The 222,447-nt window shown below is 68.9% G+C and carries 220 protein-coding genes and 2 tRNA genes (2 of these 222 cut by a window edge); 102 read left to right on the plus strand and 120 right to left on the minus strand.

Features of this window, described 5'->3' with window-relative positions; all coding sequences use genetic code 11:
- A protein-coding gene (locus tag ASC67_RS02105; protein WP_056314641.1) for a rhodanese-like domain-containing protein crosses the window boundary here: on the plus strand, positions 1-28 show its 3' portion. The gene continues 1,007 nt to the left of window position 1, outside the view; 28 of the gene's 1,035 nt are visible here — the last part of the coding sequence; its start codon lies off the left edge, out of view; its stop codon occupies positions 26-28.
- A 6-nt stretch (positions 29-34) separates the two neighbouring features.
- On the opposite strand, the gene ASC67_RS20750 is transcribed toward ASC67_RS02105, so the two are convergent.
- Positions 35-850 (minus strand): autoinducer binding domain-containing protein, encoded by an 816-nt coding sequence (locus tag ASC67_RS20750; RefSeq protein WP_056314644.1) that lies wholly within the window; start codon positions 848-850, stop codon positions 35-37.
- On the minus strand, positions 825-1,220 hold the full coding sequence (locus ASC67_RS20755; protein ID WP_056314645.1) for a hypothetical protein: 396 nt from the start codon (positions 1,218-1,220) through the stop codon (positions 825-827). The genes ASC67_RS20750 and ASC67_RS20755 overlap by 26 nt, the downstream gene beginning before the upstream one ends.
- 784 nt (positions 1,221-2,004) lie before the next feature.
- On the opposite strand from ASC67_RS20755, the gene ASC67_RS02120 reads away from it, so the two are divergent.
- A complete protein-coding gene (locus tag ASC67_RS02120; protein WP_056314647.1) occupies positions 2,005-3,951 on the plus strand; it encodes a ParB/RepB/Spo0J family partition protein in 1,947 nt (648 codons plus the stop codon).
- Between the two features lie 50 nt (positions 3,952-4,001).
- Positions 4,002-4,304 carry a hypothetical protein gene (locus ASC67_RS02125; RefSeq protein WP_056314649.1) on the plus strand — a complete coding sequence of 101 codons (303 nt, stop codon included), beginning with the start codon at positions 4,002-4,004 and terminating at the stop codon, positions 4,302-4,304.
- Between the two features lie 556 nt (positions 4,305-4,860).
- Here ASC67_RS02125 and ASC67_RS02130 read toward each other — a convergent pair.
- The gene (locus tag ASC67_RS02130) at positions 4,861-5,163 is read right to left on the minus strand and encodes a putative quinol monooxygenase (protein ID WP_056314652.1); all 303 of its coding nucleotides are present in this window, start codon (positions 5,161-5,163) and stop codon (positions 4,861-4,863) included.
- A 109-nt stretch (positions 5,164-5,272) separates the two neighbouring features.
- Between ASC67_RS02130 and ASC67_RS02135 the strand changes: the two genes are divergently transcribed.
- The gene (locus ASC67_RS02135) at positions 5,273-6,235 is read left to right on the plus strand and encodes a GlxA family transcriptional regulator (RefSeq protein ID WP_056314654.1); all 963 of its coding nucleotides are present in this window, start codon (positions 5,273-5,275) and stop codon (positions 6,233-6,235) included.
- Between the two features lie 148 nt (positions 6,236-6,383).
- Here ASC67_RS02135 and ASC67_RS02140 read toward each other — a convergent pair whose 3' ends face one another.
- Together ASC67_RS02140 and ASC67_RS02145 are read right to left on the minus strand one after the other, a co-directional pair.
- Positions 6,384-7,007: a tyrosine-type recombinase/integrase gene (locus ASC67_RS02140; RefSeq protein WP_056314656.1), complete on the minus strand. Its 624-nt coding sequence runs from the start codon at positions 7,005-7,007 to the stop codon at positions 6,384-6,386.
- Between the two features lie 325 nt (positions 7,008-7,332).
- A complete protein-coding gene (locus ASC67_RS02145; protein WP_004306488.1) occupies positions 7,333-8,265 on the minus strand; it encodes a LysR family transcriptional regulator in 933 nt (310 codons plus the stop codon).
- 256 nt (positions 8,266-8,521) lie between these two features.
- Between ASC67_RS02145 and ASC67_RS20915 the strand changes: the two genes are divergently transcribed.
- The 4 genes from ASC67_RS20915 (at position 8,522) to ASC67_RS02160 (ending at position 12,013) form a co-directional block, all read left to right on the plus strand.
- Positions 8,522-8,677: a hypothetical protein gene (locus tag ASC67_RS20915; RefSeq protein ID WP_156147846.1), complete on the plus strand. Its 156-nt coding sequence runs from the start codon at positions 8,522-8,524 to the stop codon at positions 8,675-8,677.
- Positions 8,678-8,739: 62 nt separating this feature from the next.
- Entirely contained in the window at positions 8,740-9,807 is a 1,068-nt protein-coding gene (locus ASC67_RS02150; protein ID WP_004306484.1) for a YeiH family putative sulfate export transporter, read from the plus strand.
- A gap of 99 nt (positions 9,808-9,906) precedes the next feature.
- Positions 9,907-10,941, plus strand: coding sequence for a beta-propeller fold lactonase family protein (locus tag ASC67_RS02155; protein ID WP_004306481.1), 1,035 nt, complete (start codon positions 9,907-9,909; stop codon positions 10,939-10,941).
- 154 nt (positions 10,942-11,095) lie between these two features.
- On the plus strand, positions 11,096-12,013 hold the full coding sequence (locus ASC67_RS02160; RefSeq protein ID WP_004306478.1) for an MBL fold metallo-hydrolase: 918 nt from the start codon (positions 11,096-11,098) through the stop codon (positions 12,011-12,013).
- Here the strand turns inward: ASC67_RS02160 and ASC67_RS02165 are convergent.
- Both ASC67_RS02165 and ASC67_RS02170 read right to left on the minus strand, forming a co-directional pair.
- Positions 11,995-12,171 carry a hypothetical protein gene (locus ASC67_RS02165; RefSeq protein WP_156466619.1) on the minus strand — a complete coding sequence of 59 codons (177 nt, stop codon included), beginning with the start codon at positions 12,169-12,171 and terminating at the stop codon, positions 11,995-11,997. The two genes, ASC67_RS02160 and ASC67_RS02165, sit on opposite strands and share 19 nt — an antisense overlap.
- 39 nt (positions 12,172-12,210) lie before the next feature.
- Entirely contained in the window at positions 12,211-12,444 is a 234-nt protein-coding gene (locus tag ASC67_RS02170) for a hypothetical protein (RefSeq protein WP_004306475.1), read from the minus strand.
- 181 nt (positions 12,445-12,625) lie between these two features.
- On the opposite strand from ASC67_RS02170, the gene ASC67_RS02175 reads away from it, so the two are divergent.
- The 11 genes from ASC67_RS02175 to ASC67_RS02225 all read left to right on the plus strand — a co-directional run bounded on the left by ASC67_RS02175 (position 12,626) and on the right by ASC67_RS02225 (position 21,362).
- Complete coding sequence (locus tag ASC67_RS02175; protein WP_004306473.1) at positions 12,626-13,090, plus strand: nuclear transport factor 2 family protein; 465 nt, start codon at positions 12,626-12,628, stop codon at positions 13,088-13,090.
- Positions 13,091-13,252: 162 nt separating this feature from the next.
- Positions 13,253-14,503, plus strand: a complete 1,251-nt coding sequence (locus ASC67_RS02180; protein ID WP_004306471.1) for a hypothetical protein — start codon at positions 13,253-13,255, stop codon at positions 14,501-14,503.
- A gap of 261 nt (positions 14,504-14,764) precedes the next feature.
- Positions 14,765-15,091 (plus strand): hypothetical protein, encoded by a 327-nt coding sequence (locus ASC67_RS02185; protein WP_051021707.1) that lies wholly within the window; start codon positions 14,765-14,767, stop codon positions 15,089-15,091.
- A gap of 61 nt (positions 15,092-15,152) precedes the next feature.
- Positions 15,153-15,656: an RNA polymerase sigma factor gene (locus ASC67_RS02190; RefSeq protein ID WP_004306467.1), complete on the plus strand. Its 504-nt coding sequence runs from the start codon at positions 15,153-15,155 to the stop codon at positions 15,654-15,656.
- Positions 15,657-15,675: 19 nt separating this feature from the next.
- Positions 15,676-16,602 carry an anti-sigma factor gene (locus tag ASC67_RS02195; protein WP_004306465.1) on the plus strand — a complete coding sequence of 309 codons (927 nt, stop codon included), beginning with the start codon at positions 15,676-15,678 and terminating at the stop codon, positions 16,600-16,602.
- 170 nt (positions 16,603-16,772) lie between these two features.
- Entirely contained in the window at positions 16,773-18,176 is a 1,404-nt protein-coding gene (locus tag ASC67_RS02200) for a YncE family protein (RefSeq protein WP_004306463.1), read from the plus strand.
- A complete protein-coding gene (locus ASC67_RS02205; RefSeq protein WP_004306461.1) occupies positions 18,173-18,535 on the plus strand; it encodes a DUF305 domain-containing protein in 363 nt (120 codons plus the stop codon). Before ASC67_RS02200 ends, ASC67_RS02205 begins: the two co-directional genes overlap by 4 nt.
- Before the next feature lie 70 nt (positions 18,536-18,605).
- Entirely contained in the window at positions 18,606-19,139 is a 534-nt protein-coding gene (locus ASC67_RS02210) for an RNA polymerase sigma factor (RefSeq protein ID WP_031943585.1), read from the plus strand.
- On the plus strand, positions 19,136-19,768 hold the full coding sequence (locus tag ASC67_RS02215) for a hypothetical protein (RefSeq protein WP_004306457.1): 633 nt from the start codon (positions 19,136-19,138) through the stop codon (positions 19,766-19,768). Before ASC67_RS02210 ends, ASC67_RS02215 begins: the two co-directional genes overlap by 4 nt.
- Entirely contained in the window at positions 19,765-20,991 is a 1,227-nt protein-coding gene (locus ASC67_RS02220; RefSeq protein WP_004306455.1) for a sulfite oxidase, read from the plus strand. The genes ASC67_RS02215 and ASC67_RS02220 overlap by 4 nt, the downstream gene beginning before the upstream one ends.
- Positions 20,992-20,993: 2 nt before the next feature.
- Positions 20,994-21,362 carry a cytochrome c gene (locus ASC67_RS02225; protein ID WP_004306453.1) on the plus strand — a complete coding sequence of 123 codons (369 nt, stop codon included), beginning with the start codon at positions 20,994-20,996 and terminating at the stop codon, positions 21,360-21,362.
- Between the two features lie 620 nt (positions 21,363-21,982).
- On the opposite strand, the gene ASC67_RS02230 is transcribed toward ASC67_RS02225, so the two are convergent.
- Positions 21,983-22,675 carry a glutathione S-transferase N-terminal domain-containing protein gene (locus tag ASC67_RS02230; protein WP_056314657.1) on the minus strand — a complete coding sequence of 231 codons (693 nt, stop codon included), beginning with the start codon at positions 22,673-22,675 and terminating at the stop codon, positions 21,983-21,985.
- Between the two features lie 73 nt (positions 22,676-22,748).
- Here ASC67_RS02230 and ASC67_RS02235 point away from each other — a divergent pair, with 73 nt between their 5' ends.
- Positions 22,749-23,507 (plus strand): hypothetical protein, encoded by a 759-nt coding sequence (locus ASC67_RS02235; RefSeq protein ID WP_056314659.1) that lies wholly within the window; start codon positions 22,749-22,751, stop codon positions 23,505-23,507.
- Between the two features lie 24 nt (positions 23,508-23,531).
- Here ASC67_RS02235 and ASC67_RS02240 read toward each other — a convergent pair whose 3' ends face one another.
- From ASC67_RS02240 to ASC67_RS02260, 5 genes are all read right to left on the minus strand, one after another.
- The gene (locus ASC67_RS02240; protein WP_056314661.1) at positions 23,532-24,779 is read right to left on the minus strand and encodes an acyl-CoA dehydrogenase family protein; all 1,248 of its coding nucleotides are present in this window, start codon (positions 24,777-24,779) and stop codon (positions 23,532-23,534) included.
- A 67-nt stretch (positions 24,780-24,846) separates the two neighbouring features.
- Positions 24,847-25,938 (minus strand): phosphotransferase, encoded by a 1,092-nt coding sequence (locus ASC67_RS02245; RefSeq protein WP_056314663.1) that lies wholly within the window; start codon positions 25,936-25,938, stop codon positions 24,847-24,849.
- Positions 25,939-25,955: 17 nt separating this feature from the next.
- Complete coding sequence (locus ASC67_RS02250) at positions 25,956-26,660, minus strand: Crp/Fnr family transcriptional regulator (RefSeq protein ID WP_056314665.1); 705 nt, start codon at positions 26,658-26,660, stop codon at positions 25,956-25,958.
- Positions 26,661-26,756: 96 nt separating this feature from the next.
- Positions 26,757-27,467, minus strand: a complete 711-nt coding sequence (locus tag ASC67_RS02255) for a histidine phosphatase family protein (protein ID WP_056314666.1) — start codon at positions 27,465-27,467, stop codon at positions 26,757-26,759.
- A 12-nt stretch (positions 27,468-27,479) separates the two neighbouring features.
- Positions 27,480-28,250: an enoyl-CoA hydratase family protein gene (locus ASC67_RS02260; RefSeq protein ID WP_056314668.1), complete on the minus strand. Its 771-nt coding sequence runs from the start codon at positions 28,248-28,250 to the stop codon at positions 27,480-27,482.
- Positions 28,251-28,411: 161 nt separating this feature from the next.
- Between ASC67_RS02260 and ASC67_RS02265 the strand changes: the two genes are divergently transcribed.
- A complete protein-coding gene (locus ASC67_RS02265; protein WP_056314670.1) occupies positions 28,412-30,355 on the plus strand; it encodes a FimV family protein in 1,944 nt (647 codons plus the stop codon).
- A 21-nt stretch (positions 30,356-30,376) separates the two neighbouring features.
- Here the strand turns inward: ASC67_RS02265 and ASC67_RS02270 are convergent, their stop codons facing one another.
- The 5 genes from ASC67_RS02270 to lptF form a co-directional block, all read right to left on the minus strand.
- Positions 30,377-31,579 (minus strand): pyridoxal phosphate-dependent aminotransferase, encoded by a 1,203-nt coding sequence (locus tag ASC67_RS02270; protein ID WP_056314672.1) that lies wholly within the window; start codon positions 31,577-31,579, stop codon positions 30,377-30,379.
- Between the two features lie 7 nt (positions 31,580-31,586).
- The gene (locus ASC67_RS02275; protein ID WP_056314674.1) at positions 31,587-32,540 is read right to left on the minus strand and encodes a CysB family HTH-type transcriptional regulator; all 954 of its coding nucleotides are present in this window, start codon (positions 32,538-32,540) and stop codon (positions 31,587-31,589) included.
- 68 nt (positions 32,541-32,608) lie between these two features.
- Complete coding sequence (locus tag ASC67_RS02280) at positions 32,609-32,992, minus strand: sirohydrochlorin chelatase (RefSeq protein WP_056314676.1); 384 nt, start codon at positions 32,990-32,992, stop codon at positions 32,609-32,611.
- Between the two features lie 11 nt (positions 32,993-33,003).
- Complete coding sequence (lptG, locus tag ASC67_RS02285; protein WP_056314678.1) at positions 33,004-34,125, minus strand: LPS export ABC transporter permease LptG; 1,122 nt, start codon at positions 34,123-34,125, stop codon at positions 33,004-33,006.
- A 9-nt stretch (positions 34,126-34,134) separates the two neighbouring features.
- Positions 34,135-35,226 (minus strand): LPS export ABC transporter permease LptF, encoded by a 1,092-nt coding sequence (gene lptF, locus ASC67_RS02290; protein ID WP_056314680.1) that lies wholly within the window; start codon positions 35,224-35,226, stop codon positions 34,135-34,137.
- A 26-nt stretch (positions 35,227-35,252) separates the two neighbouring features.
- Here lptF and ASC67_RS02295 point away from each other — a divergent pair, with 26 nt between their 5' ends.
- From ASC67_RS02295 to ASC67_RS20105, 5 genes are all read left to right on the plus strand, one after another.
- Positions 35,253-36,707, plus strand: a complete 1,455-nt coding sequence (locus ASC67_RS02295) for a leucyl aminopeptidase (protein WP_056314682.1) — start codon at positions 35,253-35,255, stop codon at positions 36,705-36,707.
- A 22-nt stretch (positions 36,708-36,729) separates the two neighbouring features.
- The gene (locus tag ASC67_RS02300) at positions 36,730-37,164 is read left to right on the plus strand and encodes a DNA polymerase III subunit chi (RefSeq protein WP_056314684.1); all 435 of its coding nucleotides are present in this window, start codon (positions 36,730-36,732) and stop codon (positions 37,162-37,164) included.
- A 192-nt stretch (positions 37,165-37,356) separates the two neighbouring features.
- On the plus strand, positions 37,357-38,484 hold the full coding sequence (locus tag ASC67_RS02305) for a branched-chain amino acid ABC transporter substrate-binding protein (protein ID WP_056314685.1): 1,128 nt from the start codon (positions 37,357-37,359) through the stop codon (positions 38,482-38,484).
- Positions 38,485-38,569: 85 nt separating this feature from the next.
- A tRNA-Ser gene (locus ASC67_RS02310) sits at positions 38,570-38,660 on the plus strand.
- Between the two features lie 37 nt (positions 38,661-38,697).
- Positions 38,698-39,072 (plus strand): RT0821/Lpp0805 family surface protein, encoded by a 375-nt coding sequence (locus tag ASC67_RS20105; RefSeq protein WP_082535772.1) that lies wholly within the window; start codon positions 38,698-38,700, stop codon positions 39,070-39,072.
- Positions 39,073-39,113: 41 nt separating this feature from the next.
- Here ASC67_RS20105 and ASC67_RS02315 read toward each other — a convergent pair whose 3' ends face one another.
- The 6 genes from ASC67_RS02315 to ASC67_RS02335 form a co-directional block, all read right to left on the minus strand.
- Positions 39,114-41,183, minus strand: coding sequence for a diguanylate cyclase (locus tag ASC67_RS02315; RefSeq protein ID WP_056314688.1), 2,070 nt, complete (start codon positions 41,181-41,183; stop codon positions 39,114-39,116).
- Positions 41,184-41,452: 269 nt separating this feature from the next.
- On the minus strand, positions 41,453-42,655 hold the full coding sequence (locus ASC67_RS02320; RefSeq protein ID WP_235566192.1) for a substrate-binding domain-containing protein: 1,203 nt from the start codon (positions 42,653-42,655) through the stop codon (positions 41,453-41,455).
- Positions 42,656-42,720: 65 nt separating this feature from the next.
- On the minus strand, positions 42,721-44,016 hold the full coding sequence (locus ASC67_RS02325; protein WP_082535800.1) for a DUF2325 domain-containing protein: 1,296 nt from the start codon (positions 44,014-44,016) through the stop codon (positions 42,721-42,723).
- Positions 44,017-44,033: 17 nt separating this feature from the next.
- Positions 44,034-44,720, minus strand: a complete 687-nt coding sequence (locus ASC67_RS02330; protein WP_056314693.1) for a DUF3501 family protein — start codon at positions 44,718-44,720, stop codon at positions 44,034-44,036.
- A 78-nt stretch (positions 44,721-44,798) separates the two neighbouring features.
- Positions 44,799-44,909 (minus strand): hemin uptake protein HemP, encoded by a 111-nt coding sequence (gene hemP, locus ASC67_RS20110; protein ID WP_235566193.1) that lies wholly within the window; start codon positions 44,907-44,909, stop codon positions 44,799-44,801.
- Positions 44,910-45,159: 250 nt separating this feature from the next.
- A complete protein-coding gene (locus tag ASC67_RS02335) occupies positions 45,160-46,143 on the minus strand; it encodes an MDR family oxidoreductase (RefSeq protein WP_056314695.1) in 984 nt (327 codons plus the stop codon).
- A gap of 360 nt (positions 46,144-46,503) precedes the next feature.
- Between ASC67_RS02335 and ASC67_RS20440 the strand changes: the two genes are divergently transcribed.
- Positions 46,504-46,671 carry a hypothetical protein gene (locus ASC67_RS20440; protein ID WP_156466620.1) on the plus strand — a complete coding sequence of 56 codons (168 nt, stop codon included), beginning with the start codon at positions 46,504-46,506 and terminating at the stop codon, positions 46,669-46,671.
- Positions 46,672-46,708: 37 nt separating this feature from the next.
- Here ASC67_RS20440 and ASC67_RS02340 read toward each other — a convergent pair whose 3' ends face one another.
- The 5 genes from ASC67_RS02340 to ASC67_RS02360 form a co-directional block, all read right to left on the minus strand.
- Entirely contained in the window at positions 46,709-47,104 is a 396-nt protein-coding gene (locus ASC67_RS02340; protein WP_156466621.1) for a hypothetical protein, read from the minus strand.
- Positions 47,104-47,505, minus strand: a complete 402-nt coding sequence (locus tag ASC67_RS02345; protein ID WP_056314699.1) for a hypothetical protein — start codon at positions 47,503-47,505, stop codon at positions 47,104-47,106. The genes ASC67_RS02340 and ASC67_RS02345 overlap by 1 nt, the downstream gene beginning before the upstream one ends.
- A 153-nt stretch (positions 47,506-47,658) precedes the next feature.
- Positions 47,659-48,015 (minus strand): DUF2237 family protein, encoded by a 357-nt coding sequence (locus tag ASC67_RS02350; RefSeq protein ID WP_056314701.1) that lies wholly within the window; start codon positions 48,013-48,015, stop codon positions 47,659-47,661.
- Positions 48,016-48,022: 7 nt separating this feature from the next.
- A complete protein-coding gene (locus ASC67_RS02355) occupies positions 48,023-48,940 on the minus strand; it encodes an SPFH domain-containing protein (protein WP_056314703.1) in 918 nt (305 codons plus the stop codon).
- A 34-nt stretch (positions 48,941-48,974) separates the two neighbouring features.
- Positions 48,975-49,403 carry an NfeD family protein gene (locus ASC67_RS02360; protein WP_056314705.1) on the minus strand — a complete coding sequence of 143 codons (429 nt, stop codon included), beginning with the start codon at positions 49,401-49,403 and terminating at the stop codon, positions 48,975-48,977.
- A 163-nt stretch (positions 49,404-49,566) separates the two neighbouring features.
- On the opposite strand from ASC67_RS02360, the gene ASC67_RS02365 reads away from it, so the two are divergent.
- Positions 49,567-51,828 carry an arginine/lysine/ornithine decarboxylase gene (locus ASC67_RS02365; RefSeq protein ID WP_056314707.1) on the plus strand — a complete coding sequence of 754 codons (2,262 nt, stop codon included), beginning with the start codon at positions 49,567-49,569 and terminating at the stop codon, positions 51,826-51,828.
- Positions 51,829-51,874: 46 nt separating this feature from the next.
- On the opposite strand, the gene fabI is transcribed toward ASC67_RS02365, so the two are convergent.
- Entirely contained in the window at positions 51,875-52,660 is a 786-nt protein-coding gene (gene fabI, locus ASC67_RS02370; protein ID WP_056314709.1) for an enoyl-ACP reductase FabI, read from the minus strand.
- Positions 52,661-52,909: 249 nt separating this feature from the next.
- Here fabI and rimP point away from each other — a divergent pair, with 249 nt between their 5' ends.
- The 9 genes from rimP to ASC67_RS02415 all read left to right on the plus strand — a co-directional run bounded on the left by rimP (position 52,910) and on the right by ASC67_RS02415 (position 64,068).
- Positions 52,910-53,443: a ribosome maturation factor RimP gene (gene rimP / locus ASC67_RS02375; protein WP_056314711.1), complete on the plus strand. Its 534-nt coding sequence runs from the start codon at positions 52,910-52,912 to the stop codon at positions 53,441-53,443.
- Positions 53,440-54,918 carry a transcription termination factor NusA gene (gene nusA / locus ASC67_RS02380; protein WP_056314714.1) on the plus strand — a complete coding sequence of 493 codons (1,479 nt, stop codon included), beginning with the start codon at positions 53,440-53,442 and terminating at the stop codon, positions 54,916-54,918. Before rimP ends, nusA begins: the two co-directional genes overlap by 4 nt.
- A gap of 61 nt (positions 54,919-54,979) precedes the next feature.
- On the plus strand, positions 54,980-57,832 hold the full coding sequence (infB, locus tag ASC67_RS02385) for a translation initiation factor IF-2 (RefSeq protein WP_056314716.1): 2,853 nt from the start codon (positions 54,980-54,982) through the stop codon (positions 57,830-57,832).
- An 80-nt stretch (positions 57,833-57,912) separates the two neighbouring features.
- Positions 57,913-58,305 (plus strand): 30S ribosome-binding factor RbfA, encoded by a 393-nt coding sequence (gene rbfA / locus ASC67_RS02390; RefSeq protein WP_056314717.1) that lies wholly within the window; start codon positions 57,913-57,915, stop codon positions 58,303-58,305.
- A 16-nt stretch (positions 58,306-58,321) separates the two neighbouring features.
- A complete protein-coding gene (gene truB, locus ASC67_RS02395; RefSeq protein ID WP_056315129.1) occupies positions 58,322-59,332 on the plus strand; it encodes a tRNA pseudouridine(55) synthase TruB in 1,011 nt (336 codons plus the stop codon).
- The gene (gene typA / locus ASC67_RS02400; RefSeq protein ID WP_056314719.1) at positions 59,329-61,161 is read left to right on the plus strand and encodes a translational GTPase TypA; all 1,833 of its coding nucleotides are present in this window, start codon (positions 59,329-59,331) and stop codon (positions 61,159-61,161) included. The genes truB and typA overlap by 4 nt, the downstream gene beginning before the upstream one ends.
- A gap of 16 nt (positions 61,162-61,177) precedes the next feature.
- Entirely contained in the window at positions 61,178-62,071 is an 894-nt protein-coding gene (locus ASC67_RS02405) for a DMT family transporter (protein ID WP_056314721.1), read from the plus strand.
- Positions 62,072-62,141: 70 nt separating this feature from the next.
- On the plus strand, positions 62,142-62,381 hold the full coding sequence (locus ASC67_RS02410; protein ID WP_056314723.1) for a hypothetical protein: 240 nt from the start codon (positions 62,142-62,144) through the stop codon (positions 62,379-62,381).
- Between the two features lie 169 nt (positions 62,382-62,550).
- The gene (locus tag ASC67_RS02415; RefSeq protein WP_082535776.1) at positions 62,551-64,068 is read left to right on the plus strand and encodes a capsule assembly Wzi family protein; all 1,518 of its coding nucleotides are present in this window, start codon (positions 62,551-62,553) and stop codon (positions 64,066-64,068) included.
- Positions 64,069-64,099: 31 nt separating this feature from the next.
- Here ASC67_RS02415 and ASC67_RS02420 read toward each other — a convergent pair whose 3' ends face one another.
- Complete coding sequence (locus ASC67_RS02420; RefSeq protein WP_082535777.1) at positions 64,100-64,927, minus strand: methyltransferase; 828 nt, start codon at positions 64,925-64,927, stop codon at positions 64,100-64,102.
- 288 nt (positions 64,928-65,215) lie between these two features.
- On the opposite strand from ASC67_RS02420, the gene dusA reads away from it, so the two are divergent.
- Entirely contained in the window at positions 65,216-66,301 is a 1,086-nt protein-coding gene (gene dusA / locus ASC67_RS02425; RefSeq protein ID WP_082535778.1) for a tRNA dihydrouridine(20/20a) synthase DusA, read from the plus strand.
- Positions 66,302-66,322: 21 nt separating this feature from the next.
- On the opposite strand, the gene ASC67_RS02430 is transcribed toward dusA, so the two are convergent.
- Positions 66,323-67,177: a DMT family transporter gene (locus ASC67_RS02430; RefSeq protein WP_056315131.1), complete on the minus strand. Its 855-nt coding sequence runs from the start codon at positions 67,175-67,177 to the stop codon at positions 66,323-66,325.
- Positions 67,178-67,289: 112 nt separating this feature from the next.
- The gene (galE, locus tag ASC67_RS02435) at positions 67,290-68,297 is read right to left on the minus strand and encodes a UDP-glucose 4-epimerase GalE (protein ID WP_056314730.1); all 1,008 of its coding nucleotides are present in this window, start codon (positions 68,295-68,297) and stop codon (positions 67,290-67,292) included.
- Between the two features lie 185 nt (positions 68,298-68,482).
- Between galE and ASC67_RS02440 the strand changes: the two genes are divergently transcribed.
- Positions 68,483-69,574, plus strand: a complete 1,092-nt coding sequence (locus ASC67_RS02440; RefSeq protein ID WP_056314732.1) for a type II asparaginase — start codon at positions 68,483-68,485, stop codon at positions 69,572-69,574.
- Positions 69,575-69,623: 49 nt separating this feature from the next.
- Here the strand turns inward: ASC67_RS02440 and ASC67_RS02445 are convergent, their stop codons facing one another.
- The 15 genes from ASC67_RS02445 to ASC67_RS02515 form a co-directional block, all read right to left on the minus strand.
- Positions 69,624-70,547: an HDOD domain-containing protein gene (locus ASC67_RS02445; protein WP_056314734.1), complete on the minus strand. Its 924-nt coding sequence runs from the start codon at positions 70,545-70,547 to the stop codon at positions 69,624-69,626.
- A gap of 172 nt (positions 70,548-70,719) precedes the next feature.
- Positions 70,720-72,075 carry a type III glutamate--ammonia ligase gene (gene glnT, locus ASC67_RS02450; RefSeq protein ID WP_082535780.1) on the minus strand — a complete coding sequence of 452 codons (1,356 nt, stop codon included), beginning with the start codon at positions 72,073-72,075 and terminating at the stop codon, positions 70,720-70,722.
- Positions 72,068-73,348, minus strand: coding sequence for a 4-aminobutyrate--2-oxoglutarate transaminase (gabT, locus tag ASC67_RS02455; RefSeq protein WP_056314736.1), 1,281 nt, complete (start codon positions 73,346-73,348; stop codon positions 72,068-72,070). Before gabT ends, glnT begins: the two co-directional genes overlap by 8 nt.
- A gap of 47 nt (positions 73,349-73,395) precedes the next feature.
- On the minus strand, positions 73,396-74,895 hold the full coding sequence (locus ASC67_RS02460; RefSeq protein ID WP_056314739.1) for an aldehyde dehydrogenase: 1,500 nt from the start codon (positions 74,893-74,895) through the stop codon (positions 73,396-73,398).
- Positions 74,892-75,188, minus strand: coding sequence for a cupin domain-containing protein (locus ASC67_RS02465; RefSeq protein WP_235566194.1), 297 nt, complete (start codon positions 75,186-75,188; stop codon positions 74,892-74,894). The genes ASC67_RS02460 and ASC67_RS02465 overlap by 4 nt, the downstream gene beginning before the upstream one ends.
- A 118-nt stretch (positions 75,189-75,306) precedes the next feature.
- The gene (locus tag ASC67_RS02470; protein WP_056314744.1) at positions 75,307-76,695 is read right to left on the minus strand and encodes a DUF3138 family protein; all 1,389 of its coding nucleotides are present in this window, start codon (positions 76,693-76,695) and stop codon (positions 75,307-75,309) included.
- A 54-nt stretch (positions 76,696-76,749) separates the two neighbouring features.
- The gene (locus ASC67_RS02475; protein WP_156466623.1) at positions 76,750-77,616 is read right to left on the minus strand and encodes an ABC transporter permease; all 867 of its coding nucleotides are present in this window, start codon (positions 77,614-77,616) and stop codon (positions 76,750-76,752) included.
- A complete protein-coding gene (locus tag ASC67_RS02480; protein WP_082535781.1) occupies positions 77,613-78,581 on the minus strand; it encodes an ABC transporter permease subunit in 969 nt (322 codons plus the stop codon). The genes ASC67_RS02475 and ASC67_RS02480 overlap by 4 nt, the downstream gene beginning before the upstream one ends.
- Positions 78,578-79,693 (minus strand): ABC transporter ATP-binding protein, encoded by a 1,116-nt coding sequence (locus ASC67_RS02485; protein WP_056314747.1) that lies wholly within the window; start codon positions 79,691-79,693, stop codon positions 78,578-78,580. Before ASC67_RS02485 ends, ASC67_RS02480 begins: the two co-directional genes overlap by 4 nt.
- Before the next feature lie 28 nt (positions 79,694-79,721).
- Positions 79,722-80,852 carry a polyamine ABC transporter substrate-binding protein gene (locus ASC67_RS02490; RefSeq protein WP_056314749.1) on the minus strand — a complete coding sequence of 377 codons (1,131 nt, stop codon included), beginning with the start codon at positions 80,850-80,852 and terminating at the stop codon, positions 79,722-79,724.
- 92 nt (positions 80,853-80,944) lie between these two features.
- Positions 80,945-82,324, minus strand: coding sequence for an aspartate aminotransferase family protein (locus ASC67_RS02495; RefSeq protein WP_056314750.1), 1,380 nt, complete (start codon positions 82,322-82,324; stop codon positions 80,945-80,947).
- A gap of 22 nt (positions 82,325-82,346) precedes the next feature.
- Positions 82,347-83,714 (minus strand): glutamine synthetase family protein, encoded by a 1,368-nt coding sequence (locus ASC67_RS02500; protein WP_056314752.1) that lies wholly within the window; start codon positions 83,712-83,714, stop codon positions 82,347-82,349.
- A 91-nt stretch (positions 83,715-83,805) separates the two neighbouring features.
- Positions 83,806-84,609 (minus strand): gamma-glutamyl-gamma-aminobutyrate hydrolase family protein, encoded by an 804-nt coding sequence (locus tag ASC67_RS02505; RefSeq protein WP_056314753.1) that lies wholly within the window; start codon positions 84,607-84,609, stop codon positions 83,806-83,808.
- A 130-nt stretch (positions 84,610-84,739) separates the two neighbouring features.
- Complete coding sequence (locus ASC67_RS02510) at positions 84,740-86,089, minus strand: FAD-binding oxidoreductase (protein WP_056314756.1); 1,350 nt, start codon at positions 86,087-86,089, stop codon at positions 84,740-84,742.
- Between the two features lie 69 nt (positions 86,090-86,158).
- Entirely contained in the window at positions 86,159-87,466 is a 1,308-nt protein-coding gene (locus ASC67_RS02515) for an aspartate aminotransferase family protein (protein ID WP_056314758.1), read from the minus strand.
- 158 nt (positions 87,467-87,624) lie between these two features.
- Here ASC67_RS02515 and ASC67_RS02520 point away from each other — a divergent pair, with 158 nt between their 5' ends.
- The 7 genes from ASC67_RS02520 to ASC67_RS02550 all read left to right on the plus strand — a co-directional run bounded on the left by ASC67_RS02520 (position 87,625) and on the right by ASC67_RS02550 (position 93,745).
- Positions 87,625-88,116, plus strand: a complete 492-nt coding sequence (locus tag ASC67_RS02520; protein ID WP_056314760.1) for an Lrp/AsnC family transcriptional regulator — start codon at positions 87,625-87,627, stop codon at positions 88,114-88,116.
- A 106-nt stretch (positions 88,117-88,222) separates the two neighbouring features.
- Positions 88,223-89,245, plus strand: a complete 1,023-nt coding sequence (locus tag ASC67_RS02525; RefSeq protein WP_056314762.1) for a MoxR family ATPase — start codon at positions 88,223-88,225, stop codon at positions 89,243-89,245.
- Positions 89,242-90,096 carry a DUF58 domain-containing protein gene (locus tag ASC67_RS02530; RefSeq protein WP_056314764.1) on the plus strand — a complete coding sequence of 285 codons (855 nt, stop codon included), beginning with the start codon at positions 89,242-89,244 and terminating at the stop codon, positions 90,094-90,096. Before ASC67_RS02525 ends, ASC67_RS02530 begins: the two co-directional genes overlap by 4 nt.
- A 56-nt stretch (positions 90,097-90,152) precedes the next feature.
- The gene (locus ASC67_RS02535; RefSeq protein ID WP_056314766.1) at positions 90,153-91,067 is read left to right on the plus strand and encodes a hypothetical protein; all 915 of its coding nucleotides are present in this window, start codon (positions 90,153-90,155) and stop codon (positions 91,065-91,067) included.
- 7 nt (positions 91,068-91,074) lie between these two features.
- On the plus strand, positions 91,075-92,130 hold the full coding sequence (locus ASC67_RS02540; protein WP_200946771.1) for a vWA domain-containing protein: 1,056 nt from the start codon (positions 91,075-91,077) through the stop codon (positions 92,128-92,130).
- The gene (locus ASC67_RS02545) at positions 92,121-92,669 is read left to right on the plus strand and encodes a hypothetical protein (RefSeq protein ID WP_056314769.1); all 549 of its coding nucleotides are present in this window, start codon (positions 92,121-92,123) and stop codon (positions 92,667-92,669) included. Before ASC67_RS02540 ends, ASC67_RS02545 begins: the two co-directional genes overlap by 10 nt.
- A complete protein-coding gene (locus tag ASC67_RS02550; RefSeq protein ID WP_056314771.1) occupies positions 92,666-93,745 on the plus strand; it encodes a vWA domain-containing protein in 1,080 nt (359 codons plus the stop codon). The genes ASC67_RS02545 and ASC67_RS02550 overlap by 4 nt, the downstream gene beginning before the upstream one ends.
- Here the strand turns inward: ASC67_RS02550 and speB are convergent.
- Complete coding sequence (gene speB / locus ASC67_RS02555; protein WP_235566195.1) at positions 93,663-94,598, minus strand: agmatinase; 936 nt, start codon at positions 94,596-94,598, stop codon at positions 93,663-93,665. The two genes, ASC67_RS02550 and speB, sit on opposite strands and share 83 nt — an antisense overlap.
- Positions 94,599-94,895: 297 nt before the next feature.
- Between speB and aceA the strand changes: the two genes are divergently transcribed.
- From aceA to ASC67_RS02600, 9 genes are all read left to right on the plus strand, one after another.
- Entirely contained in the window at positions 94,896-96,212 is a 1,317-nt protein-coding gene (gene aceA, locus ASC67_RS02560; protein WP_056314774.1) for an isocitrate lyase, read from the plus strand.
- A gap of 195 nt (positions 96,213-96,407) precedes the next feature.
- Positions 96,408-98,315 (plus strand): threonine--tRNA ligase, encoded by a 1,908-nt coding sequence (thrS, locus tag ASC67_RS02565; RefSeq protein ID WP_056314776.1) that lies wholly within the window; start codon positions 96,408-96,410, stop codon positions 98,313-98,315.
- Between the two features lie 95 nt (positions 98,316-98,410).
- Positions 98,411-98,968, plus strand: a complete 558-nt coding sequence (infC, locus tag ASC67_RS02570) for a translation initiation factor IF-3 (RefSeq protein ID WP_082535782.1) — start codon at positions 98,411-98,413, stop codon at positions 98,966-98,968.
- A 110-nt stretch (positions 98,969-99,078) separates the two neighbouring features.
- Positions 99,079-99,282 carry a 50S ribosomal protein L35 gene (gene rpmI / locus ASC67_RS02575; protein ID WP_056314780.1) on the plus strand — a complete coding sequence of 68 codons (204 nt, stop codon included), beginning with the start codon at positions 99,079-99,081 and terminating at the stop codon, positions 99,280-99,282.
- Positions 99,283-99,327: 45 nt separating this feature from the next.
- Positions 99,328-99,684, plus strand: coding sequence for a 50S ribosomal protein L20 (gene rplT, locus ASC67_RS02580; protein WP_056314782.1), 357 nt, complete (start codon positions 99,328-99,330; stop codon positions 99,682-99,684).
- A 107-nt stretch (positions 99,685-99,791) separates the two neighbouring features.
- Positions 99,792-100,829 (plus strand): phenylalanine--tRNA ligase subunit alpha, encoded by a 1,038-nt coding sequence (pheS, locus tag ASC67_RS02585; RefSeq protein ID WP_056314783.1) that lies wholly within the window; start codon positions 99,792-99,794, stop codon positions 100,827-100,829.
- Between the two features lie 27 nt (positions 100,830-100,856).
- Positions 100,857-103,277, plus strand: a complete 2,421-nt coding sequence (gene pheT / locus ASC67_RS02590) for a phenylalanine--tRNA ligase subunit beta (protein ID WP_056314785.1) — start codon at positions 100,857-100,859, stop codon at positions 103,275-103,277.
- 27 nt (positions 103,278-103,304) lie between these two features.
- Positions 103,305-103,646 carry an integration host factor subunit alpha gene (locus tag ASC67_RS02595; RefSeq protein ID WP_056314787.1) on the plus strand — a complete coding sequence of 114 codons (342 nt, stop codon included), beginning with the start codon at positions 103,305-103,307 and terminating at the stop codon, positions 103,644-103,646.
- Between the two features lie 36 nt (positions 103,647-103,682).
- Positions 103,683-104,165 carry a MerR family transcriptional regulator gene (locus tag ASC67_RS02600; RefSeq protein ID WP_056314788.1) on the plus strand — a complete coding sequence of 161 codons (483 nt, stop codon included), beginning with the start codon at positions 103,683-103,685 and terminating at the stop codon, positions 104,163-104,165.
- 105 nt (positions 104,166-104,270) lie between these two features.
- On the opposite strand, the gene ASC67_RS02605 is transcribed toward ASC67_RS02600, so the two are convergent.
- Both ASC67_RS02605 and ASC67_RS20115 read right to left on the minus strand, forming a co-directional pair.
- Positions 104,271-104,347 (minus strand) — tRNA-Pro (locus ASC67_RS02605).
- Between the two features lie 108 nt (positions 104,348-104,455).
- The gene (locus ASC67_RS20115; RefSeq protein ID WP_200946773.1) at positions 104,456-104,734 is read right to left on the minus strand and encodes a hypothetical protein; all 279 of its coding nucleotides are present in this window, start codon (positions 104,732-104,734) and stop codon (positions 104,456-104,458) included.
- Between the two features lie 118 nt (positions 104,735-104,852).
- Here ASC67_RS20115 and ASC67_RS02610 point away from each other — a divergent pair, with 118 nt between their 5' ends.
- Entirely contained in the window at positions 104,853-105,482 is a 630-nt protein-coding gene (locus tag ASC67_RS02610) for a transglutaminase-like cysteine peptidase (RefSeq protein ID WP_235566196.1), read from the plus strand.
- 285 nt (positions 105,483-105,767) lie between these two features.
- On the opposite strand, the gene ASC67_RS02615 is transcribed toward ASC67_RS02610, so the two are convergent.
- Positions 105,768-106,313: an NUDIX hydrolase gene (locus ASC67_RS02615; protein ID WP_056314793.1), complete on the minus strand. Its 546-nt coding sequence runs from the start codon at positions 106,311-106,313 to the stop codon at positions 105,768-105,770.
- Between the two features lie 104 nt (positions 106,314-106,417).
- On the opposite strand from ASC67_RS02615, the gene ASC67_RS02620 reads away from it, so the two are divergent.
- The 6 genes from ASC67_RS02620 to phbB all read left to right on the plus strand — a co-directional run bounded on the left by ASC67_RS02620 (position 106,418) and on the right by phbB (position 112,661).
- The gene (locus ASC67_RS02620; RefSeq protein WP_056314795.1) at positions 106,418-107,125 is read left to right on the plus strand and encodes a fumarylacetoacetate hydrolase family protein; all 708 of its coding nucleotides are present in this window, start codon (positions 106,418-106,420) and stop codon (positions 107,123-107,125) included.
- An 11-nt stretch (positions 107,126-107,136) separates the two neighbouring features.
- A complete protein-coding gene (maiA, locus tag ASC67_RS02625; RefSeq protein ID WP_056314796.1) occupies positions 107,137-107,778 on the plus strand; it encodes a maleylacetoacetate isomerase in 642 nt (213 codons plus the stop codon).
- Between the two features lie 59 nt (positions 107,779-107,837).
- Positions 107,838-108,548, plus strand: coding sequence for a peptidoglycan editing factor PgeF (pgeF, locus tag ASC67_RS02630; protein ID WP_056315137.1), 711 nt, complete (start codon positions 107,838-107,840; stop codon positions 108,546-108,548).
- A 323-nt stretch (positions 108,549-108,871) separates the two neighbouring features.
- The gene (locus tag ASC67_RS02635; RefSeq protein WP_056314797.1) at positions 108,872-110,554 is read left to right on the plus strand and encodes an alpha/beta hydrolase; all 1,683 of its coding nucleotides are present in this window, start codon (positions 108,872-108,874) and stop codon (positions 110,552-110,554) included.
- A gap of 74 nt (positions 110,555-110,628) precedes the next feature.
- Entirely contained in the window at positions 110,629-111,810 is a 1,182-nt protein-coding gene (locus tag ASC67_RS02640) for an acetyl-CoA C-acetyltransferase (protein ID WP_056314799.1), read from the plus strand.
- Positions 111,811-111,923: 113 nt separating this feature from the next.
- Positions 111,924-112,661 (plus strand): acetoacetyl-CoA reductase, encoded by a 738-nt coding sequence (phbB, locus tag ASC67_RS02645; protein ID WP_056314801.1) that lies wholly within the window; start codon positions 111,924-111,926, stop codon positions 112,659-112,661.
- Positions 112,662-113,169: 508 nt separating this feature from the next.
- Here phbB and lexA read toward each other — a convergent pair.
- Positions 113,170-113,847, minus strand: coding sequence for a transcriptional repressor LexA (gene lexA / locus ASC67_RS02650; protein ID WP_056314803.1), 678 nt, complete (start codon positions 113,845-113,847; stop codon positions 113,170-113,172).
- 95 nt (positions 113,848-113,942) lie between these two features.
- On the opposite strand from lexA, the gene ASC67_RS02655 reads away from it, so the two are divergent.
- Positions 113,943-114,890: an asparaginase gene (locus tag ASC67_RS02655; RefSeq protein WP_056314805.1), complete on the plus strand. Its 948-nt coding sequence runs from the start codon at positions 113,943-113,945 to the stop codon at positions 114,888-114,890.
- A gap of 12 nt (positions 114,891-114,902) precedes the next feature.
- On the opposite strand, the gene ASC67_RS02660 is transcribed toward ASC67_RS02655, so the two are convergent.
- The 3 genes from ASC67_RS02660 to ASC67_RS02670 are packed head-to-tail and all read right to left on the minus strand — an operon-like array spanning position 114,903 to position 117,143.
- Positions 114,903-115,859 (minus strand): NRDE family protein, encoded by a 957-nt coding sequence (locus tag ASC67_RS02660; protein ID WP_056314807.1) that lies wholly within the window; start codon positions 115,857-115,859, stop codon positions 114,903-114,905.
- Positions 115,847-116,164 (minus strand): DUF4936 family protein, encoded by a 318-nt coding sequence (locus ASC67_RS02665; RefSeq protein WP_056314809.1) that lies wholly within the window; start codon positions 116,162-116,164, stop codon positions 115,847-115,849. The genes ASC67_RS02660 and ASC67_RS02665 overlap by 13 nt, the downstream gene beginning before the upstream one ends.
- A 7-nt stretch (positions 116,165-116,171) precedes the next feature.
- Positions 116,172-117,143 (minus strand): folate-binding protein YgfZ, encoded by a 972-nt coding sequence (locus ASC67_RS02670; RefSeq protein ID WP_056314811.1) that lies wholly within the window; start codon positions 117,141-117,143, stop codon positions 116,172-116,174.
- A gap of 44 nt (positions 117,144-117,187) precedes the next feature.
- Between ASC67_RS02670 and mltG the strand changes: the two genes are divergently transcribed.
- From mltG to ASC67_RS02720, 10 genes are all read left to right on the plus strand, one after another.
- The gene (mltG, locus tag ASC67_RS02675; RefSeq protein WP_082535784.1) at positions 117,188-118,201 is read left to right on the plus strand and encodes an endolytic transglycosylase MltG; all 1,014 of its coding nucleotides are present in this window, start codon (positions 117,188-117,190) and stop codon (positions 118,199-118,201) included.
- Positions 118,198-118,842: a dTMP kinase gene (tmk, locus tag ASC67_RS02680; RefSeq protein WP_056314813.1), complete on the plus strand. Its 645-nt coding sequence runs from the start codon at positions 118,198-118,200 to the stop codon at positions 118,840-118,842. Before mltG ends, tmk begins: the two co-directional genes overlap by 4 nt.
- Positions 118,839-119,915 (plus strand): DNA polymerase III subunit delta', encoded by a 1,077-nt coding sequence (gene holB / locus ASC67_RS02685; RefSeq protein ID WP_056314816.1) that lies wholly within the window; start codon positions 118,839-118,841, stop codon positions 119,913-119,915. The genes tmk and holB overlap by 4 nt, the downstream gene beginning before the upstream one ends.
- Positions 119,912-120,298: a PilZ domain-containing protein gene (locus ASC67_RS02690; protein ID WP_036229307.1), complete on the plus strand. Its 387-nt coding sequence runs from the start codon at positions 119,912-119,914 to the stop codon at positions 120,296-120,298. The genes holB and ASC67_RS02690 overlap by 4 nt, the downstream gene beginning before the upstream one ends.
- 90 nt (positions 120,299-120,388) lie before the next feature.
- On the plus strand, positions 120,389-121,201 hold the full coding sequence (locus ASC67_RS02695) for a TatD family hydrolase (RefSeq protein WP_056315140.1): 813 nt from the start codon (positions 120,389-120,391) through the stop codon (positions 121,199-121,201).
- An 8-nt stretch (positions 121,202-121,209) separates the two neighbouring features.
- Positions 121,210-121,836 (plus strand): ankyrin repeat domain-containing protein, encoded by a 627-nt coding sequence (locus ASC67_RS02700; RefSeq protein ID WP_082535785.1) that lies wholly within the window; start codon positions 121,210-121,212, stop codon positions 121,834-121,836.
- 134 nt (positions 121,837-121,970) lie between these two features.
- Positions 121,971-122,219, plus strand: a complete 249-nt coding sequence (locus ASC67_RS02705) for a hypothetical protein (RefSeq protein ID WP_056314819.1) — start codon at positions 121,971-121,973, stop codon at positions 122,217-122,219.
- A 259-nt stretch (positions 122,220-122,478) separates the two neighbouring features.
- Positions 122,479-122,907, plus strand: a complete 429-nt coding sequence (locus ASC67_RS02710) for a hypothetical protein (protein ID WP_156466626.1) — start codon at positions 122,479-122,481, stop codon at positions 122,905-122,907.
- Positions 122,908-123,014: 107 nt separating this feature from the next.
- Positions 123,015-124,160 (plus strand): acyltransferase, encoded by a 1,146-nt coding sequence (locus ASC67_RS02715; protein WP_156466627.1) that lies wholly within the window; start codon positions 123,015-123,017, stop codon positions 124,158-124,160.
- Positions 124,161-124,568: 408 nt separating this feature from the next.
- The gene (locus ASC67_RS02720; protein ID WP_056314824.1) at positions 124,569-125,069 is read left to right on the plus strand and encodes a hypothetical protein; all 501 of its coding nucleotides are present in this window, start codon (positions 124,569-124,571) and stop codon (positions 125,067-125,069) included.
- Between the two features lie 71 nt (positions 125,070-125,140).
- On the opposite strand, the gene ASC67_RS20450 is transcribed toward ASC67_RS02720, so the two are convergent.
- The 16 genes from ASC67_RS20450 to ASC67_RS02790 all read right to left on the minus strand — a co-directional run bounded on the left by ASC67_RS20450 (position 125,141) and on the right by ASC67_RS02790 (position 134,034).
- A complete protein-coding gene (locus ASC67_RS20450; protein WP_156466628.1) occupies positions 125,141-125,296 on the minus strand; it encodes a hypothetical protein in 156 nt (51 codons plus the stop codon).
- Positions 125,297-125,371: 75 nt separating this feature from the next.
- On the minus strand, positions 125,372-125,530 hold the full coding sequence (locus tag ASC67_RS20455; protein WP_156466629.1) for a hypothetical protein: 159 nt from the start codon (positions 125,528-125,530) through the stop codon (positions 125,372-125,374).
- Positions 125,530-125,955, minus strand: a complete 426-nt coding sequence (locus ASC67_RS02725; protein WP_056314826.1) for a 3TM-type holin — start codon at positions 125,953-125,955, stop codon at positions 125,530-125,532. The genes ASC67_RS20455 and ASC67_RS02725 overlap by 1 nt, the downstream gene beginning before the upstream one ends.
- Positions 125,952-126,467: a hypothetical protein gene (locus ASC67_RS02730; protein ID WP_056314828.1), complete on the minus strand. Its 516-nt coding sequence runs from the start codon at positions 126,465-126,467 to the stop codon at positions 125,952-125,954. The genes ASC67_RS02725 and ASC67_RS02730 overlap by 4 nt, the downstream gene beginning before the upstream one ends.
- Entirely contained in the window at positions 126,464-127,147 is a 684-nt protein-coding gene (locus ASC67_RS02735) for a glycoside hydrolase family 104 protein (protein ID WP_235566197.1), read from the minus strand. The genes ASC67_RS02730 and ASC67_RS02735 overlap by 4 nt, the downstream gene beginning before the upstream one ends.
- Before the next feature lie 2 nt (positions 127,148-127,149).
- Complete coding sequence (locus ASC67_RS02740; protein ID WP_056314830.1) at positions 127,150-127,896, minus strand: hypothetical protein; 747 nt, start codon at positions 127,894-127,896, stop codon at positions 127,150-127,152.
- A 1-nt stretch (position 127,897) separates the two neighbouring features.
- Positions 127,898-128,386 carry a hypothetical protein gene (locus ASC67_RS02745; protein WP_056314832.1) on the minus strand — a complete coding sequence of 163 codons (489 nt, stop codon included), beginning with the start codon at positions 128,384-128,386 and terminating at the stop codon, positions 127,898-127,900.
- A 3-nt stretch (positions 128,387-128,389) separates the two neighbouring features.
- A complete protein-coding gene (locus ASC67_RS02750) occupies positions 128,390-128,776 on the minus strand; it encodes a hypothetical protein (RefSeq protein ID WP_056314834.1) in 387 nt (128 codons plus the stop codon).
- Between the two features lies 1 nt (position 128,777).
- A complete protein-coding gene (locus tag ASC67_RS02755; protein WP_056314836.1) occupies positions 128,778-129,137 on the minus strand; it encodes a hypothetical protein in 360 nt (119 codons plus the stop codon).
- A 4-nt stretch (positions 129,138-129,141) separates the two neighbouring features.
- Complete coding sequence (locus ASC67_RS02760) at positions 129,142-129,498, minus strand: hypothetical protein (protein ID WP_056314838.1); 357 nt, start codon at positions 129,496-129,498, stop codon at positions 129,142-129,144.
- Between the two features lie 81 nt (positions 129,499-129,579).
- Complete coding sequence (locus ASC67_RS02765; protein ID WP_056314841.1) at positions 129,580-130,416, minus strand: major capsid protein P2; 837 nt, start codon at positions 130,414-130,416, stop codon at positions 129,580-129,582.
- A 263-nt stretch (positions 130,417-130,679) separates the two neighbouring features.
- Positions 130,680-131,243 (minus strand): hypothetical protein, encoded by a 564-nt coding sequence (locus tag ASC67_RS02770; protein WP_156466630.1) that lies wholly within the window; start codon positions 131,241-131,243, stop codon positions 130,680-130,682.
- A gap of 77 nt (positions 131,244-131,320) precedes the next feature.
- Positions 131,321-131,770 (minus strand): hypothetical protein, encoded by a 450-nt coding sequence (locus tag ASC67_RS02775; protein ID WP_056314844.1) that lies wholly within the window; start codon positions 131,768-131,770, stop codon positions 131,321-131,323.
- The gene (locus ASC67_RS20890) at positions 131,763-132,053 is read right to left on the minus strand and encodes a hypothetical protein (RefSeq protein WP_056314845.1); all 291 of its coding nucleotides are present in this window, start codon (positions 132,051-132,053) and stop codon (positions 131,763-131,765) included. Before ASC67_RS20890 ends, ASC67_RS02775 begins: the two co-directional genes overlap by 8 nt.
- Before the next feature lie 3 nt (positions 132,054-132,056).
- Positions 132,057-132,263, minus strand: a complete 207-nt coding sequence (locus tag ASC67_RS02785) for a hypothetical protein (protein WP_056314847.1) — start codon at positions 132,261-132,263, stop codon at positions 132,057-132,059.
- The gene (locus ASC67_RS02790) at positions 132,217-134,034 is read right to left on the minus strand and encodes a replication endonuclease (protein WP_056314849.1); all 1,818 of its coding nucleotides are present in this window, start codon (positions 134,032-134,034) and stop codon (positions 132,217-132,219) included. The genes ASC67_RS02785 and ASC67_RS02790 overlap by 47 nt, the downstream gene beginning before the upstream one ends.
- A gap of 56 nt (positions 134,035-134,090) precedes the next feature.
- On the opposite strand from ASC67_RS02790, the gene ASC67_RS02795 reads away from it, so the two are divergent.
- Positions 134,091-134,561: a hypothetical protein gene (locus ASC67_RS02795; RefSeq protein WP_156466631.1), complete on the plus strand. Its 471-nt coding sequence runs from the start codon at positions 134,091-134,093 to the stop codon at positions 134,559-134,561.
- 130 nt (positions 134,562-134,691) lie between these two features.
- Here ASC67_RS02795 and ASC67_RS02800 read toward each other — a convergent pair whose 3' ends face one another.
- Positions 134,692-135,009 (minus strand): hypothetical protein, encoded by a 318-nt coding sequence (locus ASC67_RS02800; RefSeq protein ID WP_056314853.1) that lies wholly within the window; start codon positions 135,007-135,009, stop codon positions 134,692-134,694.
- An 86-nt stretch (positions 135,010-135,095) separates the two neighbouring features.
- Here ASC67_RS02800 and ASC67_RS02805 point away from each other — a divergent pair, with 86 nt between their 5' ends.
- The 3 genes from ASC67_RS02805 to ASC67_RS02815 all read left to right on the plus strand — a co-directional run bounded on the left by ASC67_RS02805 (position 135,096) and on the right by ASC67_RS02815 (position 137,141).
- Complete coding sequence (locus ASC67_RS02805; RefSeq protein WP_056314855.1) at positions 135,096-135,371, plus strand: hypothetical protein; 276 nt, start codon at positions 135,096-135,098, stop codon at positions 135,369-135,371.
- A gap of 207 nt (positions 135,372-135,578) precedes the next feature.
- Positions 135,579-135,995 (plus strand): DUF3693 domain-containing protein, encoded by a 417-nt coding sequence (locus ASC67_RS02810; RefSeq protein WP_056314857.1) that lies wholly within the window; start codon positions 135,579-135,581, stop codon positions 135,993-135,995.
- A gap of 162 nt (positions 135,996-136,157) precedes the next feature.
- Positions 136,158-137,141, plus strand: a complete 984-nt coding sequence (locus ASC67_RS02815) for a DUF72 domain-containing protein (protein WP_156466632.1) — start codon at positions 136,158-136,160, stop codon at positions 137,139-137,141.
- Here the strand turns inward: ASC67_RS02815 and ASC67_RS02820 are convergent.
- Positions 137,138-139,579 (minus strand): penicillin acylase family protein, encoded by a 2,442-nt coding sequence (locus tag ASC67_RS02820; protein WP_056314859.1) that lies wholly within the window; start codon positions 139,577-139,579, stop codon positions 137,138-137,140. The genes ASC67_RS02815 and ASC67_RS02820 overlap by 4 nt on opposite strands.
- Positions 139,580-139,640: 61 nt before the next feature.
- Positions 139,641-140,150, minus strand: coding sequence for a DUF1993 family protein (locus tag ASC67_RS02825; protein WP_056314861.1), 510 nt, complete (start codon positions 140,148-140,150; stop codon positions 139,641-139,643).
- A gap of 104 nt (positions 140,151-140,254) precedes the next feature.
- On the opposite strand from ASC67_RS02825, the gene ASC67_RS02830 reads away from it, so the two are divergent.
- Both ASC67_RS02830 and ASC67_RS02835 read left to right on the plus strand, forming a co-directional pair.
- Complete coding sequence (locus ASC67_RS02830; protein WP_056314863.1) at positions 140,255-141,265, plus strand: D-2-hydroxyacid dehydrogenase family protein; 1,011 nt, start codon at positions 140,255-140,257, stop codon at positions 141,263-141,265.
- Positions 141,258-142,508 carry an MFS transporter gene (locus ASC67_RS02835; RefSeq protein WP_082535787.1) on the plus strand — a complete coding sequence of 417 codons (1,251 nt, stop codon included), beginning with the start codon at positions 141,258-141,260 and terminating at the stop codon, positions 142,506-142,508. Before ASC67_RS02830 ends, ASC67_RS02835 begins: the two co-directional genes overlap by 8 nt.
- An 11-nt stretch (positions 142,509-142,519) precedes the next feature.
- Here the strand turns inward: ASC67_RS02835 and upp are convergent, their stop codons facing one another.
- The 3 genes from upp to ASC67_RS02850 form a co-directional block, all read right to left on the minus strand.
- Positions 142,520-143,149 carry a uracil phosphoribosyltransferase gene (upp, locus tag ASC67_RS02840; protein WP_056314865.1) on the minus strand — a complete coding sequence of 210 codons (630 nt, stop codon included), beginning with the start codon at positions 143,147-143,149 and terminating at the stop codon, positions 142,520-142,522.
- Between the two features lie 25 nt (positions 143,150-143,174).
- Positions 143,175-143,918, minus strand: a complete 744-nt coding sequence (gene rlmB / locus ASC67_RS02845; RefSeq protein ID WP_056314867.1) for a 23S rRNA (guanosine(2251)-2'-O)-methyltransferase RlmB — start codon at positions 143,916-143,918, stop codon at positions 143,175-143,177.
- Between the two features lie 132 nt (positions 143,919-144,050).
- The gene (locus tag ASC67_RS02850; protein ID WP_056314869.1) at positions 144,051-144,725 is read right to left on the minus strand and encodes an ABC transporter ATP-binding protein; all 675 of its coding nucleotides are present in this window, start codon (positions 144,723-144,725) and stop codon (positions 144,051-144,053) included.
- Between the two features lie 14 nt (positions 144,726-144,739).
- On the opposite strand from ASC67_RS02850, the gene ASC67_RS02855 reads away from it, so the two are divergent.
- The gene (locus tag ASC67_RS02855) at positions 144,740-145,387 is read left to right on the plus strand and encodes an arylesterase (protein WP_056314871.1); all 648 of its coding nucleotides are present in this window, start codon (positions 144,740-144,742) and stop codon (positions 145,385-145,387) included.
- Between the two features lie 31 nt (positions 145,388-145,418).
- Here the strand turns inward: ASC67_RS02855 and def are convergent, their stop codons facing one another.
- From def to smc, 4 genes are all read right to left on the minus strand, one after another.
- A complete protein-coding gene (def, locus tag ASC67_RS02860; RefSeq protein WP_056314873.1) occupies positions 145,419-145,955 on the minus strand; it encodes a peptide deformylase in 537 nt (178 codons plus the stop codon).
- Positions 145,956-145,981: 26 nt separating this feature from the next.
- Positions 145,982-148,012 carry an NAD-dependent DNA ligase LigA gene (gene ligA, locus ASC67_RS02865; protein WP_056314874.1) on the minus strand — a complete coding sequence of 677 codons (2,031 nt, stop codon included), beginning with the start codon at positions 148,010-148,012 and terminating at the stop codon, positions 145,982-145,984.
- 131 nt (positions 148,013-148,143) lie between these two features.
- Positions 148,144-149,223 carry a hypothetical protein gene (locus ASC67_RS02870; protein ID WP_056314877.1) on the minus strand — a complete coding sequence of 360 codons (1,080 nt, stop codon included), beginning with the start codon at positions 149,221-149,223 and terminating at the stop codon, positions 148,144-148,146.
- 2 nt (positions 149,224-149,225) lie between these two features.
- Positions 149,226-152,753, minus strand: coding sequence for a chromosome segregation protein SMC (gene smc, locus ASC67_RS02875; RefSeq protein ID WP_056315148.1), 3,528 nt, complete (start codon positions 152,751-152,753; stop codon positions 149,226-149,228).
- A gap of 240 nt (positions 152,754-152,993) precedes the next feature.
- Between smc and queF the strand changes: the two genes are divergently transcribed.
- Entirely contained in the window at positions 152,994-153,425 is a 432-nt protein-coding gene (queF, locus tag ASC67_RS02880; protein WP_056314879.1) for a preQ(1) synthase, read from the plus strand.
- Between the two features lie 27 nt (positions 153,426-153,452).
- Here queF and ASC67_RS02885 read toward each other — a convergent pair whose 3' ends face one another.
- Positions 153,453-153,932 carry a MarR family winged helix-turn-helix transcriptional regulator gene (locus tag ASC67_RS02885; RefSeq protein WP_056314881.1) on the minus strand — a complete coding sequence of 160 codons (480 nt, stop codon included), beginning with the start codon at positions 153,930-153,932 and terminating at the stop codon, positions 153,453-153,455.
- 97 nt (positions 153,933-154,029) lie between these two features.
- Here ASC67_RS02885 and dapC point away from each other — a divergent pair, with 97 nt between their 5' ends.
- From dapC to ASC67_RS02915, 6 genes are read left to right on the plus strand one after another with little or no spacing between them, the layout of a single operon-like run.
- On the plus strand, positions 154,030-155,232 hold the full coding sequence (gene dapC, locus ASC67_RS02890; RefSeq protein ID WP_056314883.1) for a succinyldiaminopimelate transaminase: 1,203 nt from the start codon (positions 154,030-154,032) through the stop codon (positions 155,230-155,232).
- Positions 155,233-155,238: 6 nt separating this feature from the next.
- The gene (dapD, locus tag ASC67_RS02895; RefSeq protein WP_056314885.1) at positions 155,239-156,063 is read left to right on the plus strand and encodes a 2,3,4,5-tetrahydropyridine-2,6-dicarboxylate N-succinyltransferase; all 825 of its coding nucleotides are present in this window, start codon (positions 155,239-155,241) and stop codon (positions 156,061-156,063) included.
- A gap of 54 nt (positions 156,064-156,117) precedes the next feature.
- Positions 156,118-157,296 (plus strand): PilT/PilU family type 4a pilus ATPase, encoded by a 1,179-nt coding sequence (locus ASC67_RS02900; protein ID WP_056314887.1) that lies wholly within the window; start codon positions 156,118-156,120, stop codon positions 157,294-157,296.
- Positions 157,297-157,318: 22 nt separating this feature from the next.
- The gene (gene dapE, locus ASC67_RS02905) at positions 157,319-158,470 is read left to right on the plus strand and encodes a succinyl-diaminopimelate desuccinylase (protein ID WP_056315150.1); all 1,152 of its coding nucleotides are present in this window, start codon (positions 157,319-157,321) and stop codon (positions 158,468-158,470) included.
- The gene (prmB, locus tag ASC67_RS02910) at positions 158,467-159,333 is read left to right on the plus strand and encodes a 50S ribosomal protein L3 N(5)-glutamine methyltransferase (protein ID WP_056314889.1); all 867 of its coding nucleotides are present in this window, start codon (positions 158,467-158,469) and stop codon (positions 159,331-159,333) included. Before dapE ends, prmB begins: the two co-directional genes overlap by 4 nt.
- Positions 159,330-161,312, plus strand: a complete 1,983-nt coding sequence (locus ASC67_RS02915; protein WP_056314891.1) for an ABC-F family ATP-binding cassette domain-containing protein — start codon at positions 159,330-159,332, stop codon at positions 161,310-161,312. Before prmB ends, ASC67_RS02915 begins: the two co-directional genes overlap by 4 nt.
- Before the next feature lie 42 nt (positions 161,313-161,354).
- On the opposite strand, the gene ASC67_RS02920 is transcribed toward ASC67_RS02915, so the two are convergent.
- The 3 genes from ASC67_RS02920 to ASC67_RS02930 form a co-directional block, all read right to left on the minus strand.
- Entirely contained in the window at positions 161,355-161,861 is a 507-nt protein-coding gene (locus tag ASC67_RS02920; protein WP_056314893.1) for a RidA family protein, read from the minus strand.
- A gap of 75 nt (positions 161,862-161,936) precedes the next feature.
- The gene (locus ASC67_RS02925; protein ID WP_056314895.1) at positions 161,937-162,800 is read right to left on the minus strand and encodes a YbgC/FadM family acyl-CoA thioesterase; all 864 of its coding nucleotides are present in this window, start codon (positions 162,798-162,800) and stop codon (positions 161,937-161,939) included.
- Positions 162,797-163,759, minus strand: a complete 963-nt coding sequence (locus ASC67_RS02930) for an alpha/beta hydrolase (protein WP_056314896.1) — start codon at positions 163,757-163,759, stop codon at positions 162,797-162,799. Before ASC67_RS02930 ends, ASC67_RS02925 begins: the two co-directional genes overlap by 4 nt.
- A gap of 84 nt (positions 163,760-163,843) precedes the next feature.
- Between ASC67_RS02930 and ASC67_RS02935 the strand changes: the two genes are divergently transcribed.
- Positions 163,844-164,980 (plus strand): iron-containing alcohol dehydrogenase, encoded by a 1,137-nt coding sequence (locus ASC67_RS02935; RefSeq protein ID WP_056314898.1) that lies wholly within the window; start codon positions 163,844-163,846, stop codon positions 164,978-164,980.
- On the opposite strand, the gene ASC67_RS02940 is transcribed toward ASC67_RS02935, so the two are convergent.
- The 3 genes from ASC67_RS02940 to ASC67_RS02950 form a co-directional block, all read right to left on the minus strand.
- A complete protein-coding gene (locus ASC67_RS02940) occupies positions 164,950-165,207 on the minus strand; it encodes a hypothetical protein (protein WP_056314900.1) in 258 nt (85 codons plus the stop codon). The two genes, ASC67_RS02935 and ASC67_RS02940, sit on opposite strands and share 31 nt — an antisense overlap.
- A 115-nt stretch (positions 165,208-165,322) precedes the next feature.
- The gene (locus ASC67_RS02945) at positions 165,323-165,580 is read right to left on the minus strand and encodes a DUF1653 domain-containing protein (protein ID WP_056314902.1); all 258 of its coding nucleotides are present in this window, start codon (positions 165,578-165,580) and stop codon (positions 165,323-165,325) included.
- A 31-nt stretch (positions 165,581-165,611) separates the two neighbouring features.
- The gene (locus tag ASC67_RS02950; protein ID WP_056314904.1) at positions 165,612-166,721 is read right to left on the minus strand and encodes a patatin-like phospholipase family protein; all 1,110 of its coding nucleotides are present in this window, start codon (positions 166,719-166,721) and stop codon (positions 165,612-165,614) included.
- A 300-nt stretch (positions 166,722-167,021) separates the two neighbouring features.
- Here ASC67_RS02950 and ASC67_RS02955 point away from each other — a divergent pair, with 300 nt between their 5' ends.
- Positions 167,022-168,500: a glucan biosynthesis protein G gene (locus ASC67_RS02955; RefSeq protein WP_404932826.1), complete on the plus strand. Its 1,479-nt coding sequence runs from the start codon at positions 167,022-167,024 to the stop codon at positions 168,498-168,500.
- The gene (mdoH, locus tag ASC67_RS02960) at positions 168,497-170,731 is read left to right on the plus strand and encodes a glucans biosynthesis glucosyltransferase MdoH (RefSeq protein ID WP_235566198.1); all 2,235 of its coding nucleotides are present in this window, start codon (positions 168,497-168,499) and stop codon (positions 170,729-170,731) included. Before ASC67_RS02955 ends, mdoH begins: the two co-directional genes overlap by 4 nt.
- A gap of 58 nt (positions 170,732-170,789) precedes the next feature.
- Here the strand turns inward: mdoH and ASC67_RS02965 are convergent, their stop codons facing one another.
- The 3 genes from ASC67_RS02965 to ASC67_RS02975 all read right to left on the minus strand — a co-directional run bounded on the left by ASC67_RS02965 (position 170,790) and on the right by ASC67_RS02975 (position 175,271).
- Positions 170,790-173,171: a Tex family protein gene (locus ASC67_RS02965; RefSeq protein WP_056314906.1), complete on the minus strand. Its 2,382-nt coding sequence runs from the start codon at positions 173,169-173,171 to the stop codon at positions 170,790-170,792.
- A gap of 97 nt (positions 173,172-173,268) precedes the next feature.
- The gene (locus tag ASC67_RS02970) at positions 173,269-174,846 is read right to left on the minus strand and encodes a glucan biosynthesis protein (RefSeq protein ID WP_056314908.1); all 1,578 of its coding nucleotides are present in this window, start codon (positions 174,844-174,846) and stop codon (positions 173,269-173,271) included.
- A 74-nt stretch (positions 174,847-174,920) separates the two neighbouring features.
- Positions 174,921-175,271 (minus strand): hypothetical protein, encoded by a 351-nt coding sequence (locus tag ASC67_RS02975; RefSeq protein WP_056314910.1) that lies wholly within the window; start codon positions 175,269-175,271, stop codon positions 174,921-174,923.
- A gap of 134 nt (positions 175,272-175,405) precedes the next feature.
- On the opposite strand from ASC67_RS02975, the gene ASC67_RS02980 reads away from it, so the two are divergent.
- The 3 genes from ASC67_RS02980 to ASC67_RS02990 all read left to right on the plus strand — a co-directional run bounded on the left by ASC67_RS02980 (position 175,406) and on the right by ASC67_RS02990 (position 177,081).
- On the plus strand, positions 175,406-175,744 hold the full coding sequence (locus ASC67_RS02980) for a hypothetical protein (RefSeq protein WP_056314913.1): 339 nt from the start codon (positions 175,406-175,408) through the stop codon (positions 175,742-175,744).
- A gap of 87 nt (positions 175,745-175,831) precedes the next feature.
- Positions 175,832-176,596, plus strand: a complete 765-nt coding sequence (locus ASC67_RS02985; protein WP_056314914.1) for a TerC family protein — start codon at positions 175,832-175,834, stop codon at positions 176,594-176,596.
- Between the two features lie 194 nt (positions 176,597-176,790).
- Positions 176,791-177,081 carry a GYD domain-containing protein gene (locus tag ASC67_RS02990; RefSeq protein ID WP_011829383.1) on the plus strand — a complete coding sequence of 97 codons (291 nt, stop codon included), beginning with the start codon at positions 176,791-176,793 and terminating at the stop codon, positions 177,079-177,081.
- 39 nt (positions 177,082-177,120) lie between these two features.
- On the opposite strand, the gene bioB is transcribed toward ASC67_RS02990, so the two are convergent.
- Together bioB and ASC67_RS03000 are read right to left on the minus strand one after the other, a co-directional pair.
- Positions 177,121-178,113, minus strand: coding sequence for a biotin synthase BioB (gene bioB / locus ASC67_RS02995; RefSeq protein ID WP_056314916.1), 993 nt, complete (start codon positions 178,111-178,113; stop codon positions 177,121-177,123).
- A 44-nt stretch (positions 178,114-178,157) separates the two neighbouring features.
- The gene (locus tag ASC67_RS03000) at positions 178,158-179,417 is read right to left on the minus strand and encodes a TIGR03862 family flavoprotein (protein ID WP_056314918.1); all 1,260 of its coding nucleotides are present in this window, start codon (positions 179,415-179,417) and stop codon (positions 178,158-178,160) included.
- A 151-nt stretch (positions 179,418-179,568) separates the two neighbouring features.
- On the opposite strand from ASC67_RS03000, the gene ASC67_RS03005 reads away from it, so the two are divergent.
- A complete protein-coding gene (locus ASC67_RS03005) occupies positions 179,569-180,288 on the plus strand; it encodes a thioredoxin family protein (RefSeq protein WP_056314919.1) in 720 nt (239 codons plus the stop codon).
- Positions 180,289-180,434: 146 nt separating this feature from the next.
- A complete protein-coding gene (locus ASC67_RS03010) occupies positions 180,435-182,339 on the plus strand; it encodes an ATP-binding protein (RefSeq protein WP_056314921.1) in 1,905 nt (634 codons plus the stop codon).
- A 49-nt stretch (positions 182,340-182,388) separates the two neighbouring features.
- Here the strand turns inward: ASC67_RS03010 and ASC67_RS03015 are convergent, their stop codons facing one another.
- The 17 genes from ASC67_RS03015 to ASC67_RS03095 form a co-directional block, all read right to left on the minus strand.
- On the minus strand, positions 182,389-183,297 hold the full coding sequence (locus ASC67_RS03015) for an SDR family oxidoreductase (protein WP_056314922.1): 909 nt from the start codon (positions 183,295-183,297) through the stop codon (positions 182,389-182,391).
- A complete protein-coding gene (locus ASC67_RS03020; protein ID WP_056314924.1) occupies positions 183,294-184,226 on the minus strand; it encodes a glutathione S-transferase family protein in 933 nt (310 codons plus the stop codon). The genes ASC67_RS03015 and ASC67_RS03020 overlap by 4 nt, the downstream gene beginning before the upstream one ends.
- On the minus strand, positions 184,223-185,374 hold the full coding sequence (locus ASC67_RS03025; protein ID WP_056314927.1) for a fatty acid desaturase: 1,152 nt from the start codon (positions 185,372-185,374) through the stop codon (positions 184,223-184,225). The genes ASC67_RS03020 and ASC67_RS03025 overlap by 4 nt, the downstream gene beginning before the upstream one ends.
- A gap of 64 nt (positions 185,375-185,438) precedes the next feature.
- Positions 185,439-186,461 carry an NADP-dependent oxidoreductase gene (locus tag ASC67_RS03030; RefSeq protein ID WP_056314929.1) on the minus strand — a complete coding sequence of 341 codons (1,023 nt, stop codon included), beginning with the start codon at positions 186,459-186,461 and terminating at the stop codon, positions 185,439-185,441.
- Positions 186,462-186,482: 21 nt separating this feature from the next.
- Entirely contained in the window at positions 186,483-186,938 is a 456-nt protein-coding gene (locus tag ASC67_RS03035) for a PaaI family thioesterase (RefSeq protein ID WP_056314932.1), read from the minus strand.
- 31 nt (positions 186,939-186,969) lie between these two features.
- Positions 186,970-188,970 (minus strand): M3 family metallopeptidase, encoded by a 2,001-nt coding sequence (locus ASC67_RS03040; RefSeq protein ID WP_056314934.1) that lies wholly within the window; start codon positions 188,968-188,970, stop codon positions 186,970-186,972.
- A gap of 77 nt (positions 188,971-189,047) precedes the next feature.
- Positions 189,048-189,332: a Dabb family protein gene (locus ASC67_RS03045; protein ID WP_056314936.1), complete on the minus strand. Its 285-nt coding sequence runs from the start codon at positions 189,330-189,332 to the stop codon at positions 189,048-189,050.
- On the minus strand, positions 189,332-189,547 hold the full coding sequence (locus ASC67_RS03050) for a hypothetical protein (RefSeq protein ID WP_056314937.1): 216 nt from the start codon (positions 189,545-189,547) through the stop codon (positions 189,332-189,334). Before ASC67_RS03050 ends, ASC67_RS03045 begins: the two co-directional genes overlap by 1 nt.
- Before the next feature lie 2 nt (positions 189,548-189,549).
- Positions 189,550-191,403 carry an acyl-CoA dehydrogenase gene (locus ASC67_RS03055; RefSeq protein WP_056314939.1) on the minus strand — a complete coding sequence of 618 codons (1,854 nt, stop codon included), beginning with the start codon at positions 191,401-191,403 and terminating at the stop codon, positions 189,550-189,552.
- Positions 191,404-191,419: 16 nt separating this feature from the next.
- Complete coding sequence (locus ASC67_RS03060) at positions 191,420-192,595, minus strand: acetyl-CoA C-acyltransferase (RefSeq protein ID WP_056314941.1); 1,176 nt, start codon at positions 192,593-192,595, stop codon at positions 191,420-191,422.
- A gap of 12 nt (positions 192,596-192,607) precedes the next feature.
- Complete coding sequence (locus ASC67_RS03065; protein ID WP_056314943.1) at positions 192,608-194,701, minus strand: 3-hydroxyacyl-CoA dehydrogenase NAD-binding domain-containing protein; 2,094 nt, start codon at positions 194,699-194,701, stop codon at positions 192,608-192,610.
- Positions 194,702-194,968: 267 nt separating this feature from the next.
- A complete protein-coding gene (locus ASC67_RS03070) occupies positions 194,969-195,676 on the minus strand; it encodes an ABC transporter ATP-binding protein (protein ID WP_056314945.1) in 708 nt (235 codons plus the stop codon).
- Positions 195,676-196,449, minus strand: a complete 774-nt coding sequence (locus ASC67_RS03075; RefSeq protein WP_056314947.1) for an ABC transporter ATP-binding protein — start codon at positions 196,447-196,449, stop codon at positions 195,676-195,678. The genes ASC67_RS03070 and ASC67_RS03075 overlap by 1 nt, the downstream gene beginning before the upstream one ends.
- Complete coding sequence (locus ASC67_RS03080) at positions 196,446-197,738, minus strand: branched-chain amino acid ABC transporter permease (RefSeq protein ID WP_056314949.1); 1,293 nt, start codon at positions 197,736-197,738, stop codon at positions 196,446-196,448. Before ASC67_RS03080 ends, ASC67_RS03075 begins: the two co-directional genes overlap by 4 nt.
- 7 nt (positions 197,739-197,745) lie before the next feature.
- Positions 197,746-198,768, minus strand: a complete 1,023-nt coding sequence (locus tag ASC67_RS03085) for a branched-chain amino acid ABC transporter permease (RefSeq protein ID WP_056314951.1) — start codon at positions 198,766-198,768, stop codon at positions 197,746-197,748.
- Between the two features lie 40 nt (positions 198,769-198,808).
- Complete coding sequence (locus ASC67_RS03090; RefSeq protein WP_056314952.1) at positions 198,809-200,056, minus strand: branched-chain amino acid ABC transporter substrate-binding protein; 1,248 nt, start codon at positions 200,054-200,056, stop codon at positions 198,809-198,811.
- Between the two features lie 30 nt (positions 200,057-200,086).
- Positions 200,087-201,721 carry a 3-(methylthio)propionyl-CoA ligase gene (locus ASC67_RS03095; protein WP_082535790.1) on the minus strand — a complete coding sequence of 545 codons (1,635 nt, stop codon included), beginning with the start codon at positions 201,719-201,721 and terminating at the stop codon, positions 200,087-200,089.
- Between the two features lie 120 nt (positions 201,722-201,841).
- Between ASC67_RS03095 and ASC67_RS03100 the strand changes: the two genes are divergently transcribed.
- The 5 genes from ASC67_RS03100 to ASC67_RS03120 all read left to right on the plus strand — a co-directional run bounded on the left by ASC67_RS03100 (position 201,842) and on the right by ASC67_RS03120 (position 205,649).
- The gene (locus tag ASC67_RS03100) at positions 201,842-203,365 is read left to right on the plus strand and encodes a YdiU family protein (protein ID WP_056314956.1); all 1,524 of its coding nucleotides are present in this window, start codon (positions 201,842-201,844) and stop codon (positions 203,363-203,365) included.
- Complete coding sequence (gene msrB, locus ASC67_RS03105; RefSeq protein ID WP_056314957.1) at positions 203,362-203,778, plus strand: peptide-methionine (R)-S-oxide reductase MsrB; 417 nt, start codon at positions 203,362-203,364, stop codon at positions 203,776-203,778. Before ASC67_RS03100 ends, msrB begins: the two co-directional genes overlap by 4 nt.
- A gap of 66 nt (positions 203,779-203,844) precedes the next feature.
- On the plus strand, positions 203,845-204,468 hold the full coding sequence (locus ASC67_RS03110) for a septation protein A (protein WP_056314959.1): 624 nt from the start codon (positions 203,845-203,847) through the stop codon (positions 204,466-204,468).
- Complete coding sequence (locus ASC67_RS03115; RefSeq protein WP_056314961.1) at positions 204,461-204,775, plus strand: BolA family transcriptional regulator; 315 nt, start codon at positions 204,461-204,463, stop codon at positions 204,773-204,775. Before ASC67_RS03110 ends, ASC67_RS03115 begins: the two co-directional genes overlap by 8 nt.
- Positions 204,776-204,830: 55 nt before the next feature.
- Entirely contained in the window at positions 204,831-205,649 is an 819-nt protein-coding gene (locus ASC67_RS03120; protein WP_056314963.1) for a peptidylprolyl isomerase, read from the plus strand.
- A gap of 466 nt (positions 205,650-206,115) precedes the next feature.
- On the opposite strand, the gene mdtD is transcribed toward ASC67_RS03120, so the two are convergent.
- From mdtD to purL, 3 genes are read right to left on the minus strand one after another with little or no spacing between them, the layout of a single operon-like run.
- Positions 206,116-207,540, minus strand: coding sequence for a multidrug transporter subunit MdtD (mdtD, locus tag ASC67_RS03125; RefSeq protein ID WP_056314965.1), 1,425 nt, complete (start codon positions 207,538-207,540; stop codon positions 206,116-206,118).
- Between the two features lie 15 nt (positions 207,541-207,555).
- Positions 207,556-208,287: a DUF1624 domain-containing protein gene (locus ASC67_RS03130; protein WP_056314967.1), complete on the minus strand. Its 732-nt coding sequence runs from the start codon at positions 208,285-208,287 to the stop codon at positions 207,556-207,558.
- Positions 208,287-212,297, minus strand: coding sequence for a phosphoribosylformylglycinamidine synthase (purL, locus tag ASC67_RS03135; protein ID WP_056314970.1), 4,011 nt, complete (start codon positions 212,295-212,297; stop codon positions 208,287-208,289). Before purL ends, ASC67_RS03130 begins: the two co-directional genes overlap by 1 nt.
- A 101-nt stretch (positions 212,298-212,398) precedes the next feature.
- Between purL and map the strand changes: the two genes are divergently transcribed.
- Together map and ASC67_RS03145 are read left to right on the plus strand one after the other, a co-directional pair.
- Positions 212,399-213,205 carry a type I methionyl aminopeptidase gene (gene map, locus ASC67_RS03140; protein WP_056314972.1) on the plus strand — a complete coding sequence of 269 codons (807 nt, stop codon included), beginning with the start codon at positions 212,399-212,401 and terminating at the stop codon, positions 213,203-213,205.
- Positions 213,205-215,832: a [protein-PII] uridylyltransferase gene (locus ASC67_RS03145; RefSeq protein ID WP_056314974.1), complete on the plus strand. Its 2,628-nt coding sequence runs from the start codon at positions 213,205-213,207 to the stop codon at positions 215,830-215,832. Before map ends, ASC67_RS03145 begins: the two co-directional genes overlap by 1 nt.
- Before the next feature lie 39 nt (positions 215,833-215,871).
- On the opposite strand, the gene ASC67_RS21165 is transcribed toward ASC67_RS03145, so the two are convergent.
- The 6 genes from ASC67_RS21165 to ASC67_RS03175 form a co-directional block, all read right to left on the minus strand.
- Positions 215,872-216,522: a hypothetical protein gene (locus tag ASC67_RS21165; protein WP_056314976.1), complete on the minus strand. Its 651-nt coding sequence runs from the start codon at positions 216,520-216,522 to the stop codon at positions 215,872-215,874.
- Positions 216,523-216,567: 45 nt separating this feature from the next.
- Positions 216,568-217,005, minus strand: a complete 438-nt coding sequence (locus ASC67_RS03155) for a biopolymer transporter ExbD (RefSeq protein ID WP_056314978.1) — start codon at positions 217,003-217,005, stop codon at positions 216,568-216,570.
- Between the two features lie 18 nt (positions 217,006-217,023).
- Positions 217,024-217,455, minus strand: coding sequence for a biopolymer transporter ExbD (locus ASC67_RS03160; RefSeq protein ID WP_056314980.1), 432 nt, complete (start codon positions 217,453-217,455; stop codon positions 217,024-217,026).
- 3 nt (positions 217,456-217,458) lie between these two features.
- Positions 217,459-218,298 (minus strand): MotA/TolQ/ExbB proton channel family protein, encoded by an 840-nt coding sequence (locus ASC67_RS03165; protein ID WP_056314982.1) that lies wholly within the window; start codon positions 218,296-218,298, stop codon positions 217,459-217,461.
- 235 nt (positions 218,299-218,533) lie between these two features.
- Entirely contained in the window at positions 218,534-221,038 is a 2,505-nt protein-coding gene (locus ASC67_RS03170; protein WP_056314983.1) for a TonB-dependent receptor, read from the minus strand.
- 50 nt (positions 221,039-221,088) lie between these two features.
- Positions 221,089-222,447, minus strand: partial view of a dipeptide ABC transporter ATP-binding protein gene (locus ASC67_RS03175; protein WP_235566199.1) — the 3' portion only. It continues 561 nt past the right edge of the window; 1,359 of the gene's 1,920 nt are visible here — the last part of the coding sequence; the start codon falls outside the window, past its right edge; the stop codon is at positions 221,089-221,091.

The raw sequence follows: 222,447 nt of genomic DNA on the forward strand, positions 1-222,447 counted from the left end.
GATCCTGACGGTCGAGCCGTCGTCTTGAGCCCGCTTACCCGAGGATCAGGCCGCACTCGATCGCCAGCTTGACGGCCATGCGCCGGTTGGGCACGCCGAGCTTGGCGTTCATGCGCTGGAAGCGGCAGTCGACCGATCCCTTGCTGACCTGCAGTTCGGCCGCGATCCGTTTGCTGCTGTGGCCCTGCAGCTGGTGGTGCAGCAGCACGAGGTCGTCGTGGCTTAGACGCGCCCTGACGACCAGGCTGCGCCGCAGCCGGGCGAGCCACCAGTCGTGCAGTTCCATCGCCAGCATGCGTGCGCTGACGCGCACCGTCGGCAAGGCCGGGCTGTCGAAGTAGCCGGGCGCTGCGGCGCCGAGACAGAGCGCGCTGATGCGCGCGTGGCCCGCCCCGGAGTGGGCCGGTACCAGCAACGCCGACACGAAGCCGGCCCGGACCGCGAGGTCGATCACCCGGCGCTGAAGCGGATCGACCACCTCCAGTTCGTCGGCCAGCACCGGCTCGGAATGGTGGGCTGCGTAGGCCAGCCAGGGGTCGTGGACGAAGTGCCCGTCGTCCAGGTACATCCGCCCCCAGGCCGGATCGCAGTCGATCATGAAGCGGCACGACGACAGGGTGGTGTCGTCACGAACGAAGCTCACGAACGCAGCGCGCTCCGCACCGAGCGCGGCGACGCCCTCGCGGAACAGCGCATGCACGGCAGGCTGGTCGGCGGCAGCAGGGATGTTGGCTGCGATGGCAGCGACCCTTGCCGTGTAGCGGCTGTCGCTGACATGGGCGAGCAGGCGGTCGCCGCCATCGGCGGCCTGCGGGTACGTGTCGTCAGGGCTCGATGGTCCAGAGCGCATCGCCGTCGCGCCGGAGCTGGGCGTGGAGCAGCGGGTGCCTGAACCGGACGGGATCGTCGCTGCACCATCGCTCGAAGCTGCCGGGGTTCTCGAAGACGAGCGACTGGCTGGTCCTGGTCCCGCGGCGAGGGACTTCTTCGCGTTCGACATAGAGGCCTCCGGCGATGCGTTGCAGGAAGAAGTGGACCTCCCCCTCGCTGCTGCGCGCTTCGGCATGGCGGACGTCGATCCGCTGCGTGCGCGATCCGGTGTCGGTTCTGGGTGCAGGAGGCTGGCGGCGTGCCCGCGGCGACACGGCATCGCCTTCCAACGACACGAACTCCTTGCGCTTCGGCGACGCCTCGTGGGGCGCCGGGTGGTATGGGCGCATGCCTGCTCCAAGCAATCCAACAAGTTCTGGCCCGCTCGGACAGGCGGTTCGTGGTGGCCCGCAGCGCGCGGGCTTCTGCACAGGCGCAAGTAGTGCCCAGGGGAATCCACGATGTCCAGTGGGGCGCCGCGGAAATTCGTAAGCGTTCGTTGACCGCGCGCCTGGATCGGAGCGCCGGTCGGCGCTGTCACACGGCCGCGCTGCGGGCGATTGCCCTGCGCACGGCCGGGCCCTCGTCGCCAGGGTCGCGGGCCGCCGCATTCGCCGTTCGCCCGTCGTGCGAACCGTAGCGCCGCGCGCGCAGGCGCCAGGGCCTTTCGCGGCATAAACGGCCGCCTTCCCGCGCCGGCTGCGCTGCGCTCCGCCGTCGCGGGCCCCTTCCATTTATTCCACGAACCCTGGCGCCCGCGCTGTGACGCGGCGCTGTCGGTGTCGCACGGCGACCGACGAATGCGGGGCAGGCATCACTGCGAGACCCGACCTGACGCCGAGGACCGAACCGCCACGAGCGGCTCCCTCGGAACTTAGGGCAGGGTGGGTTTCAGGTCGAACCCGTCGCTGTCGCGACGGTGGCGAGCGGACCGGGGCATGGAAGGCAAGCGACGTGGCATCGAGGGCTTTGATCGCGAATCGTGGAAGTCAAGCCGGACGTTCGGCTTTACGAACTGTTGCCATGCGCCGCGTCAGGTGTGTTGCGCGAGGGCTGCTGCCGCCGTCCGGCGTGCCGCCGTGACGCGGGTGTCTTGATCCCGCTTCAACCACACATTCACTGTCGGAGAACTCCATGGAACTCAAGAAGGAACTGTTGTCGATCAAGCTCGGCGACCTGCTGCCGTCGGCGCGCAACGTGCGTCGGCATGCGCCTGGCGAGGTGCAGACGCTGGCGGCGCTGATCGCGTCGCAGGGGCTGCTGCATCCGCTGATCGTGACCGAACGCCTGGGCGGGCGCGGCGCGTCCCGCAGGCTGCGCTTCGAGGTCGTCGCGGGCGAGCGGCGCCGCCGGGCCCTGCTGCTGTTGCAAGGCGAGGGGCGTCTGCCCGCGGACCATGAGGTGCCGTGCGAACTGGTGCCGCCCGAGCGGGCGCTCGAGGTCAGCGTGGCCGAGAACAGCGGGCGCGAGGCGCTGCACCCGGCCGACGAGTTCGAGGCCTTCAAGGCGATGGTCGACCAGGGCCGAGGCATCGAGGACGTGGCGGTGCGCTTCGGCGTGACGCCGCTAACGGTGCAGCGCCGGCTCAAGCTGTCGGCGCTGTCGCCCAGGCTGCTGGCGCTGTACCGGGAGGACGGCATCAACCTCGACCAGCTGATGGCGCTGGCGCTGAGCGACGACCACGCCGTGCAGGAGCAGGCCTGGTTCGAGGCGCAGCCCTGGGAGCGCGAGCCCGCGGCGATCCGGCGCCGGCTGACCGCCGGCGAGGTCGAGGCGGCGACGAGTGCGCTGGCCGGCTTCGTCGGCATCGAGGCTTACGAGGCCGCGGGCGGGGTGGTGCGGCGCGACCTGTTCGACGATGCGCAGAGCCGCTTCCTGTCGGACCCGGCGTTGCTGGAGCGGCTTGCTGCCGAGAAGCTGGAAGCACACGCCGCGACGATCCGGGCCGATGCCACGGAGGGTTGGAAGTGGGTCGAAGCGCGCCTGTCGCTCGACCACAAGGGGCTGCGCGCGTTCGTGCCCTGCGAGCACCGGACCCGCCGTCCGAACGAGGCGGAGTCGGCCGCGCTCGCCGAGCTGACCCAGCGGGACCAGGAACTCGATGCCGAGGAAGAGGCGCTGATGGACAGCGGCGAGGCGACCGGCGACGACTGGGAGCGCATCGGCCTGGAGCAGGAGGAGATCGAGGCACGGCGCAAGGCGATCCAGCTCGGGCTGCGCACCTGGTCGGAGGGTCAGCGCCGCCGCGCCGGGGTCATCGTGACCGTGAGCCGGACCGGGGACCTGGAAGTGATCCGTGGGCTGATGCGGCCTGAGGATCGCAAGCCTGCCGCCGACGAGGGGCGGCCGGCCGACGAGGCGGTCCATGATCGAAGAGACGGGGCAGGGCGCGCGGCATCCGCCAGCACCCCGGCTGGGAGCTCACCCGAGCGGCGGGAAGCCGCCCTGCCCGAGAGCCTGGCCCGTCGGCTCGCGGCGCATCGCACGATGGCGTTGCAGGCTTCGCTGCTCCGGCAGGTGCCGGTGGCCCTGGCCGTGTTGACCCATGCCATCGTCAACCGCGCCTTCGGCGACGACTACCGCAGACCGCCGTCGGTGGTGCAGGTGACGCCGCAGTTCTCCGGCAATGCCCTGAAGGCAGCGGCCGACGACTTGGAGGGCAGTGCGGCGTGGCAGGCTGTCGAGGCGGCGAAGCAGGCCTGGGCGGCTCGCGTTCCCACGGCGCCCGGCGACCGCCTGGGCTGGCTGATCGCACTGTCTTCGGAGGAGTTGTTGGAGCTCCTGTCACTCTGCATTGCGCTGACGGTCAACGTGCTGCCGGGCGCCGGGGCGGCCTTCGAGGCGAATGGATTGGCCGATGCGGTCGGTCTCGACATGGCGGACTGGTGGGAGCCGACCGCGGCCAGCTACCTGAACCACGTCCCGAAGGTCCAGATCGTCCAGGCGCTCAAGGAGACCGGGCCGGGGTTGACGGACGGTGGCGTCGAGTCGATGAAGAAGGAGGCGCTGGTCGCGTGCGCGGCAGCGCGACTCGCCGGCAAGCGCTGGCTGCCGGTGCCGCTGCGCAAGTCAACGGCATGACGCGGCGCGTGGGCGGGTGAACCCGCCCGCGTGCCGCAGATCGTAGAAGCATGTGGCTGCTGGTCGCTCGACAACCGGTGCCGGACGCGCCGTACTGGCCCGGCCGGCGCTTGCTTGCGGCAGTCGATGCCATGGCCTGGCCCGCGGCCTGGGTGCTGCTGGTCCAGGTTTCGCCTTGGCCCTTGGGTATCGTCGGGGCCGTGGTCACGGCGTGGGCGGTCTGGGCCGGGCTCGGTCGAATGCGCCAGGCGGTGTGGATCAACCACCGTTACCGGTTCACGACGTGGCGCTGGGGAAGGGGGCTCGTGGCGGTGCTGGTGTTCGGTGCGGTGATCAAGCTCGCCCTGCTGTAGCAATTTGCTCTGATCGAGGCTTCCCTTCTTAGTGAGGACGGCGAGTCTCGCGACTGGGCGCGAAAGACTGGGTGCGGTCGGTCAGCTTCGGCCGCTGAACGACGGCATGGACCGGAACCGGTCGTTCGCGGGGCGGCGGCCCGGATGACCGCTGCGCCTCGTTGACCGGTCGCTCGAGCAAGGCTGCCCGCGGCACGGTACGGGAACGACTGCTTCTGCCCGGGACGACCGACTGAACCCGACCCTGAACCGACATCCACGGCCCTGAATCCGGCGTCACGAAGCGGTCGGCCCGGTACGCCGGTCGCCCCGTGGACGGCACACGCGGGTAGACGGTAGTCAGCGCGATGGAGGCGCAACGCGCGGGTTAAGACCGTGCGGCCTAGCCGCCCTCTCCCAGAGGCGGTTTGTGGCAGCGACGACTTGGTTGCGACCACCGCCGGCAAGAGCGGTTCAATCGGGATCGGTTTGAAGGAGCGGCGCACGAGGACAGGACCTCTTCATCCCGATCACTCAAGCCAGGTGGAGCTTCACATTTGCCGCCGCGGACAGCTCGTCAGCCAGGCAATTTCGCCGCCAGCAGCTCGATCTTCTCGATGTTAGGCGGTGTACTGAGCAAGGCGGCTGCGTTCGCCATCAACGCGGCGGCGATCTGGCCGTGCAGGTGAGCCTCGCGGCCGGCCTCGTCCGCAAAAGCGTCAAAGACGCCGAACGTCGATGGGCCGAACTTCAATGCGAACCAGGCGGTGGTGCCCGATTCGGCGTTGGCGAGCGGCAACGCGCTTCTCAGAAAGTCGGCAACGGCGATTTCCTGGCCAGGCTTGGCTTCAAGGCGGACGAACAGGGCGAACTTGGTCATGGAGTGATCCTCTGGTTGAACGGGTGAAAGCTTTGGCGAGTCCGAAGTCTCAGGTGCCACGGCAGTTTTTGCTAGTGGCAGGAATGACAACATTGATATCATTTCCGCCATGAATCTGCACCTTCTTGTTCTCGATGGCGTGTTCGACCTGGGTCTTGCTGCACTCATGGACACACTGAGCACGGCCAATGAACTGGCAGGCTCGCTCGCACAGGCGCCGCCGCCCATCAACGTCACGTTGGTCGGCGTTCGGCGTCGCGTGCGCACCGCGCACGGTCTGGCGGTACCGGTCGTGCCAGTGCACCGCGTGCAAAACCCTGACGTTGTTCTGGTGCCCGCACTCGGCGCCAAGATGCCAGACGCACTCGCCGCGCGTCTCGCGCATGCGGACGTGGCCGACGCGGTCGTCGCGTTGCAGCAATGGTCAAGCGCCCGCGCGGCCGCTGGCGCCGCCTGCACTGGCACGTTCTTGCTGGCGGAAAGCGCGCTGCTAGATGGCCAGCGCGCCACAACTTCGTGGTGGCTGGCGCCAATGTTTCGGCAGCGCTATCCGCACGTGGTGCTCGACGAGTCCCGCATGCTTGTGAATTCGGCCGGCTTCACCACGGCCGGCGCCGCCTTGGCTCATCTCGACCTGGCATTGAGCGTCGTGCGCAGCCGTAGCCCAGCGCTGGCGGCTCTGGCGGCGCGATACCTGCTGGTAGAGGCCCGCGGCTCGCAAGCTGAGTTCGTGATCCCCGATCACCTGGCCCATGCCGACCCGGTGGTCGAGCGCTTTGAGGGCTGGGCCAGGCAGCAACTCGCGCACGGGTTCTCTCTCGCCGATGCGGCCATCGCAGCGGGCGCCAGTGAACGCACCTTGGCGCGGCGCGTGCAAAGCGTATTGGGCAAGACACCCCTCTCGTACTTCCAGGATCTGCGCGTCGAGCGTGCGGTGCATCTGCTGCGAACCGGCAGCGAGAGCGTCGACCAAATCGCCGCACAGATCGGCTATTCCGACGGTGTGACCCTTCGCAACCTGTTGCGACGCAAGCTGGGCCGCGGCGTGAGGGAGTTGCGTGCACGTGCCTGATCGGCGCCGCGTGGTGCAGCTCAATGAAGTGCCCGAATGCTGCCGGTACTGAACGTCTGCAGATGGCCGCGAGCGTGAGTCTGTCGGACTTCCTTACACCAGACGTTCGCCCCCCCCGGCCTCGCGGCCGGGGGCGACGGCTGAAGGGTCAGATCTCGGTCTGCTCAGATATCTCCAGGGCGTCATCGACCTCGATGCCAAGGTATCGCACCGTCGACTCGAGCTTCGAGTGTCCCAGGAGCAGCTGCACGGCGCGTAGGTTCTTCGTGCGCCGGTAGATCAGCGTCGCCTTGGTCCTGCGCATCGAGTGAGTCCCGTACTCTGCACGGTCGAGACCCAGTTCGTCGACCCAGTGCCCGAGGATCCGGGCGTACTGCCGGGTCCCCAGATGCGGCGAGTCGTGCAGCCGGCTGGGGAACAGGAAGTCCTCCGGCTTGAGCCCAGCTAGCTTGATCCAGGCTTGCAAGGCGTCGCGGGCAGCCTGCGTGATCTCGAACTGCACCGGGCGCTGCGTCTTGTGCTGCATGACGACAGCGCGCGTAGCCACTTGGTCGCCATGGCACACGTCCCGAACCTTGAGTGCGACGAGATCGCATCCCCGCAGCTTGCTGTCGATGCCGAGGTTGAAGAGAGCGAGCTCTCGCACCCGACTCTCCATCTGGAGTCTGACGCGAAGCGCCCAGATGTCCTTGAGCTTGAACGGCGCCTTCTGCCCGACGAGCTTGCCCTTGTTCCAAGGTTCGCGATGAATGGCGCTACCTGCGGTTCCCATGATGGTCTCCCATCGAGTTGAGGGCCACACAGGATGCGCTTTCGGCCGGGCGAGCGGCGTCGTACCTGAGGTGCGCAGCGGCAGAGCGCCGCGCGCCCTGCTGAGGGTCAGCTCCCCGGAGCAGCCGCGAACTCACGGACTCGGCCACAAGCAGCCGTTGGGTGGTGCGTCCGGAAGCGGACGTCGATTACCCAGACCAGCTCATTGCATCAAAGCTTCGATCAATGGGCAGGTGGGCGGAGCGGGCGTCGGCGCCTAGCTAGCTGAAGGGTAATCGCGTGTCGCCGAGGGCTGAACCTTCGACATGCGAAGCGGGGCCGGGACGTTAGCGGGCAGCCCCAGCGGTCGCATCTGCCTGGGCGATGAACGCCAGCAACGCGGGCGTCGACTGCTTCTCACGATGCACAACCAGATGACATTGCCGAAGCTGCCGCGGCAATGTCGTGGAGACGCGGCACAGACGTCCAGCTTCCAGCGCATCGTTCACTACCCAGGCGGACAGGCAAGCCACCCCCAACCCTTCCTGAGCGGCACGCTGGATGGCTTCCGAACTGCCTAGCTCGATGCTGCGCCGGTAAGAACGCAGGTGGGGCAGCAAGCTCTGGTCGGTGGCCTCGCGCGTGCCAGAGCCCGTTTCGCGAACCAGCCAGACCGCCTCACGCAGCGTGCGCAGGGGAATGCGCTCGCCTGCCGTACTCGACCGGGCCAGCGCACTGTCGGGCGCAGCCACGACCACCATCTCGTCTTGCAGCCAGGGGGTGACCACCAGCTCCGGCTGGTGGCTGGGCCCCTCGATCAGCCCCACGTCGAGTTCGAAAGCGGTCACGGCATCGCAGATGGCGGCGGTGTTCCCGATAACGACCTTCGACCGCCAGGCGGCGGCGCTGCCGGGCTGCTGTGCCCCCATGAAGCCAGCGAGCAGCTTGGGCAACACGTAGTTGCCAATCGTCGTGCTGGCGCCGATGCGCAGCGACTGCGCCTGCGCGCTGCCGTCGCGCGACATCTGCTCGATGCCTGCGGCGCCGTCGAGCAAAGCCAAAGCCCGCGGCAACAGCGCGCGGCCGTTGTCGTTCAACAGCAGGCGTTTGCCGGCGCGGTCGAACAGGCGCAGCGACAGCAGGCGTTCCAGCTCGTTGACGGCCGAACTGGTGGCCGATTGCGACAGCGCTATCTCAGCGCTGGCCGCCGTGGTGCTGCCGCTGCGCGCCACGGCGACAAAAATCTGCAGCTGACGCAGGGTGAGTCGAAGCACGTCCACGGTGATTGCCGTTGTTATCGATTTCGCAGGTACATCTTAGTCATACAACCCGTTGGACGGGTTGATTGCCAAGCTCTAAATTTGCCTGGCCGCTCGATCACGGGGCGGCGGCCCGCCGCGCCACCACCGGCATCTGGAGCCCGACATGCTGACCCTTGAACGAACAACCCCACGCCCCGCAGCACCCGGCCCGCTGGCCCCACAGGCACTGCATGCCCTTCAATGGGTTGCTGCCCGGCGGCCAGTGGCGGGCTTCATGGGGCCGACCCGCGACGTGGCCCATGCCGTCTCGACCACCTTGGCCGCCGACAGCAGCATCGACCCGCAGGTGCTGCGCTGGATGCCGGTCGCAGTGCCGATGGCGGCCGTGCTGCTGTGCGCCGGCATCGCCTTGATCTGGGTGCTGGCGTGATGCACGCGCTGTCGACCTCACAAGCCAGCCCTGGCCCGTCAGCCGGCCACCGGGCAGCGCGGTTGCGCTTGCAGTTGGCAGCCCTGCTGCCCGGCCTCGCCTTGAGCGGCGCCCTGGCCGCGACCGGCATCGCGCTGGGCCACATCGGCTGGCTGCAGGACCACGGCTTCAGTGCGCTGACGCTGGCCATCGTGTTGGGCATGCTGGTGGGCAACACGGTCTATCCGCTGGTGCCGCGCCTGGCCGCGGCCAGCGGTGCCGGCGTCAACGTGTCCAAGCAGAACCTGCTGCGCCTGGGGGTCGTGCTGTACGGCCTGCGGCTGACGGTGCAGGACATCGGCCACGTCGGCATCGCCGGCGTCGCCATCGACGCGCTGGTGCTGGGCTCGACCTTCGCGCTGGCCTGCTTCATCGGCACGCGCTGGTTGGGCCTGGACCGCAAGACGGCGATGCTGATCGGCGCCGGCAGCTCCATCTGCGGCGCCGCCGCGGTGATGGCTGCCGAACCGGTGGTCAAGGCGCGAGCCGAGCAGGTCACGGTGGCGGTGGCCACGGTGGTGGTGTTCGGCACGCTGGCGATCTTTCTGTACCCGGCGCTGTTCGAGCTGAACCAGCACTGGGCGCTGATTCCGGGTGGCGCCAACGGCTTCGGCGTCTACGCCGGCTCGACCATCCACGAGGTAGCCCAGGTGGTGGCCGCGGCGCGTTCGGTGGGCCCGGACGCGGCCAACTCGGCCGTCATCGCGAAGATGGTGCGGGTGATGATGCTGGCGCCGTTCCTGGTGATGTTGTCGGCCTGGCTGGCACGTGACGACAAACGCCACGCCCACACTTCCGCCGCCACGGGCCAGGCCCCAGGCAAGCTCGCCGTGCCCTGGTTCGCCTTCGGCTTCGTCGCGGTGGTGTTGTTCAATTCGCTGCAGTGGCTGCCGGCCTCGGTGGTGGCGGTGACCACCGAGATCGACACCGCGCTGCTGGCCATGGCCATGGCCGCACTCGGCCTGTCCACGCACATCGGCGCCATCCGCAAGGCCGGTGCCAAGCCGCTGTTGCTGGCGCTGATCCTGTTCGGCTGGCTCATCGTCGGCGGTGCCTTGATCAACCGCTGGGTACCGGCCCTGCTCGGCTGAAGCCTCGAATTCACGGCCCGACGGAATAAACCACGGGCTCTCCTCGTCCACCACAGCAAGCCTTTCCCTCTTTTCTCAACACTCTCCGAAAGACATCCCATGAATACCTTCTTCCGCACCACCGCGCTGGCCTTGTGCAGCACCTTCGTCCTCGTGACGGCCACCCTGCCCGCAGGCGCCGCCGAAGCAACCCCGGCCCGCGTCACCTTCGACGGCCAGATCCGCAACAACTCGCTGGCCCTGAGCCCCGACGAGGCCACGGCCGTCGTGTCCTACAGCGAACGGCCCGATGTCATCGTCTACGACCTGGTCACCGGCGCCGTGCGCGGTGTGCTGCGCGGCTACGTCACGCCGCGCAACATCGTCTTCGCGCCCGACGGCAAGAGCTTCTATGTCTCCGACAGCAGCCTGGGCACGGTGACGCGCCTGGACACCACCACGCTCAAGCCGCTGGCCACCGCGTCGACGCTGGCGGCCGGCCCCGGCGCCTTCGGCACCGCGCTCAGCAAGGACGGCAGCGCGCTGTACGTCAACAACCAGGCCAGCAGCACCGTGACGCGACTGGACACCGCCAGCGGGCAGGCCAAGGCCGTGATCACCGGCTTTGCGCAGCCGCGCCAGGGCGTGCGCCTGAGCCCGGACGGCGCAAAGCTCTACGTCACCAACTTCCTGGGCGATAAGGTCACCATCGTCGACACGCAGACCGACAAGATCGAGGGCGAGATCGCGGGCTTCAACAAGATCCGCGCCATCTCGGTCACCGCCGACGGCAAGACCCTGTTTGCGGCCAACAGCGGCAGCAACGACATCGCGGTGGTGGACATCGCCGCGCGCCGCGTCACCAGTACCGTGCCGGTGGGCCGCGACCCCTACGGCGCTGCGCTCACGCCGGACGGCCGCTTCATCTACTCGGGCAATCTGGCCGATAACACGGTGTCGGTGATCGACGTGGCCACGCTGAAGGTGGTGGCCACCATCGCCGGCTTCAAGCAGCCGCGCCAGGCCATCGTGTTCACGCGCGACGCCAAGACGGCCTACGTGCTGAACGAGGACCTGAGCATCTCCAAGGTCGAGCGTGCCGGGCAGCGAATCGTCGCCACGGTGGCCGCTGCGCAGGCGGTGGCGGCGTACTGAAAACCGGGAACTGTCAGAGAACCGGCGCACCGCACGACCGAGCCGGGGGCTTGCCGCTTCCGGTTCGCCCCGTTGTCGCCCCGCCCGCACAAAGGATCGAATGAAAACTCTGGCCAACCCCTGCCGGCGCCGCTTGGCGGCACTTTGTCTGGCCATGTGCACGCTGCCCGCCGCGTTCGCAGCTCAGGCCCAGACGGCCGCCCCGCCGGCGCTGGAACTCGTGGTGCTGGGCTCGGGCGGCCCGGGTGCCACCGGCCGCGCGGGCTCGGCCTTCGTGGTGTTGGTGGATGGCGTGGCGCGTGTTTTCGTCGACGCCGGCCCGGGATCTTTCGTGCGCCTGGGTGAAGCCAAGCTGGCGCTGGGTCGGGCCGACATCGTGCTGCTGACGCACCTTCATGTGGACCATGCCGGTGGACTGCCAGGCCTCTTTAAGGCCCGTGCGGTGTCCAACCGCGGGCCGGTCGATTTCAAGATCTTCGGGCCGGCCGGGCGGCGTGCGCTCGATGCCGACGATGCCGACTTCCCGGCCACCAGCCGCTTCATTGACCTCTTGTTCGGCAAGCAGGGCGCCTTCGGCTACCTGAAGGACTTCTCAACGCCGCTGCGCTTTCAAGTGACCGACATCGACGCACCCGCCACGGCGGCGGCGCTGCCCGAGGTGCGCACCTTGTTTGATGAAGGCGGCCTGCGCATCAGCGCCGTGGCCGGCCACCACCGCGACGCGCCGGCCGTCGTCTACCGCATCGACCACGCCGGCAAGAGCATCACCTTCAGCGGCGACATCGACGCCAGCGGGCTGGCGGGTCTGCGGCGAATCGCCCAAGGCACCAGCCTGCTGGTCTTCAACAGCGTGGTGCTCGACCCACCCGGCTCCCCCGACGTGCTGTACACGTTGCACACGCCGCCCAAGGCAATCGGCGAAGTGGCCGATGCGGTGCGCGCCGGCCAGCTGCTGCTGAGCCACTTGTCGCCCGCGCTCGACGCGCAGCGTGACGCTGTGAAGGCGTCGATCACCGCGCACTACGCCGGCGGGGTGGTGTTCGCGCAAGACGGTCAGCGGCTGGCGCCCTGAGGCGCGCAGCCGCCGGCAATAGTGGCAGTACCAGCCCCGAGTTCGACGCCCGTGCCTACCAACCCCACGAAGGTGATCACGCGAGCCATGCCGTCGGGCCACAGGAACACGGCGGCGTCGAACTTCATGCGCTGGCCGACCGATGGGCTGCCGCTCACGAAACCTTCGGTGCCGACACCGCGGTCCAGGCCCCGCAACTAGAAGGCGCCCGCCGTGGTGCCGAGGGCGTCGGCAAAGGTGCCCGAGAAGCTGAAGGTGTCGCTGGCCGGGTCGTAGCCGGCGAACGCGCTCGCCACATCCACGTCGCCGTTCTGCGGACCGATGTACGTGGGCAGTAGGTCGCCAATGGGGTCGGTGATGCCTTGCGCCAGCGCACCGGTCGCGGCGGTGAACAAGCTGGCCAGCAGCAGGAAGGTCAGGGTTCGCTTCATCGGAGCAATTGGTGGAGCGTGTCGGGCGGGTCAACTGCCGATGGCGTGACAGAAAAAGTTTTTGCGTGGGCCGGAATAGACCGCCTGCCGGCGCCGTCTGCCCTTGTGTCGGGACCTCATGGACCCTTCATCCACCACCGACCACCCCTCACTTCACATCAAGCCTTCAACGGAGCCCTCCATGTTCAAGACATTCGCCTTTGCTGCCACTGCCCTGACGCTTGCCGCTGGCAGCGCCTTCGCCGCCCCTTCCGACGACGCCCGCACGCACTTCCAGGCCATCGCTTCGGGCGACACCCAGATCGTGATGCGCGCCTACGCCGACCAGGCCCAGCTGAACTGGGTCGGCGGCCCGCTGGACGGCACCTACGCCACCACCGACGCCATCCGCGGCACCTGGGAAAAGTTCGGCAAGGCCGTCGGCCCGCTGAAGCTCACCATCGGCTCCATCGAAGAATCGGCCAACCCCAAGGGCTCGACGGTCTCCGCCAACGTCGTCTTCGAAGGCAAGATGCCCATCAAGGTGCGCTACGTGCTGACCTACCGCGAAGGCAAGATCGTCAGCGAAACGTGGCAGATCGACCCCAAGTTGAACGTCGCCCTGGCAGCCACGGCCGAAACCGCCGGCAAGACCGCGACCTACTGATCCACCAGCGCCGCGCCGCACCGGGCCAGACCGGGGGCGGTGCGCACCTGCGTCGTTCGGGTTCATTCCCCGCAGTTGACAACGGAATACCCGCAAGCGCCCGTGCGTCGACCTGATTGAAGTGGTTGACGCACTGCTCACCCATCCACCCAGGAGCTCCCCATGCGACACCCGCTTTCCAAACTTTCGGCCGTGCTGATGCATGCTGCCCTCGCGGCCGCGGCAGGCCTTGCTTCACTGCCCGGCCACGCTGCAGACGGCGCTGAATCGCTGACGTATCCGAACATCATCAAGATACGGGACGGCATGGGCGCACGCGGCGACCTCGCACCGATCGCACGCATCGTCTCGCCGCTGGCGGATTCGCAGATCGTGCCGGGCGAAGGCCGCATTGGCGCAGGCAGCGTGAATGGCACCGGCTTCGTGTTGAACATCGAGGTCGTCACGCGCGACGCGACACCGATCGCCGCGAAAGAATCGCTCAACATCAGAAACACCGCGCTTCTCGGCCAGGTCAACCCGAACATTCCGGGCCTCTATGTCTTCCTCGACACCGACCTCGTCAAGCCCGACGGTGGCGTGATCCCGAAGAACACCAACCTGGCGAACCTCTTCAACATCCTGGGCACCGACGACACGCCCGGCGCGGGCGTGACGCTGTGGCTGGGCTGGCACGTGCTTGAATCGCTGCCGCTCGACACGAGCCGCTTCAACATCACCACCGCCGTGGTCGACACCGCCGGTCGCATCGGCTTCGACAGGGTCTCGATGGCGGTGCTGCGCGGCGGTATCACATCGGGGCAGGCACTGACGCCCCTTCCGATCGATGTGTTCGATGACGGCATCGACGACGCGGACGGACCGGAGGTGACGATGATCGCGCCCCGCGTGCCGTCGCGTGTGTCACCCGGGCCGCAAACCGGCAATCCGACGCCGCCTGCGAATGCATCGCTGTTCTTCATTCAAGTGGCGGCGCTGGACCGCTCGCGTCACGGCATCGGCGTCAGCGAAAACGGCCAAGGCACGGCGGCCCGCTCGGTGTTGGGAACCATCCTGGATGGCAGCCAGATCCAGAACCCGATCACGCATCCCAGCAACGGCACGAACCGCAATTTCCCGGGTCTGAACGTGACCTTCGACGTGCCCTTGCGCCAGCCCAACGGCAACGTGGTGCCGGCGGGCTCGAACCTGGCGCCGATCTTCAACGTTGCCGGCAGCGAGCTGGACGCTGACGGCTATGTCGTGACGACGGCCGATTGGGTGGTGGGCGGATCGCTCCTGATGCCCGCGGGCAAGCGTTCGGTCACGATCACCGCCCGGGTCACCGACAACGCCAATCGCACCCGCAGCGTCAGCCACGTCGTGGGCATCAGCCCAGTCGAGAACGGCCAAAACCTGACGCCCGAACCCTGAGAACGAGGCCGCGCGGCTCCGACCATGGAGCCGCGCTCGACGCACAGGGCAGGGGCAGCCCGCCACCCTGCACAACCAACACCCCATCTTTTTTTCACGCCTGCGGAATAAAAGGCCTGAGCGTGCCGTCTGCCCCGATGTGAGCAACATCTCACCCACGCTGCCCAATCCGCCACCACCTCCACGGAGCTTCCCATGTTCAAAACCCTCGCCATCGCCGCATCTGCGGCAACGTTTCTGGTCACTGCCGGCTGTGCCAACATGGTCGAGCCGCCTGCCAAGGCGCCCGCCATGTTGTCTGGCGGCGCACTCGTCACACCCGGCGGCATGACCCTCTACACCTTCGACCAGGACGTGGCGAACAGCGGCAAGAGCGCCTGCAACGGCGGCTGCGCCGCGCTGTGGCCGCCGATGATGGCCACCGCCACCGACCAGACCACGGGTGCCTACAGCATCGTCACTCGCGACGATGGGTCACGCCAGTGGGCCTACAAGGGCAAGCCGGTGTACACCTACAAGGCCGACCAGAAGGCCGGCGACCGCAGCGGCGACAACTTCAAACAGGTCTGGCACATCATCAAGGAATGACGCCTGTACACCCGCCTGCACACCCAGCTTCGCGCGGGCTCACCCCATCGTCAACATCTTGATGAACGACGACCATCAACTGCTGAGCTGGGTGCCGCGTTTGCGCCGCTATTCCCGGGCGCTGGTGAACAACCGTGACGACGCCGACGACCTGGTGCAGGACACGCTGGAGCGGGCCTGGGCCAAGTCGGGCCTGTGGGGCAGCGTGGCGGACATGCGCGCCTGGCTCTTCAGCATCATGCACAACCTGCACGTCGATGGCGTGCGCCGGCCCAGGCTGCACACCGTGACCATGGACGATGACACCCCCGAGGTGCCGGTGATGCCGACGCAAGGCGACAGGTTGGCGGTGCTGGACCTGCAGGCCGCGCTGGACCTGCTGCCCGTCGAGCAGAAGGAAGTGCTGCTGCTGGTGGCGCTGGAAGACATGGCCTATGCCGACGTGGCGCAGGCCCTGGGCATTCCCATCGGCACGGTGATGTCGCGCTTGTCGCGCGGCCGTGAGCGCCTGCGCGGCCTGATGGAAGGTCGTGCCGAACCCGTGCGGCTGAAGGTCGTCAAATGAATGCATTGCGAAGCACCCTATGAGTACCGATCGCCCATCGCCGCCCACCCTCCCGCCCACCCCCCCGGTCACCGAGGCCGAGCTGCATGCGTTTGTCGATGGCCGTCTGCCCGCAGAGCGTGAGGCCGAGATCGCCGCCTACCTGGCCGCGCGCCCCGACGATGCGCAGCGCGTCGAGGCCTACCGTGCGCAGAAGCGCGAGCTGCACGCCCTGTTCGACCCCGTGCTGGACGAGCAGCCGCCGCAACGCCTGCTGAAGTCGGCGCGCCCGCGCGCCGTATCGCCGACGCCTTGGTACCTGCAGCGCTTGGCCGCCGGGCTGGCTATCGCCGTCATCAGCGGCGCCACGGGCTGGGGGCTGCGCGGCGTCGGACCTGGAACAGCCGGTGACGATGCCGCCCGCATGGCGGCTGTGCAACCGGCCCCAGGTGGTTTGACTTTGGTGTCTGCGGGTGGCTTCGCGCAGCGTGCCGCCGTCGCGCACGCGGTCTACAGCCCCGATGTGCGCCGGCCCGTGGAAGTGGACGCCGCGCACGAAGACCAGCTCGTGGCCTGGCTGTCCAAGCGCATGGGCGCGCCGATGAAACCGCCGCACCTGCAGGCGCAGGGCTACACGCTGGAAGGTGGGCGCCTGCTGCCAGGTGGCCAGGGGCCGGTGGCTCAGTTCATGTACCGCAACCAGCAGGGCAGCAAGCTGACGCTGTACGTGTCCAATGACGTGGCCGACGTCGGCAGCGCCGCGGGCTCGGGCGGGGCCGCGAAACCGGATGCGAAACCGGGTGCGAAGAACGCTGACACCGCCTTCCGCTTCGCGCAGGAAGGCGCCGTCAACGTGTTCTATTGGGTCGACGGGCCCTTCGGCTATGCGCTGTCGTCCGACGCCGACCGCAGCGTGCTGGCGCGGGTGTCGGCCGAGGTCTACCAACAGCTGGGCGCACCGCGCTGAAGGCCACGGCAAGTCCCGCAGCGCAGGCGGTTTGCACCGCCATGGAATGAATTGGCCTGAAGCGCGCTCTTTGCTGCGAGCGCCTGACGCACCGACACAGCCCTTCGTTGGGTGCAAGGTCGCGCGTCACGGGCCCCAGTCCACCTTTGCACTGAACAAAGAAAGCACCCATGACCACCCAACGTCGCGACATCCTCAAATACTCGCTGGCCGCCGCGGCAGCCAGCGCGCTGCCCGCAGCACAAGCCCAGGCACCGGCCGCCAGCACAAGCACCAGCACGACAGCGCCTGGCCCCGGCATCGACCCGCGCGACCGCGTCTTCATCACCAACGAAGACTCCAACACGCTCGTCGTCATCGATCCCAAGACCAACACCGTCGAGAGCACGATCAACCTGACCAGCTTCGACGAAGACCCGCGGCCGCCGTTCCGCTACGTCACCGCCGGCGTGGCGCCCACGCACGCGGCGATGATCCACAAGCCGCTGTACCACGGCTGCATCGACGCCCACGGCGCGGTGCCGTCTCCCGACGGCCGCCTGCTGGCCACCAGCGGGCGCGGCTCGAGCAACATCTACCTCATCGACGCCGAGCAGCGCCGCGTCATCGGCAACACGCCGAACCCGGCTGCCGGCCCCACCACCAACCCCGAACGCCTGAGCAGCGGCCTGCTGCTGGGCCGAGAACCGCACGAGCCCACCTTCACGCGCAACGGCAAGGAGCTTTGGGTGACGCTGCGCGGGGAAGACCGCATCGCCATCGTCAACGTCGAACTCGCCCTGCGTCAGTTGAAGGGCACCGACAACACAGGTTCGACGGCCATCCGCCAGTTCCTGCCGACGATCAACGGCCCGGCCCAGGTATGGTTCAACCGCGAAGGCACGCTGGCCTTCGTGGCCAGCCAGAAGGTGTCGCAGGTCGACGTGTTCCGTGTCAACCCGGGCGCCGATGGCCACAGCCAGCCGCAGCGCGTGACGACACTGGACATCAGTGCGCAGGACAAGCCCGGCTTCACGCCCTTCATGAAGACCACGCCCGACGGCGCCGAGGTGTGGTTCTCGCACAAGCTGGCCGATGCGCTGTCTTCTCGCTCGACGCGGGGCGGTTTCGACCTCATTGACAGCGTGCCGCTGGGCATGGGCGCGCGGCCCAACCACGTCGAGTTCGTCAGCAACGCGCGCGGCAGCGTGGTTTACGCCAGCCTGGCGCGCATCGACGACGGCGGCCCCGGCGGCGTGGCCTCCAGCCCCATCGCCATCATCGACCGCAGCGCCGCCGGCGGGCAGCGCAAGGTGGTGGGCAGCTTCTTCAGCCACGGCCGCGAAGCCCACGGGCTGTGGACCAACCCCGAAAACACGCTGCTCTACATCGCCCACGAGCAGGACGAACTGCCCGGCACGCCCAACGCCGGCCAGACAGTGTGCAGCGCCTTCGACGTCAGCGACCCGCTGAAGCCGGTCTTCATCGCGCAGATTCCGCTGGGCAACCTGACCCTGCCTTCCGGAGCGCTGCGCAACAAGAAGAGCATCAACCTGGTCTACGTGCGCGTGGGTGCCAAGGGGCAGACTGCATGAAGGGCATGAAGGGCATGAGGGGCGGACACGCCCAACATGGAGTCAGTGCCTTCGAGCGCGAGATGGACGCTTCGATGGCCCGCATGATGCAAGACATGCACGGCCCGGGCTTCGTGGGCCAGGCCGACATCGACTTCCTGGCGATGATGATTCCGCACCACGCCGGCGCCGTCGACATGGCGCGGCTGGTGCTGCAGCACGGCCGCGACCCGGCCACGCGGCAACTGGCGGAGGAGATCATCGCCGGCCAGACCATCGAGATCGAGAGCATGACGCGGCGGCTGGCGGCCTTGCAGCAGCGCTCTAGCGCGGGTTCGGCAGCCGAATTTCCATCGCTGGGTGGCACGCGCGGGCCGTGATGCCCAGCCTGAGGGTAAGCACTGACGATGGCGATGGAATGAACCGCAGCGCTGTCCGCTCTTGATCACCATGCTGTTCCAGTCTGCCGAGTCCCGCTACAACCAATGGGTGCGGGACCATTACCGCTTCCTGCTGCGCAGCGCCTGGGCGCTGACAGGCTCGCGTGCCATCGCCGAAGACGTGGTGCAGGACTGTTTTGCCAACGCCTGGAAGCACCGCGAGCAGTTGCGCGATGCGGCCTTGGCGCGGGCCTGGCTGTTCCAGATCATGCGGCGCGCCGCCTTCCGCCAGGCCGCGCCGGGCATGCAGTCGCTGGACGACGACGAGCAGCCCGAGCAGGCCGCCCCCGACGCCGGGCTGGACGACAAGCTGGACGTGGTCAAGGCGCTCGCGCGGCTGGCGCCCATCCACCGCGAGGTGCTGGTGCTGTTCTATTTCGACGACATGCCCACCGCGCAGATGGCCGAGGCGCTGGAGATTGCGCCCGGCACCGTGCTGTCGCGCCTGGCTCGCGCGCGCGACGCGCTGAAGCAGGTGATGGGCGTGCCAGTGCGGGCACCCGGCGGCGCCCAGGTCACGCCCTTGCGGAAGACCCCGTCATGAAGCGCGAACTCCGGCCGCCCGAGTTGCCCGACAGCGCGTTCGACTTGCGCACGCGCGCCGAACTGGCGCTGGCCTTCGAGCCCATCGACGCCCCGCCGCACTTGTACCGCAAGGCGCAGCCGCTAATGGCGCGGCGCAGCTTCCAGCGCGCCGTGCTGGGCCTGCTGCTGGCAGGCAGCGGCACCGGCGCCGTGCTGGCCATGCGCCCGCCAGAACTCGTGCGCGGCGCCATCGAACACGAATACTTCGAGCGCACGCTGCGCGGCACCTTCATGGCCAGCGCGCCCTTGCTGCAGCACCTGGGGCTGGCCGGCCAACAGGTGGTGCCCGGCTTCCCGCAGCTGATGCGGCCTTGCGACATCGACGGCCACCTCGTCTACCACCTCACCACCTTCTTCGAGAAGGGCGGCATGGTCACCGTGTTCGCCTTCGACAAGGCGGTGGCACTGACGGAGGGCAGCGGCTGGTGGGGCAACGTGCACTGGAAAGTCATCACCTCGCGCGACGGCAAGCCGCTGGTGCTGGTGGCGCAGAAGAAGCAGGCCCTGGCCGTGGCGCAAAGCCAGTTCGGTCCAGCCACCGACATGTCCCCACCGAATTCCACACCGACCCCCAAGGAGACCCGATGAACAAGACCTTGAACTCGCTGCCGCGGCGCCAGATGCTGGCCGGCAGCGCCAGCGCCCTGGCCGCGGCCGGCCTGGCCACTTTCACGCGCGGTGCCGCCGCGGCTGGCGAAACCCCAGTGGCCAGCGCCACGCCCAAGCCGCTGCCCGCCTACGTGGCGTGGAAAGACCCGGCCAGCGTCATCGTGCACAGCAGCACCACCATCGAGACCAAGCGCGCAGCCTTCGGCAGCGGGGTCATCACGCCGGGCGAGCAGCTCTACATCCGCAACAACCTGCCGGCGCCCGACGCGTCCATCGTCGCCGACCGCGACGCCTGGCAGGTGGCCATCGAAGGCGTGAAGGCGCCGCGCACGCTGACGCTGCGCGAGCTGAAGACGATGGGCGTGGAGACGACCGCGATGGTGCTGCAGTGCTCGGGCAATGGTCGCGGCTACTTCCCCAGCAAGCCCAGTGGCACACCCTGGCAGGTGGGCGCGGCGGGTTGCGTGATGTGGACCGGCGTTCCGGTGCGCGTGGTGGCCGAAGCGCTGGGCGGCGTCGTGCCGGGCGCCGGTTACCTGACCGGCACCGGCGGCGAGAAGCTGCCCGAAGGCCTGGACCCGCTGAGCATCATCGTCGAGCGCTCGGTGCCGGCCGCCGCGATGGCCGACGCGCTGCTGGCCTGGGAGATGAACGGCGTGCCGATCTCGCTGGCCCACGGCGGGCCGCTGCGCCTGATCGTGCCCGGCTACACCGGCGTGAACAACATCAAGTACATCAAGCGCCTGGCCTTCACGGCCAAGGAAACCGAGGCGAAGATCATGTCGCACGGCTACCGCATCTCGCCGCCGGGCGGCAAGGGCGACCCGAGCCAGCCGTCGGTGCAGGAGATGTCGGTCAAGTCGTGGATCAACTCGCCGGCGCCTGATGCATCCAGCGTCAAGGCCGGCCTGGTGCAGGTGCAAGGCGTGGCCTTCGGCGGGCTGAACGGCATCAAGCGCGTCGAGGTGTCGCTGGACGGCGGCAAGACCTGGAACGACGCGCGGCTCACCGGGCCCGACCTGGGCCGCTATGCCTGGCGACAGTTCGTGCTGGCCGCGAAGCTGCCCGCTGGCAGCCACACGCTGGCCAGCCGCGCCACCGACACGGCCGGCAACGTGCAGCCCGAACAGCGGATGGAAAACGCCGGCGGCTACAACAACACGAGCTGGGCCGACCACGCCGTGAAAGTGACGGTGGCCTGAACATGCGCAACACCATCCACCAGCACTTCGTGGTGCATGCCTTGAAAGTCGCGTCGGTGCTCGTCGCAGGCCTGGCACTGCCCGCTCTGCCCGCGCTGGCGGCCGACGAAAGCGCGCAACTCGCCCTGGGGAAGAAGCTCTTCCTGCAGGGCGTCGTCCCGTCGTGCGCCGTGTGCCACACCTTGCAGGCCGCAGGTGCCGAGGGCGCCGTCGGCCCGGTCCTCGACGAGTTGAAGCCCGACGCTGCGCGCGTGGCGAAGGCGCTGCGCAACGGGCTGGGCCAGATGCCCTCGTACAAGGACAAGCTCACCGAAGCAGAGATTGCGGCGCTGGCGCTCTACGTGTCGAAGGCCAGCGGGGGTGCCAAGTGAAACTTCAGGTGGGTGGAATCTGTGGTGCATCCCCACCGATAAAGGCTCGTCCGCGCGGGCCGCAAGACGCTGACTGGCACCGAAACGCAGGGCATCTTCATCGGTCGCCGCCGTCGGCAGCGACTGCTTCTCAACTCCTCGACAGACTGGATTGGGTCGGGTTCAGTCGGTCGTCCCGGGCAGAAGCGGTCATGGACTGGGCGCCGAACGCCGAGTCCGAGGACTACGGCCGCTGTCGCTTGGGAAGCAGGCGTTCGCGCGCCGCGCTGTCGCCATGATCAGTGACCGCCTTGTGGCAGTGAGCGGACGTTCGACCTGTATCGGCGACAGACCGCAACCGCTGCGGAGTTGCCCTTAGAAACCCGTAACCGGCTTCGAGCCGATGTGCCACTTCGAGCCCCGCGTCGGAGCCTAGTTCGTGGGATAAATCCGGGGATAAATTCGGGGAACATGGGTGATCAGTGGGGGTGCTCTTCATAGGAGAAGAGTCCCCTCCGGACGCCCAGAGTTCCCCGGGCGCTTGGGTTCGAGTCCCATCAGCCACCCCACCTGATCGATACCGAAGGCCCGCATCTCGCGGGCTTTTTGTTTTTCTGGTGACGAAGAGGAACCCGTGCGGCTCAGCGCGGCTTGTATTGTTCGCTCCCGAACAGCATCTTGCGCGACTGCTCGTCGACCAGCGGCTTGCGCTGCTGAGCCAGGACTTCGACACCGCGCTGCACCGCGGGACGCGCCGCGATCTCATCGAACCAGCCCTTGAGGTGTGGGTAGTCGTTCCAGGCTATGCCCTGGTTCTTCCAGGAGCGCAGCCAGGGAAAGATCGCGATATCGGCGATGCTGTAATCCGGCCCCGCGATGTACTTCGACTTGGCCAGCTGGCGATTCATCACGCCATAGAGGCGTTTGGCCTCGTTGGTGTAACGGTCGATCGCATAGTCGATCTTTTCGGGCGCGTAGACCCGGAAATGGTGGGTCTGGCCGAGCATCGGGCCGACGCCGCCCATCTGGAACATCAGCCACTGCAGCACGTCGTACTTGCCGCGCACATCGGCCGGCAGCATTTTGCCGGTCTTGCCGGCCAGATAGAGCAGGATCGCACCGGACTCGAACAACGAGATGGGCTTTCCGTCCGGGCCGTCGGGATCGACGAGTGCGGGGATCTTGTTGTTCGGGCTGATCGCCAGGAAGGCGGGCTCGAACTGGTCGCCGGCGCCGATATCGACAGGAAATGCACGGTATGGCAGCCCGCACTCCTCGAGCATGATGTGGACCTTGTGCCCATTGGGCGTGGCCCAGGAATACACTTCGATCATCGTCAGAGCCCTCGGTGGGTGGCAGCCGCTCCGACGGACGGCTTGCAGGCACTCTATTCGATCGCACGGACCCATGCTCGACTCCCTCAAGCGCTGGATCGACGGCAAGCGCGGCGGCCCGGACGGTCGTCTCCTCCAGGCCTGGGCCAAGCAGCGTGGCCTGGTCTTCAAGCGCGTGCGCAACGGCGAGGGAGTGGTGATCGAGGGCGAGATGCACGGCACACCGTGGCGCATGGAGTGGGGCACGCCGCAGCGGGCCTACTTGCTCGATCGCGAATTGCGCCTGCGCATGGACCTCGGCCTGCCGCAGAGCCTGCAGATGATGGTGATCTCGCGCGTGCTCGCCGAGGAACTGGAACAGGCTGCCTATGCGCTGTTCACGCAGGACATGCAGACGCAGATCGACTCCGGCATGCCGGAAGAGATGCGCTGGCTGGCGATGTTCCCGAAGACCCAGCTGGCTTCGTTGAAGACGCTGCGCACGCGCTACTCGACCGCGTCGAATGCCGCGGCACCGCTGGCCGTGTGGCTGGACAAGGACCTGGTCGGCCAGCTCGAAGCCGCCAGGCAGGGCTGGTTGGGCGAAGAGGGCCCGCTCGTGCTGATGACCCTGCGGGGCCGGCTCTACCTGCGCGTCGAGTCCGTGTTGCCCGACGCGGCACTGCTCGACGGCGTGATGGCGCTCTTCGAGGCGGCGGCCCGCAGCGCGCTGGCGGCGGCCGAAGGCGCGTCGTCGCAGACGCAGTGGCCCAGCACCAGCACTACGGCCTGGCAGAGCCACCTGCCGTCACGCTACCCTGGGGAAATGGGGCTCGGCGACGACCGGCGCTGAGCCGGTCGCGCCAGGGGCTTTGCCTCAGGCGGCCGCGTACTTGCCGAGCTCGAGCTTGGCGATCGCGTTCCGGTGCACTTCATCCGGGCCGTCGGCAAAGCGCAGCGTGCGCGCCACCGTGTAGAAGTAGGCGAGGGGAAAGTCCTCGCACATTCCCGCGGCGCCGTGCGCCTGGATGGCCCAGTCGATCACCTGGCAGGCGAGGTTCGGCGCCACGACCTTGATCATCGCGATCTCGGACTTGGCCGCCTTGTTGCCCGCCACATCCATCATCCAGGCGGCCTTGAGCGTCAGCAGCCGGGCCATGTCGATCCTGCAGCGCGCCTCGGCGATGCGCTCCCGTGTCACGCCCTGATCTGCCACCGGGCGGCCGAAGGCCACGCGCGCACTGGTGCGCCGGCACATCAGTTCGAGCGAACGCTCGGCCAGCCCGATCAGCCGCATGCAATGGTGAATGCGGCCCGGCCCGAGGCGGCCCTGGGCGATCTCGAAGCCGCGGCCTTCGCCGAGCATCAGATTGCTGGCCGGAACGCGCACGTTGGTGAAGGTGATCTCGCAGTGGCCGTGCGGCGCATCGTCGTAGCCGAACACCGACAGCGGCCGCAGCACCTCGACGCCCGGCGCGTCGCTGGGGATCAGGATCATCGACTGCTGGCTGTGCCGCGGGGCTTCCGGGTCGGTCTTGCCCATGAAGATGTAGACCGCGCAGCGCGGGTCGCCTGCGCCCGAGATCCACCACTTGCGGCCGTTGATCACGTAGTCGTCGCCCTGGCGTTCGATGCGCGACTCGATGTTGGTGGCATCCGACGAGGCGACGTCCGGTTCGGTCATCACGAAGGCGCTGCGGATCTCGCCGCGCAGCAGCGGTTCGAGCCAGCGCTTCTTGTGCTCGGCACTGCCGTAGCGCACGATGGTTTCCATGTTGCCGGTGTCGGGCGCCGAGCAGTTGAACACCTCGCTGGCCCAGGGCACGCGCCCCATGATCTCGGCCAGCGGTGCGTATTCCTGGTTCGACAGGCCGGCGCCGTAGTTGCCCGCGGTGTGGCTCACACCATCGGCGCTGTCGGGCAGGAACAGGTTCCAGAGGCCTTCGTCACGTGCCTTCGGCTTGAGCTGCTCGATCACCTGCAGTGGCGTCCAGCGCTTGCCGGCGCGTGTGTTGGCTTCGATCTCGGCCCAGTAGGCGGCCTCGGCCGGGTAGATGTGCCGGTCCATGAAGGCCGTGAGGCGGGCCTGCAGTTCCCGGGTGCGCGGCGAGTAGTCGAAGTCCATGCGTGTCTCCTGAGGTTCGGCACCGGTGCGCGGCAAGCGCAGACGGTCCGTGTCGGCGATCGTGGCGTCAGCGTTGCCGTTGTGCGATCGCCCAGCCCAGTTCGGCAAGCGGTCGAGCGCCGGCAGCGGCCTGCCGGGCCTGCTCGCTCGCGGCGGTGCCGTCCAGCACGCGCTTGGCGATGCCCTGCAGGATGCCGGCCATGCGGAACAGGTTGTATGCCAGGTAGAAGTTCCAGTCTGTCACCAGCGCGTCGGTGCCGCCGCGGCCGGTGCGTTCGCAATAACGCTGCATGTACTCCAGCTCTGTCGGGATGCCGAGCGCCGTGACATCGAGCCCGCCGATGCCGCGGAAAGTGCCCGGCGAGATATGCCAGCTCATGCAGTGGTAGCTGAAATCGGCCAGCGGATGCCCTAGCGTCGACAGCTCCCAGTCGAGCACCGCGACGATGCGAGGCTCGCTCGGGTGGAAGATCAGGTTGTCGAGCCGGTAGTCGCCGTGGACGATGCGGGTCTGCGATTCGTCGCGCGCGCTGGCCGGGATGTGGCCGGGTAGCCATTCGATCAGACGCTCCATCGCGTCGATCGACTCCGGGCCTCCGGGGCCCAGCGAGGTCTGGTACTGGCGGCTCCAGCGCCCGATCTGGCGCTCGAAGTAGTTGCCGGGCTTGCCGTAGCTGGCCAGGCCGCAGGCCGCGTAGTCGATACGGTGCAGTGCCGCGATCACGCGGTTCATCTCGTCGTAGATCTCGCCGCGTTGAGCGTTCGTCATGTCCGGCAGTGCCTGGCTCCACAGCACGCGGCCCTCGACGAACTCCATCACGTAGAAGGCACGGCCGATCACCGATTCGTCCTCGCACAGCAGGTGCATCTGCGCCACCGGCACCTCGCTGCCGGCGAGCGCGCGCATCACCGCGAACTCGCGCTCGATCGCATGCGCCGATGGCAGCAACCTGGCCACCGGCCCGGGCTTGCTGCGCATCACATAGCTGCGCTGCGGCGTGACGAGCTTGAAGGTCGGATTCGACTGGCCGCCCTTGAACTGCTCGACGCTGAGCGGGCCGCGGAAGCCGTCAAGAGACGACTCCAAATAGGCCTGCAGCGCTCCGACGTCGAACGCGTGCTGCGAGGTGACGGGTTTCGTTCCGGTCTGGGCTTCCATGGGGTCTCGGCTTCAGTTCATCGTTCGGCGATCGCGAGCAGCAGGTCGCGCGAGAGCACCACCAGCCGCGTGGGTTCGATGCGCACCGCACCCTCGCGCTCGAAGCCCTTCAGTTCCTGGTTCACGCGCTGACGCGAGGCGCCCAGCAGCTGCGCGAGGTCCTCCTGCGCGAGCTGCAGCCCGATGCGGATCTCCTCGCCCTGCGCGATGCCGTAGCTTCGGGCCAGCAGCAGGATCTGCTTGGCGAGCCGCGCCGACAGGGGCCGCGTGTTGAGGTCCTCCACCAGGTCGTAGGCGAGCCGCAGTCGGCGGCAATTGAGGCGCAGCAGCGCTTCGTAGAGCTCCACATGCTGCGCGAGCAGTTCCTTGAAATCGGGCCGGCGCACCACCAGCAGCGTGGTGTCGCCGTGGGCGTTCGCATCGTGCGTGCGGGGCAGGCCGTCGAACAGCGAGGTGTCGCCGAGCCAGACGCCCGGCTCCGCATACGTCAGCGTGATCAACTTGCCCGACAGCGAAACCGAGCTGATGCGCACGGCACCGGCGGCCACGCCCCACCATTCGTCGGCGGCCGCGCCGCGCGAGGTCAGCATGACGCCATCGGGGACCCGGCGCACCGTCGCTCGCGCCAGGATGGCCTGACGCAGCGCGGGAGACAGTTTGCTGAACCACAGGCCGGAGTCGATGTGCTGTTGTTCGTCGAGTGTAAGAACGGGGTTGTGCATGGCTTGTCCCTGACGTGACAGCATCGTGGAAGCTGTACGTCCGATTGTCCACATGGCAATCCATGGGCCGCGGCCGTCGCAGCTGCGGCGTCAGCCTCAGGGAGCCAGGCGCAGGTACTGCGCCAGCACTTTCTCCATGGTGGTGTAACGCTCGTGCTCGTGCAGCCACTGTGTCGGCGCGATGTTCACGGCGCGCACGACGGCCTCGTCGCCGAGGCCGATGTCGAGCACGTTGATGCAGGCCGGTTGCTGCTCGAGGCGGCCGAAGAAGGCGCGTTGCCCGGCCAGGGCCGTCGACAGCAGGGCGCGATTGACCCCGCCGTGCAGCACCAGCAACAGACACTGCCAGTCATCGCGCGCGCACCAGGCGTCGAACGCCGGCAGCACGCGGTCGAGCAACTCGCCGATCGACTCGCCGCCGAGGAAGCGGTGCTGCTCGGCCTCGACCCCGCCGCGGCCCTGGAAGGCGCCGAGGAAGGCCTGTTCCACCTGGTCGGGCGGGATGTCGGCGATCCGCCCGCCGCGGATCTCCTGCAGCGCCGGCTCTTGTTCGAGCGCCAGCGCCTGACCCGAAGCCGACAGCACGCGCTGCGCCGTCTGAACCGTGCGCGGCAACCCGCTCACCAGCACCCGGTCGAAACGCACGCCGCATTGCGAGAACAGGCTGCCCGCGGCGTCGGCCTGACGTTCGCCCTCGGCGTTGAGCGGCACCGTGTCCGGTGGCACCGGCGTGCCATCGGGCAGGAAGTAGTCGACCGATCCATGCCGCATCAGGTAGAGGCGGCGGCGCGTCCGGGGCAGCTTCATCGGGCGGACCGGTCAGCGCGAGCGCGGCTCGCGCTTCTCGAGCGGGGCCGCGGCGCCATGGGCGTGGGACAGGGTGTCGGCAAAGTGGAGACCTTCGGCGTTGAGGTGCTCGTTCAGAGCCAGTCCGCGGGCCTGGTTCACGAGTTCCTTGGTGGCGGCCAGCACGTTAGGCGCGCAGGAGGCGAGCTGACGGGCCAGGCGCAGAGCTTCTGCCATCGCCTGGCCGCTGTCTGTCACGCGATTGACAAGCCCCCAGGCCAGCAGCTCACGGGCCGTCACGGGTTCGCCGAGCCACAGCACCTGCAGCGCGAGCGCCCGCGGCAACGCGTGCGCCAGCAGCCAACTGCCGCCGCCGTCGGGCGACAGGCCGGCACGGCCCTGCGACATCGTGAAGCGCGCGTCCTCGGCGGCGACGATCAGGTCGCAGGCGAGCGCCAGCGAGAAGCCGGCCGCCGCCGCTGATCTCTCGACGGCGGCGATCACCGGCTTGGGATGTGCCCGCAGTGCCTCGACGCACGACTGCAGCGCCTCGACCTGCCGCGCCGCCGCGTCGGCCGGCTCGCTTGTTTCGTTCGCCAGGTGCTGGAGATCGGTGCCCACGCTGAAATGGGCCCCCTCGCCGACCAGCACCACCACGCGGACCGATGCGTCGGTCTCGGCGACGTTGAGTGCCTCGACGGTTGCGGTCAGCGTCTGCGGCGCCAGCGCATTGCGGCTGCCCGGATCACTGAAGGTCAGCACCAGGGTGCCGTCGCGTCGCTCGGTGCGCAGTTCTGCGGTCATCGTCGGGCTGCTGCGGTCTCGGGGCAGGTGAGAATTGTGTCACGCAGGGTCGTGGAGGCCGCGTGATCGGGGCACCCGAGTCGGTGTATCCGCGCTCTCCATAGCGGATTCGGCGAGGCGGCTCCATGCTAGAGTCCATCGCGATCGGCAAAAGAAGAGCTATGCATCTCAGCACGCGAAAACTACTGATCGGTGTGAGCCTGTGGACGTTGACACAGGGCGTCTTGGCCGTCGGTTTCGGGAAACTTCCGGACACCACGACGCTCGGCCAGCCGCTGGAATTGAAGATTCCGCTGCGGGTCGACGCGGGCGAGGATCTGCGCCCCGAGTGTCTGAACGGCGAGGTTCATTTCGCCGACAACCTGCAACAGCCCGGCACCACATCGCTGCGGCTCGACCCTGCCGAGCCCAGCGCGATCGAGCGCGTGCTGCGGCTTTCCACCTCCACGCGGGTCGACGAGCCGGTCGTGACGGTTCAGATCACCGTTGGTTGTGCCTCCAAGGTCACGCGTCGCTTCACCTTGTTCGCTGATCCGCCGATGCTAGCGCCGGCCGAAGCGGCAGCACCGGCCGCTGCGGCCGTACCGCCGCCACCCGCGCCTGCCGCCGTTGCGGCGAGTCGGCCTGAGCCAGATCAACCAGAGCGCATGGTCTCGCCGCCGCCGCCCCGCGCTGCGACTGCGCCGCGGGCCCCGGCGCGCAGCCGCGCGACCACCACCGCGCCACGGCGCGCGCCTGCAGCCGCCACTGCCGGTATCGCGGCGCCGCGCCCGGCGCCGCAGCGCACTGCCCGGAACGCGGAGCCCGGCAACAACGCCCGCCTGAAGCTCGCACCGCTCGAGGCAGGCGCCCTGGTGGCCGCGACGCCGTCGCCGGCCGAAGTGGCTGCCAGCGCGGCAGCCGCAGAGCAGGCGGCCAATGCCGCCAGTGCCGCAGCCATGGCCGAGGCCGCACGTGTCCGTGTCGAGGAACTCGAGGCGGCGATGAACAAGCTGCGCCTGGAGACGGCCACCACCCAGCAGGCGATCGCCGGCTTGCAGACCCGGCTGCAGCGCGCCGAAGGCGATCGCTACAGCAATCCGCTGGTCTATGGCTTGGCGGCGGCGCTCGCGATCCTGCTCGGGGTGGTCATCTGGCTCTGGCGGCAACGCAACCAGGAGCGCCAGTCGCATGCCTGGCTGGTGCAGGCCGCAACGCCGCCGGACGTGCCCTCGGGCGGCTCGGCCGCGCCAGCCGCGACGGCGGAGGCAGCGGCCTTCGCGCCGGTGCCCACGCTCAAGGCCTGGGTCAGCAAGCCCAACGAGATCGATGGCTTCGACGACACGCTGGCCGCCACGCGCGCCGGCAGCATGTCGATGGCCGGCGCGCTGTCGGAGCCCGCGCCCCTGAGTGCGGTGCGGCCGCTCAGCGCCGCACAGAAGCGCGAGGTCTCGGTCGAGGAACTGATCGACCTGGAGCAGCAGGCCGAGTTCTTCATCGTGCTGGGCCAGGATGCTGCGGCGGTCGACCTGCTGATGGGGCACCTGCGCAGCACCTCGGGGACCAGCCCGCTGCCCTACCTGAAGCTGCTCGAAATCTACAAGCGCCGCGGCGACCGCACCGATTACGAGCGGCTGCGCGAACGCTTCAACAGCCGTTTCAATGCCTACGCCCCGGCCTGGGAGACCGATCTCCTGGGAGGACGCACGCTGGAAGACTACCCAGCCGTCATCGAGCAACTCCAGGCGTTGTGGTCGACGCCCACGCGCGCGATGGACGTGCTGCAGGTTAGTCTGCTGCGACCCGACGACGGCAATGCCGATCCCGAGGGCAGCGACAGCTTCGACCTGCCGGCCTACCGCGAACTGATGCTGCTGTATTCGGTGGCGCGCGATCGTTCGGAAATCGAGGCCGGTGGTGCCGTCGATCTGCTCCTGCCGATCGGCGCGGGCGAGCAGAAGGACGAGGCGGGAGCCAGTGGTGTCTTCGAGCGCCTGTTGGCCACGACCTCGCTCGAGGCCCAGCCGGAAGTGCAGAAGCCCCTGGAGGTTGATCTGTCGCTCGAGGATCTGGAGCCCAAGCCGGGTGACGGCGGGTCCGGCCAGGACTCCGGTTCGCGCGGCTGATCTGCCCGCCCGCGGGCGCCTTCAGTTCGGCGGCTCGGCAGACAGCGCGGCGCCCAGCCGCCGCAATGCGGCATCCAACGTGGTCTCGCGCTTGGCAAAGCAGAAGCGCACGACCCGCTGTTCGAATCCGGCGTCGTAGAACGCCGACAGCGGGATCGCCGCCACGCCGGCCTCGACGGTCAACCAACGGCAGAACTCGGCTTCGCTGCGCTCGCGGTGCGCGGCCAGGCTGGCGTAGTCGACGCACTGGAAGTAGCTGCCCTCGCTCGGCAGCAGACCGAGGCCGGTGTCGGCCAGACCCGCTCGGAACCGGTCGCGCTTGCGTGCGTAGAAGTCGGGCAGATCCAGGTAGGGCCGCGGGTCGGCGAGGTAGGCGGCCAGCCCATGTTGCACCGGCGTGTTGACGGTGAACACGTTGAACTGGTGCACCTTGCGGAACTCCGCCATCAGCGCGGAGGGCGCTGCCGCATAGCCCACCTTCCAGCCGGTCACGTGGAAGGTCTTGCCGAAGCTCGACACGATGACGGACCGCGCAGCGAGCTCCGCGTGACGGGCGACACTCTGGTGCGCCTGCCCGTCGAACACCATGTGCTCGTAGACCTCGTCGGCGATTACGATCACGTCGGTGGGCCGCAGCAGATCGGCGAGGCGCTGCATCTCGTCGGCCGTCCACACCGTGGCGCTGGGGTTGTGCGGCGTGTTGACGAGGATCGCGCGGGTGCGCGGCCCGAGGGCGGCGGCGATGCGTTCGAAGTCGGGCCGGAAGCTACCCGGCGTCAGCGGCACCCGCCGCACGTGGCCACCGGCCAGTTCGATGTTCGGCGCATAGCTGTCGTAGCAGGGTTCGAGAACGATCACCTCGTCGCCCGGATGCACGAGCGCGAGGATCGTGGTCAGGATGGCCTGGGTCGCCCCCGCAGTGATGGTGATCTCGTTGCCGGGGTCGTAGCGGTGACCATAGAGCGCGGCGATCTTCGCGGCGACCGCCTCCCGCAGCGCCGGCACTCCGGCCATCGGCGGGTACTGGTTGTGGCCCGCCTGCATGGCCCTCGTCACGGCGTCGACCAGCCGCGGATCACACTCGAAGTCCGGAAAGCCCTGGCCCAGATTGACCGCGCCATGCTCCTGGGCCAGCGCCGACATCACGGTGAAGATCGTCGTGCCCACCCGCGGCAGGCGGCTGGTTGGCAGGGGCGTGCGGGCCAGGGTGTCGGCGGTCGTCATCGGTGCTTCACAGTTCGTAGTTCTCGGCGTCGCCCTGCAGCGCACGTGTGATCAGGTCGCGGGTCAGGCGATCGGACAGCAATTCGGCAAAGCCATAGACAAAGTTGCGCAGGTAGGCGCCCCGCTTGAAGGCGAGCCGGGCCACGTTGTTGCCGAACAGCTGACCGGCCGGGCGCGTGACGAGATCCCCGCCCGGCGCACAGGCGGGGTCTTCGCGCACCGCCATCTCGGCCACGATGCCCACGCCCAGGCCGAGGCGGACATAGGTCTTGATGACATCGGAGTCGATCGCCTCGAGCACGATGTTCGGCTTGAGCCCGCGCGTTGCAAAGGCCTGGTCAATGCGGGTGCGGCCGGTGAACGAGGGGTGATAGGAGATCAGCGGCTCCTGGGCCAGTTGCTCCAGGTTCAGCCGCTCGTGCACGGCGAGCGGGTGGTTCAGCGGCAACACGATCACGTGCTGCCAGTCGTAGCAGGGCAGGGTGACGAGGGCGTCGAAGTCGCTCAGCGATTCGGTGGCGAGCCCGACCTCGGCGGTCTCGTCGATCAGCATCTGGGCCACCTGCTCGGGCGTGCCCTGGTGCAGGCTGATCGCCACCTTGGGATGGCGCTTGCGCAGCGCCGCCACCGGGCCCGGCAGCACATAGCGCGCCTGGGTGTGGGTGGTGGCGATCGACAGCGTACCGGCGTCCTGCTGGCTGTACTCCTCGCCGATGCGTTTGAGGTTGCTGACCTCGCGCATGATGATCTCGATGGCCGAGAGCACTTGCTGGCCCGGCTCGGTGACGCGCTTGAGGCGCTTGCCATGGCGCGCGAAGATGTCGATGCCGAGCTCGCCCTCGAGTTCGAGGATCGCCTTGGAAATGCCGGGCTGTGACGTGTGCAGGGCCTTCGCGGTCTCGGTCAGGTTGAGATTGCGGCGCACGGCTTCCTGGACGAAACGGAACTGATGCAGGTTCATCGGGCGGTGCGCGCAGCTGCGCGAGACGGGTGAGGCGAAATTATCTCAGTGCCGCCAGATCGGCGGTGTCAGCGGGCCGGCGCCTGCGCCAGCGCCCAGGCGGCGTCGGCGATCGCGGCGATGACCGTGTCGATCTCCCCGATCGCCGGTGCGAGCTGCCAGTTCACCTGCGGCAGCTCGCCTCGCAGGCGGTCCAGCAAGGCCGGCAGATCCTTGCGCACATGCCCGCCTGCGCCCAGGAACAGCGGCAGCACGCTCACGGCCGTGCACCCCTGCGCGGCCAGGGCGTGACCCGCGCTGTGCATGTCGGGCGTCATCAGCTCCAGGAAAGCCAGCACGACCGGCATGTCCGGCGCGCGGTCCCGCAACCGCTGGGCCACGGCCTCGAAGGGCCGAGCCCACAGCGGGTCGCGGGCGCCGTGCGCGAACAGGAGGATGCCGTGCCGCTGCATGCCGTTGTCTCTCAACGGTAGCGCACGAGCCAGCTGAAAGCCGCCATCGACAGCAGCAGGTAGAAGGCGCCGGGCGCGGCGGCCGCGACCCAGGGCGTCCAGTCGCGCAGCAGCCCGAGGTGGGTCGACACGTTGTTCAGCAGCACGAAGCTGATGCCTAACAGGATGCCGCCGAACACCTTGACGCTGACCCCACCGGCGCGCGCGTGCAGGTAGGCGAACGGCAGGGCCAGGCCCACCATCACCAGGCAGGCCAACGGGTAGAGCGCCTTCTTCCAGAACTGGATTTCCTGGCGTTGCGCCGCCTGCTCGTTCTGGGACAGGTGGCTCATGTAGCGGTAGAGGTCGACGGTCGACATGCTCTTGAGCGGCGAGACGGCCGCGCCCACCACCGACGGCGTCAGGCGGGTCGGCCAGCGCAGCTCGTCCCGCCGTTCGTCGACCGGCAGGCCGTCGCCGCCCGCCGCTTGCCAGCGCGTGAGGCGCACCTTTTTCAGGCGCCAGGCACCGTCTTCGACCACGGCGTGCTCTGCCGCGACGCGCGCCAGCAACTGGCCGTCGTCGCTGAACTCGTAGATGCGCACGTCGTCAAGCAGGCCGTCGGCCCTGACGTTGCCGACATTGATCGAGTCGGTGCGCTCGCCGGCCGGCAGCTCGCCCGGCGCGGCCGTGCGCCGGTCCTTCAGCCATGCGCTGTTGCCGCCGCCGCCGGACAGCGAGCCGCGCAGCGTGGCGCGCAGCGTCTGCGCCTTGGCGTCGAAATAGGGGCCGACGTAGTCGCCGACCACGAAGGTCAGCACCGCGAACGCCAGCCCGAGCTTGGCGAGCAGCGACAGCGCGCGGCCCGGCCCCAGGCCGCCGGTGCGCAGGATGGTGAACTCCGACGACTGTGCCAGCCGCGCCATCGCGTAGATGGTGCCGATCAGTACCGCGATGGGCAGCAGCTCGTAGAGTCGTCCCGGCAGCTCCAGCAAGCAGTACAGCGCCGCATGGTGCACGCGGTAGGCGCCGCGGCCGATGTCGTCGAGTTCGTCCACGAAGTCGATGAAGAAGAACAGCGACAGGAAGGACACGGCGACGAAGGTCACCGCGCCCAGGACGTCGGCATACAGGAGACGGTGGACGGTGCGCACGCGGCGGCCTCAGGCGGTGACGCGCCGGCGGCGCAGCGCGAACGAGGCGCCGCGCTCGCGCCACCAGAGCAAGGTGACGGCGAGCACGAAGCTGCCGCCGTGGATGAGCAGCAGCACGACACCGATGTCGAGCTTGCCGCTGGCGACCCAGGCCTGGCTCAGGTTCAGCAGGTTGAAATAGACCACGAAGGCGAGCAGCGCGAACAGCAGATTCCAGCTGCCGGCGCGCCGCGGGTTGCCGCCCGCCAGGCCGATGCCCAGCAAGACCAGGTTGATGCCGCCGACGGCCAGGCCGATGCGCCACGCCAGTTCGCCGAAGTGCCGGTTGCTCGGCTGCGTGAGCAGCTCCCAGGTGCTGCGCGCCTTGGGCGGGAGGTTGTCTGCACCGCTGCTGACCGCTTCGCCGGCCAGCACGCGGTAGCTGTCGAACTGCGCGAGCTTGCGCTCGCCGGTCGAGAGGTTGATGTCGTTGCGCTGGCCGCTCTCGAGCACGACGAATCGCTGGTCGCCGTCCATCTCGATGCGCCCGGTGCGTGCCGAGGTCACGCTCTCGCTATCGGGCTTGCGCTCGAGCACGAACACGTTGCGCGCGATGTTGCCTTCGCCGGTGTCACGCTCGATGAAGAAGGTGCGCTTGCCGTCGGCCGAGCTCTGGAACTGGCCGGGCGCTACGCGCGCCACGTCGGAGCGTCGCTGGTAGCGATCCTTCAACTCGGCGATCTGGCGGTTACCCCAGGGCCAGACGAACAGCGCCAGCAGCGCCACCAGCAGCAGCAGCGGCGCGGTCAGCCGCAGCACCGGCGGCACGAAACGCAGCAGGCCCACGCCACTGGCGAACCAGATCACCATTTCGCTGTCGCGGTACATGCGCGTGAGCGTCGTCACCACCGCGATGAACAGCGACAGGCTGAGGATGGTGGGCAGGTTCTCGAGCGCCACGTAGCCGAGCAACAGCGCGACATCCTGCGCGGCCACCGAGCCGCCCGCTGCCTGGCCGAGCGTGCGGATGAGGAACATCGTGATCACGATGGTCATGATCACGACCAGGGTCGCGCCAAAGCTCCTGGCGAGGTCTCGGCGCAGAGTGGAATCGAATAACATCAATTGGATTTCAAACGGATCGCATTATGGACTTTCGCATTCTCACCACGACGACCTCCAGCCTTTCGAAGGTCAGCGCCGACGCGCTCTTGATCGTGGTGGCAGGCGACCCGAAGCAGCAGGGTCTGGACGATCCGCTCGATCGTGCGCTGGCCGACGCGATCGCGGCCGGCGACCTGGCCTTCAAGGCCGGTCGCACGCTCTATCTGCACCGCCCGGTGGGGGTGAAGGCGGCCCGCGTGGTGTTCGCCGTGGCCGGTGACGCCGGGCCCAAGGCCTTCAAGGCGGCGGTGGCCGCCGGTCTGGGCCTGATCAAGCCGCTGGGTGTGAAGCATCTTGCGGTGGCCGCAACCGGCGCCATCGAGGCCACCCACGCCGAAGCCGCCGCGGCGGCGGCGTCCGACGCCACCTACAGCTACCGCCACACCAAGCCCAGCGCGAGCCCCGCGCCGGCCCTGCAGAAGATCACCCTGCTGGTCGACAAGGCCGAAGCCAAGGCAGCGCAGACCGGCCTGTCGCGCGGCGCGGCGATCGCGGTCGGCGTGGCGCTGGCGCGCGAGTGCGCCAACCGGCCCGGCAACCACTGCACGCCGAGCTACCTGGCGGCGGAGGCACGCAAGCTCGCCAAGCTGCCGCGGATCAAGGTCGATGTGCTCGACCGCAAGGCTTGCGAAAAACTCGGCATGGGCTCCTTCCTCGCCGTAGCGCAGGGGTCCGACGAGCCGCCGAAGTTCATCGTCCTGCGCTACGACGGTGCGGCCAGGAGCGATGCGCCGGTGGTGCTGGTGGGCAAGGGCATCACCTTCGACACCGGCGGCATTTCCATCAAGCCGGCCGCCGAGATGGACGAGATGAAGTACGACATGGGAGGCGCGGCCAGCGTGCTGGGTAGCTTCCGTGCACTGGCCGAGTTGCAGCCACGGGTCAACGTGGTGGGCCTCATCCCGAGCTGCGAGAACATGCCCAGCGGGCGTGCCATCAAACCGGGGGACGTGGTGACCTCGATGTCGGGGCAGACGATCGAGGTGCTCAACACCGACGCCGAAGGCCGCCTGATCCTGTGCGATGCGCTCACCTACGCCGAGCGCTTCAAGCCGGCCGCGGTGATCGACATCGCCACGCTGACCGGCGCCTGCGTGATCGCGCTCGGACACCACCGCAGCGGCCTGTTCAGCGCCGACGACGCGCTCGCCGACGCGCTGCTCGAGGCCGGCAGTGCCGGTCTCGACCCTGCCTGGCGCATGCCGCTCGACGACGAATACGAGGAAGCGCTGCGCAGCAACTTCGCCGACATGGGCAACGTCGGCGGCCGTGCCGGTGGGGCCATCACCGCGGCGATGTTCCTCAAGAAGTTCACCGCCAAGTACCGCTGGGCCCACCTCGACATCGCCGGCACGGCCTGGAAGTCGGGTGCGGCGAAGGGGGCGACCGGCCGACCGGTGCCGTTGCTGACGCACTTCGTGCTGTCTCGCGCCCGCTGAAGAGGGCGGGCGGGGTCTTCGCTTGACCGAGATCAACTTCCTCCACGGCGCTGCCGATCCGCTGGCGCACGCCTGCCGGCTGCTGATGAAGGCCTACCTGCGAGGCGCCAAGGTGGCCGTCACGGCGTCGTCGAGCGAGCGACTCGCCCAGCTCGACGTGATGCTGTGGACCTTCGATCCCCTGGCCTTCGTGCCCCACGCCCGGCTGCGCCAGGGAGCCGCTGCGGCCGAGCGTCTGGCGCCGACACCGGTCTGGCTGCTGGACCGGGCCGCCGACGCGCCCCACCACGAGGTGCTGGTGAACCTGGGGCCCGAGGTGCCGGCCGGCTTCGAGAGCTTCGAGCGTCTGTTCGAGATCGTCGGCAGCGACGACGACGAGCGGCGTGCCGGGCGGCAACGCTGGCGCTACTTCGAGAGCCGCGGCTACGAGATCCGCCCGCACGAGGTGCGCGGCTGATCGCGGTGCCTGCAAAGCAGGTGGTCTGCGGCTTGCTACTGTTCTGGCTTCAGGTGCGGACTGCCGGCATCGGCGCTGACGGTGTTTTCCCGGGGCGTCTCCCGAGCGGTGCGTTGCCTGTTTTGGAGTATTGTCTCGGCCGTTGAGAACGACCCGTTTTCTTCAATTTTTCTTCCAACCCGGAGGTTCTTCATGCAACTCAAACTCAAAGCCATCGCCCTTGCAACGGCCCTGCTCGCGACTGGCGCCGTCTCGGCCCAGGAAGTGATCAAGATCGGCCACGTCGCCCCCGTCTCCGGCGCCCAGGCCCACTACGGCAAGGACAACGAGAACGGCGCCCGGATGGCGATCGAGGAACTCAACACCCAGAACATCTCGATCGGTGGCAAGAAGGTCAAGTTCGAACTGGTTGCGGAAGACGATGCCGCCGACCCGAAGCAGGGCACGGCCGCCGCCACCAAGCTGTGCGACGCCAAGGTCAACGGCGTCGTCGGCCACCTGAACTCCGGCACCACCATCCCCGCCTCGAAGATCTACAACGACTGCGGCATTCCCGAGATCACCCCGTCGGCCACCAATCCCAAGTACACGCAGCAAGGCTTCAAGACCGCCTTCCGCATCCTGGCCAACGACAACGCGCTCGGCGCCGGCCTGGCGCTGCACGCCGCCAACAACCTGAAGCTCAAGAAGATCGCGATCATCGATGACCGCACCGCCTACGGGCAGGGCGTGGCCGAGGTGTTCAAGAAGACCGCCCAGGCCAAGGGCATCCAGATCGTCGATGAGCAGTACACCACCGACAAGGCCACCGACTTCATGGCCATCCTGACCTCGATCAAATCGAAGGGCCCGGACGGCGTGTTCTACGGCGGCATGGACCCGCAAGCCGGCCCGATGCTGCGCCAGATGGAGCAGCTCGGCCTGTCGAACGTCAAGTTCTTCGGCGGCGACGGCGTGTGCACCGCCAAGCTCGCCGACCTGTCGGCCGGCGCCAAGACGCTGGGCAACGTGGTCTGCGCCGAAGGCGGCTCCTCGCTCGAGAAGATGCCCGGCGGCACCGCCTGGAAGGCCAAGTACGACGCGAAGTATCCTGGTCAGTTCCAGGTCTACTCGCCGTACGTCTACGACGCGGTGTTCGTCCTGGTCGACGCGATGAAGCGCGCCAACTCGGCCGACCCCAAGGTCTATGGCCCGAAGCTGTTCGAAACCAACTTCACCGGCGTGACCGCGAAGGTGGCCTTCGAGAGCGATGGCGAACTGAAGAACCCGGCGATGACCCTGTACGTCTACAAGGACGGCAAGAAGGTGCCGTTGAACTGATGACGCTTCGGCGTCAGTGGTGAAGAAGGCGCTTCGCGAGAGGCGCCTTTTTTTGTGTCGGCGCGTGGCTACAATCCGTCGCTCCGGAGAGATGGATGAGCGGTTTAAGTCGCACGCCTGGAAAGCGTGTGAGGGTTAACAGCCCTCCGCGGGTTCGAATCCCGCTCTCTCCGCCATTCGCTGAGCATCGTGCGCAGCCAGGGAGAGATTCGCATGAAAGCCGTTGCGGCATTCGCCATGTTGACCGGTCTGTTGATCGGGCCCGCGCAGGCCGCCGGCGAGAATGCGGCCATGAAGGATCGGCCCATCTCCCGCTTCGGTGCCGACGACTACGCGCTGATGAAAGCGCGAGTCGACCAGGCGATCAAGGCAGAGACGGCAGGCGGCACCCTCGAGTGGAAGAATGACAAGTCGGGAGCCTCGGGTAGCGTCACGCCGCTCGACAGGCTGGAATGGCAGGGCATGGCCTGCCGGAGGCTTCAGATCACCAATGTCTACGGACACACCACGGGCAAGGGCGTGTACCGCTTCTGCCAGCAGAAGTCCGGTGCCTGGAAGCTGGTGGGCCCGGACGGCGCGCAACGCTGACGTCACCGGTCCGTCGCTCGACGGACCGGTGACTGTCGCGATCAGTCCGGCGTTGACGCGTGATTCGACAAGCCACCGGCCCCTGACGCTCGAACCACACTGAGACGCCCCGCCACGCGGCTCCCTACCGCGTTTCGACCCGAGTGCTTCGCCTCGTAGCAGGCGGCATCCGCGCTGGCCAACACGGCAGCCGCATCGGTCAGACTCGCTTCGATCTCCACCACCCCGATGCTCGCGCCGACCTCGAGCGAGCGGCCTTCCCAGGGCAGTCGATAGGCCTCGATGCGAGCGCGGATGCGTTCCGCGATCGACAGGGCATCCGATTGGCTGCAGCCGCGCAGCAGGACCGCGAACTCATCGCCGCCGAGGCGAGCCACGGTGTCCTGCGAGCGCATGCGCTCCCCCAGGAGGCTGGCAACGCGCCGGAGCATCTCGTCCCCGGCGGCATGGCCGGCGCTGTCATTCACCGCCTTGAAGCGGTCGAGATCGATGAACAGCACGCATGCCGCCTCGTTCCCGCGCCGCTCGCCCACCTGTTCGGACAGCCGCCGCTCGAACTCGCGCCGGTTCACCAGGTCCGTCAAGGCATCGTGCGTGGCCGACCACGAGAGGCTCTCGCGCTGAGCTCGTTGCTCGGTGATGTCGGTGAAGATCCAGATCGTGCCGGCAGCCATGTCGCCACTGCGCACCGGCGATCCGTGGCGGCGCGCCCAGAAGCGACTGCCATCGCGGCGAACCAGCTCGATCTCCTCGTCGAACGCCTGTCCGGCCTCGAAGGCGGCGGCGACCCGCTGGCCGAGTGCCTGGTGCTGCTCTTCGGACAGGCAGATCAGCTGCGTCGGGCGCCCGACGAGTTCGCTCTCCCGGTAACCGAACATGCGGTTGAACTCGGCGCTGAGCAGCTCGAAGCGGCCCAATTGCGTGAAGGCGATCCCGACCGGGGCGTTGCCGAGCACGGCCTGCATCTTGGCGAGCGCCTCGAGGCTCGCTTGCTGACTGGCAGCCCGCTGCCGCATCACATGTCTGAAGATGCGCGACAGGTGACCGAGTTCGCCACCCGCCTGCGGCCAGCCTTCTTCGTCGGCCACGTCGTCCTGCAACAGTCGCTGGGCGCGCGCTTCCAGCTGGCGCAAGGGGCGCAGCAGCACCAGCGTCAGCAACAGGATGACCATCCCGCCGACAAGCGCCACGGCCACGGCAATCCACAGGGTCTGCCGCCGCGCGGCTTCGATGCCACCGAACAGCGCATCGGCGGGCGCCGTGCGCAACACCAGCCACCCGGCTTCGGGCACACCCGCCATGGCGACAACCTGGCCGTCGACGATCGTGGCCGTGCCCTGCGGATCGACGGGGCGCCCTCGCGCGGTCCACGCAGCCACGGCGCCTGCCAGGCGCGGGTCGGTCGAGGCATCCTTCAGGATTCTGCTGCGATCGGGGTGCGAGACCACGCGTCCCACCGCATCGAGGACGATGGTGCTCGCCGGATCACCCGGATTGCGGCCGCTCTCTGTCAGGTCGGCCATCAGGCCGCTCGACTCGAGCCTGAGCACACCGCCCAGCACGGCGGCCACCTTCCCTTCGCCGGTGAGCAAGGGCAGGGACATGATGAGGATGGGTGCGCTGGAGACGCGACTGACGAAAGCCTCCGACACGGTGGCGCGTCGTTCGGCCAAGGCCTTCTGGAAGTAGCCCCGATCGGCAATCGTGATATCGGACGCCCGGATCCGGTGGCCGTCGGCCACGGCCAGCAGCCGGCCGTCCGGTGCCGCAATGTGGAAGCCGGAGAACAGTCCCAGCAGCACCGGGTTCTGCTCGAGGAAGCGCACCATGGCCTGCGGCTGATCGACGTCCTGCAGAGGCAGCTGACTCGCGGCGCTGCGCAGCGCCTCGCGCAGCGTCATGACGCGCGAGGTCAGCACGGCGGCGAGTTTCTCCGCTTCGCTCAGCTTGGAGTCGATCACCGTCCGCTCGGTGCGTTGTGCGACGGTGTCCAGAACGAAGAAGCCCGTGACGCCGACACTCAGGCTGATCAACAGCACGCCGGCCAGGGCCAGACGCAGCTTCAACGATCCGAAGACGGTGGACCCAGAGCCCGGCATCGCGTCGTGCATGCGTTCTCCTCGGAGCATTGTTGTCGAATGAGGGCGATGTTAGCGAGTGGAAGAGGCGGTTCGAAGCGCAGTCCTGAAAGGACGACCCGCGAGCTTTCGATCGACCCCGTCGCCCAAGGCATTCGCCGTACCGTTCGACGTACATCGTGAGCAGGGCCACGGTGTTTGCCCCGGCTCCGACTACGCGATCGATACGGTGGCCATGTTCTGGGTGCTGGAGCGCGTGGCCGCGTTCTGGAATTGAGCGCCCCCGGGGCGCGCCACTCGGGTCAGGCAAGCGCTGCTTGCACGACGTCTTGGGTCCGTTGCGTCATCGGTTCCGGTCGAGGCGTGCGGGCCGCCGTCGCCTGCGGGGGCGGCGTTTGTCGTGCTCCTCGGGTGTACCACCAGGGCAGCACGCGGCCCAGCGCACAGGCGGTGCCGGGCGTCTTCGCTGCATAGCCGGGCAGCGTCCCCAGTGCGTGCCTCCACGCGGGCGAGCCCAGCAGATCCATCAAGTGGCGCAGCGCCGGATTGCCCTGAAGCTCGCTCTTGCGGACCAGCAGGGCGTAGCGTTCGCGCGCCAACGGAATGAACTGCAGTCGTGCGGCGCGCGCGGCCGCCTCCAGGCCGAAGGCCGCGTCCGCCGCACCGCTGACCACAGCCGCGGCCACGGCATCGTGTGTGGGCTCGACCAAGGCTGGATCCGGAGCAGCCAGACCGGCTTCGGCGAACAGTTCATCGAGCAGGATGCGCGTGCCGGTTTCGGGGGCGTGCGTTGCCCAGTGCACGTCGGGCCGCACCAGGTCGGCCAGCGTTGCGACGCGCAGGGGATTGCCCGGTTGCACCATCAGGCCCTGAGTCCGATGGGCGCACTCGATCAGCTTGTGATGCCCGGGCCTGAGCCAGGGTCGGTAGAGGCGGGCGCTCAGCGATTGCTTGTCGATGCCGTCGCGGACATGGAAGCCGGCCAACGTGCACCGGCCGGCGTCGAGCGCCCTCAGCGCCTCGAGGGTGGTGCTTCTGAACGCGAGGTCCAGCCGCAGTCCGCGCTGCCGTGCCAGATCGCGCATCAGCAACAAGGACGGGTCGTCGCCGGCACACAAGGACAGCGTGTCGACCTGTCGGTCGAAGGCTTCGACAAAGACGCGTTCCAGTTCTGTACGCAGAAGCTCGAGCTGCGGGCGCAGGCGCGCCTGGGCTCGTTGTTCCGCCCACATCAGCTTCTCGCCGAAAGGGGCGAGGGTGGCGCGCTGGCCTTTCGTCCAGACGACCAGTTCGCGACCGAGTTCGCCTTCCCAGCGCTTGAGCTCACCCCAGACGTGACGGTAGGACAGCCCCAGCGACTGTGCGGCGGGCCGGATCGAACCATGGCAGCGCAGAGCCTGGAGCAGCGCGAAGAGCGGGTGTTCAGCGAGCCCCGGCGCCTGCAGGCCGACTGCACCAGCCAGGCGGGTCGGCCACCGCAGCTGATACGACAGGCCGACCCGCACCTCGCCATCCAGCGAGGGCGAGGCCTGCGGCGCGGACTGCGAACGGAACGCGGCGCGATCTTTCATCAGGTCCTACCGGCCTCGCCGACGGGCACCGGGATGAGCGTGAGCAGGGCCCGCTTGAGACCGGCGCCGCTGGGGCTCTCGACGAAGACACAGCGCTTGCCGGTGCGCTTGCAGTGGTCCTTGACGCGCCAGTACGCGTCGTGGCTGATGCAGCCGGTCTGGCAGATCACCAGGTCGGCGGCTGCCAGCGTCGCATCCAGCTTGGCAACGCTGTCTTCGTCGCCGCCGTCGTGATGGAGAAAGCGCCCACCGGTGCGCTCGATCAGCTGGCGGTAGACCGGCACGCTGGCGGGCCGGCCGCCGACGCACAGGACGGCCTGGTCATCCAGGCGCGCAGGGATGTCGTCCGCGCTACTGCTGGTTTCGCGGGCGAGAGGCTCCGGTCGTTCCGCAGAGCGGCGCTGCAGTTCGGCCGCCAGTTCTTCGGCATGGCGTCGCTGCCGTTCGACCTCGTGCTGTGATTGCAACTGCGCGCGTTCGGCCTGATGGACGCGTTCGATCAGGTGCTGGTTCGCGCGCGCCAGCTCGAAGCGGCTCTTCAGGCCCGGGACGGCCGCTTCCAGTGTCTGCAGGTCTTCTCGCAAGCCGGCGATAGCGGTATCGCGCACGATCAATTGGGCCCGCAGGCTCACGACCTGCGCCTGCGACTCGTCGGCGCGTCGCACATGGTCGGCCGCCTGGCGCATGCAGCGTTGCTGCGCGCCGCCCAGTTCGCGGCTCAGCACGGCATTCTCCTGGAGCAGCGCTTCGAAGCGATCGAAGTCCACGCGGGCCGCCATGCCGGCCTGGTGCTGCAGCATGTGCACCTGCCCCTCGATGCGACAGGCCAGCTCCGGCGTGCAGCGCGGGTGCGTGAGCGCCGCCCAGAGCGGCCCGGCGATGTCCTGGCAGCGCAACGCGTCGTCCCACCACGCGGCGAGCGCCTCGGGTGTCTTGACCAGGGTGGCCTGCCGCACGGCGACTCCGTAGCGATGATCCAGCTCGCGCTGCACGGCCTCGGCCACCGGAGTGCGGGCCTTGCATTCGGCGACGGCGCCGCAGTGCAGTTCGTAGTCGTCGGCTTGGGCCGCGCCCCGCAAGGCCTTGTTCAGCACCTGCCGCAGCACACGCATCGGCAGGCACACGCCGAGCACAGGGCAGTGGGCATGGCCGTCGAGCTCCCAGAGCAGCCGCCGCCGCGAGCCCTGCAGCGGTGGACGCCGGGGAGGGGGTGCGGCCGCAGCGACGAGTGCCGTCGTGCCCTCGACCGCCTGGCGGACGAGGGCGTCGAGTTGGAGCGGATCGGGCTTGCACATGCGGGTCGTCTCCCGGTTCAGTTCATCGGTGCAGCGGGCGCGGCGGCGCTCGGTGCGGAGGCCGACAGCGGCGGGGCGAGGTCGGCGCACAGCCGCTCGATCGTCGTCGCCGCAATGCCGTGACGGAACGCGTACCGCTCGTGCGCGCAACCCAGGTTGGCGGCCGCGCCCGACAACAGGGCGCACCGGGCACCCGGCGGCAGCTGAAAGCGCAGGAAGTGCACACCGGAGGGTCGGCCGAGATGCCGATCGGCCTGGTCCTCGTTCGCATGGGCGATGCTGCGCGGCAGCCCGGCGATGTCCACGTAGACGTGGTGCGCTGCTTCGCTGAGGGCCGGCAGTTCGCGGCGGCGCTGGGCGGCATCCGGCAACTCGATCATCAGCGTCGCCTTCCAGTTCGTGCCGTCCGGCAGCAGCGGCGCATACGTGTCGATCTCATGCTGCATGGCGTCGAGGCCGGCCGAGCGCTCGATGTAGAGGACTTCCTGGATCTGGTGGCGGATCGTCAGCGCGTCCTCGAATTGCAGCCGCATGAACGGGCCGAGCGTCACGCTGCGCTCGCGACGATGCTCGATCAGGCCTTGGCGGCGCGCATGCCGCGCGGCGCGGTACGCCGGCCAGGGCATCAGGTCGGCGACGGTGAGGCGCGTGAGCAGCCCATCACCGCGGCGGGAACCGGCGGTCGGTGTCGTGTCGGAACGCATCGTTCAGTCGTGTCCTTGAGAGCGGCACGGCTGGCGAGGCGGCTGGCGGGTGCGGTGGTCGGCGGTGGAGCGGGCGAACTACTTGGTCAGGAGCAGCTTCCCCAAGGAGGTCAGGCGCAGGCGGTAGATGGCGCCGCCATGGTCGATCTCGATTTCGGTGTGTCCGGCCATCAGATCGGTACTGTCCACTCGTTTCGGCATAGGCCGGCCGGCGCCGACAGGTGTGCAGTCGCGGTGGCCGACGAGCGACCTGACGCCGGACGGAGGCCCGCCGCTTTCGGGGAGGCCGTGGGGTGCCGGGCGCATAGCTGTGCAGTCGTGCATCAGTCACTTTAATGCGAATAGGTCGCATTTGCAACCATACCGATGCGAGGCTATTGCAGGACGCCAGCAACTCGCCGGTCGTGGGTGCTGTGAAGCCCCACAGCCGGCGCGGGATTCACCGGTTCACGTCGATCACCGCGCGCCCGCGCACCTTGCCCGACAGCACATCGCTCGCGGTCGCAATGGCCTGGTCGAGGCCGAGCACCTGGGTCACGGCGTCGAGCTTCTTCACGTCCAGATCGCGTGCCAGGCGCTGCCAGGCCTCGGTGCGCAGCTCGTACGGTGCCATCACCGAGTCGATCCCGCACAGCGTGATGTTGCGCAGGATGAACGGCAGCACAGAGGTGGGAAAGTCGAGGCCCTGGGCCAGGCCGCAGGCGGTGACGGTGCCGCGGTACTTGGTGGCCGCGCACACGTTGGCGAGCGTTGCGCTGCCGACCGTGTCGATCGCACCGGCCCATTTTTCTTCGCCCAGCATCTCGCCGGCGCTGGACAGCGTGGCGCGGTCGATGACCTGGTTCGCTCCGAGTTGCCGCAGGAAGGCGGCTTCCTCGAGCCGGCCGGTGGAGGCCGTGACGTCGAAGCCCAGCTTGGCCAGCACCGCGATGGCGATCGTGCCCACGCCACCGGCAGCACCGGTGACCAGGATCGGCCCGCGGTCCGGACGCACGCCGTGCTGTTCGAGCGCCAGCACGCACAGCATCGCGGTGTAGCCGGCCGTCCCGATGGCCATCGCGTTCAAGGTCGAGAACGGACTCGGCACCGGGATGAGCCACTCGCTCTTGACGCGGGCCTTCTGGGCCAGGCCGCCCCAGTGCGCGTCGCCGAGTCCGTAGCCGTTGATCAGCACCTTGTCGCCCGGCTTGAAGCGCGGGTTCGCGCTCGATTCCACGGTGCCGGCCAGGTCGATCCCCGGGACCATCGGCCACTGGCGCACCACGGGAAAGCGGCCGGTGATGGCCAGGCCGTCCTTGTAGTTGATGGTGGAGTACTCGACCGCGACGAGCACGTCGCCCTCGGGCAGGCTGTCCTCGGAGAGTTCTCTCACTTCGGACAGGACGGCGGTATCGGACTTCTGCAGGAAAACGGCGCGAAACATGGGGACTCCTCCGGTAATGGCATGCGGTCAGGCCGGCTTCTCGACACGAAGCAACGGCTTGCGGACAGGGCCAAACTATCTACTCTCATGCCAGAACTCGGGGTGCTGACGACCCCGTGCGCCTAATCCGCGGATGAGTGGAGGACTCCCTTCGAAGATGCTACTACGCAGGCCTGAAAGCTGCGCCCGACGGGTTTGGGTCCACTCGCCGTACGGGAGTTGGGCGCATGCGGCTGTGAGATCCGGCGCATCGGCGTTAAGCTTCGGCCTACGCACACTCCCCATGGGTGCAATCAGATGGCTGCGTACAGTTCCGGGCCGCCCCGCCGGCCTCCGCCTCCTGCCAAGCCGATCCGGCCGTTGACCTCGCTGGCGGTCGACCTCGATCTGAGCGAGCCCGAGCAGGCCGAAGAGGGCGACTGGATCGATTCAACGTTCGAGCTGCGCAGCGGCCTCACTGTGATCGAGCACCCGATCGACACCCTGCCCGGTGAGTTGCAGGACGCCTTCAAGAGGCAGAAGCGCTGAACCTTCGCAGGACGGTCGATCCGAGCTCGGCAACGCTTCAGCCGCGGTCCGCACTGCGACGCTGGTTTCGGCGCTGCTCGGCGCGCACGTTGTCGATGCTCGACGCCGCGCGCTCCCGATCGACGCTCTGCTGGATCAGGACCTCCAGTTGATCGCTGGGCAGGCTGTCCAAGGGGTGCTCGCAGACGTCGAGGCCGAATTTCAGGTCGAACGAGGAAGCCAGCCACCCCGCGGATTCCGGTTCAGCGTCGCTGTTGTTGGCCGATGCGGGCGCGGTCGGTGGGTCACTCGCGCCGAACGGGCGCGCCTTGGCGTGTGACAGGGACATCGAAACTCCAGGCAAAGCGGGCATGGCCGCGATGTCGAAGCTTCGGTGATCGCTGTCGTCGACGCGTCCCGATGGTGGGGTGGCTCTGATGGGGGAGCCGCGCATCAGGTCTTCAGTTCCGACTCGAGCCCCCGGACAAGCGCCCGGGCTGCCTCCGTGGAGATCTCGGCCGGCAGCATCAGGCCGTTGTCGAACTGCATGTGCAAACGCAGGCGCGACGGGTCCTGCGCCGCCACCACGCCGATGCCCAGGCACTTGAGCGCCGGCGGGATGGGCGGCGCGTTGGCTTCACCAGGCACGCTTCCGGCCTCGGCGGCCTTCGCCAGCAGGGTCACGGCGACCAGGGGGGCGAGGTCGCTCATGATCGCAATGGCCAGGCTCCGACGTTCGCCCGCGAGCAGGGCGTCGGCCTTCAACAAGATGGCGGCACCGTCGATGGCAGGTTCTGCCGCCCGGATGGCGGCGATCTGCAGTTCCAGAGGTTGATGATGGATTTCTTCTTGCATACGCAGGGTCCTTTCCCACGTGATCGTTGACATGGGAAAGCGTAACCAGCGCGTCAGGGTTTTCCTGCCGGCGCGGGTCAGCGCGGGCCGTCGGCGGTCGGGCAGGATGCTTGTCGGAATGCGCCTACGCGGACGCGGCGACCGACCGGCCGCTCACAGGGCGTGCGACTGCAACTGCTCCAGCGTGAGGTAAGCGAGCGCTCGTTCGTGCGTGCTGTCCAGAACGACTGGCGGCGCGACACCCGCCTCGAGCGCCTCCTTCCAGCGCAGCGCGCACAGGCACCAGCGATCGCCCGGCTTCAGGCCCGCAAAGCGCCACTCGGGCCGCGGTGTGGCGAGGTCATTGCCGCGCTCGCGTGAAAAGGCGAGGAAGGCGGCCGTGACCCGGGTGCAGATCACGTGCGTGCCTAGGTCTTCGGCGGTGGTGCTGCAGCAGCCATCGCGGAAGTAGCCGGTCAGCGGATCGTAGGAGCAGGCGCGCAGCGTCTCGCCGAGCACGTTCAGGGCCATGGGCGCTTCACTTCGTCGGCACACCCTTGTTGAACAGCGTCATCGCCGTGCCGATCAGCGCCGACACCTCGCTCATGTTGCCCGGCACGATCATCGTGTTGTTCTTCTGCGCGAGCTGGCTGTAGGCATCGACCGCGCGCTCGGCCACCTTCAGCTGCACGGCCTGCTCGCCACCGGGCTCGCGGATGGCCGCGGCGATCTGCCGGATCGCACCGGCCGTCGCCTCGGCGACCGCAGTGATCGCGGCGGCCTCGCCCATCGCGTTGTTGATCTCGGCCTGCTTCTCGCCCTCGGAACGAGCGATGAAGGCCTCGCGCTCGCCGGTGGCGATGTTGATCTGCTCCTGGCGCCGGCCCTCCGACGCCGCGATCAGCGCGCGCTTCTCGCGCTCGGCGGTGATCTGTGCCTGCATCGAGTGCAGGATCGCAGCCGGCGGCGTCAGGTCCTTGATCTCGTAGCGCAGCACCTTGACGCCCCAGTTCAGCGCCGCCTCGTCGAGCGCATGGACCACGGCGGCGTTGATGGCATTGCGCTCCTCGAAGGTCTTGTCGAGCTCCATCTTGCCGATCACGCTGCGCAGCGTGGTCTGTGCCAGCTGCGTGATCGCGATGATGTAGTTGGACGCGCCGTAGCTGGCGCGCATCGGGTCGGTGACCTGGAAATAGAGGATGCCGTCGACGGTGAGCTGGGTGTTGTCCTTGGTGATGCAGACCTGGCTCGGCACGTCCAGCGGGATTTCCTTCAACGAATGCCGGTAGGCCAGCCGGTCGACGAAGGGCACCAGGAAGTTCAGGCCGGGCACCAGCGTCGCGTGGTACTTGCCGAGCCGCTCGACGACCCAGGCACTCTGCTGAGGCACGACCTTGATCGAGCGCGCGATGAAGATGATGGCGATGACGAAGAAGACGATGGCGACGATTTCCATGAGGCGTCTCGGAAGGAGGAAAGGGGATCAGGGATCAGCGAACCAGCAGCAGCCGGGAGCCATCGATGGCGCGAATCACGTGCTCGCCGGGCGACGGAGCCCCGTCGCCGGCGTAACGCGCGCTCCATTGGGCACCGCGGTAGCTGACGGTGGCCGAGCCGTCGGACTGCCACTCGACGACGTGCACGCGCTCGCCGATATCAAGGTTGACGTTGCGGTCGGCGCCGGCCGCCGCGGCCGCGGGTCGACGCAGGCGTTTGAGGTGCCAGGCAATCACCGCGCCACCGCCCACCAGCGCCGCCACGAGCAGCTGCACGCTGAACCCGAGGCCGGTATGCGCGGCGAAGGCCGCTGCCACGAAGCCCAGCGCGAGCATCAGGAGATAGAAGGTGCCGGTGGTCAGCTCGGCCGCGATCAGCGCGCCACTCGCGATCCACCACCAGGTGGCGGCACTCCAGTCCATCGGGCCTCCTCGGATGCGCTTGCGTCTGACGAACAATGTTGCATTCAGTGTACGACGCAGAGTTTCGCGCCCTGGCTCATCGGGCTGTCGCGCATGTAGCCCTAAACTCCGCGCTTCCTTGAGCGGGGTGGTCCCGCCAGCAGCGCCCGCCGGAGGCCTCCAGATGCAGCACTTTCGTTTCCCCATCGTCATCATCGACGAGGACTTCCGCTCCGAGAACACCTCCGGCCTGGGCATTCGCGCATTGGCGGACGCGATCGTGAAGGAGGGCTTCGAGATCCTGGGCGTCACCAGCTACGGCGACCTGAGCCAGTTCGCCCAGCAGCAGAGCCGCGCCAGCGCCTTCATCCTGTCGATCGACGACAACGAGTTCACCCACGACGGCCCCGAGCTGGCGCCAGCGGTGCTGAACCTGCGGCAGTTCATCCGCGAGATCCGCCGCAAGAACCTGGAAATCCCGATCTACCTGTACGGCGAGACCCGCACCAGCCAGCATTTGCCCAACGACGTGCTGCGCGAACTGCACGGCTTCATCCACATGTTCGAGGACACGCCGGAGTTCGTGGCGCGCCACATCATCCGCGAGGCCAAGAGCTACCTCGACGGGCTGGCGCCGCCGTTCTTCAAGGCGCTGGTCGACTATGCGCAGGACGGCTCCTACTCCTGGCACTGCCCCGGCCACAGCGGTGGCGTGGCTTTCCTGAAGAGCCCGGTCGGCCAGATGTTCCACCAGTTCTTCGGCGAGAACATGCTGCGCGCCGACGTCTGCAATTCGGTCGACGAACTCGGCCAGCTGCTCGACCACACCGGCCCGGTGGCGCAGAGCGAGCGCAATGCAGCGCGCATCTTCAACGCCGACCACTGCTTCTTCGTCACCAACGGCACCAGCACCAGCAACAAGATGGTCTGGCACCACACGGTGGCGCCCGACGACGTGGTGGTGGTGGACCGCAACTGCCACAAGTCCATCCTGCACGCGATCATCATGACCGGCGCGGTGCCGGTGTTCCTGCCTCCGACGCGCAACCACCTGGGCATCATCGGCCCGATCCCGAAGGCCGAGTTCGAGCCGGCGGCGATCCGCAAGCGCATCGCCGCCAACCCGCTGCTCGCGCACGTGGACCCGGCCACCGTGAAGCCGCGCATCCTGACGCTGACGCAGAGCACCTACGACGGCGTGCTCTACAACACCGAGACGATCAAGGGCCTGCTCGACGGCTGGATCGACACGGTGCATTTCGACGAGGCCTGGCTGCCGCACGCGGCCTTCCACAAGTTCTACGGCAGCTACCACGCGATGGGCAAGAACCGCCCGCGCCCGAAGCAGGCGGTGGTCTACGCCACCCAGTCGACCCACAAGCTGCTGGCCGGCATCAGCCAGGCTTCGCAGGTGCTGGTGCAGGACGCGCAGAACACCAAGCTCGACCGGCACCTGTTCAACGAGGCCTACCTGATGCACACCTCGACCTCGCCGCAGTACGCGATCATCGCGAGCTGCGACGTGGCGGCGGCGATGATGGAGCCGCCCGGCGGCACCGCGCTGGTGGAGGAGAGCATCCAGGAAGCGCTCGACTTCCGGCGCGCGATGCGCAAGGTCGACAAGGAATTCGGCAAGGACTGGTGGTTCAAGGTCTGGGGCCCCGACAAGCTGGCCGAGGACGGCATCGGCAAGCCCGAGGACTGGATGATCAAGGCCGACGCCAAGTGGCACGGCTTCGGCCCGCTGGCCGAAGGCTTCAACATGCTCGACCCGATCAAGTCGACCATCGTGACGCCGGGGCTGGACGTGGCCGGCAAGTTCGCCAAGACCGGCATCCCCGCCTCGATCGTCACCAAGTTCCTGGCCGAGCATGGCGTGATCGTCGAGAAGACCGGGCTGTACTCGTTCTTCATCATGTTCACGATCGGCATCACCAAGGGCCGCTGGAACACGCTGCTGACCGCGCTGCAGCAGTTCAAGGACGACTACGACAAGAACGCACCGCTGTGGCGCATCCTGCCGGAGTTCTGCGCCGCGCACCCGCGCTACGAGCGCATGGGGCTGCGCGACCTGGCGCAGAGCATCCACGAGGCCTACGTCAAGGGCGACATCGCCCGCCTGACGACCGAGATGTACCTGTCCGATCTGCAGCCGGCGATGAAGCCCAGCGAGGCCTACGCCCACATCGCGCACCGCAAGACCGAGCGGGTGGAGATCGAGGGCCTGGAAGGGCGCATCACGACCTCGCTCCTGACGCCTTACCCGCCGGGCATCCCGCTGCTGATCCCCGGCGAGCGCTTCAACAAGAAGATCGTCGACTACCTGCGCTTCACCCGCGACTTCAACCGCCGCTTCCCCGGCTTCGACACCGACGTGCACGGCCTGGTCGAGGAGGAACTCGACAGCGGTGAGCGCCGCTACGCCGTGGACTGCGTGCAGCAGTGAGATCGGGGCCCGACGGCGATCGATCGATCACCGCCAGCGGCAAGACTCAGGCGTCGGCCATGCCGCTGGCGACCCGGCTGAAGCCGCCGTCGACGTAGGTGATCTCGGCCGTCACGCCGGCCGCCAGGTCGCTGAGCAGGAAGGCCGCGACGTTGCCGACGTCGTCGATCGTCACGTTGCGACGCAGCGGCGCGTTGTTCTCCACCACATCGAGAATCTTGCCGAAGCCCTTGATGCCCGAGGCCGCCAGCGTCTTGATCGGGCCGGCCGAGATGCCGTTGACGCGCACCCCCTTGGGACCCAGGCTGCCGGCCAGATAGCGCACGCTGGCCTCCAGCGAAGCCTTGGCCAGGCCCATGGTGTTGTAGTTGGGCACCACGCGCTCGGCGCCCAGGTAGGTGAGGGTCAGCAGCGCGGCCTTGGGCGTCAGCATCGGCGCCGCGGCCTTCGCCAGCGCCGGGAAGCTGTACGACGAGATGTCGTGGGCGATGCGGAAGGCCTCGCGGCTCAGGCCGTCGAGGAAATCACCGGCGATCGCTTCGCGCGGTGCGAAGCCGATCGAGTGGACGAAGCCGTCGAATTGGGGCCAGGTCAGCGCGAGCTGCTGGAACATCGCATCGATCTGGGCATCGTCGGCGACGTCGCAGTCGAAGATCAGGCTGGAGTCGAACTCGCGGGCGAAATCGGTGGTTCGCCCCTTGAAGCGTTCGCCGACGTAGCTGAACGCGAGTTCAGCGCCTTCGCGCTTGCAGGCGCGGGCGATGCCGTAGGCGATCGAGCGGTTGGACAGCAGTCCGGTGATCAGCAGCCGCTTGCCGGCGAGAAAGCCCATGTCGTGTCTCCATCCCACTGTTTGCAGCCCGAAATTCTGGCACGGCGGGGCCTTCCCGTCGGGCTCTTGACACCCCCGATGCTTGCCGGTAATGCGTGCCCACGCTACAATCCCCCCTTCGCTAGACCAGATTTCGCCAGACAAGAAATTGGGCCGGAGATTCCAGCCCTTTTTTTTTGTTCGATTCTTTTTGCAGTCGTTCTTTTGCAGTCCATTGGGAGCGGGTTTCAACCCGGGAACGTTCAGTCGATGACTTGGCAGGCAGCCGTTGAGAAAACCGTGACCGGTTTCGGTTATGAGTTGGTGGAATGCGAGCGGGGCTCGCAGGGGTTGCTGCGCGTGTTCATCGACCGGATGCCGGGCCAGGCCTACGACAGCGGTCCGGGCGAGTTCGTGACGGTCGAGGACTGCGAGAAGGTGACCCGCCAGCTGCAGTACGTGCTGGAGGTCGAGGGTTGCGATTACTCGCGGCTCGAGGTCTCCTCACCCGGCCTGGACCGTCCGCTGAAGAAGCCGGCCGATTACGCCCGCTTCGCCGGCGAGCGCATCGACATCACGCTGAAGCTGCCGTTCCAGGGCCGCAAGAAGTACCAGGGCGTGCTCGCAGCCGCCGGTGACGCCTGGGAACTGCATTTCAACGACGGCAAGCAGGATCAGGTCTTGGGATTCACGCTCGAGGAAGTCCGCGACGCCCGGCTCGTGCCGGTCGTGGACTTCAAGGGCCGCAAGGGCAAGGAGCAAGCCGAGCCCGCGGCGCAGGTACCCGGAGGTTACGAACAATGAACCGCGATCTGTTGGACTTTGTGGATGCGATCGCTCGCGAGAAGAGTGTCGAGCGCGACGTCGTGTTCGAGGCTGTCGAGGCGGCGCTCGCCTCGGCGAGCAAGAAGCTGCATGGCGGCGAGGTCGACATCCGCGTGTCGGTCGACCGTGACACCGGCGAATACGAGACGTTCCGCCGCTGGCTCGTCGTGCCCGACAGTGCCGGCCTGCAGAACCCGGACGCCGAGGAACTGCTGACCGACGCGCGTGATCGCCTCGAGGACATCGAGGAAGGCGACTACATCGAGGAGGCCATCGATTCTGTGTCGATCGGCCGCATCGGTGCGCAGGCCGCCAAGCAGGTGATCCTGCAGAAGGTGCGCGACGCGGAGCGCGAGCAACTGCTCAACGACTTCCTGTCGCGTGGCGACAAGATCTTCGTCGGCACCGTCAAGCGCCTCGACAAGGGCGACCTCGTCGTCGAGAGCGGCCGGGTCGAGGGGCGGCTGAAGCGCAGCGAACTGATCGCCAAGGAGAACCTGCGCACCGGCGACCGCGTGCGCGCCTACATCACCGAGGTCGACACCACGCAGCGCGGGCCGCAGATCATGCTGTCGCGCAGCGCGCCCGGCTTCATGATGGAACTGTTCCGCCACGAGGTGCCGGAGATCGAGCAGGGCCTGCTCGAGATCAAGAGCTGCGCCCGTGACGCTGGCTCGCGCGCCAAGATCGCCGTGTTGTCTCACGACAAGCGCGTTGACCCGATCGGCACCTGCGTGGGCGTGCGCGGTTCGCGCGTCAATGCGGTCACGAACGAACTCGCCGGCGAGCGCGTCGACATCGTGCTGTGGTCGGCCGACCCGGCGCAGTTCGTGATCGGCGCGCTGGCGCCGGCCAACGTGCAGTCGATCGTCGTCGACGAAGAAAAGCATGCGATGGACGTGGTGGTCGACGAGGAGAACCTCGCCATCGCCATCGGTCGCGGCGGTCAGAACGTGCGCCTCGCCTCCGAACTGACCGGCTGGCGCATCAACATCATGAGTGCCGAGGAGTCGCAGGACAAGCAGGCCACCGAATCGGAGTCGATCCGCAAGCTGTTCGTCGAGAAGCTCGACGTCGATGCCGAAGTCGCCGACATCCTGATCGCCGAGGGCTTCACCAGCCTCGAGGAAGTGGCCTACGTGCCGCTGCAGGAAATGCTGGAGATGGAGTCCTTCGACGAGGACACCGTCCACGAATTGCGCACGCGGGCCAAGGACGCGTTGCTGACGATGGAGATCGCCCAGGAAGAGAAGCTCGAGAGCGTTTCGCAGGATCTGCGCGACCTCGACGGCCTCGACGCCGAGCTGATTGCCAAGCTGGCCGAAGGCGGCATCCACACGCGCGACGACCTGGCCGATCTCGCGGTCGACGAGCTGACCGAGCTGACCGGTGTGGCCGACGAGCAGGCCAAGGCCCTGATCATGAAGGCGCGCGAGCACTGGTTCACCGCCTGAAGCGCCGCCTGAACCGCACTCCGCATCACCGTTCGCACCGATACACCAAGGACACTCCACAATGGCTGTGACTACCGTCGCACAGTTTGCCGCCGAGCTGAATCGCCCGGCCGCGGCGCTGCTCGAGCAGCTTCACTCCGCTGGCGTCGCGAAGGCGTCCACGGACGACGCGCTGACCGAAGCCGACAAGGAGCGCCTGCTCGACTTCCTGCGCTCTTCGCACGGCACCGGGAGCGCCGAGCGAAAGAAGATCACGCTGACGAAAAAGTCGACCACCGAGATCAAGCAGGCCGACGCCTCCGGCAAGGCCCGCACCATCCAGGTCGAGGTGCGCAAGAAGCGCACCTTCATCAAGCGCGACGATGCGCCCGCCGCCACCGAAGAGTCGAGCGCCGCCGCGTCGGTGATCGACGAAGCCGAACTGCAGAAGCGCGAGGAAGAAGCGAGCCGTCAGGCCGAGTTGCTGCGTCGCCAGGAAGAGGATCTGGCCGAGAAGCGCCGCGCGCGCGAGGCTCAGGAGCAGGCCGAGCGCGAGGCCGCCGAGGCGCGCCAGCGTGCCGCGGCCGAAGCCGCTGCGGCCGCGCTGGCGGCAGCAGCCGCCGAACCCGTCGCCGCGAAGGCCGAAGCGTCTGCCGCGACCGATACCAAGGCCTCTGCGCCGGTTGCTGCACCGACGGTGGCCGCGCCGGCCGAGCCGCCCAAGCCCGCGCTGCGCGTGGTGAAGGCCGCCGACATCGAAGCCGAAGAGAAGCAGAAGGCCGCCGACCTCGCCAAGCGCCGCAAGGCAGCCGAAGATGAGGCTTCGGCGATCCGCGCGATGATGAACGCGCCGAAGAAGGTGCTCGTGGCGAAGAAGCCCGAGGAGCCGAAGCCGGCCGAAGGCATCAAGGGCACGATCCACAAGCCCACCGCCAAGCCGGGCGCTCCGGCAGCGGCAGGTGCGGCGGGCGCCGCCAAGCCGGGCGACAAGAAGTCGGTCAAGTCCGAGAAGCTGTCGTCGAGCTGGGCCGACGACGCCGCGAAGAAGCGCGCTGCGCTGCGCGGCGGAGCACGTCCCGATGCCGGCGGCCGCGGTGGCTGGAAGGCACCGCGCGGCGGGCGCCGCGGTGGCGATCGGGGCGACAACCCGTCGACCTTCACCGCACCGGCCGAGGCGCAGGTCTACGAAGTGCACGTGCCCGAGACCATCAGCGTCGCCGACCTGGCGCACAAGATGTCGGTCAAGGCCTCCGAGGTCATCAAGCAATTGATGAAGCTGGGTCAGATGGTCACCATCAACCAGCAGCTCGACCAGGAAACCGCCATGATCCTGGTCGAGGAAATGGGTCACAAGGCCTTCACGGCCAAGCTTGACGACCCGGACGCCTTCCTCGAGGAAGACGTGGAAGTGACCGACGTGCCGCTGGAGCCGCGCGCTCCGGTGGTCACGGTGATGGGCCACGTCGACCACGGCAAGACCTCGCTGCTCGACTACATCCGCACCACGCGTGTGGCGGCGGGCGAGGCCGGCGGCATCACGCAGCACATCGGCGCCTACCACGTCGAGACGCCGCGCGGCATGATCACCTTCCTCGATACCCCGGGCCACGAGGCCTTCACGGCGATGCGGGCGCGCGGCGCCAAGGCCACCGACCTGGTGATCCTGGTCGTGGCAGCCGACGACGGCGTGATGCCGCAGACCAAGGAAGCGATCCACCACGCCAAGGCGGCCGAGGTGCCGCTGATCGTGGCGATCAACAAGATCGACAAACCCGGCTCCAACCTCGAGCGCGTGCGCAGCGAGCTGATCGCCGAGCAGGTCGTGCCGGAAGACTTCGGCGGCGATTCGCCGTTCGTGCAGGTGTCGGCAAAGACCGGCCAGGGCATCGACGATCTGCTGGAGCAGGTGCTGCTGCAGGCCGAGGTGCTGGAACTGCAGGCCCAGGTGGCCGCGCCCGCCAAGGGCCTTGTCATCGAGGCGCAACTCGACAAGGGCCGCGGCCCGGTCGCGACCGTGCTGGTGCAGTCGGGCACGCTCAAGCGTGGCGACGTGGTGCTGGCCGGTTCGACCTATGGCCGCGTGCGCGCCATGCTCGACGAGAACGGCAAGGCCACCACCGAAGCCGGCCCGTCGATCCCGGTCGAGATCCAGGGCCTGACCGAAGTGCCGCAGGCCGGCGACGAGTTCATGGTGCTGTCCGACGAGCGGCGTGCGCGAGAGATCGCCACCTTCCGTTCCGGCAAGTACCGCGACGTGAAGCTGTCCAAGCAGCAGGCCGCCAAGCTCGAGAACATGTTCGAGAACATGGGCCAGGGCGAGGTGCAGACGTTGCCGCTCATCATCAAGGCCGACGTGCAGGGTTCGCAGGAGGCGCTGGGCGCGTCGCTGCTCAAGCTCAGCACGGCCGAGGTCAAGGTGCAGATCGTGCACGCGGCCGTCGGCGGCATCAGCGAGAGCGACGTCAACCTGGCCATCGCGTCGAAGGCCGTGATCATCGGCTTCAACGTGCGGGCCGATGCCGGTGCGCGCAAGCTGGCCGAGGGCAACAACGTCGACCTGCGTTACTACAACATCATTTACGACGCGGTCGACGAGATCAAGTCGGCGATGACCGGCATGCTGGCGCCGGAGCAGAAGGAAGAGCTCATCGGCACGGCCGAGATCCGCACGGTGTTCGTGGCCTCGAAGATCGGCACCGTGGCCGGCTCGATGGTCACCTCCGGCATCGTGCGCCGCAACGCACGCTTCCGCCTGCTGCGCGAGAACGTGGTTGTCTACAGCGGCGAGATCGAATCGGTCCGCCGCATGAAGGACGACGTGCGCGAGGTCAAGGAAGGCTTCGAGTGCGGCATCAAGCTGAAGAACTACAACGACATCAAAGAGGGCGACCAGCTGGAAGTCTTCGAGATCAAGGAAGTCGCCCGAACGCTGTAAGGCGGAGTTGGCCTCGTGCCCGGACCCCGCCCTCGAAAGTCGGCGGGGTTCGTGCTTGAGGGGTCGTCCAGGAGCCCATCATGAAGCACAAGCGCGCCATTCCCAACCGCAGCCTGCGCGTGGCCGACCAGATCCAGCGCGACGTGGCCGAGCTCATCCGCGAGCTGAAGGACCCGCGCATCGGCATGGTCACGATCCAGGCCGTCGAGGTCACGCCCGACTACGCGCACGCGAAGGTGTTCTTCTCGGTGCTGATCGGTGACCCGGCGGAGTGCGCCGCCGCGCTGAACGAGGCCGCCGGCTACCTGCGCAACAGCCTGTTCAAGCGCCTGCAGATCCACACCGTGCCCACGCTGCACTTCCAGTTCGACCGCACCACCGAGCGCGCAGCCGACCTCAACGCGCTGATCCACCAGGCCAACGCCACCCGGGCGAAGGACGCGGACGATCAAACGGGTACCCCCGAGGCCTGACGTGAACCCGGTCGCGTTGAACCGTCCGCCCCGCCGCGCGCCGCAAGCCGCGCGCGAGCCGCGCGCACCGCGCCGTGCGCTGCACGGCGTGCTGCTGCTCGACAAGCCGCTGGGCTGGTCGAGCAACGACGCGCTGCAGAAGGTCAAGGGCATGCTGCGCGCCGAGAAGGCGGGGCACACCGGCACCCTCGATCCACTGGCGACCGGCCTGCTGCCGCTGTGCTTCGGCGCTGCGACCAAGTTCTCTCAGGCCAGTCTGGACGCCGACAAGACCTACCGCGCGACGTTGAAGCTCGGCGTCACGCGCGTCGGTGGCGATGGCGAGGGCGAGGTGATCGAGACGCGTCCGGTCACCTTCGACGATGCGGCGCTGCGGGCCGCCTGCGCCGCCCTGACCGGCGAGACCATGCAGCTGCCGCCGATGCATTCGGCGCTCAAGCACGAGGGCAAGGCGCTCTACGAATACGCGCGTGCCGGCGTCGAGATCGAGCGCTCGCCGCGGCGCGTCACGATTCATCGACTGGACATCCTGCGCTGGCAAGGTGACGAGCTCGACATCGAGGTCTGCGTCAGCAAGGGCACCTACATCCGTACGCTCGCCGAAGACCTGGGCTGCGCGCTCGGCTGTGGTGCGCACCTGGGCGCGCTGCGCCGCGTAGCCAGCGGGCCGGTGCGGCTCGATGGCGCGATCACGATCGACGCGCTGCAGGCGCTCGACCCAGCGCTGCGCGAGCAGCGCCTGCTGCCGCCCGACGTGCTGCTGGCCGACTGGCCGGCCGTGCGACTGGTGGCCGACGAAGCCGGCCGCTTCCTGTCCGGCCTGCGTCGCCGCGTCGACGCCGGCGACTGCACGGCCGTGCGGGTCTACGGACCCGAGCCGCGCGCCTTCCTCGGCAGCGCCCACGTGAAGGCTGGCGAACTGATCCCGGGCCGGCTGTTGAGCCCGGCCGAGGTGCAGGCACTGATCGACGCCGACACCGTGACCGACGTACCCGTTACCGAATCCAAGCAAGTGAGCATGACATGACGACCAGCAACAACGCCCGCCAGATCCGCAACGTGGCGATCATCGCGCACGTCGACCACGGCAAGACCACGCTCGTGGACCAGCTGCTGCGCCAGAGCGGCACCTTCCGCGAGAACGAGAAGGTCGCCGAGCGCGTGATGGACAGCAACGACATCGAGAAGGAGCGTGGCATCACGATCCTGTCGAAGAACTGCGCCGTCGAGTGGAAGGGCACCCACGTCAACATCGTCGATACCCCGGGGCACGCCGACTTCGGCGGCGAGGTCGAGCGCGTGCTGTCGATGGTCGACTCGGTACTGCTGCTGGTCGATGCGGTGGAAGGCCCGATGCCCCAGACCCGCTTCGTCACCAAGAAGGCGCTGGCGCTGGGCCTGAAGCCCATCGTCGTCGTCAACAAGGTCGACCGCCCCGGTGCCCGGCCCGACTACGTGATCAACGCCACCTTCGACCTGTTCGACAAGCTCGGTGCCACCGAGGAGCAGCTCGACTTCCCCATCATCTACGCATCCGGCCTGAACGGCTGGGCGTCGACGACGCCCGGCGAGGTCGGCACGAACATGGCGCCGCTGTTCGATGCGGTGCTCGAGCATGTGCCGCCGCACGAAGGCGATCCGGAAGGCCCGCTGCAGCTGCAGATCTGCTCGCTCGACTACTCCACCTTCGTCGGCCGCATCGGCATCGGCCGCATCAACCAGGGCACGCTCAAGCCGATGCAGGACGTGTCGGTGTTCTCCGGTGAGGACAGCATCCCGTTCAAGGCGCGCGTGAACCAGGTGCTGAAGTTCGATGGCCTGGAACGCGTGCAGGCCACCGAGGCCGGCCCGGGCGACATCGTGTTGATCAACGGCATCGAGGACATCGGCATCGGCGTCACGCTGACCGACATCGACGATCCGGTGCCGCTGCCGATGCTGGAAGTGGACGAGCCGACGCTGACGATGAACTTCTGCGTCAACAACTCGCCGCTGGCCGGCCGCGAAGGCAAGTTCGTCACCAGTCGCCAGCTGCGCGACCGCCTCGACCGCGAGCTGCAGAGCAACGTGGCGCTGCGTGTCAAGGACACCGACGAGGACGGCATCTTCGAGGTCTCGGGCCGTGGCGAACTGCACCTGACCATCCTGCTGGAGAACATGCGCCGCGAAGGCTACGAGCTCGCGGTGAGCAAGCCGCGCGTGGTGTTCCACGAGGTCGACGGCGAACGCCAGGAACCGATGGAGCTGGTGACGGCCGACGTCGAGGAGCAGCACCAGGGCGGCGTGATGCAGGCGCTGGGCCTGCGCAAGGCCGACCTGGTGAACATGGAGCCCGACGGCATGGGCCGCGTGCGCCTGGAGTACCGCATTCCGGCGCGCGGCCTGATCGGCTTCTCCAACGAGTTCATGAACCTGACCCGCGGCACCGGGCTCATCAGCAACATCTTCGACGGCTACGAGGCCTACAAGGGCGAGATCGAGGGCCGCAAGAACGGTGTGCTGATCAGCCAGGACGATGGCGAGATCGTGACCTATGCGCTCGGCAAGCTCGACGACCGCGGCCGCATGTTCGTCAAGGCCGGCGATCCGGTGTACGAAGGCATGCTGGTCGGCATCCACTCGCGCGACAACGATCTGGTGGTCAACGCGGTGCGCGCCAAGCAGCTCACCAACTTCCGCGTCAGCGGCAAGGAAGACGCGATCAAGATCACGCCCCCGATCATCCTGTCGCTCGAGTACGCGGTGGAGTTCATCGCCGACGACGAGCTGGTGGAGATCACCCCGAAGTCGATCCGGCTGCGCAAGCGCCACCTGAAGGAGCACGAACGCAAGCGTGCATCGCGCGAAGTCGCTTGAGTCCTTGCCGGGGTCGATGACACACGGACGTGCGGTCACGCTGATGATCGTGGTGACGCTCCTGTGGAGCATCGCCGGTGTCGTCACGCGCCATCTCGACGCGGCGCGCAGTTTCGAGGTGACGTTCTGGCGCAGCCTGTTCAATGCCCTGGCGCTGACCGTGGCGCTGAGCGCGATGCGCGGTGCGGCGCTGTGGCGCGGCCTGCTGCACGCGCCCTGGCCGGTGTGGGCGTCCGGGCTGTGCTGGGCGACGATGTTCACCGCCTTCATGGTGGCGATCACGCTGACGACCGTGGCTAACGTGCTGGTCACGATGGCGATCGGCCCGCTGATCACGGCGCTGTTCGCACGGCTTTTCCTGCATCACCGGCTGCCGGCGCGCACCTGGATCGCGATCGCGATCGGCGGCGGCGGCATCGCCTGGATGTTCGGTCGGGAGGCCGGTGCGGGCCTGTCGCTGTCGGGCACCCTGATCGCGCTGACCGTGCCGCTGGCGGCGGCCACCAACTGGACGGTGCTGCAGCACGCCAGCCATGGCCCCGGCGACCCCGACGAGGCGGCCGCGACCTCACAGGACATGCTGCCGGCCGTGCTGATCGGCGCGCTGCTCTCTGCGGCCGTGGCGCTGCCGCTCGCCTGGCCGTTGCAGGCCTCGGGTCACGATCTCGGGTTGCTCGGCCTGCTGGGCGCCGTGCAACTGGCCATTCCCTGCCTGCTGGTGGTGAGGCTGACGCGCGAACTGCCGGCGCCGGAGATTGCGCTGCTGGGCCTGCTCGAGGTGCTGTTCGGCGTGACCTGGGCCTGGCTCGGGGCCGGCGAGCGGCCGGGGCCGAGCACGCTGACCGGTGGTGCCCTGGTGCTCGGCGCGCTGGTCGTCAACGAAGCACTCGCGCTGAGGCAGCGGCGCTGAAAGTCCCGAGCCTCGGCGTGGCGCGCAACTGCTAGGCTGGCGACAAGACCAAGCCGCTGGAGCCGCCGAGATGCAGAAGCCCGCCCGTTTCCTGGTGATGATCGAGTCGGACGGTGCGATGCTGGCGCGGTTGTTCGATGCCGAGCGACGGCAGCTCGCCGAGTTCGATGCGTCGTCGGAGGAGGTGGTCGTGATGACCAGCGGGCTGGCGCCCACGAACGACGCCGCCGGCAAGCCGTGGGAGGAGGCGCTCGCCGGCCACAGCGACAGCGAGCGCCATGCCGCGCGGGTCTACATGCTCGATGTCTGAGCCGGCCATGGCTTGCGTCTCGAGGTGTCGTTCCGTGAGCGATTGAAACTGGGGCTCGACAGCCCGGGGCGCCCGCCACAGCATGCGCCGTGCGCTGCACGAGGTGCGCTGTCCAGCATAGCCGGCGTCCTCACGTGCCGCCATTGCTTCGGAGATCGGAAGAATCAGCATGCAGGCCGCTGCATTCGGAGTGCAGGCCGGGGGGCCACGGCCGCCGGTGCGGGCTCGGCGCGCGATCCTGGCCGTCGCTGCTCTCGTGCTGGCAGGAGCGGCTCATTCCGAGCCGTCCTTGCCCTGGACGCCGAGCGCCCAGGCCCGACACTGGCTGCAGTGGCTGGTCGACGAAGCCGGACTGGATCTCACGCTTACGCAATGGCCACTCCCGCGGCATGCGGTGCGACACGCGCTCGATCGCCTGCCATCCGACTTGGCCCCGGCGCTGCAGGACGCACGCCGGCAGGTGCTGAACGAACTGCAGGATGCCGCGGGCGCCAGTATGACGCTCGCGCTGCGCAACCCGGGTGAACGCCTGGCGGGCTTCGGCGAGGACGCGACGCCGGGCAGCGCTGCGTCGTTCCGCTCCCCGGCTTTCGAGGGCGCGCGGGTGGCGGCGCAGCTCGGGGTCCGCGCGGAGCGCGCAGCCGTCGGCCGCAGCGAGGCCGCCACGTTTCGCCTGGAGGGCTCGGCGGTCGCCACCGAACTGTTCGGCGTGCAGTTCCAGGCCTGGTCCCGGCGCAGCTGGTGGGGGCCCGGCTGGCAAAGCAGCCTCGCGTTGAGCGACAACGCGCCGGCGCTCAACGGCGTGGGCGTGCAACGCAGTTCGGCCTCGACCTCCGCATCGCCCTGGCTGGCCTGGCTCGGCCCATGGAACTTCGAGTTCCTGCTCGCGCAGCTCGAGGATGTCGACGTGCCGGCCGATCCCTACCTCATCGGCATGCGCCTGACGCTGCGGCCTTGGGCACCGCTGGAGATCGGCCTGACCCGCACCGCGCAGTGGGGCGGTGAGGGCCGCCGGCGTTCGTTGGGCAGCTTCTTCGACGCGCTGACCGGGACGGGCCTGAACCCGAGCGACGAAGCCGGGCGGGCCCGCGACCCGGCCAACCAGTTGGCCGGGGTCGATGCCCGGTTGCGCTGTCCTTCCTGGCTCAACTGCGCGGCCTACCTGCAGATGATCGGCGAGGACGAGGCGGGCGGGCTGCCCTCGAGCTACCTCGGGCTGTACGGCGTCGAGGTTTGGTCGGGTGCAGGCCGGCACCGCTGGTTCGCCGAACTGCTGGAATCAGGCTGCAAGATGCCCGTGCTTCGCACGGGCACGCGACCCTGCGCCTACCGCAACTACGCCTACCCGGAAGGCTACGTCAGCGCCCATCGCTGGCTGGGCGCCGGCAGTGGCCCCGATTCCCGGCTGCTGGCGCTGGGATGGTTGAACACCGACTGGGACGCGACGCTGCGCCTGTACCACGGCCGCATCGGCTCGCGGATCGGCAGCTTCAGCGCGGCCGATCGCGATCCGCAGACGTCGGGCCGTCTGACGGGTGTGACCGCACGCAGGGAGATGACGTGGGGACGGCTGCGGTTCACGCCGGAGTTCGGCTGGTTGCGCCTGAGCGCGCCGGCAGGGACCTCGCACGATGTGCGTGTCGGGCTGACGATGGACATGATGCTGGGCGACGGCGCGGATCCATGAATCCTGAGGCGGCCGGCGTGAAGCGCAACAGCTAGGCCTTCTTGATGGCGCGGAAGTAGACCCCCACCGTGAAGAAGCGCTCCAGCGGCGCGATCTTCCGCAGGACGTTGAACACTGGAAGCAGAGGACTGCGCCCGCGGTTATAGCGAATCTCGGTGGCAGCCCAGTCGCGCGATGTTATGTAGCGTTGCAACTGGTCGGGACGGAGCTTGTTGAGGCCCAGATCCATGGCCGATCGAATGGTTTTCCCGCACTGCGCCGATACTCTTTGGCATATCCATTTCTCCGGCAGTATGACGTGCAGCCATGGCAGCTTTAACCTGAATCGGCCATGGTCGCCCCAAGGACTGAAATAGAAAGGAGAGAAACCAGCTGCCAACGTTCCTCCAGGGGCCAGCAGGCGATAGATGTGACCGACCATCGCATCGAGTTGCTCGACGTGCTCGAAGGTATCCTTGCTGATGATCAGATCAAATTCGCCCTGCACATCTGCAATATCTATCGTTCGAAAGCGGACGTGTTCTTGCAGTTTCCCGTAGTTGCTTCTGACGTTCGAACTGGCGAACGCGATGCGATCGTCGTCAAGATCGATTCCCAGCACCGACGAGGCCCCGGACTGAGCCGCGTGCACAGAAAGCGCACCATGTCCGCAGCCGATCTCGAGAATCCTCTTGCCGCCGAACGGCAGTTCGACGCCGAGCCGCTCCAGCCAGCCCTTGTTGGCGATCATTTCCCGCTGGAAGTATGCTTGATCGCGGCGCACCTGCAATTCGGCGTCGCTCTCTCCCGGCAGGGATGGCAGAGCCCACGGTTGAAAACTTTGCATGATTATTTCCTTGAAATACCAGGCAATAGTCATCCCCGCATTTGAAATGCGCGGAGTAGTTTTAGCCTGCAAATAGGCTACCGAGTTCTCCGGTTTTTCGGCTGACGCGCAGTTGCACGTCAGATGCTCGTCAGGCCCTTGTCACTCTGCGGACGCCAAGTAGCAACGAGGCCCACGTGGCGGCGATAGCGGTGCGCAGAGCCGCCGGGCCTGAAAGGAGCAGTCGCGCAAGAGTGCGCAAAGTCCGATCGGTCGCCGTCATTCACCCCGCATGGCCGCGCCTTGCTGTGGATGGTCACTTGGAGCTGTGCAACTGGGACAATGCAGGCATTGAGCGTGCATCCCTTGAGTGATCCTCTTCTTTGCACGCGGCTCTCTGGGGCAGCCCAAGTGGAACGAGAACTCTTTTCAGATCAACGGCGGAGTCTGTGGCGTCTGTCGGTTGCGCCGATGATGGACTGGACCGATCGCCATTGCCGCCATTTCCACCGGCTGCTCTCGCGTCGCACGCGGCTCTACACCGAGATGGTCACCACCGGTGCGCTGCTGCACGGCGACGTGCCGCGGCACCTCGACTTCGGGCCCGAGGAGCATCCGGTCGCGCTGCAGCTGGGGGGCAGCGAGCCCGACGATCTGGCGGCCTGCGCGAAGCTTGGCGAGCGCTGGGGCTATGACGAGATCAATCTCAATTGCGGCTGTCCCAGCGAACGCGTGCAACGCGGTGCCTTCGGCGCCTGCCTGATGGCCGAACCCGATCTGGTGGCCGACGGCGTGAAGGCCATGCGCGACGCGGTGAGCATTCCGGTCACTGTGAAGCACCGCATCGGCATCGACCGGACCGAGAGTTACGAGTTCGTGCGCGATTTCGTCGGCACCGTGGCCGCTGCCGGCTGCGAGGTTTTCATGGTGCATGCACGCAATGCCTGGCTGAAGGGCCTCAGCCCGAAGGAGAACCGCGAGCTGCCACCGCTGCGCTACGAGTGGGTCTACCGGCTAAAGCGCGACTTCCCGGCGTTGACGATCGTGCTGAACGGTGGCGTCAAGACCAACGACGAGATCGCGGCGCATCTGTCGCAGGTCGATGGCGTGATGCTCGGGCGCGAGGCCTACCACCATCCCTGGCTGATGGCCGGCTGGGATGCACGCTTCTTCGGCGACGCACCGCTCGAGCGCGATCGCACCGATGTCGAGGCGGCGATGGTGCGCTACATGGAGCTTCAGCTGTTGCAGGGCGAGCCCTGGTCGCGCGTATCGCGCCACATGCTCGGCCTGTGGAACGGCATGCCCGGCGCCCGGCGCTGGCGTCAGGTCTGGTCGGATCACCGGCTCAAGAACGAGCCGCCGGAGGTGGTGTCGGAGCAGGCGCGCCGCCGGCCGGCGATGAGCGAGGTCACGGCGGCGGCCTGACGGCGCCGCGGGCCTTTCGGTTCAGGACGCGGCGTTCCGCTGTGCCGGCCAGGTCGCCAGCACCACGCCGGCCAGTGCCAACGCAAAGGCGCCGAGCTGCGTACTGCTGACCTGTTCGCCCAGCAGCAGCACGCCGACCGCCGCGGCGCTGACCGGCAGCAGTACCGTGAAAACGCCGGCCGACGACGCCGGCACGTGCTTCAGCCCGGTCATCCACAGCCACACCGTGGCCACGCTGGCCGCGAGGGCGTAGAACAGCAGCAGCACCCAGACGCCGCTTCGCACGGCCGTGAAGTTGAACTGCCAGGCCTGCCACAGGCCGAACGGCGTCACCAGCGCCAGGCCCCACAGGTTGACCAGGGCGCTGATGCGGCGCGCACTCAGCTGGCCGGTGAGCTTCTTGCCGATCACCACGTAGAGCGCCTCGCAGAACACGGCACCCAGCAGCAGCGTGTTGCCGAGCAGCGAACTGTCGTCACCTTCGGAGCCGGCCTGGCCGAGCGAGACCAGCGCGATCCCGGCCACCGCGCAGCCGATGCCGCCGGCCACGCGCGGCGCGATGCGCTCGCGCAGCCCGGCCCACGACAGCAGCGCCACGACGGCCGGGAGGGCCGCCATGATCACGCCGGCCGCCAGGGCCGAGCTCAGCGCCACGCCGAACAGCATGCATACCGAGAACAGGAAGTTGCCGAAGAAGGCCTCGAGGAAGAGCAGCCAGCGATCGTGCCGGCTCAACCGCGGCTCGTCGGCGGCCCGGCGCACCCAGTGCGCCATCGCGATGGCGGCGATGCCGAAGCGCAGCCAGGCCAGCAGCAGGACCGGGAACACCGCGACCAGCAGTTTCGACAGGCCGACGTAGCTGCCGACCAGCGCCATGCTGGCGCCGAGGCTGGCGTAGGCCCACCACGGCACGCGGTGGGCACTGCTCGCCGGGTGGGGAAAGGACGGTCCGGCGCTCACGCGCAGAGGGCGCGGAGCAGCGCCGGCCTCACGCCGACTGCGCTGCCCGGTGGCACTGCCAGCGCCAGGCGTCGGTGCACATCTGTTCGAGGTCGCGCCGGGTGCGCCAGCCCAGCCGCTGCAGCGCGAGCGCCGGATCGGCCCAGCAGGCGGCCACGTCGCCGGGCCGCCGATCGACGATGCGGTAAGGCACCGGGCGACCGCTGGCCTTCTCGAAGGCCGCCACCATGTCGAGCACGGAGATGCCCAGGCCGGTGCCCAGGTTCACCGTCAGCAGGCCGGGCTCGCGGGCCAGGCTGTCGAGCGCCGCGACGTGGCCCTCGGCGAGGTCCATCACGTGGATGTAGTCGCGCACGCCGGTGCCGTCGGGCGTCGGGTAGTCGCCGCCGAACACCTGCAACTGCGGCCGCTGGCCCACCGCCACCTGCGCGACATAGGGCATCAGGTTGTTCGGGATGCCCGACGGGTCTTCGCCGATCTGGCCGCTCTCGTGGGCGCCGACCGGGTTGAAGTAGCGCAGCCGCGCGATGCGCCACTGCGGCTCGGATTTCGACAGGTCGGCGAGGATCTGCTCGACCATCAGCTTGGTCCAGCCGTAGGGATTGGTGGCCGACAGCGGGAAGTCCTCGCGGATCGGTACCGAGGCCGGATCACCGTAGACGGTGGCGGACGACGAGAACACCAGCGTGTGCACCGCGGCGCGGCGCATCGCCTCCAGCAGCCGCAGGGTGCCGGTGATGTTGTTCTCGTAGTACGCAAGCGGCTTCTGCACCGACTCGCCCACCGCCTTCAGCGCGGCGAAGTGGATCACGGCGCGGATCGGGTATTGCGCGAACACGCGGTCCAGCGTGGCCGCGTCGCGCACGTCGCCCTCCACGAAAGCGGGCCGCTTGCCGCACAGCGGTGCCAGGCGGTCGAGCACGTCGCGCTGGCTGTTGCTGAGGTTGTCGAGGATGACGAAGTCATGGCCCGCGTTCGCCAGCGCCACGCTGGTGTGCGAGCCGATGAAGCCAGTGCCGCCGGTCACGAGTATCAATTGCTGCTCCCTGTCGATCGTCGAGGGCCCATCGCGGCAGATCCGCTGCAGCGGCAGGCAACCGGGCCATTGTGCCGGGCCGTCGATTGTGTCAATGTGGCAAAAGTCAGCCTGGGGGCATGGCACTTGCTCCCGAGTCCGGCCTACACCCATTTCGGGTGGTCTTGTTGCCTCAGGGGAGTCCCATGAACGAAAGCTTCTTCAAGCTCGGCACGGTGTTGCGCGCACTGGCCGTGGTCGCGTTGATCGGCGTCGGTGCGCCGGCAGCCCATGCGCAGGCCGCGGCGGCGAAGCCGCAGGTGGTGGTGCTCGCGACCGGCGGCACGATCGCCGGCGCGGGCGCGGCCGCAACCAACAGCGCGTCCTACCAGGCTGCCAAGGTGCCGGTGGACAAGCTGATCGCCGGCGTGCCCGAGCTGGCCGACGTGGCCCAGGTGCGCGGCGAGCAGGTGTTCCAGATCGCCTCGGAAAGCTTCACCAACGAGAAGCTGGTCCAGCTCGGCAAGCGGGTCTCGCAGCTGGTGCGCGACCCGGCGGTGAACGGGATCGTCATCACCCACGGCACCGACACGCTGGAGGAAACCGCGTTTTTCCTGAACCTGGTGATCCGCAGCGATAAGCCGGTGGTCGTGGTCGGCTCGATGCGGCCCGGCACGGCGATGTCGGCCGACGGCATGCTCAACCTCTACAACGCGGTGGTGGTCGCGGCCGACCCGGCCTCGCGCGGCAAGGGCGTGCTGGTGGTGATGAGCGACGAGATCCATTCGGGCCGCGACGTCGCCAAGCGCATCAACATCAAGACCAGCGCCTTCGGCAGCCAGTGGGGGCCGCTCGGCATGGCGGTGGAGGGCAAGACCTACTGGTTCCGGCTGCCCGCCAAGCGCCACACGGTGAACAGCGAGTTCGACATCGACAGCATCGAGGCGCTGCCCGAGGTGGCCATCGTCTACGGCTACGGCAACATGACGACCGAGCTGTACGACGCGGTGCTGCGCTCGGGCGCCAAGGCGGTGATCAATGCCGGCACCGGCAACGGCTCGGTGCCCAACTACGCGGTCGAGAAGCTCAAGGGCGTGCGTGCCCAGGGCGTGCAGGTGATCCGCTCCTCGCGCGTGGCCGACGGCTTCGTGATCCGCAACGCCGAGCAGCCCGACGACAAGTACGACTGGGTCGTCGCGCACGACCTGAACCCGCAGAAGGCCAAGATCCTGGCTGCGGTGGCGCTGACGCGCGGCGCGAGCTCGAAGGACCTGCAGCGGATCTTCTGGGAATACTGAAACGGGTTGGTGGTCGACCGGCTGCAATGGCCGGCCCGGTTGCCGCCGTTCAGGCAACAACGGTGGCCGGCTCGGCGCGCTGCAGGCCGATGACCTCGCTGCTCGCCAGCACGTCGGCCTGCCGCAGCAGTGCGGCCAGCGGCACGTCGCTGGCGGCCAGACCGCCCGGCGACGCGGCGGACTCGGCCACCGCGGTCAGCGTGGGGGTGATACGCCAGGTGGCGGCCACCTTGCCGAACAAGGCGTCGCAGCGCAGTTGCAGTGCGATGGAGAAGGTGTCGCTGAGGGCCGGGGCCGGCACGTCGGCGTGCGGGGTAGAGAGCGTCCGAGCAGCCGCTTCGACGCGTGGCTCGAACAGGCCGCTGCGGTCGAGTTCTCGCAGCGCCACGGTCCAGCCGCTGTTGTGCATCAGCCCGGCCAGATAGCCCTCGAACGCGCTGATCCCACCGGCCGACGCCAGAGCGCTGCAATGCTGTGCCTTGGATTCGGAATGCGCCCACAACCGGGTGCCGGTGCGTGCGAACAGGCCGTCGCCCGAGGTCTCGAACAGCGGGCGCAGCACCACGCGGGCGATCGCCGCATTGAGGCCCACCACGCCGAGGCGGCCGAGCGCCTGCGGGAGGTCCAGGCGCTCGTCGCGTCCGCCGTAAGCGGCACTGCGTGCGGTGCGCAGCACCTCGGCGGTGAGCACCAGGTCGCGGCCGACCTGCTGGGCCAGCGCGTTCAGTGCCAGGTCGTCCCGGCGCAGCATCGCCATCAGTTGCGGGATCACGGCGCGCGCTCGGGGCATCAGGTCGATCGGCGCACCGGGCCTCGCGAGCAGTTCGTCGATGAGATGCAGTGCGTGCCGCTCGGTCTCGGCGTCCACGGGACGGCCGGCGTCCATACCTTGTCCCAGCAGCCAGGGCAGCAGCGGCAGCGGCGTGCCACCGAAGACGATGGACGGCGACGGCGGCGTTTCGGCGACCTGCAACGGCGCCGCTCCCGATCTGGCTACGGGGGTGACCGGCCGGGTCGGCGTTTCACGTCCTCGCAGTGCTCGCAGTAACCATCCCACCGTGTTGCTCCACTGGTAGTGCTCGGTGGTTATCGGCCTGGAGTGGGCCGGCTTGAGTGACAAGCGCAACGCCGGCCGGCGTCGGCGCTCAGAACATCGCGCCGTAGCGCGCGTGCTCCCAGTCGCTGACGTGGCGCGCGTAGTCGATCCACTCGGCGCGCTTGAGCCGCACGAACTCGCGGTGCAGCGTGTCGCCGAGCGCGCCGTGCAGCAGCTCGCTGGCCTCGAACGCGTCGACCGCCTCGCCCAGGCTCTGTGGCAGCAGCGCGATGCCGCGCGCCCGGATCTCGGCCAGGCTCAGCGCGAACAGGTCGTCGGTGCAGGCCGGGACGGGATCGAGCTCGCGGTCGATGCCGTCCAGCCCGGCGGCGATCAGCGCCGCGGTCGCCAGGTAGGGGTTGGCCGAGGCATCCGGCACGCGCCACTCGAAACGGCCGGCGAGCGTGCGCACCAGCGCCGTGCGGTTGTTCGGGCCGTGCGCCACATAGGCGGGCGCCCAGCTGGTGCCCGACAGCGACTCGCCCACCACCAGGCGCTTGTAGCTGTTGACCGTGGGCGCTGCCAGTGCGCACAGCGCCGCGCTGTGGGCCAGCACGCCGGCGACGAAATGGCGTCCGAGCCGCGACAAGGGCTCGGACGCATCGGTTCCGCCGAACAGGCAGCGCGCGCCGTCCCACAGCGACACATGGAAATGCAGCCCGCTGCCCGGCTGGTTGGCGAAGGGCTTGGGCATCATCGAGAACACACAGCCCTGCTGTTCGGCGAGCGCGTGCGCGGCCAGCTTGAACAGCATCACGTGGTCGGCGCTGCGCAGCGCCTCGTCGTGGCGGAAGTTGAGCTCGTACTGGCCGTGGGCGTCCTCGTGGTCGATCTGCAGCACCTGCAGGCCAGCGCCTTCGAGTGCGACACGCAGCGCCTGCAGGAAGCCCTGCTGGCGCGGCAGGCTCTTGAGGTCGTAGCTGGGCTTGTCGAGCCGGTCGGCGTCGTCGGCCGGCACGTAGCGCGGGCCCTCGCGGCGGAGCAGGAAGAACTCGGGCTCGATGCCGGTCTGCAGCGTCCATCCGCGTGCGGCGAGGCGGGCGGTGGCGCGCTTGAGCACCTGGCGTGGACAGGCATCGAAGGCGCTGCCGCCGACGAAGCCGTCGCCGACGAGGCGCGCGACGCCGGGCATCCACGGCAACGCCTGCAGCGTGGCGGCGTCACCGCGAGCGTAGTACTCGGCCCGGGGGCCGGTGCGCGGCAGGCCGGTTCCCCAGATCGACGGGCCGGCGAACCCCGCGCCGTCGGCCAGCACGGCTTCCAGCTGGTGCAGCGGCAGCAGCTTGCCCTTGGCAACGCCGTGCAGGTCGGTGAACTGCACCAGCAGCGTGTGCACGCCCTCGGCGGCGAGCGACGCGCCCGCCGAGCGAGAGAACTCGGCAAGCGAGGCCGGCGTCTCAGCCACGCGCGGCCGCCTTCAGCGCATCGCTGAGGATGCCCAGGGCCTCGCCGAACACCGCATGCTCGATGGTCAGCGGGAACAGGAAGCGCAGCACGTTGCCGTCGACACCGCAGCTCAGCAGGATGAGATGGCGACGCAGCGCCTCGGCCTGCACGCGCTTGGTCATCTCGGCGTCGGGCGCCTGGGTCTTGGGGTGCTGGAATTCGACCGCGACCATCGCGCCCAGCCCGCGCACGTCGGCGATCTGCGGGACCTCGGTCCGCAGACCGTTGAGCAGGGTCTTGAGTTCGCTGCCGAGCTGTTGCCCGCGCTCGGGCAGTTTTTCCTCGGCCATCACCTCGATCACCGCATGGGCTGCGGCGATGGCCAGCGGGTTGCCGGCATAGGTGCCACCCAGGCCGCCCGGGGCCGGCGCATCCATGATCTCGGCGCTGCCGGTCACCGCCGACAGCGGCAGGCCGGCGGCCAGGCTCTTGGCGCTGACGAGCAGGTCGGGCAGGACGTTGAAATGCTGCATCGCGAACATCTTGCCGGTGCGGCCGAAGCCGGTCTGCACCTCGTCGGCGATCATCACGATGCCGTGCTCGTCGCACAGCTTGCGCAGCCACTTCACGGCCTCGGCCTGGATCACGTTGAAGCCGCCTTCGCCCTGCACCGGCTCGAACACGATGGCGGCGACGCGGCTGGGCTCGATGTCGGCCTTGAAGAGTTGCTCGACCGCCTTCTTCGCCGCATCGAGCGAGGCCCCGTGGCAAGGGAAGGGCGCGTGGTAGATCTCCGGCGGGAAGGGTCCGAAGCCGGCCTTGTAGGGCTGCACCTTGCCGGTCAGCGCCACCGCGAACAGCGAGCGGCCATGGAAGGCGCCACCGAAGGCGATCACGCCGCCGCGCCGGGTGTAGGCGCGGGCGATCTTGACCGCGTTCTCCACGGCCTCGGCGCCAGTCGAGAAGAAAGCGGTCTTCTTGGCGTGCTTGCCCGGCGTGATGGCGTTGAGCTTCTCGGCCAGCGCAACGTAGCTCTCGTACGGCACGACCTGGTAGCAGCTGTGCGTGAAGCGCTGCAACTGCGCCTCGATGGCGGCGACCACCTTGGGGTGGCGGTGGCCGGTGTTCAGCACCGCGATGCCGCCGGCGAAATCGATGTAGCGCTGGCCCTGCACGTCCCAGAGCAGGGCGTTCTCCGCTCGATCGGCGAAGAAGCTGGCCATCACGCCCACGCCGCGCGGCGTGGCGGCGGCCTTGCGGGCCATCAGCTGTTCATTGCGCGAGATCTTCATGCTCGTCTCCTCTGCCTGCTTGGCGGGCGGTGCGGCCCCCACGGTCTTCAGGCCGCGTTGATGCGCAGCCAGGTCGTCTTCAGTTCCGTGTACTTGTCGAAGGCGTGCAGCGACTTGTCGCGGCCGTTGCCGCTCTGCTTGAAGCCACCGAAAGGCACGGTGATGTCGTCCTCGTCGTACTGGTTCACGTGCACGGTGCCGGCGCGCAGCGCCGCGGCGACGCGATGCGCGCGGTCGATGTGCGAGCTCCACACGCTGGCCTGCAGGCCGTAGGGCGAGTCGTTGGCGAGGCGGATCGCCTCGGCCTCGTCCTTGAACCGGATGATCGACAGCACCGGGCCGAAGATCTCCTCGCGGGCGATCTTCATGTCGTTGCGCACGCCGTCGAAGACGGTCGGCTCGACGTAGTAGCCGCCGGTCTCGCTGCGCGCCTGCTCGCCGCCGGCCAGCACGGTGGCGCCCTCGGCCCGTCCGGCGTCGATGTAGCCCATGACCGTGCGCAACTGGCCGTCGTCGACCAGCGCCCCCATCACGGTCTTGGCGTCCAGCGGGTCGGCGGGGCGGTACTGCGGCGCCTCGGCGGCCACGCGCTTCGCGAAGTCGTCGGCGATGCTCTCGTGCACCAGCAGCCGCGAGGGTGCGTTGCAGCTCTCGCCCTGGTTGAAGAACATGCTGCCGGCCACGGTGGCGGCACAGCGGTCGAGGTCGTCGAAGTCGGGGAACACCAGGAAGGCGCTCTTGCCGCCGAGCTCGTTGTAGACACGCTTGAGGTTGCTGCGTCCGGCGTACTCCAGCATCTTGCGGCCCACGCGGGTGGAGCCGGTGAAGCCGATCGCGTCGACCTGCGGGTGCAGCGCCAGCGCCTCGCCCGCCTCGTGGCCATAGCCGGGCACCACGTTGAACACACCGGGTGGCAGGCCAGCGGCCAGCGCCAGCTCGGCCAGACGCAGCGCGGTCAGCGGGCTCTTCTCGCTGGGCTTGAGCACCACCGAGTTGCCGGCCGCCAGCGCGGGACCGAGCTTCCAGGCGGCCATGATCATCGGGTAGTTCCAGGGCACGATGGCGCCGATCACGCCCATCGCCTCGCGCCGGATCAGCGCCAGCGCGCCGGGGCCGGTCGGCGCGATCTCGTCATAGACCTTGTCGACCGCCTCGGCGTACCAGGCGATGCAGCGCGCGGTGGACGGCACGTCGACGCTGAGCGAATACTGGATGGGCTTGCCCATGTCCAGCGTCTCGAGCAGCGCGAGCTCCTCCTTCGCCGCGAGGATCTTCTCGGAGAAGGCCAGCAGCACGCGCTTGCGCGCGGCGGGCGGGCGCCGCGACCAGCGGCCGTCGTCGAAGGCGGTGCGGGCCGAGGCGACCGCGGCGTCGATGTCGGCGGCCTGGCCGCGGGCCACGCGGCCGAGCACGCGGCCATCGATCGGCGAGACGCAGTCGAAGGATTCGCCGGCCTGTGCCGGATGGCGCTCGCCGCCGATCAGCGCGCGCCCGTCCAGCGTCAGCGCGGCGGAGCGGGCATGCCAGTCGATCGTGGCGGTGGTCATGGTGTGTCCTTCAGGGTCATGATGGCGTAGAGCTTCTTCACCGGCGTGAGGTTCTCCCACACGCCCTCGTAGCCGCCCGGCACCACGAAGGCGTCGCCGGCCTTCAGGCGGGTCTGCGCACCGTCGGCGTCGTTGAGCAGCACCTCGCCCTCGAGCAGTTGGCAGAACTCCTCCTCATGAGCCGCGTACACCACGCGCCAGGCGCCGACGCCACCCGACCAGACGCCCGAAAAGAACTGCCCGCTCGGATCGGTGTAGTGGTTCAGCGTCTCGAAGCGGGGGTCGCCGCGCAACCGCCGCTCCGGGGCCGGCCCTCCCGGCTCGGCGGCGGTGTCGGCGGTGTGAAAGGGGAGCGGGCGCCGGATCATGGTTGGAGAGTCCTGCCACGGCGAGGCCGCGGCAGGGCGCAGGTCAGAAGAACACGACGATCGAGGCTCCGAGCAGCTGATTGGTCTTCTTGAAGCCGCCGCCGTCGACATCCTCGAACACGGCGCGATCCGCGCCGTCGAAGCGGTACTCGGCCTTCAGCGTGGTGTTCTGGTTGAGCGCGTACTTCAGGCCCACCGTCAGCGCGTAGCGGTTCGCTCCGCGGTCCAGGTCGCCGGCGAGATCCGGCCCGATGCCGTTGCGGCCGTCGTTGCCGTAGACCAGCAAGCCGTTCTCGTCGATGAACGAGTAGCCGTTGTAGGTGTACAGACCGCCGCCGTTCTTTTCGTTCTTGAGGTAGTCGGCGCGCACCAGGCCCTGCAGTCGCGGCGTGATCGCATAGCCGGCGAGGCCCGAGACGCCGTACCAGCGCGCATCGCGGTAACGGCCCGAGGCGTCTGGCGTGACCGCGCCTTCCTTCTGCTGGCCATAGCTGACCTGGCCCTGGACCGTCCAGTCGCCGCGGATGAAGTAGCCGTCCACCTCGAACAGGTGGGCCATGGTGTTGTAGCCGGTGTTGAAGTTCGGCGACTTGCCGTGCAGGCCAGCGAAGCCGAAGCCGTTGAACTCGCCCTTGGAATAGTCGACACGGTAGACCAGCGAGGGCGACTTCTCACCCGGGCCACGCTGGGTGGCGTTGACGTTGGCGATCATCCCGCGCATCCACCACTTGCCGCTGGTCACGTCGAGGCCGACACCGGTGTAGCCGAGCGGCAGCGTGAAGTCGTACAGGAGGTTGTGGGTCGTGAACGGGTTGAGCGTGGGCTGCTGGTACTCGTAGCCCGACCAGTCCGGTATCTGGCCGGCGATCAGCCGTGTCTGCAGGTCGCCGAGCGGCACCGAGACGGAGGCTTCCTGCACGATGCTCAGGCCGTCGATGGCGGCGCCGACGCCGCGGTTCGGCGTCAGCGTGAGCTTCCAGCGGGTGCCGCTGTCGGTCTCCTTGGTGAAGTCGATCGATGCCGCGCCCATGTAGGACGTGTCGTAGAAGTAGCCGTCGCCCTGCTGGTTGAGGAACTGGAAGCCCGCGCGGTCCTGGCGCTGGTTGTAGATGAAGACCGGCTCCACGTAGCCGGTGATCGTCAGGCCCTTGAAGCCCCAGGCCTCGAGGTTGTCCTCGATCGACTCCGTCTTGACCTGCACGCGTGCGAACTCCTGCGCCTGCTCCGGCGTCATGCCCCATTGCGCCGCGGCGGGCGCCGCCGCCGGCGCGGCAGCGGCTCCCTCGGCCGACTTGAGCTTGCTCTCGAGTTCGGTCACGCGGTCCTTCAGCGACTGCAGCTCCTTGAGGAGGTCGGCATTGCTCTGCGCCCGGGCGGCGGGGAAGGCCGCAGCCAGCGCGAGCACGAGCGCCGTGGATTGCAAGTTCTTCATCGGTCGGAACTCCTGTTGACGGTTGTTCGGATTTCTTCGGGTGGCGGGAACTCGTCAGCCGCCGTCGCGCTGCGCCTGGGCCATGGCGCGGCTGCGTTCGCGTTCGGCGCGGGCGATCAGATAGCTCGCGGTGATGACGCCGATGAACACGACGGAAATGATCACGGTCGCCATCGCGTTGACGCTGGGGTTCACGCCCAGGCGAGCGCGCGAGAAGATCACCAGAGGCATCGTGGTGGAGCCCGGCCCCGACAGGAAGGCCGATAGCACCACGTCGTCGAGCGAGATCGTGAAGGTCAGCAGCCAGGCCGAGACCAGCGACTGCGCGATCATCGGCAGCGTCACCAGCGTGAACACCTGGGCCGGCCGCGCGCCCAGGTCCATCGCCGCTTCCTCGAGCTGCGGGTTGAGTTCCTGCAGCCGCGCCTGCACCACGACGGTGGCGTAGGCCATGCCGAGCAGCAGGTGGCCGAGCCAGATGGTCAGCGTGCCGCGTTCCGGAAAACCCAGCGCGCGCTGCACCGACACCAGCATCAGCAGCAGCGACAGGCCGACGATCACCTCGGGCATGACCAGCGGCGCGCTGACCATGCCGCCGAACAGCGTGCGGCCGCGAAAGCGCGTGTACTTGACCAGCGCGAACGCCGCCAGCGTGCCGAGCACCACCGAGCCGCAGGCCGTGAAGAAGGCGATCTTCAGGCTCAGCCACAGGCCGGAGAGCATCTCGTTGTCGGTGGCGAGCTTGGCGTACCACTTCAGCGTGAAGCCGGCCCAGACGCTGGGCAGTGGCGAATCGTTGAAGGAGTAGATGACCAGCGCGACGATCGGCAGGTACAGGAACAGGTAGCCGGCGCCCAGCCAGCCACGCGCAAAGAGCCGGGCGAAGCCGGCGCCGAACAAAGTGCGACGGCCGCTGCTCATCGCCGTGCCTCCTGCGCCTGGGCCTGGTAGCGATTGAAGATCGCCAGCGGCACGATGATCAGCAGGATCATCACCACGGCGACGGTCGACGCCATCGGCCAGTCGTTGTTGCTGAAGAACTCGTCCCACAGCACGCGGCCGATCATCAGCGTCTGCGGTCCGCCCAGCAGTTCGGGGATCACGAACTCGCCGACGCAGGGGATGAAGACCAGCATCGAGCCGGCGATGATGCCGGCCTTCGACAGCGGCACCGTGATCTTCCAGAAGGCGGTGGCCGGCGTGGCGCCCAGGTCGGTGGCCGCCTCCAGCAGCCGCAGGTCCATCTTGGACAGGTTCGCGTACAGCGGCAGGATCATGAACGGCAGGTAGGTGTAGACCATGCCGATGACCAGCGAGAACGGCGAGTTCATGAACTTGCCGAGCGAGGGGATCAGGCCGCCGGCCAGCAGCAGGTGGTCGATGCGCAGCGCGATCAGCAGGTCGGCGACCCAGCCGTTCTCGCCCAGCAGACCCTTCCAGGCATACACGCGCAGCAGGAACGAGGTCCAGAACGGCAGCATCACCAGCATCAGCAGCGCGGGCTGCAGCGTCGCCTTGGCGCGCGCCATGAAGTAGGCGAAGGGATAGCCGATCGCCAGGCACAGCACCGTGGTGACGGCGGCGTACTTCAGGCTCGACAGGTAGGTGGAGAAGTAGAGATCGTCCTGCGTGATGTAGATGTAGTTGCTGAACTTCAGCGACAGGTTGATCACGCCGTCGCTGACCGTGATCAGGTCCTTGAAGTGCACGTTCTCCATCTCGGAGACGCTGATCTTCATGACGATCAGGAACGGGAACAGGAAGAACACCAGCAGCCAGACGTAGGGAATGCCGATGACGGAGCGCCGGCCGCTCAGCAGGCCGGCCAGCCACCCCAGCAGCGGCACCTTCTGCACCCGCGCCATCAGGTCGGGGCGGGCGCTCATTGCGTCAGCACCACTTGCGACGACGGCGACCAGGAGGCCCAGGCGGTGTCGCCCCAGGTCAGCTGGACGTCGCGATGCCGCTCGACGTTGCTCTGGCTGATCTTCAGCACGGCGCCGCTGTCGAGCTGCAGGTGGTAGACGGTGAAGCTGCCGAAGTACGACAGATCCTTGATCGTGCCGCGCGCGCGGTTGTGCGGGCCTGGCGGCTCGTCGGGGCCGAGGCCGATCTTCTCGGGCCGCACCGCGACGCTGACCGTCATGCCCTCGGTGCCCGTGATGCCGTGGCCGACGAAGTGGCTGCAGTCCTTGCAGGAGATCACCACGTGATCGGGGTGGTCCTCGCTCAGCGTGCCGTCCATCAGGTTCACATTGCCGATGAAATCGGCCACGAATCGCGTTGCCGGCGTCTCGTAGACGTCGGCCGGCGCGCCCACCTGCAGCACCTTGCCCTCGCTCATGATCGCGATGCGCGAGGCCATGGTCATGGCTTCTTCCTGGTCGTGCGTCACCATCACGCAGGTCACGCCGACTTCCTCGATGATGTTGACCAGCTCGATCTGCGTTTCCTCGCGCAGCTTCTTGTCGAGCGCGCCGAGCGGCTCGTCGAGCAGCAGCAGCTTGGGCCGCTTGGCCAGGCTGCGCGCCAGCGCGACACGCTGCTGCTGGCCACCGGAGAGCTGGTGCGGCTTGCGCTTGCCGTACTTGCCCAGCTGCACCAGCTTGAGCATCGCGTCGACCCGCTGCGCGACCTCGTCCTTGGGCATGCCGTCGCGACGCAGCCCGAATGCGATGTTGTCCCACACCGTGAGGTGCGGGAACAGCGCGTACGACTGGAACATCATGTTGATCGGCCGCTCGTACGGTGGCATGCCGGCCAGGTCCTGCCCGTTGAGCACGATCCGCCCGGAGGTCGGCGTCTCGAAGCCCGCCAGCATCCGCAGCAGCGTGGTCTTGCCGCAGCCCGACGAGCCCAGCAGCGCGAAGATCTCGCCCTGGGCGATGTCGATGCTGACGTGGTTGACCGCGACGGCACCGCCGCCGAAGTCCTTCACCACGTCCTGGATCTGCAGGTAACCGCTGGCGGCCTTTGCGCCGCCGTTGTCGTTCGCCATCACGCCCTCCCTCGTTATGGCCTAACGATCAGATACCGGTCTTGAACGACGTGTAGAGCCTCGTCATGGTCCGTCGGATGTCGCTGCCGATACCGTCGGGCGCGGCCATCTTCTTCAGGTCGGCCTCGTTCAGGAAGACGGTCGGGTTACCGGCGATCTCGGGCTTGACGAACTTCTTGGATTCCTTGTTCGGGTTGGCGTAGAACACCTTGTTGGTGAGGCTGGCCGCGACCTCGGGCCGCATGATGTAGTTGATGAACTTGTGGGCGTTGCCGGGGTGCGGAGCATCCGACGGGATCACCATCACGTCGAAGAACAGCACGCCGCCGGTCTTCGGGATCAGCGCCTCGATCTTCTGACCGGTCTTGCCGTCGATGGCGCGTTGCTTGGCGATGTTGATGTCACCCGACCAGCCCAGCGCGAGGCAGATCGAACCGTTGGCCATGTCGTTGATGTAGCCGGACGAACTGAACAGCGTCACGTAGGGCCGCACGCTCTTCAGCAGCGGAGCGACGCCGGCGTAGTCCGCCTGGTTCTTGCTGTAGGCGGGCTTGCCCAGGTAGTGCAGGGCGGCCGGGACGACCTCGGTGGCCGAGTCGAGCATGCTCACGCCGCAGCTCTTGAGCTTGGAGATGTACTCCGGCTTGAACACCAGGTCCCAGGCGTTGTCGGGCATCGGCAGGTTGCCCAGGGCGGCCTTGACCTTGTCGACGTTGATGCCGACCGTGGTGTAGCCCCACAGCCAGTTGACCTGGTACTGGTTGCCCGGATCGAGCTTGGCGAGTTGCTCCTGCAGCGCCGGATCGAGGTTCTTCAGGTTCGGCAGCTGCGCCTTGTCCAGTTTCTGAAGCAGCCCGCCGTCGGCCTGTAGCTTGGCCCAGTAGGAGGAGGGCACCACCACGTCGTAGCCGGTCTTGCCGGCCACCAGCTTGGCATGGACGATCTCGTTGTTGTCGAAGTTGTCGTAGCGGACCTTGATGCCGGTTTCCTTCTCGAAGTTGGCCAGCGTGTCCTCGGCGATGTAGTCGGACCAGTTGTAGACATTGAGGACCTTCTCCTCCTGGGCGTGGGCCGGGCTGGTCAGCAGGCTGCACGCGGCAGCGACGCTGGCGACCAGGCCCAGGGCACCGACCGCACGGCGCGACGACAACAGCTTCATATGGAATCCTCCGGGTTGAGACTAAGACAAAGGTAAGAACGCAACGCCCTAACGCACAGCTTCCCCGAGACGATGACCCCTGGGCAATTCGGTCAGACCCAGCCCCGGGCCTTGACGTCCGCCCATGTCAGATCCAGGCAACGCTTGATCAGCACCATCATCTCGTCGATCTGGTCGCGGGTCATCACCAGCGGTGGCGCGATGATCATTCTGTCGCCAACGGCGCGCATGATCAGACCGTTGCCGAAGCAGTGTCCGCGGCAGACCATGCCGACCTCCAGATCGGATGCAAATGGCGTGCCGCTCGCCTTGTCCTTGGTCAGCACCACCGCCCCCATCAGGCCGCAGGTCTCGGCGTCACCGACCAGCGGGTGGGCCTTGAGCGCCTCGAAGTGCTGGGCCAGGTAGGGGCCGAGGTCGTCGCGTACCCTGTCCACCAGTCTGTCGCGCTGGATCAGCCGGATGTTCGCCAGTGCCACCGCGCAGGCGACCGGGTGGCCGCTGTAGGTGTAGCCGTGGTTGAACTCGCCGCCTTGTTCGATCAGCACCCTGGCGACGCGCTCGCCGACCATCACGCCGCCCAGCGGGATGTAGCCCGAGGTCACGCCCTTGGCGAAGGTCATCAGATCGGGGCGGGTGCCCATGGTCTCGCAGCCCCACCAGCGGCCGGTCCGGCCGAAGCCGCAGATCACCTCGTCGGACACCAGCAGGATGCCGTACTTGTCGCAGATCGCCTGGATGGCGGGCCAATAGGTGGCCGGCGGGATGATCACGCCGCCGGCGCCCTGGACCGGCTCGCCGATGAAGGCGGCCACGCGCTCCGGCCCGACCTCGATGATCTTCTTCTCCAGCCAGCTGGCGGCAAGGCGGCCGAAGTCGTCGCGGCTCAGTGCCTGCGGCCGGCCCAGTTCGTACCAGTAGGGCTGCTCGATGTGGGTGATGTCGGGGATCGGCAGGCCGCCCTGGGCGTGCATGCCGCTCATGCCGCCGAGCGAGGCGCCGGCCATCGTCGAGCCGTGGTAGGCGTTGTTGCGGCTGATGATCACCTTGCGCTCGGGCTGGCCGAGCACGTCCCAGTAGCGGCGCACCATGCGCACCACGGTGTCGTTGCCCTCTGAGCCGGAGCCTGAGAAGAACACATGCTGGAACTGCGGTGGCGTCACCTCGCTCAGCAGCTCCGCCAGCTCGATCGCCGGGGGCGTGGCGGTCTGGAAGAAGGCGTTGTAGAAGGGCAGCTGCTTCAGCTGGGCGGTGGCGGCGTCGATCAGCTCCTGCTGGCCGTAGCCGACATTGACGCACCACAGCCCGCTCATCGCGTCGAGGATCTTGTGGCCCTCGCTGTCCCAGAGGTAGATGTTCTCGGCCCGCTCGATGATGCGCGAGCCCTTCTTCGCCAGCGCGTCGAAGTCGGTGAAGGGGTGCAGGAAGTGCGCCGCATCGGCGGCCTGCCAGGCTTGCGTGGTTCGGCTCATGTCGTTCGCTTCGCTCGGTCGGTCAGACGTGCAGCAGAAGGTGCTCCCGCTCCCAGGGCGAGATCACCTTCATGAACTCGGCGTATTCGATCTCCTTGACCTCGGTGTAGACCGTGACGAAGGACTCGCCCAGCACCTCGGCCAGGTCCTTCTCGGCGCGCAGCAGCTCCAGGGCCTCGCCCAGGCTGCGCGGCAGCTGGAAGTCGCCCAGGTAGGCGTCGCCCTTGCATTCCGGCGTCGGCTCGATGCGGTTCTTGATGCCCAGGTAGCCGCAGGCCAGCGTGGCGGCCAGCGCGGCGTAGGGGTTGGCGTCGGCGCCGATCACGCGGTTCTCGATGCGCCGGGCCGCCGGGGTGGCCACCGGCGAGCGGATGCCGACGGTGCGGTTGTCGGTGCCCCACTGGATGTTGATCGGCGCGGCGTTCGAGCGCACCAGGCGGCGGTAGCTGTTCACGTAGGGGGCGAACAGCGCCATCGCCGCGGGCACGTACTTCTGCAGGCCGCCGATGTACCAGTAGAACTCCTGGCTCGGCGTGCCGTCCTCGTTGCTGAAGATGTTGCGTCCGGTGGCCTTGCTGACGATGCTCTGGTGGATGTGCATCGCGCTGCCGGGCTCGCCGGCGATCGGCTTGGCCATGAAGGTGGCGAACATGTTGTGGCGCATCGCCGCCTCACGCACCGTGCGCTTGAAGAAGAACACCTCGTCGGCCAGACCCAGCGGGTGGGCATGGAAGAAGTTGATCTCCATCTGGCCCGCGCCGACCTCGTGGATCAGCGTGTCGACATTGAGCTCCATCTTCTCGCAGTAGTCGTACACGTCCTCGAACAGCGGGTCGAACTCGTTGACGGCGTCGATCGAATAGGCCTGGCGCGAGGTCTCGGCGCGGCCGCTGCGGCCGATCGGCGCCTTCAGCGGCACGTCGGGATCGGTGTTGCGCGCCACCAGGTAGAACTCCAGTTCGGGTGCGACCACCGGGTTCCAGCCCTCGGCCTCGAACAGCTCGCAGACGCGGCGCAGCACCGAGCGCGGCGCGAACGGCACCAGCTTGCCGTTGCGATCGAAGCAGTCGTGGATCACCTGCGCGGTGGGGTCGGTGGCCCAGGGCACGATGCGTACCGTGGTCGGGTCGGGCCGCAGGTGCATGTCCTGGTCGGTCGGACTGATGACGTCGTAGTACGGCCCTTCCTCGGGGAATTCGCCGGTCACGCCCATCGCGACCACCGCCTCGGGCAGTCGCATGCCGCGGTCTTCGGTGAATTTCTCGCGCGGCAGGATCTTGCCGCGCGCCACGCCGGTCAGGTCGGGCACGAGGCACTCGATCTCCGTGACGCGGCGCTCATTGAGCCATTGTTCGAGTTCGCTGAATGTGAAGTTGTCGCGGACCACCATAAGTCACCTGTTCGTTCGCTGCGCGCTTTGGGAGGGGGAAGCGGCGCGCCATCGCATCGAGCCGCGCCATCGTGGCGGGCCTGGCAGGGATCTAGGGCACGCGAGGGCGCTCGCGGACGGATTCACGGTTGAGTTCGCGGAAGCTGCGGCAGGCGTCGCCGAAGGCGCGCAGCAGCTTCATCGACACCGGGTTGTCGCGCGCCTGCCACTCGGGGTGCCATTGCACGCCGAGATTGAAGGCCGGTGCCGAGGGCAGGCTGAAGGCCTCGACGACGCCATCAGGGGCGATGGCCTCGGCGCGCAGCCCTGCGGCCAGGCGGTTCACGCCCTGGCCGTGCAAGCTGTTGACCTTGAAGTCGGCGCTGCCGAGCAGGGTGTCCAGCAGGCCGCCGGGCACCACGCTCACGGGGTGGGCCGGACCGTACTGCACGTCCACCGTCTGGGCATCGTCGGAGCGGTGGTCCATCAGGCCCGGCCGCTCCTGCACCGCCTGGTGCAGCGTGCCGCCCAGGGCCACGTTGGTTTCCTGGAAGCCGCGGCAGATGGCGAACAGCGGGATCCCGCGCTCGAGCGCGCGCGGGATCAGCGGCAGCGTCCAGTCGTCGCGCACCGGGTCGAGCGGCAGTCGGGGGTCGTTCACCACCTCGTCGAAGTGGCGCGGATGCACATTGCTCGGCGAGCCAGTCAGGAACACGCCGTCGGCGAGGTCGAGCAGTTCGTCGATCTCGTGCGCCTGGGCCGATGGCACCACCAGCGGCAGGCAGCCGGCCAGGCGGACCGCATCGATGTACTTCTGCCCGGCCACGTGGAAAGGGTGCAGTCCGATGACGCGGTTGCAGGCCGGCACCAGCACGACCGGGCGGGCCGGAGAGCGAGGGAAGTCGGGGCGGTTCATGGGGCGGATCGCGCTGGAGCGCAGGCTGTGCGCGTGGCGTGCCGGAGGCAGCCACACCGTGCAAGCAGCATGCCACGGCCACGGCCGCAGCGGGCAGTCTCACGAGTACGGAGGAGAGCGCTGCAGCGATTCACAGGGCATCCTTCAGCCGGTAGTACGCCATGCCCAGCACCAGTGCCGGCGTGCGCAGCAGACGGCCGCCGGGAAAGGCGTGATGCCTCAGGCGCGCGAAGGTGTCGAAGCGCGAGGCGTCGCCGGCCATCGCCTCGGCCACCAGCTGGCCGGCCAGGCCGGTGAGCGCCAGCCCGTGGCCTGAGAACCCCTGCAGGTAGTAGATGTTCGGCGCGGCGGTTGCGGTGCCGCCTGCACCGCGTGCGGGCAGGCGCCCGAAATCGGGCGCGCGGTTCATCGAGATGTCGACGAAGCCGCCCCAGGCGTATTCGATGCGTGTGCCGTCGAGCTGGGGGAAGGTGCCGACCATGCGTTGCTGCATGCCGGCCGCCAGATTCGTCGGTGTCACCGTGCTGTAGCTGACGCGGCCACCGTACAGCAGGCGGGCGTCGGCGGTCGGGCGGAAGTAGTCGAGCACGAAGTTGGTGTCGCACACCGCCGAACGCGAAGGGATCAGGGCGTCGCAGCGCGCCGGATCGAGCGGCTCGGAGCACACGATGTAGGTGCCGACCGGCATGATGCGGGCGTTCAGCGACGGTGCGATCTGCGGGGCGAGCTCCTGCAGGTAGACGTTGCCGGCCAGCAGCACCTGCCGGGCCCGCACGCTGCCGCGTGCCGTGCGCACGGTGCTGGAGGTGCCGGGAGCGACCGCCTGTTCGAGCGCGGTGACGGCGGAGTGCTCGAAGATGCGCACACCGAGCGATCGCGCGGCGCGTGCCAGCCCCAGGCTGTACTTCAGCGGGTGCAGGTGGCCGGAGCGCGCGTCGTGCAGGCCGCTGTGGAAGCGCGGGCTGGCAATCCAGCGGGGCAGTTCGTCGGGCGTGATCCACTGCATCGGATAGCCGTAGACGCGGGCCATGCGCTCGTGCCAGGCCTGCAGCTCGCGCGCCTTGCGGGCATTGACGGCCAGGCCCAGGTAGCCGTCCTGCCAGTCGCAGTCGATGGCGAAGCGACGGCAGCGCGCGCGGATCAGATCGAGCGCCTCGATCGACATGTTCCAGATGCGCTGCGCCTCGGACAGCCCGAGTTGCGACTCGATCTCCGACTGGTCGCACGCCAAGCCGTGGATCGCCTGACCGCCGTTGCGCCCGGAGGCCCCCCATCCGATCTGCCGCGCCTCGAGCAGAGCGACGCTGAAGCCGCGATCGGCCAGCTCGATGGCCGCCGACAAGCCGGCCAGACCGCCACCGACCACCGCGACATCGGCCGTCAGATCTTCCTGCAGCGCCGGCAAGTCCGCCTCACGCGGCGCGGTGGCGGCGTAATACGAGTCTCGCGTGAGGTCCTGATCGGCGCGAAGGAGGCTCATACGGTAGGCGCTAGGCAGTGCTCTCGGTGAAGGGGTTGCGAGGTCGGAAGGGAACGAGGGCGGTCGGGCTCAGCCGGCGCGTTTCAGCGCATCGCTCAAGGTGCCGACGATCTGGTCGACGTGCGTCTTGGCGATGATCAGCGGCGGCGACAGCGCCACGGTGTCGCCGGTGGTGCGGATCAGCACGCCGCGCTCCCAGCACTCCAGGAAGATGTCGAAGGCGCGCTTGCCCGGTGCACCGTCGATCGGTGCCAGCTCGATGCCGCCGACCAGCCCGATGTTGCGGATATCGATCACATGCGGCAGGCCCTTCAGGCTGTGCAGCGCGTCGGCGAAATAGGCTTCCATCTCGGCCGCGCGAGTGAGCAGGCCCTCCTCGGCATAGGTGTCGAGCGTGCCCAGCGCCGCGGCGCAGGCCAGTGGATGGCCGGAGTAGGTGTAGCCGTGGAAGAACTCGATCAGGTGCTCCGGGCCGTTCATGAACACGTCGTGGACGTGCTGCTTCGCGAACACCGCGCCCATCGGCACACAGCCGTTGGTCAGGCCCTTGGCCACCGTCATCAGGTCGGGCGTGACGCCGAAGCGCTGCGCCGCGAACGGCGCGCCGGTGCGGCCGAAACCGGTGATCACCTCGTCGAAGATCAACAGGATGCCGTGCTTGTCGCAGATCGCGCGCAGGCGCTCCAGGTAGCCCTGCGGCGGCAGCAGCACGCCGGTGGAACCGGCAACCGGCTCGACGATCACCGCCGCGATCGTGCTGGCGTCGTGCAGCGCCACCAGCCGCTCCAGGTCATCGGCCAGTTCGGCGCCGTGCTGCGGCTGGCCGATCGAGAAGGCGTTGCGCACCGGATCGTGGGTGTGGCGGATGTGATCGACGCCGGTCAGCAGCGACCCGAACATCTTGCGGTTGGCGACCATGCCACCCACCGAGATGCCGCCGAAATTGACGCCGTGGTAGCCGCGCTCACGACCGATCAAGCGGGTGCGCGAGCCTTCGCCGCGGACGCGGTGGTAGGCGAGCGCCATCTTCAGCGCGGTGTCGACCGATTCAGAACCCGAGTTCGTGTAGAAGACCTTGTTCAGCCCGGCCGGCGTCAGCTCGACCAGCCGCTCCGCCAGTTCGAAGGCCTTCGGGTGGGCCATGTTGAAGGGCGGCGCGAAATCGAGTTCCAGCGCCTGGGCGCGGATCGCCTCGACGATCTTCGGGCGGGCGTGGCCGGCGTTGACGCACCACAGCCCGGCGATGCCGTCGAGCACCTCGCGGCCTTCGGGCGTCCAGAAGTGCATGCCCGAGGCCTTGGACAGCAGCCGCGGCGCCTTCTTGAACTGCCGATTGGCAGTGAAGGGCATCCAGTAGGCGTCGAGATCTGTGGTCATGGAGCCGGTCCTTCGGAGCACGGGGCACGCCGCCCCGTCGCAGTGAATCACTGACCTCAGTCTAGTCTTCGCGTAACGCAATGTGCTTGCGCAATCGGCCGGTGTGAACCCGCGTCATTCGCATAAAATTCGAATAATTCAGGTAATAACAGAACATCATGGCAAACAAACCTGATCGCAAGCAATCGGATGCTCAACTCGATACCGTCGACCGGGCCATCCTGCGCGAGCTCCAGACCGACGGCCGGGTCTCGAACCAGGACCTGGCCCAGCGCGTCCACCTGTCGCCCTCGGCCTGTCTGCGGCGGGTCAAGCAGCTCGAGGATTCGGGCGTGATCGCCAGCTATGTGGCGCTGGTGAACCCCCGCGCGGTCGCCCAGCCGGGGACCAGCTACACGATCGTCAACCTGGAGCGACTGACCACGGTGGCGATCGAGGCCTTCGAGCGGGCGGTGCTCGACGTGCCGAGCATCCTCGACTGCTTCTACGTCGCCGGCACCAACGACTACCTGATCCGCTTCACCTACAAGGATGCGGACGACCTGGAGCGCTTCCACACCCACGTGTTGATGCGCCTGCCGGGCGTGCTGCGCTCGAATTCGATGCTCGTGCTGCGCACGGTCAAGAAGACGACAGCTCTGCAGGTCTGAATTGCTCCTTTGCGGAGCACCACGGGGAAGCCCGCAGCTTGTGCTCGTCTCGCGGCTTTGACATGCTCGTTTTCGACGGGCCTGACCAGGTTCGCGAAGGAGACCCATGGAGTTGAACGACGCGCAGTTGAGCGACTGGCGCAACCGGGCGCTGCAGTTGGAGTCGCTGGCGGCGCGCGCGGTGATCGGACAGCAGCGTGCGCTGCGACTGATCACGACCGCGGTGTTTGCCCGCGGGCACGTGCTGCTGCAGGGCGACGTGGGCGTCGGCAAGACGACGCTGCTGCGCAGCGTGGCGCACCTGATCGGCGGCGCCTTCGGACGCACCGAGGGCACGATCGACCTGATGCCTAACGACCTCGTCTACCACACGCACATCAGCAGCGAGGGGCGCCCGCAGGTCGACCCGGGGCCGCTGACGCAGCACGGCGACGAGCTGGCGATCTTCTTCTTCAACGAGATCAACCGCGCGCGCCCCCAGGTGCACGCGCTGCTGCTGCGCGTGATGGCCGAGCGCAGCCTGACGGCGTTCAACCGCGAGTACCGCTTCCCGCACCTGCTGGTGTTCGCCGACCGCAACCGCGTCGAGCGCGAGGAAACCTTCGAGATCTCGTCCGCGGCGCGCGACCGCTTCATGATGGAGATCACCATCGACGCGCCGGCCAGCGACGAGGACCGTCGCGCGCTGATGTTCGACCCGCGCTTCCACGACACCGATGCGCTGATCGACGAACTGCCAGCCGGCATGCTGCCCTACCGCGAGTTGCCGGCGGTGGCGGCCGCGGTGCAGCAGGGCGTGCAGGCGTCCGAGGCGCTGCGCGACTACGCACTGCACCTGTGGCGCGCCACCGCCGCGCCGGCCGACTACGGCGTGGTACTCGACGAGGCCGACACCTCGGACCTGATGCTCGCGGGCGCCAGTCCGCGCGGCATGAGCCTGATGCTGCGTGCCGCGCGCACGGCGGCCTGGCTGGACGGCCGCAGCTACGCGACGCCGGAGGACCTGCGCGCGGTGTTCCACGAGACCATCGCCCACCGCCTGTGCCTGCAACCGGTCTATGAACTGCGGCGCGCCGAGATCATCACGGCGCTCATGGAGGGCATCGTCTCGAAGGTGGCGGCGCCGTGAAGCCGGCGGTGCCCGCGGTGCGCGAGTTCCACTACCGTGTGCGGCACGGCGTGGCCGGCCATGTGCCGGGGGCGCACCGGAGCCGACGCGGCGAGGCCGGGCTCGAGTTCCGCGGCCACGTGCCACTCACCCATGCACCCGACACGCGCCGCATCGACGTTCACGCCAGCCTGCGCGACGCCTTCGGCCAGTGGCAGGTGCGGGTGTTCAGCGAGCGCAAGGCCGTTCCGGTCGTCGTGGTCGCCGACCTTTCCGCATCGATGGGCTACCGAGGCAAGCACCGCAAGCTCGACGTGCTGGCCGATTTCACGGATGCGGCGGCCCAGTCGGCATGGCGGTCCGGCGATTCCTTCGGCTTCGTCGGGTGCGACGACCTGCTGCGACGCGACTGGCTGCTGCCGCCGACGCGCCGACGCGGCCTCGGTGGCCTGCTGGCGCAACGCCTGCGCGGGCTCGAACCGCAAGGGTCGGCGCGCGGTCTCGCGCAGGCGGCGCGGGCGCTGCCGCATCGGCGTTCGCTGGTGTTCCTGGTGTCAGATTTCCACCTGCCGATCACCGAACTCGATGCCTTGCTCGGCGGGCTGGCCCACCACGAGGTGGTGCCGGTGCTGGTGTGGGACCGTCAGGAGTTCGATCCGCCGCGCAATGGCCTCACGCAGCTGGCCGACCCCGAGAGCGGCGAGCAGACCCTGGTCTGGATGCGGCCGGTGCTGCGCGAGCGTTGGCGGGCGGCCCAGGTGGAGCGGCGGGCCGCGCTGCAGGCCCTGTTCCACCGGCATCGCCTCGATCCGCTTGTCCTCGACGACGGCTACCGCGCCGATGCGGTGAGCGCTCATTTCGTGCAGGGCTGAGCATGGCAATCGGGAGCGCTCCAAGCGATGGGCGACGGCCCGGACACGCACTGAGGATGGCGCTGCTCGCCCACGCCATGCTCGGCTTGCTGATGGGGAGCGGCATCGCTGCGGCTGCTGCCGAAGATGCCGCGCCGATCGTCGTGCAGGTCGGCGATCCGCGGGCCTTCGGGCATCTTGTGGGCGACGTGCTCACGAGGACGATCGTGCTCGATGTGCCGAACCGGTTGACGCTGGACGACGCCTCGGTGCCGACCGCCGGGCGGATCGGCCACTCGTTCGAACTGCGACGGGTCGCGCAGAGCTGGCGGCCCACGCTGGCGGGCCGGCGCCACACGCTGGTGCTCGACTACCAGGTGTTCCGGGCGCCCAGCGAGCCGGTGGTGCTGGATCTGCCGTCCTTCACGCTGCGCTTCGATGGACAGCCGCGCGGCGAGGAACTGCGCATCGATTTCGCGCCGGTCGGCCTCACGCCGCTGGCGCCGCTCGAGGCGCCATTGCGGGCCGGGCTGGGCACCCTGCGACCCGACGTTCCGGCACTGCACGTCGACACCCGCCCCGAGCAGTGGCGCCTGGGCATCTACGCGGTGCTGGCGCTGCTGCCGCTGGCCCATCTGGCGATGGTCTATCTGGGCTGGCCGTGGTGGCGACGCCGGCAACGACCGTTCGCGCGCGCGCGGCGGCGGCTGCAGGGCGTGCCCATTGCCGGCCCGGCCGGTGAATGGCTGGACGCCTGGCGTGCACTGCACGCAGCGCTCGATGCCACCGCCAGCCGCGTGCTCCATGCCGGCGCCGTCGACCGCTTCGTGGCCGAGCGGCCGGCCTATGCCGGGGTGCGCGGGGAGATGCTGCAGTTCTTTGAGCGCTCGGAGCGCTTCTTCTTCGGTGGGCAGGTGCCGCTCGAGGCCGATCGCCTCTGGTTGCGCGAGTTCTGCCGGCGCTGCTTCGATATCGAACGAGGCCTGGCGTGAGATGGCGATGAACCTGCTGGACTCGATCGGCTGGGCGCATCCGACCTGGCTGTGGTTGCTGCCGCTGGCCCTGCTGCCGCTGCTGCGCGACGGCCGCACGACCCGGAGCCACTCGTGGCTCGCGCTGCTGCCCGCGGACCGCGCCTCGGTGGCGCTGAAGTGGCTTTTGCGCGTGCTCGGGGCCCTGGCCATCGCGGGCATCGTGGTCGCGCTCGCGGGGGTGTACCGCGCCGAGTACGAGGTCGAACGGGTCGGGCAGGGCGCCGAGATCGCGTTGCTGCTCGATCGCAGCCGCAGCATGGACGAGCGCTTCGCCAGCAGTTCGGCGTCCGTCAACGGGCCGACACCGGGCTCGGCCGCCTGGTATGCCTACAACCAGCAGGACGAGCGCGTGCACGTCAGCAAGGGCCAGGCGGCGCGCCAGCTGCTGGGCGAGTTCGCAGCCAGCCGCCAGCAGGACCGCTTCGCGATGGCGGTGTTCAGCACGCTGCCGATCCGGGTGCTCGACTTCACCCAGAAGACCGACGTGGTGCAGGCGGCCATCGCCGCGGGCGAGGTCGGGCGCGGTCTCGGCGAGACCGACATCGCGGCGGCGCTGCTCGAAGGCCTGCGCTTCTTCGATGACCGCCCCTACACCGGCTCGCGCATCGTGCTGCTGGTGTCGGACGGCGGCGATCACATCGATCCGGGCGTGCGGCAGGTCATCGTCGACCGGCTGCGGGCGCAACGCGTCTCGCTCTACTGGATCTACATCCGCTCGGCGCGCAGCCCGGGGCTGCGTGCAAGCGCGGGCGACGCGCCCGGTGCGGCGGACACCGTGCCGGAGATCTTCCTCGATCGATTCTTCCAGTCCGCCGGCGTGCCCTACCGTGCCTACGAAGCGGAGAACCCCGAGGCCCTGAAGCGCGCGATCGCCGACGTGGGCCGGCTGGAGAACCTGCCCATCACCTACCAGGATCTGGTGCCGCGCCGCGACCTGACGGCACACGCCTATGCGCTGGCGCTGGCCGCGGTGTTGCTGCTGTTCGCCAGCCGCTGGACCGAGGGCCGGTCATGGCGCTGATGACGCCGCGGACCCGTCTGAGGCTCGCCTGGGGCACCTTGGTGCTGCTGGCCGTGGCCGCCGGCATCGATGCCTGGCGCTGGCAGGACAAGCAGCGAGACAACGCGCTGATCGGTGCGGGCGTGGCCGACCGGCCCGGGCCGACGGAGCGCGCGGAGCTGCGTTTCGCACATGCGGCCGAGCTGGCCCGCCGCGGTGAGCGCGAGGCGGCCATCGATGCTTACCGGGTACTTCAGGACGACAGCGTGCTCGGTCGTTCGGCCCGCTACAACGCTGCGAACCAGTTGCTGTTGCAGGCGTTGGTGCTGCGCGGCTCGGCGTTGCCGGGCCAGGCGCTGCCGTTGATCGAACTGGCGAAGGCCAGCTACCGCGAGGTGCTGCGGCAGGACCCGGGTCGCTGGGACGCCCGCTACAACCTCGAGCGCGCCCAGCGTCTGCAGCCCGACCCCGACGATGCCGAGCCAGAGGCCGCCGGACCGCCGGAGAACGCCGAGCGCGCTGCCACGACGATGCGTGGCGTATCGCGAGGCCTGCCATGAAACTCGTCGACCTGCGGTCGGCCTTGCGTCGCGGCGGGGCGTCGCTGCGCGCAGGGACGGCCCGCGCGTGCCTGGCGCTCGCGGCGTTGGCGCTGGCCATCACCTTCGTGTCGCCGCACCTCACCTGGCCGCAGCGGCAGAGCGACATGGTGATCGTGCTCGACGTGACGCAGAGCATGGAGGTGGCCGACCAGCAACGCGACGGCCGTTCGGTCACCCGTCTGGCGCAGGCCAAGTGGGTGATCGGCGAAGTGCTGCGCAAGCTGCCGTGCGGAAGCCGCATCGGCTGGGGCCTGTTCACTGAATACCGCTCCTTCCTGCTGATGGATCCGGTGGAGGTGTGCGAGAACCAGCGGGAGTTGCTGTCCCTGCTGTCGAACATCGATGGCCGCATGGCCTGGACCGGCAACAGTGAGGTCGCCAAGGGGCTGTACAGCGGGTTGAAGATCGTCAAGGCCCTGCCGTCCCGACCGGCACTGGTGTTCGTGACCGACGGGCAGGAGGCCCCGCCGGTCAACCCGCAGTACCGCCCCAGCGACGAAGGCGCCGTGCGTGTCGCGCCGGGCCTGGTGGTGGGCGTGGGCGGCCTGTTGCCGGCGCGCATCCCGAAGCACGACCTCGAAGGTCGCGCCTACGGCTACTGGGAAGCCGATGAAGTCATGCAGCTCGACCCGCGCAGCTACGGCCGGGGCGGCAGCGTGGCGGGAGAGCAGATGGTCGAGGACGGCAGCGACCGCCCCGGCGTGATGCTGGGTTCGACGCCGGGCAGCGAGCACTTGTCGTCGCTGCGCGAACCCTATCTGCAACTGCTGGCCAGCGAAACAGGCCTGGCCTACCAGCGGCTCACCACGCCCCAGGCGCTGTATGCGGCGCTGACCAGCGAGCAGCTGGCGCATCCGGTCGCGTCGCGCGTGGATCTGCGCTGGCCCTTCGGGCTGCTGGGCTTGCTGGCGCTGCTCGCGGTCTACCTGCCGGCGCGGCGCCCGGGGGGCGTCAAGCGGGCCGGTGGGCGCCACGGCGCGCCATCTGTCCGCACAGATACGTCCACACGAAACTTGCCGCGGCATAGCTCGTGAGTTCGGCGTGATCGTAGGGTGGGGCGACCTCCACGCAGTCCATGCCGACGAAGTCGAGATCGGCCAGTTCCTCCAACAGCGACAGCACCTGGTTCGTCGTCATGCCACCGGGCTCGGGCGTGCCGGTGCCTGGCGCGAATGCCGGGTCGAGGCAATCGATGTCGAGGCTGAGGTAGAGCGGCGGATGGCCGTGGGCTGCGAGCCGTTCACGGATCGCCGTCGTCACCGGTGCCAGCTGCACCGGGCTCTCCAGGCCGCGCAACTGCCTTGCATCGAAGATCTGCCCGCCCTGGGTTCGCACGTAGTCGCGAGCCTCGCGAACGCCGGCCGAGCGGATGCCGATCTGCGTGAAGCACTCGGGAATCACCAACCCTTCCTGGATGGCTTCGTAGACCCAGGTTCCGTGGCCGCTGGGTTCGCCGAAATGATCTTCCCAGGTGTCGCAATGGGCGTCGAAATGGATCACGGCCAGCGGTCGGCCCAGCCAGTCCCTGTAGGCCCGCAGCAGCGGCAGCGTGACCGAGTGGTCCCCGCCGATCCAGGCCATGTGGTGAGCTCGGATCATCTCGCCCACCAGCGGTGCCATCGCCGCGCGCATGCCTTCGAGGCTGGTGTTGGGGAGCGGCAGGTCGCCGAGGTCGGTCAGGTAGGGTGCCGGGCTGACATCGAAATGCGGATGGATGCCATCGCACAGCATGTGGCTCGCCTCGCGGATTGCGCGCGGACCGAAGCGCGCGCCGGGCCGATTGGTGACCGAGCCGTCCCACGCCAGCCCGGCGACCGCGTAGGGTCGATCGGCGCGCAGCGGAAGTTTCAGGAAGGTGTTGCCGGAGAGAAAGGCGAAGGTGCTCATGGCCGCGATCATCCTCGGTCGCGACCCGAATGACAGTCGGATGCGCATCCCTGGCTGAATTTCCCACGATGAGAAATTGTCTTGTCGCGATGCAAAACGCTAGGATGCTGCAGCGCCGCAGATTTTTTCATGGCGAAAGAATCGATTTCACATGCGGAAATTTTCATTCCAAGTTGTTGTTTTAAATAGATTTCTGGTTGAGTCTTATATAAGATAGAAGTCTTCCTCGGCGCACCGTTTGGCCTTACGCTGAGACATCGTTTCCCCACCTTCTTTCACTCACTTCCGGAGCCCGACATGAGCCAACCGACCCGTGAACAACAGATCGCCGCCCTCGAAAAAGACTGGGCCGAGAACCCGCGCTGGAAGGGCCTGAAGCGCGGCTACAGCGCGGCCGACGTCGTGCGTCTGCGCGGCAGCCTGCAGCCCGAGTACACGATCGCCAAGCGCGGCGCCGAGAAGCTGTGGGCACAGTGCAACGGCGCGTCGAAGAAGGGCTACGTCAACGCCTTCGGCGCGATCACCGCGGGCCAGGCCATGCAGCAGGCCAAGGCCGGCGTCGAGGCGGTCTACCTGTCGGGATGGCAAGTGGCTGCCGACGGCAACACCTCCGAGACCATGTACCCCGACCAGTCGCTGTACGCCTACGACTCGGTGCCGACCATGGTCCGCCGCATCAACAACACCTTCAAGCGCGCCGACGAGATCCAGTGGTCGCGCGGCACCGGCCCGGGCGACAAGGACTTCGTCGACTACTTCCTGCCGATCGTGGCCGACGCGGAAGCCGGCTTCGGCGGCGTGCTGAACGCCTTCGAACTGATGAAGAACATGATTGCCGCCGGCGCTGCCGGCGTGCACTTCGAGGACCAGCTCGCTGCGGTCAAGAAGTGCGGCCACATGGGCGGCAAGGTGCTGGTGCCGACCCAGGAAGCCTGCGAGAAGCTGATCGCCGCGCGCTTTGCCGCCGACGTGATGGGCGTGTCGACCATCGTGCTGGCCCGCACCGATGCCGAAGCTGCCAACCTCATCACCAGCGACCATGACGCCAACGACAAGCCCTTCCTGACCGGTGAACGCACTCAGGAAGGCTTCTACCGCGTGAAGAACGGCCTCGAGCAGGCCATCAGCCGCGGCGTCGCCTACGCCGCCTACGCCGACCTCGTGTGGTGCGAGACCGGCACGCCGGACCTGGGCTTCGCCCGCGAGTTCGCGCAGGCCGTGCATGCCAAGCACCCGGGCAAGCTGCTGAGCTACAACTGTTCGCCGTCGTTCAACTGGAGGAAGAACCTGGACGACAAGACGATCGCCGTGTTCCAGGAAAAGCTCTCGGAGCTGGGCTACAAGTACCAGTTCATCACCCTCGCGGGCATCCACATCAACTGGTACAACACTTTCCAGTTCGCCCAGGCTTATGCCAAGGGCGAGGGTATGAAGCACTACGTCGAGATGGTGCAGGAGCCCGAGTTCAAGGCGCGCGAGCAGGGCTACACCTTCGTGTCGCACCAGCAGGAAGTCGGCGCGGGCTACTTCGACGACGTGACCACCGTGATCCAGGGCGGCTCGTCGAGCGTGAAGGCGCTGACCGGCTCGACCGAAGAAGAGCAGTTCCACTGATCGGGGACCAGCGAGCGGCGCCTACAATGCGCGCTCGCACCCACGAACAAGGACGAGAAAGGCACGCCGGGTTATGACACCGCGAACGTCGACCACCATCCACCAGGGTTGTCCGACCGCAGTCTGAGCACGTCTGTTCTTTCTTGTCTCAAAGCGCGGTCTCCACCGCGCTTTTTTCATTTCAGAGGCTCTTCCATGATCGTGATCACGCTTCCCGATGGCTCGCAACGCGAGTTCCCCGGCCCGGTCACCGTGGCCGAGGTCGCGGCCTCGATCGGCACCGGGCTCTCAAAGGCGGCGCTGGGTGGCCGTGTCGACGGCAAGCTGGTCGACACGGGTCACCGCATCGAGGGCGATGCACGGCTCGCCATCGTCACCGACAAGGATGCCGACGGCCTCGAACTGATCCGCCACTCGACGGCCCACCTGCTGGCGTACGCGGTGAAGGAACTGTTCCCCGATGCGCAGGTGACGATCGGTCCGGTCATCGAGAACGGCTTCTACTACGACTTCTCGTACAAGCGCCCGTTCACGCCGGAGGATCTGGCGGCCATCGAGGCCAAGATGACGGAGCTGGCGAAGAAGGACGAGAAGGTCCTGCGCCGCGTGCTGCCGCGCGACGAGGCCGTCGCGCACTTCAAGTCGATCGGCGAAGACTACAAGGCCGAGATCATCGCCAGCATTCCGGCCGGCCAGGAGGTGTCGCTGTACCGCGAAGGCTCGTTCGAGGATCTGTGCCGTGGCCCGCACGTGCCGAGCACGGGCAAGCTCAGGCACTTCAAGCTGATGAAGGTGGCCGGGGCCTATTGGCGCGGCGACCATCGCAACGAGATGCTGCAGCGCATCTACGGCACGGCCTGGGCCAGCAAGGACGAACTGCAGCAGTACCTGCACATGCTCGAGGAGGCCGAGAAGCGTGATCACCGCAAGCTCGGCCGCGAACTCGACTTGTTCCACCTCGACGAGCATGCGCCGGGCTTGGTGTTCTGGCACCCGAAGGGCTGGACGGTGTGGCAGCAGGTCGAGCAGTACATGCGCGCGGTCTACCGCGACAACGGCTATCTCGAGGTCAAGGGTCCGCAGATCCTCGACCAGGGCCTGTGGGAGAAGACCGGACACTGGGACAAGTACCGCGAGAACATGTTCGTCACGGAGTCGGAGAAGCGCGACTACGCGCTCAAGCCGATGAACTGCCCGGGCCACATCCTGATCTACAAGCAGGGCATCAAGAGCTATCGAGACCTGCCGCTGCGCTATGGCGAGTTCGGGCAGTGCCACCGCAACGAACCCACCGGCGGCCTGCACGGCATCATGCGGGTGCGCGGCTTCACGCAGGACGACGGCCACATCTTCTGCACCGAGGAGCACATCCTGCCGGAGTGCGTGGCCTACACGGCCTTGCTGCAGAAGGTCTACAAGGACTTCGGCTTCAACGACATCATCTACAAGGTCGCCACCCGGCCCGAGAAGCGGATCGGCTCCGATGCGGTCTGGGACAAGGCCGAGCATGCGCTGGTGGAAAGCCTGCGGGCTTCGGGCTGCGAGTTCGTCATCTCGCCCGGCGAAGGCGCGTTCTATGGCCCGAAGATCGAATACACATTGAAGGACGCCCTGGGCCGTCAATGGCAGTGCGGCACGATGCAGGTCGATTTCTCGCTGCCGGAGCGGCTGGATGCGGTCTACGTGGCCGAGAGCGGCGAACGCCTGTTCCCGGTGATGCTGCACCGGGCGATCGTCGGCAGCCTCGAGCGCTTCATCGGCATCCTCATCGAGCAGCACGCCGGCGCGCTGCCGGCGTGGCTCGCACCGGTGCAGGTGATGGTGCTCAACATTACCGACGGGCAGGCCGACTACGCCGCCCAGATTGCGAAAACGCTGCAAAAACAAGGAGTTAGAGCCGGCGTCGATTTGCGCAACGAGAAAATCACGTATAAAATCCGCGAGCATTCCATGCAAAAGCTCCCGTACATCCTCGTCGTCGGCGACAAGGAAAAGGCTGCGGGGGCCGTTGCGGTGCGCGCCCGGGGCAACCAGGACCTCGGCGTGATGCCTCTAGATGCCTTTTCCCAGAGGATGGCTAGCGACATCGCCCACAAGGTGTGATGCGGGAGTTCGTTTCCCACACCACACCTTGGTTGTCCAGGCGCGTGTGTGTTCGATGTGGAGCCTGAGCGCTGGAACGCACAGGGCTCGAAAGGATTCTGACCATCGCTAATTTCTTTGACCGTCGCACCCGTAACGACGAACGCAAGCACCGGCTGAACCGGGAAATCATGGCGCCGGAAGTGCGCCTGAACGGGCCCGAGAACGAGCCGCTGGGCATCGTCAGCATCCAGGAGGCCTTGCGCCTGGCGGGTGAGGCGGACGTCGATCTGGTGGAGATTTCGGCGACTGCGGACCCGCCGGTCTGCCGGCTGATGGACTACGGCAAGTTCAAGTACGCGGAACAGAAGAAGGCCGCGGAAGCCAAGGCCAAGCAGCACGTCATCGACATCAAGGAAGTGAAATTCCGGCCCGGTACGGATGAAGGCGATTACGCGATCAAGATGCGCAACCTGCGTCGCTTCCTCGAAGAGGGCGACAAGGGCAAGGTGACCTTGCGGTACCGCGGCCGCGAGATCACGCACCAGGACATCGGCATGCGGTTGCTCGAGCGCATTCGCGACGAACTCACCGATGTGTCGGTGGTGGAGAACATGCCGAAGCTCGAAGGGCGCCAGATGATCATGGTGCTCGGGCCGAAGCGAAAGAAGTGAGTTCACCGTCGTTGCGGTCTGGTCGCTGCAACGAAGGCACAAGTGACCGACAGGCCCCAAGTCCGCGAGTGGTTCGCGGCGCCTGCGGGAACAAACTAGAAGGAGCAGTCATGCCCAAGATGAAGACCAAGAAGAGCGCTGCCAAGCGTTTCCGTGTCCGCCCGGGCGGCACCGTCAAGCGGGGTCAGGCGTTCAAGCGCCACATCCTCACCAAGAAGAGCACCAAGAACAAGCGCCACCTGCGTGGCACGGCTGCGGTGCACGAGACCAACATGGGCCACATGGCCCAGATGCTGCCGTTCGCAGGCCTCTGAGCCGCGACGTCCAGGTCTCAGATCAATTCTTGAAGGAGTAGAAACATGCCTCGCGTCAAACGTGGTGTCACCGCACGCGCTCGTCACAAGAAGGTCCTGGAGCTCGCCAAGGGCTTCCGTGGCCGCCGCAAGAACGTCTATCGCATCGCCAAACAGGCGGTGATGAAGGCGGGTCAGTATGCCTACCGTGACCGTCGCAACCGCAAGCGCGTCTTCCGTCGCCTGTGGATCGCCCGCATCAATGCGGCTTCGCGCAGCCACGGCATCACGTACAGCCGTTTCATGGCCGGCATCAAGAAGGCCGCGATCGACATCGATCGCAAGATGCTCGCGGAGCTGGCGGTCAATGATCCGGCCGCTTTCGGCAGCATCGTCGAGAAGGTGAAGGCCCAGCTCGCCTGATCGATGTCGGGCCTCGCAGGCCCGATGTGCACTGCAGGGGCCGAGGCGCGAGCGTCGGCCCCTTGCTTTTTCAGCGTCACCTCCTTCATCCGCAAGACAGAGATCTGATGGAAGCATTCAGTCAACTGGTGCAACGAGCAGTGCAGGCCTTCGCCGGGGCCCGTACGCCGGCTGAACTCGAGGATGCGAAAGCCATCTTCCTCGGCAAGAGCGGCGAGCTCACGGCCCAGATGAAGCAGCTGGCGAGCCTGCCGGTCGACGAGAAGAAGGCCCGCGGCGCCGAGATCAATGCGGCCAAGCAGCAGGTCGAGGCCGCGCTCGCGGCGCGACGACAGGCGCTGGCCGATGCCGAACTGGCGCTGCAACTGCGTGCCGAGTCGCTCGACGTCACGCTGCCGGGCCGGCGCCGTGGCAGCGGCGGACTGCATCCGATCACCCGCGCGATGGAGCGCATCGAGGCCATCTTCGGGTCGATGGGCTTCGAGGTGGCCGACGGCCCCGAGATCGAGACGGACTGGTTCAACTTCACCGCGCTCAACACGCCGGCCGATCACCCGGCGCGCTCGATGCACGACACGTTCTACGTCGAGGGCGGTCAGGTGCTGCGCACCCACACCAGCCCGATGCAGATCCGCCATGCGGTGCGGCACGTGAAGGCGCACCGCGCCGCGCTCGATGCCGGCCTGCCGATGCCGGAGATCCGCGTCATTGCTCCGGGGCGCACCTACCGCGTCGACAGCGATGCGACGCACTCGCCGATGTTCCATCAGGTCGAGGGCCTGTGGGTGGGCGAGAACATCAGCTTCAAGGACCTGAAATCGGTCTACGTGAGCTTCATCCGGGCCTTCTTCGAGACCAGCAATCTGCAGATCCGCTTCCGGCCCAGCTATTTTCCGTTCACCGAGCCGAGCGCCGAGATCGACATGATGTTCGGCAGCGGTCCGCTGAAGGGCCGCTGGCTCGAGGTATCTGGGTCGGGGCAGGTGCACCCGCAGGTGATCCGCAACATGGGCCTGGACCCGGAGCGCTACATCGGCTTTGCCTTCGGGTCGGGCATCGACCGGCTGGCGATGCTGCGCTATGGCGTCAGCGACCTGCGGCTGTTCTTCGACGGCGACCTGCGCTTCCTGTCGCAGTTCAAGTGATCCGGTTTCCTCAACGACACAGGTCTCATGCAATTTCCTGAATCCTGGTTGCGCGAGTTCTGCAACCCGCCGCTGTCGACCGCCGAACTGGCCGAGACGCTGACCATGGCCGGCCTCGAGGTCGAGGAGCTGTGCCCGGTGGCGCCGCCGTTCGACAAGGTTGTGGTGGCCGAGGTGCTCTCGATCGAGAAGCATCCCAATGCCGACCGGCTCAATGTCTGCCGGGTCGATGTCGGCACCGAGGCGCCGCTGTCCATCGTCTGCGGGGCGCCGAACGTGCGTGCCGGGATCAAGGTGCCCTGTGCATTGGTGGGCGCGGAACTGCCGCCGGCCGAGGCAGGCGGCGCGCCGTTCCGGATCAAGCTCGGCAAGCTGCGCGGCGTCGAGAGCCAGGGAATGCTGTGCTCGGCGCGCGAACTCAAGCTGTCGGAAGATCATGGCGGCCTGCTGATCCTGGCCGACGATGCGCCGGTAGGGGCGAGCATCCGCAGCCACCTCCAGCTCGACGACACGCTTTTCACGCTGAAGCTCACGCCCAATCTGGCCCACTGCCTGAGCGTCTACGGGATCGCCCGCGAGGTGTCGGCGCTGACGGGCACGCCGCTGAAGAAGCCTGTTTTCCCGCCTGTGCCGGCGGTGCACGATGCCAAGCTGTCGGTGCGCATCGAGGCGCCCGATCTGTGCGGCCGCTTCTCGGGTCGCATTGTCCGCGGCGTGAACCCGCAGGCCGCGACGCCCGCCTGGATGGTCGAGCGCCTCGCGCGCTGTGGGCAGCGCGCGGTGAGCGCGTTGGTCGACATCTCGAACTACGTGATGTTCGAGTTCGGTCGCCCCTCGCACATCTTCGATCTCGACAAGATCCACGGCGGATTGCAGGTTCGCTGGGGACGTCCTGGCGAGAAGCTCGAATTGTTGAATGGCAGCACCATCGAAGTCGATGCGGCCGTCGGCGTGATCGTCGACGACTTGCAGGTCGAATCGCTGGCCGGGATCATGGGCGGCCAGGCCACTGCGGTGAGCGACGACACTCACAACGTGTACGTCGAGGCGGCGTTCTGGTGGCCGCAGTCCGTCGCCGGACGCTCGCGCCGCTACAACTTCAGCACCGACGCCGGACACCGCTTCGAGCGTGGCGTCGATCCGGCGCAGACGGTCGAGCACATCGAGCGCATCACGCAGCTGATCCTCGACGTTTGCGGCGGTGAGGCCGGTCCGATGGACGACCAGACACTCGGCCTGCCCGAGCGCGCACCGGTATCGATGCGCGTCGATCGTGCCAGCCGCGTGATCGGCATGCCGGTCTCGCAGGAGCAGTGCATCGGCGTGTTCCGGCGGCTGGGACTGGATTGCCGCGAGGATGCTGGAAGCGTCATCGTCGCACCGCCGAGCTGGCGCTTCGACCTGCAGATCGAGGAGGACCTGATCGAGGAGGTCATCCGTGTCGTCGGCTACTCGATGCTGCCGGACACGCCGCCGCGCGCACCCGTGACGCCGCGCGTGCTGTCGGAGTCTCGTCGCGGCCTGCACACGCTGCGGCACGCCATGGCTGGGCTCGATTACCAGGAGACGGTGAACTTCAGCTTCGTCGAAGAGCGCTGGGAGCGCGACTTCGCGGGCAATGCGACGCCGATCCGGCTGCTCAATCCGATCGCAGTGCCGCTGGCCGTGATGCGCTCCGGCCTGATCGGCAGCCTGGTCAACGTGTTGCGTTTCAACCTCGCGCGCAAGGCGGCGCGCGTGCGCGTCTTCGAGGTCGGCCGCGTGTTCCTGCGCGATCCCGCCGTGGGCGACAGTGATTCCAGCGTGGCCGGGGTCGACCAACCGTTGCGCCTGGGCGGCCTGGCCTACGGCCCCAATGACGAGCTGCAGTGGGGCTCGGCCGAACGCAGCGTCGACTTCTTCGACGTGAAGGGTGACGTGGAAGCCCTGCTGGTGCCGAGCCGGCCGCGTTTCGTCGCGGCCGAGCACCCGGCGCTGCATCCGGGGCGCAGCGCCCGCATCGAGCTCGACGGCCGGGCCATCGGCTGGATCGGTGAGTTGCACCCGCGCTGGCGGCAGGCCTACGAGCTGCCCCTGGCGCCGATCGTGTTCGAGCTCGATGCCCAGGCGATCGCCGAAAGCCGCGTGCCGGTCTATGCGCCGATCCCCAAGCAGCAGGCGGCCGTTCGGGACATCGCGCTGATCGTCGGCGACGTCGTCACCCACGACGCTCTGATGCAGTCGATCGCGACGGCGCCCAGCGGTGGCGTCGTGCGCAGCGCACGCTTGTTCGACGTCTACCGCCCCAAGACGCTGACCGCGGACGTCGCCGCCGGTGAGCGCAGCGTGGCGATCCGGCTGGAACTGCTGGACGAGCTGGGTACGCTGACCGACGAGCGCATCGACGCGGCGGTCCAATCCGTGCTTGACACACTTTCCGCGCAACTTGGCGCCCGCCTGCGTGCCTGAGCGGCGCCGATACGGAAGAATCCGACCATGGACCGAGTGCTGTTGCCGACCCTCGAGACGCCGACGCTGACCAAGGCCGAGCTCGCCGAACTGCTGTTCGAGCGCCTGGGGCTGAACAAGCGCGAGTCCAAGGACATGGTCGAGGCCTTCTTCGAGCTGATCCACGGCCAGTTGGTCGAGGGGCACGATGTCAAGCTGTCCGGCTTCGGCAATTTCCAGATCCGGCGCAAGGCGCCCCGGCCGGGGCGCAACCCGCGCACCGGGGAGGCCATCCCGATCAAGGCCCGTAATGTGGTGACGTTCCACGCAAGCCACAAACTCAAGGGTGTCGTGCAAGGTGACATACCGAGCACGGAGGAGTTCGAGTAAAGTCTGAGGTCATACGCCACAGGCCCTTGATTTCCAATGGAAAAATCGCTGCCGCCGATCCCTGCAAAGCGGTATTTCACGATCGGTGAAGTCAGCGAGCTGTGCGGCGTCAAACCCTACGTGTTGCGCTATTGGGAGCAGGAGTTCTCGCAGCTCAAGCCCATGAAGCGACGTGGCAACCGCCGCTACTACCAGCACCACGAAGTCTTGCTGATCCGGCGGATCCGGGAACTGCTGTACGAGCAGGGTTTCACGATCAGCGGTGCCCGCAATCGCCTCTCGGAGGCCGGTGTGCGCGCCGCCCTTGCGGCCGAGGCGGCGCAGGCGCCAGCGGACGCAGGCGAGGGTGCGGACGGCGCACTGCCGGTCGGCGAAGGACTGCCGGAGATCGAAACGATGGAAGCGGCCGCGGTCGCCCCAACGGCCTCGGTCGCGCGGGTGCTCGTCAACGCCGCTCCGCCGACCCTGGCGACGATGCGCGATGAATTGGTGTCGATCCGACAGTTGTTGCTGCCCTAACGAAATCGTCCAACGATCGGCACGTGCTGTTCGAGCGCCGGCACGCACCCGAAAAGACAAAAGGCCTGACCAGTGGCAATCACCGGTCAGGCCTCGTCTTTTCTTTGGTCGGGACGGCGGGATTCGAACTCGCGACCCCTTGCACCCCATGCAAGTGCGCTACCAGGCTGCGCTACGCCCCGACAAGCCGCGCAGTATAGCCCAGTGACCGTCATCGACGGCCCTTGATCCGCGTGGCCCGGACACCTGCTGCACCGCTTCGATCCGCTGCACGCCGGGTCGGCTTTCGTTCAACGGGACGAGGGGGGCTTGGGCGCCGGGGGGGCGACCGGAGCAACGCCAGGTCGCGCATCCGCCAGCGCCTTGGCGCGAGCGTCGAGCTCGCTTCGGGGCGTGGTCGCCAGAGGTGCGTCCGTGATCGGGCAACGCGCCGCGGCGTCGTCGCCGGCACGCCAGTCGCCCTCGGGCAGGGCGCCGGTATCGATGCGCGAGAGCCCCAGCGCCGCCACCGGGCGCTGCGCGCTGCGTTGTCCGGCCGGGTGCTTCACGTTTGCATGCCAGACGTTCAAGTCCCCAGGGGAAACGGCCGAAAAAGTTCCGATGTCTCCGAGCGCGACTGTGTCCCTTCCTGCCCCGCGAATGCCGGCGCTTCCGAGCGTCGCGCCGTGGTGTTCAGGAGCGCTGGCGATGTGGCTTCTGACCTTGGCGCTGCTCGTGCCCGGCGTGTTGCCCTGGGCCTGGGATCGCGACCGAATGCTCGATACCGCGCAGCGCCACGGGCCCGAGGCGGTGAGTGGCGTGCGACAACTGCAGTCGACGATCGCCGCCACGCAATCGATGCCGGAGGAGGCGCGTCTGCAGGCGTTCAACCGCCTGTTCAACGAGCGCATCGTCTTCGCCGAGGACATCGACGCCGCGGGTCAGGTCGATCAGTGGGCCAGCCCGCTCGAACTGCTGGCGCGCGGTGCCGGCGATTGCGAGGACTTCGCGATCGCCAAGTACTTTTCGCTGATCGCCGCTGGACTGCCGTCGGCAAAGCTGAGGATGGTTTACGTGCGTGCCGACCTGGGCGGCAACGTCCGGGCCCACATGGTGCTGGCCTACTACGCCCAGCCCTCGGCCGAACCCCTGATCCTCGACAACCTGATCTCCGAGATCCGACCGGCCTCGTTGCGGCGCGACCTGAGTCCGGTGTTCAGCTTCAACGCCGAGGGGCTGTGGCAAGGCACCGGCGCGCAGAAGGCCGGCGATCCGACGGCACGGCTCTCGCGATGGCGAGAGGTGCTGGCCAAGGCACGAGCGGAAGGCTTCGTATGAACAAGGCCCTGTGCAACTCAAGAGGCGAGCGATGTCTCTGATCCGACAACTCTGGCTGCTGCTGCTCGCGACCGTGATGGTCGGCGTGCTGGGCAGCGCGCTGGTCACCGTGGGTTCGACGCGCGGCTACCTGGAAATGCAGTTGCGACTGAGGCGCCGTGCACGCGGCAGACTTCCAACAGGCAGTCCAGCAGCGGGTCGGGGTGGATCAGGTCTTCGCGCAGGCGGGTCGAGGCGGGGGCGGTGGCGGAGGAGGGCAGAGCCGTCATCGGGACAGGAGTGTGCTCATGCGATATCGGCACAGTGCAGCCCGAATTGACCCTCCGCCCGGTCGGCGAAGTAGCGGCGCAGCGTCTCGGCCGTCGTGCGGAAGGCCAGGTGATCCCACGGCACCTCGGCTTCGCGGAACAGCGCCACCTCCAACGACTCGACGCCAGGCGCGAAATTCAGGTCCTGCAGCGCGGCGCGGTAGAAGAAATGCACCTGGCCGACGCGCACCACGTTCAGCACGGAGAACAGGCCTTGCAGCTGCACCCGGGCGCCGGCCTCCTCGTCGGTCTCGCGCAGCGCGCCTTGCTCCAGCGTCTCGCCGAGCTCCATGAAGCCGGCCGGCAGGGTCCACAGGCCGTGGCGCGGTTCGATGGCACGCCGGCACAGCAGCACCTGGTCGTCCCAGGTCGGCAGCGTGCCCACCACGTTCAGCGGATTCTCGTAATGGATCGCCTCGCAGACCGAGCAGACCGCGCGCTCGCGGCTGTCATCCGCCGGAACGCGGTATTCGACGGCACCGCCGCAGGTCTTGCAATGCCGGAAACTGCGCGCGGAGAACATGGCGAGCGAGTGTACCGGGGCCCTCGCGACTCGCCTCTCGCAGGCCTATGCCCGGACCTGCGTGGCATCATCTTCGATGCCTTGTTGACGTTCGCCCAACGACCATGCCGACCCTTCACCACGTGATCGATCTTCCCCTTGTGCCCAGTGTGCCGGTTCAAGGCCGCAGCGAACGCTTTCCGGTACGCCGCATCTACTGCGTCGGCCGCAACTACGCCGAGCATGCGATCGAGATGGGCCACTCCGGCCGCGAGGCGCCGTTCTTTTTCATGAAGCCGGCCGATGCGGTGCTGGCGGTCGATGCCGGCGCGATCGGCGAGATGCCGTACCCGGGCCTGACGAAGAATCTTCACCACGAGGTCGAACTCGTGGTGGCCCTCGGTCGCGGCGGCCGAGACATCCCGGCCGCAGCCGCCCTCGATCATGTGTGGGGCTATGCGGTCGGGCTGGACATGACCCGGCGCGACCTGCAGAACGACATGAAGAAGGCCGGTCGCCCCTGGGAGATCGGCAAGGGCTTCGAGGCCTCCGCGCCCATCGGACCGCTGACGCCAGCCGCGCAGGTGCCCGGCATCCACACGGCGCCGATCGTGCTCGACGTCAACGGCACGGTCCGCCAGGTCAGCCACATCGACCGCATGATCTGGAGCGTCGCCGAGATCATCGAACACCTGTCGGCGGCCTGGACGCTGGCGCCCGGCGACCTGATCTACACCGGAACGCCCGAGGGCGTGGCGGCGGTCGTGGCCGGTGACCTGCTCGAGGCGCGCGTCGAGGGCCTGGAGCCGCTGCGGTTGCGCATCACCGGCTGAGAAAACCCGCCATGGAGCTGTACAGCTACTTCCGCTCTTCCGCCGCCTTCCGCGTGCGCATCGCGCTGGCGCTCAAGGGGCTGAGCTACGACTACCGCGCGGTGCATCTGGCCCGCAACGAGCACCTCGCCGAAGCCTATGGCGCGGTGTCGAGCGCCCGGCTCGTGCCCCAGCTGATCGACGGCGATCACTCGATCAGCCAGTCGCTGGCGATCATCGAGTACCTCGACGAAGTGCATCCCCAGCCGCCGCTGCTGCCGGGCACGGCGCTCGAACGCGCGCGCATCCGCTCGCTGGCACTCGACATCGCCTGCGAGATCCATCCGCTGAACAACCTGCGGGTGTTGCGCTACCTGGTGCGCGACCTGCAGGTGGGCGAGGAGCCCAAGAACGCCTGGTACCGGCATTGGGTGGAGCAGGGCCTGGGCGTGGTCGAGCGGCGGCTCGTGCAGGAGCCCGGCATCGGGCGCTACTGCCATGGCGATGCGCCGACCCTGGCGGACTGCGTGCTGGTGCCGCAGATATTCAATGCGCAGCGCTTCGACTGCCGGCTGGACCACGTGCCCACGGTGATGCGTGTCTTCGAGGCCTGCATGGCCGAGGCGGCCTTCCAGCGTGCCCAGCCCTCGGCCTGCCCGGATTTCGAACCGTGACCGAGCCGCTCGGCGACGCTATCCGGCCCCGTTTCGTGGCGGCGCGGGTCGGCGCGTTGATGAGCACCCGGGCCGGTGGCGTCAGCGACGGTGTGTTCGCGTCCCTCAATCTCGGCAGCGCGGTCGGCGACGATCCGCTGGCCGTGACGGAGAACCGGCGTCGTTATGCGACCGCGCTGGGCGGCACCCCGGTGTTCCTGCGCCAGGTTCACGGCGTGCGCGCGGTTCGCCTGCCGCTGGCTGAGCTCAACGATGCAGCGCCCGAAGCCGATGCCTGCTGGACGACCACGCCCGGCGTGGCCTGCGTGATCCAGGTCGCCGACTGCCTGCCGGTACTGTTTGCCGCACCCGATGGCCGGGGTGTCGCGGCCGCCCACGCCGGCTGGCGCGGTTTGTCGGCCGGCGTCCTGGAAGCGACTGCGAAGGCCCTGTGCGAGGCGACCGGCTGCACTGCGGCCGAGTTGGAGGCCTGGCTCGGCCCCTGCATCGGACCACGACAGTTTGAGGTCGGTGCCGACGTGCTGGCCGGCTTCGGCGTGACGCCGGGGTCACCCCACCCCCGTTTCGTGCCGTGCGCGGTGGGAAAGTGGCGGGCCGATCTGGCCGGTCTGGCTCGCGACCGCCTGGCGGCCTTCGGCCTCGAGCGAATCGACGGCGGCATCTGGTGCACCGTCGAGGACGACTTACGGTTCTTCTCGTTCCGCCGCGACCGTCCGCTCCATGGCAACAGTGGGCGCATGGCCGCGGCCATCTGGATCGAGAGGGGCTGAAGCCTCGGTCGCTTCCGCCCGGCGCCGGGCGGCACGACGCGCCGGCGTTCCCAGCAGGTACATCACCAGCCCCACCGGCCCCAGCCCGTACAGCAGGAAGGTGAAGACGGCACCGAGCACGCTGCCCTGGCTGTGGGTGGCTTCGGTAGCAGCCATCAGCAGTGCCACGTAGAGCCAGGCGATTGCAACCAAGTACATTGGATTCAGTTCTGCGCAAGGGTGAGTCGCATAATGAATCAGGGTTGCACGCAACGGCAAGGGGTTCAGCGAAACCCCGTGGGCAGCCGACCATCGAAGGCGAGTGGCCGACAGCGAGGAGACACATGAACACAGGCGCAACCGGTTGGGGCGGCGTTGCCCCGGGGATGGACTTCGCCCAATCCGCGCAGCAGTTGGCCCAGGGCTGGACCGACGCCCTCAAGGGCATGACCGGCGTGCAGCTTCCCGCCGACGCGCTGCCCGCGCTGCAATCGACCTACCTGAGCGAGGCGGCCGCGCTGTGGAACCAGGCGACGCAGGGCACCGACGGAGCCCCGCCGACAGCGGACCGGCGGTTCGCGGCCAAGGACTGGATGTCCAACCCGGCGGCGGCCTTCACGGCGGGCATGTACATGCTGAACGCCCGAACGCTGCTGCAGCTGGCGGACCAGGTGCAGGCCGACGAGAAGACCCGTCAACGCATCCGCTTCGCGGTCCAGCAGTGGATCGACGCATCGTCGCCGGCCAACTACCTCGCGCTGAACCCCGAGGCGCAGCGCAAGGCGATCGAGACGCAGGGCGAGAGCATCACCCAGGGGTTGCAGCACCTGTGGCACGACGTGCGCCAGGGCCACCTCTCCCAGACCGACGAGAGCCTGTTCGAGGTCGGCCGCAACGTGGCGACGACCGCAGGCGCGGTCGTCTTCGAGAACGAGCTCTTCCAGCTGATCGAGTACACGCCGCTGACGGCCAAGGTGCACGAGCGGCCGCTGCTGATCGTGCCGCCGTGCATCAACAAGTTCTACATCATGGACTTGCAGCCCGACAACTCGCTGGTGCGCTATGCCGTGAGCCAGGGACATCGCGTGTTCATGCTGAGCTGGGTGAATGCCGACGAGAGCATCGGCGACAAGACCTGGGACGACTACATCGAACACGCGGTGATCCGCGCGATCCGCGAGGTGCAGGCGATCTCGAAACAGGAACAGATCAACACCCTGGGCTTCTGCATCGGCGGCACGCTGCTGGCGACCGCGCTGGCCGTGCTGGCCGCGCGCGGCGAGGAGCCGTCGGCGAGCCTGACGATGTTGACCAGCTTCCTCGATTTCACCGACACCGGTGTGCTCGACCTGTTCGTCGACGAGCAGATGGTGGCGATGCGCGAGATGGCGCTCGGGCAGGGCGGCCTGCTCAAGGGCAAGGAACTCGCGGCCACCTTCAGTTTCCTGCGCCCGAACGACCTAGTGTGGAACTACGTGGTCGGCAACTACCTGAAGGGCGAGACGCCACCACCCTTCGACCTGCTGTACTGGAACTCCGACAGCACCAACCTACCGGGGCCGATGTACTGCTGGTACCTGCGCCACACCTACCTCGAGAACAACCTCATCAAGCCGGGCAAGGTGACGGTGTGCGGCGAACCGCTCGACCTGCGCAAGGTCAAGCTGCCGACCTTCATCTACGCCTCTCGCGAGGACCACATCGTGCCGTGGCAGAGCGCCTACTCGACCGTCGAGGCGCTGCCGGGCAAGAAGCAGTTCGTGCTGGGCGCCTCGGGTCACATCGCCGGCGTCATCAACCCGCCGACGAAGAACAAGCGCAGCCACTGGACCAACAGCCGGCTGCCGAAGACCGCCGAGGCCTGGTTCGAGAGCGCCACCGAGCATCCCGGCAGTTGGTGGCCCGCCTGGACCGACTGGCTCAAGCCGCTGGGCGGCAAGCTGGTGCCTGCACCGAAGACGCCCGGCGACCGCACGCACAAGCCCATCGAACCGGCCCCCGGACGCTACGTCAAGGTCAAGGCCTGACCCGTTCCACACTTTCACTCTTCACCCCGCCGCGGAATCGCTCATCCCCGGTCACTTCAGCAAGGAGAAATGCCATGACCACCGACATCGTGATCGTCAGCGCCGCCCGCACCGCCGTGGGCAAGTTCGGCGGCACGCTCGCCAAGACCCCGGCGCCGGAACTCGGCGCTGCCGTGATCCAGGCCCTGCTGGCGCGCAGCGGCCTGTCCGGCGAGCAGATCAGCGAAGTGATCCTCGGTCAGGTGCTCACCGCGGGCAGCGGCCAGAACCCGGCGCGCCAGTCGGTCATCAAGGCCGGACTGCCGCACGGCGTGCCGGCCATGACCATCAACAAGGTCTGCGGGTCCGGTCTGAAGGCCGTGATGCTGGCGGCTCAGTCGATCCGCGACGGCGATGCCGAGATCGTGATCGCCGGCGGCCAGGAGAGCATGAGCCTCGCGCCGCATGTGCTGCCGGGCTCGCGCGACGGCCAGCGCATGGGCGACTGGAAGCTCGTCGACACGATGATCGTCGACGGCCTGTGGGACGTCTACAACCAGTACCACATGGGCATCACCGCCGAGAACGTGGCCAAGAAGTACGGCATCACGCGCGAGCAGCAGGACGCGCTGGCGCTGGCCTCGCAGCAGAAGGCCGCCGCAGCCCAGGATGCCGGCAAGTTCAAGGACGAAATCGTGCCCTTCAGCATCGCCCAGAAGAAGGGCGACCCGATCGTCTTCGCGGCCGACGAGTTCATCAACCGCAAGACCAACGCCGAAGTGCTGGCCGGCCTGCGTCCGGCCTTCGACAAGGCGGGTGGCGTGACCGCCGGCAACGCCTCCGGTCTGAACGACGGTGCGGCCGCGGTGCTGGTCATGAGCGCGAAGAAGGCCGATCAGCTGGGCCTGAAGCCGTTGGCGCGCATCGCGTCCTACGCGAGCGCCGGCCTCGACCCGTCGCTGATGGGCATGGGCCCGGTGCCTGCCAGCAAGCGCGCGCTGGAGCGGGCGGGCTGGAAGCCGGCCGACCTGGACCTGCTGGAGATCAACGAAGCCTTCGCCGCCCAGGCCTGCGCGGTCAACAACGAGATGGGCTGGGACACCAGCAAGGTCAACGTCAATGGCGGCGCCATCGCCATCGGTCACCCGATCGGCGCATCGGGCTGCCGCGTGCTGGTGACGCTGCTGCACGAGATGCAGCGCCGCGGCAGCAAGCGCGGCATTGCGTCGCTGTGCATCGGCGGAGGCATGGGTGTTGCATTGACGGTGGAGCGCTGAGGAGCAACGGCGCATCCATTAAGGGTGAGCCCGGATCGGGCGAATACCCTTGACCCACCGGTACCGGCACGCGACGCTAGAGCGGCCATGACAAACCACAGAGGAGCAGAACAATGAGCAAGAAGGTCGCATACGTCACGGGAGGCATGGGCGGCATCGGTACCGCGATCTGCCAGCGTCTGCACAAGGACGGCTTCACCGTCGTGGCCGGCTGCGGCCCGAGCCGCAATTTCAAGAAGTGGCTCGACGAGCAGGCCGTGCTCGGCTACAGCTTCCACGCATCGGTGGGCAATGTGGCCGAATGGGAGTCGACTGTCGAGGCTTTCAAGGAAGTCAAGGCCCAGCACGGTGCGGTCAGCGTGCTGGTGAACAATGCCGGCATCACGCGAGATGGCATGTTCCGCAAGATGACCCGCGACGACTGGACCGCGGTGATCAGCACCAACCTCGACAGCCTGTTCAACGTGACCAAGCAGGTGATCGACGAGATGACCGATGCCGGCTGGGGCCGCATCATCAACATCAGCTCGGTCAACGGCGAGAAGGGCCAGTTCGGCCAGACCAACTACTCGGCGGCCAAGGCCGGCATGCACGGCTTCACGATGGCGCTGGCGCAGGAAGTGGCCAGCAAGGGCGTGACGGTCAACACCGTGAGCCCGGGCTACATCGGCACCGAGATGGTCCGCGCGATCCGCCAGGATGTGCTCGACAAGATCGTGGCCACCATCCCGGTCAAGCGGCTCGGTACGCCCGAGGACATCGCCTCGATGGTGTCCTGGGTAGCCTCCGACGAGTCCGGCTTCGCCACCGGTGCCGACTTCTCTGTGAACGGCGGCCTGCACATGGGCTGATGAGAAGCGAGCCGGGTGGACCACCCGGCTCGTGATCGGCCGGATCTCTGGAAACTCAGATCCGCCGCTCTTCGAGTGCCGCCAGGCTCTCGAGCGCCGCACACACCTCGGCGAACGATCCGCCGATCGCGGCACGCCGCTGGTCCTCGGGGTCCAGCGTCATCCAGAACCGTCTCGCGGCACGCCGTGCGCCATCGATGCCCACGGCGCGCGGTAGCGCGGCCCTGAAGGGCGTGACCGGCCGCGATCGCGGCACGGCGGCGCCGACGGGCCGGGTTCGGAAGGCTGGCTGCCTGAATACGAGTGCAGGGACTGCGGCGGGCGCAGGCGCCTGGAAGGCGGTCTGCCACCAGCGGCGCAAGGGGTTCCACAAGACCGTGACCATGGTGAATCTCCAATCGGAAGTTCAGCAGGATTGATGGCGATCGGTCCGGTCCGCGGGATAACACGCCGTGCGGCGCGCATGCCCACCACCCGCGGGGACCAGGAATTCAGGGGCCGGTCGGCCTCACATGAGCAGGGTGTTGCGGATGAGCCCGACGGCCAGGCCCTCGATCTCGAACTCACCGCTCTCCGGCGTGACGACGATGGGCTCGAAATCCGGGTTCTCGGGCAGCAGTTCGATCGTGCCGCGCACGCGCCGGAAGCGCTTGACCGTCACTTCATCACCCAGCCGAGCCACGACGATCTGCCCGTTCTTCGCTTCCCGGGCCTTCTGCACCGCGAGCAGGTCGCCGTCGAGGATGCCGGCATCGCGCATGCTCATGCCCCGCACCTTGAGCAGGTAGTCGGGCCGGCGCGGGAACATGCTGGCCTCGACCGCATAGGTCTGGTCGATGTGCTCCTGCGCCAGGATGGGACTGCCCGCGGCCACGCGCCCGACCAGCGGCAGCATCAGTTGCGACAGGCTGGGCAGCGGCAGCGAGAACTGCTTGTTGCGCAACTGGTTCAGCGAACGCAATGTGTCAGACTGGAGACGGATGCCCCGCGAGGTGCCACCCACCAGTTCGATGACGCCCTTGCGCGCCAGGGCCTGCAGGTGCTCCTCGGCCGCGTTGGCGGAGCGGAAACCGAGTTCGGCGGCGATCTCGGCGCGCGTGGGCGGTGATCCGGTGCGCTCGATCGAGGTCTGCACCAGATCGAGGATCTGCTGCTGCCTGGCGGTGAGCTTGGGGGCGTCGTCCATGCGGGTGCTCCTGCGGTGTCGGGAGCCGGGCTGTCACCAGACCGGCGCACTGAATTTTTATCCAGTGACTGTATTTTTATCCAGCTTTCCAGAAAATGCAAAGCCCTGAACCCCAAACCGTGGCGCGCATCGTGATCCTGGCCACCGGCGGCACCATCGCCGGCACCGCGGCCACAGCGACCGACAGCCTCGGCTACTCCGCAGCGCAACTGGGCATCGCGCAGCTGCTGGCCGCCGTGCCGGCCTTGGCCGGCCAGCCGATCGAAGCGGAGCAGGTGGCCCAGATCGACAGCAAGGACATGGGCATGGAGGTGTGGCGGTCGCTGACCCGCCGCGTCGCGCATCATCTTGCGCGTCCCGAGGTGAGTGGTGTCGTGGTCACCCACGGCACGGACACGCTGGAGGAAACCGCCTACCTGCTGCAGCGCGTGCTGGCACCGTCCAAGCCGGTGGTACTGACCGGCGCCATGCGGCCGGCCACCGCCGTACAGGCCGACGGCCCGCAGAACCTGCTCGATGCGGTCGCTCTGGCGCGCGAGCCGGGCGCGGCAGGCGTCTGCGTCGTGTTCGCCGGCTCGGTGTTCGGAGCCTTCGACGTACGCAAGCGCCACACGCATCGGCTCGACGCATTCGGCGCTGGCGATGATGGAGCCATCGCCCTGATCGAAGGGGGTGGCGTGCGGCGCCTGCGCGATTGGCCGGCGGGCCTGCCGCTCGGCATCGAGGTCCTCGAGCGACCCGAGCCATGGGTGGAGATCGTCATCAGCCACGCCGGCGCATCGGGCGCGGTGGTCGAGGCTTTGCGTGCGCAGCGAGTCGATGGTCTCGTCGTGGCAGGCACCGGCAACGGCAGCCTGCACCATGCGCTGGAAGCGGCGCTGCGGACCGCTCAGGCGGCGGGGATCCCGGTGCAGCGCTGCACGCGCGTGGCCGACGGCGCCGTGCTGCCGACCGGCCACGACGCCTTGCCGATCAGCGATGCCCGGACACCTGCCCAGGCCCGCATCGAACTGATGCTGACGCTGATGGCGCGCGGCGCCTGATGCCTGTACGGCTCAGCGCGCCGGCTTGATGACCCCGCGCGCGCGAATGCGCCGCGGCGGCGCGCTGTCCTTCCGCGACAGCGCGCTGGGCTCCTCCACGGCGCTTTCCGACACCGATTCGGCCGCCGCGTGCGGTACCTGTCCCACACCGCTGTAGCGCGGTGGCCAGTCCAGCAAGCGCGAGCGCCGCAACAAGGCGACGCCCGCGCCGACGGCGTAGCTGCGCTCGAACACGTGCGTGACGAGCTGGCGCTTCACGCGCTCGGTGATCACCAGCGTGGAGCAGCGCGTGCCGTAGCGGCCGTCCGGCGTGCGGATGAAGGCGGCGGAGAGTTGCGTCTCCAGTTCGCGAGGAATGCCGGTCGATGGCAGCTCGGCGTCGGCCGCGACGCTGCGATCCGCCAGCGCTTCGAACAGTCGCCCGGCGAGCCCGTCGACCGGCTCGTCCGCCGCCGTTTCGGCGAGGGCGCCTTTCACGCGCACCTTCAGGTGCTCGACCTTGGGCCACGGAGTGTCGAGCGCCGCATTCGACAGCCCGTAGAGCCCGCGCTCGATGCGGCGGGGCAGCGCCGTCGAACTGCTGGCCCAGAAGCACTCGCCACGTGCGAAATCGGCTGCGACGAGGTTGAATCCGTTGTAGCCCGACACGGCCACCTGGGTCCAGAAGCGGTCGAGCGGCTGCTCGCCATGCAACCAGTGCGGCACCAGGCCGCCGCGCGAGGGGGCCTGGGCGTCCTGCTTGCCCGGCGCCCTGACATTCGTCACCAGCGCCATGCGACCGGCGGCGGTCAGGCCCAGCCAGGTGCCGCCGGCCTGCAGGTCGCGTCCTCCCAGGATGTCAGGGCCGCCGCCCTGGGGCGTCCACCAGGCGAGGCGCGCCGTCGGTCGATCGAAGAACTCGTCGCGGTTGGACGCGAGCACCAGCGGGAAGCGCCGGTCCTGGTCGAGCGCCAGTGCTACGAGGCACATGCGACGAAATGCTCGACGTGGCGCGGGCCGACCAGCCACTGTGCGAGCCCCTGAGCGGCTCGTTCGACATCGGCCGCCAGTGCGGCCGGAGCGGCCTGTGGCGGCAGGTCGTAGGTCTCCATCCAGGTGTGCAGGCCCTCCTGCGCGTCAGGCCGGCGCAGCAGGCGCACGGCCAGTCCTGCATGGGCCGCCTGAAGGGCGGTCTGCATCGCCGTGGCCGCCGCCATCAGTTCGCTGGCGTGCACGTCGCGAACACGGTAGTAGATGAACAGCGCCTGCCGCCCCACCGGTGAGACCGCCTGCATGGCCGATTCAGGCCGCGTTCTCGCGCGGCACCACATAGGGCAGCGCCAGCGGCTGCAGCCTGGCGCCGCCACTGCTGCCGAGGTGCAGGCTGCCGTCGTCGAGCGCCACCAGCTTCAACTCGACCAGCGCATCCCACCCGCCGCCGGGGGCCGGTGCCGCCAGCGCAATCAGGCCGCTGGGCTGAGCAGCGTCGCCGCTCCAGAAGACTTCCTGGCCTGGCAGGGCCGCATCGTCGCCATGAACGAGCGCGGCGCGGCGCTTGATCGTGCCGCGGTACTGGCTGCGCGCGACGATTTCCTGGCCGGGGTAGCAGCCCTTCTGGAAGTTCACGCCGCCCACCAGTTCATAGTTCAGCATCTGCGGCACGAAAGCGTCGACGGTGTTCGCCACGATGGGCGCGACGCCGCTGTGCACCTCGAGCCAGTCCCAGCGGTCCAAGGCGAGCGAGGGCAGGGCATCCACCACTGCGTCGGCGTCCGCCGCGGGGCCGGCCCACAGCCAGCGGGCTTGTCCGGCACCGTCGGGCAGACGCACCACCAGCGCAGCACCCACCTCATGACGCGACCAGATCGCGCCGGTCGCCGCCGCAGGCAGCATCTGCGTCAGCCAGGCCGCTGCGCCTGGGCCGGTGAGTCCCAGCAGCGCGGCGTCGTCGCCGCCCTCGCTCAGCTGCGCCTTGGCTCGCAGCACGAACATGCGCAGGCGCTTGAGCGTGGCCGGCAGCACATCGCTGCGGCAAGCCAGCCAGATCTCGTCGTGGCTGCGCTTGAAGGCCACGAAGCTCGCCAGCATGCGGCCCTTCGGTGAACAGTAGGCGGCGAGCCGGGCCTCGCTCAAGCCCAGCCCGGTCATGTCGTTGGTGAGCTGGCCGTGCAGGAAGCTCGCGGCGTCGGGACCGACGGCGCGGATCACGCCGCTGTGCAGCAGGCGCGCTGCGCCATCGGCCACGGCGGCGCTGGAGGGGAGGGGGTTCGACATGGCCTGATTATCATCAGCGCAGACATGAGAGTTCTCCCCCGACGATGAAGCGCGCACTGAAGCGAGGGCTGTTGCTGCTGGTGGTGCTCGGGCTCGCCGCCGGCGGCCTGGGCGCCTGGTGGCTGACGCAGCCGCTGGCGCTGGCCTCGTCCAGCGTCGAACTGTCGGTGGAGCCGGGCACGTCGCCGCGCGAGATCGCGCAGGGGTGGGCGGACGCGGGTGTTCGGGCGCCACCGCTGCTGCTGTACGAGTGGTTCCGCTGGTCTGGCCAGGCGCGCAAGATCCGCGCAGGCAGCTACGAGATCGGCCCCGGCACCACGCCGCTCACGCTCCTGAACAAGATGGTGCGCGGTGACGAGGCCCAGGCCACTGTGCGGCTGATCGAGGGCTGGACCTTCCGGCAGTTCCGCGCCGAACTCGCGAAGGCCGAGGCGCTGAAGCCGACCACCGCCACGATGAGCGATGCCGAGTTGATGGTGGCCCTGGGCTCGCCGGGCCGATCGCCGGAGGGCTGGTTCTTCCCCGATACCTACGCCTACAGCAAGGGTGCGAGCGACCTGGCCGTGCTGCAGCGTGCCCACCGCGCAATGCAGCGCCGACTGGAGTCGGCGTGGCTCGAGCGTGCGCCCGACACGCCGCTGAAGAGCCCCGAGGAGGCGCTGACGCTGGCCTCGATCATCGAGAAGGAAACCGGCCAGGCGGCCGACCGGGGCAAGGTCGCCAGCGTGTTCGTGAACCGGCTGCGCATCGGCATGCCGCTGCAGACGGATCCCTCGGTGATCTACGGGCTCGGCGAGGCCTTCGACGGCAACCTGCGGCGGCGAGACCTGCAGACCGACAACCCGTACAACACCTATCTGCGCGCAGGCCTGACACCGACGCCCATCTCGATGCCGGGCAAGGCGTCGCTGCTCGCGGCCGTGCGGCCGGAGGCGAGCAAGGCGTTGTATTTCGTCGCGCGCGGCGATGGCAGCAGCGAGTTCAGCGAGAACCTCGCCGACCATAATCGGGCGGTGAACCGATACCAGCGCGGCAGCGGCCGCGGCTCCGCGCCATGAGCGAACCCTTAGCGCCGCCGTCCGGGCGCTTCATCAGCTTCGAAGGCATCGACGGGGCCGGCAAGTCGAGCCACCTCGACGCGGTCGCCGAGCGCTGGCGGCAGCGCGGCCTCGAGGTCGTGCGCACGCGCGAGCCGGGTGGTACGCCGCTCGCCGAGACCCTGCGAGAGCTGGTGCTCCACCAGGGCATGGATGCGCTGACCGAGGCGCTGCTGATCTTCGCGGCGCGACGCGACCACCTGCAGCAGTGCATCGCCCCCGCGCTCGAGCGCGGCGCCGTGGTGCTGTGCGACCGTTTCACCGATGCCACCTTCGCCTACCAGGGCGCCGGTCGCGGCTTCGACCTCACGGTGCTGTCCATGCTGGAGGCCTGGGTGCAGCGCGGCCCCACAGGGCTGCGCCAGCCCGACCTGACGCTGTGGTTCGACCTGGACCCGGCCGTCGCGGCGCAGCGCGTGGTGGCCGCGCGCACGCCGGACCGCTTCGAGCGGCAGGACGAGGCCTTCTTCCATCGCGTGCGCGAAGGCTATCGAGCGCGCTTCGAGGCCCAGCCGGATCGCTTCGTGCGCATCGACGCCTCGCAATCGCGCGACCAGGTGGCGGTGCAGATCACGGCCGTGCTGGCGGAGCGGGGTTGGTGAGCGCCGGGCCGGACGACGGGCTGCTGCCCTGGCTCGAAGCCCCGCTCGCGCAGGCCCTGCACGGCACGCGGGGTCATGCCTTGCTGCTGCACGGCATGCAGGGTGTGGGGCAGTTCGAGCTCGCGCTCGCGGCGGCGGCCGCCTGGTTGTGCGAGGGCGATGATGCAGCGGCGCGTCCCGGCGGCCGCGCCTGTCTGGTGTGTACGGCCTGCCGGTTGATTGCGGCGCGCACGCATCCCGACCTGATGGTCCTGATCCCCGAGGCGCTCCAGGAAGCACTGGGCTGGTCGGGGAGCGACGAGGCCGCCGACGGGGAGGGCGGCAAGAGCAAGGCCAAGCCCAGCCGCGAGATCAAGGTCGAGGCGGTCCGTGCGGCCGTGGGCTTTGCCCAGCAGACCTCGTCGCGCGGTGGCGCCAAGGTGACGGTGATCTATCCGGCCGAGCGCATGAACGCCGCGAGCGCCAACACGCTGCTGAAGACGCTGGAGGAACCACCGGGGAGGGCGCGTTTCGTGCTGGCCAGCGCCGCGCCGCAACGCCTGCTGCCGACGGTGCGCAGCCGCTGCCAGACCCTGCGCGTGCCCCTGCCGGCGCCCGACGTCGCGGCCGGCTGGCTGGCCGCGCGGCAAGTCGCGCAACCCGAGGTGCTGCTGGCGGCGGCCGGCGGCCAACCCCTGGAGGCGCACGAACGGCTCGCGCTCGGCGTCGATGCGCCGGCCTGGCTGCGTCTCCCGCGCGAGGTGCTGGCGGGCCAGGCAGCCACCTTGGCGGCCTGGCCGCTGCCCCTTGCGATCGATGCGCTGCAGAAGCTCTGCCACGACGCACTGGCGATCGCGGTCGGGGCCGTGCCGCGCTACTTCCCCGCCGACAGCCTGCCGCCTCGCGGCGACGTGGCGCACCTGACCGACTGCGCCGCAGACCTGCGCCATGCGGCGCGACACGCCGAACACCCATGGAACGCCGGCCTCGGCGTGGAGGCCCTGGTGGTGCGTGTGCGCGCGGCGTTGCGACCCAGCAAAGAGGGCGATGCGCAACACTCTCGCGGCCCGGCATTGGCTACACTGAAGCGATGAACGAACCGAACGCCCGGGGCCCTGCCAGCGCTGCTGCCAACAGCGCGCGCCCGAGCGTGATCCAGCTCGTGTTCCGCGAGAAGGGCGCGCTCTACGCGGCCTACATCCCGCTGTTCGCCGAAGGTGGCCTGTTCGTGCCCACCACGCGCGAATACCGGCTCGGCGAGGACATCTACCTGCTGCTCTCGCTGCCCGACGACCCGCAGCGCTACCCGGTGGCCGGCAAGATCGGCTGGGTCACGCCGGCCAATGCCTCCGGTGGCCGCACGCAGGGCGTGGGTGTCCGCTTCCCGACCGACGAGAAGACTCGTCTGCTGAAGGTGAAGATCGAGGAAATCCTCGGCACCTCGATCTCCTCGGCCAAGCCGACGCAGACCATCTAGCCGGTGGCCGCGCCGGCCGAGCTGAAGAGGGCGGTCCACCTGCGCAACGCCGATCGTTCCCATGTCTTCCTTCTGGCGAATCTGCCCGCGATGTTCGTCGACTCCCATTGCCACCTGAGCTTCCCCGAACTGCAGGCCGACCTGCCCGCCATCCGCGCGGCGATGGCGCGTGAGCGGGTCGATCGCGCCCTGTGCATCTGCACCACGCTCGAGGAGTTCGACACCGTGCACGCGCTCGCCTTGGGCCACGACAACTTCTGGTGCAGCGCCGGCGTGCACCCCGACAACGAGGGCGTGCAGGAGCCGAGCGTCGAGGATCTGCTGGCGCTGGCGGCACGGCCGCGCGTGGTGGCCATCGGCGAGACCGGGCTCGACTACTACCGCCTGGGTGACCGCACCGTCGACGACATGGCATGGCAGCGTGAGCGCTTTCGTGTGCACATCCGAGCGGCACGCGAGAGCCGACTGCCGCTGATCATCCACACCCGCAGCGCCAGCGACGACACGCTGGCGATCCTGCGCGAAGAGGGCGCTGGCGCCGACGGCGGCGTCACCGGGGTCTTCCACTGCTTCACGGAGACCCGCTCGGTTGCGCGCCAGGCGCTGGGGCTCGGGTTCATGATCTCCTTCTCCGGCATCCTGACCTTCAAGAATGCCGTGAAGCTGCGCGAGGTGGCGCGCGAGGTCCCGCTCGACCGCTGCCTGATCGAGACCGACAGCCCCTACCTCGCACCGGCTCCCCACCGCGGCAAGACCAACAACCCCTCCTACGTGCCGCTGGTGGCCGCGCAGCTGGCGCAGATCAAGGGCTGCTCGATCGAGGCCGTGGCCGACGCGACAAGCCGGAACTTCGAGCGCTTGTTCGGGCCGACCGTGCATCTGACGGAGCACACGTCAACTTGAGAAATGACATGAAAAAGCTGCTCTATCTTGTTGTTGCTTTGTCATTTTCTTCGGCACATGCCGGCTCGTACGATGATTTCTTCCGGGCCGTCGTCAGCGACGACAGCGCCGCGATCCGCAAGCTCGTCGCGCTGGGTTTCGATCCCAACTCACCGGACCCCAAAGGCCAGCCCGCCATCACGCGCGCGCTGTTCGCCGAATCTCCCCGCGCGGCGCTGACGCTGGCACGCCTGCCCGGCACCGACCCGAACGTGCGTAACCGGTCCGGCGAGACGCCGCTCATGGTCGCCGCCCTCAAGGGCGAGCCTGAGGTGGCGCTGGCGCTCATCGAACGCGGGGCGGTCATCGACCCACCGGGATGGACGCCGCTGCACTACGCGGCAGCAGGCAATTCGCTGCCGGTGCTGCAACTGCTGCTGAAGCGCGGCGCGGCCGTCGACGCCCGAGCACCGAACGGCCGCACGCCCTTGATGCTGGCCGTGCTGCACGCCAGCGAGGAGGTGATCGATGCCTTGCTCCTGGCCGGCGCTGACCCTCAGGCGCGGGAACGCAACGAACTGACGGCCGCCGATCTGGCGCAAAGGGCCGGGCGCGAACGCCTCGCGCTGCGGCTCGCGGCCTTGCCGGCGCGCTGACGGCCGCGGTGGGCCGCGACCCGACAGCGTGTCATCCAAATTCCGACACGGCATTTGGCGCCGGGACGACTACGACAGGCCCTGTGGGCTGCCTACATTGGGATCATCGCCACGCCACCTTCAAGAGGTACAGCATGCTTCCGATCCAGATCACGTCGAACCCGTTCGCTTTGCTGATGGAGCCGGAAGCGGTGGTCCAGGCGATGGAGCATTCCGACCGCCTGAACCGCCTGCAGCGGCGCATCTGCCGCCCGCTGGATAAGCAGTCGCCGCTGCCCGGTGAGACCGCCTCGGCGTCGTTCGATCGCGAAGTCGAGGCGGCGCCGGACGTGGAACCGGAGCCGATCATCACGGCTTCTACCAGCGCTGCAGATCTGATCTGATCGACCCAGGAGCCGTGAGCGCCGCCAGGGCGGGCTCGACGATGCAGTGGGGCTGAATTTCATGGGAGAGTCCGTCCTTCGGGCGGCCTGAACAATCGCGCCAATGTATAGAGGTCAGTACAGGGCGCGTTAGTGAACGCTACTGCTGGGAAGCAGGGTCGCCGGGCTGTCTGGCACGTGAGGGGAACGCACAAAAGAGCGGTCTTGTGTCCCTCTTTTTGCGTTTTCATGGTGCGTGGGCCTGCGGTCCACTGCCGGCATGATTTATCTGACCCCCAAAGCGTTGCCGTCGTTCGAGTTGCTGCTCGATGACGTGGGCGGGCCGCGCGCTGCTGCGGCCTATCTGGGCGTGTGCAAGCGTTCGATCCGGCGCTGGCAGACGTCGGGGAAGGCGCCGCGGCTCGTGCTGCTGGCGCTGTCCTGGGTGTCTCGCTGGGGGCAGTCGGCGATCGCGTGCGAGGCACACAACGATGCGGTCATGTACGCGGGGATGGTGCGGTGCCTGCAGGAGGAACTGCGGGACCAGGTGGCGCGCAAGCGTTGGCCGCGTCCGATACCGACCAGGTCGAAGGTCGGGAAGCCGGCGACCTGGTCTCGGCCGAGCGCTCGGGCCACTGCGCGGCCTTCGTCGCAGAAGCTGCGAATTCCGACACTGGCGCAGTACCTGAAGCGGGCAGGGGTGAAGTAGCCTTCGTCCTCGTTTGCAGGGCCTGGGCGGCAGCCGCTCCTTGCGATGTTTTTCCTGAACGCGTTGCGGTGTATCTGGGCACTCGCGCGCAGTTGATTGCGACGTGCATGTCCTCGAATCGAACGAAGATCGATAGCTTGGAGGGGACTCGCGCGGTCCTCGCGATGGTGGTTTTTTTTGCTCATTCGTGGCTGAGCTTTATCGGGCCGCTCGACGGGCTCGAGGTCACGGTGTTCAGTCGCATCGTGTCGACGGCGTCGACGTTGGCGGTGACGTGCTTTTTTGTGCTGAGCGGCTATGTGATCGCGTTGAGCATCATGGCGAACCGTGCGCGGAACGATGGGGTTTTCAAGCCGCTGGACTACTTCGCGGCGAGGTGCTTCCGGATCTTGCCGCCGCTGTTGGTGACGATGGGTCTGTGCTGGCTGCTGGCGATGGGTCTCGGCCTGGTCGGGGCCACGGAGACGAACATCGTGGGCGCTGAGCGGGAGCGCTTTGCGGTGTCGCTGTTACCGCAGTTCGTGGCGTTGGTAAGCGTCTCGGTACTTGGCGAGCTGGAGGGCGGCATCAATGGTCCGCTGTGGTCGTTGCTCTGGGAGATCCGGTTCTATGTGTTTGCCGGGCTCCTGGCCGTCGCGGCTTGGGGCAAGGGGGTCAGTCGCGTCGTGGGTGCGTTGGGCGCGCTGGTCTATGCCTGGCTGCTGGAGTTGACCGATCCGCTGGAGCTGGGGATCGCTGTGCCGCTGTTCGTGTATTTCGGATTGGGTGCGGTGGTTGCGTTGATTAAGCCAGGTGTGATGACGCGGCGGTCGCTGGTGTGGTCGGCGTTGATGCTGCTTGTTGCCAGTGCCGGGATCGGTTGGCTGGTGGGCGAGGATCTGTTCGTGGAGAGTCTGCGGCCGGCGAGTATTTCTCTGGAGATGCTGACCGCAATGTGGTTCGTGTTGGTGATCCTGGCGGTTCAGCAGCTGCACTGGCTGGCGGGTTTGGCGCCGCTGGGAGCGGTGTCTTACACGCTCTACATCCTGCATTTCCCTGTGCTGCAGGCGATGTACTTCGTGTTGGCCAACCATGCGCCTGGTGCTCTGCAAGGGGCAGGGGTGTGGCTGACGTGGCCAGTGGCGACGATGGTGACGCTGTGGGTGTGTGGCGCGGTTGGGCGCGCCGTCGAGCAGCCGGCGGCGCAGAGGGCGTTTGTTGCGGCTCTTGTGAATGCTGGCGATCGGCGCTCGCGTGTGACGAGCAGATCGTAGCTGCGGTCAGGGTGATTCCCGCAGGAGAAGATCTGCGGGATGGTGCTGGCTAGAGGTGGCGGAAGAAGGCAACGATCGCCGGCCAGTGCTTGTGGGTGATCCAACCTGTGCCGAACCAACCGATCGTGGTCCAGCAGCGGACCTTTTTTCAGAAGTCCTTGAGCAAGGCTGTAACAACCGCTGTAGCCGTGCTTTTGACGGTGGCTGCAGCCCTAGGAGGGGCTCAGCTCACAGGGCCTGCGGGCTCTTTTCGTCGTAGGTAAAACCGCGCCAATGTATATTATGTCAACTCTTGGGCTTGCCCTGAGTGTGTGGCAGTGGCTCACCGGCCGTGCGAAACCGCACCGCTTTGGCGTCCCGAACGCGACATGCGTTACAGAACTGTCCCCGGCCTGACGATGCTGCGCCATGCTGACACGGCTGCCTCGGCAGCTCCCCGCGTTCCCTGACTTGCTGGCCGACCTGGGCAACCCAGGCGCGGCCTTGCTCGCCCGCGCCCTGGGCGTGACCGACCGCACGGTGCGGCGCTGGCTGGTGGACGGCAACGCGCCGCGGCCGGTGCTGCTGGCGCTGTTCTGGATGACCCGCTGGGGTCAATCGGAGGTGGCGTGCGAGGCGCACAACAGCGCCGTCATGCACGCCGGCATGGTGGGCTGCCTGCAGCGCGAGATCGCGGCGCTACGCCGCGAGCTGGGCCGCGTGCTGGCCCTGGGCGAGTTCGGGGCCGCCAACAGCCCGAGCGCTGTCCACGTCGAGCACCAGCCCGACGACGAACCACAGCACGACGGCCGGCGCGACGGTGGCCGCGAGATCGGCCCAGCTCGGGGTGTGCCGGTCTCGGTGGGCAAGGTCGTACAGCTCTTTCCCCGCCCCCACCGCCACGACGACGCCGAACGCGGCCGGGCCTGAGTCGAGCAGCACCCAGGCGATCAGGAACACGAGCGCGCCCGCTATGGCGTGCAGTACCTTGTCGCGGCCGATCACAGGCGCACCCCGCGGAGCTGGCCGGTGCTGTCCACGTACTGCCACGGGCCGATCTCGACGGGCTTCGCCTGGCGCTCGACGCGCCGCAGGATCAGCGCTGCGATGACCGCGACCGCGACGCCGATCGCGATCGACTTCGCGGTGCCGTTCACTTCTTGCGCCGGCGGAATTGGCCGTTCTTCTTGCGCGGGGGCAGTCGCTTCGCCATGGTGGTTCTCCGTTGAAGGTCAGGATTCCAGCGGGGCATGCCCGCTGCGTTGAATGGCCCACTCCAGCCGCGCAAGGCGCAGCTCTAGGCGGACCATGTAGCGGCCCAGGCCGACCATGGCCGGCAACACGAGCACGTTGATGGCGCTGAGCGCGAGATTCAGGTGAGCGGTGTCCATCAGGCTTTCCCGTTGCGCCGATCGACGGTGCGCAGCGTGCCCAGGCCCAGCAGTCCGCCCAGCAGCACCAGCAACGTTTCCACGTCGAGCGCTGGTATCGGTGGCAGCACCTTCCCGGTCAGCACCGTGACGACCCACGGCAGCAGCGGCGCGGCGATGAACTGCACGCCCAGGCCGCTGACGCAGACCCAGCCGGCGGCCGGCCGCCAGCCGCCCTTGAAGATGCCGGGCGATGCCGCTTCGGTGTTGTTCACGCCGATCTGCGCGAGCGCCAGCGCCTGGGCCGCGCGTTGATCGAACGTGCCTTCGGACTGCGCCTTCAGCAGCTCGACCTCCGCCTGGGCGCGCTGCACAGGATCTGGAAAAACGCGGTCGAGCACGGAGCGCACCGCGTCGCCAAGGAAGCCGATGGCAAGCGGGCTCATGGCATGCCGGTCCAGTTGCCGAGCGCGTCATAGCCGCCGCTCAAGTCGGGCTGGCCGTTGCTGCCATTGCGCCCCGACGTTTCGTAGTAGTCCGCGCGGTCGATGCGCGCGAAATCGCCCGTGGTGGCCTGCGGCTGGAGCTGCAGCAGCGCCGCATGCGCTGGCGAGCCGACCGGGGGCGGCGTGCCGCTCCACGCGGTCATCAGCGCGCCTTGAGCGAGCGCGCCGGCACTGGCCCAGCGGGAGGCGAAGAAGAAGCCTCCCACGTCGATCAGGTAGCGCGCCTGGGCCGGGCTGGTGACGGCCTGCGAAGGGGTCGGCAGGCCGACCACGGCACCGACGCCACCGACCACACCGGCCGCAGCGCCATCGGCGGCCCGAATTGCGCCCGTGGTGAGCACTTCGGCCGCGTTCTGGATGCCACCCCGCTTTAGCACCCACATGGCGATCAGCAGGCCCGCGCCGAGCACGCCGCCGATCACGACGGTTTCGACCTTCGGGAAGCCGCTCATGCGAGCACCCCGCCGGCCCGCTCGTAGGCATCGACAAGGGCCGTCAGCCGGCGCTCGGGCTGGCCGTAGCCGGCGCCGGGCAGGCTGGCCCATTCGAGCCGGCACTTCGCGACGGCATCGGCCACGCGGCCCGCTTGCACATCGTCGAGCGCGCCGCGCTTGCGGATCAGGTAGACCGCGGCCGCGTCCTGGCTCGCCGGGCCGAAGTCGGTCAGGCCGAGCTGCCGCTTGCACAGGAGCCACGTGGACTTGATGAGCTGGTAGCGTCCTGCCGCGCTGCTCACGCAGCCGGGCCCGAAGCCCGCGCCCGCGCACATCGCATCGGGCAGGCGCTCGCCCTTCCACTCGCCGGTCACGGCCGGGTGGTCCGACAGGTCGGCGATGGTGTGCGCGTAGGCGTAGCAGACGCGGTAGGGGTCTGGACGTCGATCGGTGCCTTCGGCGCTCGCGATCATCGCGAGGAATGCGGCGGTGTTCGTGTCTTGCATGGCTGCCTCGGTTTGGAACTGCTCCACCTGGCGCTCCAGCGCGCCCAGCGGGTTGAAGTAGTCGAGCGCGGTCGCGCCGTCGCCCTCGCCCATCGCTTCGGCCTGGGCCGCGCCGTCGGCCGCGCGGCGCGCGAGCACCGCGCCGCCGACGAGCGCCACGGCAGCGACAGCAGCGACGGCAACGCGGCTCATGGCTACAGCTCTTCCACGTCGAAACCGAAGCCCGCTTCGGTGTTGATCGCCGGGCCAGAGATCCCGAAGCAGTACCCAGCAGGCACGACCAGCGGCGTCGTCAAAGGGAACTCGGTCAGCACGTTGGCAGCGGCGTATATCGTCATCAGCAGCACCACGCCCGGGACTTCGACGCCGGTCGGGTTGATGGTGGCCGCGAGGGCACTGAATCGCAGCGCCTGAGCGTCGGCCGCGCCGATCTTCTTGTTTCGGACGCCGAGCGTCAGGTAGCTATCGGTCGGCGCTCCCGTGCCGCTGAACAGCGTGCATATGCCCGCCGCCGCAGCGGTGTAAGAGAAGCGCTTTATGACGATCGACTTCGAGCCGGCGATCACACCAACGAGCCCAACCTTCGTCGCGCTCCCGACCCGCCGACTCAGGCCGAAATACTGGGTCTCCCGGTTCGTTTTTTCGACGTTCTCGTCAACGACGCGCACCACGCCCGGCTGTCGGCGCGAACCGCCCCTCCCTTCGTGAATCATCAGCGTGACGGTCTGCGCCGCCGCGCCGTTGCTCACCGTGAACTCGGTGAAGGGGCCCGAGACGAACAGGCCCGACAGCGCGCCCAGCATGCCGTCGGACTTGCCGCCGTTCTCGTCATAGAAATCGACGGTGAGCGCATAGGCCGAGTCGATGATCTCGAAGTAACGGCCGGCGCGCTTGAACACCTTGATTTCGTTGGCCGCGATCGCGAACGTCAACAACTCCATGTCACTTTCCCTTCGAGAGGATGAACAGCGCCGCGACGGCAGCCGCCGCGATCGCCGAATACTTGAAGCCGTCGGCCAGCTTTCCGTCGCTGGGCGCGCTTGCCGCGATGGCGCCGCTGTAGGCGTTGGTCGTGTTGCTGCCGGCCTGGGCGTACAGGCTGGTGACGGACTCGCCCAGGCTCTTGATCGTGTCGCTGCCGAGCTGCGCGATGAACTTCACCGCGTCCGACTGCGACTCGGCCATGGCGCCCTGCAGTTGCGCGTTCAGCTCGACGATTCGGGCCGCGTCGGCGTTGTTGACCGTCGTGCTGGTGCTGGTGCTGGTGGTGGTGTTGCGCGTCGAGCTGTCGCGCACGTTCAGGTTCGTCGAGCTGTTCGACGACAGCGAGCCGCCGGCACCGATGACGGTCGAGCCCTCGGCCGCAACGCGGTTGTCCTGCTGCGTGCTGGTGCTGCTGCTGGCGCTGCTGCTCTTCTGTTTACTGCCCATGGCTCACAAGTCCTTTTCCAGCTCGATCGAGCGGATGCGATAGCCGCGCTCCACGAGCAGCGGCACCAGCGCGCCGCGCCGCGTGAACATGCCCAGCAGCACCGCGCCGGCATCCTTGGCCGCAGCCTCCAGCGCGCCGAGCGCTTCGTAGGTTTCGGTGCCGGTGGTGGCCGCGGCCTTCAGCGTCGCCACGTTGCCGTCGATCGACACCGCGACGGCGCCGACGACGCGGCCCGCCTCGATCACGTCGAGCAGCTCGCAGCCCTCGGCGATCTCCGCCGCGGTCGAGCCATCCACCGAACGACGATCGACGGCCGCAAGCCGCGCCAACGATGCAGCGCCGTCGATCGTTCGCACAACCGTCGCGCTGCTCTTGTCCGTGGAAGCCATGTCACCCCCGCTTGCGCTTCATCAGCACGATCAGCAGCAGCACGCCGGCCGCCGCGGCGATCAACACCGGAGAGACACCGCCAGCGGTGACGAGGCCGCCCGGGGATGGCAAGCCTTCCGAGCTGTAGTCGGTTTTCGAGGGGGTCGCAATCTGCGTCCCGCTCCCGAAGTTGACCGACCAGCCCGAGCCGTCGAGCCGGTTGCCGTGAGCTGCCGATCCGGCCTCACCGCCCAGGAAGGGGCCGCCGCCACCGCCGCCGCCGGCAAGGTCCATCGCGCCGCCGAGCACGGCGCCGGCTGCGGCGCCCCAGGGTCCGAAGGCAGCGCCGGCCGTTGCGCCGGCCTGAATGCCGCCAGCCATGGCGTCAGCGCTTCAGCAGCGCGAAGGCCGCGAGAGCGACGCCGCCCAGCAGCAACCACGTGCCCACGCCGCCGCCGAGCGCGCCGCTCAGCAGGGTCTGCCCGGTGGCGTTGGGGGCTTGGTAGTAGGTTTTGCCGTTCGCGCCCGCGAAGGTGCCCGGCATGCCGTTGCCCGTGATGTTCTGCGGGGCCAGCTTGTTGTCGATCGCCTTGACCAGCCCGTACTGCACCACGCCCTCCCACCAGGGGGCGCCGGTCTGCGTGGGTTGAAACGGCGCCATCTTGGCCGTGTCGCTCCAGTCGCCCGGCATGGACGACGTGTAATAGGGGTCGCCAACGGCGGCGTCGAGTGCTGCGCTCATGCTCTGTTCCTTTCAAATCGGGCGGCCGGTGTCAGTGCCGGCCGCCCTGCCCTCTGGCTTCGCTTCGGGGGTGGTGTGGGGTCAGAGCTGCGAGTTCAGCGCGTACGCTTCGGTGTAGATCGTCAGCGTGTCGGCGGCCGAAGTCGTCAGGCGGAAATCGAGGTTCTGCACCGGCACCGCCTGACCCTGGGCCACGAGGATGTTCGCGGTGTTCAGCGCGTTCGCCTGCAGGCTGTCGGGCAGGAAGTCCACGACGAAGTACCCGGCCTGCGGCACGCGGCCGAAGTCCTGGGCGCGCTGATTGGCGAACGCCACCGGCAAGTCTTCGTAGATGTCCGAACCATCGCGACGAACGCGCACGGTGGACAGGTTCGCGTGCTTGATGATCACGCGCTTGAGCTGGTAGCCGTTGGCGCCGTAGGGGATGTAAATCTGTTCCTGCGCCGCGGCGGCGATCACCTTCTGTGCGTACTGCACGCGCTGAATGATCCGGTTCGCGCTCGGCGCTTCCACGTCGGCCCAGCCCGTGATGACGGAGGCCGCCACCTGGGTGTACGCGCCGAGATCGAATTCCAGCGTGAACTGCTGGACGCCGGCCTCTTGCGTGGCCGCGATGGTGCCCAGCGTGAGGGCCGCCTCTTCGCGAGCAAGCCGCTCAGTGAAGTCGATGACGATGAAGCTGGTGGCGTCGAAATTGCCCTTGTACTTGTTCAGGCCGCTGATCATGTCGGCGGCCGTGGCCCAGCGCTGGAACTCCTTGTTGTTCAGCTTGAGCACGATGTTCGTGACCAGCGAAGTGAGGATGTTCGTGCCGAGCTGGAGGTAAATCTTCTGGTACGTCAGGCCCAACGGCAGCGCCAGGGAGGCCCGCTGATTCGGCTGCACGTTCTGGATTTGGGGGAGGCGGATAGCGCGCATGTCGGGTTCCTAGAGCTGCGTTGGTGAGTGCCTGTCGATCAGCCGATCAGCGCCTTGTCCACGATGCTGCGGGTGGCCGAGACCTGGCGCAGCGCGTAGATGGTGGCGAGCACGATCGCGGTCGTGATGGCGGCGTTCTTCAGTTGGGCTTTCATGGGGTCGATTCCTGTGCAAATGGTGGGTGGAAGAGAGCCACCAGTGCACACCGCGCCGCTGTACGTTGGGGCCCCGGACGCCCGTACGTAGCCCCTACGTAGCCGCCCTCACCGAGACATGCGAATCGAGCCTTTTTGCAACACCCCGGCCCGGAAATCCCGCTCCAGGTACGCGATCGTGGTGGCCTTCTCGGTCTCGACGGTCTGCAGCGCCGACACATCGGCCAGCGGCACGTCGAGCGCCTTCGCCATGGCGCTGCGATCGTCGCTGTAGCGCAGCGTGAAGCACCGGATGAAGGTGCAGTTGCCCAGGAAGGTTTTATCGATCAGCGCCGGCCGCTGGGCCGCGCCGATGATGTGCAGCGCGCGGTGCCGGCCCTGCGTGATGCAGCGGCGCCACGCGGCCGGCGCCTGGCTGGCCGTCGTCACGTCGCTTAGCTCTTCGGCCAGGAACACCAGATGGCCGACCTCGAAGGCGAGCGAGCAAACCAGCGCGAAGGCGTCGGCCAGCGGCATGCCCGAGCCCGCCACGTAGCGCACGCGCACGGGCCCGGCGCTGGCCTTCCTAAATTCGGCCACCAGCGCCGGCAGCGTCGTGACCCGCTTCGCGTGTTTGCCGTACTCGTCACGCGGATCCCAGATCAGCAGGCGCGCGGGCTTCAGCGACGCCAAGGCCTTGTTGATCGAAACGCCCTTCCCGCTGCCGCTGGCGCCGATGTAGGCCCATACCATCGGCCGATTCAGCACGCTCATGGCCGCACGCCCTCCTCGGCCTCGGCCGGCTCCGCGCGCGGCATGGCCTGCCGCGCCTTCTCGGCCTTGATCGCCTGCAGCGTGACCATCGTGGGCGGTGCCGTCGCCAGCGCGAGCGCGATGTACGGGCCCCAGCTCGACATGAGATCGCCCAGGCTCCAGCCGTGGCGCTCCATCACCTGGGCGCCGGCCGTCGAGATGCCCTGTAGCGTGCCGTCGCTCCACGTGTCGCCGAACTTCGGCCACCACTCGAACATCGGCGCGACCAACAGGCGAGCCATCGTCAGCGCGCCCAGCAGCTCGGCCGAGCTGTCCGCGATGACCTGGGCGGGCTCCGGTGGCCGCATGCCCGGCGGTAGCGCGCCGTGCTCCAGCTCGACAGCCTGGGCGGCGAGTGCGTCGAGCCCGAGCGATTCGGGCGCCTGGGGCGCGTCGTCGTCATGCATGGCCCAGCACCCCCCACCCCATCGGCGCGCGCGTCGCTGGCGCCGGTTGCGGTGCCGTGGCGATCGGTGCCGGCGGTGCCGGCGGATCGTCGGCCGGCGGTGGCGGTGCTTCGTGCACGATCAGCGCGCGGACGAGCTCGTCCGATCGATCGGACCTGGCGAAGAGCTGGATATTGCAGCCGTTGCACGTGAGCACCGGCAGCCCCGACTTCGCGAGCGACAAGCGCGCGCGGTCGGAGCGGCACAGAGGGCACGTGCAGCGGCCGATGGACTCGGCCGCCATGGATCAGCCCTCGGTCGAGCTGGGGGCCGCGTCGTCGGGCAGCAGGCCCGCGGCGTCGAGCGTCGCGACGATGCCGGCGTTCAGCTCGCGCTGCAGCTCGATCGCCTTGACGACGTTGACGGGCACGAAGGCCTTACTCGAGCTGGCGTGCAGCTCGTCGAGTTCAGCCGCGACGATCTTCGGGCTGCGGTGGGGGGTGGTTTCGCTCATGGTCGGACTTTCGATGGTTGATGCCGACCCCGGCGCCATGCTCTTGTCGATCGATCAGGGTTCGCCAGCCCACCAGCGGCGCCCCTTTCGGCAGGATCACCCCGCCGATGCGGGTCGGCATCTGCCGCCCCCGCGTACAGTTATTGAAACGGGTCCGAGTGAGCGTCGGCGCCTTCGGCGCTCTCCGCTCATCCTGGCGCCATGCACCCTTCGGGCGCCACTCGCGCCGGGCCGATCGCACGATGTTGTGCGGCTCGCTCGGGTCAAACACGCCCACCGGGCGCGGCTTCTCGATCGACTCGTATCGACCGTGATGCAGCTTCGTTTCCTCGGCCACGCGCACCGCGTAGAACCGGCCCATCATCAAGCCGCCCTGGGCCTCGACGTAGGCGCCCCAATCGGCCCGCTTGTCGTCGTTGCGGTGCGCCGCCACCCAGGCCCGGCAGGTGCGGTGCGACGCGCCCAGCACGTCACCGGCCTCGACGCGGCGCAGCTCGCGCCATGGCGTGACCGGAGGCTGCCCCAGCGCCTGAAACTGCCGAATGCCCCAGGCGCTGGCCCAGGCCTCGACGCGCTGCGCGGTGCCGCCGAACATGTCGGCCTGTGCCGGCATGGGCACCGCCTCGCCGTTGAATTCGTCGGTGTGGCCTTCGTCGCCGACCGCGCCCGCGTCGTCGATGTTCTTCGCGATGTACTTGGCGACGTAGCCGCTCGCGCCGCCGGGGTGCATGGCCTTGACGGTCAGGCGGTGCTCTGCTGCGCCGGCCTCGGCGCCATCGTCGGCCAGCCAGTAGCGGCGCAGCACTTCCACCAGCTTGTCGGCGTGGCGCTGCACCGTCCACAGCAGCAGGTGCCAGTGCGGGCAGCCGTCGTGATGCGGCTCCGCGACCCTGAACCCGTACATCGGCACGCCCAGCCGGTCGAGCGCAGCGCGAGCGCGCGCCCAGGCCCTGCACAGCCACCGCTGCGCGTCGCGCGGGCTGTTGGGCTGCACCGGGCCGAAGTCGCCGCGCCACTTCGGATTCGCGCCGCCGTGGCGCAGCGTCGAGTGAAAGCGCGACGGCGCCGTGGCGGTGACGAACAGGCCAGCGTGACCCGATGCATCGGCGAGCGACTCGCAGCCGGTAATGCGGGTCATCAGCTCGCCGCGGCGGATGGCCTTGTTCGACGTGGACGCCGCTGCAGCATCGGCGAGCTTGATCACCTGACCGTCGGCCGACTCGATCTCGGTCGCCGCGAGCATGGCCGCGTTGCGGCCGTTCTGCTCGACGCGACGCCGCAGCGTGTCGTTCGTGACGTAGGGCTGCCGGCGCGTTGCACAGACTTCGCTGCGCGCGATGCCTTCGGACTCGCGCAGCCGGACGACGGCGCGACGGAGCTGGCGGCGCCACCACGCGGCGCACTGCGCACGCGCGATCAAGCCGGCGAGCTGCTGCGCGTCGGTGCCCTTCCCGATCAGCCGCAGCGGCTGGCCGTCGAGCGCCTGCACCTGGGCGTTGATCCAGGACACATAGCCGGGAACGTCGCGGGGCTGCCGATCGTTCGTGATGCGCGCCGCCATGGTCTCCGCGCGGCGGTCGGCCAGCTCGCGCAGGAAGGCGTCCGGCATGTCGGAGCGCACCGGCTGCGCGCCGCGATCGACGCGCACCGACGTGATTTCGTCGACCGCCCTAGCCCGCTCGTTGTGCTGGAACTGGCGATGCTTGTAGACCCGCTCGCGCTGCCGCTCAAGCTCGATCCAATGCCGAGCGGTCGTGATGGCCTGCCTCATGACGGACGACACCTAGCATCGAGATGGCATGCTTCGCAATCCTTGGGAGGGATCACATGAACACGCTCTGCATGACTACTAACCTCAGCTCCAGCGATATAGCTGCCTGGGCGCAATTCGGCGCCGCCGTCCTCGGGGCACTGACGACAGTTGGCGTGGCCTATTGGGCCAGCCAAGCTCAGCGATATCAAAGCCTCAGGGCGCTCGGCATGATGTCCGCTCAACTCGAATTCGTTCTGAACGAGGTACAGGCAGCTTGCAAGGCCAATGATGAAGGCAAGCTGCGTCGCGATTTCGGGATGCTCAAAGAAGTCGAAACCGCAATTCGTGGAATTCCGATGCACACGCTGCCCCTGCACCACATGCGCAATTACGTAGAACAACTCAAGATCTGCCGAACGGCGGTCGACAAGCTGGAAGAATGGGAGCTGAACGGTATTGAAAGCCTGTCCGACACCATCAGGGTGCTGGCGCCCACCTTCGAGACGCTTTACATGCAGGCGCGCACCATTACCAATCGCGGGTAAACGGGCCGCGCCCTGTACCGTGGCCATCACCGCGGCGCACTCCTCTCTTCAAGAGCCAGAGCCGTAGGCGCTGGCTCGACGCTCGCGGCGGCGTAGGCGGCGAGGATGGCCAGGACGAGCACAAGGCGCTTCACTGCAGGCACTCCGGCCGATGCGCGAGCGAGCGGCAGCCGCTGCACTCGCCGCACACGCGACGCAGGTTCGCGAGCGGCTCGCGGTGCACCCAGGAGTGCCCCGCGAGGCGCAGCCATGCGGAGGGCCGGTGCTGGTGATCGTCGGCGAAGCCTTCGACCGTGCCGTAAAAGGTCGAATCGGACCACGTGAAGCACACGCGGTCGCCGATGATGATCGGCAGGCGCGGCGCCGTCGCCGCCATCAGCGCGTCGAGCCGCACGCGCAGGGCGAGCAACTCGGCGTGCTGCAGGGTGGAGAGATCGAAGCTGCTCATCACGCCACCCCCAGGCCGGCGGTTGCGTTGCGCAGATAGCGCCCGGCATAGTGCAGCAGCCCAACATCCGACGCAGAAAGGCCGGCATGGAAACGAAGCTCATCGAAGGTGTACCGCCGCTCGCCAACGACAAAGAAATCCTGGCCCTTCTCGCCGAGGAACACGACCCCAATGGCCCCTCGGGGAAGGCGATGGATATCGCCCTCCTCGGGTCCGACGGCCGGCTTTACCGCACCGTGCGCGCCTGGGGCCTCGGCGAGTACTTGGGCATTGCCCAGGGTCTCGAAGGCCTGGGCCTGACGAACACCGGGCGCGCGCTGAAGGCGCACGGCATCCGGTTCGATGATGTGTTTTCCGGCTGACGCCACGATGGAACCCCTTCCATTGCCGCCCCGCCCCTGAGGGGTCGCCCCGGGCTGGGCCGGGGTCGGGCTTCGTTGTGGACGAACCGGGGCGACGGGACGCAATGTACCGGACACATGGGTTAGTACACAAGGGGGTGCCTTGCGCTGCCCGTTGCAGTCCTGTACGGTACAAACACTAACGTACGTACCGAACGGGGGCTCCCAATGCTGACTACCCAAGAGCTTCTGGCCGCAGCCAAAGCCGCCAACGACAACTGCTCAAGCTACCGTCTGGCGCGCCTTTGCGACGTGCCGGAGAAAACGATGATGCGGTGGGTGAGCGGGAAGAACTTCCCCGACGACGCGCACGCGACCCGCCTTGCCGAGCTGGCCGGCCTTGATGCTGCCGACGTGCTCACGGCGATCAATGCGGAGCGCGCCACAGAGCCGGCCGTTCGCGCCGTTTGGGAGTCGATCGCCAAGCGGCTGCACGCGAACTCGGCCACATCCCTGGCGATTCTTTCAGCGGTCGTTTTGTCCGCCCTCTTCGGCTTCGACGGCGGGCCGGATGCTGGTGCCGCCCTGCTCTCTTCTGTCGCTATCACCGCCGAAAATGCCGGGATCGGCCTGTATATTATGTAAATTTAAAGATGAACGGGCGGCGATGAAGCTGCACGGTCCCACCGCCCGCCTTTGTCGCTCGATTCGGCGCTGATACTTCTGCGCGTGGACCCCTCGAATCCAGACCTGTTCGGCACAGATGCATCGACTCCGCCCGATCCCCGCAGAGCGCGCGGTACGACGGTGATTCGCGCCGTTGAAGCCGATGCGCAGCTGAAGCAACGGGCGGCCGACCTCGGGCCGCTGGTCCGATTCGGCACGTCGTCCTGGTACTTTCCGGGTTGGGAAGGACTGGTATTTCGCGACCGGCATCCCCAGGGCATGCTGTCGAAGCACGGTCTGGCGGCCTACGCCCAGCACCCGCTGTTGCGGACCGTGAGCCTCGACCGCAGCTTCTACCGGCCCTTGTCGACCGCGAACTACGCTGCGCTCGATGCCCAGGTGCCCGACGATTTCCGCTTCGTCGTCAAGGCCGGCGCGTCGGTGACGGATGCGACGCTCCGAGAGCCGTCCAACGGCGCTCCCACGCAGCCGAATCCGCTGTTCCTCGATCCGACGGTCACGCTGGAAACGGTACTGCGGCCAGCCGTCGAGGGCTTGGGCCGCAAGCTGGGCGTGCTGCTGTTCCAGCTCTCGCCGTTGCCCGCCGAATGGTTGTCGTCTGCAGCTCCGAGCCGGTTGCTGCAGGCACTCGACCGCTTGTTCACCGCCCTGCCGCGCCCCGAACACGGCCTGCTCGCGGTCGAACTGCGTGACGCCGAACCGCTGGTTCCCGAGTTGGCTGCGCTGCTGAAGCGGCATGGTGTCCGCTACTGCCTCGGCCTGCACGACCGCATGCCGCCGCTGGAGGCGCAGTTGCCGATGCTGCGCGCCACCTGGCCCGGCCCGCTGGTGTGCCGGTGGAGTCTGCAGCGGGGACTGCGCTACCGGCAGGCCAAGGCGCGGTTCGAGCCTTTCGATGTGCTCGCCGCGCCCGACCCCGCCACGCGCCAGGCGCTGGCACGGTTGATCGCGGTCACGGTGGCAGCGGGACAGCCGGTCTTCACGACCATCAACAACAAGGCCGAAGGCAGTGCGCCGCTGTCGGTCTTCGCGCTGGCAGAGGCCGTGTCGGCCCGGATGTCGGCATCACCCGACGGTGTCGCCGGAGCCGGTCCCCTGCCCTAGCGTGGCTTCAACTCGAGGATGCGGCCCGGACGGCCATCTCCCCAGAGCGGCAGGTACTCCACCCTGGCCCAGCGCTCGGTGAGGTTGCGGTAGTCGGCGCTGAACACGATGCCGCTCTGCCCGCTCGAATGGATGAACCGCGAGCGCTTGCGGGCCCCGAGGTCGTACAAGGCCCTCAGGCCGGCGCCGTGGTCGCCCAGGTAGAGCTCGCCGCTGCTGGCGTCGGGCCGCAGACTCACGCGCGAGGCGTTGATGGTGTAGGCATCACCGCCCACCGGGGTTCTCAATTCGAACCATCGCGCCAGCCAGGGCACGTTGCTGAAAGGGCGGTGCTCGAGCCGGGCCAGATGGGCCTGGCCCCAGCGCCACTGGCTCACGTCGTCGCCCTGCGCCGCCTGCAGTTCGTCGAGCGCGCGCGTGAAGGCCGCATCGACCTGCTCGGCGCAGGTCTCGACCGCGGGCGTGGCGATGTCGTCGCACCAGCTCGTGTCGTTGCGGTCCAGCGCGCCCTCGAGCGCTTCTCTGAAGCTGCGGCGTCCCAGTTGATCTACAAATAGGGCTTCGCCCAGGTCGTCGGCAAAGAGACCGCGCGTCAGCTGGCGCACCCAGGCCGTGAAGATCAACGGCGCCGCGCGTTCGGCGGCCATCGTGCCTTCGAAGCCTTCGAGCGCATGCTGCGCCGCCGGGGCCAGCGGGTGCAGGGACTGCGCCTGCCGCAGAAAGGGCAGCAGCCGCTGGGTGGCAGTCGACAACAGGTCCGCCTGGATCGAGGCCAGGCTTTCCAGGCTGTGCAGTGGCCGGGCGGCGAGCAGTCGCTCGATGCGCTGCTGTCGGTAAGGCGGCGCCCATTCGCTGGTGATGAAATGCGGGTACTGCGGCCCGTGGATGCGCTGGTTCGCGCTCGCGATCCAGCCGCGTGCCGGATCGCGGTCGCGCGGCGTGGCCGTCGGCGCCAGCCAGCCGGCCCAGTCGTAACGGGCATCCCAGCCCGGTGCAGGCACCAGCCCCATCAGGTCGTTGTCGGGGCGCCGCAGCGGTACCCGGCCGGCCGAGACGAAGGCGATCTGCTGCGCGTCGGCGACCACCATGTTCTGCATCGGCGCCATGTACAGCGCCGACGCGGCGAGGAACTCGTCCACCGAGCCGGCCAGGTTGAAGGCCAGGCCGGCGGCCAGGGTGTCGGACGCGTCGAGTTCCAGCGCGGTCCATCGCAGCGCCAGCGCATAGCGCGGCACGGGGCCGCCGTTGCCGGTCAGGCCCTGCATGGAAGGCAGCGCATCCGAGAGCACCGGGCCATGGCGTGTCTGACGCGCGGTGAACGGCACGTCGGCAGCGCCCTTGACGTGGATCGTCTCCGCGAAGCTCTCGAAATGGGCCCAGCCGTCCGGTGTCTCGTAGCGCTCGGGGTCGTTGGTGTCGATGCGCTCGATGTAGAGGTCCTGCACGTCGGGCGCGGTGTTGGTGAAGCCCCAGGCCACCCGTTCGTTCTGCCCCAGCACGATCACCGGCAGGCCCGGAATCGTCGCGCCGGCCACCTTCAGACCCGGCGCCTCGAGCCGGGCCACGTACCAGAGGGTCGGCGCGCTGAGCTTCAGGTGCGGGTCGTTGGCCAGCAACGGGCTGCCGGTGACGCTGCGTGCCCCCGCCACGGCCCAGTTGTTCGAACCGACCCCCTCGACGCCGCTCTGGATCTGCCACGGCAGGCTGGTCGCGTAGGCCGCATCGGCCATCTGCAGCGGCTGCCCGTCGTTCACTTCGAGCCGACGGTACAGCGCCGCGTAGTCGGCCGTGGCCAGCGGCTTCTCACCCGGATAGGGCGGCAGCAGCTGCTGGATGCGCGCGATGGGCATGACCTGTGCCAGGCGCATGCGCAGCAACTCCGTGCTCCAGTTGCCGCCCAGGTCCCAGGCCATCATGGTCGACCACGCGAGGCTGTCGACCGGGCTCCACGCCTCGGGCTGCAATCCGAGCATCAGGAATTCGGGTGGCCGGGCCCGCAGGTGGTCACGCAGATAGGCATTGATGCCCGCCGCATACGAGGTCAGCATGGCCCGCACGCCCGGTCCGGCCTGGTCCCATTGCGCCTGCGCGGCACGGCGCACGCCCAGCGCCCGCAGGAAACGGTCGCTCTCCACCGCACGGGGCCCGAAGGCCTCCGCCAGCCGTCCCGCGCCGATGCGCTTGTGGGTCTCGAGCTGCCACAGCCGGTCCTGCGCATGCACGAAGCCCAGACCGAACCAGGCATCGTCGATCGACGCCGCGCGGATGGTCGGCACGCCCTGCGCATCGCGCTCGATCTGCAGCCCCGCGCGCAGGCCGTCGACCGCCAGGCGCCCTTCAGTGAGCGGCAGCGCGAGTTGCCGATAGGCGAGCAGCGCCGCGATGGCGCCCACGCCCGCCAGTAGCAGGACTGCCAGACACCGAAGCATCCACTTCATGGGGACAGGCTAGTCGCTGCCCCCCTGCCCCGCATCGGGGTTCGCACGGGCGCGTGGGGCTTCAGCCCCCGCGCAGGTAGTCGGCCTTGCCCAGTTCCACGCCGTTGTGGCGCAGCAGCGCATAGGCGGTGGTGACGTGGAAGAAGAAGTTCGGCAGCGCGAAGTGCTTCAGGTACTGCTCGCCAGTGAACTGCAGCGGATCGCGCCCGCGTACCGGCACGCTGATCGGCTTGTCCTCGCTGCCGTCGACCTGGGCTGCCGTTACACCGCGGAGGTAGGCGGCCGTCGCCTCGATGCGGGCTTGAAGTTCGGCGATGGTGGACTCGGTATCCTCGAACTTCGGCGCCTCGCCGCCAGCCAGTCGCGCGACGCCGAACTTGGCGCTGTCGCAGGCGATCTGGATCTGCTTGCCCAGCGATAGCATGTCGGGTGCCAGGCGCGAGGTCAGCAGCGTGTCGGGATCGAACTTCTTCGCCTGGGCGTGCGCCACGGCCTTGTCCAGCCATTTCGTCAGATTGCCGAGCATCGTCAGAAAGAGCGGCACGCTGGCCGAATGCATCGTGATTGCCATGGGAGTCTCCTCGTGAGGAGGCGGATGCTACCGGTAACCCCAGGCTGGCGTCGGGCGTGCACAATCGACCGCACTGGCCGCAGCATGGCGGCCCATTGCTGCCCATGAACATCATCATCCTGGACGACTATCAGGACGCGGTGCGCAAGCTCCCCTGCGCCGCCAAGCTCGAAGGCTACAACGCCAAGGTCTTCACCAACACCGTCAAGGGAAACGGCCAGCTGGCCGTGCGTCTGCGCGATGCCGACGTGCTGGTGCTGATCCGCGAACGCACCCAGTTCACGCGGCCGCTGCTGGAGAAGCTGTCGCGCCTGAAGCTGATCGCGCAGACCGGCCGCGCCGGCCCGCACATCGACATCGAGACCTGCACCCGCCTGGGTATCGCGGTGGCCGAGGGCGTGGGCTCGCCGGTGGCGCCGGCCGAGCTGACCTGGGCGCTGATCATGTCGGCCATGCGCCGGCTGCCGCAGTACGTGAGCAACCTCAAGCACGGCGCCTGGCAGCAGGCCGGCCTCAAGTCGCAGTCGATGCCGGCCAACTTCGGGCTCGGCATGGTGCTGCGCGGCAAGACGCTGGGTCTGTGGGGCTATGGCCGCATCGGCCAGCTGGTGGCGGGCTACGGCCGCGCCTTCGGCATGGATGTGGTGGTGTGGGGCAGCGAGACTTCGCGCTACAAGGCTCAGGCCGACGGTCACGAGGCGGCCACCTCGCGCGAGAGCTTCTTCGAGTCCTGCGACGTGATCTCCTTGCATCTGCGGCTGCACGAGGCGACCCGCGGTCTGGTCCGGCTCGAGGACCTGCAGCGCATGAAGCCCACCGCGCTGTTCGTCAACACCGCGCGCGCCGAACTGCTGGAGGAACACGCGCTGGTGTCGGCGCTGAACCGCGGCCGGCCCGGCATGGCGGCGGTCGACGTGTTCGACAGCGAGCCCATCATGCAGGGGACGCCGCTGCTGCGCCTGGAGAACGCGATCTGCACGCCGCACATCGGTTATGTCGAACAGGAGACCTACGAGCAGTACTTCAGTGCCGCGTTCGACAACGTCGTCAATTTCATCCAGGGCAAACCGACCAACGTCGTGAACCCCGAGGCCCTGCGGGTCCTGCGTGGATGACGGCCCGGGCGCGGGGCTGAGCGCCGAGACGGCTTCGTCGCGAACCCGCCAGGCCGACGCCCTGCGCGGCGCCCGCTGGGCGCTGCTGTTCGGCAACTTCGTGATCGGCTGCGGCGTGATGGTCATCGCCGGCTCGCTGAACGACCTGACGCGCTCGCTGCAGGTGAGCGTGGCGCTCGGCGGCCAGCTGATCGCCATCGCCGCGGTGATGATGTGCCTGGGCGCGCCGCTGCTGGCCGCGGCGGTCGGCCGCGTGGACCGCCGCCGTCTGCTGGCCTTCACGCTGGCCTGGTACGCCGTCGGCCATGCCGTGTCGGCGCTGATGCCCAGCTACGCCGCGCTGGCGCCGGTGCGCGCGTTCTGCATGCTCGGTGCAGCGGTGTTTACTCCGCAGGCCGCGGCGGCGATCGGCTGGCTGGCCCCGGCGGCGCAGCGCGGCCGGGCGATCACCTTCATCTTCCTCGGCTGGTCGGTCGCGTCGGTGTTCGGCATGCCGCTGCACAGCTACATCGGCGAGGCGCTCGGCTGGCGCTGGGCCTTCGGCCTCGTCGCGCTGCTGGCGGCCGGCGGCGCCGTCTGGGTGTGGGCGGTGATGCCCGACGGCGTGCGGCCACCGGCCATGGACCTGCGGGCCTGGCGCGAGGTGCTGACGCATCCGCTGCTGATGGCGATCGTGGCGGTCACGGCCCTGTTCGGCGCAGGACAGTTCACCGTGTTCACCTATTTCGCGCCGTATTACAAGGCGGTGCTGGGGGCCGGGCCCACGCAGATCAGCCTGCTGTTCGCGTGGTTCGGCGCCTTCGGTCTGATCGGCAACGTGCTGCTGTCGCGACACGTCGACCGCATCGGTGCGGCGCGTGCCGTGACCCTGCTCCTCGGTGCCGTTGCCCTGACGATGCTCGTCTGGCCGCTGGGCACCGGCTACCTGTCGATGGCCTGCGTGCTGCTGCCGTGGGCACTGGGCATGTTCGCGGCCAACTCCGCACAGCAGGCGCGGCTGGGCCAGGCCGCACCGGCGCTGGCACCGGCGCTGATGGCACTCAACACCTCGGCCATCTACCTCGGCCAGGCAGTCGGCGCGGCGGGTGGCGGCGCGCTGGTCGCGGCGCAGGAAACCGCCGGCGCCAGCGGCCCGGGGATCTACGGCGGGCTGCACTGGGTCGGCCTGGGCTGGCTGCTCGCGGCGCTGGCGCTCAGCCGCTGGGCCGAAAAACGCATGCGGCGCGATAGCCGCCCCACCTGAGCGCGTGCGGCTCAGCCCTTGGTGCCGAAGATCTTGTCGCCGGCGTCGCCGAGGCCGGGAATGATGTAGCCGACCTCGTTGAGGTGGCTGTCGATCGCCGCGGTCCAGCAGCGCACCTCGGGATGGGCTGCGGTCAGCGCCTTGACGCCCTCCGGCGCGGCCACCAGTACCAGCGCGCGGATGTCACGGCAGCCCTTGCGCTTGAGCAGGTCGACGGTGGCGATCATCGAGCCGGCGGTGGCCAGCATCGGGTCGATGATCAGCGCGGTGCGCTCTTCCAGCGAACCGACCAGGTTCTCGAAATAGTGCTCCGGCTGCAGCGTGTCGTGGTTGCGTGACAGGCCGACGACGCTGATCTTGGCGTTCGGGATCATGTCGAGCACGCCGTCCAGCATGCCCAGCCCGGCGCGCAGGATCGGCACGATGGTGACCTTCTTGCCCTTGATCTGGTCGACCGCCGTCGGCCCGCTCCAGCACTCGACCGTCACCTGCTCCAGCGGGAAGTCCGCCGTCGCCTCGTAGGCCAACAGGCGGGCGATCTCGGCGGTGATTTCGCGGAATTTCTTGGTCGAGATGTCGGCGGCGCGCAGCAACCCGACCTTGTGCCGGACCAGCGGATGATGGACTTCGAGGACGGGCATGGCGGCAGTCTATGCGGGCCGGCCGTCAGGGCATGCCGCGCTGGCGCACCGCCTCGTACAGCCCGATGCCGCTCGCCACCGAGACATTGAGGCTCTCCACGGCTCCGGCCATCGGCAGGCTGACCAGTTCGTCGCAGGTCTTGCGCGTGAGCTGGCGCATGCCCTGCCCTTCCGCGCCCAGCACCAGCGCGACCGCCTGCCTCAGGTCGGCCGCGTACAACGTGCGCGGCGCGTCGTCGGCCGTGCCGACGACCCAGATGTTGCGCTCCTTCAACTCGCCCAGCGTGCGCGCCAGGTTCGTGACCATGAAGTAGGGCACCGTCTCGGCCGCGCCGCTGGCCACCTTGGCCACCGTCGCGTTGATGCCGACGGCGTGGTCCTTCGGCGCGATCACCGCGTGGGCCCCGGCTCCGTCGGCCACGCGCAGGCAGGCGCCGAGGTTGTGCGGGTCGGTCACGCCGTCGAGCACCAGCAGCAGCGGCGGGCCCTCCACCGTGTCGAGCAGGTCGTCGAGCGACTTGGTGGCCGGCGCCGCCGTGACCTTGGCCACCACGCCCTGGTGGCGGTGCGTTCCGGACAGCGCCTGCAGGCGCAGCTCGTCGCTCTCGATCAGGCGCACGCCCGCTTCCTTGGCGCGCTCGACGAACTGGCGCATGCGCGCATCGCGCCGTGTGGCGTCGATGTAGAGCTCGACGACCGAGCCGGGAGCCGTCTTGACGCGGACGGTGACGGCGTGGAAGCCGAAGAGGATGCGGGGGGGAGAAGACATGGAAGGGATTATCGGGGGACGTTCCACGGCGGCGGCGGCCGAGCGACCGCGGGCTCGCTATTCACCGCCCATGCCGCAGGGCAGGTATGCGTCCGCGGGTGCCTTGCTGCGCAACGGCTGCCGCGACCGAGCTCACGAGGAAGTCAGTTGCCCCGCCTCGATCCTGACCTGGCGGTCGCAGCGGGCGGCGATGGCGCGGTCGTGGGTCACCAGCACCAGCGTCGTGCCCTGCTCGCGGTTGAGCTCGAACATCAGCTCCATGACTTTTTCGCCGGTCGCGAAGTCCAGGCTGCCTGTGGGCTCGTCGGCCAGCAGCAGCGCCGGCTTCACGACGAAGGCCCTGGCCAGCGCCACGCGCTGCTGTTCTCCGCCGGACAGCACCTTGGGGTAGTGCCCCAGCCGCTCGCCCAGCCCGACGCGTGCCAGCATCTCGGTCGCCGCGGCGCGGGCGTCGCCGCGGCCCTGAAGTTCCAGCGGCAGCATCACATTCTCGAGCGCGGTCAGGTTGCCCATCAGCTGGAAGCTCTGGAACACGAAACCCACGCGCTCGGCCCGCACCGCGGCGCGGGCGTCCTCGTCGAGACGGAACAGGTCGATGCCGGCGAGCCTGACCGTGCCCTCGCTCGGTGTGTCGAGCCCCGCGATGATGGCCAGCAGCGTGCTTTTGCCCGAGCCCGATGCTCCGACGATGGCCGCCGATTCCTGCGCCGCGAGCGAGAAGTCGATATCGTGCAGGATGGTCAGTTCGCCACTGGAGTCCTGCACACGCTTGGTGACGTGCTCGACGGCGATGATCGCTTCGGTCATTGAGGAGGAGTCGGATGGCAGTGAGTCGCAGGGACTGTATCAAGCAGCTCGCCGCGTCGGTGTTTGCGGGGCTTGTCGTCCTGTCCTCGCAGGCACAGGCCGCCCGACGCGTGATCCTGGTCGTGGGCGACAGCCTGTCGGCCGAGTACGGCCTGCAGCGCGGCAGCGGCTGGGTGGCGCTGCTGGAGAAGCGTCTGGCCCAGGAGAAGATCGCCGCCACCGTCGTCAATGCCAGCATCAGCGGCGACACCACGTCGGGTGGCCGCTCGCGGCTGCCGGCGCTGCTGGCGCAGCACCAGCCGGCGGTCGTGATCATCGAGCTGGGCGGCAACGACGCCCTGCGCGGCCTGCCGCTGGCGATGACCGAGCGCAATCTGGCCGAGATGGCGCGCGCCGCGAAGGCCGCCGGCGCCAGGGTCCTGCTGGCCGGCATGCAGGTGCCGCCGAACTACGGCCGCCAGTACAACGAGGACTTCGCCGCGCTGTTCGGCAAGGTCGCCCGGGCCGAGGGCACAGCGTTGTTGCCGTTCTTGCTGAAGGGCGTCGGTGATGCGCCGAACGCGACAGAGCTGTTTCAGCCCGACCGCATCCATCCGAAGGAGGCGGCCCACCCGATCATCCTGGGCAATGTGTGGCCGGTATTGCGGCCCCTGCTGAAGTGATCCGTCGCCGTGGCGGCGGATCTCGGCGCCATCAATCGTCCTCGGTCGAGTCCAGTCCGGGAAAAAGGACCTCGGTGTAGCCGAACCGGCTGAAGTCGCGCACCCGCATCGGGTAGAGCACGCCGACCAGGTGGTCGCATTCGTGCTGCACCACGCGGGCGTGGAAGCCCTCGGCCTCGCGGTCGATGGGCTGGCCCTGCGGGTCGAAACCGGTGTAGCGGATCAGCCGGTAGCGCGGCACCACGCCGCGCAGGCCGGGCACCGAGAGACAGCCTTCCCAGCCGTCTTCCAGTTCCTCGGACAGCGGCGTGATCAGTGGGTTGATCAACACCGTGCGCGGCACCGGTGGGGCGTCAGGGTAGCGCTCGCTCTTCGTGAAGCCGAAGATCACCAACTGCAGATCGACCCCGATCTGCGGCGCCGCCAGGCCGGCACCGTTGGCGGCCTCCATCGTGTCGAACATGTCTTCGATCAGCGCATGCAACTCGGGGGTGTCGAACTCGCGCACCGGGTGCGCGACGCGCAGCAGGCGGGGGTCGCCCATCTTCAGGATCTCTCGAACGGCCATGATGTCTTCGCCTCCCGGGTTTTGCTTCAGGCCAACAGCGAACGCAGCGCGGCCTCGTCGATCACCGCCACACCCAACGCCCGGGCCTTCTCCAGCTTGCTGCCGGCTTCTTCTCCGGCCACCACGTAATCCGTCTTCTTCGACACGGACCCGGCCACCTTGCCGCCGGCGGCCTCGATCTTCTCCTTGGCCTCCTCCCGGCTCAGCCCGGGCAGCGTGCCGGTCAGCACGAAGGTCTTGCCGGCCAGCGGCTTGGGGGTGAGATCGGCCTCGCCGTCGTGCTCGTCCCAGGCGATGCCGGCGGCGCGCAGCTGCTCGACAACCTCGCGGTTGTGCGTCTGCTCGAAGAAGCTGCGGATGCTCTGTGCCACCACGGGGCCCACGTCGTTGACCTCGAGCAACTGCTCGAGGCTCGCGTCCATCACGCGGTCGAGCGCGCCGAAGTGGCGGGCCAGGTCCTTCGCCGTGGCCTCGCCGACGTGGCGGATGCCCAGCGAGAACAGGAAGCGCCCCAGCGTCGTGCGCTTGCTCTTCTCGAGCGCCGCCACCAGGTTGGCCGCGCTCCTGTCGCCCATGCGTTCCAGCTCGACGAGCTTCACCACGCCGAGCTTGTAGAGCTCGGGCAGCGTGCGGATGATGCCGCCGTCGACCAGTTGCTCGACCAGCTTGTCACCCAGGCCCTCGATGTCCATCATGCGCCGCCCGGCGAAATGCAGCAGGGCCTGCTTGCGCTGCGCTGCGCAGAACAGGCCGCCGGTGCAGCGGTAGTCGACGCTGCCTCGTTCGCGCAGCGCCTGGCTGCCGCACACCGGGCAGGCGCGCGGCATACGGAAGTTGGGCACATAGCCTGCGCGCGGTTGCGGCACGCGGCCCACCACCTCGGGGATCACGTCGCCGGCGCGCCGCACGATCACCGTGTCGCCGATGCGGATGCCCTTGCGGCGCAGCTCGAAGCGGTTGTGCAGCGTGGCATTGCTCACCGTCGTGCCGCCGACGAACACCGGCTGCAGCTTGGCCACCGGCGTCAGCTTGCCGGTGCGGCCGACCTGGATCTCGATGCCTGCCAGCTGGGTCGACTGCTCCTGCGCCGGATACTTGTGCGCCACCGCCCAGCGCGGCTCGCGCGACTTGAAACCGAGCTGCTGCTGCAGCGCGCGGTTGTCGATCTTGTAGACCACGCCGTCGATGTCGAACGGCAGCGCATCGCGCTCCGCCGCGATGCCGGCATGGAAGGCGGCCAGCGCCTCGCCGCCTTCGGCCACCGTGCGGTGCGTGTCGACCGGCAGGCCCAGCACGGCGAGCGCATCGAGCAGGCCCGAGTGCGCGGGTGGCACATCCCAGCCCTGCACGTCGCCCAGCCCGTAGGCGAAGAAGCTCAGCGGTCGCTGGCGCGCGATGCTCGCGTCGAGCTGGCGCACGATGCCGGCGGCCGCATTGCGCGGGTTCACGAAGGTCTTGAGCCCGGCCTCGCGCTGGCGCTCGTTCAGCGCCTCGAAGTCGTCGCGCCGCATGAAGACCTCGCCGCGCACCTCGAGCACCGGTGCGGCCGTGCCGCGCAGCTGCTTCGGTATAGACGCGATCGTGCCGACGGTGTGCGTCACGTCCTCCCCGGTCTCGCCGTCGCCGCGCGTGGCGGCCTGTACCAGCCGCCCCGCCTCGTAGCGCAGGTTGATCGCCAGGCCGTCGAACTTCAACTCCGCGGCGTAGCGCAGCGGCGGAGCGTCCGGCGCCAGCTTCAGCGCGTTGCGCACCGCGGCGTCGAACTTCAGCGCGCCGGCCGGCGTGGTGTCGGTCTCGGTCTTGATCGACAGCATCGGCACCGCGTGCCGCACCGGCTGCAGGCCGTCGAGCACGGCGCCGATCACGCGCTGCGTCGGCGAGTCGGGCGTCAGCAGCTCGGGGTGCTCGGCCTCGAGCGCCTGCAACTGCTGAAACAGGCGGTCGTACTCGACGTCGGGAATCTCCGGCGCATCTTGGGTGTAGTAGCGGTGCGCGTGCCGTTCGATCTCGGCGCGCAACGCTGCGGCGCGCTCTGCGGGCGTGGACATCTCAGGCATGCGCGCCTGGCTCGACGCGCCGAGCGAATTTCGCGCGACCCAGTGGCCGCCGCGGAGCCGGCTTCGCCGGTCTGCCAGCGGCGCCCCCCGGGGAGGGAGCGGCGACGCCGCAACGAGGGGGCGCCATGTCCTTAGCTGAACAAGCGCCGTGTGGCGGGCGAGCCGGCGGCCAGATCGCGTTCGGCGAGCGCGGCATACAGCGTCTGCAGCGCGTCGCCGATCGATGCGAACGCGGCCGGCTGCAGCGGCTGGCCGCCGTCGTCGTACATCGCGGCATCGAGCTCGGCGGCCAGCGCCTCGCCGGCGGTGCACCAGGCGGTGAAGGGCGCGGCAGAGGCGGCGGTCTGCGGCACGTCGAAGGCCAGCGTGAGTTCGCGCACGGCCGCCTGGCTGGGCTCGTCGGCCAGTGCGGCCTGCGGATCGAACTGCAGCGTCAGCACCGGCGGCGCGCCTTCGTCCTCGCCCGGCTGCACCAGGCGGCCCGGCAGTGCGCCGACCATGAAGCCGTGGCGGGAGGCGTGCTGCTGCACGTAGCCCAGCGACCAGGCGGCGCTGCGCGACACCAGTCGCAGCGCGAGCTGTGCGTCGTGCTGGCCGGCGAAGGCGTCGAGCTCACGGGCCCGCGCGACGACGTCGAGCATGTCGGGGAAGTCGGGCAGCGCACCGATGGGCTCGGCGAAGGCCTGCACCTTTTGCACGTACTCGGAGTACTCGATCTCGTTGAGCGCTCCGCTGCGGTTGGCCAGTTGCACGCCGGCCTGGAACTCGCCGTAGCGCTGGCCGGCGGCCGGCGTTTCCCATTCGCCCGACTCGGCGTTCAGTCCCTCGACCAGCAGCGGCTTGCTGCCGGCGCGCCGGGCCGGCGGCAGGTGGGCGATCGCGGTCTCGCCGCTCACCGGGTTGTCGACGGTCAATGTGGCGATCGCGTCGATCAGCGCGTCGAGGCGCGGCAGACCGGCGGCGCGGCGCACCAGCGTCGGCTCGATGCGCGGCGGCTGGCTGTCTTCGGCCGCTACCTTCGGGCTGCCTTCGTCGGGCTGGGGTGGCGCGGTCGGCGCAAAGCTCGGCTCCTGCGGCGGCGCGGGCTCCGCGCCCGGCTCCAGCGCCACGCGCTTGATCTCGTTGCGGCGAGCCTGCCAGGTGCCGTGGGCCACGATCGCGGCGAGCACCAGCCCCCCCAGGATGGCGAGCGACAGCTGTAGCGTGCTCATGGTCATGCGGCCTCGGCCATCGAGACCGCTGCGTCCATGTCGACCGCGACGATGCGCGACACGCCCTGCTCCTGCATGGTCACCCCGATCAGCTGTTCGGCCATTTCCATCGCGATCTTGTTGTGCGAGATGAACAGGAACTGCGTGTTCTGCGCCATGCTGCGCACCAGCTTCGCATAGCGCTCGGTGTTGGCGTCGTCGAGCGGCGCGTCCACTTCGTCGAGCAGGCAGAACGGCGCCGGGTTCAACTGGAAGATCGCGAACACCAGCGCGATCGCCGTCAGCGCCTTTTCGCCGCCCGACAGCAGGTGGATGGTGCTGTTCTTCTTGCCCGGCGGCTGCGCCATCACCTGCACGCCGGCGTCGAGGATCTCGTCGCCGGTCATCACCAACCGCGCATTGCCGCCGCCGAACAGCTCCGGGAACATGCGGCCGAAGTGCTCGTTGACGGTGTCGAAGGTGCCCTTCAGCAGGTCGCGTGTCTCGAGGTCGATCTTGTGGATGGCGTCTTCCAGCGTGGTCATCGCGTCGACCAGGTCGGCCGACTGCGCGTCGAGGAAGGTCTTGCGCTCGCGCGACGCGGTCAGTTCATCGAGCGCGGCCAGGTTCACCGCGCCCAGCGCCGCCACCTCGCGGTTGATGCGGTCGATCTCGCCCTGCAGGCCGTAGAGCTTGACGTTGTTGTCCTCGATGTTCCTGCCCAGGACCTCGAGGTCGACCTGGGCCGCCGTCAGCTGCTCCAGGTACTGCGCGCCGCCCAGCTGTGCGGCCTGCTGCTCGAGCTGCAGCTTGCCGATCTTCTCGCGCAGCGGCTCGAGGCTGCGCTCGAAGCCCAGGCGCTGTTCTTCGGCCTGGCGCAGGCGCGCCGACAGCTCGTCATAGGCGCTGCGCTGCGCGCCCAGCGCCTGCTCGCGCTCGAGCTTCAGCGCCAGCGCGGTCTGCAGGCCGGCCTGCGCGGCGGCATCGGTCAGGCGCCCGAGCTCTTCCTGCAGCTGGGCAGCGCTCTGCTCGTTGGTGGCCACCTGCTGGGCGGCGGTCTCGATCGAACGCTGCAGCTCGCCGCGCCGCGCGGCCAGCGCACGCGAGCTGAACTGCGCCTCCTGGGCCTCGCGCTCCAGCGTGCGCAGCTGCTCGCGTGCGCCGCTGAGCTGGCGTTCGGCCTGGATCACCGCCTCTTCCAGGTCGGCGTGGCGCTCCTGCTCGTTGGCGAGCTGCAGGTCCAGCTCCTCGAAGCGCGCCTCGCCGGTGACGCGGCGCTCCTGCAGTTCCTCCAGGCCGGCGTCGATCTCGGCCAGCTCGGATTCGATCTGCTCGCGCCGCGCGCTGGTCTGCTCGCTCAGCTGGGTGAGCCGCAGCACCTCGACCTGCAGCTGGTGGTGGCGCGTCTGGCCCTCGGCGGCCTCGCGGCGCGCGCTCACCAGCCGCGACGAGGCGTCGGTGTAGGCCGCCTCGGCCCGCACCAGGGCGGCGCGCGACTCGTCGACGATCAGCGCCTGGGCGCGCGTCTGCTTCTCCAGGTTCTCGATCTCTTGGGCGCGCGCCAGCATGCCGGCCTGCTCGGAGTCGGGCGCGTAGAAGCTCACCGCGAACGGGCTGACCGCGTGGCCGGCCGGCGTCATGATGACCTCGCCGTGGGTCAGCTTGCCGCGGTTGGCCAGTGCCTCGTCGAGCGAGGCCGCGGTGTAGACGCCCTCGAGCCAGTCGTTCAGCAACGCTGCCAGCCCGGCGTCGCCGACCTGCCCGCCCAGGCGCAGCAGGTCCGACAGCCGCGGCAGCGTGGCATGGGTGTTGGCGATCGCGCCGCTCGGCGGCGTGTAGAAGGCCAGCTTGGCCGGCGGGGCGTCGCCCTCGAAGGCGCGCACCGTCTCCATGCGGCCGACTTCGAGCGCATTGATGCGTTCGCGCAGCGCCGCTTCCAGCGCGGTCTCCCAGCCGGTCTCGATGTGCAGCCGCGTCCACAGCCCGCTCAGCCCGTCGAGCCCGTGCTTGGCGAGCCAGGGCTTGAGCTTGCCCTCGGTCTGCACCTTCTCCTGCAGCGCGCGCAGTGCATCGAGGCGGGCGCTCAGGTCGGCCTGGCGGCCGGTCTCGGCGTTGACGCGCTCCTGCTTGACGCGGCGATCTTCATCGAGCTGGGGCACCGACGCGGTCAGTTCCTCGGCGCGGGCATCGGCCACCGCCTGGCCTTCCTCGGCGCCGGCGAGTTGAACGCGCAGGCCTTCGAGGCGCGCCTCGTCGGGCGCCGCCAGCGTCTGGCGCTCGCCGGCCAGGCGCTCGCGGCGCTGCGTGAGCGCGCGGCCCTGTTCCTCGACGCTGCGCGACTCGGCGGCCAGCAGCTGGATCTGCTGCTGCACCTGCCCGGCCTTGCCGCGCTGTTCGTTGGCGCGGCCCTGCGCGGCGCGCACCGTGTCTTCCACGCCCGGCAAGGCGCCCGATTGCTCCTCGGCCTGCGCGGCCAGCAGCTCGGCCTGCTCGTCGGCCAGGGCGATCTGCGCGGCGATCTCGTCGAGCTCGGCCACCGCCTGCTGGCGCCGCTCGTCCCAGTTCGCGTTCTGGCCCGTCAGCTCGGCCAGCCGCTGCTCGACGCGCTGGCGCCCCTCGACCACGTAACGGATGCGTTCCTCGAGCCGGCTCACCTCGAGCGCGGCCTCGGCCAGCGAACCCTGCGCGGTGTGCAGCGCGTCGCTCGCCGCGTAGTGCGACTGGCGCACCGTCTCCAGCTCGGCCTCGACGTGGCGCAGCTCTGCCAGCCGCGATTCGATGGCGTTGGTGGCTTCGAGCACGGCCTTGTGCACGCGCTCCTCCTCGGACGCCGCATCGCGATGCTTCAGGAACCACAGCTGGTGCAGCTTCAGCGTGCCGGCCTCCTGCAGGCCGCGGTACTGGGCCGCGACCTCGGCCTGCTTCTCGAGCTTGTCGAGGTTGGCGTTGAGCTCGCGCAGGATGTCGTCGACACGCTGCAGGTTCTCGCGCGTGTCCTTCAGGCGGCTCTCGGTCTCGCGGCGGCGCTCCTTGTACTTGGAGACGCCGGCGGCCTCTTCGAGGAAGAGCCGCAACTCCTCGGGCTTGGACTCGATGATGCGGCTGATCGTGCCCTGGCCGATGATCGCGTAGGCGCGCGGGCCCAGGCCGGTGCCGAGGAACACGTCCTGCACGTCGCGCCGGCGCACCGGCTGGTTGTTGATGTAGTAGCTGGAGGTGCCGTCGCGCGTGAGCACGCGCTTGACGGCGATCTCGGCGAACTGGGCCCAGGAGCCGCCGGCGCGGGCATCGGCGTTGTCGAACACCAGCTCGACGCTGGAACGGCTGGCGGGCTTGCGGTTGCCCGAGCCGTTGAAGATCACGTCCTGCATCGACTCGCCGCGCAGCTCGGAGGCCTTGCTCTCACCGAGCACCCAGCGCACCGCGTCCATGATGTTGGACTTGCCGCAGCCGTTCGGACCGACCACACCGACGAGCTGACCGGGCAGCTGGAAGTTCGTCGGCTCGGCGAAGGACTTGAAACCGGAGAGCTTGATCGAGTTGAGGCGCATCGCGGGCGGTTCGCAGGGCGCTGCGCCGGGCGTCTGCAATGCCCCGTGCTGCGCCGCTAACTCGTTGATTTGTAATGAGAAACCGGCTCGGAAGCCGGCTTGAGAGTGCTCAGGATGATAGCATCGGGCCCTCCCCTGAACTGCAAGCAAACGTCGACTGCGCGGGATGTGCAGCGGCGTCGAACCATGGCCAAGACTGCCAAGAAATCCAGCCCGCGTACGCCGCCCCGGCAGCGCCCGATGCCGCCCAATCCGCCCACGGCGCCGAGCAAGGAACTGCACGTGTTCCCGAACCCGGCGCCGGAGCGCGACTACGTCATCCAGTTCCAGATCCCCGAGTTCACCTGCCTGTGCCCGCTGACCGGGCAACCCGACTTCGCGCACTTCACGATCGACATGATTGCCGACGGGCTGTGCGTCGAGCTCAAGAGCCTGAAGATGTACATGTGGAGCTTCCGCGACGAGGGCGCGTTCCACGAGAAGGTCACCAACGACATCCTCGGCAAGATCGTCGAGACCACGGCGCCGCGCTTCGCGCGCATCACCGCCAAGTGGTACGTGCGCGGCGGCATCTACACCAGCGTGGTCGCGGAGCACCGCAAGAAGGGCTGGAAGCCCGAGCCTCTCGTCGCGCTGCCGCAGCACGCCGCGGAGCGTGGCCTGCCGACCTGAGTCCCGCAGGCGAACGCTGTCGGGCGCTCAGGTGTCGGCGTTCGAGAGCAGCGCTGCCCGCAACTGCTGCAGCGCCTGAGTCAATCCCTGGCGCTCCCGGTTGGAACAGGCCGTCGCGCAGGCCACCTGCTCCTGGATGGCCGACGCGGCGGTGCTGAGATCGCGGCCGGCCCGTGTCAGCGTGATCAGCACCTGGCGTTCGTCGGCGGCGCTGCGGGTGCGCTCGATCAGGCCGAGCGCCTGCATGCGCTTGAGCAGCGGCGTCAGCGTGCCTGAATCGAGCGAGACGCGCTCGCCGAGCTCGCCGATGTTGAGGCCGTCGCACTCCCACAGCGCCAGCAGCACCACGTACTGCGGATAGGTCAGACCGATGCGCGCGAGCAGCGGCCGGTAGACCTTGGTCATCGCCAGCGACGCGGCGTACAGCGCGAAGCACAGCTGGCCGTCGAGTGCCAGATCCGAGGCGTCGGCCTGGAGCGATGCGGGAAGTCGGCGGGTTTGGCTCATGCGGTGGCTTTGATTCGTCTGCAAGCATTTTGCACACGAAAGAATGGCGGTGTGGTGCGGGCCGTGCGCAATGCAGGCCGCGGGATAATCCTCCTTCATGAACCCCCTGCTTTCCCGGTTGCAGCCCTACCCGTTCGAGCGGCTGCGCGAACTGACTCGCGACGTGCTGCCGAATCCGGCGCTGCGGCCCATCAGCCTCGGCATCGGCGAGCCCAAGCACCCGACGCCACCGTTCATCCGCGAGGCGCTCGCCGCGGCGCTGGACGGACTGGCCAGCTACCCGGCCACCGCCGGCGAGCCGGCGCTGCGCGAGGCCTGCGCCGCATGGGTGCATCGGCGCTACGGCGTGACGCTCGATGCGTCGACCCAGCTGCTGCCGGTCAACGGCTCGCGCGAGGCCCTGTTCGCGCTGGCGCAGACCGTCGTCGATCCCACGCGCCCCGGCGCCACAGTGGTCTGCCCCAATCCGTTCTATCAGATCTACGAGGGCGCGGCGCTGCTGGCCGGCGCGCAGACGGTGTTCGCCAACAGCGACCCGGCGCGCAATTTCGCGATCGACTGGTCGGCCATCGACGACGCCACCTGGGCGCGCACGCAACTGCTCTATGTCTGCTCGCCGGGCAACCCGACCGGCGCGGTGATGCCGCTCGACGAATGGCAGCGGCTGTTCGAGCTGTCCGACCGGCACGGCTTCGTGATCGCCTCCGACGAGTGCTATTCCGAGATCTGGTTCCGCGACGAGCCGCCGCTCGGCGGCCTGCAGGCCGCGCTGGCGCTGGGGCGCGGCGATTTCCGGCGCCTGATCGCATTCACCAGCCTGTCCAAGCGCTCCAATGTGCCGGGGCTGCGCTCGGGCTTCGTGGCCGGCGACGCGGCAATCCTGAAGGCCTTCCTGCTCTACCGCACCTACCACGGTGCGGCGATGGGTCCGGCCGTGCAGCGCGCCAGCCTCGCGGCCTGGGGCGACGAGGCCCACGTGGCGGCCAACCGCGCGCTTTACCGGCAGAAGTTCGAGCGCGTGACGCCGCTCCTCGCCGGCGTGCTGGACGTCGCGCTGCCCGACGCTGGCTTCTACCTGTGGGCCCGGCTGCCGGCAGCCGTCTGTGGCGGCAGCGACACCCGCTTCGCCCGCGAGCTGCTCGCTCAATACAATGTGGCGGTGCTGCCTGGCAGCTACCTCGCCCGCGAGGCGCGTGGCACGAACCCCGGCCAGGGCCGCATTCGCATGGCGCTCGTGGCCGGCGTCGACGAATGCGTCGAAGCGGCCGAACGCATCGTTTCCTTCATCCAGTCCAGCTGAGCCTCCATGTCCCATACCCAACTGCAATCGACCATCGACGCCGCGTGGGAAGCCCGCGCCAGCATCACCGCGGCCAACGCCCCCGAAGTGCGCGAGGCGGTCGAACAGGTCATCTCTGACCTGAACAAGGGCCGCCTGCGGGTGGCCGAGCGCCAGGGCGTCGGCCAGTGGCAGGTGAACCAGTGGGTCAAGAAGGCGGTGCTGCTGAGCTTCCGCCTGACCGACAACAAGATCATGCGGGCCGGCGACCTGGGATTTTTCGACAAGGTCGACACCAAGTTCGCCCACCTCGACGAGGCTGCGATGCGCGCCACCGGCGTGCGCGTAGTGCCCCCGGCGGTAGCCCGCCGCGGCAGCTTCATCGCCAAGGGGGCGGTGTTGATGCCCAGCTACGTGAACATCGGCGCCTACGTCGACGAGAACACCATGGTCGACACCTGGGCCACGGTGGGGTCCTGCGCGCAGATCGGCAAGAACGTGCACCTGTCGGGTGGCGTCGGCATCGGCGGGGTGCTGGAGCCGCTGCAGGCCAACCCGACCATCATCGAGGACAACTGCTTCATCGGCGCCCGCTCCGAGGTGGTGGAAGGCGTGATCGTCGAGGAGAACTCGGTGATCAGCATGGGCGTCTACATCGGCCAGAGCACCAAGATCTACGACCGCGCCACCGGCGAGGTGAGCTACGGCCGCGTGCCGGCCGGCTCGGTGGTGGTTTCCGGTAATTTGCCCAGCGCGGACGGCAAGTACTCGTTGTACTGTGCGGTGATCGTCAAGAAGGTCGACGCGCAGACGCGCGCCAAGACCAGCATCAACGAGCTGCTGCGCGCCTGATCGGTCCGGCGCCGGCGTGCAGCGACGGCATTACTCAACGGGAGGGTCGGTGCGATGAGCGGAAACATGGAGCGGGTGCTGCGGCTGATGGCCGAGAAGCGGGCCTCGGATGTCTACCTCACGGCCAACGCGCCGATCCAGATCAAGATCAACGGCCAGCTGCTGCAGCTGTCCGACCAGTCGCTCACGCCGGAGCAGCCGCGCCAGTTGCTGGCCGAGCTGCTGACGCCCAAGCAGCTCGAGGAGCTCGAGGAGCTCGGCGAGCTGAACATGGGCATCGGACTGCAGGGCGTCGGCAGCTTCCGGCTCAGCGCGTTCCGGCAGCGCGGCTCCATCGCCGCGGTGTTCCGCTGCATCCCGGTCGAGATCCCGACCCTCGATTCGCTGAAGCTGCCGGAGATCCTGAACACGCTGATCCTCGAGAAGCGCGGTCTCATCCTGCTGGCCGGCGCCACCGGCACCGGCAAGAGCACCACACTCGCCTCGATGCTGGAGCACCGCAACCGCAACCTCGCCGGCCACATCCTCACCATCGAGGACCCGATCGAATTCCTGTTCACCAACAAGAAGGCGATCGTCAACCAGCGCGAGGTCGGCCGCGACACCCAGTCGCTGCAGATCGGCCTGAAGAACGCGCTGCGCCAGGCGCCGGACTGCATCCTGATCGGCGAAATCCGCGACCGCGAGACGATGACGGCGGCGATCTCCTACGCACTGTCGGGCCACCTGGTGGTGTCGACGCTGCACGCCAACAACAGCTATCACGCGCTGGGCCGCATCCTGAGCTTCTACACGCCCGAGGCGCGCCCGGCCCTGCTGGGCGACCTGTCCTCGGCGCTGAAGGCCGTGGTGTCGCAGCGGCTGGTGCGCTCGACCCAGGGCGGCCGTGTGCCGGCCGTCGAGGTGCTGCTGAACACCAAGCTGGTCGCCGACCTGATGGCGCAGGGCGACTTCCCGGGGGTCAAGGAGGCGATGGAGCAGTCGCTCGCCGAGGGCTCGCAGACCTTCGAGCAGGAGCTCGCCCGCCTGATCAACGAGGGCGTGATCACGCGCGACGAGGGCCTGAGCTACGCCGATTCGCCGACCAACCTGATGTGGCGGCTGCAGAACGACAGCCCCACGCAGTCGAAGCTGGCGCCGAAGAAGGAAGAGAAGGACGAGGGCCCCTCCTTCACCGACATCACGCTGGACGTGCGGCAGGACGATCGCCGCACGAACTTCGGCGCGCTGTGAGTCATTCGCGCGGATGAGTGCCCTGCCCCCGACGGCGCTGACCCTGGCCGAACAACTGATCGCGCGCGCTTCCGTCACGCCCGAGGACGCAGGCTGCCAGGCGCTGATCGCGCAGCGGCTCCAGGCGCAGGGCTTCGACTGCCACACCCTCGAGAGCGGCCCGGCCGACTTCCGCGTCACCAACCTGTGGGCCATTCGCCGGGGCAGCGCCGCCGATGGTTTCGCGCTCGTCTTCGCCGGACACACCGACGTGGTGCCCACCGGCCCGCTCGAGCGCTGGACCAGCGACCCCTTCGTGCCCAGCCACCGCGACGGTCGACTCTATGGCCGCGGCGCGGCCGACATGAAGACCTCGCTTGCCTGCATGGTGGTGGCGATCGAGGAGTTCATCGTGGCGCATCCGCGGCACACCGGTTCAATAGCGCTGCTGCTGACGAGTGATGAGGAAGGCCCGGCGCTCGACGGCACGACCCAGGTGGTGCGCTGGCTGCAGGAGCGCGGCGAGCGGCTCGACGGCTGCATCGTCGGCGAACCGACCTCGGTGAACGCGGTGGGCGACATGATCAAGAACGGCCGCCGCGGCTCGCTGTCGGGGCGGCTGGTCGTGCAGGGCGCGCAGGGTCACATCGCCTACCCGCACCTGGCGAAGAACCCGATCCACGCGGTGGCGCCGGCGCTGGCCGAGCTGGTGCAGGTGGTCTGGGACGGCGGCAACGAGCATTTCCCGCCGACCAGCTGGCAGGTGTCGAACCTGCACGCCGGCACCGGCGCGAGCAACGTCATTCCGGGCGAGGCGGTGGTCGACTTCAACTTCCGCTTTTCGACCGAGTCGACGCCGGAGACCTTGCAGCAGCGCCTTGCCGCGGTGCTGGATCGCCACGGCCTGCAGTACACGATAGCCTGGACGCTGGGCGGGCGCCCCTTCCTTACCCGCCCGGGCAGTCTGACCGAGGCGCTGGGCGGCGCGATCTTGCAGGTGACCGGCCGCATGACCGAGTTGTCCACCACCGGCGGCACCTCCGACGGCCGCTTCATCGCGACGATCTGCCCGCAGGTGGTCGAGTGCGGGCCGGTCAACGCCAGCATCCACCAGATCGACGAGCACGTCGCGGTGGCCGAGATCGAGCCGCTGAAGGAGATCTACCGCAGCACGCTCGAGCGTCTGATCGCATGACGCTGATCGAGCTGATCGAGTCCCAGGCCGCGCGCCTGCAGGGCGCCGGAGTGTCGTTCGGGCACGGCACGACCAATGCCTTCGACGAGGCCGCCTGGCTGGTGCAGTGGGCGCTGGACCTGCCGCTCGACGGGCTGGACGAGCACGCCGGGAGACCGGTGTCCGCCAGCGAGCGGCTGGTGGTCGATGCGCTGATCGATCGGCGCATCCGCCATCGCCAGCCGGCCGCCTACCTGACCAAGCAGGCGTGGCTGCAGGGCGTGGCCTTCTACGTCGACGAGCGGACCATCGTGCCGCGCAGCTTCATCGCCGAGCTGCTGGCCGACGGCACGATCGACGCCTGGCTCGGCACCCACACGCGGCGCGTGCTCGACCTGTGCACCGGCAACGGCAGCCTGGCGGTGCTGGCCGCGATGGCCTGGCCCGAAGTGCAGGTCGACGGCAGCGACCTCTCCGAGGACGCTCTCGCGGTGGCGAAGATCAACATCGACGCTCACGGCCTGGGCGATCGCGTCACGCTGCTGCGCTCCGACGGCCTGGTGCGAGTGCACGGCCCCTACGACCTGATCCTCTGCAACCCACCGTACGTGAACGCCGCGTCGATGGCGGACCTGCCGCCCGAGTACCAGGCCGAGCCCGAGCTGGCGCTGGCCGGTGGCGAGGACGGCATGGACTTCGTACGCAAGCTGATGCAAGACGCGCCGGCGCAGATGACCGAAGATGCCGTGCTCGTGCTGGAAATCGGCAACGAGCGCGCGAACTTCGAGCGCGCCTTTCCCACCCTCGAGGCCGTGTGGCTCGAAACCAGCGCCGGCGACGACCAGGTGCTGCTGCTGACCCGGGCTTCCCTGCTGTCCTCATGATCGTTCTCAAGAATCTCACGCTGCGCCGCGGTCCGAAGATCGTGCTGCAAGGCGCCAACCTCACGCTGAATCCTGGCGAGAAGGTCGGCCTGGTCGGCCGCAACGGCGCCGGCAAGTCCTCGCTGTTCGCGTTGCTGACCCACCGGCTGCAGGCCGACGCTGGCGACTTCTCGATCCCGCCGCGCTGGCGCATGGCCGAGGTGGCGCAGAACATGCCAGAAACCGACCAGCCGGCCACCGCCTTCGTCCTGGAAGGCGACACTCGCCTGATGGAGGCGCAGGCCGCGCTGGCCGCCGCCGAGGCGGCCGACGACGGCAACGCCATCGGCGAGGCGCACGGCCTGCTCGCCGAGGTCGGTGCCTTCGATGCGTCGCCGCGTGCCCAGGCGCTGATGCTCGGCCTGGGCTTCAAGAGCGCGCAGCTCGACGCGCCGGTCAACAGCTTCTCCGGCGGCTGGCGCATGCGGCTGCAGCTGGCCCGTGCGCTGATGTGCCCGAGCGACCTGCTGCTGCTCGACGAGCCCACCAACCACCTGGACCTCGACGCGCTGGTGTGGCTGGAGGCCTGGCTGCAGCGCTACGAAGGCACGATGCTGGTCATCAGCCACGACCGGGAGTTCCTCGACGCCATCACCCGGGTGACGGTCCACCTCGAGGAAACCCAGCTCACGCGCTACGGTGGCAACTACAGCGCCTTCGAGGGCATGCGCGCCGAGCGCATGAGCCAGCAGCAGGCCGCGTTCGGCCGCCAGCAGGAGAAGGTCGCGCAGCTGCAGCGCTTCATCGACCGCTTCAAGGCCAAGGCCAGCAAGGCCAAGCAGGCGCAGAGCCGCGTGAAGGCGCTGGAACGCATGGAGAAGATCGCGCCGGTGCTGACCGCGGCCGACTTCAGCTTCGAGTTCCGCGAGCCCGAGAACCTGCCGAACCCCATGCTCGCGATGCGCGAGATGCGGTGCGGCTATGCCGTCGAAGGCGGCGAGCCGATCACCATCGTGCGCGACATCGACCGCTCGGTCATGCCCGGCCAGCGCATCGGCATCCTCGGCGCCAACGGCCAGGGCAAGTCGACGCTGGTCAAGACACTGGCGCGCGTCCTGCCGGCACTGGGCGGCAGCGTCACCGAGGGCAAGGGCCTGGCGATTGGCTATTTCGCGCAGCAGGAGATGGACGTGCTGACGCCCGAGAGCGGGCCGATGGAGCACATAATCCGGCTCGCCAAGCAGGTGTCGCCGGGCGCACGCGAGCAGGAACTGCGCAACTTCCTGGGCCAGTTCCGCTTCACCGGCGACATGGTCCACCAGCCTGTGGGCTCGCTCAGCGGCGGCGAGAAGGCGCGCCTGGTGCTGGCGATGATCGTCTGGCAGCGCCCCAACCTGCTGCTGCTCGACGAACCGACCAACCACCTCGACCTCACCACCCGCGAGGCGCTGTCGATGGCGCTCAACGAGTTCGAGGGCACGGTGATGCTGGTCAGCCACGACCGCGCGCTGCTGCGCGAAGTCTGTGACGAGTTCTGGCTCGTCACCGCCGGCGGTGTGAGCGAGTTCGACGGTGACCTCGACGACTACCAGCGCTGGCTGCTGGAGCAGTCGCGCGAGCAGGCGCGCGCCTATGCCCAGGCGGCGCGTGGCGCGGCGGCACCAGCGGTGGTCGAGGCGGCCTCGAAGCCCTCGAAGACGCCGGACGAGCCCGCGGATCGCCGCGAGGACCGCAAGGCACAGGCCCAGGCGCGCCAGCGGGCGGCCGAGCAGGCTCGACCGCTGAAGGCGGAGTTCGGCAAGCTCGAGGCGCGGCTCGCCACCGCGGTGCCGGAGCGCGATGCACTGGCGGCCAGCCTGGCCGACCCGTCGCTGACCGCGGCCGAACGCGCCGAGCGCGGCAAGCGCCTGAAGCTGCTCAGCGAGCAGATCGAGACCTTCGAGACCCGCTGGCTGGAACTGGGTGAAGCCATCGAGGCGCTCAGCACCACCACGGCCTGAGCCGCGGCGCCGCCCGACGGGGCGTGGCCGCCCCGCCCGCGCTCAGAACGTGCTGCTGCCCGCCTCGCGGTCGCCCAGCGCGACGATCATGTCGATCTCGACCGCCGCGTTCTTGGGCAACTGGGCCACGCCGACCGTGGTGCGGGTGTGGCCACCGCCCGGCTGGAACAGCGTGTAGAGGATGTCCGAGGCGGCGTCGGCCACTTCGCTCTGCTCGGTGAAGTTCGGTGCGCTCTGCACGTAGACCGTCATGCGCAGGATGCGCTTCACGCGGCTCAGGTCACCGCCGGCGGCCTGGCGCACGACGGCCAGAGCCTTCACGATGCAGATGCGGGCCGCGTGTCGGGCCTCCTCGCGCGAGATCTCGGCGCCGACCCTTCCTGCCACGGCCACCGCGCCGCGGATGCGCGGGATCTGGCCGCTGACGTAGAGGATGCCGTCATGCTCGACCGAGACCTCGTAGTGCGGCACGGCGCGGATCTCCTCGGAGAACTCCACGCCCAGGTCGTTGGCCAGTTTCTTGAACAGTGCGTCGCTTGCGGTGCTCATCGGGGGTGCCTCGTCATCATCCCGGCATGATGCCTCGCGCCGCCGCACGGTCCAAGCGCCGGCGATGCCCGCGCGCTACAGGCCGCGGCGCATCTCCACATGCGGGATGCCCGCATCGTCGAACACCGGCCCACGCTGCATGAAGCCGGTGCGGACGTAGAACGGCACGGCCGAGAGCTGGGCACTGAGCACGATCTCGCGGTCGCCGCGCCGGGCAGCCAGCGCCATCAGCGCGTCGAGCACCGCGCGCCCGGCCCGGCCGCCGCGCAGCGGCCGGCGCACCGCCATGCGCCCGATGCGGGCCAGGCCGTTGGCCTCCGGCACCAGTCGGCCGGTCGCCAGCGGGAAGCCGAGGCGGTTGTAGGCCACCGCATGCACCGCGCCGGCATCGGTCTCATCCCATTCCATCGCGGCCGGGATGTGCTGCTCCTCGATGAAGACCTCGGTACGGATCGAGCGCGCCGCCTCGCCCAGCGCGGCCCAGTCGCCGGTGCGCACCTCGAGCATGGTCTGGCCGACCTCGAAGCCCTCCAGCACCTCGCGCAGCGCGGCCGGCACCGGCCGGCTGGTCTGCGTGGCCGGGTCGGCGAACACGTAGACCAGCTCGCCGCTGACCAGCAGGTCGTTGCCGCGCAGCACCGCACCATGGAACAGCAGCGACGAGGTGCGGATGCGGGTGCAGCGGATGCCGATGTCGAGCACGTCGTCGTAGCGCGCCGAGCCCTGGTAGTCCAGCGTCGCCTTGCGCACGTAAAGGTCGCCGCCGAAGTGCTGCATCGATTCGGCGTAAGGCAGCGCCAGCGCGCGCCAGTAGTCGGCCAGCGCGGTGTCGAAGTACATCAGATAGTGGCCGTTGAACACGATCTGCTGCATGTCCACCTCGGCCCAGCGCACCCGCAGGGTGTGCAAGTGGCGGAAATCGCTGCGCTGGAGTGTCATGACGCGAAGGCCTCCTGGAGGGCACGGGCGGCCGCGGCGTGCGCCTGGCGCGCCTCCGGCACCGCGCGGCCCATCTTGATGAAATCGTGGACCACGCCGCGCCACAGCTCCAGCTGTACCGGCACGCCCGCGGCCCGCAGCACGTCGCCGTAGGCGATGCCCTCGTCGACCAGCGGGTCGCATTCGGCCAGCCCGATCCACGTGGGCGCGACGCCGGCGTGATCGGGCGCGAGCAGCGGCGCGAAACGCCAGTCCTCGCGGTGCTCGGGCGCGATGTAGTGGCCGAAGAACCAGTCGATCAGCGGGCGCGCCAGCAGCACGCCCTCGGCATAGCGGCGGTGCGAGTCGCTGTCCTGGCGCGCGGCGGTGCCCGGGTAGAACAGCAACTGCAGCGCCAGCGGCAGACCGGCGTCGCGTGCCATCAGTGCGCACACCGCGGACAGGGTGCCGCCGGCGCTGTCGCCGCCGACCGCGAGCCGCGTGGCATCGAGGCCCAGCGCCGTGCCGCCGTCGCGCGCCAGCCACTGCAGCGCGTCCCAGGCATCGTCGACCGCGGCCGGGAAGCGGTGCTCCGGCGCGAGCCGGTAGTCCAGCGACAGCACGGCCGCGCCGCCCTGCAGCGCGAGCTGGCGGCACAGGCTGTCGTGGGTCTCCAGGCCACCGATCGTGAAGCCGCCGCCATGCAGGTACAGCAGCACCGGCAGCCGGTCGCGGCTCGCTGCGTACAGGCGCGCTGGCATCCCGCGACCGTCTGGGGCAGGAATGCGTACCTCCTCGATCCGGGCCAGCGGAACTCTCGGCAGGTCGAGGATCTCGGCGCCGAGCCGGTAGGCCTCGCGCGCTTCGCCGACGCTCATCGTGTGCAGCGACGGCCGGCCGGCGCGGCGCATGCGGTCGAGCACGTCGCGCATCGTGGGGGTCAGCCCGTACTCGGGCGTCTGGGAGGCGGCGGACGGCATCGAGCGCGAGCATACTGGCAGCCGCCATTTCCGGCGCAGATGGAGACACCGCCCGGCGCCCTTGCGCGCTCGAGGACATGCAGCATGGCCAGCATCTTCTACATCACCCAGGTCCAGTTCGATTTCGGCGCGGTGCGCGAGCTTGCCGCCGAGTGCGCGCGGGTCGGCATCAGCCGCCCGCTCGTGATCACCGACGCTGGCGTGCGTGCGGCCGGCGTGCTGCAGAAGGCACTCGACGCGCTGAGGGACCTGCCCGTCGCGGTGTTCGACGGCACGCCGTCCAACCCCACCGAAGCGGCCGTGCGCGCGGCCCGCGAGGTCTGGGATGCGCACCGCGCCGACGGACTGGTGGCCGTGGGCGGCGGCTCGAGCATCGACCTGGCCAAGGGGCTGGCGATCCTGGCCACCCATCCCGGCGAACTGAAGACCTACGCCACCATCGAAGGCGGTTCGCCGAAGATCACCGCGGCGGCGGCCCCGCTGATCGCCGTGCCCACGACCGCCGGCACCGGCAGCGAGGTCGCCCGCGGCGCGATCGTGATCGTCGACGACCACCGCAAGCTCGGCTTCCATTCCTGGCACCTGGTACCCAAGGCCGCGATCTGCGACCCGGAGTTGACGCTGGGCCTGCCGCCCGGCCTCACCGCCGCGACCGGCATGGACGCGGTGGCGCATTGCATGGAGACCTTCATGTCGGCCGCCTTCAACCCGCCGGCCGACGGCATCGCGCTCGACGGGCTGGCGCGGGCCTGGGCCCACATCGAGCGCGCCACCCGTGATGGTGGGGACCGAGAGGCGCGGCGCCAGATGATGAGCGCGTCGATGCAGGGCGCGATGGCCTTCCAGAAGGGCCTGGGCTGCGTGCATTCGCTGTCGCACAGCCTCGGCGGCATCGACCCCCGGCTGCACCACGGCACGCTCAACGCGATGTTCCTGCCCGCCGTCGTGCGCTTCAACGCCGACGCCGACAGCGTGCGCGGCGAGCGGCGCCTGGAGCGCATGGCCCAGGCGATGGGCCTGGCCTCGGCCGGCGACCTGCCGGCAGCCCTCGTCGACATGAACGCCCGGCTCGGCCTGCCGACCGGCCTGGCCGCGATGGGCGTGGATGCGGCATGGCACGAGCGCGCCGTCACCGGCGCCCTGCTCGACCACTGCCACAAGACCAACCCGCGGCTCGCGACCGCCGACGACTACCGGGACATGCTGGCCGCCTCGATGTGAGGCTCGGGCGCGCCGGTTGCGGCAGCCGAAGCCACCACCGGCGCCGCGGCCTCGCCGACGCGGTAGTAGCCGCGGTAGTAGGGCCTCGGATAGGGCCGGTCGTAGCCCGGGCCGTAGATGGGCCGTTGCACCGGCACGACCGGCACCACGTAGCAGCCGCCGAGCAGGGCCGGGATCAGCAGCATGCCGAACCGGGCCCGGCGCCACAGGGAAAGGGAGTTGGGCATGAAGGGTCTCCTCAGCGGTCCGGGTGTCGGGCCCACCCCTTTTCAACGCCGCGCGGCATGCGGCGTTGATTGCTGTCAGGTAAAGACGGCCGCCGTGCGCGATCCCGGGCGCTGCTCAGTCGATCGCGGTGCCGCCGTGCTCGAAAGCGAAGCGCGGGCGCAGCAGCCCATCGACCATCAGCGATTCGGTGAACATGGCAAACGGCCGCACCCACAGGCCGTGATCACCGTACAGCGGGCGGTAGAGCACCAGCGGTTCGCGCGTCTCGCTGTGCCGCACGACGCCGAGCACCTCGTAGCGCGCGCCCTTGTAGTGAGCGTAGGTGCCGAGCGCGATCTCGGGCAGCGGGGCAAGCGGATCGTCGAGGGCCATGCGGTGATTGTGGCGCGCCGCGCGGCCGCGGTCAGAGCGGCTCGACCGCCAGCCCCGGCCCGGCCGCCACCGCCGCGGCCAGGTCGTCGGCCAGCCGCTCGCTCTCGGCCACCGCGCGGCGCCACACCGCCATGCGTCCGCGCAGGTCGGTGGCGTACTGCTTGAAGTCGCTGCGATCCGGCAGCTTGCCGTGCGGCAGCGTGCGCACCCAGGCCGGATCGGGCGCCAGCACCACCACGTTGTCGAGGAAGGGTGTGGCGCGATGGCGGTGCTTCAGGGCCTTGTCGAGCCAGCCGGGCACCACCGCCTTCTGGAAATGCGGATACAGCACCAGGCCGTGGGCGAGGCCCGTGCCTTGTGCCGCGCCGCGGTTGATCGACGGGTAGTTCCAGTGCAGGTGGTAGTCGGTGATGCCGCCATCCCAGTAGGCGCCGGGCGGTGCACCGGGGATGTCGTGGACGGCTTTCAGCGCAAACGGGATCGAGCACGAGGCCAGCAGCGCCGGCCGGAAGTTCTCGGCGGTCAGCCGCACTTGCCGGTGGCGCAGATCGCTCAGGTCGACCGGTAGCGCCTCACCCGGCGAGGAGAACACCACGCGCTCCAGCCAGGCCCCGAGCGTGCGTCGGCTGAGCGCATTGCTCAGCAGCGCGCCGGCGTAGCCGAGCGGCGTGCGTACGCTGCCTTCGCGACCGAGCACATGGCGCCCGCGCGAGGTGACGATGTGCAGGCGGTAGCGCGGATGGGTCAGCAGCGCCTCGACCTGGCCGTCGAAGAAGGCGCGCAGCTCCTGCTCGAAGCCGCGGCTGACCTGGGCTGCGTTCGGGAGCGTGCGCCCCGGGTCGAGTTCGTAGGTCTGGGCGATGTAGTCCTCGGTCAGTCGCGCGAAGCCCGCCCGCGGATCGGCCAGGGCGGCCGTCGCCATGCGCCAGGCGCCGATCGAGGCCCCCGCGAGATGGACCGTCTGCCGGCTGCCGCTCAGCCACTGGCCGAACAGGTAACGGTCCATCGGCCCCAGCACCAGTCCCTTCGGTCCGCCGGCGGCGCCAGCCACCACGCGCACGTCCTGCGGCCGAAGGCCGTGCTCGGCGAGGTGCGCCCGGGCGCTGCGGCCGGCATAGATGCGCAGTGCGGGTGTTGTCATCGACCGATGCTACCGGGCCGTTCGAGGGTCGGCTCCGGCACGTAGGCCACGGCCTACAGGCGGAGTCGGTGGCGGCCGATGGTCGGCGACGACGCGCCCCACGAACATGCATTCACACCCTCGTTCGTTTCAGGGACTGCAAACGGCGCCAGTCCGCGCAACAATCGTGCTGCATCGCACCAAATCATCGAACCCCACTGTCCCGTGACCGCCGCTGCCGCCGTTTCCCCGTCGCCTGACCGTGCCCGCTCACGGTCGGCCCGTTCGCTCCTCTGGGGATGCGCGGCGGTCGGCCTGTTGATGGGCGGCAAGGCGCGGGCCGCTTTCGATCTGAATGTGCTGACCGAGCGCGCCAAGGCGCTCGCCGCCACGCCCTACCGCGAACAGGCCACGTTCACGAATTCCCGCCTCGACGCCCTGAGCTACGACGACTACCGCGCGATCCGCTTCCGGCCTCAGTCGGCCTGGTGGCGCGAGGCCGGGCTGCCGTTCGAATTGCAGTTCTTTCATGTCGGCGGCAACTACACCCGGCCCGTGCGTGTGCACGAACTGGTCCAGGGCCGGGAGCTGCCGCTGAGCGTGCCCAGCAGCGCCTTCGACTTCGGGAACGCCGCCCCTGCCGTCGCGGGGCAGGCACAGGCCGAACTGGCGGGCTTTCGCGTCCACTACGCGCTGAACCGCGCCGGCTACAAGGATGAGTTCACCGTCTTCCTGGGCGCCAGCTATCTGCGCGCAGTGGGGGCCGGCCAGCACTACGGCAGCTCGGCTCGGGGCGTCGCGATCGATACCGCCGGTGACGCCGGCGAGGATTTCCCCGCCTTCGAGGCGTTCTGGATCGAGCGGCCGGCTCGCGGCGCGAAGTCACTGACCGTCTACGCCTTGCTCAACGGCGCGCGTGTCACCGGCGCCTACCGTTTCGAGCTGCGGCCGGGCAGCGTGACCGAGGTGGCGGTCCAGGCCCGGCTGTTCCTCCGGGGCGCCGTCGCCACGCTCGGGATCGCCCCGCTGACCAGCATGTTCTTCGGTGGCGAGAACCATCCGAAGCCGCTGCAGTCGCTGGGCGACTTCCGGCCCGAGGTGCACGACGCCGACGGACTGCTGATCGAGACCGGCGACGGTGAGTGGCTCTGGCGCCCGCTGCTGAATCCGGATCGACCGTTCACCACCAGCTTTGCCATGCAAAGGCTGCGCGGTTTCGGGCTGATGCAGCGTGACCGCTCGTTCGCCAGTTACGAAGATCCCGAAGCGCGGTACGACCAGCGCCCGAGCGTGTGGGTCCGACCCGAGGGCGATTGGGGCGCCGGCCGCGTCGAACTGATGCAGTTCCACTCGCCGGACGAAACCAACGACAACGTGGTGGCGTACTGGGTCCCGGAGCGTCTGCCGGCCGCCGGCCAGCCGCTGACGCTGAGCTACTCGATGCTCTGGCAAGGTTCTGATCAGCAGTCGCCGCCGCGACAGGGCCGGGTGCTGCAATCACGCCTGGGCCGTGGCCTGGAGCGTCCCCAGCCCGGAGAATGGCAATTTCACATCGACTATGCCGGTGGCCCGCTCGACGGGCTGTCGGCGGTTGCCACACCTCAGGCGTTTGTCACATCGAGTGACAACGCACGCGTCTTGCTAGCGAACGTCTACCGCAACCCGGCCACCAAGGGATGGCGCCTGAATCTGAAGGTTCAGCGTCTCGATGCCAAGCAGCCTGTCGAGCTGCGGGCTCTCTTGAAGGACGGTGCCAACGTGCTCACCGAAACATGGACCTACGCCCTGCCCCCGGAATGAACACCACCGCCAAGCCCTCTCCCCTGCGCCCCACGCTGGAGCGCACCGAAACAGCGCCGCCGGTGCGGCGCGGCAGCATGACGCCGGTGCCCTGGACCGGCGTGCCGGTGGGGCTGAGCCGGCTGTTCGGCACCCGAGGCGATCGCAAGACGTTCGCTGCGCCGGCGTGGCTCGCCGCGGCGACGGCGCGCCGCCGCCTGCTGCTGGCGCTGGTGATCGGCAGCGCCGGCCTCGCCACCGCGGTGCTGGACAGCGCCGCCGGGCCGGGCCACAGCGGCCCCTGGGCCATGCTGCAGACGGGCTTGTTCGCGCTGCTGTTCGCCTGGGTGGCGGCGGGCTGCGTGACCGCGGTGATGGGCTACGTGAGCCTGCGCCGCGGCGACCACCATGCGCTGAGCCCCGAAGACGTGGCCGGCCGGCCGATCGCCGAGGACGCCCGCACCGCCGTGGTGATGCCGATCTGCAACGAGGACATCGCCACCGTCGTGGCCGGCTTGCGCGCCACCATCGAGTCGCTGTCGCGCGCCGGCTCCTTCGACCGCTTCGACGTCTACATGCTGTCCGACACCGGCGACCTGACACTGCGCGACGCCGAACTGGCCGCCTGGCGCGGCCTGCGCGAGGCGCTGGCCGCCGACGGCTACGACAGCAGCCGCGTCTACTACCGCTGGCGCCAGCGGCGCACCAAGCGCAAGGCCGGCAACGTGGCCGACTTCTGCCGTCGCTGGGGCCGCGACTACCGCTACATGGTGGTGCTGGACGCCGACAGCGTGATGAGCGGCGACGCGCTGCTGACGATGGTGCGCCTGATGGAGGCTCAGCCCAAGGCCGGCATCATCCAGACCGCGCCGCGCTCCTGCGGCCACGATTCCCTGCACGCCCGCCTGCAGCAGTTCGCCGGACGCGTGACCGGCCCGCTGTTCAGCGCCGGCCTGCGCTTCTGGCAACTGGGCGAATCCCACTACTGGGGCCACAACGCCATCCTGCGCGTCGAGCCCTTCATGAAGCATTGCGCGCTGGCCAGGCTGCCCGGCAAGGGCGGGCTCAGCGGCGAGATCCTGTCGCATGACTTCGTCGAGGCCGCGCTGATGCGCCGTGCCGGCTACGAGGTGTGGTTGCTGCCCGAACTCGACGGCAGCTACGAACAGGCTCCGCCGCACCTGATCGACGAACTGACGCGCGACCGCCGCTGGTGCCAGGGCAACCTGCAGAACGCCCGTCTGGTGGCCGAGCCGGGCTTTGCCGGCGTGCACCGGGCGATGTTCGTCACCGGCGCCATGTCCTACGTGGCCTCGCCGATCTGGCTGGCGTTCGTGCTGCTCGGCGTGCTGCCCTGGTTTGCCGGCGACAACCTGCAGGATGCGACCGAGGGCGTCGGCCTGCCGCTCGCGCAGATGATGCTGTGGAGCGCCACACTCGCGCTGCTGCTGGTGCCGCGCGTGCTGGCCGTGCTGCTGGTGATCCGGCGTCGTCAGGAAGCCGGCTACGGGGGCCGCCAGACCCTCGTGACCAGCGCGCTGCTCGAGGCGCTGATGTCGGCGGTGCAGGCGCCGGTGCGCATGGTGGCCCACTCGATCTTCGTTCTGGGTGCTTTGACCGGACTGAAGCTGAACTGGAAATCGCCGTCGCGGGAAGCCACCGCGGTCGGCTGGCGCGAGGCGATCGGTCGTTTCGGCGTCGTCGGCACGATCGTTGCCGCCGCAACGGCCTGGTGGCTGGCCGGTCAGCCCGGCGAGGCCTGGCGCGTGCTGCCACTGGCGCTGCCGCTGGTGCTGGCCGTGCCACTGGCGGTGATCACCAGCCGCAGCGAGTTCGGCCTGGCCTGGCGTCGCCGCGGCTGGCTGCTGATCCCCGAGGAATCGCGCGCCCCGGCGGTGCTGCAGGCCGCCTGGCGCTATGCCGGCGTGGTGCGCCCGACGATCACCGCACCAGCGCTGACCGGTGTTCGCAATGACGTGGCGCTCGGCGGCAGGGGTGTAGCGACCTGGCAGCGTCGTGCGCTGGCCACGGTGGGTCTGGCGATGGCGACCGGCGTGGCGGTGATTCCGCAGACGGTGGCGACCGGTGGCCTGTCGCACAGTGACCTGGCGGCGATGCGGATCGTGATGCAGGCGTCCAGCCCGTCGGCCGCACCGCGCGTCCTCGGCGCGCTGCCGGTCCGTCGTGTCTCGACGATGCCGGTCGACAGCGTGCGTTACCCGGTGGTCCGCCGCACCGCCACGCGCACCTGAGGCACCGCTACGCTCGCCCTGCCCTCTTCCCGGAGAGGGACGCGAGACGGCCGGTGGATCAACGCCGCGTCTGCAGCTTGGCGAACGCCGCGGCCATGGCATTGCCACCCGCGGGCTGAGGCGCAGCACCCCGCGGCGGCCCGCTGCGGGCGCGCTCTTCGCGCCCGGCCGGCCGGTAGCCGTTCTCGCTGCCTTCGCCGCGCCCGTCGCGGCCGCGCGCCACGCTGGCGTCGAGCTTCATGGTGAGCGAGATGCGGCCGCGCGCCAGGTCGACCTCGAGCACCTTGACCTTGACGATGTCGCCGGTCTTCACGATCTCGCGCGCGTCGTTGACGAACTTGTTCGCCAGCTGGCTCACGTGCACCAGCCCGTCCTGGTGGACGCCCAGGTCCACGAAGGCGCCGAACTGCGCGACGTTGCTGACCGTGCCTTCCAGCGTCATGCCGGCCTGCAGGTCCTTGATGTCGTCGACGCCCTCGTTGAAGCGCGCCACCTTGAAGTCCGGGCGTGGGTCACGGCCGGGTTTCTCCAGCTCGGCGAGGATGTCCTTCACGGTGATCGCGCCGAAGCGCTCGTCGGCGTAGACCTCGGGCCGCAGCTTGCGGATCACGTCGCTGTTGCCGATCAGATCACCGACGGGTCGGCCGACGGCGGCGATGATCTTCTCGACCACCGGATAGGTCTCGGGGTGCACGCCCGACAGGTCCAGCGGGTTGTCGCCGTCGCGGATGCGCAGGAAGCCGGCCGCCTGCTCGAAGGTCTTCTCGCCCAGGCCGGTGACCTCTCGCAGCTGGCGGCGGTTGCGGAAGGCGCCATGCGCATCGCGCCAGCGCACGATGCCGGCCGCGACCGCGCCCGACAGCCCGGACACGCGCGACAGCAGCGGCGCCGACGCGGTGTTCAGGTCCACGCCGACCGAGTTGACGCAGTCCTCCACCACCGTGTCGAGCGTGCGCGCGAGCTCACTCTGGTTCACGTCGTGCTGGTACTGGCCGACACCGATGCTCTTGGGGTCGATCTTCACCAGCTCGGCCAGCGGGTCCTGCAGTCGCCGTGCGATCGAGACCGCCCCGCGCAGGCTGACGTCGAGTTCGGGCAGTTCCTTGCTGGCGAACTCCGAGGCCGAATAGACGGAAGCCCCCGCCTCGCTGACGACCACCTTCTCGATGTGCGTGCCGGGGGCCAGCTGCTGCATGCGCTTGATCAGATCGGCCGCCAGCTTGTCGGTCTCGCGGCTCGCGGTGCCGTTGCCGATCGCGATCAGGTTGACGCCGTGGGTCGCCGCCAGCCGACCCAGCGTGTGGATCGAACCGTCCCAGTCCTTGCGCGGCTCGTGCGGATAGACCGTGGCCGTGTCCAGCACCTTGCCGGTGTCGCTGACGACGGCCACCTTCACACCGGTGCGGATGCCGGGGTCCAGGCCCATCACCACGCGCTTGCCGGCCGGCGCGGCCAGCAGCAGGTCGCGCAGGTTCTCGGCGAAGACCTTGATCGCCACCTTCTCGGCATCCTCGCGCAACCGCGCGAACAGGTCGCGCTCCAGGCTCAGGCTGAGCTTGACCTTCCAGGCCCAGGCCACACACTTGCGGATCAGCTCGTCGGCCGGGCGCTTCGCGTGGCTCCAGCCCAGATGCACGGCGATGCGGCCTTCGGCGAGCGAGGGCCGGCCGGGCACCATCTCTTCGTCGAGCACCAGTTTCGCGTCCAGGATCTCCAGCGTGCGGCCACGGAACACCGCGAGAGCGCGGTGCGAGGGCACGGTGCGGATCGGTTCGTCGTAGTCGAAGTAGTCGCGGAACTTCGCGATCTCCGCGTCCTGCTCGTTCTTGCCGTCCATCAGCTTGGAGCGCAGCAGGGCCTCGTCCCAGAGCCAGCCGCGCAGCGACTGCACCAGCGCGGCGTCCTCGGCCCAGCGTTCGGACAGCAGGTCGCGCACGCCGTCGAGCACCGCGTGGGCATCGGCAAAGCCGGCCTCGGCCAGCGCAGAGGCCCCGCCTTCGTAGGCCGCGATGAAGGCCGCGGCCTGCGCCAGCGGCTCCAGCGTCGGGTCGGCGAACAGGCGGTCGGCCAGCGGCTCGATGCCGGCCTCGCGGGCGATCATGCCCTTGGTGCGGCGCCGGGGCTTGTAGGGCAGGTAGAGGTCCTCGAGCTCCTGCTTGGTCGGCGCCGCCTCGATCGTGGCTCGCAGCTCGGGCGTGAGCTTGCCCTGCTCGTCGATGCTCTTCAGCACCGCGGCGCGGCGCTCCTCCAGCTCTCGCAGGTAGGCCAGGCGCGCTTCCAGCTCGCGCAGCTGGATGTCATCGAGGTTGTCGGTGACCTCCTTGCGGTAGCGCGCGATGAAGGGCACCGTGGCGCCCCCGTCGAGCAGTTCGACGGCAGCATTGACTTGGGCCGGCCGAACCTTCAGCTCGGCGGCGATTTGCAGCAGGATCTTGTCCACGGACTCGGGAGGGGCCCTGCGACGGGCCACGGATCATCGGGAAGGCGCGCAGTGTAGCGACCGGCCGGACACCGGCGGTTGCATCTCGGCGTGCCCTTCAGCCCAGCTTGCGTTCGGCCGCGGGCGGCGGGCTCCACTGGTAGAGCCAGGTCTCGCTGAGCGACTGGCCATCGCAGCGCAGGTAGACGCGCAGGTCGATCGGCTCGGTGCCGGCGGGCGGTACCACGTCGAACATCGCCCGGAAGCCCGAGACCGAGGCCAAGGGCCTCGCCGACGTGATCTCCACCCGGCCGCGCGAGGCGCTGACGACGGCCTCCACCTTGGCCTTCGGCCCGATCAGCGACAGGTCGCCACCGGCGAAATCGACCGCGAAGCGCCACGAGAAATACTTGCGCGGCTGACCGATCACACCGCCCAGGCCGGTGCGCGTGGCCACGCAGCGCGCGAGCGGCGGCCGCGCCGGCGGCTGCGCACCCCAGTAGAGCCGGTAGGCGAACAGCAGCTCCTCGCCGGCCTGGGGCTGGCGCGCCGGATTCCACAGCGCGACGATGTTGTCGAAGGTCTCGTCGGCGGTCGGGATCTCCACCAGTTGCAGCGAGCCGGCACCCCAGCCCGACTTCGGCTCGACCCACACGCAGGGCCGCTTGTCGTAGAACACGCCGTCGTCCTGGTAGTGGTTGAAGTCGCGGTCACGCTGCAGCAGGCCGAAGCCGCGCGGGTTCTCGTCCTGGTAGGCGTTGAAGCGCAGCGTGGCCGGGTTCGTGAGCGGGCGCCAGATCCACTCGCCGCTGCCGGTCCACATCTGCAGGCCGTCGCTGTCGTGCACCTCGGGCCGCCAGTCGTTGGCGACGCGGCGGTCGTTCTCGCCGTACTGGAACATGCTGGTCAGCGGCGCAATGCCCAGGCGCTCGATGGGTTTGCGCGGGTAGAGCGCCGCATCGATGTCCATCACCTGCGTGTCGCCCGGCGTGATGACGAAGCGGTAGGCACCGGCGATGCTGGGCGAATCGAGCAGGGCATAGACGGTGATGCTGCTGGACTGGCGTGCCGGCTTCTCGAGCCAGAAGGCGACGAAGTTCGGAAACTCCTCCGGTCGCGGCAGGCCGGTGTCGATGGCGAGGCCGCGCGCCGACAGGCCGTACTGCCAGTCGCCGCCGACCGCGCGGAAATAGCTCGCGCCCAGGAAGGCCGAGATGTCACGCTCGAGGTCGGTGTGGAAGTTCAGCCGGAAGCCGGCGAAGCCCAGATCGCTCGGCAACTGGCTGCCCTGCACGCCGCTCTTGCCGTAGTCGAACATCTCCGCGTCGTAGGCCAGTTCGCGGGCGCGGCCGTCCACGAGTTCATGAATGCGCACCGGCGACTTGAAGAACAGCCCCAGGTGAAAGAACTGCGCCCGAAAGCGCAGCTCGTCATCGCCCCACAAGGCGTGATCGGGTCGGAAGCGGATGGCCTGGTGACGGTCCCAGTCGAGCGAATCGATCGCCTTCGGCAGTGTCGACCGCGGCGCCTGGTAGGCCTTGGCAGCCAGCGCCCGGGCGCGGCCCTTGAGCAGCGCGTAGTCGAAGGCCTCGGCCTGGCCGATCGCCTTCAGGCCCGCCGCAGCGGCGTTGCCTCCCAGCAGGGCTTGCAGCGTGGCGGACGCGGCGATGCCGCGAAGCAGTTGTCGTCTTTGCATGGAGAAAACGAAGAAGGAGGAAGCGAGCCTCCGTACGATACCGGAGGCTGCGGCAGGCCGGGCGGCCTGCGGCTTCAGGCGGTCGCGAGCGGAACGAGTTCGGAGCCGATCGCGATGCGGATCGTCGGGCGCAGGCCCGGCCGACGCAGCAGCAACTGCGCCAGCAGTTCCTGAGCGGCGCGCCACAACGCGCTGCCGCGCGGACGGTCGCCCTGGCACTCGCGGCGGGGGATCACCAGTTCGGATTCGACGCGTTCGCCCCGCCCGGCGTAGTCGATCACGCAGCGCGCGACCAGCACCTGGTGCGTCGCGAGCAGCACTTCGGTGCTGTGATGCGCCTCGAGGTCGAAGCCGATGTCGGCCGGGGCCTGCGATGCCTCGAGAGCGGCGCTATCAGGCTCGAGAAGGAGGGATTCGGCTGTCATGGCTGCAGATGCTAGATCGCCGTCCGTGACAGTCTGTAGGCGGCCGAAAACGGGCGCTGTAGGACAACATGCTCTCCACCGGAGAGAGGCTTCACCGCACGGTGCAGTCCGTCGGCCCCACTACAATTCCTCGCATGGTCTCCCGGCTCCACGCCCTGCTCGTCGCGCTCTTGCTGTGCTGCTGCGGCCTCCTTGCGCCTGCCGCGGCGAGCCCCGACAGGACGGCCCCAGGGATGCAGGCCGACGCCGCGGCGACCGAGCGTGCCATCGATCGTTTTTCGGTGTCGGACCCGATGACGCAAGGGCAGGCCGAGAGCGCAGCCGATGGCCCGGGGCTGCCGGCGGCGACACCGTTGCCGACCTTCACCGCGTCGAGCGCGGCGTTGCTCAGGCCTTATGCCGACGGCCTCCTGCGCCCGCCCTACCTGGACGGGCTCCAGCGCCCACCCCGCGCGACGGCCCTCTTCGCCTGAAGCCCGCCGCGGACGCTCCGCGGCCCCAACGTTCCCCCGGCCTGCGTTGCAGGCCTGCTGCGGCATCGCCGCATTCACGCTTCTGCCATGGAATTCCTTCTCGACCCCAATATCTGGATCGCTTTCGCGATGCTCACCGCCCTGGAAATCGTCCTGGGCGTCGACAACATCATCTTCATCTCCATCCTCGTCAGCCGCCTGCCACCCGAGATGCGCGACAAGGCACGCCGGCTCGGCCTGGGCTTCGCGATGGTCTCGCGGCTGCTCCTGCTGTTCTCGCTGAGCTGGGTGATGGGCCTGACGGAAGATCTCTTCTCGGTGCTCGGCCAGGGCATCAGCGGGCGTGACCTGGTGCTGCTGTTCGGTGGCCTGTTCCTGCTCTACAAGGCCTCGCACGAGATCTTCGTGGAGGTCGAGGCCCCCGAGAAGGACGGCCCGCCCGTCACCGACGCCGCCGCGCTGAAGGCGGCCGGCAACCGCCTGTTCTGGGGCGTCATCGGCCAGATCGCGGTGATCGACATCGTCTTCTCGCTCGACTCGGTGATCACCGCCGTGGGCATGGTCGACCAGATCGGCGTGATGGTCGCCGCGGTCGTCACCTCGGTCGGCGTGATGCTGGTGGCGGCCAAGCCGATCGGTGAGTTCGTCGAGCGCCATCCGTCGGTCAAGGTGCTGGCGCTGGCCTTCCTGGTGATGGTCGGCATGGCCCTGACGGCCGAGGCCTTCGACATGCACGTGCCCAAGGGCTACATCTACGCGGCGATGGCGTTCTCGCTGGGCGTCGAGGCCCTGAACATCCGCTCGCGCGGCAAGCGTCGCGCCGCGATCGAGGCCGGCAAGGGAGCGGCCTGAGGCGGCGGCGCAGCGATTCAGCCGGCAGGGCCGCCTCACGGCGGCCTTGTCTTTGAGCCGTGCAGCGCCGAAGCTATCAAGCTGGTGCGATGGATGTGCACGCGGTGCCGGGGCCGACGACGCTCCGACCGGCACGCGGCGCCAGCACGTCGGGGCGTTCTGCCCGGGTGACCGGGCTCCACGAGGGGAATGCCATGCCTGCCTTCATCACACTGGTGAATTTCACCGACCAGGGCGCACGCAGCATCAAGGACTCGCCGGAGCGATTCGAGGCTTACAAGGCGCTGGCCGAGGGCCTGGGCGTCACGGTCAAGAGCGTGCACTGGACCCAGGGGCCCTACGACCTGGTGCTGATCACCGAGGGCCCCGAGGAAGGCGCAATGCTCAGCGCGCTGAAGATGGCGCAGTTGGGCAACGTGAGGACGCAGACGATGCGCGGCTACTCGGCCAGCGAGATGCGCGGCTTCGTCAAGAAGCTCGGTTGAACAGGCCCGTGCCCGCCGTGCAGGCACCGCTCCCCGGGTTCAGGCCGACTTGAGGCCGAGCCGCTCGAACAACGCCTCGTCGCGCTCGACGTCCGGGTTGCCGGTCGTCAGCAGCTTGTCGCCGTAGAAGATGGAATTGGCGCCGGCCAGGAAGCACAGTGCCTGGATCGCGTCGCCCATCTCCTGGCGGCCGGCCGACAGCCGCACGTAGGCGGTGGGCATGGTGATGCGCGCGACGGCGATGGTGCGCACGAACTCGAAGGGGTCGAGCTTCTCGCTGCCGGCCAGCGGCGTGCCCTCGACCTGCACCAGTTCGTTGATCGGCACCGACTCCGGATGCGGGTCGAGGTTGGCCAGTTGGGCCACCAGCCCGGCGCGCTCGCGCCGGCTCTCGCCCATGCCGACGATGCCGCCGCAGCACACGTTCATGCCGGCGTCGCGCACGTGCGCCAGCGTCTGCAGGCGCTCCTCGTAGACACGGGTGCTGATGATGCGGCCGTAGGCCTCGGGCGAGGTGTCGAGGTTGTGGTTGTAGTAGTCGACGCCGGCTTCCTTCAGCGCCTGCGCCTGGGGCTTGCTCAGCATGCCCAGCGTGCAGCAGGCCTCGAGGCCCAGCGACTTCACCTCGCGCACCAGTTCGACCACCTTCTCGATGTCGCGGTCCTTCGGCTCGCGCCAGGCCGCGCCCATGCAGAAGCGCGTGGCACCGGCCGCGGCCGCGGCCTGGGCCGCCTGCCGCACCGTGGCCACGTCCATCAGCTTGTCGGCCTCGACGCCGGTGTCGTGGTGGACCGACTGCGGGCAGTAGGCGCAGTCCTCCGGGCAGCCGCCGGTCTTGATCGAGAGCAGCGTCGAGCGCTGGACCGCGTTGGCATCGAAGTGCTCGCGGTGCACCTGCTGGGCGCGGAAGATCAGGTCGTTGAACGGCAGCGCGAACAGGGCCTCGATGGCCTCCACGCTCCAGCGTTCGCTGGACGGATGCACATGGACGGGCGCCGGGCGCACGAGATGAACAGGCTGGGTGGCAGTCATCCCGCCATTGTGCCTGCTGACGCCGGCCGGGCGTCGCGCCCGCTTCAGTGCTGGCCTGCTGCCAGCCAGGCCAGCATGCCCTGCCCCGCCGCACGGCCGGTGGCGAAGCAGGCATTGAGCAGGTAGCCGCCAGTCGGCGCTTCCCAGTCGAGCATCTCGCCGGCGCAGAACACGCCGGGCAGCGCCTTGAGCATCAGCCGTTCGTCGAGCGCCTCGAAGCGCACGCCGCCGGCGGTGCTGATGGCCTCGTCGAGCGGCCGGGCCGCCACCAGCCGCAGCGGCAGCGCCTTCAAGGCCGCGGCGAGGCGCACGGCATCGTGCAACTGCTCCTTGTCCAGCAGCTCGTGCAGCAGCGCAGCCTTCACGCCGTCGATGCCGAGCCGGCTCTTGAGGTGGGTCGACAGCGAGCGCGGCCCGCGCGGCCGCGCCACTTCGGCGGCCACCCAGTCCGGGCTGCGGTCCGGCAGCAGGTCGAGCGTGAGGGTCGCCTCGCCGTGCGCGGCGATCTCGTCGCGCAGCAGTGCCGAGGCGGCATAGACCAGGCTGCCTTCGATGCCCGTGGCGGTGACGACGAACTCGCCCTGGCGGTGGAATCGGCGGCCATCGGGCGTCTCGACGCTCAGCGCCACCGGCTTCACCGGCGCGCCGGCAAAGCGCTCGCGCAGGTGGGTGCTCCAACCCGACGCCTGGCCGGTACGTCCGACGTCGAAGCCGCAGTTCGAGGGCTGCAGCGGCGCCACGTCGACGCCGCGCGCGGCGAGCCAGGGTCGCCAGGCCCCGTCGGAGCCGAGCCGAGCCCAGCTGGCGCCGCCCAGGGCCAGCAGCGTCGCGTCGGGACGGATGGTCAGCTCGCCGGTGGGCGCCGCGAAGCGCAACGCGCCCTCCTCCGTCCAGCCGCACCAGCGATGGCGCTGGTGGAGGCGCACTCCGGCGCTGCGAAGGCGCTGCAGCCAGGCCCTCAGCAGCGGCGCAGCCTTCAAGTCCGCTGGAAAGACCCGGCCGGAACTGCCGACGAAGGTCGCGATGCCCAGCCCACCGGCCCATTGCCGCAGTGCGGCCGGGTCGAAGGCCGTCAGCCAGGGCGCGAGTTGCGCCTGCCGTGCACCATAGCGGGTGAGGAACAGCTCGAAGGCCTCCCCATGCGTCAGGTTGAGCCCACCCTTGCCGGCGAGCAGGAACTTGCGTCCGACCGACGGCATGGCGTCGAACAGGTCGACCTGCACGCCGCCCGCCACCAGCACTTCGGCGGCCATCAGGCCGGCGGGGCCGCCGCCGATGACAGCGAGTTGTCTTGGGGCACTCATCGAATCGCCTGCAACGGCGCGCGAGCCGTGCAAGGTGCCGGAGCGTGGAACATCGGGGGCGACTTCATGGGCGGCGCAGTGTGCCACGCGAGCCCATGTCAGGTTCTCGTCGCGAGATCGACTGCAGCTCATGTGCCCGAGGAGCCCTGCGATGCTCAAAGTCCTGACTGCCCTGCTGCTGGTTCCCGCCCTGGCCGCGGCGGCCGAAGCGACATGCAGCGCTCGTTCCGGCCCGACGGCGCCGCTGGTGGTCGAGCTCTACACCTCGGAGGGCTGCAGTTCCTGCCCGCCGGCCGACCGCTGGCTGAGCACACTGGCGCGCCGCAGCGATGTCGTTGCGCTGGCCTTCCACGTCGACTACTGGGACCGGCTCGGCTGGGTCGACCGTTTCGCGAGCCCCGAGTGGACGCTGCGTCAGCAGCGGGTCGGCCGGGTCAGCGGATCGAGCTTCGTCTACACGCCGCAGGTGCTGGTCAACGGACGGGACCACCGTCGCTGGCCCGCGTTGCCGCACGCATCGGCGCCGGCGGCGGTCTCGCTGGAGCTGCTCCGTGAAGGCGACGATTACCTGGCCCGTGTCCAGCCGCTCGCCGGCGCGCCCCGCGAACTGTCGGGCTACTGGGCCGTGACCGAGGACGGTCACCGGACCCAGGTGCGCAGCGGCGAAAACGCAGGCGCGGCCTTGCAACACGACGCCGTGGTGCGCGAGCTGCAATCCGTGGAGCGAATCGCCGACCGACCGCTGCGTTTCAGTCCACGGGTCGATCCGGAACGGCTCGACGGACCCTCGAAACGGCCGCGCCGCATCCAGTTCGTCGTCGTCGACGCTCGCACCGGCCTGCCGCTGCAAGCGCTCCGGCTGGATTGCTGAGCGGCCTTCGTCGATAGGCATGGCTCACGGTCGCCCGATCGAGCCCCCTAGGTCCCGGAACTCCGCTCGCACGAGCCACGCCGGGTGTTAGCCTTCGCGCATTCCACCAGCGCCGCGACGCCCTCGCCGGGCCGCCGGACAGACCGATGCGCCGTTCGCTGTCGATCCTGAGCCCCCGCCTCGATACGCAGTTGAAGATCGGCCTGGGTTTCGCCCTGCTGGCGTTGTTGATCTTCTCTGCCGTCGCGGTCGTGTCGGGCCACCAGGCGAGGCGGCAGGTCAGCAACGACATCGGCGAGAGCCTGACCCTGCTGGCTTCGCGGATGGCAGCCAGTCTCGACAACGGCTTGTTCGAGCGCTATCGCGAGATCCAGAACGTCGCGAGCTTCAGCGAACTCTTCGCCACCGAAGAGCACCCGGACCGCTGGCGGCCGGTGCTCGAGCAGTTGCAGCTCACCTACCAGCACTACGCATGGATCGGCGTCACCGATGCGGACGGCACCGTGCTGGCGGCCACCGGCGGACTCCTCGAGACGCGCGACGTCTCCCAGCGCCCCTGGTTCAAGGAAGCCCGGTCCGCACCCTTCGTCGGCGACGTGCACGAGGCCGTGCTGCTGGCGAGCCTGCTGCCCGGCCCGAGCGGGAACGAGCCGCCGCGCTTCGTCGACGTGGCGGCTCCGATCGTCCGTGGCGATCGCAAGGTCGGCGTGCTCGGCGCGCACCTGAGCTGGAAATGGGCCGAGGAGCGCCGCCAGAACGTGCTGAAGCCGGTCGAAGCCGAGCGCCGGGTCGATGTGTTGATCGTCGATCGCGATGGCCAACCGCTGCTCGGCCCGCTCGGCCGCGCCGATGCACGGCTGCCGCAATCACGCATCGCGCCCCTGCTCCTGCGCGGGCACGGCACCGAGACCTGGAGCGACGGCCAGGACTACCTCACCGCGGCGGTTCGAGGCTCGGGCCACCGCGACTACCCCGGTCTGGGCTGGACCGTGCTGGTGCGTCAGCCCATCGACACGGCGCTGGCGCCGGCCCGTCAGCTGCAGTGGCAGATCACCGCAATCGGTTTGCTGGGCGCCGGCCTGTTCGGACTGTTCGGCTGGTGGCTTGCGGGGCGCCTCACGGCGCCCCTGCGCGACGTGGCACGGCAGGCGCAGGCGCTGGCGGTCGAAGGCTGGCCCGTGATCGACGATGGGCCCCCGCGCGACGAGATCACGCAGCTGTCCGCCTCGCTCGGCACGCTGATGTCGCGGCTGCAGCAGCGCGGCCAGGAGCTGCTTCGGCTCAACGAGACGCTGGAACAGCGCGTCAGCGAGCGCACCGAGGCGCTCGAACTGGCCAACGCCGATCTCAAGAGCTTCAGCCACAGCGTCTCGCACGACCTGAAGGGACCGATCGGCTCGATGGGCATGGCGCTGCGGCAGGTGCTCGACCAGGAAGGCGACCGCCTGGAAGAGCGCTCGCGGAGCCTGCTCAAGCTGCTGGCGGCCGAATGCGACCGGCTGCGCCTGTTGGTGGACGAGTTGATGGTGCTCGCACAAGTGGAGCAGCAGGAACTGCAGTACGTCGTGGTGTCGATGGAGGACCAGGCACGCGCCGTGGCCGAACCGCTGCGCTCCGCTCAGGTCGCGGTTGCGGGCCAGGGGTTGCCGGCAGTGGTCGAGGTGGTCATCGCCGAATTGCCGCAGATCGAAGGCGATCCGGTCCTGCTGCGACAGGTGTGGCAGAACCTGCTCGCCAATGCCTGCAAGTTCAGCCGCCGTACCGCCTCACCGCGCATCGAGATCACGGCCGAAACCACCGATGACGAAGTGATCTACCGCGTCAGCGACAACGGCGTCGGCTTCGACATGCGCCAGGCCGCGCGCCTGTTCGGTGCCTTCCAGCGTCTGCACCGGAGTTCCGAGTTCCCCGGCACCGGCATCGGCCTGTCGATCGTCAAGCGCGTGGTGCACCGCCATGGCGGCCGCGTCTGGGCCCACTCCGTGCCGAATGAGCGCACCAGTTTCTACTTCGCGCTGCCACGCAGAAATCACTTTAAGAATGAAATTTAATTGTTTAAAAACAATAGTTTATTAATTTTTCTTAAAGTGATAAATCACGTCAAGACGCTGGACGCAGTGCCGCCTTCAGTTGCTGGCCCAGCTCGGGCTTGCTCTGATAGGGATCGCTGGGGTTGCGGCCCTGGACGATGTCCTCCATCCGTGTCTGCACGCCTGCCAGGGCCTGCGGATGGCTGTAGACGTAGAAGCGACCTTCTCGCACGGCATCGAACACGAACTGCGCCACCTGCGCCGCACTGACCCGCCCCGATTCCACGGCCTTGCCGATCATCGTGTGCGCGACGCGCTGGCTCTGCGTGGCCCGCTGTCCGCGCAAGTCGGTCGGCCGGTTGCGGTGGCTGTCGCCGATGCCGGTCGGTACGAAGTACGGGCAGAGCACCGAGGCGCCGATGCGGTCGGTCACCATCCTCAGATCCTGGTACAGCGTCTCGCTGAGCGACACCACGGCATGCTTGGTGACGTTGTACACGCCCATGTTCGGCGTGTTCAGCAGTCCGGCCATCGACGCCGTGTTGACGATGTGCCCTTCGTAGCCGGGGTCCTGCGCCGCAGCCGCCAGCATCATCGGTGTGAACACGCGGACACCATGCGCCACGCCCATCAGGTTGACGCCGACGACCCACTCCCAATCCTTCAGCGTGTGCTCCCAGATCAGGCCTCCTGCACCGACTCCGGCGTTGTTGAACACCAGGTGCGGCGCGCCGAAGCGCGCCAGCGTCGCGGCCCCGAGCGCCTCGACCTCGGCGGCCTGCGCCACGTCGAGCCGGAACGGCAGCACCTCGGCCCCCAGCGCCTCGATCTCGGCCACGGCCCGCTCCAGCGCGTCGGCCTGCACGTCGGCCATCACGAGTTTCATGCCCGCGCGGGCCGCGACGCGCGAGGCTTCCAGGCCGAAGCCCGAGCCCGCTCCGGTGATGACCGCGGTGCGGCCGGCAAGCTGCTGGATCATGCCGTCGCGTCCTTCTTGATCTGGAAGCCCAGGCGCGGGAAATGCACATGCAGCCGCCCTGCCCGGTCGTCGCGGCGCTCGACCGTGACGGACTCTCGCGTCAACCCGACCAGCGGCCCGACCACCGGGTCACGGCCGTAGTCCACAGCCGACACCGCGACGCGCTCGCCCGACTCGAAGCCCAGGCCCGGCTCCACGCTCACCGGCGCGTGCGCCTTCGCACCGGCCGCGATGGCCAGAGCCTCGTCTTCGCCGAGCGCCTCGGGTCTTCCGTGCCCGAAGGCCAGTACGCGGGCATGCCAGGCCAGCAGCTTCGGGTAGGCGTCGAGGATGCCGACCACCGGCGGCGCGCTCTTCACGAACCAGACGCAGTGCGCCACCGAGAAGTCCGCGATGCTCGGCGTGCCGCCCCCCAGGAAGGCCCGGCCGTCGGCCAGCCGCTGCTCGATCCAGCCCAGGTGGTTGTGCAATTGCGCGGTCGCGTCGCTCACGGCCGGCCAGTGCAGCCCCGATGTCATCGCTGCGCGATCGGCGCCGAAGGCGTTCAGCACCTCGGGCGGCGCGCCGGCGAAGATGGCCGCCATGCCGGCCGGCTGCAGCGTGTAGGGCACCGCCGTCCAGAACAGAGTGAAGTCGGCCCACTGCGCGATCAGCGGCGCCACGCCCGCCGATTCGGCCGGATAGAGCGTGGGCTCGGGCGCGCGGGCCTCGATCACGCGGGCGATCAACGCGGTGTCGCAGTACACATCGGCGCCGACCTGCAGCACGGGCGTCTTGCGGTAGCCGCCCGTCAGGGCCACCAGGTTCGGCTTGGGCATCATGATCGGGATGGTCACGCTGCGCCAGGCCAGCCGCTTGTAGCCGAGCATGAGCCGAGTCTTCTCGGCGAACGGCGAGGCCGGGTAGTGGTGCAGGATCAGGTCGCTCATGGTGTCGAGGCTCCAGGGAAAGTCGGGGGTGCGGCGCGGTGCGCGGGCCGTGGCGCGAAGATGCGGTGGAAGGTGTCGGACAGGTCGCGCACCTCGGCGCCGTCGAGCACACCCTTGGCCGCCAGCAGCCGGTGCAGCCGCGGCAGGTGGTAGTGCGGCACGGCCGGGTACAGGTGGTGCTCGAGGTGGTGGTTCACGTGGTGCGGGAACAGCAGCGCGCGGCCCAGCAGGTTCAGCAGCGTGTCGGCCGCCCGGCCGCTCTTCGCCGCCCCGGTGAGATTGCTGCGCGCCGCCGTCAGCGGCGAGCCGAGATCGGCGACCGCGCCGTGCTCGCAGATCGCGCGCAGCCGCAGGATGGGCTGCAGCACCGTCAGCAGCGGCAGCGCCCACAGCACCGCGTACTGCGCCAGTCCCTGCCAGCCGCCGAGGCCGAAGCTCGCCGCCGGCAACGCCAGCTGTGCGGCCACCACTCCCCAGCGGTCCTGGCGCGCGGTGCGCCGCAGGCCCTGCGAGGTGTCGTTCAGCAGCTTCTGCGTACGCCCTGCGCCCTCGCCCGCCGCAGCGGCCTCGTCGCGGATCGCCGGCGCGCCGAAGAAGTAGGCGTAGGTCTTCCAGGCGTTCCAGCCGAGCAGGTCTTCGCCGAGCTTTCTCCACAGGTAGGCCACGCCGCGCGGGTAGCCGCCGTGGATCGCGGTGTCGGGGTCCTGCGGGCCGTAGAGGTGGTTGTGGTGCAGCCGGTGGATCACGCGGTAGGTGCTCATCGAGATGCCGCCGGCCATGCCGATCAGCCGCCCCAGTACGTCGTTGAGCCGCCGGTTCGACAGCAGCCGGTAGTGCGCCGCCTCGTGGGCGAGGATGAAGAAGCCGTGCTGCTGCACCCCGACCACGAGAACGCTCGCCAGCACCCAGGGGCTGGGCCAGACGGCCAGCCCGAAGGCGATCGCCGCGGCGCTGACGCCGACGCTGAGCGCCAGCGCACCCATCGAGCGGCCGTCGCTCAGGCGCGTCAGCGGCGCCAGTTCCTGCGCGCTGAGCACGCGGCGCGCGGCGGCTGTGCCCTGCCCGGCGCGCGCCGCCGGCGCGGCCAGCGGCCGCAGATCCTCGCGGAACTCCTCGCCCGCGTGCGGCGGCGGCGTGCTGTCGTCCATGCGGTGCTCCTGCGATGCCCTGGAGGTTCGACGGCTCGTGGGCGCTGCCGGTTCCGACCCGGGCTCAGACCAGCTTCACCAGCTGCTTGCCGAAGTTGCGGCCCTTCAGCAACCCGAGGAAGGCCTGCGGCGCGCCGGCCAGGCCCTCGGCGATGCTCTCGCGGTACTTGAGTCGGCCGCTCGCCACCGCCTCCGCGAGCTCTTTCAGTGCCTGTGGCCACAGCGCCATGTGCTCGCTGACGATGAAGCCCTGCAGCTTCATCCGGTTCACCAGGATCAGCGAAGGGTTCTGCATCGGGATCGGCTCGCCGTTGTAGCCGGCGATCATTCCGCAGAAGGCGATGCGGCTGAAGGCATTCGCACGCAGCATCACGGCGTCGAGGATCAGTCCGCCGACGTTCTCGAAGTGACCGTCGATGCCGTTCGGGCACGCGGCCTTCAGCGCGGCGCTCAGCGACTTGAGATCCGGATGCTGGCGGTAGTCGATGCAGGCGTCGAAGCCCAGCTCGCCGCTGACGTAGGCGCACTTCTCCGGCCCGCCGGCGAGACCGACCACGCGGGCGCCGCGCGCCTTCGCCAACTGCCCCACCGCACCGCCGACCGCACCGCTCGCCGCGCTGACCACCACGGTCTCGCCGGCCTGAGGCGCGATGATCTGCGTGAGGCCGTACCACGCCGTCACGCCCGGCATGCCCACCGCGCCCAGGTAGGCCGGCAGCGGGACCTGGCTCGTGTCGACCTTCTGCAGCGCACCGCGCTGCTTGGCGTCGACAGTCTGGTAGAGCTGCCAGCCGCCCATGCCGACGACGGCATCGCCGACGGCGAAGTACGGATTGCGCGAGGCCGCCACCTCGCCGACGGTGCCGCCGATCATCACCTCGCCCAGCGGCTGGGGCTGGGCGTAGCTGCGGCCCTCGTTCATGCGGCCGCGCATGTAGGGGTCGAGCGAGAGGTAGTGGTGGCGCACCCGCACCTGGCCGTCCTCCAGCTCGGCCAGCGGCGTCTCGACGAGGCGGAAGTTGTCGACCGTCGGCTCGGCCTCGGTCCGGGAGGCGAGCAGGATCTGCTGGTTGATCGTCGCGTTCATGGTCGCTCTCCGGTGCGGGTTTCAGTCGGAGCCGCTGCCGTCGAGACGGCGCTGCAGCGACTTCGGTTCGCGCGCGCCGGCCGGCAGCGCGCGCAGGTACTTGAAAGTGCCGGTCGCGTGCGCGCACAGCGCGCCGTCCTCACCGAGCACGCGGCCTTCGCAGAACGCCAGCGTGGCGGTGCGGTGCAGCAGCCGACCGTGGCAGCGCAGCAGTCCCTCGCCGGGACGCAGGAAGCTGGTCTTCATCTCCACCGTCACGACGCCGGGGCCGAGCCCCGCCTGCGCGTGGTTGGCGCTGCGCGCGGCATGGGCCATCGCGACATCGAGCAGCGTCATCGTCAGGCCACCGTGAGCGACCTGGAAGGAGTTGGTCAGGGCGTCCACCACGCGCACCGTGATCTCCGCCTCGCCGTCGGCCAGGTGGACCAACTCGAAGCCGAGTTGCTCCACGAAGGGGATCTGTACCGGGAAGTCCATCGTGTCGGGTCCGTCGGAGGAAGGCGCCGGCTCAGCGCTCGAGCCACTCGAAGAAGGCGGCGTTGCTCGGCGCACGTCCCAGGAAGCGAGCCACCAGCTCGGTGGGCGGGGCCTGGCCGCCGTTGGCCAGCACCGTCTCACGGTAGCGCCGACCGACCGCCGGGTCCAGCGGATCGGCCGCGAAGGCGGTGCGCAGATCCTGCGCGATCGCCAGGCTCCAGAGGTAGGCGTAGTAGCCGGCGCCGTAGCCGCCGGCGACGTGCGAAAAGCCGGCCGGGAACAGCGAGCCGGGCTCGTAGCCGAGCGGTGTGGCGCTCTCCATGCGGGCCCACAGCGCCATCGGGTCCGGCGCGTCCTTGTCGTGCAGCGCGAGGTCGTAGCTGGCGTACAGATGCTGGCGCGCGAACTGCAGCCCCTTGGCGAAGCTGCGCGACTGCACGGCGCGCGCCAGCAGGTCGGCCGGCACCGGCTCGCAGCTCGCGCAGACCTGCTGGAACAGCGCCAGCACCTGGGCGTCGTAGACCCACTCCTCCAGCATCTGCGACGGCGCCTCGACGAAGTCGAGCTTGACCGCGGTGCCGGCCTGCGCGGCATAGCGCGTGTGCGACAGCGTGACGTGCAGCGCATGGCCGAACTCGTGCAGCAGCGTCTCCAGCTCGTCGATCGTCAGGCCCTGGCGGTCGAAGTTGGTCACCAGCGCGGCCGTCGGCAGCTGGCCGCTCCAGGTCGACGAGCCGCGCAGCGGCCACACCGCCGCGTGGCCGTACTTGTCGGCGCGGGGGTAGAGGTCGAGGTAGAGCGTGGCCAGCGGCTTGCGGCTGGCCGCGTCGACTACGGCGTAGGCCTTCGCATCCGGGTGCCACAGCGACTGCGGCACCGGCTCGAAGTCCACGCCGAACAGCCGGCCGGCGAGCGCGAACACGAAGTCGACGCTGGCCTGCGGCGGGAAATAGCGGCGGAAGCTCTCCTGGTCGAGCGCAAGGCGCTCGCGCTTGACGCGCTCGATGTAGTAGCCCACATCCCAGCGTTTCAGCGGCGTGGTGTCGGGTGCGGTCTTCAACTCGGCGGCCTTGGCCGCCCGCAGTTCGGACAGGTCGCGTTCCTCGCGCTGGCCCAGCTCGCCCTTCACCTCGCCGAGGAAGGCTTGCACGTTGCTCACGTTCAGTGCCATGCGGCGGCGCAGCGTGAAGTCGGCATAGCTCTCGACGCCGAACAGGCGCGCGTAGCTGCGGCGCTTCTCGCCCAGCCGCGCCAGCGTCTTCAGGTTCGCCTGGCCGCCACGCGCCTGGAAGGCCCGCCACATTCGTTCGCGCGCCACCGGGCTGCGGGCGCTCTCCACCACCGGTGAGTAGGTCGGGTAGTCGAGACCCAGCAGCACCTGGCCCTGCGCATTGCGGGGGGCGGTGTTCCACACGCCGACGGGCACGCCGTCGAGCTCGGCGTCGGTGAAGGCGACGCGGGTCTTGTCCTCGCGCAGGCGGCGCTCGAAGTCCTGCGACAGCCGGCCCAGCTCGTCGTTCAGCGCGCGCGCGCGGTCGCGCTTCGCGGCGGGCAGGCCGACCCCGGCGTCCTCGAAACTCGCCAGCAGATCGGCCCGCATCTGCTGGTCGATCGCATCGGCGGTCTGCAGCGCCTGCAGGCGCCGGTAGATCCTGGCGTTCTGGTACAGCCGGCTGGTGAAGGCCTGGTAGCGCAGCTCGCAGGCCTCGGCAGCGTCGCGCACCGCCTTGGCCGGGTGCACGTTGGCCAGGAAGAACACCGGCGACAGGCTGTCGTCGGCCGTCTGCCCGAGTCGGTCGATCTCGAGCAGCACGCCGTCCGGGCCGACACCAGCCGCGATGCGCCGCGCCTGCGCCTCGATCTCGCGCAGCGTGAGGTCGCAGCGCGTCTTCACGGTGGCGCCGTCGCGGTAGCTCGGAAAGACATAGGGCGCGGTGTCGGCCGCGGCGCTCCAGCCGCTGGCGCCGAACAGGGCGACGCAACTCGACAGCCGGAGCAGCAGGGAAAGGGAAGCGAGGACGGAAGCGTTCATGCGGCTCGGGAAAGGTGGGGGTCGGCGATCGCCGGGGCCGGGCGGCACGTTCCGCGCGAGGCCGTCGGTGGCCGGCCTCAGGGCGACGCGTAATCGACGCCGCGGCGGTCGCTGCGCAGCGGGCCGAGTTGCGCAGCGACCGCCTGATGGGCCGGATGCTGCTGGTAGGCGTCGAGCGCGGCGGCATCGGCGAACGCGGACACCAGCACCACGTCGGCATTGGCTTCCAGGCCGGGCGTGCGGATGCCGACATCGAAGGCCAGCATGCCCGGCACCAGGTCGGAACAGCTGTCGAGCAGGGCCTTGAAGCGCGGCGCGTCGGCCGGGTCCTTGAGGGTCCAGATCACCACGTGGTGGATCATCACGGCCCCCCTTCGCCGTTACCGTCGCCGGAGGCCGGCAGGCGCGAGCGCAGCCAGATCATCACCGCGCCGACGGCGATCAGCACCGTGCCGCTCCACGCCAGGCCGTGGCCGAGCAAGGCGGAGGCATCGATCGTCCAGAGGCCGAGCATCAGCAGCGCCATGCCGCCGAAGATCAGCGGCCAGATCAGGGAGTCGAGGGTTTGGGGTTTCATCGTCAGAGGAAGTCGGGGTCCAGGTCACGGCAGGTCGCGTCGCGCGTCTCGACCACCGCGAGCCAGGCGCCGATCTTCGGCAGCTCGTAATGGAAAAAGTAGCGCGCCGCGGCGAGCTTGCCATGGTAGATCGCGGCGCCCCCCGCGCCTGACGAGGAGCCGGCCGGCGCGTCGAGAGCGACGCGGGCCGCGAGCGCGAGCTCCAGCCACATCCACGCCAGCGCCACGTGGCCGAAGGCCTGCAGGTAGGGCGTGGCGTTGGCGAGCGCGTCGCGCGGCTCGCCGCTGGCCCAGGCCGCCTTGGTGGCGGCGCCCAGGTGCTGCAGCGCCCGCGCCAGCGCGTTGCCCTGCTCCGCCAGCCCGACCACCTGGCCGGCACGCGCGATGCTGGCGTCGATGCGGCCGGCCAGCAGCCGCAGGCCCTTCCCGCCCTCCATCACCACCTTGCGGCCCAGCAGATCCAGCGCCTGGATGCCGTGGGTGCCCTCATGGATCATGTTCAGCCGGTTGTCGCGCCAGTGCTGCTCGACCGGGAAGTCGCGCGTGTAGCCGCTGCCGCCGAGCACCTGGATCGCCAGGCTGTTGGCCTCCAGGCACCACTCGCTGGGCCAGCTCTTCGCAATCGGCGTCAGCAGCTCCAGCAGCACGCCGGCCTCGGCCTGCTCTGTGGCGTTGCCGCTGCGCTTGTCGTCGACCAGGCGCGCGCAGTAGAGCGCCAGCGCCAGACCGCCCTCGACATAGGCCTTCTGCGCCAGCAGCATGCGCTTCACGTCGGCGTGCTCGACGATCGCCACCGGCGGTCGGCCGGCGTCCTTGGCGCCGAGCGGCCGGCCTTGCGGCCGCTGCTTCGCGTAGGCCAGGCTGCTCTCGTAGCCGGCGTAGCCCAGCATCACCGCACCGAGGCCGACGCCGATGCGCGCCTCGTTCATCATGTGGAACATGCAGCGCAGGCCCTCGCCCGGCGCGCCGACGCGGTAGCCCACCGCCCCGGCCGCACCGCCCGGCCGGAAGCGGCCTTCGCCGAAGTTCAGCAACGTGTTGGTCGTGCCGCGGTAGCCGAGCTTGTGGTTCAGGCCCGCCAGCGCCACGTCGTTGCGCTCGCCGGTGAGTCGGCCCCCGGGCTGCACCAGCCACTTCGGCACGACGAACAGCGACAGGCCCTTCACGCCGGCCGGCAGCGTGCCGTCGTCCGTGGGGATCTTGGCGAGCACGAGGTGGACGATGTTCTCGGTGAGCTCATGCTCGCCACCCGAGATCCACATCTTGTGGCCGCTGAGCCGGTAGCGCGGCCCCAGCGGGTCGAGCTCGCTGCCCTCGCCGTCGGGTCGGGCGCGGGTGGCCACGTCGCCGAGGCTCGAGCCGGCCTGCGGCTCGGACAGGCACATGCTGCCGAACCAGCGACCGGAGAACTCGTGCCGCGCGAAGCTGTCGATCTGCTGCGGCGTGCCGTGCGCTATCAGCAGGCTGGCGTTGCCGGTGGTCAGCATCGCGTAGGCACTGATCGCCACGCTGCCCTTGAAGAAGAAGGCGTTGGCGGCCATCTCGACCACGCAGGGCAGCTGCATGCCGCCGATCTCGGCGTCCTGCGCCGCAGCCAGCATGCCCGACGCGGCGTAGGCATCGGTCGCGGTCCTGGTGCTGTCGGGCAGGTGCACGCGCTCGCCGTCGAAGCGCGGCTCCTGCGCGTCGGCGCGCCGGTTGGCGGGCTCGAAGGTCTCGCGGGCGATGCGCTCGCAGGTGTCGAGCACCGCGTCGAAGGTGTCGCGGCTGTGCTCGACGAAGCGCGGGCGTTGCGTCAGCGTGTCGACGCGCAGCCAGTCGTGCAGCAGGAAGTCGAGCGTGGCGCGAAAGCTCATGGCACGCAGGCTCGATTCACAGCACCTCGAACACGCCGGCCGCGCCCATGCCGCCGCCGATGCACATCGTGACGGCCACCCGCCTGGCCCCGCGGCGGCGGCCTTCGAGCAGCGCATGGCCGACCAGGCGCTGGCCGCTGACGCCGTAGGGATGGCCCACCGCGATCGCGCCGCCGTTGACGTTGAGCCGGTCCATCGGCAGGCCCAGGCGGTCGGCGCAGTACAGCACCTGCACCGCGAAGGCCTCGTTGAGCTCCCACAGGTCGATGTCGTCGATGGCCAGGCCCAGGCGCTGCAGCAGCTTGGGCACCGCGAACACCGGGCCGATGCCCATCTCGTCGGGCTCGCAGCCGGCCACCGCGAAACCGAGGAAGCGGCCCAGCGGCTTCAGGCCCCGGCGCTCGGCGAGCGTCTCGTCCATCACGACGCAGGCGCCGGCACCGTCGGAGAACTGGCTGGCGTTGCCGGCCGCCACCACGCCGCCCGGCAAGGCGCTGCGGATGCCGGCCACGGCCTCGTAGGTGGTGCCGGGGCGCAGGCCCTCGTCGGCACTCACGGTGACTTCCCTGCTGCGCACGCCGCGCACCGGATCGGCCGTGCCCGCCGTCACGCTGACGGCAACGATCTCGTCTGCGAACCGGCCGGCCTCCTGCGCCGCGCAGGCCTTCTGCTGGCTGGCCGCCCCGTAGCGGTCCATGCGCTCGCGCGCGATGCCGTAGCGCCGCGCCACCGTCTCGGCGGTCTGCAGCATCGGCCAGTAGATCTCGGGCTTGTGCTCGCGCAGCCAGGGGTCGGCCAGCATGTGGCGGTTCGTCTCGTTCTGCACGCAGGAGATGCTCTCCACGCCACCCGCCACATAGGTGCTGCCCTCGCCGGCCACGATGCGCTGCGCGGCGAGCGCGATGCTCTGCAGGCCGCTGGAGCAGAAGCGGTTGACGGTGAGGCCGCTCACGGTGACCGGCAGCCCGGCCCGCAGCGCGACCTGGCGCGCGATGTTGCTGCCGGTCGCGCCCTCGGGGAAGGCGCAGCCGAGGATCACGTCCTCGACCTCCGCGGGCTCGATGCCGGCGCGCTGCACCGCGGCCTGCACCGCGAAGCCGCCGAGCGTCGCGCCGTGGGTCATGTTGAAGGCACCCTTCCAGCTCCGGGCGAGCGGCGTGCGGGCGGTGGAGACGATCACTGCTTTCGTCATGATGACTGCGTCCTAACCGAATGTGGTGCCGTCGGTGGCCAGGCGCGCCAGCAAGGGCGCGGGCTCCCAGAATGTGGCGTCGTCGAGCGGATTGCGCTGGAAGCGACGCATCGCTCGCACGACGTTGAACAGGCCCACCTCGTCGGCATGGCGCATCGGCCCGCCACGGTGCAGCGGAAAACCGTAGCCGGTGAGGTAGACCATGTCGATGTCGCTGGCCTTGGCGGCGATGCCCTCCTCCAGCAGGTGCGCGCCCTCGTTCACCAGCGCGTAGACCAGGCGCTCGACGATCTCGTCGTCGCCGATCTTGCGCGGTGTGATGCCCAGCGTCCTGCGATGGCCTTCGATCAGCTCGAGCACCACCGGCGACGGGATCGCGTCGCGCTTGCCGGCCTGGTAGTCGTACCAGCCGGCACCGGTCTTCTGACCGAAGCGGCCCTTCTCGCACAGCAGGTCGGGGGTCTTGCTGTACTGCATGTGCGGCCGTTCGGCGTAGCGGCGCTTGCGGATCGCCCAGCCGATGTCGTTGCCCGCCAGATCGCTCATGCGGAATGGGCCCATCGCGAAGCCGAAGCGCTCGATCGCCTTGTCCACCTGCTGTGGCGTGCTGCCTTCGTCGACCAGCAGGAAGGCCTGTCGCAGGTACTGCTCGACCATGCGGTTGCCGATGAAGCCGTCGCACACGCCCGAGACCACGCAGGTCTTGCGGATCTTCTTGCCCAGCTGCATCACGGTGGCGAGCACGTCCTTCGCGGTCTGCTCGCCGCGCACCACCTCCAGCAGCTTCATCACGTTGGCCGGGCTGAAGAAGTGGGTGCCGATCACGTCCTGCGGCCGCTGCGTGAACGCGGCGATGCGGTTCAGGTCGAGCGTGGAGGTGTTGGAGGCGAGGATGGCGCCGGGCTTCATCACCTCGTCGAGCCGGCGGAACACCTGCTCCTTGACGCCCAGGTCCTCGAACACGGCCTCGATCACCATGTCGGCGTCGGCCAGGTCGGCATAGTCCAATGTCGTGCTCAGCAGGCCCAGGCGCTGCTCGGCCAGCTCGGCCTTCAGCTTGCCCTTCTTCACCTGGGCGTCGTAGTTGCCGCGGATCGTGGCGACGCCACGGTCCAGCGCCTCCTGCTTCGTCTCCAGCATCACCACCGGCAGCCCGGCGTTCAGGAAGTTCATCGCGATGCCGCCGCCCATGGTGCCGGCACCGATGACGGCGAGCCGCTTCACGCTGCGCACCGGCGTGTCGGCCGGCACGTCGGCGATCTTGCCAGCGGCGCGCTCGGCCATGAAGACGTGCCGCAGCGCCCGGCTCTCGGGCGTGAGCATCAGCGCGGTGAAGGTCGACCACTCCAGTCGCATGGCCTCGTCGAACGGCAGCTCCAGTGACGCGGCGACCATGTCGATGCACTTGCGCGGCGCCGGGAACTGCTTTGCCATGGCCGCGGCGGTGTTGCGGGCGAACTGGAAGTAGGCGTCGGGGTTCGGGTGGCTGGCCGCGAGACGGCGCACCAGCGGCAGCGGGCGCTGGTCTGCCACCTCGGCCGCGAAGGCCAGCGCACCGGCCAGCAGATCGCCGTCGATCAGCCGGTCGAAGAGTCGCTGGCCGGGCAGCTTTGCCAGCACCTCGCTCGCCACCGGTTCGCCGCCGAGGATCATGTTCAGCGCGGTCTCGACACCCAGCACACGGGGCAGGCGCTGCGTACCACCGGCGCCCGGGATCAGGCCGATCTTCACCTCGGGCAGGCCGACCTTGCAGCCCGGCGCGGCCACGCGGTAGTGGCAACCGAGCGCGAGCTCCAGCCCGCCTCCCATGCAGACGGTGTGGACCGCAGCGACCACGGGCTTGGACGACGCCTCGATGGCCAGGATCAGGCTGAGCAGGTTGGGCTCGCGCATCGCCTGCGGCGAATCGAATTCACGGATGTCCGCCCCGCCCGAGAAGGCCCGGCCGGCGCCGGTGATCACGAGGGCCCGCACGGCCGGGTCGTCCTGCGCGCGCGCCAGGCCGTCGGCCACGCCGCGCCGGGTGCCGTAGCCCAGGCCGTTGACCGGCGGATTGTCGAGCGTGATGACGGCCACCGGGCCGTGAACTGCGTAGCTGGCACTCATCGATCAGGCCCCCGGGTAACGGCGAAAATAGAACGGTCGTTCGATTCTGACGCAGGAGCGCGGCCGCCGCGTGTCGCTGCCGTGACAGCGGCCAGGGTCTGTTGACGCTCCCGGAGGGCTCGCGTGACCCAGGAAACGGACGCCCTCAAGGCGCCCAGCGCAGCCGGGGTCGCTCCCCGGCGAGCATGGGCAACGCCGAGGGCGCCCGTTTCCTGGGATCACCCTTCGGGCCCGTGCTGCGCAGGCCTCCGGGAGCGTCAACAGACCCTAGACCTCCAGCCACTCCCGGCGGACCTCGGCATCGGCGCGCAGGACCGCCGGGGTCCCTTCGAAGACGATGCGCCCGTGGCCCATCACGTAGCAGCGCTGGGCCACGTCGAGCGCGATGGTGAGCTTCTGCTCGATCAGCAGCACCGCGACGCCGCGCTGCTGCAGTTCGCGCAGGAAGCCGGCCACCTGCTCCACCAGCCTGGGCGCGAGGCCTTCCGTCGGTTCGTCGATCAGCACCAGGTCGGGGTCGCCCATCAGCGTGCGACACAGCGTCAGCATCTGCTGCTCGCCGCCCGACAGCAGGCCGGCTTCGGTGTGCTCGCGCTCCTTCAGACGCGGGAACAGGCGGTAGGTATCGTCGAGGCGCCAGCGCGGCGGCCGCGCGGTCCGCCCTGCCCCGCCCTTCTGCCCGAGCCTCAGGTTCTGTTGCACCGTCAAGGTCGGGAACACGTCGCGGCTCTCGGGCACGTAGCCGACGCCGCGGCGGGCGATGTCGAACGGGGCTCGCCCCAGCAGTTCCTCGCCCTGCCACTTGACGCTGCCGCGACCGTCGACCAGGCCCATCACCGCCTTCGCCGTGGTCGAGCGGCCCGAACCGTTGCGGCCGAGCAGGCTGACGATCTCGCCCGGCCGCACCTGCAGCGACACGCCGTGCAGCACGTGGCTCTTGCCGTAGTAGGCGTGGAGTTCGTCGAGGCGCAGCATCACGCATCCTCGGCCGCGACCGCGGCGCCCAGGTAGGCCTCCTGCACCGCTGCGTTGGCCCGCACCGCGGCCGGCGTGTCGCAGGCGATCACCTCGCCGTAGACCAGCACCGCGATGCGATCGGCCAGGTCGAACACCACGCCCATGTCGTGCTCCACGGTCAGCAGCGTGCGGCCCTCGGTCACCTCGCGGATCAGTTGCACGAAGCGGCGCGTCTCGCTGCGGCTCATGCCGGCGGTGGGTTCGTCGAGCAGGATCACGCCGGCCCCGCCGGCGATCGTCAGGCCGATCTCCAGCGCGCGTTGCTCGGCGTAGGTCAGATCGGCCGCCGGCACGTCGCGCTTGCGGTCGAGCCGGAGCATCGCCATCACCTGCTCGGCGCGCTCGTTGGCATCGTGCAGGTCGGCCAGGAACTTCCAGAACGCGTAGCGATGCCCCAGGCTCCACAGCACGGCACAGCGCAGGTTCTCGAATACCGACAGCCGCGTGAACAGGTTGCTGACCTGGAAGCTGCGCGCCAGGCCCAGGCGGTTGATCTCGTGCGGCGCGCGGCCATCGATGCGTGTGCCGTGCAGCCGGATCTCTCCGCTGCTGGGCGCGAAGCGGCCGCTGATCAGGTTGAACAGCGTCGACTTGCCGGCGCCGTTGGGGCCGATCAGCGCCACGCGCTCGCCGGCGCGCACCTGCAGGTCGGCGCCGCGGATGATCTCGGTCTTGCCGAAATGCTTGCGCAAGCCGCGCAGTTCGAGCGCGAGGTCGGCCGTGGGGCTCACGAAGCCTCCTTCTGCCGGATCTCGTGCGCGATCTGCTGCTGCACGGCTCCCCATCGACGGGCGAACTCGCGGCGCGTGAGCTCGAACAGGCCCAGCCCGGCAAGCGCCACCAGGGTCGCGCCCCCCCAACTATCGATGCCATGCGGGTCCAGCGGCGCACCCAGGAATCGCAGCGGGCCACCACCCAGCGCGGCATCGAGCCGCAGGTGGTAGACCATCTCGATCATCGCGCCGACGCCGGCCAGCACCGTGAGCGCCGTGCCGGCCAGCGCGAGGTAGGCCGGCCACAGCGGGCGCAGCCGGCCGTAGGCCGCGACGCGCAGGTTCATCATCACGAGCCCGGCCAGGCCGCCCGGCGCGTACATCACCATGAACAGGAAGACGAGGCCGAGGTAGAGCAGCCAGGCCTTGGTGAATTCGCTGAACAGCACGAAGGCCAGCACCATCAGCACCGCGCCGAGGATGGGGCCGAAGAAGAAGCCCGCCCCACCGAGGAAGGTGAACAGCAGGTAGGCCCCCGAGCGCTGCAGGCCCACGACCTCGGCGGTGACGATCTCGAAGTTCAGCGCGTACAGGCCGCCCGACAGCCCGGCAAAGCCGCCCGCGATGATGAAGGCGAGGTAGCGCACCCGCTGGGCGTCGTAGCCGATGAAGCCGACCCGCTCGGGGTTGTCGCGCACCGCGTTGAGCATGCGGCCCAGCGGCGTTCGGGTGAAGGCGAACATCGCCGCGGTGGCGAAGAAGGTGTAGAGCGCGATCAGGTAGTAGACCTGGATCTGCGGGCCGAAGCTGATGCCCGCCACCGGCCGGCCGATCACGCGGTCGGCGGCGACGCCGGCCTCGCCGCCGAAGAACTCGGGCACCATCAGCGACATCGCGAACACCAGCTCGGCCAGGCCCAGCGTGATCATCGCGAACGGCGTGCCCGACTTGCGGGTGGTGACGAAGCCCAGCAGCACCGCCACGCCGATCCCGGCGAGCGCACCGACCAGCGGCACCAGGCTCACCGGCAGCGGCAACTGGCCGCCGGCCACGCGGTTGAGCGCATGGATGGTCAGGTAGGCGCCGAGGCCGCTGTAGACCGCATGGCCGAAGCTGAGCATGCCGCCCTGTCCCAACAGCATGTTGTAGGACAGGCAGGCGACGATCGCGATGCCCATCTGGGACAGCAGCGTGAGCGACAGGCCGCTGCCGAACAGCAACGGCGCCCCGGCCATCAGCAGCGCGAACAGCGCCCAGACGAGCGCCCGCGCGACGTTGCGCGGGCGGTAGCGGAAGGCCGGCGTCATCGCGGCTTCAGCCCTCGCGCGTGCCGAGCAGGCCGCGGGGACGGAAGATCAGCACCAGCACCAGCAGCAGATACGGCAGGATCGGCGCGACCTGCGACACCGTGAGCCGCAGCAATGAATTGCCCGCCGCGGCGGGCCCGAACTCCAGGCCCAGCGAGCGCAGCAGCGCGCCGAGCGAGTAGTCCACCGCGACCGCGAAGGTCTGCAGCACGCCGATCAGCAGCGAGGCGACGAAGGCGCCCGGCAACGAGCCCATGCCGCCGACCACCACCACGACGAAGATCACCGAGCCCACGGTGGCGGCCATCGCCGGTTCGGTGACGAAGGTGCTGCCGCCGATCACGCCGGCCAGCCCCGCCAGTGCCGCGCCGGCCCCGAACACCCCCATGAACACGCGCGGCACGTTGTGCCCCAGCGCCTCGGCCATCTCGGGATGGGTCAGTGCCGCCTGGATCACCAGGCCGACGCGGGTGCGGGTGATCAGCAGCCACAGCGCCAGCAGCATCAGCAGCGCCACCAGCATCATGAAGCCGCGCGTGGCGGGGAATGGCGAGCACGCGGCCCCGGCGGCGCTGCACAGGGCGGCCGGCGCCGCGCCCCACAACACCTGCAGGCCATCGCCGGCCGTCGCGACCAAGGTGAAGGCCGGTCCGCGCAGCGCGGCGGGGGGCTGGAAATCGAGCGCGACTCGCCCCCACAGCAGCTGCACCACCTCCAGGATGACGTAGGACAGGCCGAAGGTCACCAGCAACTCGGGCACGTGGCCGTGGCGGTGCAGCCGGCGCAGGCAGGCGCGCTCGAACAGCGCGCCGAGCACCCCGACCGCCAGCGGCGCCAGCAGCAGCGCCGGCCAGAAGCCGACCCACTTCGCGATCGTGTACCCGAGGTAGGCGCCCAGCATGTAGAAGCTGGCGTGCGCGAAGTTCAGCACGCCCATCATGCTGAAGATCAGCGTCAGGCCCGAACTGAGCATGAACAGCAGCAGCCCGTAGCTCAGGCCGTTGAGCATCGAGAGGGTGAAGAACTCCATCGGGCGCCCGTGCTCGCGTCCGCGCAGCAGAGAAGAAGGCCTAGGGCCGCTTCATCTGGCAACTGGTGGGCGTGCTCGACACGAAGGCCGGCAGTTCCTTCACCATCGCCAGCGTCATGCCGGTGTTCTCGGGGCTGTAGGGGGATTTCGCATCGGCCTGCTGCCACACGGTGATGAAGAGCGGCTGCTGCAACTGGTGGTCGGACTTGCGCATCTCGACCTCGCCGCTGAAGCTGTTGAACTTCAACCCCTCCATCGCTGGGGCCACCTTCAGTGGGTCGGTCGATTTCGCGCGCGCCATCGCCTGCGAGAGGATGTTGTAGATGTGGATCACCGAGCCGGTGTAGAAATCATCGTTGAGCTTCTGCCTGAACTCGTTCTGCCACTGGCCCATCTGACCAGCCATGTTGTAGTGGTGGTAGGCGACCTGGTAGATCCGGCCCTCGAAGTTGCGGCCGAGCGCGGTGGGCGCGCCGCTGACGCCGGTGTAGTAGGTGAAGAAGCGCCCGGCGTAGCCGCTCTCGTTGGCCGCTTTCATCAGCAGCGACAGGTCGGAGCCCCAGTTGCCGGTGATCACGCTGTCGGCGCCGCTCGCCTTGATCTTGGCGATGTAGGGCGCGAAGTCGCGCACCTGGGCGAGCGGGTGGAAGTCCTCGCCGACCACCTGCACGTCGGGCCGCTTCTTCGCGAGGTTCTCCTTCGCGTAGCGCGCCACCTGCTGGCCGTGCGAGTAGTTCTGGTTGAGCAGGTAGACCTTCTTCACGTCGGGCAGGTCCTTGATGAAGGTGGTCAGCGCCTCCATCTTCATCGAGGTGTCGGCATCGAAGCGGAAGTGCCAGTAGCTGCAGCGGCTGTTGGTGAAGTCGGGGTCGACCGCGGAGTGATTGAGGTAGATCACCTCCTTGCCCGGGTTGCGCTCGTTGTGCTTGGCCACCGCGTCGATCAGCGCGCCGGCGACCGACGAGCCGTTGCCCTGCGTCACGTAGCGCACGCCCTGGTCCACCGCGGTCTTCAGCGCGTTGAGGGTCTCGCTGGGGCTGAGCTTGTTGTCGAACGGAACGATCTCGAAGCGCACGCCCGCCGGGTTGAGCCTGGCGTCCTTGTTGAACTTCTCGGCGAAGAACTGGAAGCTCTTGACCTGGTTCTGGCCCACCGGTGCCATCAGGCCCGACAGCGGATCGATCCAGGCGATCTTGACCGTTTCGCCCTTCTGCGCGGCCGCCGTCCCGACGGCCAGCAGCATCAGCGAACCGACCGCCGTTCGGTGCACCCAGGTCGCGATCCGCATCGTCGTCTCCGCTCGTGGTGGGCTGTTCGGTCAGGCGGTCGGCAGCTTGTGATCCTTGAGCTGCTCGCGCAGCCGCATCTTCTGGATCTTGCCGGTGGCGGTGTGCGGGATCTCGGCGACGAACACCACGTCGTCCGGGATCTGCCACTTGGCGATCCGGCCCTCGTAGTGCGCCAGCATCTGCGCGCGCGTGAGCTCCACACCGGGCTTGAGCACCACCACCAGCAGCGGCCGCTCGTCCCACTTCGGGTGCACCGCGGCCACCACCGCCGCTTCGTGCACGCCCGGATGCGCCATCGCGATGTTCTCCAGCTCGATCGAACTGATCCACTCGCCGCCGGACTTGATGACGTCCTTGCTGCGGTCGGTGATCTGCATGTAGCCGTCGGCGTCGATCGTCGCCACGTCGCCGGTCGGGAACCAGCCGTCGTGCAGCGGCGAGGCCGGCTGCTTGAAGTAGCGGTCGATCACCCACGGCCCGCGCACCAGCAGGTCGCCGGAGGTCTTGCCGTCCCAGGGCTGCATCGTTCCGTCGTCGCCGACGATCGCCATGTCGACGCCGTAGACCACCTTGCCCTGCTTCTCCAGCAGGTGGCGCTGGGCCTCCTTGGGCAGCGCGTCGTGCTTGGATTTCAGGCGCGCCAGCGTGCCCAGCGGCGACATCTCGGTCATGCCCCAGGCGTGGATCACCTCGACGCCATAGTCGTCCTCCAGCGTCTTCAGCATCGCCGGCGGGCAGGCCGAGCCGCCGATGACGGTGCGCTTGAAGGTGGAGAACTTCAGGTCGTTCTGCTTCACGTAGGTCAGCAGGCCCAGCCACACGGTGGGCACACCGGCGCTGAAGCTCACGCGTTCGGCCTCGAACAGCTCGTACAGCGACTTGCCGTCGAGATGCGGGCCGGGAAACACCACCCGGCAGCCGGTCAGCGCCGAGGCATAGGGCAGGCCCCAGGCGTTGACGTGGAACATCGGCACCACCGGCAGCACGGTGTCGCGCGCCGCCAGCGCCATGCCGTCCGGCAGCGCCGCCGCCATCGCGTGCAGCAGGCTGGAACGGTGGCTGTACACGGCGCCCTTCGGGTTGCCGGTCGTGCCCGAGGTGTAGCAGATGCTCGACGCCGTGTTCTCGTCGAAGCTGGGCCAGCGGTAGTCGCCGTTCTCGGCCTCGACCAGCTCCTCGAAGCACAGCAGGTTCGGCACGCTGGTCTGCGCCGGCATGTGGGCGCGGTCCGTCATCGCGACGAAGTGGCGCACCGTCGGCAACTGCGCGGCGAGCTTCTCGACCAGCGGCAGGAAGGTCAGGTCGAAACACAGCACCTGGTCCTCGGCATCGTTGACGATCCAGGCGATCTGCTCCGGGAACAGCCGTGGGTTGACGGTGTGGCACACCAGGCCCGAGCCGGACGAGGCGTAATAGATCTCGAGATGGCGGTAGCCGTTCCACGCCAGCGTGCCGACACGGTCACCCGACTGGCAACCCAGCCGGGCCAGGGCCTGCGCCAGCTTGCGGGCCCGCAGTTCGGCGTCGACCCAGGTGTAGCGATGCACGTCGCCCTCGACGCGCTTGGAAACGATCTCGGTGTCGCCATGGTGACGCGCCGCGTGCGTGATCAGCGACGAGATCAGCAGCGGCATCTGCATCATCTGTCCCAACAACAAAGCCATCTTGGTTCCTTCGAAACGCTGCGATTGAATTCAAGGATCATAGAAAGCGTCCTGCAAGGCTTCGGATGGGGTAAGCCCTAGACGGCAGCAGGTGCGGAGCGCGTCGCTAGACTGCCGGGCATGCAAGCCGCTTCCCTGCCGGTGCTCGACCGGCCCAACACCTCGCCCGCCGGACTGCGCTGGCGCAACCGCTACGCTGCGCTGGGCCCGGCCTTCCACACGCGGCTCGCAGCGCAGGCGCTGCCGCAGCCCCACTGGGTGGCCGTCAGCGGCAGCACCGCCCGCCTGCTCGGCTGGCCCAGCGACTGGGCCGAACGCCCCGACTGGCGCGCGCTGGAGGTGCTGTCCGGTGGCGCGGATTGGGCGGGCAGCGAGCCGCTGGCCACCGTCTACAGCGGTCATCAGTTCGGCGTCTGGGCCGGGCAGCTGGGCGACGGCCGGGCCCTGCTGCTGGGCGAGATCGACACGCCGGACGGGCCGATGGAGCTGCAGCTCAAGGGAGGCGGCCGCACGCCCTATTCGCGCATGGGCGACGGCCGCGCGGTGCTGCGCTCGTCGATCCGCGAGTTCCTGTGTTCCGAAGCGATGCACTTTCTGGGCATCCCGACGACGCGCGCGCTGGCGGTCGTGGGTTCGCCGCTGCCGGTGCGGCGCGAAACCATTGAAACCGCCGCGGTCGTGACGCGGGTGGCGCCGAGCTTCGTGCGCTTCGGTCACTTCGAGCATTTCGCGCACCACGGACTGCCCGCGGAGCTGCGCGCGCTGGCCGACTTCGTGATCGAGCACCACGACCCGGCCTGCCGCGATGCGGCCAATCCGTATGCCGCGCTGCTGGAGGCCGTGGCACGCCGCACCGCGGCGCTGATGGCCGACTGGCAGGCGGTGGGCTTCTGCCATGGCGTGATGAACACCGACAATCTGTCGATCCTCGGATTGACCATCGACTACGGCCCGTTCGGCTTTCTCGACGGCTTCGACCCCGGTCATGTCTGCAACCACTCCGATCATCAGGGCCGCTATGCCTACGCTCGCCAGCCGGGCGTGGCGTTCTGGAACCTGCATGCGCTGGCGCAGGCGATGCTGCCGCTGATCGCGATGGGCGACGAAGTCACCGAGGCCACCGGCGACCTGGCGCTCGAGGCGATCGAACCCTACAAGGCGGTGTTCGCCGACGCGATGGCGACGCGGCTGCGCAGCAAGCTGGGTCTGGCCACTGCGCGCGATGACGACGGCGCGCTGGCCGACGACTGGCTCAAGCTGATGGCCGCCGAGCGGGCCGACCATACGATCACCTGGCGCCGCCTGGCGCAGTGGTCTCCGGCCGAGCCGCAGGCGGTGCGCGACCTCTTCCTCGACCGCCCTGCCTTCGATGCCTGGGCCGGGCGCTATGCGCAGCGGCTGGCCGCCGAAGGCCGCGTGGAGGCGGAACGCCGCTTGCAAATGGACCGCGCGAACCCCAAGTACGTGCTGCGCAACCACCTGTGCGAGAACGCGATCCGCGCGGCGCAGGGCGGTGACTTCGGCGAGACGCAGCGCCTGCTGAAAGTTCTGGAGCGGCCGTTCGACGAACAGCCAGAGCACTCGGCCTATGCCGAGTTCCCGCCCGACTGGGCGCAAACCCTGGAGGTGTCCTGTTCATCATGAGTTCCACCGACAACAAGCCCCGCAAGGTGCAGAAGACCGACGCCGAATGGCGTGCCCAGCTCGACCCGATGCAGTTCGAGGTGACGCGCCACGGTGCCACCGAACGTGCCTTCACCGGCCAATATGCCGATCACTGGCAGGCAGGCGTGTACCACTGCGTCGGCTGCAACGCGCCGCTGTTCGACTCCGGCACGAAGTTCGATGCCGGTTGCGGCTGGCCCAGCTACTTCCAGCCCTTGCGCGGCGAGATCATCGACCGCGTGGTCGACCGCAGCCACGGCATGGTGCGGGTCGAGGTGCGCTGCCAGGACTGCGGCGCGCACCTGGGGCACGTGTTCCCCGACGGCCCCGAGCCGACCGGCGAACGCTTCTGCATCAACTCGGCCTCGCTGGGCTTCGAGCCCCGGAAATGACGCGATGCCGGCGCCCCGGCGCCGGCATCGCACAATCGGGGCCCTGGGCAACGATCGACCCTCGCGATGAAGTTCCTGTTCGACCTGCTTCCCATCGTCCTGTTCTTCGTCGCCTTCAAGGTGGCCGAAGGCCAACCCGACACGGCGGCCGCGTTTGCCAGCCAGCATCTCGGCTTCCTGGTGTCCGGCGGCGTCGTCGGCCCGAAGGAGGCCCCGGTGCTGCTGGCCACGCTGGTGGTCATCGTCGCCACCTTTGCCCAGATCGGCTGGCTGCTGCTGCGCGGCCGCAAGGTCGACACGATGCTGTGGGTCAGCCTCGGGCTGGTCACGGTGCTCGGTGGCGCGACCGTCTGGTTCCACAACGAGACTTTCATCAAGTGGAAACCCAGCGTGCTGTACTGGGTCATGGGGACGGCGTTCTGGCTCAGTCACGCCGTGTTTCGAAAGAACCTGTTGCAGACGCTGATGGGCGGCCAGCTGCAGCTGCCGCCGGCGGTGTGGCGCAACCTCAACTTCATGTGGATCGCGTTCTTCGCGTTCATGGGTCTGGCGAACCTCTACGTCGCCTACAGCTTCCCGACCGACGTGTGGGTCAACTTCAAGCTGTTCGGTGGCGTCGGCCTGATGCTGCTGTTCACGCTGGCGCAGGGGCTGTACCTGAGCCGCCACGTGAAGACCGAAGATGAGTGAAACCCGGGCGAGCAGCGCCCCGGCCTTCGCCCCGACCGCAGCCGAACTCGAGGCCGCATTGCGGACCGCGCTGGCGCCGCAGTCGCTGCGTGTCTCCGATGACAGCCACCAGCACGCCGGCCACGCCGGCGCCCGCGAAGGCGGGCATTACAGCGTCCATCTGGTCAGTGAGCGCTTTGACGGTTTGTCACGTCTGGCGCGGCACCGCCTTGTGTATGATGCCGTCGCCTCGTGGATGCCCCGCGGCATCCATGCCCTGGCACTGACCACGCTCACTCCCACCGAAGCGGCCCGCAGCACCCCTTGAAGCCGTCGCTCCGCGACGCCGCCCGCCGCCCTTTCCCTACCGAGGTCTTGACCGCATGAAGCCGTACTCCCTTGCCGTTCGCGCGTCGTCCATCGCGCTGGCCGCCGCCCTGCTCGCTCCGGCGCTGGCCGCGGCGCAGAACATCGCCATCGTCAACGGCAAGCCGGTCCCGAAGGCACGTGCCGAAGCCTTGCTGCAGCAGGTGACGAAGCAGGCGCAGAGCCAGGGCCAGCAACTGCCGCCCGAAACCGAGCGCCAGGTCAAGGACGAGGTGGTGCTGCGCGAGATCTTCACGCAGGCCGCCGAGAAGCGCGGCGTGACCGCCACCCCCGAGTACAAGACGCAGATGGAGCTGGCGCGCCAGAGCATCCTGATCCGCGAGCTGTTCGCCGACTACCAGAAGAAGAACCCCGTCACCGACGCGGAAATCCAGGCCGAGTACGACAAGTTCAAGGCCCAGGCCGGCGACAAGGAGTACCGCGTGCGCCACATCCTGGTCGAGACCGAAGACGAGGCCAAGGCCCTGATCGTGCAGATCAAGGGCGGCGCGAGCTTCGAGGAAACGGCCAAGAAGGCCAGCAAGGACCCGGGCTCGGCGCCCAACGGCGGCGACCTCGACTGGGCCGCGCCGGGCAGCTTCGTGCCCGAGTTCTCCAATGCGATGGTCAAGCTCGAGAAGGGCAAGATGACCGAGGAGCCGATCAAGAGCCAGTACGGCTTCCACATCCTGAAGCTCGAGGACGTGCGCGACGCGCAGTTCCCGCCGCTGGCCGAAGTGAAGCCGCAGATCGAGCAGCGCCTGAGCCAGCAGAAGGTCGCCGCCTTCCGCGACGAACTCAAGAGCAAGGCCAAGACCGACTACAAGTTCGAGTGACCCGACCCCGGGCCCTCGACGACACCAGGCGCCCTGCGGGGCGCCTTTTTCATGCTTGGCGGGCACGGGCCCGTGCCTTGTACGGATTTGGGTTTGATGGAATCGGAATGAGTGACGGCTCGACAAGGTGCTGTGAAAACCATTCCGCGTTCGTATGCGCGGCAGCCAAGGCCATCGGGTGGCCGACTGCGCTCATGTCCCCCGGCCAGGCTGCGCCTGGCCTCCGCCTCTACTTCGCTCCGTCGGCCACCCGATAGCCTTGGCAGGCACAAAGGCGAGTTGCGACGGTCGAACACCAATGACGGTGGTCGATCAGGCCGGTGGGGCGCTTTGCGGAGCGAAGTAAGAGGAGGAGCGGTCGGCCCGTAGGGCTGGCCGCGGGGGACATGAGCGCAGCAGAGCGCCCCGCCGGCCTGAGCTCGCGCCCGACGGCCGGTCTTGTCCGTTTGAAAAACGCATTCGCGTATCAGTGCTCGTCCGGCACGCGCGGCACCGCCTGCGGCGCGTCGCAGGTCTGCAGCTGCGCGAAGACGAGCGCGGCGCAGACCGTCATCAGGCCGATGCAGGCGAAGGCGGCGTGGAAGGTCTGCACCACGGCCGCCGATCCCTGGGCCTGCGTGTGCCCGCCGAACGCCACCAGCAAGGCTGCCGCCGCCGCGACGCCCAGGCTCATCGACACCTGCATCACCACCGACAGTAGGCTGTTGCCGGCGCTGGCGTTGCCGCCCTCCAGGTCGCCCAGCGTCAGTGTGTTCATGGCGGTGAATTGCAGCGAGTTGACGATGCCGAACGCGGCCAGGTGCAGCATCAGCGCCCAGCGGCCGGTCTCCAGATCGACCAGCGCGAAGCTCGCGATCATCAGGCCCAGCAGTACGGTGTTGCCGATCAGCGTGCGGCGGTAACCCAGGCGCCCGATCAGCGGTTCGGCGAAGGTCTTGGACAGCATCGCGCCGAGCGCCGTCGGGATCAGGCTCATGCCGGCGGCGGCCGGCGAATAGGCCAGCCCGACCTGAAGGAACAGCGGCATCAGGAAGGGAATCGCGCCGCTGCCGAGCCGCGCGAACAGGTTGCCGATCAGGCCCACGGCGAAGGTCGGGATCGAGAACAGGCCAAGGCCGAACAGCGGCTGCGGCGCGCGCGCCGCGTGCAGCCAGTAGCCGCCGAGCGCCGCGAGGCCGGCAAACAGCAGCAGCATCGAGCTCGCGAAGCCCAGCGCCCGTTCGCCCAGGCCCTGCAGCGCGACGGAGATCATCACGATGCTCGCGCCGAACAGCACGTAGCCCCACAGGTCGAAGCGCTGCGCCACGCCGGCCCGCAGGTCCGGCATGTAGCGCCGTGCGACCGCCACGCCCACCAGACCCACCGGCAGGTTGATCAGGAACACCCAGTGCCAGGTGGCCACCTCGACCAGCCAGCCGCCCAGGCTTGGACCGATCAGCGGCCCGACCAGGCCCGGGATCGTGACGAAGGCGAGCGTGCGCAGCAGTTGGTCCTTGGGAAACACGCGCAGGATGGCGAGCCGGCCCACCGGCAGCAGCAGCGCGCCGCCCACGCCCTGCAGCACGCGCGCCGCGACCAGCTGGCCCAGCGAGCCCGACAGCGCGCAGGCCGCCGAACCGGCGCTGAACACGACGATCGCGCCGATGAAGATGCGCCGCGTGCCGAAACGATCGGCCAACCAGCCCGAGACCGGGATCAGCAGCGCCACCGTCAGCATGTAGGCGATCACGACGGCCTGCATGCGCAGCGGGCTCTCGCCGAGGTCGCGCGCCATCGCGGGCAGCGCGGTGTTGACGATGGTGCCGTCCAGCGTCTGCATGAAGAAGGCCACCGCCACCAGCCAGGGCAGCATGCGGCGGGTGCGCTCGTCGATCGCGGCGCCGTCCGTCATTGTTTGCACCTCACCTCACCGCACGGCCAGCCACAGCGTCAGCGCGCCGATCAGCAGCGGCTGGTGCAGCATGTAGAAGCTCAGGCTCCAGCGCCCCAGCACCGCCAGCGGCCGGGCCGGCGCCGGCAGCGGGCCGCCGAGCCAGGCCGGCCGGCGCTCGATCAGCCAGCGGCCGGCCGCCAGGCCCCACCACATGACGCCCAGCCAGGGCAGCAGCGGCACGTAGTCCTCGGTGACCGGCCGGCGCGTCACCAGGCCGACCCAATTGGTGAGCCGGCTGTCGAACAGCGGGTGCTGCACGAACTGCGGCAGCAGGATCGCCGCCAGCCCCAGCGGCCACAGCCAGCGGCCGGCGCCGGCACCGACACGGCAGATGATCAGCATCAGCGCGATGCCGTGCAGCACGCCGAAGCTGATCCAGCTGCGCGGGAACATCAGCGCGCTGCCGGCGCTGACCAGCAGCGCGCAGCCGGCCACCTGCGCCCAGCGCCGCCAGAAGCGCGGCCAGCTCTGGCCGGTGTGCAGCGCCACGGCCTGGCCGAGGCCTGCGCAGAACAGGAACAGGCTGACGATCGCGGTGCGCTGGTGGAGCCAGAACGGATCGGCGCGGAAGTTCGCGTCGGTCAGCCGGAAGTGCGCGAGGTCGAAGCAGAAATGAAACACCGCCATCCAGACGATGGCGAGACCGCGCAGCGCATCGAGGCGGGCATGCCGGTCCGCGGGGGACCGCAGCGGCCCGCCTCCCATCAGGCGGCCCAGCGGCGCGCGTTGCGGAACATGCGCAGCCAGGGGCTGGCGACGGCGATGTCGCCGCCGCTCCAGCTCATCTGGACGTTGCGGAACACGCGCTCGGGGTGCGGCATCAGCGCGGTGTAGCGGCCATCGTGCGTGGTCACCGCGGTCAGGCCCTCGGGGCTGCCGTTGGGGTTGCAGGGGTAGGCCTCGGTGGCGCAGCCGGCCGGGTCCACGTAGCGCATTGCGCGGTGCACGGCCCGGGCGTCGCCGCGCTGCGAGAAATCGGCAAAGCCCTCGCCGTGCGCCACCGCGATCGGCAACCGGCTGCCGGCCATGCCGGCGAAGAACAGCGACGGGCTCTCCAGCACCTCCACCTGCGCCAGCCGAGCCTCGAACTGTTCGCTGCGGTTGCGGGTGAACTTGGGCCAGGCTTGCGCACCGGGGATGATGGGCGCCAGCGCCGCCATCATCTGGCAGCCGTTGCACACGCCGAGAGCGAAGCTGTCGTCGCGGTTGAAGAAAGCTGCGAACTGGTCGGCCAGCCGCGGATCGAACAGCACCGAGCGCGCCCAGCCCTCGCCGGCGCCCAGCGTGTCGCCGTAGCTGAAGCCGCCGCACGCGACGAAACCGCGGTACATGTCGAGCCGGGCCCGGCCCGACTGCAGGTCGCTCATGTGCACGTCGTAGGTCTCGAAGCCGGCCTGCGCCATCGCATAGGCCATCTCGATGTGCGAATTGACGCCCTGCTCGCGCAGGATGGCGAGCTTCGGGCGGGCGAGGTTCAGGAACGGCGCGGCCACGTCCTCGGCCGGGTCGAAGCTCGGCTGCCACTGCAGGCCGGCATCGTCCGGTGCACCGGCCGCCGCGTGCTCGGCGTCGGCGCAGGCCGGGTGGTCGCGCAGCGCGGCGATGCGCCAGCTCACCTCGTCCCAGGCCTGGTGCAGCTCGCGCAGCGGCGCGCTGAACACCGCCTTGGCATCGCGCCAGACCTCGACGACGCCGCGCTCGTTGGGCTTGCCGATCACGTGGCTGTGGCGGCCGAGGCCGGCTTCGCGCAGCACCTGGATTACCGCGTCGCGCTCGGCGCTGGCCACCTGGATCATCGCGCCCAGTTCCTCGGCGAACAGCGCCTTCAGCGTCAGCTCCTTGCGGCGCTCGCCCACCTGGCCGGCCCAGTTCTTGGCATCGCCGCTGTCCATGCGGCTGTCGGACACGCCGTCGCCCTCGATCAGCAGCAGGTCGACGTTGAGCGACACGCCGCAGTGACCGGCAAAGGCCATCTCGCAGACGGTCGCCCACAGGCCGCCGTCGGAGCGGTCGTGGTAGGCCAGCAGCCGGCCTTCGGCACGCAGGCGGTTGATGGCGGCCACCAGCTGCTTCAGCAGCGCGGCGTCGTCGAGGTCGGGCGCGCTGTCGCCCAATTGTTCCAGGGTCTGCGCCAGGATGGAGCCGCCCAGGCGGTTGCGGCCCTGGCCCAGGTCGATCAGGATCAGCGAGGTGTCGCCCGGCTGCAGCTGCGGCGTGAGCGTGCCGCGCACGTCGGCCAGGCTGGCGAAGGCGGTGACGATCAGCGAGACCGGTGCGGTCACCTGCTTCGCCTCGCCGGATTCGGCGTCGCTCCAGCGCGTGCGCATCGACAGCGAATCCTTGCCGACCGGCACCGAGATGCCGAGCGCCGGGCACAGCTCGAGGCCGACCGCGCGCACCGTGTCGTACAGCGCGGCGTCCTCGCCGGGCTCGCCGCAAGCGGCCATCCAGTTGCAGCTGAGCTTGACGCGCGGCAGCTCGATCGGCGCGGCCAGCAGGTTGGTGATGCTCTCGGCCACCGCCATGCGGCCGGCGGCCGGCGCGTCGATCAACGCCAGCGGCGTGCGCTCGCCCATCGCCATGGCCTCGCCGTGGAAGCCGGCATGGTCGGCCAGCGTCACCGCGCAGTCGGCCACCGGCACCTGCCAGGGGCCGACCATCTGGTCGCGGTGGCTCAGGCCGCCGACCGTGCGGTCGCCGATGGTGATCAGGAAGCGCTTGCTGGCCACCGTGGGATGGCGCAGCACGTCGAACGCGGCCTGCTGCAGCTCCACGCCCGCCAGCGTCAGCGGCACCCCGCGGCGCGCCACGCGCCGCACCTGGCGGTGCATCTTCGGTGGCTTGCCGAGCAGCACGTCCATCGGCATGTCGATCGGCGTGCCGTGCTCGCCCTGCCCGCCGGGGCCATCCTCGAGCACCAGCTGCAGCGCGTCGCTGGCGACGCCGACCACCGCATACGGGCAGCGTTCACGGCTCGCCATCGCCTCGAACAGCGGCAGGCTCTCGGGCGCGATGGCCAGCACGTAGCGCTCCTGGCTCTCGTTGCACCAGATCTCCTTCGGTGCCAGGCCGCTTTCCTCCAGCGGCACGCGCCGCAGGTCGAAGCGCGCACCGCGGCCGGCGTCGTGCACCAGCTCAGGAAACGCATTGCTGATGCCGCCGGCGCCGACGTCGTGCACCGCGAGGATCGGATTGCTGACGCCGAGCGCCCAGCAGTGGTTGAGGACCTCCTGCGCGCGCCGCTGGATCTCCGGGTTGCCGCGCTGCACCGAATCGAAGTCCAGCGCCGCGGTGTTGGCGCCGGCCGCCATCGAGCTGGCCGCGCCGCCGCCCATGCCGATGCGCATGCCGGGCCCGCCGAGCTGGATCAGCAGCGTGCCGGCCGGGAACGGGATCTTGTGGGTCTGGCCGTCGCTGATCGTGCCCAGGCCGCCGGCGATCATGATGGGCTTGTGGTAGCCGCGCCGCTGCGCTTCGGCGCCGGCGCCGACGGTCTGTTCGTAGACGCGGAAGTAGCCACCCAGGTTGGGCCGGCCGAACTCGTTGTTGAAGGCCGCGCCGCCCAGCGGGCCGTCGATCATGATCTGCAGTGCGCTGGCAATGTGCTCGGGCTTGCCGTAGCGCACACGCTCCCAGGGCTCGTCGGTGCCGGGCAGCTGCAGGTTGGAGACCGAGAAGCCGGTCAGGCCGGCCTTGGGCCGGGCGCCGCGGCCGGTCGCGCCCTCGTCGCGGATCTCGCCGCCGGCGCCGGTGGACGCGCCGGCGAACGGCGAGATCGCCGTCGGGTGGTTGTGCGTCTCGACCTTCATCAGCACGTGCGCCGTCTCCTGGCGCGCGCCGTAGACCGGCGCATTGGTATAGCCCTGCGGAAGCCAGCGCTCGATCGCGTAGCCCTCCATCACCGCCGCGTTGTCGCTGTAGGCCACGATGGTGTGCTGCGGCGAGGTCTTGTGGGTGTGGCGGATCATCTGGAACATCGAGTGTTCCTGCGCCTCGCCGTCGATGCTGAATTGCGCGTTGAAGATCTTGTGGCGGCAGTGCTCCGAGTTCGCCTGCGCGAACATCATCAGCTCCACGTCGGTCGGGTTGCGCTGCAGGCCGGTGAAGGCGGCGACGAGGTAGTCGATCTCGTCGTCGCTCAGCGCCAGCCCGAAGTCGCGGTTCGCCGCCTCCAGTGCCGTGCGGCCCTGGCCGATCACGTCGACCGTCTCCATCGGCTTGCCCGGCTGGGCATCGAACAGATGGGCCGCCGCGCCGTGCTCGAAAGCCACGCTCTCGGTCATGCGGTCGTGCAGCAGTTCGGCGACCGCCGCGCGTTCGGCGTCGGCCAGCGGCTTGCCGCCGCCGAGCAGCCCGCCCTTGAGCGTCAGCCGGTACTCCGTGACGCGCTCGACGCGGCGGATGCCCAGGCCGCAGTTGTGGGCAATGTCGGTGGCCTTGCTGGCCCAGGGCGACACCGTGCCCAGGCGCGGCATCACCAGCACCAGCTCGCCTTCGGTCGGGCCGGCGTAGGCGTCGCCGTAGCGCAGCAGGCCGGTCAGCTTGTCGCGTGCCGCCGCGTCGAGCGCCGCCTCCGCCGCCACCCAGTGCACGTGCCGCGCGTGGACCGCGGTGATGCGCGCGGCAAGCGCCTGCAGCCGCGGCAACAGGGCCTGGGCACGGAAGGCGGACAGCGCGTTGCCGCCGTCGAAGGAGAGGATCGTGGGCTGGGTCATGGGGCGCGCGGAAGTCGCGGGTCTGGAGGGCGTGCGGTGCGAGGCGGGATGTCCCCTCGCAAACCCTAGATTTTACGGGCCTGATGAGATAATGCCCGGCTATGTCGATCACGATCAAGACCGCCGCCGACGCCGACGGCATGCGCATCGCCGGAAGGCTCGCCTCCGAGGTGCTGGACATGCTGACGCCGCACGTCAAGCCCGGCATCACCACCGACGAGCTGGACCGCCTGGCGCACCGGCACATCGTCGAGGTGCAGGACGCCATCCCGGCGCCGCTGAACTACGCGCCGCCCGGCTACACGCCCTACCCCAAGTCGGTCTGCACTTCGGTCAACCACCAGGTCTGCCACGGCATCCCGAACGACCGTCCGCTGAAGAACGGCGACATCGTCAACATCGATGTCACCGTCATCAAGGACGGCTGGCACGGCGATACCAGCCGCATGTTCGTGGTCGGCGAAGGTTCGATCGCCGCCCGGCGGCTGTGCTCGCTGACCTACGAGGCGATGTGGCGCGGCATCGTCAAGGTGAAGCCCGGCGTGCGGCTCGGCGACATCGGGCACGCGATCCAGACATTCACCGAGCGGCAGGGCTTCTCGATCGTGCGCGAGTTCTGCGGGCACGGCATCGGCCGCAAGTTCCACGAGGAACCGCAGGTGCTGCACTACGGCCGCCCCGGCACGCTGGAGGAACTGGTGCCCGGCATGGTGTTCACGATCGAGCCGATGGTCAACGCCGGGCGCCGCGAGATCAAGGAACTGGGCGACGGCTGGACCATCGTGACCAAGGACCGCTCGCTCTCGGCGCAGTGGGAGCACACGGTGCTGGTCACCGACACCGGCTACGAGGTGCTCACCCTCTCGGCCGGCAGCCCGCCGCCCCCGCCGGAACCCAGCGCGGCCTGATGAGCGCAGCGCTGCTGCCCGCCACGCCTCCCGCCCCCACCGTGCCGGCGCTGCGCGCGCGCCTGCGCGACGGCAAGGCCGCGCTGATCGAGCACTTCCGCGCTTCGCGCCCCACCGCACCGGCCGCCATGCGGCTGATCCGTGGTCTGGCGCGGCACGTCGACGGCACGCTGCTGCACCTGTGGCAGCACGCGCTGATGCCCAAGGGCGCCGCGCTGGTGGCCGTCGGTGGCTACGGCCGCGGCGAGCTGTTCCCCTACTCCGACGTCGACGTGCTGGTGCTGCTGCCGGCGACCCACGGCGACGCGCACGACAACGACGCGCTCAAGTCCACCATCGGCGGCTTCATCACCGCCTGCTGGGACATCGGTCTGGAGATCGGATCGAGCGTGCGCACCGTCGCCGAGTGCGTGGCCGAGTCCGAGCGCGACGTGACGGTGCAGACCGCGCTGCTCGAGGCGCGCTTCCTGTGCGGTTCGCGCCGCGTGTTCGAAGAGTTCCGGCACGCCCACCTGGCCGCGCTCGACCCGGCCAACTTCCTGCGGGCGAAGACGCTGGAGATGCACCAGCGCCACACCAAGTACGAGGACACGCCGTACTCGCTGGAGCCCAACTGCAAGGAAAGCCCGGGCGGCCTGCGCGACCTGCAGACGGTGATCTGGATCGCGCGCGCGGCCCGGCTCGGCAAGACCTGGACCGCGCTGGCCGCCAACGGCATGGTCACGCCCTTCGAAGTCAAGCAACTGCAACGCAACGAGGGCCTGCTCAAGCTGATCCGTGCGCGCCTGCACATGGTGGCGGGCCGGCGCGAGGACCGGCTGGTGTTCGACCTGCAGACCGCCGTGGCCGAGAGCTTCGGCTACCAGAACACGCGCGAGCGCCGCGCCTCCGAGGCGCTGATGCGGCGCTACTACTGGGCCGCCAAGGCGGTGGCGCAGCTCAACCAGATCCTGATGCTCAACATCGAGGAGCAGATCCAGGGCACCGGCCAGTCGCCGATGCGCCCGATCAACGACAAGTTCCTCGACCGCGGCGGCATGCTCGAGGTCGTCAGCGACGACCTCTACCAGCGCGATCCGCACGCCATCCTCGAGACCTTCGTGACCTACCAGCAGACGGTGGGCATGAAGGGCCTGTCGGCCCGCACGCTGCGCGCGCTCTACAACTCGCGCGACGTGATGAACAGCGCGTTCCGGCGCGACCCGGTCAACCGCGCGCTGTTCATGCAGATCCTCATCAACCCCTCGGGCCGGCAGACGCACGCCTTCCGGCTGATGAACGAGACCTCGGTGCTGGGTCGCCACCTGTGGGTGTTCCGCCGCATCGTCGGGCAGATGCAGCACGACCTGTTCCACGTCTACACCGTGGATCAGCACATCCTGATGGTGCTGCGCAACGTGCGGCGCTTCTTCATCGCCGAGCATGCCCACGAATACCCGTTCTGCTCGCAGCTCGGCGCGCAGTTCGAGCGGCCCTGGGTGCTCTACGTGGCGGCGCTGTTCCACGACGTCGCCAAGGGCCGCGGCGGCGACCACTCCGACCTCGGCGGCATCGAGGTGCGGCGCTTCTGCCGCGACCACGGCATCTCTCGCGAGGACGCGCAGCTGATCGAGTTCCTGGTACGCGAGCACCTGACGATGAGTCGGATCGCGCAGAAGGAGGACCTGAGCGACGCCGACGTCATCGAGACCTTCGCCGCCAAGGTCAAGGACCAGCGCACGCTGACCGCGCTCTACCTGCTGACCGTGGCCGACATCCGCGGCACCAGCCCCAAGGTCTGGAACGCGTGGAAGGGCAAGTTGCTGGAGGACCTGTACCGCGCCGCCCTGCGCGCGCTCGGCGGCGCCAAGCCCAACGTCGCGGCCGAACTGGAAGCGCGCAAGCAGGAAGCCCTGCACGTGCTCAACCTGTATTCGCTGCTGCCGGGTGTGCAGCAGCCGCTGTGGGACACGCTGGAGCTCAGCTATTTCGTTCGCCACGACGCCGCCGACATCGCCTGGCACGCCCGCTCGCTCTACCGCCACGTGGACACCCGCATTCCCGTGGTGCGCGCGCGGCTCTCGAGCGTCGGCGAAGGGCTGCAGGTGCTGGTGTACGCGCCGGACCGGCCCGACCTGTTCGCCCGCATCTGCGGCTACTTCGACAGCGCCGGCTTCAACATCCTGGACGCCAAGATCCACACCACCACCACCGGCTATGCGCTCGACACCTTCCAGGTCATCTCGCAGCACGTCGAGCAGTACGTCGACGTGGCCTACCGCGACCTGATCTCGCTGGTGGAGATCCAGCTGTCCGAGGCCCTGGCGGCCGACGGGCCGCTGCCCGAACCGAGCCGTGGCCGGCTGTCGCGCCGCGTCAAGTCCTTCCCGGTGACGCCGCGCGTGCTGCTCAAGCCCGACGAGCGCGCCCAGCGCTGGCTGCTGAGCGTGTCGGCCAGCGACCGCTCGGGCCTGCTCTACGCGATCGCACGGGTGCTGGCGCGCCACCAGCTCAACCTGCAGCTCGCCAAGGTCACCACGCTCGGTGAGCGCGTCGAGGACACCTTCCTGATCAACGGCGCGTCGCTGCAGCAGAACCGCCAGCAGATCGCGATCGAGACCGAGCTGCTGGACGCCATCGCGCCCTGAACCCGGCGCTGCGCAGGACGGCAGCCGGTCCGACCGGCTTCACTCGATCTTGAACTCGAACTCCTGCACGGCGATCACCTCGTCCGCACCGCTCACGCACTTGTACTGCAGCATCGCGCTGCGCACCGCGGCGTGGAAGACGCGCGGCCCCGACAGGATCGTGACCTCCTTCACCACGCCGCCGCTGATGCGCGCCTGCGCGCGCACCACGCCCGAGGTGCCCTCCTGCAAGGCGCGGCGCGGCAGTTCCGGCTTCACCTGCGTCGGGCAGACCACCGTGATGTCGCTGCGGCTCGGCGCCGGTGGCGCGGGAGGCGCCGGGGGCGGTGCGGGCGGCGGCGGCTCGATCTTGTATTCGACCTTCGGCGGCTCCGGCGCCACGGTGATCGGCGGTGCGGGGGCCGGCGGCGGGGTGATCTCCGGCGGCGGCACGTAGGGCGGCGGCGGCGCCTTCACCTTCGGCGGCGGCGCGGGCTTCTGGATTTCCTTGGGCGGCGGCGGGGGGGGCGGAGGGGGCGGCGGCGGGAGCTCCGCGATGATCTTCGCCTCCAGCGGCTTGCGGACGACCTCGACCACGCTGCGGGCCAGGCCGGACACCAGCGCATAGAAGATGAAGACGTGCAGCACCGCCACGACGACGAAGCCGACGAAGCGCCGCGACGGCGGTTGCCGCTCGTAGCTCAGGTCCATGCCGTCGGCCTCCGGGCGCCGGGGCGCAGCGGTCCGGCTGCGGCGCTATTCGATGAACTGTTCACTGCCGACGATGCCGAATTTGGTGAGGCCGTTGCGCTGCACCGCGGCCATCACGCCGGCCACGGTGCTGTACTTCGAGAGCCGGTCGGGCCTGAGGTGCAGCTCGGGCTGCGCCTCCGGCGGCAGCGCCGCCATGGCCTGAAGCCGGCGCTCGGCCTCGACCAGGTTGGCGACCGGCTCGGCATTGAAGAAGATCGCATCGTTGGCGTCGATGTCGATCTTCATCACCTGCGGCGGCACGAGCTGCGGCGGCGGCGGGCCGACCGGCATGTCGAGCTTGACCGCGTGCAGCTGGATCGGGATGGTGATGATGAGCATGATCAGCAGCACCAGCATCACGTCGATCAGCGGCGTGGTGTTGATCTCCATCATCAGTTCGGGCTCGTTGCCGGCGTCGGCGCCCAGCGGGCTCATGGCCATGGTCGGAAGGCTCCTGCGTCAACCACCGCGCGGCGGCGGCTCGGTGATGAACGACACCTTGGTGATGCCGGCGCGCTGGCAGGCATAGACCACCTTGCCGACCGCGTCGTAGCGCGCCGCGAGGTCGCCGCGGATCTGCACCTCGGGCTGCGGCTTCATCGCCGCCACCTTCTTGAGCCGCTCGACCAGCGCGTTGGCGTTCGGCACGCGGCTGTCGTACCAGTACATCGCGCCGCCGGCGTCCACCGAGATGATCACGTTCTCGGGCTTGCTCTCGCGGACCTGGATCGTCTCCTTCGGCAGCGTGACGGGGATCGAGGTGGTGACGACCGGGATGGTGATCAGGAAGATGATCAGCAGCACCAGCATCACGTCGACCAGCGGCGTGGTGTTGATCGTCGAGACGACCTCGTCCTCGTCTCCGCCCGCCGGGCCGACGCTCATCGCCATCGCTCAGGCCTTGGCCGGGGCTCGGCTCGTGGCGAGCAGCACCGAATGCAGGTCGTTGCCGAAGGCGCGCACCTCCTCCATCGAGCCCTTGTTGCGACGCACCAGCCAGTTGTAGCCCAGCACCGCCGGCACGGCGACCGCCAAGCCGATGGCCGTCATGATCAGTGCCTCGCCCACCGGGCCCGCCACCTTGTCGATCGAGGCCTGCCCGGCCACGCCGATCGCGGTGAGCGCGTGGTAGATGCCCCAGACGGTGCCGAACAGGCCGACGAAGGGCGCCGTGGAGCCCACGGTGGCCAGGAAGGCCAGGCCGTCCTGCAGGCGGCTCTGCACGCGCTCCATCGCGCGCTGGATCGACATCGTGACCCAGCTGTTCAGGTCCACATGCTCGAACAGGCCGCCGTGCTTCTTGGTCGCCTCGAGGCCGGCCTCGGCGATGAAGCGGAACGGGCTCGTCGGCTCCAGCGTGTCGGCCCCCTGCCGCACGCTGCCTGCGCTCCAGAAGCTCTTCGCGGCCAGCTTGGCCTGGCGGTTGAGCCTGGCCTGCTCGATGAACTTGACGACGATGATGTACCAGCTGCCCATCGACATCACGACCAGGATCAGGAGCACCGCCTTCGCGACGCCATCGCTGGTTCGCCACAGCGACTCCAGGCCGTAGGGGTTCTCGACCACCGCCGTCAGTGCCGGCGTGGACACGACCGCGGCCGGGGCCACCGGCTCGCCGGCCGCGGACGCCTGGGCCTGCGCGGGCGATGGGGCCAGGGCCACGCCGGTGAGTGCGATACCGGCCACGGCGATCGACAGGGCAAGGACGGAACGGAGAACGAAGCGACGGACCATGGGGACTCCGAAGGGGGCGTGCGATGGGCTGTGGGAGGGACCGCGGACCGGATTGCGATCCCGACGGCAATGGCGCTGAAGCCCGTTCAGAGCCGGGAGCCTTGCCTGGGCGATGCCGTCGGCCGGTGGGCGAGGCAGGGCTGGGTGACCACAATTATGCGGTGGCGCTGATGGACGAGTGTTCAGGAGACCGAGCGCCGGCCTGTGGTTTGCCTGACGCACGCGCCCAGAGGCCCTAGTTGAACTGATAGCTCGCATTCAGGAAGAAGAAGCGCCCGCGGTTGGTGTACAGCTCGGCGAAGCCGAGCTGGCTGTAGCGGCCGTCGGAGGCATTGGTGACGCTGAACGGCGGCATGCGGTCGAACAGGTTGCGGATGCCGAAGTCGAGGCGCAGGTTCTGCAGGCCGGTGAAGCCGGACACCCAGTCGACCTCGTGATGGGAGGCCACCTTGCGGGTTCCGGGTGCAGGGTCGGGCTCGTCGGTGTCGTAGAAGCCGCCGGTCGAGCGCAGCGCCAGGGTGTTGGCCCAGGTCGCCAGCTCCCAGGTCACGCTGAAGAGGTTGCGCCACTTCGGCGCGGCGTAGGTCTCCTTCAGGTCCTGCCAGGGCTGGCCGGGGCCGTCCTGCCGTTCCTGCTTCAGGTAGTAGGTCGTGTCGTTGCGCAGCGTGAAGCTGCCGGCGCCCGCGCTGCCGAGGCGCTGCTCCAACTGCAGGTCCAGCCCCTGCACGCGGGCCTTCGAGAAATTCTGCAGGTCGGTGTCGACGACGATGCGGCCCTGGGCATCCTGGGCGAACTTGCCGGCTGCGATGGCCTGGTCGATCGTGGGCGTGTTGATCTGGTCGGCCACCTTGATCTGCCAGACGTCGAGCGAGGCATTGAAGCCGCCGTCGGGCGACAGCACGAAGCCGAGGTTGTAGGTGCGGCCCTTCTCCGGCTGCAGCCGAGGGTTGGAGCCGTTGGCGAAGAAGCCCGACAGCGTGCAGCCGGCGGGCTGGCCGAAGGCGGCGCACAGCGTGTCGTTGCTGAAGTCGGCGGCGCCGCTCTCGCGCGCGCCGTAGAGCTGCTTCAGGCTCGGCATGCGAAAGCTCTCGCTGTACGAGACGCGGGTGCTGAAGGCCGGCGTGAACAGGTAGCGCGCCGCCACCTTCGGGCTGGTCTTGCTGGCGTTGGGGTAATGGTCGTAGCGCAGCGCCACCTGGCCCTCGAGCTGCGGCGTCACCGGCACGTTGAGCTCGGTGAAGAAGGCGTAGGCCTTGCGCTCGGCATCGACGGCCGCCTGCTGGATGCTGCCGACGATCTCTCCGGCCTGCGACAGCGCATCCGGCGTGTCGACGATCGACTCCTTCCAGACCGAGGTGCCGACCGCATAGGCCAGCGGGCCGGCCGGCATCTGCAGCAGTTCGCCGGTCAGCTTGCCGTTGGCGAACAGGATCTTCGACTCGCCCGCGCGACGCGGCCGCACCTTCAGCGATTCGACCAGCGCCGGGTCGTTGGTCAGCGAGGTGGCGTCGAGCTGGTCGACGCCGGCATAGGTGAAGTAGTTGCGGTCGTCGTTGACGACCCGGCTGCGGCCCTGGCCGACATCGACCTTCCATTCGACCTCTCCGAGCGTGCCCTCGAGCCCGGTCGACAGCTGGAGCAGATTGGCCGTGCGCTGGGTCAGGCGCGGCCCGCCCTGCATGAAACGGCCGACGAAGAAGTCGCCGTTGCCGTCGAGGAAATAGTCGGGGGCGGGATGGCCGACGAAGGTGTCGCGCGAGCGCGAGGCCAGCACCTCGGCGAAGCCCTGGAGCCCCGGCGTCAGCTGCACGGTGCCGAGCAGCATGCCGCTGAGCCGCTCGGCGCCGTTGTAGGCGCTCAGCAGGCTGGCGTTGAAGTCGTAGCGGCACAGGCCGTCGGCGCCGATCTGCGCCGGCGGGCAGGGTCTCACATAGGCGCCGGGGATGGGGATGAAGTCGGCGTCGACGTAGTTGCCGGTGGGTGCGAAGACGCTGCGGCTGTCGGGCCCGCCGAAGCGCCGGAAATCTGCCGAGCTGGACATGTCGCGGTCGCTGCGCTGGATCGGGTCGCGCTTGAACAGGTCGAGGCCGGCGAACACGTTGTAGCCATCGGCCGCCAGCGAGCCGAAGCCGGCCGCCAGGCCGGCCTTGCGCTCCTCGCCGTCGCCGCGGCTGGAAATGCCGTAGCCGGCGCGCAGCTCGAAGCCGGTGTAGCTCTTGCGAGTGATGAAGTTGACGACGCCGGCCACCGCGTCGGCGCCATAGATCGCCGAGCCGCCGTCCTTCAGGATCTCCACGCGCTCGATCGCGGCGAGCGGGATGGAATTGACGTCGACCGCGGCACCGGCGCCCGAGGAGTCGTAGAGCGCATTGATGGGCAGCCGGCGGCCGTTCAGCAGCACCAGCACATTGGTCTCGGCCAGGCCGCGCATGAAGACGATGGCGGTGCCCGAGCCGACCGGCGTGCCCGAGGACAGCTCGCCGTCGTCGAAGATGTCGAGCGACACGATCGACTTCATCAGTTCGTTGATCGTCGACGCGCCGGTCCGCTCGATGTCCTTGCGGGTCACCACCTGCACCGGCACCGGCCCCTCGACCTGGCTGCGCTTGATGGCCGAGCCGGTCACCTCGACCCGCTCGAGCTTCTGCGCGTCCTGCGCCTGCGCGCCGGCGGCGAGCGACAGGAGCGCGCTGCCGACGAGCGCCGTGCAGCGTGCTGAAGGCGGGGTTCTCCGGGACATCGGGGTTGCTCCTGCAAGTCAAAGTCAAAAAACTGGGGCGATTGGAACATCTAGACGGCGCGGGCCAGCCTCGGCACGGCCGCCAGCAGGCGGCGCGTGTAGGCACTGCGCGGCGCCTCGAGCACGCTGCCGACCGGGCCGGTTTCCTCGAAGCGTCCGCGGTGCATCACGACCACCTCGTCGGCGATGTACTCGACGACGCCGATGTTGTGCGTGATGAACAGGTAGGACACGCCGAGCTCGCGCTGCAGCTCGCGCAGCAGGTTGAGGATCTGCGCCTGCACCGACACGTCGAGCGCCGAGGTCGGCTCGTCGCACACCAGCAGGCGCGGCTCGACCGCCAGCGCGCGCGCGATCGCGATGCGCTGTCGCTGGCCTCCCGAGAACTCGTGGGGCCAGCGCTCCAGCGCGTCGCGGCGCAGACCCACGCGCTCGACCAGCGTCTCGATGCGGGCGCGGCGCGCGGCGCGGTCGAGCTCGGGCCGCAGCGCGATCAGGCCCTCCTCCAGCGCCTCGAACACCCGCATGCGCGGGTCGAGCGACGCGAACGGATCCTGGAACACGATCTGGATCTCGCGGCGCGCCCGCCGCAGGGCTTCGCCGTGCAGCGAGAACAGGTCCTCGTCCCGCCACAGCGCACGGCCCTCGATGGCCGCCGTGCCGCGCAGCAACTGCAGCAAGGCCTTGCCGATCGTCGTCTTGCCGCAGCCCGACTCGCCCACCAGCGCCAGCGTGCGCCCGGCGTCGAGCTGGAACGACACACCGTCGACTGCCGTCACGTGCGCACGGGCGCGCTGCAGCAGCCCGCCGCGCACCGGGAAACGCACCACGAGGTTCTGCACGTCGAGCAGCGGCGAGGGATCAACCGGCGCCGGTCGGGCCGCGGGCGCGACGGCCGCTGCCGAAGCCGGCGTCGCCCCGGGCGATGGCGCCCCGTCGGCATACAGCAGGCAGCGCACCTGATGGCCTGCCGCGGTCTCGATCAACGGCGGCTCGGTGCGGTGGCAGCGATCGAACACGCGGTCGCAGCGGTCGGCGAAGCGGCAGCCCTCGAAGCGCCGCCACAGCGGTGGCACGCTGCCGGCGATCGCAGCGAGCTCACCGCCGCGCTGGCTGGCGTCGGGCACGGCCCTCAGCAGCAGCCGGGCATAGGGATGGCGCGGGTGGGCGAAGAAGTCCTTCGCGCTCGCCACCTCGACGATCTGGCCGGCGTACATCAGCGCCACCGTCTGCGCCATGCCGGCCACCACGCCGAGGTCGTGGGTGATCAGCATCAACCCCAGCCCGCGCTCACGCTGCAGCTCGCGCAGCAGGTCGAGGATCTGCTTCTGGATCGTGACGTCGAGCGCGGTGGTCGGCTCGTCGGCCACCAGGAACTCGGGCTCGGCGGCCAGCGCGATGGCGATCAT

Source organism: Methylibium sp. Root1272, from assembly GCF_001425905.1.
Classification (GTDB): domain Bacteria; phylum Pseudomonadota; class Gammaproteobacteria; order Burkholderiales; family Burkholderiaceae_C; genus Methylibium.

Bases quoted from the DNA above. Each gene is read 5' to 3' on its own strand.
- ASC67_RS03120 (WP_056314963.1), top strand. From the start codon at position 204,831: ATGAAGCCGTACTCCCTTGCCGTTCGCGCGTCGTCCATCGCGCTGGCC.
- ASC67_RS02350 (WP_056314701.1), bottom strand. From the start codon at position 48,015: ATGGCCCTGAACGTGCTCGGCGAGACGCTGCGCGCCTGCTCCTACGAT.
- ASC67_RS02935 (WP_056314898.1), top strand. From the start codon at position 163,844: ATGGCCAGCATCTTCTACATCACCCAGGTCCAGTTCGATTTCGGCGCG.
- ASC67_RS03040 (WP_056314934.1), bottom strand. From the start codon at position 188,970: ATGAACGCTTCCGTCCTCGCTTCCCTTTCCCTGCTGCTCCGGCTGTCG.
- speB (WP_235566195.1), bottom strand. From the start codon at position 94,598: ATGAGCACCTTCGCCTTTCTCTCCGGCAACACCTTCCTGAAACTTCCG.
- ASC67_RS03065 (WP_056314943.1), bottom strand. From the start codon at position 194,701: ATGAGTGCCAGCTACGCAGTTCACGGCCCGGTGGCCGTCATCACGCTC.
- ASC67_RS02365 (WP_056314707.1), top strand. From the start codon at position 49,567: ATGCAGCACTTTCGTTTCCCCATCGTCATCATCGACGAGGACTTCCGC.
- dapD (WP_056314885.1), top strand. From the start codon at position 155,239: ATGTCCCATACCCAACTGCAATCGACCATCGACGCCGCGTGGGAAGCC.
- ASC67_RS02515 (WP_056314758.1), bottom strand. From the start codon at position 87,466: ATGACCACAGATCTCGACGCCTACTGGATGCCCTTCACTGCCAATCGG.
- ASC67_RS02710 (WP_156466626.1), top strand. From the start codon at position 122,479: ATGATTTATCTGACCCCCAAAGCGTTGCCGTCGTTCGAGTTGCTGCTC.
- ASC67_RS02160 (WP_004306478.1), top strand. From the start codon at position 11,096: ATGTGCACGCTGCCCGCCGCGTTCGCAGCTCAGGCCCAGACGGCCGCC.
- nusA (WP_056314714.1), top strand. From the start codon at position 53,440: ATGAACCGCGATCTGTTGGACTTTGTGGATGCGATCGCTCGCGAGAAG.
- ASC67_RS02740 (WP_056314830.1), bottom strand. From the start codon at position 127,896: ATGGAGTTGTTGACGTTCGCGATCGCGGCCAACGAAATCAAGGTGTTC.
- ASC67_RS02620 (WP_056314795.1), top strand. From the start codon at position 106,418: ATGCCGACCCTTCACCACGTGATCGATCTTCCCCTTGTGCCCAGTGTG.
- ASC67_RS02715 (WP_156466627.1), top strand. From the start codon at position 123,015: ATGTCCTCGAATCGAACGAAGATCGATAGCTTGGAGGGGACTCGCGCG.
- lptF (WP_056314680.1), bottom strand. From the start codon at position 35,226: ATGTTATTCGATTCCACTCTGCGCCGAGACCTCGCCAGGAGCTTTGGC.
- ASC67_RS02725 (WP_056314826.1), bottom strand. From the start codon at position 125,955: ATGAGCCCGCTTGCCATCGGCTTCCTTGGCGACGCGGTGCGCTCCGTG.
- ASC67_RS02305 (WP_056314685.1), top strand. From the start codon at position 37,357: ATGCAACTCAAACTCAAAGCCATCGCCCTTGCAACGGCCCTGCTCGCG.
- mdtD (WP_056314965.1), bottom strand. From the start codon at position 207,540: ATGACGGACGGCGCCGCGATCGACGAGCGCACCCGCCGCATGCTGCCC.
- ASC67_RS02315 (WP_056314688.1), bottom strand. From the start codon at position 41,183: ATGCACGACGCGATGCCGGGCTCTGGGTCCACCGTCTTCGGATCGTTG.
- gabT (WP_056314736.1), bottom strand. From the start codon at position 73,348: ATGAAGATCTCGCGCAATGAACAGCTGATGGCCCGCAAGGCCGCCGCC.
- ASC67_RS02600 (WP_056314788.1), top strand. From the start codon at position 103,683: ATGGAAAAATCGCTGCCGCCGATCCCTGCAAAGCGGTATTTCACGATC.
- ASC67_RS02595 (WP_056314787.1), top strand. From the start codon at position 103,305: ATGGACCGAGTGCTGTTGCCGACCCTCGAGACGCCGACGCTGACCAAG.
- ASC67_RS02140 (WP_056314656.1), bottom strand. From the start codon at position 7,007: ATGGGAACCGCAGGTAGCGCCATTCATCGCGAACCTTGGAACAAGGGC.
- ASC67_RS02985 (WP_056314914.1), top strand. From the start codon at position 175,832: ATGGAATTCCTTCTCGACCCCAATATCTGGATCGCTTTCGCGATGCTC.
- ASC67_RS02730 (WP_056314828.1), bottom strand. From the start codon at position 126,467: ATGAGCGGCTTCCCGAAGGTCGAAACCGTCGTGATCGGCGGCGTGCTC.
- ASC67_RS02660 (WP_056314807.1), bottom strand. From the start codon at position 115,859: ATGTGCCTCGTAGCACTGGCGCTCGACCAGGACCGGCGCTTCCCGCTG.
- ASC67_RS02720 (WP_056314824.1), top strand. From the start codon at position 124,569: ATGCTGACACGGCTGCCTCGGCAGCTCCCCGCGTTCCCTGACTTGCTG.
- ASC67_RS02760 (WP_056314838.1), bottom strand. From the start codon at position 129,498: ATGAGCGCAGCACTCGACGCCGCCGTTGGCGACCCCTATTACACGTCG.
- ASC67_RS02330 (WP_056314693.1), bottom strand. From the start codon at position 44,720: ATGCGTTCCGACACGACACCGACCGCCGGTTCCCGCCGCGGTGATGGG.
- rlmB (WP_056314867.1), bottom strand. From the start codon at position 143,918: ATGTCTTCTCCCCCCCGCATCCTCTTCGGCTTCCACGCCGTCACCGTC.
- ASC67_RS02245 (WP_056314663.1), bottom strand. From the start codon at position 25,938: ATGGAAGCCCAGACCGGAACGAAACCCGTCACCTCGCAGCACGCGTTC.
- ASC67_RS02900 (WP_056314887.1), top strand. From the start codon at position 156,118: ATGAGCGGAAACATGGAGCGGGTGCTGCGGCTGATGGCCGAGAAGCGG.
- ASC67_RS03055 (WP_056314939.1), bottom strand. From the start codon at position 191,403: ATGAGCTTTCGCGCCACGCTCGACTTCCTGCTGCACGACTGGCTGCGC.
- prmB (WP_056314889.1), top strand. From the start codon at position 158,467: ATGACGCTGATCGAGCTGATCGAGTCCCAGGCCGCGCGCCTGCAGGGC.
- ASC67_RS02930 (WP_056314896.1), bottom strand. From the start codon at position 163,759: ATGCCGTCCGCCGCCTCCCAGACGCCCGAGTACGGGCTGACCCCCACG.
- upp (WP_056314865.1), bottom strand. From the start codon at position 143,149: ATGCCCGTCCTCGAAGTCCATCATCCGCTGGTCCGGCACAAGGTCGGG.
- mdoH (WP_235566198.1), top strand. From the start codon at position 168,497: ATGAACACCACCGCCAAGCCCTCTCCCCTGCGCCCCACGCTGGAGCGC.
- ASC67_RS02755 (WP_056314836.1), bottom strand. From the start codon at position 129,137: ATGGCTGGCGGCATTCAGGCCGGCGCAACGGCCGGCGCTGCCTTCGGA.
- ASC67_RS03005 (WP_056314919.1), top strand. From the start codon at position 179,569: ATGCTCAAAGTCCTGACTGCCCTGCTGCTGGTTCCCGCCCTGGCCGCG.
- ASC67_RS02415 (WP_082535776.1), top strand. From the start codon at position 62,551: ATGCAGGCCGCTGCATTCGGAGTGCAGGCCGGGGGGCCACGGCCGCCG.
- ASC67_RS02485 (WP_056314747.1), bottom strand. From the start codon at position 79,693: ATGGCGAACGACAACGGCGGCGCAAAGGCCGCCAGCGGTTACCTGCAG.
- ASC67_RS20105 (WP_082535772.1), top strand. From the start codon at position 38,698: ATGAAAGCCGTTGCGGCATTCGCCATGTTGACCGGTCTGTTGATCGGG.
- ASC67_RS03090 (WP_056314952.1), bottom strand. From the start codon at position 200,056: ATGCGGATCGCGACCTGGGTGCACCGAACGGCGGTCGGTTCGCTGATG.
- ASC67_RS02180 (WP_004306471.1), top strand. From the start codon at position 13,253: ATGCGACACCCGCTTTCCAAACTTTCGGCCGTGCTGATGCATGCTGCC.
- ASC67_RS03010 (WP_056314921.1), top strand. From the start codon at position 180,435: ATGCGCCGTTCGCTGTCGATCCTGAGCCCCCGCCTCGATACGCAGTTG.
- ASC67_RS02440 (WP_056314732.1), top strand. From the start codon at position 68,483: ATGAACGAAAGCTTCTTCAAGCTCGGCACGGTGTTGCGCGCACTGGCC.
- thrS (WP_056314776.1), top strand. From the start codon at position 96,408: ATGATCGTGATCACGCTTCCCGATGGCTCGCAACGCGAGTTCCCCGGC.
- ASC67_RS02235 (WP_056314659.1), top strand. From the start codon at position 22,749: ATGCTCGACTCCCTCAAGCGCTGGATCGACGGCAAGCGCGGCGGCCCG.
- ASC67_RS02255 (WP_056314666.1), bottom strand. From the start codon at position 27,467: ATGAAGCTGCCCCGGACGCGCCGCCGCCTCTACCTGATGCGGCATGGA.
- ASC67_RS02190 (WP_004306467.1), top strand. From the start codon at position 15,153: ATGAACGACGACCATCAACTGCTGAGCTGGGTGCCGCGTTTGCGCCGC.
- dapC (WP_056314883.1), top strand. From the start codon at position 154,030: ATGAACCCCCTGCTTTCCCGGTTGCAGCCCTACCCGTTCGAGCGGCTG.
- ASC67_RS02475 (WP_156466623.1), bottom strand. From the start codon at position 77,616: ATGAGCAGCGGCCGTCGCACTTTGTTCGGCGCCGGCTTCGCCCGGCTC.
- ASC67_RS02230 (WP_056314657.1), bottom strand. From the start codon at position 22,675: ATGATCGAAGTGTATTCCTGGGCCACGCCCAATGGGCACAAGGTCCAC.
- ASC67_RS02805 (WP_056314855.1), top strand. From the start codon at position 135,096: ATGGAAACGAAGCTCATCGAAGGTGTACCGCCGCTCGCCAACGACAAA.
- ASC67_RS03015 (WP_056314922.1), bottom strand. From the start codon at position 183,297: ATGATCCAGCAGCTTGCCGGCCGCACCGCGGTCATCACCGGAGCGGGC.
- ASC67_RS02535 (WP_056314766.1), top strand. From the start codon at position 90,153: ATGGCGCTGCTCGCCCACGCCATGCTCGGCTTGCTGATGGGGAGCGGC.
- ASC67_RS02155 (WP_004306481.1), top strand. From the start codon at position 9,907: ATGAATACCTTCTTCCGCACCACCGCGCTGGCCTTGTGCAGCACCTTC.
- ASC67_RS03170 (WP_056314983.1), bottom strand. From the start codon at position 221,038: ATGTCCCGGAGAACCCCGCCTTCAGCACGCTGCACGGCGCTCGTCGGC.
- ASC67_RS02200 (WP_004306463.1), top strand. From the start codon at position 16,773: ATGACCACCCAACGTCGCGACATCCTCAAATACTCGCTGGCCGCCGCG.
- ASC67_RS02690 (WP_036229307.1), top strand. From the start codon at position 119,912: ATGAACGAACCGAACGCCCGGGGCCCTGCCAGCGCTGCTGCCAACAGC.
- ASC67_RS02700 (WP_082535785.1), top strand. From the start codon at position 121,210: ATGAAAAAGCTGCTCTATCTTGTTGTTGCTTTGTCATTTTCTTCGGCA.
- map (WP_056314972.1), top strand. From the start codon at position 212,399: ATGTCGATCACGATCAAGACCGCCGCCGACGCCGACGGCATGCGCATC.
- ASC67_RS02855 (WP_056314871.1), top strand. From the start codon at position 144,740: ATGGCAGTGAGTCGCAGGGACTGTATCAAGCAGCTCGCCGCGTCGGTG.
- lexA (WP_056314803.1), bottom strand. From the start codon at position 113,847: ATGGACGACGCCCCCAAGCTCACCGCCAGGCAGCAGCAGATCCTCGAT.
- ASC67_RS02500 (WP_056314752.1), bottom strand. From the start codon at position 83,714: ATGGTGGTCCGCGACAACTTCACATTCAGCGAACTCGAACAATGGCTC.
- ASC67_RS03070 (WP_056314945.1), bottom strand. From the start codon at position 195,676: ATGCTGCGCCTCGACGAACTCCACGCCTACTACGGCAAGAGCCACGTG.
- ASC67_RS02635 (WP_056314797.1), top strand. From the start codon at position 108,872: ATGAACACAGGCGCAACCGGTTGGGGCGGCGTTGCCCCGGGGATGGAC.
- ASC67_RS02950 (WP_056314904.1), bottom strand. From the start codon at position 166,721: ATGACAACACCCGCACTGCGCATCTATGCCGGCCGCAGCGCCCGGGCG.
- ASC67_RS02280 (WP_056314676.1), bottom strand. From the start codon at position 32,992: ATGCAGCGGCACGGCATCCTCCTGTTCGCGCACGGCGCCCGCGACCCG.
- rpmI (WP_056314780.1), top strand. From the start codon at position 99,079: ATGCCCAAGATGAAGACCAAGAAGAGCGCTGCCAAGCGTTTCCGTGTC.
- ASC67_RS02360 (WP_056314705.1), bottom strand. From the start codon at position 49,403: ATGGACTGGAGTGCCGCCACCTGGTGGTGGATCGCGAGTGGCGCGCTG.
- ASC67_RS02250 (WP_056314665.1), bottom strand. From the start codon at position 26,660: ATGCACAACCCCGTTCTTACACTCGACGAACAACAGCACATCGACTCC.
- ASC67_RS02335 (WP_056314695.1), bottom strand. From the start codon at position 46,143: ATGTTTCGCGCCGTTTTCCTGCAGAAGTCCGATACCGCCGTCCTGTCC.
- rbfA (WP_056314717.1), top strand. From the start codon at position 57,913: ATGAAGCACAAGCGCGCCATTCCCAACCGCAGCCTGCGCGTGGCCGAC.
- ASC67_RS02810 (WP_056314857.1), top strand. From the start codon at position 135,579: ATGCTGACTACCCAAGAGCTTCTGGCCGCAGCCAAAGCCGCCAACGAC.
- infB (WP_056314716.1), top strand. From the start codon at position 54,980: ATGGCTGTGACTACCGTCGCACAGTTTGCCGCCGAGCTGAATCGCCCG.
- ASC67_RS02695 (WP_056315140.1), top strand. From the start codon at position 120,389: ATGTTCGTCGACTCCCATTGCCACCTGAGCTTCCCCGAACTGCAGGCC.
- msrB (WP_056314957.1), top strand. From the start codon at position 203,362: ATGAGTTCCACCGACAACAAGCCCCGCAAGGTGCAGAAGACCGACGCC.
- ASC67_RS02830 (WP_056314863.1), top strand. From the start codon at position 140,255: ATGAACATCATCATCCTGGACGACTATCAGGACGCGGTGCGCAAGCTC.
- ASC67_RS03165 (WP_056314982.1), bottom strand. From the start codon at position 218,298: ATGGTCCGTCGCTTCGTTCTCCGTTCCGTCCTTGCCCTGTCGATCGCC.
- aceA (WP_056314774.1), top strand. From the start codon at position 94,896: ATGAGCCAACCGACCCGTGAACAACAGATCGCCGCCCTCGAAAAAGAC.
- mltG (WP_082535784.1), top strand. From the start codon at position 117,188: ATGAAGCGCGCACTGAAGCGAGGGCTGTTGCTGCTGGTGGTGCTCGGG.
- rimP (WP_056314711.1), top strand. From the start codon at position 52,910: ATGACTTGGCAGGCAGCCGTTGAGAAAACCGTGACCGGTTTCGGTTAT.
- ASC67_RS02430 (WP_056315131.1), bottom strand. From the start codon at position 67,177: ATGGCGCTGGTCGGCAGCTACGTCGGCCTGTCGAAACTGCTGGTCGCG.
- ASC67_RS02120 (WP_056314647.1), top strand. From the start codon at position 2,005: ATGGAACTCAAGAAGGAACTGTTGTCGATCAAGCTCGGCGACCTGCTG.
- ASC67_RS02270 (WP_056314672.1), bottom strand. From the start codon at position 31,579: ATGACGACCGCCGACACCCTGGCCCGCACGCCCCTGCCAACCAGCCGC.
- ASC67_RS03115 (WP_056314961.1), top strand. From the start codon at position 204,461: ATGAGTGAAACCCGGGCGAGCAGCGCCCCGGCCTTCGCCCCGACCGCA.
- ASC67_RS02545 (WP_056314769.1), top strand. From the start codon at position 92,121: ATGGCGCTGATGACGCCGCGGACCCGTCTGAGGCTCGCCTGGGGCACC.
- ASC67_RS02240 (WP_056314661.1), bottom strand. From the start codon at position 24,779: ATGGACTTCGACTACTCGCCGCGCACCCGGGAACTGCAGGCCCGCCTC.
- ASC67_RS02125 (WP_056314649.1), top strand. From the start codon at position 4,002: ATGTGGCTGCTGGTCGCTCGACAACCGGTGCCGGACGCGCCGTACTGG.
- ASC67_RS02615 (WP_056314793.1), bottom strand. From the start codon at position 106,313: ATGTTCTCCGCGCGCAGTTTCCGGCATTGCAAGACCTGCGGCGGTGCC.
- ASC67_RS02955 (WP_404932826.1), top strand. From the start codon at position 167,022: ATGGGCGGCAAGGCGCGGGCCGCTTTCGATCTGAATGTGCTGACCGAG.
- ASC67_RS03130 (WP_056314967.1), bottom strand. From the start codon at position 208,287: ATGGGAGGCGGGCCGCTGCGGTCCCCCGCGGACCGGCATGCCCGCCTC.
- ASC67_RS03060 (WP_056314941.1), bottom strand. From the start codon at position 192,595: ATGACGAAAGCAGTGATCGTCTCCACCGCCCGCACGCCGCTCGCCCGG.
- ASC67_RS03095 (WP_082535790.1), bottom strand. From the start codon at position 201,721: ATGGCTTTGTTGTTGGGACAGATGATGCAGATGCCGCTGCTGATCTCG.
- ASC67_RS03025 (WP_056314927.1), bottom strand. From the start codon at position 185,374: ATGGACGACAGCACGCCGCCGCCGCACGCGGGCGAGGAGTTCCGCGAG.
- ASC67_RS02920 (WP_056314893.1), bottom strand. From the start codon at position 161,861: ATGAGCACCGCAAGCGACGCACTGTTCAAGAAACTGGCCAACGACCTG.
- ASC67_RS20455 (WP_156466629.1), bottom strand. From the start codon at position 125,530: ATGGACACCGCTCACCTGAATCTCGCGCTCAGCGCCATCAACGTGCTC.
- ASC67_RS02775 (WP_056314844.1), bottom strand. From the start codon at position 131,770: ATGCATGACGACGACGCGCCCCAGGCGCCCGAATCGCTCGGGCTCGAC.
- ASC67_RS03085 (WP_056314951.1), bottom strand. From the start codon at position 198,768: ATGGAGTTCTTCACCCTCTCGATGCTCAACGGCCTGAGCTACGGGCTG.
- ASC67_RS02915 (WP_056314891.1), top strand. From the start codon at position 159,330: ATGATCGTTCTCAAGAATCTCACGCTGCGCCGCGGTCCGAAGATCGTG.
- maiA (WP_056314796.1), top strand. From the start codon at position 107,137: ATGGAGCTGTACAGCTACTTCCGCTCTTCCGCCGCCTTCCGCGTGCGC.
- tmk (WP_056314813.1), top strand. From the start codon at position 118,198: ATGAGCGAACCCTTAGCGCCGCCGTCCGGGCGCTTCATCAGCTTCGAA.
- ASC67_RS02980 (WP_056314913.1), top strand. From the start codon at position 175,406: ATGGTCTCCCGGCTCCACGCCCTGCTCGTCGCGCTCTTGCTGTGCTGC.
- ASC67_RS03050 (WP_056314937.1), bottom strand. From the start codon at position 189,547: ATGAAACCCCAAACCCTCGACTCCCTGATCTGGCCGCTGATCTTCGGC.
- ASC67_RS02170 (WP_004306475.1), bottom strand. From the start codon at position 12,444: ATGAAGCGAACCCTGACCTTCCTGCTGCTGGCCAGCTTGTTCACCGCC.
- ASC67_RS02410 (WP_056314723.1), top strand. From the start codon at position 62,142: ATGCAGAAGCCCGCCCGTTTCCTGGTGATGATCGAGTCGGACGGTGCG.
- ASC67_RS02550 (WP_056314771.1), top strand. From the start codon at position 92,666: ATGAAACTCGTCGACCTGCGGTCGGCCTTGCGTCGCGGCGGGGCGTCG.
- ASC67_RS02225 (WP_004306453.1), top strand. From the start codon at position 20,994: ATGCGCAACACCATCCACCAGCACTTCGTGGTGCATGCCTTGAAAGTC.
- ASC67_RS02505 (WP_056314753.1), bottom strand. From the start codon at position 84,609: ATGAACCGCCCCGACTTCCCTCGCTCTCCGGCCCGCCCGGTCGTGCTG.
- ASC67_RS02355 (WP_056314703.1), bottom strand. From the start codon at position 48,940: ATGGAAATCGTCGCCATCGTCTTCTTCGTCATCGCCATCATCTTCATC.
- ASC67_RS02640 (WP_056314799.1), top strand. From the start codon at position 110,629: ATGACCACCGACATCGTGATCGTCAGCGCCGCCCGCACCGCCGTGGGC.
- ASC67_RS02345 (WP_056314699.1), bottom strand. From the start codon at position 47,505: ATGCAAGAAGAAATCCATCATCAACCTCTGGAACTGCAGATCGCCGCC.
- ASC67_RS20750 (WP_056314644.1), bottom strand. From the start codon at position 850: ATGCGCTCTGGACCATCGAGCCCTGACGACACGTACCCGCAGGCCGCC.
- ASC67_RS02925 (WP_056314895.1), bottom strand. From the start codon at position 162,800: ATGACACTCCAGCGCAGCGATTTCCGCCACTTGCACACCCTGCGGGTG.
- ASC67_RS03155 (WP_056314978.1), bottom strand. From the start codon at position 217,005: ATGGCCATGAGCCCGCTGGGCGCCGACGCCGGCAACGAGCCCGAACTG.
- ASC67_RS02655 (WP_056314805.1), top strand. From the start codon at position 113,943: ATGCAAAGCCCTGAACCCCAAACCGTGGCGCGCATCGTGATCCTGGCC.
- smc (WP_056315148.1), bottom strand. From the start codon at position 152,753: ATGCGCCTCAACTCGATCAAGCTCTCCGGTTTCAAGTCCTTCGCCGAG.
- ASC67_RS02135 (WP_056314654.1), top strand. From the start codon at position 5,273: ATGAATCTGCACCTTCTTGTTCTCGATGGCGTGTTCGACCTGGGTCTT.
- ASC67_RS20915 (WP_156147846.1), top strand. From the start codon at position 8,522: ATGGGGCCGACCCGCGACGTGGCCCATGCCGTCTCGACCACCTTGGCC.
- ASC67_RS02205 (WP_004306461.1), top strand. From the start codon at position 18,173: ATGAAGGGCATGAAGGGCATGAGGGGCGGACACGCCCAACATGGAGTC.
- ASC67_RS02970 (WP_056314908.1), bottom strand. From the start codon at position 174,846: ATGCAAAGACGACAACTGCTTCGCGGCATCGCCGCGTCCGCCACGCTG.
- queF (WP_056314879.1), top strand. From the start codon at position 152,994: ATGCCGCCCAATCCGCCCACGGCGCCGAGCAAGGAACTGCACGTGTTC.
- ASC67_RS02665 (WP_056314809.1), bottom strand. From the start codon at position 116,164: ATGCAGGCGGTCTCACCGGTGGGGCGGCAGGCGCTGTTCATCTACTAC.
- ASC67_RS20755 (WP_056314645.1), bottom strand. From the start codon at position 1,220: ATGCGCCCATACCACCCGGCGCCCCACGAGGCGTCGCCGAAGCGCAAG.
- ASC67_RS02825 (WP_056314861.1), bottom strand. From the start codon at position 140,150: ATGGCAATCACGATGCATTCGGCCAGCGTGCCGCTCTTTCTGACGATG.
- ASC67_RS02340 (WP_156466621.1), bottom strand. From the start codon at position 47,104: ATGCGCGGCTCCCCCATCAGAGCCACCCCACCATCGGGACGCGTCGAC.
- ASC67_RS02795 (WP_156466631.1), top strand. From the start codon at position 134,091: ATGAACACGCTCTGCATGACTACTAACCTCAGCTCCAGCGATATAGCT.
- ASC67_RS02990 (WP_011829383.1), top strand. From the start codon at position 176,791: ATGCCTGCCTTCATCACACTGGTGAATTTCACCGACCAGGGCGCACGC.
- typA (WP_056314719.1), top strand. From the start codon at position 59,329: ATGACGACCAGCAACAACGCCCGCCAGATCCGCAACGTGGCGATCATC.
- ASC67_RS03000 (WP_056314918.1), bottom strand. From the start codon at position 179,417: ATGAGTGCCCCAAGACAACTCGCTGTCATCGGCGGCGGCCCCGCCGGC.
- pheT (WP_056314785.1), top strand. From the start codon at position 100,857: ATGCAATTTCCTGAATCCTGGTTGCGCGAGTTCTGCAACCCGCCGCTG.
- ASC67_RS02790 (WP_056314849.1), bottom strand. From the start codon at position 134,034: ATGAGGCAGGCCATCACGACCGCTCGGCATTGGATCGAGCTTGAGCGG.
- ASC67_RS02175 (WP_004306473.1), top strand. From the start codon at position 12,626: ATGTTCAAGACATTCGCCTTTGCTGCCACTGCCCTGACGCTTGCCGCT.
- ASC67_RS02940 (WP_056314900.1), bottom strand. From the start codon at position 165,207: ATGCCCAACTCCCTTTCCCTGTGGCGCCGGGCCCGGTTCGGCATGCTG.
- ASC67_RS02185 (WP_051021707.1), top strand. From the start codon at position 14,765: ATGGTCGAGCCGCCTGCCAAGGCGCCCGCCATGTTGTCTGGCGGCGCA.
- ASC67_RS02885 (WP_056314881.1), bottom strand. From the start codon at position 153,932: ATGAGCCAAACCCGCCGACTTCCCGCATCGCTCCAGGCCGACGCCTCG.
- ASC67_RS03020 (WP_056314924.1), bottom strand. From the start codon at position 184,226: ATGAGCGACCTGATCCTGCACCACTACCCGGCCTCGCCGTTCGCCGAG.
- ASC67_RS02765 (WP_056314841.1), bottom strand. From the start codon at position 130,416: ATGCGCGCTATCCGCCTCCCCCAAATCCAGAACGTGCAGCCGAATCAG.
- pheS (WP_056314783.1), top strand. From the start codon at position 99,792: ATGGAAGCATTCAGTCAACTGGTGCAACGAGCAGTGCAGGCCTTCGCC.
- ASC67_RS02265 (WP_056314670.1), top strand. From the start codon at position 28,412: ATGCATCTCAGCACGCGAAAACTACTGATCGGTGTGAGCCTGTGGACG.
- ASC67_RS03110 (WP_056314959.1), top strand. From the start codon at position 203,845: ATGAAGTTCCTGTTCGACCTGCTTCCCATCGTCCTGTTCTTCGTCGCC.
- ASC67_RS02800 (WP_056314853.1), bottom strand. From the start codon at position 135,009: ATGAGCAGCTTCGATCTCTCCACCCTGCAGCACGCCGAGTTGCTCGCC.
- ASC67_RS02870 (WP_056314877.1), bottom strand. From the start codon at position 149,223: ATGAGCACGCTACAGCTGTCGCTCGCCATCCTGGGGGGGCTGGTGCTC.
- ASC67_RS02130 (WP_056314652.1), bottom strand. From the start codon at position 5,163: ATGACCAAGTTCGCCCTGTTCGTCCGCCTTGAAGCCAAGCCTGGCCAG.
- ASC67_RS02480 (WP_082535781.1), bottom strand. From the start codon at position 78,581: ATGAGCGCCCGCCCCGACCTGATGGCGCGGGTGCAGAAGGTGCCGCTG.
- ASC67_RS20890 (WP_056314845.1), bottom strand. From the start codon at position 132,053: ATGGCGGCCGAGTCCATCGGCCGCTGCACGTGCCCTCTGTGCCGCTCC.
- dusA (WP_082535778.1), top strand. From the start codon at position 65,216: ATGCAGGCATTGAGCGTGCATCCCTTGAGTGATCCTCTTCTTTGCACG.
- ASC67_RS02670 (WP_056314811.1), bottom strand. From the start codon at position 117,143: ATGTCGAACCCCCTCCCCTCCAGCGCCGCCGTGGCCGATGGCGCAGCG.
- ASC67_RS02510 (WP_056314756.1), bottom strand. From the start codon at position 86,089: ATGAGCCTCCTTCGCGCCGATCAGGACCTCACGCGAGACTCGTATTAC.
- ASC67_RS03035 (WP_056314932.1), bottom strand. From the start codon at position 186,938: ATGGACTTCCCGGTACAGATCCCCTTCGTGGAGCAACTCGGCTTCGAG.
- ASC67_RS02850 (WP_056314869.1), bottom strand. From the start codon at position 144,725: ATGACCGAAGCGATCATCGCCGTCGAGCACGTCACCAAGCGTGTGCAG.
- fabI (WP_056314709.1), bottom strand. From the start codon at position 52,660: ATGGGCTTTCTCGCCGGCAAGCGGCTGCTGATCACCGGACTGCTGTCC.
- ASC67_RS02945 (WP_056314902.1), bottom strand. From the start codon at position 165,580: ATGGCCCTCGACGATCCGCTTGCCCCGCTGCCCGAGATCGCGCTCGGC.
- ASC67_RS02470 (WP_056314744.1), bottom strand. From the start codon at position 76,695: ATGAAGAACTTGCAATCCACGGCGCTCGTGCTCGCGCTGGCTGCGGCC.
- ASC67_RS02195 (WP_004306465.1), top strand. From the start codon at position 15,676: ATGAGTACCGATCGCCCATCGCCGCCCACCCTCCCGCCCACCCCCCCG.
- ASC67_RS02490 (WP_056314749.1), bottom strand. From the start codon at position 80,852: ATGAAGCTGTTGTCGTCGCGCCGTGCGGTCGGTGCCCTGGGCCTGGTC.
- ASC67_RS02525 (WP_056314762.1), top strand. From the start codon at position 88,223: ATGGAGTTGAACGACGCGCAGTTGAGCGACTGGCGCAACCGGGCGCTG.
- ASC67_RS03145 (WP_056314974.1), top strand. From the start codon at position 213,205: ATGAGCGCAGCGCTGCTGCCCGCCACGCCTCCCGCCCCCACCGTGCCG.
- ASC67_RS02405 (WP_056314721.1), top strand. From the start codon at position 61,178: ATGACACACGGACGTGCGGTCACGCTGATGATCGTGGTGACGCTCCTG.
- ASC67_RS02275 (WP_056314674.1), bottom strand. From the start codon at position 32,540: ATGAACCTGCATCAGTTCCGTTTCGTCCAGGAAGCCGTGCGCCGCAAT.
- ASC67_RS02520 (WP_056314760.1), top strand. From the start codon at position 87,625: ATGGCAAACAAACCTGATCGCAAGCAATCGGATGCTCAACTCGATACC.
- rplT (WP_056314782.1), top strand. From the start codon at position 99,328: ATGCCTCGCGTCAAACGTGGTGTCACCGCACGCGCTCGTCACAAGAAG.
- ASC67_RS02420 (WP_082535777.1), bottom strand. From the start codon at position 64,927: ATGACTATTGCCTGGTATTTCAAGGAAATAATCATGCAAAGTTTTCAA.
- ASC67_RS02975 (WP_056314910.1), bottom strand. From the start codon at position 175,271: ATGACAGCCGAATCCCTCCTTCTCGAGCCTGATAGCGCCGCTCTCGAG.
- pgeF (WP_056315137.1), top strand. From the start codon at position 107,838: ATGAGCACCCGGGCCGGTGGCGTCAGCGACGGTGTGTTCGCGTCCCTC.
- ASC67_RS21165 (WP_056314976.1), bottom strand. From the start codon at position 216,522: ATGGACCTGAGCTACGAGCGGCAACCGCCGTCGCGGCGCTTCGTCGGC.
- ASC67_RS02495 (WP_056314750.1), bottom strand. From the start codon at position 82,324: ATGAGCCGAACCACGCAAGCCTGGCAGGCCGCCGATGCGGCGCACTTC.
- ASC67_RS02460 (WP_056314739.1), bottom strand. From the start codon at position 74,895: ATGACCACCGCCACGATCGACTGGCATGCCCGCTCCGCCGCGCTGACG.
- ASC67_RS02745 (WP_056314832.1), bottom strand. From the start codon at position 128,386: ATGGGCAGTAAACAGAAGAGCAGCAGCGCCAGCAGCAGCACCAGCACG.
- ASC67_RS02610 (WP_235566196.1), top strand. From the start codon at position 104,853: ATGTGGCTTCTGACCTTGGCGCTGCTCGTGCCCGGCGTGTTGCCCTGG.
- ASC67_RS02210 (WP_031943585.1), top strand. From the start codon at position 18,606: ATGCTGTTCCAGTCTGCCGAGTCCCGCTACAACCAATGGGTGCGGGAC.
- ASC67_RS02705 (WP_056314819.1), top strand. From the start codon at position 121,971: ATGCTTCCGATCCAGATCACGTCGAACCCGTTCGCTTTGCTGATGGAG.
- ASC67_RS02820 (WP_056314859.1), bottom strand. From the start codon at position 139,579: ATGAAGTGGATGCTTCGGTGTCTGGCAGTCCTGCTACTGGCGGGCGTG.
- ASC67_RS02540 (WP_200946771.1), top strand. From the start codon at position 91,075: ATGAACCTGCTGGACTCGATCGGCTGGGCGCATCCGACCTGGCTGTGG.
- ligA (WP_056314874.1), bottom strand. From the start codon at position 148,012: ATGCCTGAGATGTCCACGCCCGCAGAGCGCGCCGCAGCGTTGCGCGCC.
- ASC67_RS02295 (WP_056314682.1), top strand. From the start codon at position 35,253: ATGGACTTTCGCATTCTCACCACGACGACCTCCAGCCTTTCGAAGGTC.
- phbB (WP_056314801.1), top strand. From the start codon at position 111,924: ATGAGCAAGAAGGTCGCATACGTCACGGGAGGCATGGGCGGCATCGGT.
- ASC67_RS03100 (WP_056314956.1), top strand. From the start codon at position 201,842: ATGCAAGCCGCTTCCCTGCCGGTGCTCGACCGGCCCAACACCTCGCCC.
- purL (WP_056314970.1), bottom strand. From the start codon at position 212,297: ATGACCCAGCCCACGATCCTCTCCTTCGACGGCGGCAACGCGCTGTCC.
- ASC67_RS02325 (WP_082535800.1), bottom strand. From the start codon at position 44,016: ATGTGCAAGCCCGATCCGCTCCAACTCGACGCCCTCGTCCGCCAGGCG.
- def (WP_056314873.1), bottom strand. From the start codon at position 145,955: ATGGCCGTTCGAGAGATCCTGAAGATGGGCGACCCCCGCCTGCTGCGC.
- ASC67_RS02750 (WP_056314834.1), bottom strand. From the start codon at position 128,776: ATGGCTTCCACGGACAAGAGCAGCGCGACGGTTGTGCGAACGATCGAC.
- ASC67_RS02785 (WP_056314847.1), bottom strand. From the start codon at position 132,263: ATGAGCGAAACCACCCCCCACCGCAGCCCGAAGATCGTCGCGGCTGAA.
- ASC67_RS02220 (WP_004306455.1), top strand. From the start codon at position 19,765: ATGAACAAGACCTTGAACTCGCTGCCGCGGCGCCAGATGCTGGCCGGC.
- ASC67_RS02260 (WP_056314668.1), bottom strand. From the start codon at position 28,250: ATGACCGCAGAACTGCGCACCGAGCGACGCGACGGCACCCTGGTGCTG.
- ASC67_RS03160 (WP_056314980.1), bottom strand. From the start codon at position 217,455: ATGGCGATGAGCGTCGGCCCGGCGGGCGGAGACGAGGACGAGGTCGTC.
- ASC67_RS03030 (WP_056314929.1), bottom strand. From the start codon at position 186,461: ATGAACGCGACGATCAACCAGCAGATCCTGCTCGCCTCCCGGACCGAG.
- ASC67_RS02735 (WP_235566197.1), bottom strand. From the start codon at position 127,147: ATGAGCCGCGTTGCCGTCGCTGCTGTCGCTGCCGTGGCGCTCGTCGGC.
- ASC67_RS02215 (WP_004306457.1), top strand. From the start codon at position 19,136: ATGAAGCGCGAACTCCGGCCGCCCGAGTTGCCCGACAGCGCGTTCGAC.
- ASC67_RS03080 (WP_056314949.1), bottom strand. From the start codon at position 197,738: ATGACGCCGGCCTTCCGCTACCGCCCGCGCAACGTCGCGCGGGCGCTC.
- bioB (WP_056314916.1), bottom strand. From the start codon at position 178,113: ATGACTGCCACCCAGCCTGTTCATCTCGTGCGCCCGGCGCCCGTCCAT.
- ASC67_RS03045 (WP_056314936.1), bottom strand. From the start codon at position 189,332: ATGATCCACCACGTGGTGATCTGGACCCTCAAGGACCCGGCCGACGCG.